Source organism: Lysobacter niastensis (assembly GCF_031457115.1).
GTDB classification, from domain to species: domain Bacteria; phylum Pseudomonadota; class Gammaproteobacteria; order Xanthomonadales; family Xanthomonadaceae; genus Lysobacter_J; species Lysobacter_J niastensis_A.
In genome coordinates, this window is record NZ_JAVDVY010000001.1 from 112,653 (window position 1) to 315,000 (window position 202,348).

General features: G+C 67.5%; 194 protein-coding genes, 1 tRNA gene and 4 pseudogenes (2 of these 199 only partly in view). 94 read left to right on the top strand and 105 right to left on the bottom strand.

Annotated features, from left to right (window positions below; all coding sequences use genetic code 11):
* The 5 genes from J2X06_RS00535 to J2X06_RS00555 all read left to right on the top strand — a co-directional run.
* Positions 1 to 151, top strand: the final stretch of a protein-coding gene (locus J2X06_RS00535; protein ID WP_310056882.1) for an energy transducer TonB. The gene continues 521 nt to the left of window position 1, outside the view; only the last 151 of its 672 coding nucleotides appear in the window; the start codon falls outside the window, past its left edge; the stop codon is at positions 149 to 151.
* A gap of 76 nt (positions 152 to 227) precedes the next feature.
* Positions 228 to 980, top strand: a complete 753-nt coding sequence (locus J2X06_RS00540; RefSeq protein WP_310056884.1) for a MotA/TolQ/ExbB proton channel family protein — start codon at positions 228 to 230, stop codon at positions 978 to 980.
* Between the two features lie 43 nt (positions 981 to 1,023).
* A complete protein-coding gene (locus J2X06_RS00545; protein WP_310056887.1) occupies positions 1,024 to 1,440 on the top strand; it encodes an ExbD/TolR family protein in 417 nt (138 codons plus the stop codon).
* Positions 1,441 to 1,456: 16 nt separating this feature from the next.
* The gene (locus J2X06_RS00550; protein ID WP_310056890.1) at positions 1,457 to 1,870 is read left to right on the top strand and encodes an ExbD/TolR family protein; all 414 of its coding nucleotides are present in this window, start codon (positions 1,457 to 1,459) and stop codon (positions 1,868 to 1,870) included.
* A gap of 151 nt (positions 1,871 to 2,021) precedes the next feature.
* Entirely contained in the window at positions 2,022 to 2,429 is a 408-nt protein-coding gene (locus J2X06_RS00555; RefSeq protein ID WP_310056892.1) for an ExbD/TolR family protein, read from the top strand.
* Positions 2,430 to 2,481: 52 nt separating this feature from the next.
* Here the strand turns inward: J2X06_RS00555 and J2X06_RS00560 are convergent, their stop codons facing one another.
* The 4 genes from J2X06_RS00560 to cls (J2X06_RS00575) form a co-directional block, all read right to left on the bottom strand.
* Positions 2,482 to 3,237: a pyridoxine 5'-phosphate synthase gene (locus J2X06_RS00560; protein ID WP_310056895.1), complete on the bottom strand. Its 756-nt coding sequence runs from the start codon at positions 3,235 to 3,237 to the stop codon at positions 2,482 to 2,484.
* A 40-nt stretch (positions 3,238 to 3,277) separates the two neighbouring features.
* The gene (locus tag J2X06_RS00565) at positions 3,278 to 3,754 is read right to left on the bottom strand and encodes a hypothetical protein (RefSeq protein ID WP_310056898.1); all 477 of its coding nucleotides are present in this window, start codon (positions 3,752 to 3,754) and stop codon (positions 3,278 to 3,280) included.
* A gap of 116 nt (positions 3,755 to 3,870) precedes the next feature.
* Positions 3,871 to 4,134: a hypothetical protein gene (locus J2X06_RS00570; RefSeq protein WP_310056900.1), complete on the bottom strand. Its 264-nt coding sequence runs from the start codon at positions 4,132 to 4,134 to the stop codon at positions 3,871 to 3,873.
* Between the two features lie 108 nt (positions 4,135 to 4,242).
* Positions 4,243 to 5,679 (bottom strand): cardiolipin synthase, encoded by a 1,437-nt coding sequence (cls, locus tag J2X06_RS00575; RefSeq protein ID WP_310056903.1) that lies wholly within the window; start codon positions 5,677 to 5,679, stop codon positions 4,243 to 4,245.
* Between the two features lie 102 nt (positions 5,680 to 5,781).
* Here cls (J2X06_RS00575) and J2X06_RS00580 point away from each other — a divergent pair, with 102 nt between their 5' ends.
* From J2X06_RS00580 to J2X06_RS00590, 3 genes are all read left to right on the top strand, one after another.
* The gene (locus tag J2X06_RS00580) at positions 5,782 to 6,870 is read left to right on the top strand and encodes a PA0069 family radical SAM protein (RefSeq protein WP_310056905.1); all 1,089 of its coding nucleotides are present in this window, start codon (positions 5,782 to 5,784) and stop codon (positions 6,868 to 6,870) included.
* A 187-nt stretch (positions 6,871 to 7,057) separates the two neighbouring features.
* On the top strand, positions 7,058 to 8,188 hold the full coding sequence (locus tag J2X06_RS00585; protein WP_310061109.1) for a sensor histidine kinase: 1,131 nt from the start codon (positions 7,058 to 7,060) through the stop codon (positions 8,186 to 8,188).
* Entirely contained in the window at positions 8,188 to 8,631 is a 444-nt protein-coding gene (locus J2X06_RS00590) for a response regulator (RefSeq protein WP_310056908.1), read from the top strand. Before J2X06_RS00585 ends, J2X06_RS00590 begins: the two co-directional genes overlap by 1 nt.
* Positions 8,632 to 8,646: 15 nt before the next feature.
* Here J2X06_RS00590 and J2X06_RS00595 read toward each other — a convergent pair whose 3' ends face one another.
* The 3 genes from J2X06_RS00595 to J2X06_RS00605 all read right to left on the bottom strand — a co-directional run bounded on the left by J2X06_RS00595 (position 8,647) and on the right by J2X06_RS00605 (position 12,076).
* Positions 8,647 to 9,390: a 2OG-Fe(II) oxygenase gene (locus J2X06_RS00595; RefSeq protein ID WP_310061112.1), complete on the bottom strand. Its 744-nt coding sequence runs from the start codon at positions 9,388 to 9,390 to the stop codon at positions 8,647 to 8,649.
* 115 nt (positions 9,391 to 9,505) lie between these two features.
* Positions 9,506 to 10,906 (bottom strand): sigma-54 dependent transcriptional regulator, encoded by a 1,401-nt coding sequence (locus J2X06_RS00600; protein WP_310056912.1) that lies wholly within the window; start codon positions 10,904 to 10,906, stop codon positions 9,506 to 9,508.
* Positions 10,907 to 11,038: 132 nt separating this feature from the next.
* Positions 11,039 to 12,076, bottom strand: a complete 1,038-nt coding sequence (locus tag J2X06_RS00605) for a class 1 fructose-bisphosphatase (protein WP_310056915.1) — start codon at positions 12,074 to 12,076, stop codon at positions 11,039 to 11,041.
* A 124-nt stretch (positions 12,077 to 12,200) separates the two neighbouring features.
* Between J2X06_RS00605 and J2X06_RS00610 the strand changes: the two genes are divergently transcribed.
* Together J2X06_RS00610 and J2X06_RS00615 are read left to right on the top strand one after the other, a co-directional pair.
* Positions 12,201 to 13,577, top strand: a complete 1,377-nt coding sequence (locus tag J2X06_RS00610) for an NIPSNAP family protein (protein ID WP_310056918.1) — start codon at positions 12,201 to 12,203, stop codon at positions 13,575 to 13,577.
* Between the two features lie 64 nt (positions 13,578 to 13,641).
* On the top strand, positions 13,642 to 14,337 hold the full coding sequence (locus J2X06_RS00615; RefSeq protein WP_310056922.1) for a helix-turn-helix transcriptional regulator: 696 nt from the start codon (positions 13,642 to 13,644) through the stop codon (positions 14,335 to 14,337).
* A gap of 72 nt (positions 14,338 to 14,409) precedes the next feature.
* Here J2X06_RS00615 and J2X06_RS00620 read toward each other — a convergent pair whose 3' ends face one another.
* Positions 14,410 to 15,921, bottom strand: coding sequence for an acetyl-CoA hydrolase/transferase family protein (locus J2X06_RS00620; protein WP_310056926.1), 1,512 nt, complete (start codon positions 15,919 to 15,921; stop codon positions 14,410 to 14,412).
* Positions 15,922 to 16,074: 153 nt separating this feature from the next.
* A complete protein-coding gene (gene phhA, locus J2X06_RS00625) occupies positions 16,075 to 16,968 on the bottom strand; it encodes a phenylalanine 4-monooxygenase (protein WP_310056928.1) in 894 nt (297 codons plus the stop codon).
* 131 nt (positions 16,969 to 17,099) lie between these two features.
* Between phhA and J2X06_RS00630 the strand changes: the two genes are divergently transcribed.
* Entirely contained in the window at positions 17,100 to 17,573 is a 474-nt protein-coding gene (locus J2X06_RS00630) for an Lrp/AsnC family transcriptional regulator (RefSeq protein WP_310056931.1), read from the top strand.
* An 87-nt stretch (positions 17,574 to 17,660) separates the two neighbouring features.
* Here the strand turns inward: J2X06_RS00630 and J2X06_RS00635 are convergent, their stop codons facing one another.
* From J2X06_RS00635 to J2X06_RS00655, 5 genes are all read right to left on the bottom strand, one after another.
* Positions 17,661 to 18,092: an EF-hand domain-containing protein gene (locus J2X06_RS00635; protein ID WP_310056934.1), complete on the bottom strand. Its 432-nt coding sequence runs from the start codon at positions 18,090 to 18,092 to the stop codon at positions 17,661 to 17,663.
* A gap of 189 nt (positions 18,093 to 18,281) precedes the next feature.
* Complete coding sequence (locus J2X06_RS00640) at positions 18,282 to 19,337, bottom strand: patatin-like phospholipase family protein (RefSeq protein ID WP_310056937.1); 1,056 nt, start codon at positions 19,335 to 19,337, stop codon at positions 18,282 to 18,284.
* 181 nt (positions 19,338 to 19,518) lie between these two features.
* Positions 19,519 to 20,088: an outer membrane beta-barrel protein gene (locus tag J2X06_RS00645; RefSeq protein ID WP_310056940.1), complete on the bottom strand. Its 570-nt coding sequence runs from the start codon at positions 20,086 to 20,088 to the stop codon at positions 19,519 to 19,521.
* 151 nt (positions 20,089 to 20,239) lie between these two features.
* Positions 20,240 to 21,259, bottom strand: a complete 1,020-nt coding sequence (locus J2X06_RS00650; protein WP_310056943.1) for a TIGR00266 family protein — start codon at positions 21,257 to 21,259, stop codon at positions 20,240 to 20,242.
* Positions 21,260 to 21,338: 79 nt separating this feature from the next.
* Positions 21,339 to 22,994, bottom strand: coding sequence for a M28 family metallopeptidase (locus J2X06_RS00655; RefSeq protein ID WP_310056947.1), 1,656 nt, complete (start codon positions 22,992 to 22,994; stop codon positions 21,339 to 21,341).
* Between the two features lie 249 nt (positions 22,995 to 23,243).
* On the opposite strand from J2X06_RS00655, the gene J2X06_RS00660 reads away from it, so the two are divergent.
* The gene (locus J2X06_RS00660) at positions 23,244 to 23,876 is read left to right on the top strand and encodes a DUF2238 domain-containing protein (RefSeq protein ID WP_310056950.1); all 633 of its coding nucleotides are present in this window, start codon (positions 23,244 to 23,246) and stop codon (positions 23,874 to 23,876) included.
* On the opposite strand, the gene J2X06_RS00665 is transcribed toward J2X06_RS00660, so the two are convergent.
* Both J2X06_RS00665 and J2X06_RS00670 read right to left on the bottom strand, forming a co-directional pair.
* Positions 23,870 to 24,127, bottom strand: coding sequence for a hypothetical protein (locus tag J2X06_RS00665; RefSeq protein WP_310056952.1), 258 nt, complete (start codon positions 24,125 to 24,127; stop codon positions 23,870 to 23,872). The genes J2X06_RS00660 and J2X06_RS00665 overlap by 7 nt on opposite strands.
* Before the next feature lie 156 nt (positions 24,128 to 24,283).
* Complete coding sequence (locus tag J2X06_RS00670; RefSeq protein ID WP_310056955.1) at positions 24,284 to 24,988, bottom strand: UPF0149 family protein; 705 nt, start codon at positions 24,986 to 24,988, stop codon at positions 24,284 to 24,286.
* A gap of 100 nt (positions 24,989 to 25,088) precedes the next feature.
* On the opposite strand from J2X06_RS00670, the gene J2X06_RS00675 reads away from it, so the two are divergent.
* Positions 25,089 to 25,472, top strand: a complete 384-nt coding sequence (locus J2X06_RS00675; RefSeq protein WP_310056958.1) for a YchJ family protein — start codon at positions 25,089 to 25,091, stop codon at positions 25,470 to 25,472.
* Between the two features lie 92 nt (positions 25,473 to 25,564).
* Here the strand turns inward: J2X06_RS00675 and J2X06_RS00680 are convergent, their stop codons facing one another.
* The 3 genes from J2X06_RS00680 to queF all read right to left on the bottom strand — a co-directional run bounded on the left by J2X06_RS00680 (position 25,565) and on the right by queF (position 27,384).
* A complete protein-coding gene (locus J2X06_RS00680) occupies positions 25,565 to 26,056 on the bottom strand; it encodes a hypothetical protein (protein WP_310056961.1) in 492 nt (163 codons plus the stop codon).
* A 63-nt stretch (positions 26,057 to 26,119) separates the two neighbouring features.
* Positions 26,120 to 26,428, bottom strand: a complete 309-nt coding sequence (locus J2X06_RS00685; RefSeq protein WP_310056963.1) for a LysM peptidoglycan-binding domain-containing protein — start codon at positions 26,426 to 26,428, stop codon at positions 26,120 to 26,122.
* Between the two features lie 131 nt (positions 26,429 to 26,559).
* Positions 26,560 to 27,384: an NADPH-dependent 7-cyano-7-deazaguanine reductase QueF gene (gene queF, locus J2X06_RS00690; RefSeq protein ID WP_310056967.1), complete on the bottom strand. Its 825-nt coding sequence runs from the start codon at positions 27,382 to 27,384 to the stop codon at positions 26,560 to 26,562.
* A 107-nt stretch (positions 27,385 to 27,491) separates the two neighbouring features.
* Here queF and J2X06_RS00695 point away from each other — a divergent pair, with 107 nt between their 5' ends.
* Positions 27,492 to 28,133, top strand: coding sequence for a glutathione S-transferase family protein (locus J2X06_RS00695; RefSeq protein ID WP_310056970.1), 642 nt, complete (start codon positions 27,492 to 27,494; stop codon positions 28,131 to 28,133).
* A gap of 106 nt (positions 28,134 to 28,239) precedes the next feature.
* Here the strand turns inward: J2X06_RS00695 and J2X06_RS00700 are convergent, their stop codons facing one another.
* Both J2X06_RS00700 and J2X06_RS00705 read right to left on the bottom strand, forming a co-directional pair.
* Complete coding sequence (locus J2X06_RS00700) at positions 28,240 to 29,565, bottom strand: M20 family metallopeptidase (protein WP_310056973.1); 1,326 nt, start codon at positions 29,563 to 29,565, stop codon at positions 28,240 to 28,242.
* Positions 29,566 to 29,656: 91 nt separating this feature from the next.
* On the bottom strand, positions 29,657 to 30,016 hold the full coding sequence (locus tag J2X06_RS00705; RefSeq protein WP_310056975.1) for an MmcQ/YjbR family DNA-binding protein: 360 nt from the start codon (positions 30,014 to 30,016) through the stop codon (positions 29,657 to 29,659).
* Between the two features lie 242 nt (positions 30,017 to 30,258).
* Between J2X06_RS00705 and J2X06_RS00710 the strand changes: the two genes are divergently transcribed.
* Entirely contained in the window at positions 30,259 to 31,602 is a 1,344-nt protein-coding gene (locus J2X06_RS00710; RefSeq protein WP_310056978.1) for an APC family permease, read from the top strand.
* On the opposite strand, the gene J2X06_RS00715 is transcribed toward J2X06_RS00710, so the two are convergent.
* The 7 genes from J2X06_RS00715 to J2X06_RS00745 form a co-directional block, all read right to left on the bottom strand.
* Positions 31,599 to 32,246 (bottom strand): DUF2569 domain-containing protein, encoded by a 648-nt coding sequence (locus J2X06_RS00715; RefSeq protein ID WP_310056981.1) that lies wholly within the window; start codon positions 32,244 to 32,246, stop codon positions 31,599 to 31,601. The genes J2X06_RS00710 and J2X06_RS00715 overlap by 4 nt on opposite strands.
* 116 nt (positions 32,247 to 32,362) lie before the next feature.
* Positions 32,363 to 32,884: a hypothetical protein gene (locus J2X06_RS00720; RefSeq protein ID WP_310056983.1), complete on the bottom strand. Its 522-nt coding sequence runs from the start codon at positions 32,882 to 32,884 to the stop codon at positions 32,363 to 32,365.
* Positions 32,881 to 34,008: a cell division protein ZapE gene (gene zapE / locus J2X06_RS00725; RefSeq protein ID WP_310056985.1), complete on the bottom strand. Its 1,128-nt coding sequence runs from the start codon at positions 34,006 to 34,008 to the stop codon at positions 32,881 to 32,883. The genes J2X06_RS00720 and zapE overlap by 4 nt, the downstream gene beginning before the upstream one ends.
* The gene (locus tag J2X06_RS00730; protein ID WP_310056988.1) at positions 34,005 to 34,703 is read right to left on the bottom strand and encodes an alpha/beta hydrolase; all 699 of its coding nucleotides are present in this window, start codon (positions 34,701 to 34,703) and stop codon (positions 34,005 to 34,007) included. The genes zapE and J2X06_RS00730 overlap by 4 nt, the downstream gene beginning before the upstream one ends.
* A gap of 48 nt (positions 34,704 to 34,751) precedes the next feature.
* Entirely contained in the window at positions 34,752 to 36,485 is a 1,734-nt protein-coding gene (locus tag J2X06_RS00735) for an ExeM/NucH family extracellular endonuclease (protein ID WP_310056993.1), read from the bottom strand.
* 147 nt (positions 36,486 to 36,632) lie between these two features.
* Positions 36,633 to 37,148 carry a c-type cytochrome gene (locus J2X06_RS00740; RefSeq protein ID WP_310056996.1) on the bottom strand — a complete coding sequence of 172 codons (516 nt, stop codon included), beginning with the start codon at positions 37,146 to 37,148 and terminating at the stop codon, positions 36,633 to 36,635.
* A 133-nt stretch (positions 37,149 to 37,281) separates the two neighbouring features.
* Positions 37,282 to 37,358 (bottom strand) — tRNA-Arg (locus J2X06_RS00745).
* A 131-nt stretch (positions 37,359 to 37,489) separates the two neighbouring features.
* On the opposite strand from J2X06_RS00745, the gene ubiA reads away from it, so the two are divergent.
* Positions 37,490 to 38,395 carry a 4-hydroxybenzoate octaprenyltransferase gene (gene ubiA / locus J2X06_RS00750; RefSeq protein ID WP_310056998.1) on the top strand — a complete coding sequence of 302 codons (906 nt, stop codon included), beginning with the start codon at positions 37,490 to 37,492 and terminating at the stop codon, positions 38,393 to 38,395.
* Positions 38,396 to 38,413: 18 nt separating this feature from the next.
* Here the strand turns inward: ubiA and J2X06_RS00755 are convergent, their stop codons facing one another.
* Positions 38,414 to 38,965, bottom strand: coding sequence for an HdeD family acid-resistance protein (locus J2X06_RS00755; protein ID WP_310057001.1), 552 nt, complete (start codon positions 38,963 to 38,965; stop codon positions 38,414 to 38,416).
* A gap of 179 nt (positions 38,966 to 39,144) precedes the next feature.
* On the opposite strand from J2X06_RS00755, the gene J2X06_RS00760 reads away from it, so the two are divergent.
* Entirely contained in the window at positions 39,145 to 39,654 is a 510-nt protein-coding gene (locus tag J2X06_RS00760; RefSeq protein WP_310057004.1) for a Rid family hydrolase, read from the top strand.
* Positions 39,655 to 39,681: 27 nt separating this feature from the next.
* Here the strand turns inward: J2X06_RS00760 and J2X06_RS00765 are convergent, their stop codons facing one another.
* A complete protein-coding gene (locus J2X06_RS00765; RefSeq protein ID WP_310057007.1) occupies positions 39,682 to 40,434 on the bottom strand; it encodes a ComF family protein in 753 nt (250 codons plus the stop codon).
* A gap of 49 nt (positions 40,435 to 40,483) precedes the next feature.
* On the opposite strand from J2X06_RS00765, the gene bioB reads away from it, so the two are divergent.
* The 7 genes from bioB to J2X06_RS00800 all read left to right on the top strand — a co-directional run bounded on the left by bioB (position 40,484) and on the right by J2X06_RS00800 (position 46,622).
* On the top strand, positions 40,484 to 41,557 hold the full coding sequence (bioB, locus tag J2X06_RS00770; RefSeq protein WP_430539470.1) for a biotin synthase BioB: 1,074 nt from the start codon (positions 40,484 to 40,486) through the stop codon (positions 41,555 to 41,557).
* Positions 41,558 to 41,560: 3 nt separating this feature from the next.
* Positions 41,561 to 42,832, top strand: a complete 1,272-nt coding sequence (gene bioF / locus J2X06_RS00775) for an 8-amino-7-oxononanoate synthase (RefSeq protein ID WP_310057010.1) — start codon at positions 41,561 to 41,563, stop codon at positions 42,830 to 42,832.
* Positions 42,829 to 43,233, top strand: coding sequence for an ACT domain-containing protein (locus tag J2X06_RS00780; RefSeq protein WP_310057013.1), 405 nt, complete (start codon positions 42,829 to 42,831; stop codon positions 43,231 to 43,233). The genes bioF and J2X06_RS00780 overlap by 4 nt, the downstream gene beginning before the upstream one ends.
* Positions 43,234 to 43,254: 21 nt before the next feature.
* Complete coding sequence (bioH, locus tag J2X06_RS00785; RefSeq protein WP_310057016.1) at positions 43,255 to 44,055, top strand: pimeloyl-ACP methyl ester esterase BioH; 801 nt, start codon at positions 43,255 to 43,257, stop codon at positions 44,053 to 44,055.
* Positions 44,052 to 44,957, top strand: coding sequence for a malonyl-ACP O-methyltransferase BioC (gene bioC, locus J2X06_RS00790; RefSeq protein WP_310057017.1), 906 nt, complete (start codon positions 44,052 to 44,054; stop codon positions 44,955 to 44,957). The genes bioH and bioC overlap by 4 nt, the downstream gene beginning before the upstream one ends.
* Positions 44,954 to 45,946 (top strand): multidrug resistance efflux transporter family protein, encoded by a 993-nt coding sequence (locus J2X06_RS00795; protein ID WP_310057021.1) that lies wholly within the window; start codon positions 44,954 to 44,956, stop codon positions 45,944 to 45,946. The genes bioC and J2X06_RS00795 overlap by 4 nt, the downstream gene beginning before the upstream one ends.
* A 67-nt stretch (positions 45,947 to 46,013) precedes the next feature.
* On the top strand, positions 46,014 to 46,622 hold the full coding sequence (locus J2X06_RS00800; protein ID WP_310057024.1) for a hypothetical protein: 609 nt from the start codon (positions 46,014 to 46,016) through the stop codon (positions 46,620 to 46,622).
* 4 nt (positions 46,623 to 46,626) lie between these two features.
* Here the strand turns inward: J2X06_RS00800 and J2X06_RS00805 are convergent, their stop codons facing one another.
* The 4 genes from J2X06_RS00805 to J2X06_RS00820 form a co-directional block, all read right to left on the bottom strand.
* Entirely contained in the window at positions 46,627 to 48,138 is a 1,512-nt protein-coding gene (locus J2X06_RS00805; protein WP_310057026.1) for an ArnT family glycosyltransferase, read from the bottom strand.
* A 96-nt stretch (positions 48,139 to 48,234) separates the two neighbouring features.
* Positions 48,235 to 48,660 carry a ketosteroid isomerase-related protein gene (locus J2X06_RS00810; RefSeq protein ID WP_310057028.1) on the bottom strand — a complete coding sequence of 142 codons (426 nt, stop codon included), beginning with the start codon at positions 48,658 to 48,660 and terminating at the stop codon, positions 48,235 to 48,237.
* Between the two features lie 81 nt (positions 48,661 to 48,741).
* Positions 48,742 to 49,713 (bottom strand): pyridoxal-phosphate dependent enzyme, encoded by a 972-nt coding sequence (locus J2X06_RS00815; RefSeq protein WP_310061115.1) that lies wholly within the window; start codon positions 49,711 to 49,713, stop codon positions 48,742 to 48,744.
* A 16-nt stretch (positions 49,714 to 49,729) separates the two neighbouring features.
* Positions 49,730 to 50,659 carry a DMT family transporter gene (locus J2X06_RS00820; protein ID WP_310057030.1) on the bottom strand — a complete coding sequence of 310 codons (930 nt, stop codon included), beginning with the start codon at positions 50,657 to 50,659 and terminating at the stop codon, positions 49,730 to 49,732.
* 199 nt (positions 50,660 to 50,858) lie between these two features.
* Between J2X06_RS00820 and J2X06_RS00825 the strand changes: the two genes are divergently transcribed.
* The 4 genes from J2X06_RS00825 to J2X06_RS00840 all read left to right on the top strand — a co-directional run bounded on the left by J2X06_RS00825 (position 50,859) and on the right by J2X06_RS00840 (position 55,868).
* The gene (locus J2X06_RS00825; RefSeq protein WP_310057033.1) at positions 50,859 to 51,458 is read left to right on the top strand and encodes a hypothetical protein; all 600 of its coding nucleotides are present in this window, start codon (positions 50,859 to 50,861) and stop codon (positions 51,456 to 51,458) included.
* Positions 51,459 to 52,095: 637 nt separating this feature from the next.
* Positions 52,096 to 53,985, top strand: a complete 1,890-nt coding sequence (gene mnmG / locus J2X06_RS00830) for a tRNA uridine-5-carboxymethylaminomethyl(34) synthesis enzyme MnmG (protein WP_310057035.1) — start codon at positions 52,096 to 52,098, stop codon at positions 53,983 to 53,985.
* Between the two features lie 180 nt (positions 53,986 to 54,165).
* A complete protein-coding gene (locus J2X06_RS00835) occupies positions 54,166 to 55,440 on the top strand; it encodes a sialidase family protein (protein ID WP_310057037.1) in 1,275 nt (424 codons plus the stop codon).
* Positions 55,437 to 55,868, top strand: a complete 432-nt coding sequence (locus J2X06_RS00840; protein WP_310057039.1) for an aldehyde-activating protein — start codon at positions 55,437 to 55,439, stop codon at positions 55,866 to 55,868. Before J2X06_RS00835 ends, J2X06_RS00840 begins: the two co-directional genes overlap by 4 nt.
* A gap of 6 nt (positions 55,869 to 55,874) precedes the next feature.
* Here J2X06_RS00840 and J2X06_RS00845 read toward each other — a convergent pair whose 3' ends face one another.
* From J2X06_RS00845 to glyQ, 6 genes are all read right to left on the bottom strand, one after another.
* Positions 55,875 to 56,411 (bottom strand): GNAT family N-acetyltransferase, encoded by a 537-nt coding sequence (locus J2X06_RS00845; protein WP_310057042.1) that lies wholly within the window; start codon positions 56,409 to 56,411, stop codon positions 55,875 to 55,877.
* Positions 56,412 to 56,424: 13 nt separating this feature from the next.
* Positions 56,425 to 57,219 (bottom strand): hypothetical protein, encoded by a 795-nt coding sequence (locus J2X06_RS00850; RefSeq protein ID WP_310057045.1) that lies wholly within the window; start codon positions 57,217 to 57,219, stop codon positions 56,425 to 56,427.
* Between the two features lie 129 nt (positions 57,220 to 57,348).
* The gene (locus J2X06_RS00855) at positions 57,349 to 61,197 is read right to left on the bottom strand and encodes a translocation/assembly module TamB domain-containing protein (protein WP_310057048.1); all 3,849 of its coding nucleotides are present in this window, start codon (positions 61,195 to 61,197) and stop codon (positions 57,349 to 57,351) included.
* A 6-nt stretch (positions 61,198 to 61,203) separates the two neighbouring features.
* The gene (locus J2X06_RS00860; RefSeq protein WP_310057051.1) at positions 61,204 to 62,988 is read right to left on the bottom strand and encodes an autotransporter assembly complex protein TamA; all 1,785 of its coding nucleotides are present in this window, start codon (positions 62,986 to 62,988) and stop codon (positions 61,204 to 61,206) included.
* 85 nt (positions 62,989 to 63,073) lie between these two features.
* Positions 63,074 to 65,179, bottom strand: coding sequence for a glycine--tRNA ligase subunit beta (gene glyS, locus J2X06_RS00865; protein WP_310057054.1), 2,106 nt, complete (start codon positions 65,177 to 65,179; stop codon positions 63,074 to 63,076).
* 119 nt (positions 65,180 to 65,298) lie between these two features.
* Positions 65,299 to 66,216, bottom strand: a complete 918-nt coding sequence (gene glyQ / locus J2X06_RS00870; RefSeq protein ID WP_310057057.1) for a glycine--tRNA ligase subunit alpha — start codon at positions 66,214 to 66,216, stop codon at positions 65,299 to 65,301.
* Positions 66,217 to 66,325: 109 nt separating this feature from the next.
* Here glyQ and J2X06_RS00875 point away from each other — a divergent pair, with 109 nt between their 5' ends.
* The gene (locus J2X06_RS00875) at positions 66,326 to 67,069 is read left to right on the top strand and encodes a glutamine amidotransferase (RefSeq protein WP_310057060.1); all 744 of its coding nucleotides are present in this window, start codon (positions 66,326 to 66,328) and stop codon (positions 67,067 to 67,069) included.
* Positions 67,070 to 67,116: 47 nt separating this feature from the next.
* Positions 67,117 to 67,959, top strand: a complete 843-nt coding sequence (locus J2X06_RS00880) for a BPSS1780 family membrane protein (RefSeq protein WP_310057062.1) — start codon at positions 67,117 to 67,119, stop codon at positions 67,957 to 67,959.
* 400 nt (positions 67,960 to 68,359) lie between these two features.
* Here the strand turns inward: J2X06_RS00880 and polA are convergent, their stop codons facing one another.
* Positions 68,360 to 71,158 carry a DNA polymerase I gene (gene polA, locus J2X06_RS00885; RefSeq protein ID WP_310057065.1) on the bottom strand — a complete coding sequence of 933 codons (2,799 nt, stop codon included), beginning with the start codon at positions 71,156 to 71,158 and terminating at the stop codon, positions 68,360 to 68,362.
* A 119-nt stretch (positions 71,159 to 71,277) separates the two neighbouring features.
* Here polA and J2X06_RS00890 point away from each other — a divergent pair, with 119 nt between their 5' ends.
* Both J2X06_RS00890 and J2X06_RS00895 read left to right on the top strand, forming a co-directional pair.
* Positions 71,278 to 71,583, top strand: coding sequence for a DUF2782 domain-containing protein (locus J2X06_RS00890; protein ID WP_310057067.1), 306 nt, complete (start codon positions 71,278 to 71,280; stop codon positions 71,581 to 71,583).
* A gap of 9 nt (positions 71,584 to 71,592) precedes the next feature.
* A complete protein-coding gene (locus tag J2X06_RS00895; RefSeq protein ID WP_310057069.1) occupies positions 71,593 to 72,039 on the top strand; it encodes a GNAT family N-acetyltransferase in 447 nt (148 codons plus the stop codon).
* Positions 72,040 to 72,096: 57 nt separating this feature from the next.
* Here the strand turns inward: J2X06_RS00895 and J2X06_RS00900 are convergent, their stop codons facing one another.
* From J2X06_RS00900 to uvrD, 21 genes are all read right to left on the bottom strand, one after another.
* Entirely contained in the window at positions 72,097 to 72,540 is a 444-nt protein-coding gene (locus J2X06_RS00900) for an excinuclease ATPase subunit (protein WP_310057071.1), read from the bottom strand.
* A gap of 60 nt (positions 72,541 to 72,600) precedes the next feature.
* A complete protein-coding gene (locus J2X06_RS00905) occupies positions 72,601 to 73,158 on the bottom strand; it encodes a hypothetical protein (protein ID WP_310057074.1) in 558 nt (185 codons plus the stop codon).
* 31 nt (positions 73,159 to 73,189) lie between these two features.
* Positions 73,190 to 74,431, bottom strand: coding sequence for a beta-ketoacyl-ACP synthase (locus J2X06_RS00910; RefSeq protein ID WP_310057077.1), 1,242 nt, complete (start codon positions 74,429 to 74,431; stop codon positions 73,190 to 73,192).
* Positions 74,428 to 75,177 (bottom strand): 3-oxoacyl-ACP reductase FabG, encoded by a 750-nt coding sequence (fabG, locus tag J2X06_RS00915; protein WP_345784499.1) that lies wholly within the window; start codon positions 75,175 to 75,177, stop codon positions 74,428 to 74,430. Before fabG ends, J2X06_RS00910 begins: the two co-directional genes overlap by 4 nt.
* Positions 75,177 to 75,629, bottom strand: a complete 453-nt coding sequence (locus tag J2X06_RS00920) for a hotdog family protein (RefSeq protein ID WP_310057079.1) — start codon at positions 75,627 to 75,629, stop codon at positions 75,177 to 75,179. Before J2X06_RS00920 ends, fabG begins: the two co-directional genes overlap by 1 nt.
* Position 75,630: 1 nt before the next feature.
* Positions 75,631 to 76,815: a beta-ketoacyl-ACP synthase gene (locus J2X06_RS00925; RefSeq protein WP_310057082.1), complete on the bottom strand. Its 1,185-nt coding sequence runs from the start codon at positions 76,813 to 76,815 to the stop codon at positions 75,631 to 75,633.
* Positions 76,812 to 77,357 carry a DUF3261 domain-containing protein gene (locus tag J2X06_RS00930; RefSeq protein ID WP_430539471.1) on the bottom strand — a complete coding sequence of 182 codons (546 nt, stop codon included), beginning with the start codon at positions 77,355 to 77,357 and terminating at the stop codon, positions 76,812 to 76,814. The genes J2X06_RS00925 and J2X06_RS00930 overlap by 4 nt, the downstream gene beginning before the upstream one ends.
* Positions 77,345 to 78,580, bottom strand: coding sequence for an NAD(P)/FAD-dependent oxidoreductase (locus J2X06_RS00935; protein ID WP_310057085.1), 1,236 nt, complete (start codon positions 78,578 to 78,580; stop codon positions 77,345 to 77,347). The genes J2X06_RS00930 and J2X06_RS00935 overlap by 13 nt, the downstream gene beginning before the upstream one ends.
* A 72-nt stretch (positions 78,581 to 78,652) precedes the next feature.
* Complete coding sequence (locus J2X06_RS00940; RefSeq protein ID WP_430539530.1) at positions 78,653 to 81,004, bottom strand: MMPL family transporter; 2,352 nt, start codon at positions 81,002 to 81,004, stop codon at positions 78,653 to 78,655.
* 1 nt (position 81,005) lies between these two features.
* Positions 81,006 to 81,647, bottom strand: a complete 642-nt coding sequence (locus tag J2X06_RS00945) for an outer membrane lipoprotein carrier protein LolA (RefSeq protein WP_310057090.1) — start codon at positions 81,645 to 81,647, stop codon at positions 81,006 to 81,008.
* Positions 81,644 to 82,063 (bottom strand): acyl-CoA thioesterase, encoded by a 420-nt coding sequence (locus tag J2X06_RS00950; RefSeq protein WP_310057093.1) that lies wholly within the window; start codon positions 82,061 to 82,063, stop codon positions 81,644 to 81,646. Before J2X06_RS00950 ends, J2X06_RS00945 begins: the two co-directional genes overlap by 4 nt.
* Positions 82,053 to 83,606: an HAL/PAL/TAL family ammonia-lyase gene (locus J2X06_RS00955; protein WP_310057094.1), complete on the bottom strand. Its 1,554-nt coding sequence runs from the start codon at positions 83,604 to 83,606 to the stop codon at positions 82,053 to 82,055. The genes J2X06_RS00950 and J2X06_RS00955 overlap by 11 nt, the downstream gene beginning before the upstream one ends.
* Positions 83,587 to 84,534 (bottom strand): acyltransferase, encoded by a 948-nt coding sequence (locus J2X06_RS00960; protein WP_310057096.1) that lies wholly within the window; start codon positions 84,532 to 84,534, stop codon positions 83,587 to 83,589. Before J2X06_RS00960 ends, J2X06_RS00955 begins: the two co-directional genes overlap by 20 nt.
* Positions 84,531 to 85,280 carry a glycosyltransferase family 2 protein gene (locus J2X06_RS00965; protein WP_310057099.1) on the bottom strand — a complete coding sequence of 250 codons (750 nt, stop codon included), beginning with the start codon at positions 85,278 to 85,280 and terminating at the stop codon, positions 84,531 to 84,533. Before J2X06_RS00965 ends, J2X06_RS00960 begins: the two co-directional genes overlap by 4 nt.
* The gene (locus tag J2X06_RS00970) at positions 85,277 to 86,968 is read right to left on the bottom strand and encodes an AMP-binding protein (RefSeq protein WP_310057101.1); all 1,692 of its coding nucleotides are present in this window, start codon (positions 86,966 to 86,968) and stop codon (positions 85,277 to 85,279) included. Before J2X06_RS00970 ends, J2X06_RS00965 begins: the two co-directional genes overlap by 4 nt.
* Complete coding sequence (locus J2X06_RS00975) at positions 86,961 to 87,443, bottom strand: hypothetical protein (protein ID WP_310057103.1); 483 nt, start codon at positions 87,441 to 87,443, stop codon at positions 86,961 to 86,963. The genes J2X06_RS00970 and J2X06_RS00975 overlap by 8 nt, the downstream gene beginning before the upstream one ends.
* 93 nt (positions 87,444 to 87,536) lie before the next feature.
* Complete coding sequence (locus tag J2X06_RS00980; protein WP_310057106.1) at positions 87,537 to 87,788, bottom strand: acyl carrier protein; 252 nt, start codon at positions 87,786 to 87,788, stop codon at positions 87,537 to 87,539.
* Between the two features lie 17 nt (positions 87,789 to 87,805).
* Positions 87,806 to 88,063 (bottom strand): phosphopantetheine-binding protein, encoded by a 258-nt coding sequence (locus J2X06_RS00985; RefSeq protein WP_310057107.1) that lies wholly within the window; start codon positions 88,061 to 88,063, stop codon positions 87,806 to 87,808.
* Positions 88,050 to 88,826, bottom strand: a complete 777-nt coding sequence (locus tag J2X06_RS00990) for a lysophospholipid acyltransferase family protein (RefSeq protein ID WP_310057109.1) — start codon at positions 88,824 to 88,826, stop codon at positions 88,050 to 88,052. Before J2X06_RS00990 ends, J2X06_RS00985 begins: the two co-directional genes overlap by 14 nt.
* Positions 88,819 to 89,556, bottom strand: a complete 738-nt coding sequence (locus tag J2X06_RS00995) for a beta-ketoacyl synthase chain length factor (RefSeq protein WP_310057112.1) — start codon at positions 89,554 to 89,556, stop codon at positions 88,819 to 88,821. The genes J2X06_RS00990 and J2X06_RS00995 overlap by 8 nt, the downstream gene beginning before the upstream one ends.
* Positions 89,557 to 89,700: 144 nt before the next feature.
* Positions 89,701 to 91,881 carry a DNA helicase II gene (gene uvrD, locus J2X06_RS01000; RefSeq protein ID WP_310057115.1) on the bottom strand — a complete coding sequence of 727 codons (2,181 nt, stop codon included), beginning with the start codon at positions 91,879 to 91,881 and terminating at the stop codon, positions 89,701 to 89,703.
* Positions 91,882 to 91,943: 62 nt separating this feature from the next.
* Here uvrD and J2X06_RS01005 point away from each other — a divergent pair, with 62 nt between their 5' ends.
* Positions 91,944 to 92,912 carry a hypothetical protein gene (locus tag J2X06_RS01005; RefSeq protein WP_310057117.1) on the top strand — a complete coding sequence of 323 codons (969 nt, stop codon included), beginning with the start codon at positions 91,944 to 91,946 and terminating at the stop codon, positions 92,910 to 92,912.
* A 15-nt stretch (positions 92,913 to 92,927) separates the two neighbouring features.
* On the opposite strand, the gene J2X06_RS01010 is transcribed toward J2X06_RS01005, so the two are convergent.
* A complete protein-coding gene (locus tag J2X06_RS01010; protein ID WP_310057119.1) occupies positions 92,928 to 93,503 on the bottom strand; it encodes a TIGR00645 family protein in 576 nt (191 codons plus the stop codon).
* A 129-nt stretch (positions 93,504 to 93,632) separates the two neighbouring features.
* Here J2X06_RS01010 and J2X06_RS01015 point away from each other — a divergent pair, with 129 nt between their 5' ends.
* From J2X06_RS01015 to J2X06_RS01030, 4 genes are all read left to right on the top strand, one after another.
* Complete coding sequence (locus J2X06_RS01015) at positions 93,633 to 94,325, top strand: glutathione S-transferase N-terminal domain-containing protein (protein ID WP_310057121.1); 693 nt, start codon at positions 93,633 to 93,635, stop codon at positions 94,323 to 94,325.
* A 44-nt stretch (positions 94,326 to 94,369) separates the two neighbouring features.
* The gene (locus J2X06_RS01020; RefSeq protein ID WP_310061124.1) at positions 94,370 to 96,598 is read left to right on the top strand and encodes a S9 family peptidase; all 2,229 of its coding nucleotides are present in this window, start codon (positions 94,370 to 94,372) and stop codon (positions 96,596 to 96,598) included.
* 128 nt (positions 96,599 to 96,726) lie between these two features.
* A complete protein-coding gene (locus J2X06_RS01025; RefSeq protein WP_310057124.1) occupies positions 96,727 to 98,544 on the top strand; it encodes a DUF885 domain-containing protein in 1,818 nt (605 codons plus the stop codon).
* Between the two features lie 126 nt (positions 98,545 to 98,670).
* Positions 98,671 to 99,936: a cation:proton antiporter gene (locus J2X06_RS01030; protein WP_310057127.1), complete on the top strand. Its 1,266-nt coding sequence runs from the start codon at positions 98,671 to 98,673 to the stop codon at positions 99,934 to 99,936.
* Between the two features lie 9 nt (positions 99,937 to 99,945).
* On the opposite strand, the gene J2X06_RS01035 is transcribed toward J2X06_RS01030, so the two are convergent.
* Complete coding sequence (locus J2X06_RS01035; RefSeq protein ID WP_310057129.1) at positions 99,946 to 100,443, bottom strand: hypothetical protein; 498 nt, start codon at positions 100,441 to 100,443, stop codon at positions 99,946 to 99,948.
* 248 nt (positions 100,444 to 100,691) lie between these two features.
* On the opposite strand from J2X06_RS01035, the gene J2X06_RS01040 reads away from it, so the two are divergent.
* From J2X06_RS01040 to J2X06_RS01080, 9 genes are all read left to right on the top strand, one after another.
* Complete coding sequence (locus tag J2X06_RS01040; protein WP_310057132.1) at positions 100,692 to 101,723, top strand: pteridine-dependent deoxygenase; 1,032 nt, start codon at positions 100,692 to 100,694, stop codon at positions 101,721 to 101,723.
* 72 nt (positions 101,724 to 101,795) lie between these two features.
* Complete coding sequence (locus tag J2X06_RS01045) at positions 101,796 to 102,044, top strand: hypothetical protein (protein ID WP_310057134.1); 249 nt, start codon at positions 101,796 to 101,798, stop codon at positions 102,042 to 102,044.
* Positions 102,045 to 102,202: 158 nt separating this feature from the next.
* Positions 102,203 to 103,627: an OprO/OprP family phosphate-selective porin gene (locus tag J2X06_RS01050; protein WP_310057135.1), complete on the top strand. Its 1,425-nt coding sequence runs from the start codon at positions 102,203 to 102,205 to the stop codon at positions 103,625 to 103,627.
* A 27-nt stretch (positions 103,628 to 103,654) separates the two neighbouring features.
* Positions 103,655 to 104,662, top strand: a complete 1,008-nt coding sequence (locus J2X06_RS01055) for a sulfate ABC transporter substrate-binding protein (RefSeq protein WP_310057138.1) — start codon at positions 103,655 to 103,657, stop codon at positions 104,660 to 104,662.
* Positions 104,663 to 104,834: 172 nt separating this feature from the next.
* The gene (gene cysT / locus J2X06_RS01060) at positions 104,835 to 105,704 is read left to right on the top strand and encodes a sulfate ABC transporter permease subunit CysT (protein WP_310057141.1); all 870 of its coding nucleotides are present in this window, start codon (positions 104,835 to 104,837) and stop codon (positions 105,702 to 105,704) included.
* Between the two features lie 198 nt (positions 105,705 to 105,902).
* Positions 105,903 to 106,757, top strand: a complete 855-nt coding sequence (gene cysW, locus J2X06_RS01065; RefSeq protein ID WP_310057144.1) for a sulfate ABC transporter permease subunit CysW — start codon at positions 105,903 to 105,905, stop codon at positions 106,755 to 106,757.
* 121 nt (positions 106,758 to 106,878) lie between these two features.
* Positions 106,879 to 107,919, top strand: coding sequence for a sulfate/molybdate ABC transporter ATP-binding protein (locus tag J2X06_RS01070; protein ID WP_310057147.1), 1,041 nt, complete (start codon positions 106,879 to 106,881; stop codon positions 107,917 to 107,919).
* 153 nt (positions 107,920 to 108,072) lie between these two features.
* A complete protein-coding gene (gene hemB, locus J2X06_RS01075) occupies positions 108,073 to 109,068 on the top strand; it encodes a porphobilinogen synthase (RefSeq protein WP_310057149.1) in 996 nt (331 codons plus the stop codon).
* Positions 109,069 to 109,091: 23 nt separating this feature from the next.
* A complete protein-coding gene (locus J2X06_RS01080; RefSeq protein WP_310057151.1) occupies positions 109,092 to 109,529 on the top strand; it encodes a GNAT family N-acetyltransferase in 438 nt (145 codons plus the stop codon).
* 13 nt (positions 109,530 to 109,542) lie between these two features.
* Here J2X06_RS01080 and J2X06_RS01085 read toward each other — a convergent pair whose 3' ends face one another.
* Entirely contained in the window at positions 109,543 to 110,457 is a 915-nt protein-coding gene (locus tag J2X06_RS01085) for a TolB family protein (protein WP_310057152.1), read from the bottom strand.
* Positions 110,458 to 110,505: 48 nt separating this feature from the next.
* On the opposite strand from J2X06_RS01085, the gene aroE reads away from it, so the two are divergent.
* The gene (gene aroE, locus J2X06_RS01090) at positions 110,506 to 111,381 is read left to right on the top strand and encodes a shikimate dehydrogenase (RefSeq protein WP_310057154.1); all 876 of its coding nucleotides are present in this window, start codon (positions 110,506 to 110,508) and stop codon (positions 111,379 to 111,381) included.
* 14 nt (positions 111,382 to 111,395) lie between these two features.
* Complete coding sequence (locus J2X06_RS01095) at positions 111,396 to 111,653, top strand: YkgJ family cysteine cluster protein (RefSeq protein ID WP_310057157.1); 258 nt, start codon at positions 111,396 to 111,398, stop codon at positions 111,651 to 111,653.
* Between the two features lie 23 nt (positions 111,654 to 111,676).
* On the opposite strand, the gene J2X06_RS01100 is transcribed toward J2X06_RS01095, so the two are convergent.
* The 9 genes and pseudogenes from J2X06_RS01100 to J2X06_RS01140 form a co-directional block, all read right to left on the bottom strand.
* Positions 111,677 to 112,186 carry a glutaredoxin domain-containing protein gene (locus tag J2X06_RS01100; protein ID WP_310061126.1) on the bottom strand — a complete coding sequence of 170 codons (510 nt, stop codon included), beginning with the start codon at positions 112,184 to 112,186 and terminating at the stop codon, positions 111,677 to 111,679.
* A pseudogene (gene cysK, locus J2X06_RS01105) lies at positions 112,178 to 113,176 on the bottom strand (cysteine synthase A); the annotation flags it as partial. The gene J2X06_RS01100 and the pseudogene cysK, both read right to left, overlap by 9 nt.
* A 194-nt stretch (positions 113,177 to 113,370) precedes the next feature.
* Positions 113,371 to 114,729 carry a DUF58 domain-containing protein gene (locus J2X06_RS01110; RefSeq protein ID WP_310057159.1) on the bottom strand — a complete coding sequence of 453 codons (1,359 nt, stop codon included), beginning with the start codon at positions 114,727 to 114,729 and terminating at the stop codon, positions 113,371 to 113,373.
* Positions 114,730 to 114,883: 154 nt separating this feature from the next.
* Positions 114,884 to 115,879: an AAA family ATPase gene (locus J2X06_RS01115; RefSeq protein ID WP_310057165.1), complete on the bottom strand. Its 996-nt coding sequence runs from the start codon at positions 115,877 to 115,879 to the stop codon at positions 114,884 to 114,886.
* Entirely contained in the window at positions 115,876 to 117,051 is a 1,176-nt protein-coding gene (locus J2X06_RS01120) for a DUF4350 domain-containing protein (protein WP_310057167.1), read from the bottom strand. Before J2X06_RS01120 ends, J2X06_RS01115 begins: the two co-directional genes overlap by 4 nt.
* The gene (locus J2X06_RS01125; RefSeq protein ID WP_310057170.1) at positions 117,048 to 118,619 is read right to left on the bottom strand and encodes a DUF4129 domain-containing protein; all 1,572 of its coding nucleotides are present in this window, start codon (positions 118,617 to 118,619) and stop codon (positions 117,048 to 117,050) included. The genes J2X06_RS01120 and J2X06_RS01125 overlap by 4 nt, the downstream gene beginning before the upstream one ends.
* The gene (locus J2X06_RS01130; RefSeq protein ID WP_310057173.1) at positions 118,609 to 119,625 is read right to left on the bottom strand and encodes a stage II sporulation protein M; all 1,017 of its coding nucleotides are present in this window, start codon (positions 119,623 to 119,625) and stop codon (positions 118,609 to 118,611) included. Before J2X06_RS01130 ends, J2X06_RS01125 begins: the two co-directional genes overlap by 11 nt.
* 31 nt (positions 119,626 to 119,656) lie before the next feature.
* Positions 119,657 to 120,334, bottom strand: coding sequence for an RDD family protein (locus J2X06_RS01135; RefSeq protein WP_430539472.1), 678 nt, complete (start codon positions 120,332 to 120,334; stop codon positions 119,657 to 119,659).
* Positions 120,335 to 120,531: 197 nt separating this feature from the next.
* Entirely contained in the window at positions 120,532 to 121,089 is a 558-nt protein-coding gene (locus J2X06_RS01140; RefSeq protein ID WP_310057178.1) for a gamma carbonic anhydrase family protein, read from the bottom strand.
* Between the two features lie 92 nt (positions 121,090 to 121,181).
* On the opposite strand from J2X06_RS01140, the gene J2X06_RS01145 reads away from it, so the two are divergent.
* Complete coding sequence (locus J2X06_RS01145) at positions 121,182 to 122,618, top strand: coniferyl aldehyde dehydrogenase (RefSeq protein WP_310057181.1); 1,437 nt, start codon at positions 121,182 to 121,184, stop codon at positions 122,616 to 122,618.
* Between the two features lies 1 nt (position 122,619).
* Here J2X06_RS01145 and J2X06_RS01150 read toward each other — a convergent pair whose 3' ends face one another.
* Positions 122,620 to 123,156 carry a cytochrome b gene (locus J2X06_RS01150; RefSeq protein ID WP_310057183.1) on the bottom strand — a complete coding sequence of 179 codons (537 nt, stop codon included), beginning with the start codon at positions 123,154 to 123,156 and terminating at the stop codon, positions 122,620 to 122,622.
* Positions 123,157 to 123,535: 379 nt separating this feature from the next.
* Between J2X06_RS01150 and J2X06_RS01155 the strand changes: the two genes are divergently transcribed.
* Positions 123,536 to 126,373: a TonB-dependent receptor domain-containing protein gene (locus J2X06_RS01155; protein WP_310057185.1), complete on the top strand. Its 2,838-nt coding sequence runs from the start codon at positions 123,536 to 123,538 to the stop codon at positions 126,371 to 126,373.
* A gap of 120 nt (positions 126,374 to 126,493) precedes the next feature.
* Here the strand turns inward: J2X06_RS01155 and ltaE are convergent, their stop codons facing one another.
* Positions 126,494 to 127,507, bottom strand: a complete 1,014-nt coding sequence (ltaE, locus tag J2X06_RS01160) for a low-specificity L-threonine aldolase (RefSeq protein WP_310057188.1) — start codon at positions 127,505 to 127,507, stop codon at positions 126,494 to 126,496.
* A gap of 106 nt (positions 127,508 to 127,613) precedes the next feature.
* On the opposite strand from ltaE, the gene xth reads away from it, so the two are divergent.
* Positions 127,614 to 128,381, top strand: a complete 768-nt coding sequence (gene xth, locus J2X06_RS01165; RefSeq protein WP_310057190.1) for an exodeoxyribonuclease III — start codon at positions 127,614 to 127,616, stop codon at positions 128,379 to 128,381.
* Between the two features lie 80 nt (positions 128,382 to 128,461).
* Here xth and J2X06_RS01170 read toward each other — a convergent pair whose 3' ends face one another.
* On the bottom strand, positions 128,462 to 128,734 hold the full coding sequence (locus tag J2X06_RS01170; protein WP_310061129.1) for a GlsB/YeaQ/YmgE family stress response membrane protein: 273 nt from the start codon (positions 128,732 to 128,734) through the stop codon (positions 128,462 to 128,464).
* Positions 128,735 to 129,043: 309 nt separating this feature from the next.
* Between J2X06_RS01170 and J2X06_RS01175 the strand changes: the two genes are divergently transcribed.
* The 16 genes and pseudogenes from J2X06_RS01175 to J2X06_RS01250 all read left to right on the top strand — a co-directional run bounded on the left by J2X06_RS01175 (position 129,044) and on the right by J2X06_RS01250 (position 141,981).
* Positions 129,044 to 129,664 (top strand): 4'-phosphopantetheinyl transferase family protein, encoded by a 621-nt coding sequence (locus J2X06_RS01175; protein WP_310057193.1) that lies wholly within the window; start codon positions 129,044 to 129,046, stop codon positions 129,662 to 129,664.
* Positions 129,665 to 129,739: 75 nt separating this feature from the next.
* Complete coding sequence (gene rsmG / locus J2X06_RS01180) at positions 129,740 to 130,405, top strand: 16S rRNA (guanine(527)-N(7))-methyltransferase RsmG (protein ID WP_310057196.1); 666 nt, start codon at positions 129,740 to 129,742, stop codon at positions 130,403 to 130,405.
* Positions 130,406 to 130,502: 97 nt separating this feature from the next.
* On the top strand, positions 130,503 to 131,330 hold the full coding sequence (locus tag J2X06_RS01185; protein WP_310057199.1) for a ParA family protein: 828 nt from the start codon (positions 130,503 to 130,505) through the stop codon (positions 131,328 to 131,330).
* Entirely contained in the window at positions 131,327 to 132,235 is a 909-nt protein-coding gene (locus tag J2X06_RS01190; RefSeq protein WP_310057202.1) for a ParB/RepB/Spo0J family partition protein, read from the top strand. Before J2X06_RS01185 ends, J2X06_RS01190 begins: the two co-directional genes overlap by 4 nt.
* 120 nt (positions 132,236 to 132,355) lie before the next feature.
* Entirely contained in the window at positions 132,356 to 133,333 is a 978-nt protein-coding gene (locus J2X06_RS01195; protein ID WP_310057204.1) for an NAD-dependent epimerase/dehydratase family protein, read from the top strand.
* A gap of 12 nt (positions 133,334 to 133,345) precedes the next feature.
* Entirely contained in the window at positions 133,346 to 134,068 is a 723-nt protein-coding gene (locus J2X06_RS01200) for a glycosyltransferase family 2 protein (protein ID WP_310057207.1), read from the top strand.
* A gap of 119 nt (positions 134,069 to 134,187) precedes the next feature.
* Entirely contained in the window at positions 134,188 to 134,529 is a 342-nt protein-coding gene (locus J2X06_RS01205) for a lipid-A-disaccharide synthase N-terminal domain-containing protein (protein WP_310057209.1), read from the top strand.
* Between the two features lie 109 nt (positions 134,530 to 134,638).
* Positions 134,639 to 136,393 carry a DUF885 domain-containing protein gene (locus J2X06_RS01210; RefSeq protein ID WP_310057212.1) on the top strand — a complete coding sequence of 585 codons (1,755 nt, stop codon included), beginning with the start codon at positions 134,639 to 134,641 and terminating at the stop codon, positions 136,391 to 136,393.
* Positions 136,394 to 136,699: 306 nt separating this feature from the next.
* Entirely contained in the window at positions 136,700 to 136,936 is a 237-nt protein-coding gene (gene rpmB, locus J2X06_RS01215; RefSeq protein ID WP_310057215.1) for a 50S ribosomal protein L28, read from the top strand.
* Between the two features lie 7 nt (positions 136,937 to 136,943).
* Positions 136,944 to 137,111, top strand: a complete 168-nt coding sequence (gene rpmG / locus J2X06_RS01220; RefSeq protein ID WP_430539531.1) for a 50S ribosomal protein L33 — start codon at positions 136,944 to 136,946, stop codon at positions 137,109 to 137,111.
* Between the two features lie 617 nt (positions 137,112 to 137,728).
* Positions 137,729 to 139,144 carry a cardiolipin synthase gene (cls, locus tag J2X06_RS01225; RefSeq protein ID WP_310057221.1) on the top strand — a complete coding sequence of 472 codons (1,416 nt, stop codon included), beginning with the start codon at positions 137,729 to 137,731 and terminating at the stop codon, positions 139,142 to 139,144.
* Positions 139,145 to 139,243: 99 nt separating this feature from the next.
* The gene (locus J2X06_RS01230; protein WP_310057224.1) at positions 139,244 to 140,353 is read left to right on the top strand and encodes an NAD(P)-dependent alcohol dehydrogenase; all 1,110 of its coding nucleotides are present in this window, start codon (positions 139,244 to 139,246) and stop codon (positions 140,351 to 140,353) included.
* 190 nt (positions 140,354 to 140,543) lie between these two features.
* A pseudogene (locus J2X06_RS01235) lies at positions 140,544 to 140,678 on the top strand (glycine zipper 2TM domain-containing protein); the annotation flags it as partial.
* Positions 140,664 to 140,927, top strand: coding sequence for an RT0821/Lpp0805 family surface protein (locus J2X06_RS01240; protein ID WP_310061131.1), 264 nt, complete (start codon positions 140,664 to 140,666; stop codon positions 140,925 to 140,927). The pseudogene J2X06_RS01235 and the gene J2X06_RS01240, both read left to right, overlap by 15 nt.
* 17 nt (positions 140,928 to 140,944) lie before the next feature.
* A complete protein-coding gene (locus J2X06_RS01245; RefSeq protein WP_310057226.1) occupies positions 140,945 to 141,319 on the top strand; it encodes a hypothetical protein in 375 nt (124 codons plus the stop codon).
* A 233-nt stretch (positions 141,320 to 141,552) separates the two neighbouring features.
* Entirely contained in the window at positions 141,553 to 141,981 is a 429-nt protein-coding gene (locus J2X06_RS01250) for a hypothetical protein (protein ID WP_310057228.1), read from the top strand.
* A gap of 24 nt (positions 141,982 to 142,005) precedes the next feature.
* Here J2X06_RS01250 and J2X06_RS01255 read toward each other — a convergent pair whose 3' ends face one another.
* From J2X06_RS01255 to acs, 6 genes are all read right to left on the bottom strand, one after another.
* The gene (locus tag J2X06_RS01255) at positions 142,006 to 142,950 is read right to left on the bottom strand and encodes a formylglycine-generating enzyme family protein (protein ID WP_310057232.1); all 945 of its coding nucleotides are present in this window, start codon (positions 142,948 to 142,950) and stop codon (positions 142,006 to 142,008) included.
* 83 nt (positions 142,951 to 143,033) lie between these two features.
* Positions 143,034 to 143,963, bottom strand: coding sequence for an HAD family hydrolase (locus tag J2X06_RS01260; protein WP_310057234.1), 930 nt, complete (start codon positions 143,961 to 143,963; stop codon positions 143,034 to 143,036).
* Between the two features lie 111 nt (positions 143,964 to 144,074).
* A complete protein-coding gene (locus tag J2X06_RS01265; protein ID WP_310057237.1) occupies positions 144,075 to 145,655 on the bottom strand; it encodes an arylsulfatase in 1,581 nt (526 codons plus the stop codon).
* Between the two features lie 119 nt (positions 145,656 to 145,774).
* The gene (locus J2X06_RS01270; RefSeq protein WP_310057239.1) at positions 145,775 to 146,470 is read right to left on the bottom strand and encodes a YidH family protein; all 696 of its coding nucleotides are present in this window, start codon (positions 146,468 to 146,470) and stop codon (positions 145,775 to 145,777) included.
* Positions 146,471 to 147,000: 530 nt separating this feature from the next.
* Complete coding sequence (locus J2X06_RS01275; RefSeq protein ID WP_310057241.1) at positions 147,001 to 148,011, bottom strand: alpha/beta fold hydrolase; 1,011 nt, start codon at positions 148,009 to 148,011, stop codon at positions 147,001 to 147,003.
* 117 nt (positions 148,012 to 148,128) lie between these two features.
* Complete coding sequence (gene acs, locus J2X06_RS01280; protein ID WP_310057244.1) at positions 148,129 to 150,081, bottom strand: acetate--CoA ligase; 1,953 nt, start codon at positions 150,079 to 150,081, stop codon at positions 148,129 to 148,131.
* A gap of 361 nt (positions 150,082 to 150,442) precedes the next feature.
* Here acs and J2X06_RS01285 point away from each other — a divergent pair, with 361 nt between their 5' ends.
* Together J2X06_RS01285 and J2X06_RS01290 are read left to right on the top strand one after the other, a co-directional pair.
* Positions 150,443 to 150,574: a hypothetical protein gene (locus tag J2X06_RS01285; RefSeq protein WP_310057247.1), complete on the top strand. Its 132-nt coding sequence runs from the start codon at positions 150,443 to 150,445 to the stop codon at positions 150,572 to 150,574.
* 14 nt (positions 150,575 to 150,588) lie between these two features.
* The gene (locus J2X06_RS01290; RefSeq protein ID WP_310057250.1) at positions 150,589 to 152,247 is read left to right on the top strand and encodes an MFS transporter; all 1,659 of its coding nucleotides are present in this window, start codon (positions 150,589 to 150,591) and stop codon (positions 152,245 to 152,247) included.
* Between the two features lie 109 nt (positions 152,248 to 152,356).
* Here the strand turns inward: J2X06_RS01290 and J2X06_RS01295 are convergent, their stop codons facing one another.
* The 3 genes from J2X06_RS01295 to J2X06_RS01305 all read right to left on the bottom strand — a co-directional run bounded on the left by J2X06_RS01295 (position 152,357) and on the right by J2X06_RS01305 (position 154,999).
* Positions 152,357 to 152,680, bottom strand: coding sequence for a hypothetical protein (locus J2X06_RS01295; protein WP_310061133.1), 324 nt, complete (start codon positions 152,678 to 152,680; stop codon positions 152,357 to 152,359).
* A 101-nt stretch (positions 152,681 to 152,781) separates the two neighbouring features.
* A complete protein-coding gene (locus J2X06_RS01300) occupies positions 152,782 to 153,966 on the bottom strand; it encodes a DesA family fatty acid desaturase (RefSeq protein WP_310057254.1) in 1,185 nt (394 codons plus the stop codon).
* A 184-nt stretch (positions 153,967 to 154,150) separates the two neighbouring features.
* Entirely contained in the window at positions 154,151 to 154,999 is an 849-nt protein-coding gene (locus J2X06_RS01305) for a CHAD domain-containing protein (protein ID WP_310057257.1), read from the bottom strand.
* A gap of 42 nt (positions 155,000 to 155,041) precedes the next feature.
* Here J2X06_RS01305 and mutM point away from each other — a divergent pair, with 42 nt between their 5' ends.
* The 3 genes from mutM (at position 155,042) to J2X06_RS01320 (ending at position 159,453) form a co-directional block, all read left to right on the top strand.
* Positions 155,042 to 155,854, top strand: coding sequence for a bifunctional DNA-formamidopyrimidine glycosylase/DNA-(apurinic or apyrimidinic site) lyase (mutM, locus tag J2X06_RS01310; RefSeq protein WP_310057259.1), 813 nt, complete (start codon positions 155,042 to 155,044; stop codon positions 155,852 to 155,854).
* Positions 155,855 to 155,957: 103 nt separating this feature from the next.
* Positions 155,958 to 156,521, top strand: coding sequence for an ECF-type sigma factor (locus J2X06_RS01315; RefSeq protein ID WP_310057262.1), 564 nt, complete (start codon positions 155,958 to 155,960; stop codon positions 156,519 to 156,521).
* A gap of 109 nt (positions 156,522 to 156,630) precedes the next feature.
* Positions 156,631 to 159,453 carry a serine/threonine-protein kinase gene (locus tag J2X06_RS01320; RefSeq protein ID WP_310057264.1) on the top strand — a complete coding sequence of 941 codons (2,823 nt, stop codon included), beginning with the start codon at positions 156,631 to 156,633 and terminating at the stop codon, positions 159,451 to 159,453.
* A gap of 17 nt (positions 159,454 to 159,470) precedes the next feature.
* On the opposite strand, the gene J2X06_RS01325 is transcribed toward J2X06_RS01320, so the two are convergent.
* From J2X06_RS01325 to J2X06_RS01345, 5 genes are all read right to left on the bottom strand, one after another.
* The gene (locus J2X06_RS01325; protein WP_310057267.1) at positions 159,471 to 160,091 is read right to left on the bottom strand and encodes a thymidine kinase; all 621 of its coding nucleotides are present in this window, start codon (positions 160,089 to 160,091) and stop codon (positions 159,471 to 159,473) included.
* Positions 160,092 to 160,185: 94 nt separating this feature from the next.
* Complete coding sequence (locus J2X06_RS01330) at positions 160,186 to 160,995, bottom strand: hypothetical protein (RefSeq protein ID WP_310057270.1); 810 nt, start codon at positions 160,993 to 160,995, stop codon at positions 160,186 to 160,188.
* 94 nt (positions 160,996 to 161,089) lie between these two features.
* Positions 161,090 to 161,863, bottom strand: coding sequence for a hypothetical protein (locus J2X06_RS01335; RefSeq protein ID WP_310057272.1), 774 nt, complete (start codon positions 161,861 to 161,863; stop codon positions 161,090 to 161,092).
* 142 nt (positions 161,864 to 162,005) lie between these two features.
* A complete protein-coding gene (locus J2X06_RS01340; protein ID WP_310057275.1) occupies positions 162,006 to 162,884 on the bottom strand; it encodes a methylglyoxal synthase in 879 nt (292 codons plus the stop codon).
* A gap of 132 nt (positions 162,885 to 163,016) precedes the next feature.
* Complete coding sequence (locus J2X06_RS01345; protein ID WP_310057278.1) at positions 163,017 to 163,799, bottom strand: hypothetical protein; 783 nt, start codon at positions 163,797 to 163,799, stop codon at positions 163,017 to 163,019.
* A gap of 301 nt (positions 163,800 to 164,100) precedes the next feature.
* Here J2X06_RS01345 and J2X06_RS01350 point away from each other — a divergent pair, with 301 nt between their 5' ends.
* The 6 genes from J2X06_RS01350 to plsB all read left to right on the top strand — a co-directional run bounded on the left by J2X06_RS01350 (position 164,101) and on the right by plsB (position 172,208).
* The gene (locus J2X06_RS01350; RefSeq protein WP_310057280.1) at positions 164,101 to 166,083 is read left to right on the top strand and encodes a UvrD-helicase domain-containing protein; all 1,983 of its coding nucleotides are present in this window, start codon (positions 164,101 to 164,103) and stop codon (positions 166,081 to 166,083) included.
* A gap of 6 nt (positions 166,084 to 166,089) precedes the next feature.
* A complete protein-coding gene (gloA2, locus tag J2X06_RS01355; protein WP_310057283.1) occupies positions 166,090 to 166,479 on the top strand; it encodes an SMU1112c/YaeR family gloxylase I-like metalloprotein in 390 nt (129 codons plus the stop codon).
* 99 nt (positions 166,480 to 166,578) lie between these two features.
* Positions 166,579 to 167,070, top strand: a complete 492-nt coding sequence (locus tag J2X06_RS01360; RefSeq protein WP_310057285.1) for a GNAT family N-acetyltransferase — start codon at positions 166,579 to 166,581, stop codon at positions 167,068 to 167,070.
* A 73-nt stretch (positions 167,071 to 167,143) separates the two neighbouring features.
* Positions 167,144 to 168,058, top strand: coding sequence for a 5'-nucleotidase, lipoprotein e(P4) family (locus J2X06_RS01365; protein WP_310057288.1), 915 nt, complete (start codon positions 167,144 to 167,146; stop codon positions 168,056 to 168,058).
* A 296-nt stretch (positions 168,059 to 168,354) separates the two neighbouring features.
* Complete coding sequence (locus J2X06_RS01370) at positions 168,355 to 169,263, top strand: hypothetical protein (protein WP_310057290.1); 909 nt, start codon at positions 168,355 to 168,357, stop codon at positions 169,261 to 169,263.
* 65 nt (positions 169,264 to 169,328) lie between these two features.
* Positions 169,329 to 172,208 carry a glycerol-3-phosphate 1-O-acyltransferase PlsB gene (gene plsB / locus J2X06_RS01375; protein ID WP_430539473.1) on the top strand — a complete coding sequence of 960 codons (2,880 nt, stop codon included), beginning with the start codon at positions 169,329 to 169,331 and terminating at the stop codon, positions 172,206 to 172,208.
* A gap of 262 nt (positions 172,209 to 172,470) precedes the next feature.
* Here plsB and J2X06_RS01380 read toward each other — a convergent pair whose 3' ends face one another.
* Positions 172,471 to 172,680, bottom strand: coding sequence for a YdcH family protein (locus tag J2X06_RS01380; RefSeq protein ID WP_310057292.1), 210 nt, complete (start codon positions 172,678 to 172,680; stop codon positions 172,471 to 172,473).
* A gap of 66 nt (positions 172,681 to 172,746) precedes the next feature.
* Here J2X06_RS01380 and ttcA point away from each other — a divergent pair, with 66 nt between their 5' ends.
* The 3 genes from ttcA to J2X06_RS01395 all read left to right on the top strand — a co-directional run bounded on the left by ttcA (position 172,747) and on the right by J2X06_RS01395 (position 175,625).
* Positions 172,747 to 173,652, top strand: coding sequence for a tRNA 2-thiocytidine(32) synthetase TtcA (ttcA, locus tag J2X06_RS01385; RefSeq protein ID WP_310057294.1), 906 nt, complete (start codon positions 172,747 to 172,749; stop codon positions 173,650 to 173,652).
* Between the two features lie 125 nt (positions 173,653 to 173,777).
* Complete coding sequence (locus tag J2X06_RS01390; RefSeq protein ID WP_310057297.1) at positions 173,778 to 174,683, top strand: recombination-associated protein RdgC; 906 nt, start codon at positions 173,778 to 173,780, stop codon at positions 174,681 to 174,683.
* 150 nt (positions 174,684 to 174,833) lie between these two features.
* Complete coding sequence (locus tag J2X06_RS01395) at positions 174,834 to 175,625, top strand: M48 family metallopeptidase (RefSeq protein ID WP_310057300.1); 792 nt, start codon at positions 174,834 to 174,836, stop codon at positions 175,623 to 175,625.
* A gap of 101 nt (positions 175,626 to 175,726) precedes the next feature.
* On the opposite strand, the gene J2X06_RS01400 is transcribed toward J2X06_RS01395, so the two are convergent.
* Together J2X06_RS01400 and hemH are read right to left on the bottom strand one after the other, a co-directional pair.
* On the bottom strand, positions 175,727 to 176,611 hold the full coding sequence (locus J2X06_RS01400) for an alpha/beta fold hydrolase (protein ID WP_310057303.1): 885 nt from the start codon (positions 176,609 to 176,611) through the stop codon (positions 175,727 to 175,729).
* Positions 176,611 to 177,600, bottom strand: coding sequence for a ferrochelatase (gene hemH / locus J2X06_RS01405; RefSeq protein ID WP_310061139.1), 990 nt, complete (start codon positions 177,598 to 177,600; stop codon positions 176,611 to 176,613). Before hemH ends, J2X06_RS01400 begins: the two co-directional genes overlap by 1 nt.
* A 195-nt stretch (positions 177,601 to 177,795) precedes the next feature.
* Between hemH and J2X06_RS01410 the strand changes: the two genes are divergently transcribed.
* The 4 genes from J2X06_RS01410 to tatC all read left to right on the top strand — a co-directional run bounded on the left by J2X06_RS01410 (position 177,796) and on the right by tatC (position 180,216).
* Entirely contained in the window at positions 177,796 to 178,662 is an 867-nt protein-coding gene (locus J2X06_RS01410) for a lipid-binding SYLF domain-containing protein (RefSeq protein WP_310057306.1), read from the top strand.
* 71 nt (positions 178,663 to 178,733) lie between these two features.
* Entirely contained in the window at positions 178,734 to 178,967 is a 234-nt protein-coding gene (gene tatA / locus J2X06_RS01415) for a Sec-independent protein translocase subunit TatA (RefSeq protein ID WP_310057309.1), read from the top strand.
* Positions 178,968 to 179,000: 33 nt separating this feature from the next.
* Entirely contained in the window at positions 179,001 to 179,474 is a 474-nt protein-coding gene (gene tatB, locus J2X06_RS17990) for a Sec-independent protein translocase protein TatB (protein ID WP_430539474.1), read from the top strand.
* Positions 179,461 to 180,216 carry a twin-arginine translocase subunit TatC gene (gene tatC, locus J2X06_RS01425; protein WP_310061141.1) on the top strand — a complete coding sequence of 252 codons (756 nt, stop codon included), beginning with the start codon at positions 179,461 to 179,463 and terminating at the stop codon, positions 180,214 to 180,216. The genes tatB and tatC overlap by 14 nt, the downstream gene beginning before the upstream one ends.
* 94 nt (positions 180,217 to 180,310) lie before the next feature.
* Here tatC and J2X06_RS01430 read toward each other — a convergent pair whose 3' ends face one another.
* Entirely contained in the window at positions 180,311 to 180,871 is a 561-nt protein-coding gene (locus tag J2X06_RS01430) for a hypothetical protein (protein ID WP_310057312.1), read from the bottom strand.
* 114 nt (positions 180,872 to 180,985) lie between these two features.
* Positions 180,986 to 181,840: a polyamine aminopropyltransferase gene (speE, locus tag J2X06_RS01435; protein WP_310057315.1), complete on the bottom strand. Its 855-nt coding sequence runs from the start codon at positions 181,838 to 181,840 to the stop codon at positions 180,986 to 180,988.
* Positions 181,841 to 182,065: 225 nt separating this feature from the next.
* Between speE and speA the strand changes: the two genes are divergently transcribed.
* Entirely contained in the window at positions 182,066 to 183,955 is a 1,890-nt protein-coding gene (gene speA, locus J2X06_RS01440; protein WP_310061143.1) for an arginine decarboxylase, read from the top strand.
* A 104-nt stretch (positions 183,956 to 184,059) separates the two neighbouring features.
* Entirely contained in the window at positions 184,060 to 184,911 is an 852-nt protein-coding gene (locus J2X06_RS01445) for an NAD(P)-dependent oxidoreductase (RefSeq protein WP_310057319.1), read from the top strand.
* Positions 184,912 to 184,978: 67 nt separating this feature from the next.
* On the opposite strand, the gene J2X06_RS01450 is transcribed toward J2X06_RS01445, so the two are convergent.
* From J2X06_RS01450 to radC, 4 genes are all read right to left on the bottom strand, one after another.
* Positions 184,979 to 185,938, bottom strand: coding sequence for a S41 family peptidase (locus J2X06_RS01450; RefSeq protein WP_310057321.1), 960 nt, complete (start codon positions 185,936 to 185,938; stop codon positions 184,979 to 184,981).
* A 112-nt stretch (positions 185,939 to 186,050) separates the two neighbouring features.
* Positions 186,051 to 186,887 carry an SPOR domain-containing protein gene (locus tag J2X06_RS01455; protein WP_310057324.1) on the bottom strand — a complete coding sequence of 279 codons (837 nt, stop codon included), beginning with the start codon at positions 186,885 to 186,887 and terminating at the stop codon, positions 186,051 to 186,053.
* Positions 186,888 to 188,576 carry an arginine--tRNA ligase gene (argS, locus tag J2X06_RS01460; RefSeq protein ID WP_310057326.1) on the bottom strand — a complete coding sequence of 563 codons (1,689 nt, stop codon included), beginning with the start codon at positions 188,574 to 188,576 and terminating at the stop codon, positions 186,888 to 186,890. It abuts the gene before it with no gap.
* Positions 188,577 to 188,667: 91 nt separating this feature from the next.
* On the bottom strand, positions 188,668 to 189,342 hold the full coding sequence (gene radC / locus J2X06_RS01465) for a RadC family protein (protein ID WP_310057328.1): 675 nt from the start codon (positions 189,340 to 189,342) through the stop codon (positions 188,668 to 188,670).
* 165 nt (positions 189,343 to 189,507) lie between these two features.
* Between radC and coaBC the strand changes: the two are divergent.
* The 3 genes and pseudogenes from coaBC to J2X06_RS01480 all read left to right on the top strand — a co-directional run bounded on the left by coaBC (position 189,508) and on the right by J2X06_RS01480 (position 193,514).
* A pseudogene (gene coaBC, locus J2X06_RS01470) lies at positions 189,508 to 190,733 on the top strand (bifunctional phosphopantothenoylcysteine decarboxylase/phosphopantothenate--cysteine ligase CoaBC).
* Positions 190,730 to 191,188, top strand: a complete 459-nt coding sequence (gene dut / locus J2X06_RS01475) for a dUTP diphosphatase (RefSeq protein ID WP_310057330.1) — start codon at positions 190,730 to 190,732, stop codon at positions 191,186 to 191,188. Before coaBC ends, dut begins: the two are co-directional and overlap by 4 nt.
* 13 nt (positions 191,189 to 191,201) lie before the next feature.
* Positions 191,202 to 193,514, top strand: coding sequence for a phosphomannomutase/phosphoglucomutase (locus J2X06_RS01480; RefSeq protein WP_310057333.1), 2,313 nt, complete (start codon positions 191,202 to 191,204; stop codon positions 193,512 to 193,514).
* 57 nt (positions 193,515 to 193,571) lie between these two features.
* Here the strand turns inward: J2X06_RS01480 and J2X06_RS01485 are convergent, their stop codons facing one another.
* The 3 genes from J2X06_RS01485 to J2X06_RS01495 all read right to left on the bottom strand — a co-directional run bounded on the left by J2X06_RS01485 (position 193,572) and on the right by J2X06_RS01495 (position 195,528).
* Positions 193,572 to 194,234, bottom strand: a complete 663-nt coding sequence (locus tag J2X06_RS01485; protein ID WP_310057335.1) for a hypothetical protein — start codon at positions 194,232 to 194,234, stop codon at positions 193,572 to 193,574.
* Positions 194,235 to 194,399: 165 nt separating this feature from the next.
* Complete coding sequence (pyrE, locus tag J2X06_RS01490; RefSeq protein ID WP_310057337.1) at positions 194,400 to 195,056, bottom strand: orotate phosphoribosyltransferase; 657 nt, start codon at positions 195,054 to 195,056, stop codon at positions 194,400 to 194,402.
* A 10-nt stretch (positions 195,057 to 195,066) separates the two neighbouring features.
* Positions 195,067 to 195,528, bottom strand: coding sequence for a GNAT family N-acetyltransferase (locus J2X06_RS01495; protein ID WP_310057340.1), 462 nt, complete (start codon positions 195,526 to 195,528; stop codon positions 195,067 to 195,069).
* A 121-nt stretch (positions 195,529 to 195,649) separates the two neighbouring features.
* Here J2X06_RS01495 and J2X06_RS01500 point away from each other — a divergent pair, with 121 nt between their 5' ends.
* The 3 genes and pseudogenes from J2X06_RS01500 to J2X06_RS01510 all read left to right on the top strand — a co-directional run.
* Positions 195,650 to 196,423 carry an exodeoxyribonuclease III gene (locus J2X06_RS01500; protein ID WP_310057343.1) on the top strand — a complete coding sequence of 258 codons (774 nt, stop codon included), beginning with the start codon at positions 195,650 to 195,652 and terminating at the stop codon, positions 196,421 to 196,423.
* A 64-nt stretch (positions 196,424 to 196,487) separates the two neighbouring features.
* The gene (locus J2X06_RS01505; protein WP_310061145.1) at positions 196,488 to 198,050 is read left to right on the top strand and encodes an AmpG family muropeptide MFS transporter; all 1,563 of its coding nucleotides are present in this window, start codon (positions 196,488 to 196,490) and stop codon (positions 198,048 to 198,050) included.
* A 34-nt stretch (positions 198,051 to 198,084) separates the two neighbouring features.
* Positions 198,085 to 198,297 (top strand): annotated as a pseudogene (locus J2X06_RS01510) (hypothetical protein); the annotation flags it as partial.
* A 110-nt stretch (positions 198,298 to 198,407) separates the two neighbouring features.
* Here J2X06_RS01510 and J2X06_RS01515 read toward each other — a convergent pair.
* Together J2X06_RS01515 and J2X06_RS01520 are read right to left on the bottom strand one after the other, a co-directional pair.
* Positions 198,408 to 199,514: an anhydro-N-acetylmuramic acid kinase gene (locus J2X06_RS01515; protein WP_310061147.1), complete on the bottom strand. Its 1,107-nt coding sequence runs from the start codon at positions 199,512 to 199,514 to the stop codon at positions 198,408 to 198,410.
* A 52-nt stretch (positions 199,515 to 199,566) separates the two neighbouring features.
* Positions 199,567 to 201,027, bottom strand: coding sequence for a M23 family metallopeptidase (locus tag J2X06_RS01520; RefSeq protein WP_310057346.1), 1,461 nt, complete (start codon positions 201,025 to 201,027; stop codon positions 199,567 to 199,569).
* Positions 201,028 to 201,213: 186 nt separating this feature from the next.
* Between J2X06_RS01520 and tyrS the strand changes: the two genes are divergently transcribed.
* Positions 201,214 to 202,348 carry the 5' portion of a tyrosine--tRNA ligase gene (gene tyrS / locus J2X06_RS01525; protein ID WP_310057349.1) on the top strand. 92 nt of this gene lie beyond the right edge of the window, so the window shows 1,135 of its 1,227 coding nt (coding positions 1-1,135); it begins with the start codon at positions 201,214 to 201,216; its stop codon lies off the right edge, out of view.

Sequence of the window (202,348 nt, forward strand, 5' to 3'; positions counted from 1 at the left end):
CGTCGAGGTCGAGAAATCCAGCCGCAACCGCAACCTGGACCGCGCCGCAATGGAAGCCGCTCGGAAATGGAAGTTCAACCCCGAGATGCGCAACGGTGCTGGTGTACAGAGCCGTGTCCGCGTCCCGGTCGATTTCGTCCCGCCGACCTGATCGGGGTCACGGGTACGAGTTCTAAGCAACAAGCACTAACTTTTATTCCTTTCCACGATATCCAAAGGTAAGCGTCATGCTGCAGGAAACCACCACCGCCGCTGCTACCGGGGGCTCCAACGCTGAAGCCCTTCAGCAGATGAGCTTCTCGCATCTGTTGCAAAACTTTGACTTCGTCGGCTGGGTCGTGTTCATCACGCTCGCCATCATGTCGGTTCTGTCGGTCTACTGGATCGTCGTGAACTTCATCAAGAACATGCGTCTGCGTGCCAACTCCGACCGCGTGGTCAGCACGTTCTGGGAAACCCCGAACGCGCAGGACGCGATCCGCTTCATGGAAGAGCAGGGCCGCAGCGAACCGTTCTCGAAGATCGCGCTCGACGCCGCCCAGGCTGCCGCTCACCACCAGCGCCACGAAGGTTCGCGCCTGGTCGAGTCGCTGAACCGCTCGGAGTTCGTTGACCGCGCACTGCGTCAGGCCGTCACCCGCGAGTCGATGAAGCTCGAGAGTGGCCTGACCGTGCTCGCCACCGTCGGTTCGACCGCTCCGTTCGTCGGTCTGCTCGGCACCGTGTGGGGCATCTACCACGCCCTGCTGCGCCTCGGCGCCAGCGGCGAGTCGTCGATCCAGGCCGTTGCCGGTCCGGTGGGTGAAGCGCTGATCATGACCGCCATCGGTCTGTTCGTCGCCATCCCGGCGGTGTTGTCGTACAACTTCTTCGTGCGCCTGAACCGCGTCACGAACAACAAGTTCGACACCTTCGCGCACGACCTGCACGACTTCTTCGCCACCGGTTCGCGCGTCGGCGAAGCGACTGGCAAGCGCTAATCCGCATTAACGTCTTCGTCTTCGAGTAGTTGGAGTTCGGACAATGGCCTTCAGTTCAGGCAACGATAGCGGCGGCCCAATGGCCGAAATCAACGTCACTCCCCTGGTGGACGTGATGTTGGTGCTGTTGATCATCTTCATGATCACGGCACCGCTGATGACGCATAAGATCCAGGTCAAGCTGCCTGAGGCCAATCTGGACGAGAAGACCAAGGAAGCGAAGATCCCGCCGATCACGGTGGCGATCCAGGAGAACGGCTCGTTGTATTGGAACGACGAGCCGATCACCCGCGACCTGCTTGAAAGCCGTCTGTCGATCGAAGCCCAGAAGACGCCGCAACCGCAGGTCAACGTTCGCGGTGACCAGACGACCAAGTACCGGGTCGTCAGCGAAGTGGTGAAGACCGCGCAGGCCCAGGGCATGCGTAAGGTCGGCTTCGTGGCCAAGAAAGAACACTGACCGGAGATTTTGAACCATGGCTTTCGCATCAGGCTCCAGCAGTGGCGCAATGTCGGACATCAACGTCACGCCCCTCGTGGACGTGCTGTTGGTGCTGCTGATCATCTTCATGGTGACGGCTCCGACGCTGACCTACCCGATCGACGTCAACCTGCCTCAAAAATCGCTTAACCCGCCGCCCCAGGTGAAGGAGCCGCCGCCGCCGATCAGGCTGCGCATCGACGCCACGGGCCAGGTGTATTGGAATGACGCACCGCAGCCGATGTCGGTGATCCAGAATCTGATGGAAGTCGAGGTCAACCGCGACCCGACCAACCAGCCGATGCTCGAGATCGACACCAACGCGGACGCGAACTACGGCGTGCTGGCCAAGGTGCTGGCCCATGCCAAAAACGCAAAAATGGAAAAGATCGGCTTCGTCCAGAACTGATCCACGGACAACGCCGATCGACAAAACATTGTCGTGATGCTTACCTGTCGTGAAAACGCCGCCTCCGGGCGGCGTTTTTTTTGCCCGCTTGCAGTCCGGCGAGGAGAAGGCGTAGCGTGAAACCGGGCATGGGGCCCAGGGAGGTTGCGCTATGGCCGTCTCCGCTTTCCCGTCCGACACCCGTCATCACCGCCGCGATGTCGCGGAAATCAACATCACGCCCCTGGTCGATGTGCTGCTGGTATTGCTGGTGATCTTCATGGTCACCGCGCCGGTGGCGAGCGGGCGATTGGACTTGCGCTTGCCGCAGGTGAGTCCGACGCGACCCGCAGAGCCGCCACCTCGCGTGGAATTGCGCGTGCAGGCAGATGGGGTCTACCTGCTGGACGGCCACATGCTGATGGGCGACGAACTGCCTGCCGCATTGCGGGCGATCGCGCGCAATGCGCCGACCAGTGTCCTGCAGATCTCGGCCGCCGAAGAGGCCGACTACCAAGCCTTCGCCCGCGCACTCGCGCACGCTCAGCGCAGCGGGCTGGACAACATCGCGATGCAATGAAGCCGTCTTGTCGAGAGCGTCTGTTGAAAGCGCCCGCCCAGCGCGCGATGCGTCAGGACGAGGCCGAAAGAATGCGCAGGTAATGCTTCACGGTCGCGTCGAGGCCCTCATACAGGGCCTCGACGATCAATGCGTGCCCGATGGAGACTTCCAGTACCGAAGGCACTTCGCGAAGAAATGTACCCAGGTTCTCTTGGCTGAGGTCGTGTCCGGCGTTGATGCCCAGCCCGGCCGCCGACGCGCGCCGGGCGGCATCGGCGTACCTCGAAGTGGCTTCACCTTGCGTGTTGCCGCCGTAAGCCTCGGCATAGGGACCGGTATAGAACTCGACCCGGTCTGCACCGACGGCGGCCGCGATATCGAAGCTGTCGGATTCGGCGTCGGCGAACAGGCTCACCCGACAACCCAGTGACTTCAGCTCGGCTATCAACGGCCGCAACGATTCGCCATCGCGGCGGAAATCGAAGCCATGGTCGGAAGTGATCTGGCCGTCGCTGTCGGGCACCAGTGTCGCCTGCGCGGGACGTACGCGGCGGCAGAGCTCGATGAAGCCCGGGTAGCCTCCGCGCGGAGGCGCGAAAGGATTGCCCTCGAGGTTGAACTCGACGCCGCGTGCCCGCGTCATTTCCCCCAACGCGATGATGTCGTCGCTGCGGATATGGCGCGCGTCGGGGCGGGGATGCACGGTGATGCCATGCGCGCCGGCATCCAGGCATGCAGTGGCAGCGCGCACGACACTGGGCTCCAGCCCGCCTCGCGAATTGCGCAGCACCGCGATCTTGTTGACGTTGACGCTGAGCAGGGTCATCGCAGGAAACGTCCTGAGGAAGAACGATGCCAGGGCAATGTCATTTGCACGGCTCCGGGTTGTGCTGATAGATCACCGGATCCCAATAACTCTTGTCCTGGATGGAACCGCGCTCGTTGAACTTAGCGCCGAGCATGTAGGTGGTGTCCGGCGCAACGTCGACCTCCAGCGTCTTGGAAAGGTCGCGGCCCTGTCCACGCAGACGAAGCTGCACGTCGTCGAACTCGTAATCGTCGATCAGCTCGGCCACTTTCAGAGTGTGGTGACCGGCCGATGCCCGGAAACTGCGGGCGCCGGTCGGACCGGCCAGCTCACCATCGATCTCCAGTAACCGGGCGCGGTATATGTCCTGATTGCGCGGGGCCACGTCGAACACGCTGATTCGCCCGCAGCCCGTCGCGGGGGATGCGGTTGGCGGTGCTTGTTCGGCTTGCGGCGAGGATGCGAGCGACACGGTGGATCCGGACGCCAGCGACAGGGCGGCCAGGGTGAGGCAAAACGCGGTACTGGTTTTCATGGCGAACTCCGACGGCAAGGTCGCGCCGGTGGCGCGGGTGCAGCGGCCGGGATGCTAGCGCAGCCGATGTGACGGGGCGCGAATTTACACGCGCGATCCCGCCGCTGCGAGCTGGCTCAGGCCGCAGGCGGGGACGGAGGCGACTGGCCGGAGTTCCGACGCGCCTCGGCCTGCTCGCGCAGGCGGCGCAATTCGGTCGCGTCGATCATCATCGACGTATCGCGACTGCGGCTGCCAATGCGCTGGGCGAGCAGCGCCAGCACCCAGGCCAACAGCAGGCCGAGCGCAATCAGCAGACTGATCACCAGAACGGCGACGGAGGTCGTCTTGAATGCGACCGCAAAGGCAGCGAGGGCGAGCAGCAGATAGAGCCAGGGCATCGCGGCGGTGCTCCAACAAAAACGGACGGCAGGCGTCCCCAGTGTAGCGTGCGCCGCCCCCGGCAAGCAGCCCTCCGTTGGCCCCGGAAAGCCCGCCCGGGCGCTGCGTCACAGCAACGGCGAAACCAGCCGGGCCAGCCCCTCGGGCAGGCGTACCCGCCACAGCGGCTGTGGTCGATCCGGGTGCACGCGCGGCGCCAGGCTGCACTCGCTCTGGATCAGTTGCGCCAGTTCGGCCACCAACGCCCGGTCGCGGAACATCACGGAGATCTCGAAGTTCAGGCGGAAGCTGCGGTGGTCGAAGTTGGCACTGCCGATGATGGCGAGGTCGTCGTCGCACAGCAGCGCCTTGCTGTGGAGCAGGCGGGGCCCGTATTCGTGAACCTTCACGCCGGCCTGGAGCAGTTCATCGAAGTAGGATCGCGCGGCCAGCGTGACCAACCTGCTGTCGCAGTGCCGGGGAACCAGCAGGCGCACGTCCAGGCCGCCGAGGGCGGCCGAGGTCAAAGCCATGCGCGCGGCTTCGCCCGGCACGAAATAGGGCGTCACCAGCCAGACCCGGCGTTGAGCCGAATATATGGCCCCCACGTGCATGCGGTGAATGGCCTCCCAGTCGGAGTCCGGCCCGGACACCAGCACCTGGGTGGCGATGGTGCCGTGCCGGGGGATGGGGTGGTGCAGCTTCGGCGGCGGCTTGCCCGTCGCGTAAGCCCAGTCCTCGATGAACACCAACTGCAACTCGCGGACGACGTCGCCTTCCAGGCGCAGGTGCAGGTCGCGGTACGCGTCGCTGCGAAGTCGCTCGTCTTCCTCGTCGGTGATGTTGATGCCGCCGGTAAAGCCGACCTTGCCGTCGATGACCACGATCTTGCGGTGGGTGCGCATGTTGAGCCAGGGGCGCTTCCAGAACCACGCCAACCTCATCGGATGGAACCATGCCACTTCGCCGCCGGCGTCGATCAACGGCTGCAGGAAACGTTGTTTGGTCTTGCCCGAACCGACCGCGTCCAGCAGCAGGCGGACATGCACTCCGTTGCGGGCGCGCTCGACCAGGGCATCGCGCAAGGCGGTGCCGGTCCGGTCGGGCAGGAAGATGTAGTACTCCAGATGGACATGCTCCCGCGCCTTCGCGACGGCTTCCAGCAACGCGTCGTAGGTGGCTCCGCCATCGATGAGCAACTGCGCGCGCGTGGCCGTCGTCGGCGGCAGACCCGTGGTGGCTTGGGCGATCTTGGCCAACTCGATCGCGTCCGGCCCGGGTTGCAGGCCGGGAGGCGGCGCCGGCAGTGCGGCGCGCGCCCGGACGCGGCGCATGCGCTGGCGCTGTATCCGCTGAGGACCCAGAAAGTAATAGACCACGAAGCCGACGAAGGGCAGCGCCGCCAAGCTGATCAGCCAGCTCAGCGTCGCCACCGGTTCGCGTTTCTGCAGGACGATCCACAGGCCGAGCCAGATCAGATAACCCAGCCAGCCGAGCGTCAGGTACAACCCCAGGTGTGGAATCGAGTCGATCGCATGCCACGTGTCCTGAAGGGCTGGTGGCATGCGAGCTCGCTCCTTGGGCCAACGGGTTCGTTGTTTAACGGCAGTCGCCTAACGGCATCGCTGTCTCAGGGATTGCGACGGCGACGACGTAGGCTAAGCCGCATGGACGACGCCCGCAAAGCCCAGGCACCGATCAAAGGTCGCGGCGCCGCGTCCCGGGTCGACGGCCGTTACGCGGTGACCGTGGCCCGGGGCGAGGACGACGGCTGGGGATCGGTCTACGACGAAATGGCGCAAGCGCCGCATCCGGACACCCGCGTCACCGAGGAGCGGGCACGCAGCGTCATCAGTCGCAACGAATCGCCGGACATCGGGTTCGGCCAATCGATCAATCCCTATCGAGGCTGCGAGCACGGCTGCGTCTATTGCTTTGCCAGGCCATCGCACGCTTATCTCGACCTGTCGCCGGGGCTCGATTTCGAGACACGCCTGTTCGCCAAGACCAACGCCGCCGAACGGTTGCTGGCCGAGCTCGCCAGGTCCGGATACCGGTGCGCACCGATCGCGCTGGGCATCAACACCGATGCCTACCAACCGATCGAACGCCGCTACCGCATCACCCGATCGCTGATCGAAGTCTTCGATGCGTGCTCACATCCTTTCAGCCTGATCACCAAGAATTCGGCTGTGCTGCGCGACATCGACCTGATTTCGTCGATGGCCAGCCGAGGCCTGGTCACCGTGTACTTCTCGGTGACAACGCTCGACAACAAGCTGTCGGCGCGGATGGAGCCGCGTGCAGCGGCACCGCATTCGCGATTGAAGGCAATGCGGACGTTGTCGGAAGCCGGCGTGCCGGTGGGCGTGATGGTGGCGCCGGTCATCCCGATGATCAACGACGCCGAAATCGAACAGATCCTGGCGGCAGCGCACGAGCATGGAGCGCGTGCCGCCGGCTACGTCCTGCTGCGCCTGCCGCACGAGCTCAAGCAGGTATGGCGCGAGTGGCTGCAGCTGCACTATCCCGATCGCGCGGAGCACGTGATGAGCCTGGTCCAGCAGATGCGCGGCGGCAAGGACTACGACAGTGCGTTCGGCACGCGCATGCGCGGCACCGGGCCGTTCGCGCAACTGATCGAGCAGCGCTTCGCCAAGGCGCACAGACGCCTGGGTTTCGGGCGCTTGCCTGCGTTGGACACGAGCCGGTTCGTTGCACCCCGCAAGGCGTCGCCGCAGGGCGAGTTGTTTTGAAGTCAGATGCCTGAACGAGCCGCCAGAAAGGCTAAGCTCAGCGACACAACGCCACCGCAAAGCGGCCGGGGTCGATCAAGAAGACGCATAGCAAAATCGGCTCCGGCTCATTCATCCCCCCTGCACCGACCCGTCACACCGCATTTGGCTACACTTTCCTGCAGTCATCGAGGTGACCTGCGTGTCCATGGCTCTTGTCCACGAACCCGAGAACGATCGCTTTCGGCTCGCCATGGCCGCATCGGGCATCGGCATGGCCATCGTCGACCTGCATGGACGCTGGGTCGAGGTGAACCCCGCGTTCGAGCGCATGTTCGGTTACAGCGCGGCCGAAGTTGTCGGCCGTCCCACCTCTGCGGTCACCCATCCGGACGATATCGAGACCTCGCGTCTGTACCTGCAAGGGTTGATCGACGGCAGCATCCCGATGCTCGATGCGCGCAAGCGTTATCTGCACCGCAACGGTCGCACGGTGTGGGCTCAGGCCAACGTCGCGGTGATGCGCGATGACGGTGGCGCGCCGATGTACCTGCTGGTGCAGTTGCGTGACATCGGGGCGGAGCTGGCCGCCGAGGAGACGCTCAAGCATCGTGTCGACGAGCGTGCCGCCGCGTTGCACGCCTCGAACCGGCAGCTGCAGTTGTTCGCCGACGCGGTCGCGCACGACCTGCGTGCGCCGCTGCGCTCCATCGAGAGTTTCTCCGGCCTGCTGGCCGACCATGCCCATGACCGGCTGGACGAAACCGATCGCGACTATCTGGCTCGGATCCGCGCCGCCGCCGAGCGCATGACCGGCCTGCTGGATGCCCTCAACGAGCTGTCGCGCGCCACCGGTGCGGAGATGAAGGCAGGCCCCGTGGACATGGGCCTGCTGGCCGACTGGGTCTCGGCCGAGTTGCAGGACCAGGAACCCCATCGCCAGGCGCAGATCGAAGTCCAGCCCCGGCTCCTGTGCGAGGGGGACGAGCGCCTGCTCAAGCTGATGCTGGCCCAGCTGATGCACAACGCGTGGAAATTCGCCCGTCCCGGCGAGCCGGTCCGCATCGAGGTCAGCGGTGAGCGCGAGGACAACCTGTTGCGCATGGTCATTCGCGACCATGGGGTCGGTTTCGACATGCGCTATGCGCACAAACTGTTCGAGCCTTTCCAGCGCCTGCACGGACCCGAACAGGGGGGCGGCCATGGCCTGGGCCTGGCGATTGCCCAGCGGATCGCCGAACGCCACCACGGCCGCATCCTTGCCGATTCGCAGCTCGACGCGGGCAGTACTTTTGTTATTGAATTGCCTGCCGTCGCGGCTGACGAGGAATTGCATTGATGCACAAGGAAATCCTGCTGGTCGAGGACAACCCCGACGATGTCGAGTTGACCCGCCTGGCGTTCGACGAAGCCAAGATCGCCAACCGGCTGGTAGTGGTCGGAGACGGCGCCGAAGCCCTGGATTACCTGTTCGCGCGCGGTCGCCATGCCGACCGGGAGGGCGCCGACCTGCCATCGATCGTGCTGCTCGATCTCAACCTGCCCAAGGTCGACGGCCGCGAAGTGCTGCAGGCCATACGTGCCAACGAAGCCACGCGCACCCTGCCCGTGGTCGTGCTGACCACCAGCGCCGAGCCCTTCGACGTCGAGGCCAGCTACGCGCTGGGCGTCAACAGCTACATCCAGAAGCCGGTCGACTTCGAGCAGTTCGTCTGGGCGGTCAAGCAGGTCGGGCTGTACTGGCTGGTGCTCAACCACCCGCGGCACGTGCCGGCAACGTAACTCCGCCCGCCTGCCCTACCCGTTGCCGAACAGCTGTTCGGCACGCTGGAACAGCACCCAGCTGGTCGCGATGTATTTGTCGCCGCCCTTGGGCCGGTTGCCACGATGGGTGTGGGTGAACGCGGCGGGCGCGATCAACAGTGCGCCGGTGCGGGGCGCGATCTTGCGTTGCTGGTACAGAAACTCGGTCTCGCCCTCGCTGAAGTCGTCGTTGAGATAGATGGTCCACAGCAGGTGGCGGTGCAGCGTTTCCGCGCGCGGATCGCGTGGATACAGCTCGCAATGCCAGTAGGGGTATCCACCGCGGCCTGCGGTGTAATGCTGCAGGTTGATCGCACCGGGGCGCAGCACGGCCTGCACGATGGGCGCGAGTTCGGCGTCGTCCATCGCTGCCAGGCGCTCGGGGGTCAGGCGATGGCGCTTGCCGTCGCTGTCGGGCGTTTCCAGCATCAGCGGTGCGATCAGCGTGTGCGGGTAGCGACGCAGGTAGCGCAGCACGCCGCCGAACACGGCCGTGTTGAGCTGGGCTTCGGCATCGCGCCACTCGTCGCGGCCGGCGAGAGTCAGGTCGCGGCTGTCCTTGAGGTCCGGCATCACGCCGCCGCCGACCCGGCCGGGCTGGCTGTCGCGGCTGGCGCGAAACCGCTCGATCAGCGCGACGCACGCGGTGACATCGAGCGCACCGGGATAGACCTCGATGAAATCGGGTTGTCCCGGGCCGTTGTCGCGCTCGGCCGCGGAGGCTATGGGATTTGCCAGTTCAGTCACGTCATCCTCGCCGGCGCGGGTCCGAAGGACGCCCCCGCGCAGTGATGGGGACGTCATCCTCGCATGCAGCGGCGACTGGCCGCATGTTCCCCGGCGGCCATGGCGCTCAGGCGACGCTGGCGGTGTGGCTGCCGCCTTCGCTATCCGGCGCACGCAGGTTGAGTCGGCTCATCAGGCGGTAAAGCGTCACCCGCGACACACCGAGTTCGCGGGCGGCATCGATCAGCCGGTGCCGGTTGCGCTGCAGTGCGCGTTCGATCGCCTCGCGGGTCGCCGCGTCGCGGACTTCGTCCAGCGTGGGCGGGGGAAGCGTCGAGGCGCCATCGATGTGCAGGTCGGCCGCCGTGATCAGCCGGCCCTCGGCCATCACCACGGCCTGGCGCACGCGGTTGATCAGCTCGCGCACGTTGCCCGGCCACGGATGGCTGTGCAGTGCGTGCCGGGCGCAGGGTGCGAACCCCTTGAGCGCACGCCGCCCCTCCTGCGAGTAGCGTTGCAGGGCGTAATCGGCGAGGCGGTCGATGTCGCTGCCGCGCTCGCGCAGCGGAGGCTGCTGCAGGCGCAGCACGCACAGCCGGTGGTACAGGTCGCAGCGGAAGCTGCCGTCGGCGATCGCGACATCGAGGTCGTGATGCGTGGCCGAGACGATGCGCACGTCCACAGGGATCTGTTCGTGGCCGCCCAGCCGCTCGATGCTGCCCTGCTGCAGGAAGCGCAGCAGCGATGCCTGGCTTTCCAGTGGCAGGTCGCCGATCTCGTCGAGGAACAAAGTGCCACCGTTGGCCATCTCGATGCGGCCGAGCTTGCGCTGTTGAGCGCCGGTAAACGCACCGCGCTCGTAGCCGAACAGCTCCGACTGCACCAGGTTGTGCGGGATCGCGCCGCAGTTGATCGCCACGAACGGATGGGCGTGGCGGCGAGAATGCCGGTGCAGCGCCATCGCCGCCAGCTCCTTGCCGGTGCCGGTTTCGCCGGCGATGAAGACGGGCGCCTCGGTCAGGGCGGCCTTGCGCAGCGTGCGGATCAGGGTCTGCATGGCGGGGCTTTCGCCGATCATGCCGTCGAAATCGGTGTCGTGCGGCGCATCCTCGTCGCAGGTAAGCGCCGCCATGCCATGGGCGTGGCCGATCACGGTGTGCAGCACGCCTTCCGGGCAAGGCAGCGTGACGTAGTCGTAGCAATAGTCGCGGATCAGGCGGCGCACCGGTTCCGCACCCAGGTGCGCGGCATCGACGCCCGCCACCCAGCCGACATTGTGTGCGGACAACGCCGTTCCGAATTCAGCCAGGTCGTACTCGGTGAAGCCCTCGCGCAGATCGAGCAGGGCGGCATGCGGCCGGTGCGGCTCACGCTGGAGTATCCGCACCACGCTGCGCGAATCCGGGGCGCGCCTCACGCTCCACCCCACCCGTTGCAGGCCCGCCAGCGCCAGCACCCGGCCGGCGCCTCCGCGGGTGACGTAAATCAGCTCGCGGCTGCCATTCACACGCGATCCGTCGTTCGACATGCCTGCTCCCATGCTGGCGCGTCTTGAACCACGCGCATGCCCAAGCAAAACAATCAACGTCGATCGCGGTCGTGAGCGGTCAGCGCGATGACTTCATCGCGCGATGATCCTCTTCCTACCGTGTGCGCTGTTTCACGTACTTGAATGGGCCGTGTCGTGCTCGAGGTGATAGCGCACGGCCGTCTCCACTTCGTTCTTCGAACCGATGAACACCGGCACGCGCTGGTGCAGGCCATTGGGCTGCACTTCCAGCATGCGCTGACGGCCGGTGTTCGCCGCGCCGCCGGCCTGTTCCACCAGGAAGCTCATCGGGTTGGCCTCGTACATCAGCCGCAGCTTGCCGCCCTTCGCCGCGCACTTGCTGTCCAGCGGATAGCTGAAGATGCCGCCGCGCGTCAGGATGCGGTGCACGTCGGCCACCATCGAGGCGACCCAGCGCATGTTGAAGTCCTTGCCGCGCGAGCCTTCCTTGCCGGCCAGCAGGTCGCTGACGTAGTGCTGCATCGGCGGCTCCCAGAAGCGTTGATTGGACATGTTGACGGCGAATTCCTTGGTGTCTTCCGGAATCGTCATGCCGCGCGTGGTCAGCATGAAGCTGCCGACCTCGCGGTCGAGCGTGAAGGCGTGCGTGCCGTTGCCGACTGTCAGCACCAGCATCGTGCTGGGGCCGTAGGTCGTATAGCCGGCGCAGACCTGGCTGGTGCCGGGCTGCAGGAAGTGCTCGTCGGCGGGATGGCTGACGCCGTCTGGGCAACGCAGCACCGAGAAGATCGTGCCCACCGAGATGTTCACGTCGATGTTGGACGAGCCGTCGAGGGGATCGAACAGCAGCAGGTAGTTGCCGCGCGGGTAGACATCGGGAATGGGGTGGGAGTTGTCCATCTCCTCCGACGCCAGGCCGGCGAGGTGGCCGCCCCAGGCGTTGGCTTCGAGCAGGATCTCGTTGGACAGCACGTCGAGCTTCTTCTGCGCCTCGCCCTGGATGTTGCCCGTACCGGCATCGCCGAGCACCCCACCCAGCGCACCCTTGCCGACCGCGATGGAGATCGTTTTGCAGGCGCGGGCGACCACTTCGATCAGCAGGCGCAGGTCGGCGTTGATGCGGCCGGCGCGCTGCTCCTCGATGAGGTAGCGGGTCAGGGAGATGGACTGGCTGGTCGAGCTGGACATGGGCGGTGACGCGTACGGGTCGAGGGGGCGCCATTGTCGCCGAAGGGCCGCCGGTTCTGCAGCCGTGCCAAGCGCGACGGCTGCTGACAGCAGGCTGGCAGCAGCGGCGGCGCAGGCTGTGCGCATGCAAACACGCATCCCGGAGATACCGATGGAACGACTCAGGCAACTGCTCCAGACCCACGCCGGACGGAATCATGCCGGGCTGAATGCGGCCGCGCTGGCCATGGCCGCCGGTGCCCACGACGCCGTCCCGGCGCGCCTCGCGACGCCATCGCGCGAGCTGGCGGACGACGGTCGCCACGATTTCGATTTCCTGCACGGCCGCTGGCAGATCCGCAACGAACGCCTGCGCCGCCGCCTGGTCGGCAGCCAGGACTGGGAGGTGTTCCACGCGAACCAGGTGTGCCAGCCGCTGCTCGGGGGCCTGGGCAATGTCGACGACTTCGTCAGCGACTGGACCCGTCCCGGCCTGGACGGCCGCTTCCTCGGGATGACGCTGCGACTGTTCCGCGTGGACACCGGGCAATGGCACCTCTATTGGGCGGGCAATCACGACGGTGTTCTGGAGGCGCCCATGGTGGGGTCGTTCGCCGACGGCGTCGGCACCTTCCACGGCACGCTCGAACACGAGGGCCGGCCGGTCCGGGTGCGCTTCACCTGGGACCAGGTCAGCGCCAACGCCGCGCATTGGCAGCAGGCGTTCTCGGACGACGACGGCCGCACCTGGGAAACCAACTGGCACATGTGGTTCCGCCGCCTCGACGAGGCCGGGCGGCTCGTGCACGACGATGCCGTGATCGAGCTGCGCCAGTACACGACGCAGCCCGGACGCCGTGACGAACTGATCGACCTGTTCGAGCGCGAGTTCGTCGAGACGCAGGAAGCCGTCGGCATGCACGTGATCGGCCAGTTCCGCGACCTGGATGCCTGCGATCGCTATGTCTGGTTGCGCGGGTTCCCTGGCATGCCGGAACGAAAGGCGGCGTTGACTTCGTTCTATTCCGGGCCGGTGTGGCAACGCCATCGCGATGCCGCCAACGCGACTCTGCTGGACAACGACGATGTGCTGCTGCTTCGGCCGGCCCGGAGTGGTGCCGGCTTCCCCGCATCGGCGCCGCGTGGCGAGGGCGAGACGGCCACCGGCGTGATCGAGGCCGGCATCTGCATGCTCGATGCCGCGGCGGAACACGGCTTCCTCGATCGCTTCGAGCGCGAGCTGGCGCCGCGTCTGCGCGAAGCGGGAGCCGAGTTGATCTCGGTCTACGTCACCGATCCAAGCGAGAACACGTTTCCGCGGCTGCCGGTCCGTGAGGACGGACCGTTCCTGGTGTGGTTCGCGCGATTTTCCGATGTCCAGGCGCATCATCGCTATGAAGCCGCGCTGGTCGCCGATGCCGCCTGGCGCGAAGCGGTGGCGCGCGCCATCCGCGATGGCCTGAAGCAGCTCCCGCAACGGCTGCGCCTGGCGCCGACGCCACGCTCGGAGCTGCGCACATGAGACCGGCGGCCAGGAATGCGACGGCATGCGTTGAGTGGCGCCACGCGCCGCGCGATCATGTCGCATGCGCCGCGCCGACCGACTCTTCCTGCTGATCCATGCATTGCGTGGCCGCCGTTCCGCCATCACCGCGCAACGTCTGGCCGAGACGCTCGAGGTCTCGCTGCGCACCGTGTATCGCGACGTCGCCGACCTGCAACGCTCCGGCGTGCCGATCGAGGGCGAGGCGGGCGTGGGCTACATGCTGCGCAAGGGATCGGACATCCCTCCGCTGATGTTCACGCCCGACGAACTCGAAGCATTGGTGGTCGGCACGCGGTTCGTGCGCGCCTTCGGCGGCGTGCGGCTCGGCCGGGAGGCAGCGGCGGCGCTGCTGAAGATCGAGGCAGTGTTGCCACCGGAGTTGCGCGAGCGCAGCCAACGCACGCGCATCTTCGCGCCGCAGGTCGATAGGCTCGAGAACAGCGGGCTCATCGACGACCTGCACGCGGCGGTAACGGGCGCGCAGGTGCTGCGACTGGATTACAGCGACAACGACGGGCGCACCACGCAACGCGATATCGAGCCGCTGTGCCTGGCGTTCTGGGGTGGCTCGTGGACGCTCGGCGCGTGGTGCCGGTTGCGCTGCGACTTCCGCAACTTCCGGCCCGATCGCATCGTCGGCTATGCGCCGACGGGCGAGATCTTCGTCGAGGTTCGCGAGCGGGGGCTGGAAGCGTATCTGCGTGCGGTCAGTGCGCCGCGGGATGCGCAAGGCTGAGCATCCCGCTCGCCGACGACTTGTTTGCGCCGTGCCTGTTGGTGCTGGCGAAAGCGCTGCCAGCAACCGCCCTCATCGCCGCATCGTTCCCGTCTCGATGAAGCGCTGATGCCAGGACAGCGCTTCGCCCAGCAGGTGCGGCGTGTGCTTGCCATAACTGTCGCGTCGGGCGCGGTCGAAATAGTCCTGCAGCATCGGTCGGTAGTCCGGGTGCGCGCAGGCATCGATGATGCGCCGCGCTCGCTGCTTGGGTGCCAGGCCACGCAGGTCGGCCAGGCCCTGCTCGGTCACCACCACCATCACGTCGTGCTCGGTGTGGTCGACATGGCTGACCATCGGCACGATGGTCGAGATCGCCCCGTCCTTGGCGGTGCTCGGTGCCATGAAGATCGACAGGTACGCGTTGCGGGCGAAATCGCCGCTGCCGCCGATGCCGTTCATGATGCGGCTGCCAGCGATGTGCGTGGAGTTGACGTTGCCGTAGAGGTCGGCCTCGATCATGCCGTTCATGGCGATGCAGCCCAAGCGGCGGATCAGCTCGGGATGGTTGGAGATCTCCTGCGGGCGCAGCACGATGCGGCGGCGGTAGTCGTCCACGTTGGCGAGGAATTCCTCGATGCCCGGCGGACTCAGCGAGAACGAGGTCGCTGAGGCCATGCGCAGCACGCCCTGCTTGAGCAGGCCCAGCATCGCGTCCTGGATGACTTCTGTGTAGGCGTCGAGGTCGCGGTAGCCGGCAGTGGCAAGGCCCGCCAGCACGGCATTGGCGATGTTTCCCACGCCCGACTGCAGCGGCAACAGCTGCGGCGTCAGGCGGCCCCGCTTGATCTCGTGCGCAAGGAAATCGAGCAGGTGGCCGGCGATCTGCTGCGATTCGGCGTCGGGAGACGCGAACGGCGAGTTGCGATCAGGGGCGTCGGTCTCGACCACCGCGATGACCTTGTCCGGATCGCAGCGCAGGTGCGGCTCGCCGATGCGGTCGCTGGGGTGCACCAACGGTATGGGTTTGCGATGGGGCGGCAGCGCGGTGCCGTAATAGATATCGTGCATGCCCTCCAGCGCTTCGGGCTGCCAGCGATTGACCTCGAGAATCACTTGATCGGCCTGCTCGAGCCAGGTCTTGTTGTTGCCAACCGACGAGGACGGGATCAGATGCCCGGCTTCGTCGATCGCGGTGACTTCGATCACCGCGACATCGATCTTTCCGAAGAAGCCGAACCAGGTGTGCTGCGCGACGTGGCTGAGGTGAATATCGATGTAGTTGAGATCGCCGGCATTGATCCGCTCGCGCAGCGCGGGATCGGACTGATACGGCAGGCGCAGTTCCATGCCGCGCACGCGGGCCAGCACGCCGTCGAGTTCGGGCGCGGTCGAGGCGCCGGTGAGCACGCGGATGCGGAACTCCTCGCCGAAATCGTGCGCTTGCAGGATATGCGCGGCCAGTGCCTGCGGGATCGCTTTGGGATAACCGGCGCCGGTGAAACCGCTCATGGCCACCGTCATGCCCGGCCGAATCAGCGCGGCGGCTACATCGGCCGGCATGCGCTTGCCGCGCAGCCCGGCGTGGCGGATACGGTCGCTCATGATGGCAACCCGGGGTGGGGGAAACCCAGTCTAGTCGGCGCGTGTTGAGCGGATGTGTTGGTATCCGGCGTCACGAGTTGCCGGGCATGGCCAACGTGCGCTCCTACGTCACCCGCGGGCGCGACGACTCAAACGCGAATGCTGACCGTCGACTCAGACATCGCCATCGGTGAGCCAGCCCTCGCCCGTGCCGCGGTTGAACACCACGTCGGTGTCCAGCACGGTGCCAGCCGGGATCGACTCCTGCTGCGCCAGGCTGGCGTAGAGCGGCGTGAAGTCCGGCGTGGTGGCTTCCATCAACTGCTCGTAGCTGTCGATGACGAAGTAGGTCTTCTGGTAGGTGTCGATGCGATAGCGCGTGCGCATGATCCGCTCGAGATCGAAACCGATGCGGTTGGGCGCGTTCGACTCCAGGCAGTGGATGCTCTCGCCCTTCGACGAGACGATGCCGCTGCCGTAGATGCGCAGGCCGTCGTCCTGCTTGATCAAGCCGAATTCGACCGTGTACCAGTACAGGCGCGTCAGGTTGACCAGCGCCTCCGGGCCGATGCCGTGCGCCTTCACGCCGCCCTTGCCGTAGGCCTGCATGTAGTCGGCGAACACCGGGTTCATCAGCAGCGGCACGTGGCCGAACAGGTCGTGGAACAGGTCCGGCTCGGCCAGGTAATCCAGCTGCTCGGGCTTGCGGATCCACCAGGTCACCGGGAAACGGCGGTTGGCCAGGTGATCGAAGAACGTCAGCTCCGGCAGCAGGCCTTCGACGCCGACCAGCTCCCAGCCGGTCGCCTGGCGCAGCATGCGATTGAGGTCGTCGAACTTGGGGATGCGATCGGGCGTCATGCCCATCGCTGCCTGGGTGCGCAGGAACTCGTCCGAGGCACGGCCGACCAGCACCTCGCGCTGGCGCTTGAACAGCGTCGCCCAGACCTCGTGGTCGGTCGCGGAATAAGTCGCCCAAGGCTGCTCGATCACGGCGGTCGTGTACACCGGCACGTAGCCCTTGTCGGTGAGCTGGTGTTCGACGCGGTTGGGGGTATTGAGGTTCATGGGCGCCTGGGGGTTGGCTTTGTGACCATCGTCAATGTATACGGCGATTCACGCAACAGGCTTGCGTTGTTGCCGTGTTTAGGTCTGTTGGCGCATGATTATTGCGTCAATTGTTGAGCTGGTGCACTAATATGCCGGACATCGAACTCGACCGCACCGATCTGCAGCTGCTTGCCGAGCTTCAGCGCAGCGGCCGCCAGACCAACGCCGAACTGGCCGAGCGCGTGCATCTGTCGGCCTCCGCTTGCCTGCGCCGAGTGCAGCGGCTGGAGCGCGAGGGCGTGATCGCCGGCTATCGCGCCGAGGTCGATCCAGAACGCGTGGGCCTGGGCCTGCAGGCGTTCGTGCGAGTGCAGCTGAGCCGACATGATGCCGAAGCGATCGCCGCCTTCGGCGACTTCGTCAATGCCTGGGACGAGGTCGTCACCTGCCATGCCCTGACTGGCGACATGGACTATCTGCTGCAGATCGTGGTGAAGGACCTGGACCACTTCTCGCACTTCCTCCTGGACCGGTTGCTCAACCAGGCCGGCGTCGCCGACGTCAATTCCAGCTTCGTGCTGCGCACCGTGAAGGCATTCCGGGGCATGCCGCTGCCGTGGTGAGGTACCGCTGGCCGCGCCGATGCTGCGCCCCGGTATAGAGCGCGACGCGGTAGATCGCGAACAACAGGTGCTGCCCTCAGGTCGGGCCTATGGCTGCTGCGCAGGGATACCGAAGCCGGACTTCATCTCGGCCAGGCTCAGTTCGCCATTGTGATCGGTATCCAGCCACTGGAAGCGCATTTCGGCCGCACGCCGCAGTTCTTCGTCGTTGAGCTCGCCGTCCTCGTTGCGGTCGGCAGTGCGGATGCGGTCGGCGGCGGACGGCGTGCCGTCTTCCTGCGGGCCCAGGATCGACTCCAGCTCCGCGGCGGAAATGCGGTAATCGTCGTTGCTGTCGATGTTCGAGAAGGTGACGTCGCTGTCGTACTCGTGCTTGCTCACGACACCGTCGCGGTTGGTGTCGAGGGCTTCGAAGCTGGCGGTCGCACTGGTCGGAAGTTCCTGCGCGGCGCTGGCCGCCAACGGCATCAATCCGAGGACGAACAGCACGAAGCAGGCGCGGTGGATGGGGGTGGTCATGACAGGCTCCCGGGCGCGAAAGGCCCTGTTCCACGCAACGACGGTGGCCGGGCAAAGCGGACACCTTCACGGCATTGAAACGCGTCTTGACGGTTGACGACGTGATCGCACCCGCGCGGGATCTTCACATCGCCGGAAACAAAAACGCCCGCCTGATCCAGGCGGGCGTCTTGGCCTTCCGATACGGCGTCAGTTCGTCACGCCAGCGCAGGCCGGATCATCGCGTTTGAGCATGCTCGTCCAACCCTTGTCGGCCTGCGCGCACTGCGCCTTGATGCGGGCGGCCTCTTCCGCGCGCGCCTTGGCCGTCGCCGCAGCAGTGGCGGCATCGAGCCGCGACTTCTGCAACTGTGCGATCTTCGCGCGGATCTGCGGCATCGCCGCCAGCGCCGCTTTCTCGCCCTGCAGGATCGCGTTGTGGCGCTGCTCGAAATCGGCCGCGCCGATCTCCAGCACCTGCGGGCGGATCACCACGTCGGCGCGGGCGAGCTCCTGCTGGCCGAGCTTCTGTCCCATGATCGTGATCGACTGGTTGATGTTGCCCAGCACGCTGCCCGGGTTCTTGCCACTGGCCTTGCCGGAGATGTCGACCGCGATGACGAAGTCGGCGCCGAGCTGGCGCGCGGCATCGACCGGCACCGGGCTGACCACGCCGCCGTCGACATAGTGCGACTTGCCGATCGCGACCGGTTCGAACACGCCGGGGATGCTGCTGGACGCGCGCACCGCCTGGCCGGTGTTGCCGCGCACGAAGAAGATGCGCTTGCCGGTTTCCAGTTCGGTCGCCACCGCCGCGAACGGCTTGCGCAGCCCCTCGATCTTGCGCTGGCCGACCAGCTGGTTGACGTAATCCTGCAGCTTCTGGCCCTTCACCACGCCACCGGAGAACAGGCTGACGTCGCGGATGCTGTCCTCATCCAGCGAGAACGCCGTCTGCTGCATCTGGAAAGCGTCCATGCCGCTGGCGTACAGCGCGCCGACCACGCTGCCGGCACTCGTCCCGGACACGACTTCGGGCTGAAAGCCGTTGGCCTCCAGCATCTTGATCACGCCGATGTGGGCGAAGCCCTTGGCCGCGCCACCGCCCAGCGCGATGCCTATATGGACCTTCGGAGGTGGCACCGGCGCGACGGTCTGGGCCGGCGGTGGGGGCGTCGGTTTGACGGTTTCGCCGCTGCCGCAGGCGAGCAGCATCAGGGCGGTGGCGGACAACAGCGGCAGGCGCAGCCGGCGGAACGGATTCATGGAGCGGGCGGGTGGACGGCGAATAAGGCGCGCAGCATAGCCGGTCCGGAAGCCCGCGTTGGCGCCGGAAAGCAGGCCCGGGCGGCGGCGATTCATGCCCCGGGAAGTCCGTCCCATTAATCACGCGCCGAAACGGACGACCGCCGCCCGGGGCGGCCGTCGTCCGGTCACGAAACACAGATCAGAAGCGGTATTCGCCGCTCACCGACAGGACGTCCGCATCGATCTCGACGAATTCGAAGTCAGCCTGGTAACGGGTGTAGTTCAGGCCCAGGCCGAAGTGGCGGTTGAAGTCGTAACCCAGGTTCACGCCGTAGTACGGCTTGGTCGAGGTCTCGTCGTCCTCGACGTCGAAGAAGTCGTCGCGGACCTGTTCGACGACGTACGCGATGCCGGCGCGGCCGCCGATGAAGAAGCCGTTGCCATCGGCGCCGAAGTTCTGCTTGGCCACCACGCCCGCCGCGAGGCTGAAAATGTCCAGCGCGTAGTCGCCCCTGAGCTCGCGGTTGTACAGCAGGTGGTAATTGCCTTCGACGCCGAAGTTGGCGTTGAACCAGTAGCCGCCGCCGAATCCGGCGGTGGTGTCGTCCTCGCTGATGGTGGGCCCGCCGCCCGATATGGTCGTATCAACGTCGGTGTTGCCGATCTCGGCGCGGACGAAACCCTGATGCCCCTGGGCTTCAGCGGCGAGCGCAGGCGCGGACAGTGCTCCCAGCGCCAGGGCGCAGGCGAGCGAAACAGCATGCTTCATTGGATCCCCCAATCGGATGTGTCCGTCAATGGACGGGCGGCACCATGCAGGCCGCGCCCCCGTGTGTCAACGAGACGATGTGGATTGCAGGCGGGAATTCACAACTTCGAACGCCCGCTGCAACCGCGCAATCAAGGGAGCAACAGGAAACTCAGAAGCTGTTGTCGCCGTCGAGAATGCGGCCGAGTCCACCGAGCACCGAACCTTCGCCGCGGTTCTGCCCGCCACCCTGCGGCGCCGCCGCCAGCATGCGACCGGCCATGCGCGAGAACGGCAGCGATTGCAGCCAGACCTTGCCCGGTCCGGCCAGCGTTGCGAGGAAAACGCCTTCGCCACCGAACAGCATGCTCTTGATGCCGCCGACCGCCTTGACGTCCATCGACACGGTGTCGTGGAACGCCATCACGCAGCCGGTGTCGACATCCAGGCGTTCGCCGGCGCGCAACTCGCGCTCGACCACGGTGCCGCCGGCGTGCACGAACACCCAGCCGTCGCCTTCGAGCTTCTGCATGATGAAGCCCTCGCCGCCGAACAGGCCGGTGAGGATCTTGCGCTGGAAGAACACGCCGACCGACACGCCGCGCGCGCCGGCCAAAAAGCTGTCCTTCTGGCAGATCAGGCGACCGCCGTGCTCGTCGAGCTTCATCGCCAGCACGGTGCCCGGGTACGGCGCGGCGAAGGCGACTTTGGCCTTGCCGCTGCCGGTATGGGTGAACATCGTGGTGAACAGACTTTCTCCGGTCAGCACGCGCTTGCCGGCCGACATGAGTTTGTCCATGAAGCCGCCGCCCTGGCCGGTGTGGCGACCGTCGCCGAACACCGTGTCCATCTGCACGCTGGCGTCCTTGAACATCAGCGCACCGGCTTCGGCGATCGCGCTCTCGCCGGGATCGAGTTCGACCTCGACGAACTGCATGTCGTTGCCGACGATGCGGTAGTCGATGTCGTCGCTGCGGCGGCTCGCCGGCGACGGCAGCGGCGGCAGCACCGGCGGCGTGGTGTCGACGGCATCGGCGAATTCCGGCATCGACTTGACCACCTGCCACCCGGACAGACCCTCTCGCCAGCACAGGTCGTTGGAATGCGAGCGCGCATGCGCCTGCGCGGCGTCCGGATCGAGCGGGCCGATGCGCTGGGTGCTGCCGGGGGATACGAAATACCACTGGGTCATGGCGGTGTCCTTTGGGGGAGTCGGCAAGGAAAGTCGCGAGTGTAGCGATGCCCCATGACGGGGCATCGGCCGGAGGTCATCACTGCGTGCTGGCGGCCTGGCCGAACTTCTCGCCGAAGAAGTCACCGGCATTCCAGCTCGGGCGCTCGGGCGCATCGGCGATCTGTCGGCCGATGCGGGCGTTGAGCAGCGCCAGGCGGGCGGCATCGCCGTACTGGATCGGTTGCGAGACGTCGTCGCCGGGCTGGTGATAGCGCTGGTGCAGGAACGCCTTGTTGATTTCCTTGACGTCCTCGCCGTCGCGGCCTCGATAACCACCGGTGAGATAGACCGCGGGCACGCCGGCGCGAATGAAAGCGTACTGGTCGCTGCGCACGAACACCGTCTCCTCCGGTTGCGGATCCGGCGACAGTTCCACGCCGGCCTCCTTCGCTGCCTGCTGCACCAGAGGCTGCAACGTCGAGTGCTCCAGGCCGATCGGCACCACGTCACGGGTGGGCGCCAGCAGCACCGGCATGTCCATGTTGACGTTGGCGATCATCGATTCGCGCGGCACCGTCGGATGCTGCGCGTACCACGTCGCGCCGAGCAGGCCCTTCTCCTCGGCGGTCACCGCGACGAACAGCAGCGAGCGCTGCGCAGGCGCCTCGTGGGCGAGGCGATTGGCCGCCTCCAGCATCACGGCGATGCCCAGGGCGTTGTCGAGTGCGCCGTTGTAGATGGCATCGCCCGCGACCGGAGCGCCGACGCCGACGTGGTCGAGGTGGGCGCTGAACACGACATGCTCGTCCTTCCTCCCGCTCCCCTCGAGACGGGCCACGACGTTGCGCGACTCGACTGGCGTGATCGTGGTGCGCGCCGAGAGGCGGACCGTGCCGGGAAGGTCGAACGCCCGAAGCTTGCCGTCGCGCATGTCCTGGAAAAGTTTGGCGGCGTCGTGGCCGGCGACCGACAACAGGGCGGCCGCGCTCGCAGCGCTGACGTTGGCGGTCACGCGCAGCTGTGGAAAAGTATCCAGGCCCTTGCCGTCGGGAGCGCGCAGCCGCATCGACGGCCTGCTCCAGTTGCTGGCGGCGCGAGTCCAGGGCGATTGCTTTTCCTCGTCGTCGGTCTGCACCTGGATCACGCCGATGGCGCCGCGGCGGACGAGCTCCTCGTTCTTGGTGCGGGTGGACGAGTAGAACGCGCGCCGGTCGTTGTCGAAGCGCGCGGGCGCACCGCCGAACAGCACGGCGATCCTGCCTTTGACATCGACCCCGGCGAAATCGTCCTGCTTGAGCTCCGGCGCGTACACGCCCTGCCCCACGAACACGACCGGTGCCTCGATGCGCGCATCGCTTTCGTTGAAATTCACGGCCGGCAGGAACTGCTCGCGAAAAGCCAACGACTGCTGCGAGCCATCGCGAAGGATCAGCAACTCGCCGCCGTTATCCACGCGCACGCCGCGCAGCATCGGCACGCGCTGGTAATAGCTGCCGTCGTCGCCGGCCGGCGCCAGGCCGATCGCGCGGTAGCGCTGCGCGACATACAGCGCGGCCAGGTCGTAGCCACGCGTGCCGGCTTCGCGGCCTTCGAGCAGGTCGTCGGCGAGGAAGCGGACATCGGCCTCGATGCGCCGCGCGTCCGCGCCTGCGTTGGCGTCGTAGGTTTCGCGTGGCGTGGGCGGTGCCGGCGCGGTGGTGCGTTGGCAGGCGGCGAGCAGGATGAGAAACACGGGAAGCGCGACAGTGCGCATGGGCAGGAATCCAGTCGGGTGGAATGCGGCGACGCTAGCACCGCCGTCCGGGCAGGCCAAATGGCGATCAGGCTTCGCACTGCCGCGGGCCATGGGATCTGACGGGTCGTCATCCCGCGTAGGCGGGACTCCACCTTTACCGCCCCATGGAAGTCAGCATCGCCGAACCATGGATCCCCACCTGCGCGAGCAAGCGGGAGAGCCGCTGGAAGGTCGCTATGCTGGGATGACGTCATCCAAGGGATTGCCATGACCACGACCGCATCGATCGCCCGCCCTCCATCGCGAATCGAAACGTGGCTGCTGGTCGCCATCGTGGCCGGTGCACTATTGATCTCCGGCGTCGCCCCGAAAGACCGCCTGACGTGGTTCATGGAAGTGGTGTGGGTGATCGTCGGTTTGCCGTTGGTGATGCTGACGTGGTCGCGCTTCCCGCTGACGCGCCTGTTGTGCTGGCTGCTCGCCGCGCACGCGCTGGTGCTGATCTACGGCGGCGCCTACACCTATGCCGAAACGCCACTGGGGTTCTGGATGCGCGACACGTTCGGGCTGGTGCGCAATCCGTGGGACCGCGTCGGCCACTTCATGCAGGGCTTCGTGCCGGCGATCCTGGCCCGTGAGCTGCTGTTGCGCTGTACGGCGCTTCGACGTGGCGGCTGGCTGGTCTATCTCGTGCTCGCGTCGGCGTTGAGCTTCAGCGCCCTGTTCGAGTTGATCGAGTGGTGGGCGGCGCTGGTGTATGGCGCGCAGGCCGATGCGTTCCTCGCCACGCAGGGCGATGTCTGGGACACGCAGTGGGACATGTTCCTGTGCCTGTGCGGCGCAGCGCTATCGCTGTTGCTCTGGTCGCGGCTGCACGACCGCCAGATCGGACTTCAGTAGCTCCAGGCCAGGTCGCGGCCCAGGTCCAGCAGTTCACCGAAGCGGGCGGCCGGGTGCCATTGGCCATCGTCCTCGTCGATCAGCACTTCGCAGGCGACGCGCTGCTCCGTCCACAGATCCTGCGCGGTGAGCCTGGCGGTGTGCAGCGCGGCGAAGCGGCTGGCGTGACGGGTGGTCGGGTGGCCGCGCAGGGTGCAGGCGACTTCCCATTGGTCGCCGACGGGGGCGACGAAGAACTTGGTGCGTAGCATGGATTCTTAAGGTGGCGGACGGCTTGAGCCGGCGGCGGGCACAGGGCCCGGCAGCGGTGGCGCGCAAGATCGCACGGATCCGGCCGCAAGGCCAGATTTGTGACCGTAATCCCAAATGTTCGACGTGAAGCGTTCAGCCCGGCGGGCGGTGAACGATCACGCCCCGCAGCACTTCTTGTACTTCTTGCCGCTGCCGCAGGGGCAAGGCGCGTTGCGGTCCGGCGTCGCCTCGCGGCGGATCGGCTCGCGCGGCGTCAGGGCCTGGATGCGGTGTTGGTGGAGGTCGGCCAGCATGTCCGGCAGCGAGGCGATGATCTCCAGCCGCTCGCGGTAGCTGATCGGCGTCCCGGGCTGTTCAGGGTCTTCACCGAGCACCTCGCCGCTGGCCAACCGGTCGAACCGCAGGAAGATCTCGTCGATCCACTCCTCCTCGTCCAGCCACTTGTCCCAGGCGATCTCGCCCAGCTCGACGCCGCGGAAGAAACCGAACGCCCAGTCGCGGCCTACGTCCAGCTCGTCTTCCTGCTCCTGTTCCGGCTCCTCGGGCAGCCACAACAACGGAGCCAGGTGGTCGGGCAAGTCGTCGTCGCCGTGACGCACGCGCTGGCTGACCATGTTCCAGTGGCCCTGCAGCAGCGCCTCGACCTCGACGCGCTCGTCTTCGTCCTTCCAGCGTGGCGGCGTGCCCCAAACCGGGCCCTGCCACTGCTCGAACGGCACCTCCTCTGGAGCGACCGCCAGCGCGGACAGGTAGCCGTCCAGCGCTTCCAGATTGAAGCCCTTGAACGGCACCGCGCGCTGCTCCAGCAACTCGGCCAGGCGTTCGATCTGCTGATCGTCGAGGTAGGCAGGGGCTTTCATGAGCGGCTCGGCATTGCGGGGGGCGTCATGGTAGTCGCATGGGCGTGCTCTCGCCGAGAATTCGACTTGCCGCGTTCACATACGGACCACGACCCATCCCATGACCGCCTGCCCATGCCAATCCGATCGTCCCTACGCCGACTGTTGCGGACGTCTGCACGCGGGCGGGGTCGCGGATACCGCCGAGGCCCTGGTGCGCTCGCGCTACAGCGCCTATGCGCTGGGCAACGTGGATTACCTGATGGCGACCTGGCACCCGGACACGCGGCCCGCCGGGCTGGACCTGGGCGATGCGACCGCCACCCGCTGGCTTGGACTGGAAGTGAAGCGGCATGCCGTCACCGGGCCAGACAGCGCCATCGTCGAGTTCGTTGCCCGCTACAGGACCGGCGGGGCGCCTGCCGTGCGCCTGCACGAGATCAGCCGTTTCGTCCGCGAGGAAGGCCGCTGGTATTACGTGGATGGGACGTTTCCGATGCGGTAAGCCGGCGCAGCGAGCCATGCGCGGACACGCAAAAAAGGGCGCGGCATTGAGCCGCGCCCTTGCCTGCCCGCCTTCGGCGGTAAGAACCGGGATTACTTGACCTCGAACTCGGTCGCCTGTGCGGCCGTGCCGTTCAACGAGACCTCGGCCCTGTACTTGCCGGCCGGCCACGGCTTGGCGTTGGCGAATTCGATGTTGGTCGTTTCCATGCCGGTGGTATTGAGCATCTGCTTCTGCTCGCCAGCGGTCTGGCCGTCCTGATAGACGAGTTTGGCGGCGACCTCGGCGTTGCTCGCAGTGCCATCGGTGGCGACCGAAACGATGATCTTGTCGGACGGCTTGAACGTCGTCATCGGCGTTGCGATCTTCTTGTCGGCCCCTGCGGCCGTGCCCAGCGTGACAGAGCTGACCGTGACGGCAGCCGGCATCGGCGCCGGCTCAGCCGGCGGCATCGGGGCGGGTTCGACTGGCGCGGGCGCCGGCGTGACGGCGACGGGCTCTTCCTTCTTCTTGCAGCCCACCACGGCCAGTGAAGCGAACAGCGCCGCGGCCAGGACGTATTGGGTTCGGTTGCGGATCAACATGGAATCACTCCTTGAAATGCTTGCAGTAAACGAGCGCAATGCGGCCCGTTGCAGGCCGCGATGTCAGTCTTCGATCGAGGGAATCTTCAGCACCTGGCCCGGCTGGATCTTGTCCGGGTCGTCGAGTTGGTCGCGATTGGCTTCGAAGATCGCGTTCCACTTGTTCGCCTTGCCATAGAACTGCTTGGCGATGTGCGAAAGCGTGTCGCCCTTCACTACGGTGTAGGTCTGCTCGGCAGGCGCCACTTTTTCGGCGGTGGTGTCGACGCTGGCGGTCACGCCCGAGAAATCGGCCTTCTCGACTTTCTCGGCGGTGGTGTCGACTTTGCTGGTGACGCCGGAGAAATCGGCTTTCTTGTCTGGTGTCGTCATGGGTTGGGTGCTCCTTGCCCTGATGGCGGGGGCACCATGACACGCCTCCTGTTAAGGAAGCATTGTGAATCTGTGATTGCCGCAAACCCCGTTTTGCCGGCGTTTTCCTGCGGCGTGCGGGTGTCTGTCGATCACTGACGCTCGTCGCGTCCGGCCACCGGATGGGGCGTGCCCGGAGTGGCGCGCCATGGATTGATGTCCAGTCCACCGCGACGCGTGTAGCGCGCTTCCACCGACAACTGCTGCGGACGTGTGTGCGTGATCAGGTCGCCGAAGATGCGTTCCACGCATTGCTCATGGAACTCGGCGTGGTCGCGGAACGAGACCAGATAGCGCAGCAGTCCCGCACGGTCGAGCTGGGGTCCGCGGTAGGCGATCACCACGCGCGCCCAGTCGGGCTGGCCGGTGACCGGGCAGTTGGATTTCAGCAGCGCGCTGGTGAGGGTTTCGCTGACGATGCGCTCGCCGTCGATGGCCAGATGGTCGGCATTGGGCGGGCCGTAGTCGTCGATGTCGACATCGAGGCTGTCGATGCATTCCAGCACCGCGTTGCCGGCGGCGCTCTCGTCGATCGGCGGCAGGCCGAAGGCGACGTCGACCGGTGCGCCCGCGGCACGCGAAAGATCGTCGGCGATGCGCGTGCGCACCGCCTCGTCGTTCTCGAACCGCGTAGCGTTGAATGAATTGAGATAGAGCTTGAGCGACTTGGACTCGACCAGGTTCGGCGAACTGGCCGGCACGGTGAGGGTGGCGGTCGCGGTGCGCGGCTTGCCGCGACCGTCGAGCCAGCTCAGCTCGTAGGCATGCCAGCGATCCACGCCGGTGAACGGCAAGGAATCGTCGTCGATGCCGATGTGCCCGCGACCGAGCGCGCGGGGAATCGGGTACAGCAGGGCGGCGTCGTACTCGCGGGGGTAGTCGACGTGGCGGCCGAGGGGGAGGTCCTGGTGGGTCATCCGGCGATTTTACCCGCGCGGCGGGTCAGGGCCGGTGCAAGGAACGGATATTCCCGTAACGGCCTTCGCGGGAGACTGCCCGCAATCCGCACCCCAGGACTCGCACCATGCTCACCCTGTACGACTACCTCCCCTCGCAGAACGCCTGGAAAGTGCGCCAGCTGCTGCAACACCTGGAGCGGCCCTACCGCACGCAACTGGTCAGCATCTTCGAAGGCGAGGGCCGCACGCCGCAGTACCGCGCGATCAGCCCCACCGGCACGGTGCCGGCGATCGTGCTGGACGATGGCCGCGCGCTGGCCGAGTCCAATGCGATCCTGATGTACCTGGCCGACGGCACGCGCTATCTGCCGAACGATGCCTACGGTCGCGGCAGGGTCTGGCAATGGCTGTCGTTCGAGCAGGAGCGCATCGAGAGCCAGATCGGCGCGCTGCGCCACTGGACGCTGACCGGCAAGCTGCCGCGCCGCGCGCCGGTGCTGGTCGAGGCCAAGCGCGGTGCGGGGCTGAATTCGCTGGCCATCCTCGAAGGCGAGCTGTCCACGCGCGATTTCATCGCCGGCGATGCCTACACCATCGCCGACATCGCCGTGTTCGCCTACGGCAGCGTGGCCGCCGAAGCGGGGTTCGATCTCACTGCGTACCCGCGTTTTCTGGCCTGGATCGAACGCGTGCGATCGCAACCGGGGCATCTGGCGCAGATGCATCCGTATTCGATCGATCCGCATTCGGTGAACGAACTGGGATGAGCAGGTCGTCCGGGCCCGGGAACGGTCACGGCAGGATCCCCGCCTGCGCGGGGATGACGGCCTATTTACTCGTCAAGCGCGAACCCACCGGACGCGCAAACCGCCATCAACGCTGCGACACCGTAGCCGTCGGCGCATGCAGGTAATCCAGCGTCACCTGCAGCAGCGCTCGCAGGCCGATGTCGAGCGAGGACTCGTCGAGCGCGAACTTCGGCGAATGGTTGCCAGGCGCGGTGGCCGGATCGATGCCCGGCGCGGTCGCTCCGACGAAGAAGAACATCGACGGCACTTCCTTGGCGTAGAACGAGAAGTCCTCCGCGCCCATCTGCAGCGGCGGCTCGATGACGTTGGCATCGCCGACCACGGCCTTCAGGCTCGGCAGCATGCGCGCGGTGAGCGCCGGGTCGTTGTAGGTGACCGGGTTGCCGTCGCGATCGGGCACGCTGGCTTCGGCGGTGGCGCCGTTGGCTAGGCTGACGTGCTCGGCGACGTTCTTCAGGTCGGTGAAGATCTTCTGCCGCATGCCTTCGTCGAACGTGCGGATGGTGCCGACCAGCTCGACGTCGTCGGGAATGATGTTGTAGCGGATGCCGCCCTTGATCGAGCCGAAGCTGACCACCGCCGGCAGCCTGGCAATGTCGGTGCGGCGGCTGACGATGCTCTGCGCGCTTTCGATCACGTCGGCCGCGGTGACGATCGGGTCGACGCCGCCCCACGGGCGCGAGCCGTGCGTCTGCCGGCCCTTCACCTTGATGGTGAACTTGTCGGAGGCCGCCATCAGCGGACCCTGGCGCACGCCGATCTGGCCTGCCGGCAAGGTCGAGAACACGTGCAGGCCGAACACCGCGTCGGGCTTGAAGTCCTTGAACAGGCCTTCCTTCAGCATCAGCGAGGCGCCACCTTCCTCGCCGTCGGGCGCGCCTTCCTCGGAGGGCTGGAACACCAGCATCACCGAGCCCGGGAGGTCGGCCTTCATCTTCACCAGCGACTTGGCGATGCCGAGCAGGATGCCGGTGTGGGCGTCGTGGCCGCAGGCGTGCATGACGCCGACCGTCTCGCCGCGGAAGGTAGTGGTGACCTTCGATGCGAACGGCAGGTCGACCTGCTCGGTGACCGGCAGCGCATCCATGTCGGCGCGCAGCGCGACCTTCGGACCGGGCTTGCCGCCTTCGATGATCGCCACCACGCCGTGATGGGCGATGCCGATGACCGGCTTCAGGCCGAGCGCGCGCAGTTGCCTGGCGACTTCGGCCGCGGTGCGCGATTCGCGGTTGGAAAGTTCCGGATGCTGGTGGAAATCGCGACGCCAGGTCACGACGTTCTGCTTGACCGCGGCGGCGGCGGTGGCAACTTCTGGACGCTCGCCCGACTGGGCGTGGGCGGCAGGCGCCAGCAAGGTGGCGATCAAGGCAGGCAGGATCAAACGGCGCATCGGCAACTCCCCGGGTGAAGGTCCGATGCTAAGGGCAAATGTCGAACTGCGGACGCCAGAGTCGGCAAAGGCGGAGCGATCCTGTCGGGCCCTACTCCACGCCCAACTGAAGCCGACGCGCCCGGCTCAGCTTGCCGATGGCGTCGCGGTACGACCACCTGACCAGTTCGCGCAGGTAGTCCTCGGGCACGCGCCGCACATCCACCACCTTCACCCATCGCCAGCGGCCCATCCAGCGCGCCGGCTTGATGCCGGGCACGTCGGTCAGCTCAATGAAGCGCTCCGGCGTGACACGGAAGCTGAAACGCCACCGCTCCGGTTCGCTGGTCTTGAAGTAGGCGAAGGTCTTGCCGCCGACCTCGTACATCAGCACGTTCTGCGGCTCGCCGAGCCGCCTCGCCTGCGCGGCGGGAAAGCGTGAGCAGAAAGCCTTGAGCCGGGTGGTATCCATGGGCGCTGTGAGGGCGAATCGCAAAGTCATCGGAAGGAGCGGCGGCAGCGTAGCGGCCTGGTGCCCTCCCGGACCGCTCCCACCTTGCCCGACCCGTGCTGACAGCCTGCTGTCAGCAGCCCCGATCCGAAACGGCATGGTGTGCCGTCAACCACAAATTGGAACCGGGCGATTACCGCCTGTCCTTAGACAGCGTCGAGCTGGCATGCGACCCTGCGGCGAACTCTACGCCCAAGCACCGAATGAACGACGCCGCGCAGCCCTCGCCCATCACGCCATTGCAGGGAGACGCCGCGCTGGTGCGCGCGCTGGGGCCGTTCCAGCTCGGCGCCTCGATCATCAACATCATCGTCGGCGCCGGCATCTTCATGCTGCCGGCGCTGTTGGCCTCGCGCATGGGCGCGGCGGCGCCGCTGGCGTTCGTGGCCGGCGCGATCGCCATCGTGCCGATCGCGCTGTGCTTCGCCGCGGTTGGCAGCCGCGCCGCCGCGACCGGTGGCCCCTACACGTACGCCGCCGCCGCGTTTGGCCCGTTTGCCGGCTTCATCACCGGTGCGTTGATGTGGATCTGCAATGTCGCCTCCAGCGGCGGGGTCGCCGCGGCGCTGTCCAGCCAGGTCGCCAACGCCCTCCCGGTATTCGCGCAACCGGGGCCGCGCGCTGTGCTGATCCTGGCCACCTATGCGGTGCTGTTCGCGCTCAACGCTTTCGGCGTGAAGCTGGGTGCGCGCATGATCGTGCTGCTGGCGACGCTGAAGCTGACGCCGTTGTTCCTGGTGGCCGCGATCGGCCTGCTGTTCGTCGATTGGCAGCACGTCACGTTCGCGCTCGACGCGGTGCCGTCGTGGAGCGCGCTGGGTTCGTCGCTGGTGCTGGTGGTGTTTGCCTACTCCGGCATGGAGACCGCACTGATTCCGTCGGGCGAGGTGCGCGATCCGGCCAAGCACGTGCCGCGCGCGACGATGAGCGCGATCGTGATCGTCGTGTTGCTCTACATCGGCATCCAGGTCGTCTGCCAGGGCACGCTCGGCACGACGCTCGCCGGCAGCACCGCGCCCATCGCCGATGCGGCCGGCTCGCTATGGACGCCGGGTCGCGTGCTGCTGCTGGCCACGGCTTGCGTATCGATGCTGGGCTTTTTAATGGGCAACCTGTTCTCGTCCTCGCGTCTGCTGTTCGCGCTGGGGCGCGATGGCTTCCTGCCGCGCGCGTTCGGCCGGGTCGATGTGAAGCATCGCGTGCCGCGCCTGGGCCTGCTGGCGCACGCCGGCATCGCCGCGGCGCTGGCGGTGGCCGGCAGCTTTGAAACGCTGGCGCTGATCTCTGGCGGCGCAATCTGCCTGGTGTTCGCGGCGGTGTCCGTGGCGGCCTGGCGCGCGCAACACCTCGACCTGCGCGGTCATGGTCAACCGCTGGTGCTGCCGGTCGGCCCGCTGGTGCCGGCGCTGGCGACGCTGACGATGGTCGCGATCCTGACGACGCTGACCTCGAAGGAATGGCTGGCCATCGCCGTGTCGCTGACCGCGTTGATCGTGGTCTACGCGGTGCTGGCGGCGATGCGCGGGCGCGCGCTGCGCATCGGCTAGGTCGTTTCGGCTGATCGTTCCGCATCGTCCCAGCGAGGTTCGATCCGCGGTGCCGGCCGCACGGGGCCAACGAAGGTGTTGCGCACGCGCTTGGACGTCAGCATGTACGGAATCCAGATCATCGCGGCCACGGACGCGCGGACGATGTACTTGACGCCCTCGTCGGGGCTCTGTGCGACTTGGGGTATCTGCATGCCCAGCACCATGTCACCGACGGCAAACAGAACGTTCGCTACCTGTAGCGCGATCATCCAGCGCGGGAACCGGCGCGACTTCCTGAAGAACAGCACCAACGCCGCCAGTCCGGACAGCACGAAAGCACCGTTGCCGATGGTCTCGAAGGCGATCAGCGGGCCGTACATCGGGTGGTAATGCTCGTTACCGGGCCTGGTCAGCTGCTCCCAGGCATCGCCGGAGAAGAGCGGCAGGTGCAGCGTCAGCAACACCATCGCGTTCTTGATCGGCGTCAGCACCAGGCCGATGCCGACCACGATCAGCCAACCGCCCAGGCCGCGCGGACCGGCATTGCGTTGCTGCGGCGTCTGCGTGAATACCAGCGGCTCGTCGCCGAGTTGCAGGCCGCCGCGCGGTGGAAGCTGCGGCGGCTGGTACGGGTTGTGTGGATGCGGGTCGTGATGATCCATGGCCTTCCCCAAGGCATTGGCGTCGGCGCACTGTAACTTGCACCCGAGCCGGCCAGGCAAGGTGGGCGGTCAACGGATGCCACGCACCGTTGCTTCAGCGCAAAGCTGACGACGGCTCATTTGCCCGTATACGCCTCGTGCACGGCAATGCGCACCGGCAGTTGCCGCAACGCCGGAGCCGCGGCGGTGACGCGGACGTCGAAGGTGTAGATGCCCGGCGACAGCGGCAGGCGTATCAGCTCGCTGTGCAACGCGTTGCCGCTCCACGAAGTCAGCGCGGGCTTCACTACATCCCGGTGGCGCAGCAATCTCGATCGTCCATCGCGGATTTCGCCGACCTGCACACGTAGGGTCAGCTCGGGGCCCGGCGCCTTCGGGCCACTGCCTCCGGCCAGGTTCCAGGCGTGCCCGCGTTGCGCCGGATTGTCGAACGGATACACCAGTTCCACCGCATAGAGCCCTTGCTGGCGCACGGCGAAGCGGCCGTGGACGCGCTGATCGGGGACAAGCGCGAACGGCTGCTCCAGCGGCGGCGATGGCGTGCCGACAGAACACGCGGCCAATGCCCCCAGGCAGCCGGCCACCACGGTCCGGATGATCGCGCTGCAAGCCCACGGCATGCGGCGCGCCGGCATCATCCGCGGTGCTCCAGGGCCAGGTATTCGGCCGACTGCATCTCGATCAGTCGCGATGCCGTGCGCTCGAAGGCGTGCGCGAGCTTCTTGCCTGCATACAACGCCGGGGGCGGCGCGGTGGCCGTGCAGACCAGGTTGACGTGGCGGTCGTAGAGCTCGTCGATCAGGTGCACGAAACGCCGCGCCGGATCGTCGTTGAGGCCATCGAACAACGGAATGCCCCCGACCAGCACGGTGTGGCACTCGGTGGCGATCTCGATGTAGTCGCTGGCCGCCCGCGGGCCTTCGCACAAGGCGGCGAAATCGAACCAGGCATGGCCTTCGGCCAGTCCGCGCACAGGGATTTCACGGCCCTCGATCACCCACGGGCCCTGCTCGTGCGGGCAGGTTGCCGTGAGGTCGTGCCAGCGCTGCGACAGCCAGGCGTCGGATTGCGCGTCCAGCGGCGTGCGGTAGACCGGCGAACGCGTCAGCGCGCGCAGCCGGTAGTCGTGCACGCTGTCCAGGTAAAGCACGCGACAGTGCTTTTCGATCTGCGCGATGGCGGGCAGGAAGCGATCGCGCTGCAGCCCATCCTTGTAGAGATGCCTGGGTTCTGTGTTGGACGTGGTGACCAGCACCACGCCCTCGGCGAACAGGTGTTCGAGCAGGCGGCCGAGCAGCATCGCATCGCCGATGTCGTTGACGAAGAACTCGTCCAGCACCAGTACGCGAAGCTGCCGGCCCCAGTCGCGGGCGATGGTGACCAGTGGATCGCGTTCGCCGGCGTGTGCGCGCAGCTGCGCATGCACCTCGCGCATGAAGCGGTGGAAATGCGTGCGGCGCTTTTGCTGGAACGGCAGTGAGTCGTAGAACAGATCGATCAGGAACGTCTTGCCGCGCCCTACCCCGCCCCACAGGTACAGGCCGATCGGCGCCTGCGGCTTCTTGCCGAGCAGCCCGTCGAGCAGTCCACGTTTCGGGGGATCGATCAGCGCCGCGTGGATGCGGTCGAGTTCGCGCAGCGCAGGATGCTGCGCGCGATCGTCGCTCCATTCGCCGCGCGCGACGCCGGCGGCGTAGGCGACGGACGGACTTTCAGCCTGGCTCGAGCCAGGCTCGCTTGCTGCCGCTTTCAGTGCGTTCATGCGTTTTGCGAGGCTTGCGGCAATTCCGGCGGCAGGTAGGGGCGCACGCCGTGCTTGATCGCGCCGCGCAGGTCGATCAGGCGGCGATGGAAGAAATGACTGGTGTCGGGCATGCGCACCAGTTCGGGCGGCTGGCGCAATTGCGTGAGGCTGTCGATCCAGTCGAAGACGGCCTGCGGATCGACGATCTCGTCGGCTTCGCCCTGGACTACCAGCCACGGGCATTCCGGCAGCGTGATCGTGCTGAAGTCCCAGCCACGACCGGACACGGGCGGCGCGATCGAGATCAGCATGCCGGGCTTGAGTTCGGCCGCGCACTTGATCGTGACGTACGAGCCGAAGCTGAAACCCGCGAGCCACAGCTGCGCATCCGGACGCCGCTCGCGTACCCACGCTGCGACGGCGCGCAGATCGTCGGCCTCGCCTTCGCCATGGTCGAAGCGGCCGCTTGACGCGCCGGTGCCGCGAAAATTGAAGCGCACCGTCGTGATGCCGCTTTCGCGCAGCGCGCGCGCGGTCATGGTCACGACTTTGTTGTGCATCGTGCCGCCGTCGGTGGGCAGCGGATGGCAGACGATCGCGACCACCGACCTCGGCGGCGCTTCCGCCGCTTCGACGATCGTCTCCAACGCGCCGGCCGGGCCGTCGAGCATGAGCGTCGCCGTGGCGTCGGTCGGGAAGGCTGGGTGGTTCATCGCGATCATCATACGAGGTGACGCATTCAGGTCCCGTAATCCTGTGGTTCAGCGGCGCAGGTCGAAACCCAGCAGCAAGGGGTCATGGTCGGAGCTGCGCCACGGGCCGTCGCCGCCATCGCGGTACCCGGATGTCTCCGGCTCGTCGGCATTGCTATGCCACTCCGCCGCCCCGCGCAGGCGGGCCGCCAGGGCCGGGCTCAGCAGGGCGTGGTCGAGCCGGCCGAGCTGACCGTCGTAGACGTAGCTGTAGGGATCGCGGATGCCGGCGACCTCAAAGGCGTCTCGCCAGCCGCTTTGGACCAGCGCTCGAACGGGTGTTTCCTGGGCATAGGCATTCAAATCGCCGACGATCAGCGTTAGATCGCTGCCGGTATGGGTCGGGTCGGCGGCGAGCCAGGCTTCCAGCTGGCGCGCCGAGCGGGTGCGCGTGTCGTTCCAGCACGCAGCGCCGTCGCCCTGGTCGCGGTCCGCGCCTTCCGCGCCGCTGCAGCCCTTGGACTTGAAGTGATTGGCGACCACGACCAGGGCCGCACCGCCGTGGCGACCGCGAGTCACCGGCACGAACGCCTGTGCCAGCGGCACCCGGCTGTGCGCGCCAAACGGGCCACCTTGCATCGTCGCCGGCGTCCCTTGCGGACGCACGCGGCTGGCGCGGTAGATCAGGCCGACGCGAATGGGGTTGTCGCCCGGACCCTGGCCGGCATCGACGGCGCGCCAGTCGCTGCCGTCCGCGTTGAGAGCGGCCAGCAACGCCGCCAGGCTGGAGTCCGGCCCGTATCCGTCGTTCTCCAGTTCCATCAGCGCGACGATGTCGGCGTCCAGTCCGCGCAGCGTTGCCACGTGCTTGGCCAGTTGCGCGGCCAGTTCGGCCGGCGTGCGCGCGCCGCGCGGCGTCGGGAAGCCGCCGCCGCGGCCATCGCCGTTGAACAGGTTTTCCAGGTTGAGCGCGGCCACGCGCAGATCGCCGGCGACTTGCGGCGGCTGCGGTCGCGCGGCCGCGTGCAGATCGGGGGTCGTGGTGAGGTGCAGGCCGTAGCCGGAGCCGGTCTGGTCCAGTACACCGATGGCCCCGCTGATCAGGCTGCCGGCGCGAGCCGCGCCAATCGAGGTCGGCCAGAAGTTCGAAGGCGCGGCGCTGCCGCCATCGAGCCAAAGGCGTCGGCGCGTATTGTCCTGTTCGAGGGCGCGCCACTCGTTGCTGCCGGGTTCGGCGCGCTCGGTGGCCTGCCATGGGCGTTCGCCCAGGCTGGCCAGCACGCGGCCCTGGCGGGAGAGGTCCTGGCTGTCGGTGAGCAACAGCGGCATGTCGATTAGCAACAACATGCCCTCGTAGCGCTCCCAGTCGACGGGTGTGGCGACGATCGCGCTGGCCGTCGAGGTGCCTGTCCCCAGCGCCTGGATCCGCGGCTGTAGCAGTGCGGTGCGGGTCTGGCCGCCGGCGGGTTGCTCCGCCACTTGTCCGGTGACGCGCACGCGGTCGCCGGGCTTCACGCTGGTGAGGCCTTCGGGATCGTGGACCCACAGCGCGTCGGAGGTGGACTCGTCGCCGTCGCCGGCATCCTGCAGATACCAGCCTGCCCCCGATTCGGAATCGCTCCGCAGGGCCGTCACCACGCCTTCGACAGTCACCTGCTGGCCGAGCCGCGGGCTGCGCGCATCGCGGCCCTGCACGGCGCCGATCGCAGTGACCGGATCGTGCCGCGAGGCCGATGTGGTGCAGCCCAGCAGCAGGCAGGAAGCAAGCGCGACAGGCAGCACGCGGATCTGGAAGCCAGGCATGGGCGGATCGCTGAAGGATAGGCGCGCATTATCGCCACTGCCCGTTGCGCGTGCTGCGTCATGTGTCTGCCACTGGTGGCGGGAAAGCGCGACACCAGAAACGACAACGCCGCCCGGAGGCGGCGTCGAAGCGGTAAGCCTTTGGGCTTACTTGAGGTTGCTGATCATCCAGTCGACGGTGGCCATGACCTGCTCGTCGGTGAGCGCCGGGTTGCCGCCCTTGGCCGGCATCACGCCGGCGGAACCGGTGAAGCCCTCGATGGCGTGCTTGTGCAGCGTGTCCTTGCCCTGGGCGATGCGCGCGGCCCAGTGGGCCTTGTCCATGGTCGGGGCGCCGCCGGCACCGGAGGTGTGGCAGCCGGTGCACAGGTTGTTGAAGATCACCGAGCCGTCGGTGGTGCCGCCGTAGGCGACCTGCGAGGCGGCGGCGGCCGCGGCGGCGGCCGAAGCGGCCTGCTGCGCGGCGGCGCCGGTGGTGCCGGCATAGACCGCGCCGACCGGGGCGATGCGCTGCAACTGGCGCTTGGCGACGTCCGGGTTGATCTCGCCCGGCAGCTGCTTGTGGATCAGAAACGCGCCCACCATGAGACCGACGGTCACCAGGACCAGAAAGCCGATCACCATCGAGAATTTCTTGAGGAATTCGAGGTCGTAATTGCGCACAAACCCACCTAGCTGACCAGATTGCGCATGCTCGACGTGGGCACGCGACGCCAAAACAAGAGACCGCACTGGGTGCGGCCGCGCGCCAGTATAAAGCCGCTCCCCTGCCCGGCACAGCCGGTTGGCACAGGAGTGGCGCGCCCGGAGGGATTCGAACCCCCGACCAATGGCTTCGGAAGCCACTACTCTATCCGGCTGAGCTACGGGCGCCTGGCTGTGAACCCCGGCAGTGCGGCCTCGTCGGCAATACCACGCGGGGCTGGCATTCTAGCGACAAATGCGCGTTCGCGTGCTGCTGCCGGCCCTGTGGAAGCGTCCGCATACCCCAATTCGAACCCCAGATGAGCTACGAACGCTTCGAAGTCCCCATCGTCCCCGCCTGGAAGTCGCGCCTGTCGCTGTATTGGCAACTGGTGCGCGGCGACCGCCCGATCGGCTGGCTGCTGCTGCTGTGGCCTACCTGGTGGGGCCTGTGGCTGGCCGCCGACGGCATGCCGCCGTTGTGGCCGCTGGTGGTGTTCACCCTCGGCGTCTGGCTGACCCGATCGGCCGGTTGCGTGATCAACGACTACGCCGACCGCTGGCTGGACCCGAACGTCGAGCGCACCAAGGACCGACCGCTGGCGACCGGCGCGGTGCGTGGCCGCGAGGCGCTGGCGCTGTTCGCGGTGCTGATGCTGGTGGCCTTCGCACTGGTGCTCACGCTCAATCGCCTCACCGTCTATCTCAGTTTCGTCGGCGTGCTGCTGGCCGCCAGCTACCCGTACCTGAAGCGCTACACCTACCTGCCGCAGGTCTACCTCGGGGTGGCGTTCGGCTGGGGCATTCCGATGGCGTTCGCCGCCGTTCGCGGCGAAGTGCCTCCGCTGGCCTGGCTGCTCTACGTGGCCAACATCCTGTGGTCGACCGCGTACGACACTTGGTACGCGATGGTCGACCGCGACGACGACCTGCGCATGGGCAGCAAGTCGACGGCGATCCTGTTCGGCGATCTCGACCTGGTCGCGCTGGGCGTGCTGTACACGATGTTCTTCGTGGCCCTGGCCCTGGTCGGGCAGCGCGCCGGGCTGGGCCCGTACTACTGGGCCGGCGTCGGCGTGGGGGTGCTGCTGGTTGCGTACGAGTTCGTCATAGCGCGTGGCCGCCAGCGCGAGGCCTGCTTCCGCGCGTTCCTGCACAACCATTGGGTCGGGCTGGCGGTGTTCGCCGGTATCGCGGCCGACCTGGCGCTGGGCCCGGCGACCTGAGATCGCCGCGAGCGGCCATCAGAACCGCTGCGTGACTTTGCGCATGCGCCAGCCGGTAAGGATCTGCAGCACGCCATAGATCATTGCGGCGACGCCGATCCACAGCGCCATCGTGACCAGGCCGGCGCCGGGGTAGGCGATCAACATCACGCCGAGCACGATCGCCAGCGCGCCGCTCAACCCCAGCAACCATTCGTTTGCAACCTGCTTGCGCACGCGGATGGCGAAGATGATGCGGAAGATCCCCGCGACGATCAGCCACGCCGCCAGGAACATCAGCATGACACCGGCGACGGCGAGCGGATTGAGCACCGCCAGGCAGCCGAACGCGATCGAGGCTACCGCGTACAGCGCGACCCAACCCTTGGAGATGGGCACGTCCTTGCGGAACAGCGCGATCAGGCTGGTCACGCCTTCGGCCAGCGCCATCACGCCAAACGCCCACGCCAGCGCCACCGCGGTCCGCCCAGGCCAGGCGATCGCGACCAGGCCGAACAGCACGGCGATGATCCCGAACACGATCAGCACCCACGCGCCGCGACTCAGAGCCGACACCACATTGGTATTCATAAGGGGAGTCCCTTGCTGGAGCTCCATCGGCCACTGCCGGTGGTGAAGGGAGCGTGGGGCGAGCCCCGTTAAGCCTGAGCGAACGCGGGGCGCAACCCGGCAGCCGATGACTTTTGGCGCAGGTGCGCCGGGTCCGTCCGGGTTCCAATCCGCGTTCGCCCCGATGCCCAGAGTCCGCCATGCGCCCTTCCGTGCTGCTCGCCGTCTGCGTTGCCCTGGGTTCCCTATCCGCCAACGCGCAGCAGGCGCCCGCCCGCGAACACCTGGCGCCGGCTGGCTGGGAGGGCTCCTACCACGACCTGCACTACACGCCGGTGTTGCGCATAGGCGATCGCGTCATCGTGTCCGGCATCCCGGCACTCGAGGGCGATACCGACGAAGCCAAGATCCGCTGGGCGTTCCAGCAGATGGAGGCGCACCTGAAGGCCGCCGGTGCGACGATGGCCGACGTGGTGGAGTTGCAGAGCTTCCATGTCGCCACCGACCACGACGATTTCCGCCGCCGCGTCGAGCCGGTGCTGAAGGTCCATCGCGAGTTCTTCAAGGACCATTACCCGGCCTGGACCGCGGTCGGCACCACCGCGCTGTTCTCGAAGGGGGCGCCGATGGAGATCCGCGCCGAAGCGATCATCGGCTCGGGTGCGCGCGCCAAGGCCGACATCGCTGAGCCGCCGAAGCCCAAGCCCTGACAACAGCGGGCGCCAAACGCCCTGAAGTCAGGGCACCCGCGCACAGACCCACACGTCCACGCGCGCCACGCCGGCACGCAGCAGGGCCGACACGGCGGCGTGGGCAGTGGCGCCCGTCGTCATGACGTCGTCGACCAGGACAACGTGCGCGGGCAGTTCGTGATGTCCGGGCACCGTGAAAGCGCCGCGCAGGTTTCGCCGGCGTTGGCCGGCATCCAGCCTCGACTGGGCGGCGGTGGCGCGAGTCCGTCGCAACAGGTCATCGCGCAAGGGCAGGCCGAGCCGATGGGCGAGGGGGCGCACCAGCTCCAGGGCCTGGTCGTAGCCGCGCTCGCGCAGCCGGCCGATGTGCAGCGGGACGGGCACCAGCGCCTGCGGACGTTCGGCGTCGGCCAAAGCGCCAGCCATCAACGCCGCAAGCAGCCGCGTACTAGCCAGATCGCCATGGAACTTGGCGCGCGGCAACAGTCGGTCGAGCGGGAACCCGTAGACGAAGGCGGCGCGTGCCTGGGCCTGCGGGGGAGGGCGGCGCAGGCACCGGCCGCAGACCGGTTCAAAGGGTTGTCCGTTCAAATCGTCCACTGCGGCCATCGGCATCGCGCAACGCAGGCAGGCACGACGGTTGTAAGGCAGCGCGGCGAGGCAGATGTCGCACAGGTCTAGGCCATGCGAGCCCGCGGATTCACAAAGCAGGCAGCGGGGTGGCCAGAGTGCCCGCCCCAGCCGGTTCAGCAGGTTGTAAACCGAAGCGACCCCGGTTTGGTTGACAGTCGCGGACATGCTTTCCAGACTGCCGGACCTGCCTTGCCGCTTCCGTCGGAAATCCCCCATGACAGCCGTCAGCCAAACCGCCTCCCTGCCGTCGAGCATTCCGCGCCACGATTGGTCGCGCAGCGAAGTGCGCGCCCTGTTCGACCTGCCGTTCCCGGAACTGCTGCACCGCGCGGGCACCGTGCATCGCGCCACGTTCGACCCGGCCGAGGTCCAGGTCAGCACGCTGCTGTCGGTGAAGACCGGCGGTTGCCCCGAGGACTGCGGCTACTGCCCGCAGGCCGCGCGTTATCACACGGGCGTGGAAGCGACCAAGCTGATGAGCACGCAGGCCGTGGTCGAAAAGGCCCGCCAGGCCAAGGCCGCCGGCGCCTCGCGCTTTTGCATGGGCGCGGCGTGGCGCTCGCCGAAGGACCGCGACATCCCGAAGGTGGCCGCGATGATCTCGGAGGTGAAGGCGCTGGGCCTGGAGACCTGCGCGACGCTGGGCATGCTGTCGGGCGATCAGGCCAAGGCGCTGCGGGAAGCCGGCCTGGACTACTACAACCACAACCTCGACACCGCGCCGGAGTTCTACAACCAGGTCATCCACACGCGCGAGATGCAGGACCGCCTGGACACGCTGTCGCACGTGCGCGACGTCGGCATGAAGACTTGCTGCGGCGGCATCGTCGGCATGGGCGAGTCGCGTGACCAGCGGGCCGGCCTGCTGCAGACGCTGGCCAACCTGCCGGCGCATCCGGACTCGGTGCCGATCAACCGCCTGGTGCAGGTCGAGGGCACGCCGCTCGCCGGCACCGAACAGCTCGATCCGTTCGAATTTGTGCGCTCCATCGCAGTTGCCCGCATCCTGATGCCGCGCTCCATGGTGCGATTGTCCGCTGGTCGCGAAACGATGAGCGACGAATTGCAGGCTCTGTGCTTCCTCGCCGGCGCCAATTCCATCTTCTACGGCGAGAAATTGCTGACGACCGGCAACCCTGACACCGAGCGGGACATGGCATTGTTTGCACGACTTGGCCTCAAGCCCATGGCACTGGTCGAACAGGGGAGCACCGTGCACGCCGATATCGTCGAAACGCCTGTGGACGCCGCAGGCGCCGGTTCCTGTCACCCGGCCTGCGCGGCCTGAGCCATGGCGCGCGCGAGCTGGCGTGAGCGGATCGAAGCGGCACGCGCCCAGCGCGTCGCCGCGCAGCGCACGCGCGTGCGCCGCACGGTCACGCATCGCGACGGCGCGCGCGTCCTGGTCGACAGCAAGAACCTGCTGAACTTCTGCGGCAACGATTACCTCGGCCTGTCGCAACACTTCGCCGTGATCGACGCGCTGCAGGACACGGCCTCCCGCGAGGGTGCCGGCGGTGTCGCCTCACACCTGGTGTGCGGCCACCACGCCATGCATGAAGCACTGGAGCGCGAACTGGCGGAGTGGATCGGCGCGCCGCGCGCGCTGTTGTTCGGCAGCGGTTACCTGGCCAACCTCGCGGTGGTGCAGGCGCTGCTCGACGACGAATCGGTATGCGTGCAGGACCGACTCAACCACGCCAGCCTGATCGACGCCGCGCGCCTGGCCGGCTGCCGCCTGCGCCGCTATCCGCACGGCGATCCGGAAGGCGCGATACGGCAGTTGCGCAGCGTGCCCGACGGCATGGCGATGCTGGTCACCGACGCCGTCTTCAGCATGGACGGCGACGTCGCGCCGCTGCGCGAGCTGGCGCTGGTCGCGCGCCTGCAGAAAGCATTGCTGTATGTCGACGACGCGCACGGCGTCGGTGTGCTGGGCCCGGACGGCCGCGGCAGCGTCGCCGCCGCGCGCCTGGGCGTCGCCGAAGTGCCGTTGCAGCTGGCCACGCTCGGCAAGGCGCTGGGCGGCTATGGCGCGGCGGTGCTGGGCGATGAGGACGTCATCGGACACCTCGCCGAAACCGCGCGACCCTACATCTACACGACGGCGCTGCCGCCGGCGCAGGCTGCCGCCACGCTGGCCGCGGTGCGCCTGGCGCGCACCGAGCACTGGCGTCGCGACAAGCTGCGCGACCTCACCGCGCGCTTCCGCGAGCGTGCCCAGAAGCACGGCCTGGAGCTGATGGAGTCGGCCACGCCGATCCAGCCGGTGCTGTGTGGCGACGATGCGCGCGCGCTGGCAATGGCGCAGGCATTGGAACAGGCCGGCTACTGGGTCGCCGCGATCCGCCCGCCGACCGTACCGGAGGGCAAGGCACGGCTGCGCGTGACGTTGTCGGCGCTGCACGGCATCGGCGATGTCGATGGCCTGGTCGAGGTGTTGGCCAAGGCGCGCGATCGCACCGAACTGGGCCTGCCGGCGGCGATGGACACGGCCATGACCGATGCGCTGGTGAACAACATCGCCGCCGCCGATAGCCGCAAATCCGCGCGAGCACGATGAACGCAGAGCGCGATCTGGCGCGGCTGCTGGCCGCGCTGCGCGTGTCAGCACGCGACGGTGAGTTCGTATTCGTCGGCTCGGCGACGGGCGATGCCGCATTGGCCGCCATCGCCGAAGCCAGCATCCGCGAGGCCGAGGGCGTCACGTACGTGCTGCCGCGCGCGCAGGCCGACGCCCGCGCACTTGGCTATGACTTCATTGCCGCCTGGCTGACGCTGGACGTGCACTCGGCACTGGACGCGGTCGGATTGACCGCGGCCGTGTCGGGCGTGTTGGCCGAACGCGGAATTCCCTGCAACGTGCTGGCCGGCCTGCATCACGATCATCTGCTGGTCGCGGCCGACCGCCGCGACGACGCCATGGCGGCACTGGAACGCCTGGCGGCTGTATCCCCCACGTAAAGTTTCAAGGCTGTATCCTCCATGCACATCGAAACACGCGGGCAAGGTCCCGCGATCGCGCTGATCCACGGCTGGGCCATGCACGGCGGCCTGTTCGCGCCGCTGGTCGATCGCCTCGCCGATCGCTACACGCTGCATCTGGTCGACCTGCCCGGTCACGGGCATGCGCGCGAGGATGCGCGCCCGCTCGATCCGAAGGCGCTCGCGCCGGAACTGGTACAACGCGTGCCAGACGCAGTGTGGCTGGGCTGGTCGCTGGGCGGGCAGTTCGCGCTGCGTGCCGTGCTGGATTACCCGGACCGCGTGCGCGGGCTGATCATGATCGCCTCGTCGCCGCGCTTCGTCGCCGGCGAGGGCACCGATGGCGACAGCTGGCCGCATGGCGTCTCGCCACAGCTGTTCCGCGATTTCGGCGATGCGCTGGCGCGCGATTTCCGCGGGACCCTGGACGGATTCCTCGCGCTGGAAGCATTGGGTTCGACCTCGGCGCAGGAAGACCTGCGCTGCCTGAAAAGCCATTGCTTCGAACGGGGCGAACCGGCGCAGCGCGCGCTGCAGGAAGGCCTGGTGCTGCTCGACAGGCTCGACGTGCGCGCCGAGTTGCCGCACCTGCGCGTGCCGAGCCTGTGGATTTCCGGTCGCCGCGACCGTCTGGTGCCGGCCGGCGCGATGCCGGCGGCGGCGGCCCTGGCGCCCGATGCGCGCAGCGTCGTGATCGGCAGTGCAGGACACGCGCCGTTCCTCGGCGCGACGGCGCAGGTTGCCGACGAGATCGATGGGTTCATGCAGTCGTTGCACACGGCATCGCAGGTATCGGCATGACCGACCTGTTCGACCACCGCCAGGTCCGCCGCGCGTTCTCGCGCGCCGCGCACGGCTACGACAACGCCGCCGCGCTGCAGCGCGAAGTCGCCGCGCGGTTGATGGAGCAACTCGACTACCTCGACGATCCCGCCCTCAACCGTGCCCCGCCGCAGGTCGTGCTCGATGTGGGCTGCGGTCCAGCGCACGCGACGGTGGCGATGCAGAAACGCTGGCCCAAGGCGCAGGTGATCGCGCTCGACCTGGCGCTGCCGATGCTGTACGAGGCACGCCACAACTTCGGCGGCTGGCGACCCTTCACTCGCCGCCCCGATCCGGTCTGCGCCGACGCACGTGCTTTGCCGCTGCGCGATGCGAGCGTCGACGTGCTGTTCTCGAACCTGTGCCTGCAATGGGTCGAGGACCTGCCGTCGGTGTTCGCCGGTTTTCGGCGCGTGCTCAAGCCTGACGGCCTGTTGCTGGTGTCCACGTTCGGTCCCGATACGCTGCACGAGCTGCGCGGCGCGTTCGCGCAGGCCGACAACGTGCCGCACGTGAGTGCGTTCGCTTCGATCGCGCAGTTCGGCGACGCGCTGATCGCGGCGGGCTTCAAGAATCCGGTGCTCGACCGCGACGAGTTCGTGTTCGGTCATGCCGACCTGGGCGAGCTGATGCGCGAACTGCGCACGCTTGGCGCGACCAATGCGATGATAGACCGTCGCCGCAGCCTGACCGGTCGCGCGCGCTTCGCGCGGGCGGGGCAGGCCTATGAATCGTGGCGTCGCGACGGACGCCTGCCGGCAACCTGGGAAGTGATCTACGCCCACGCCTGGGGGCCGCAGCCGGGTACGCCGATCCGCGTCGGCGGCGTCGACGAGGTGCAGGTGCCGGTGAGCAGGATTCCGATCAGGAAGCGTCCATGAATCCCCGCCGCCTGGCGCTGACCGCGGTCGCCATCGCACTGGCGTCGGCGTTCTTCTTCACCTGCACCTACGTGCTCAACCGCGCCGCCTCGATCGAGGGCGGTTACTGGGCATGGACCGCGACGCTGCGCTACCTGATCACGCTGCCGCTGATGTTGCCGGTGATGCCGTGGCAGGGCGGCGCGGCGCCGGTGTGGCGCGCGATCCGCGCGCATCCGGGGCCGTGGCTGCTGTGGAGCGGCATCGGCTTCGTGCTGTTCTACCTGTGCCTGAGCTATGCCGCGTCGAGTGGGCCGTCGTGGCTGGTTGCCGGCACGTTCCAGCTCACGGTCATCGCCGGCATGCTGTGCGCGCCGTTCCTCTATCGCGACCATCGCGCGCGCATCCCCTTGCCGGCCGTGTTGAGCGCCTTGGTGGTGATCGCCGGCGTCCTGCTGCTGCAGTTCGGACACCGCGGCGGCAAGCTCGACGACGATGCATGGATCGCGCTCGCATTGGTCACCGTGTCGGCCTTCGCCTATCCGCTCGGCAATCGGGGTTTGTTGTTGCACCTGGAGCGCGCGGGCATCGAGCTCAACGCGACCCAGCGCGTGTTCGGCATGACGTTGGCGAGCCAGCCGCTGTGGTGGGCCGTCGCCGTCTATGCCTTCACGCAGACGGGCGGGCCGCCACTGGGGCAGGTGACGTTCGCGGTCGGCGTCGCGCTCGGCGCGGGCGTGATCGCCACCATTCTGTTCTTCCAGGCCACCGGCATGGTCCGCAACGACCCGACTGCGCTGGCCGCGGCCGAAGCCATGCAGGCGGCCGAGATCCTGTTCGCGACCGTGATCGGCGTACTGTGGCTGGGCGAGGAGTGGCCGCAGGGCAGGGCGCTGGGCGGTGCGCTGCTGGTGGTCGTGGGGATCGTCATCTTCAGCCTGGTGGCGGCGCGCTCGGCCGCCGGCGATCGTCGCGCGACGCAGCAGCTGCGCAGCGATCGCGGCGCATAGCCGTGGTCGCGAATATTCAGGCGGCGGCGTTTAGAGTCGGTCGCATCATCGGCACAAGCGATCTCCCATGAGGAAATCCCCAGGTTTCATGCGTCCCGCGCTGCTTGCGACGGCTCTGCTCGCAAGCGCACCCGCCTTCGCCCAGGACTCGGTGCTCGAGCAATGGGGTTTCGACCCGGCCGTACTGGTTTCCTCCGGCCAGGACCTGCTGTCGCGCGCGCCCGACGCGACCGTCGACGGCTTGTTCCAGGCACTGCATGCCACGGCCAAACGACCCGAAGAATCGCAGGCGTTGTGCGCGCTGTTCGATCCCCAGGCCGACCGTGGCCTCGACGGATTGAACGCGCTGACCTCGCAGCTGGGCGAGGAAAGCCGCGTGCGTTTGGCCGATGCGGTGACGCAGTTCGTTGTCGCCGCCGCGCAGAATCCGCCGCAGCCCTACGATGCCGCCGCCGCGCGCCAGGCCCTCAAGGCTGCCGGCGTGCGCGCCGCACTGCTGGACGATGGTTTCGTCGCGGGCCTCAATGGCAACGATCATCCGGCGCGTTGCCGCTCGATCGGACTGCTGCTGGATGCGTTGCAGGCACAGCCAGTGGGCGAGCGTGCCGCGGTGACCCGGCTGATGCTGGCCGAGGGACTCGATCGCCTGGTGCTCGCGTCCGGGGCGCCGCGCTGACACGTCAGCGCACTGGTTGGTCGACGCCAGGTTGATCGATGTGGTCCACCCGGAACATCACGCGCTTCTGGTAGGGCGCGCCGAGCTGCGTCGCGCGATAGCCGCTGGCGTCGATGCGGGCGTGCAAGAGGGGCCAGAAATCCTGCTTGCAGATCCAGACCACGCCGGGCTCGTGCTCGCCCAGTTCGACGGCAAGCGGCTCGTCGAATTCCGGGTTGAAGGGCGCCGGCGGCCTCGGCTCCAGCGAGATCTTCTCGATCTGCGTCCCGGTGCCAAGATGCAGGTGCAGGCCGTAGCGGGCCATGTCCTCGACGAACACCACTTCCTTGACCGGCCCAGGTGAGCGCGCGCGAATCGCTTCGGCCCAGTCGGCGGCGTTCTTATGGGTCGGCCACCATGCCGCCGCGGCCTTCAGCGCCAGCAGCAGCACGACCCAGGCCAGCAGCGTGCGCCAGCCGGGCAATCCACGGCCTTCGCGCTGGCGCTGCAGCGCCCCGATCACGGCGATGGACGCGAACAGCGGCAGCAGGTACAGCGGCATGCGCGAACGCGCCAGGCAGAACAGCAGCAGCGGCAACACCAGCCACAAAACCAGCAGAAGCCAGGCGGCGTCCTGTCCGCGGCGCTGCGGACTGCCCCACCATGGCTTCACCATCGCCGGCAGCCCGCGGGCCCAGCGCCACAGCGTAGGCGTCCAGGGCAGTGTCCCTATCAGCAGGGTCGGGACATAGATCTCCAACCAGCCGTACCACTCGCCGTGGCGGCCGAATTCGTTGGTGGTGATGCGACCGATCACTTCATCGCCGACGAAGTAGCGGAACAGGCCGGGGTTACCGCGGGTGACCGCCACGTACCAAGGCAGCGCCAGCACCGTGAACAGTGCCAGGCCCGACCATTGCAGCACCCGGCGCGTGTGACGATCGGGCATCAGGAAATCGAAGGCCAACACCACCAGCAGGGGCAGCAACCCGGCGGGACCCTTGGTGACGAACGCCAGGGCCATGCCTGCCCACATCAATGCGATCCACCGCCCGGGATGCCGGCCGGGGCCAAACCTGGCTTCGACGAAAGCCCACATCGCCAGCGTCACCGCCGCCGCCAGCAGGTAGTCGGTGGTGATCATCTGGGACGCGCCGGCGGTGAGCAGCATCGTCGCGTAGATCACCGCGGCGGTCTGTTCGCTGCCAGGGGAAAGACGCCGGGCAATGCGCCAGGTCAGCCAGATGCAAAGCAGGTACGACAACGCCATGGGCAGGCGCGCAGCCCAGGGATTGGCGCCGAACACGGCCACGCTCGAAGCGATGGCCCAATAGGTCAGCGGCGGCTTGGTCCAGTGTCCGACCTCCTCGTTGCGACGAGGATTGAGCCAGTCGCCACTGTCGAGCATGTTGAGCGCGACGTTGGTATAGCGACCCTCGTCGGGATCCCAGATGCTGCGGGTGCCCAGGAAGCCAAACGCCAGCACCAGGGCCGCGACGGTCAACCAGAATGTGGGAGAACGCAGGACGCGCGGCATAAGGTCTCGCAGCCGAGGGGACGCGGGATGCAGCAGTAAATCGTCGTTCTTCCAATTACGAGACGCCGGCAGGGATCGCGATCGGCCGGCCGCCGATCAACCGACCTGCGAGATCCACTCTTCCAGGTTGTAGTAATTGGTCACGCGCTGGATGCGGCCGTTGCGGATCGTGAAAAACGCACCGCCTGGCAGCACGTACTTCTGGCCTCGGGCCGGCGGCAGTCCCGCGTCGCTGGCGAGGTATTCGCCCTGCACCACGTACTCGGCGGCGGCGCGATGCCCGTCGGGCGAAGCCATCACGACGATGTCGCGCAACTGTTCGCGATAACTGGCCGCCATGCGACCCAGGAACGCGGCGAAGGCTTCGCGACCGACCTCGCGCGGCCCCTGGTTGAGGTCATGCACCACCTGCTCGTCGAGCAGGGCAAGCATGCCTGCCCAGTCGCCGCGGTTGAAGGCGGCGTAATAGGCCAGCACCACTTCGGTGGCGCGGTCGTTGCTGCGGGTACCGTCGATCTTCATCGTGGAGTGCGGACCAGCCGGAGGCGCGGAACGCAGATGATACCTGCCCGGCCAGTCCGGGCTGTCGACGACGATCGCGCCTCAACCCCTGGCGCGGGCAAACAACTCCGGCAACGCATCCAGATCGACATTGCCGCCGGACAACACGATGCCGACACGCAGGCCGGCGAAACGCTCGCGATGGCCCAGCACCGCCGCCAGCGCGACCGCGGAGGACGGCTCGACCAGTTGCTTGGTCCGCTGCCACAGCAGGCGCATGGCGGCGATGGTGGCGCCATCGTCGACCACCAGCGCCTCGGTGCGATGCTGCCGGAGCAGGGCGAAATTCGGCGCGCCCAGTGTGCCGCGCAGGCCGTCGCAAACGGTGTCCGGGACGAACTCGGTGACACGCTCGCCGCGTTGCAGGGACGCGGCGGTCTCCGCCGCGCCGCTCGGCTCGGCCAGGTACACCCGCGTGGATGGCGAAACCGCCGAGGACGTGATCGCCGTACCGGCGGCCAGCCCGCCGCCGCCCACCGGCACCACCAGCGCATCGAACGGCGCCACCGAGAGCAACTCGAGCGCGGCCGTGCCCTGGCCGGCAATCACTCGTGCATCGGTGTAGGGATGGACGAGTTCCGCGCCGGTCTCCTGCTGCACGTGGGCGCAGGCGGCCTCGCGTGCGGCGATGGTCGGCGCGCAGTGATGCAGGGTGGCGCCATAGGCCTCGATGGCCGCCAGTTTGGCGGCGACCGCGCCTTCCGGCACGACCACGTGGCAGGCGATGCCGCGGGTGCGAGCCGCCAGCGCCAGGGCCGCGCCATGGTTGCCGGAGGAGTGGGTGACCACGCCGCGCGCTGCGTCCTCGTCCGACAGCGACCACACCGCGTTGCACGCGCCGCGGAACTTGAACGCGCCGGCACGCTGCAATTGCTCGGCCTTGAAGTGGAGTTCGCAGCCGGCCAATGCGTCGAGCGTGTGCGAGCGCAGCACCGGCGTGACATGGGCATGGGGCGCGATGCGCGCGGCCGCGGCGAGCACGGCGTCGAAATCGGGGAGGACGGAGCTCATCAGGTTCATGGCCCCGATGCTAACGCGCGGCCCGCCGGTTGAGCAGGCTCACCGCCGCGGACCCGGCCACCACCAGGGCGGCGCCCAGCCAGCCCAGCGGCGTGATCCGTTCCGGCGCCAGCCATTGCGGCCACAGGGCGTGCACGGCGCTGGCAGCGGCAATGCACAGCAATGGCGTGGTGGCGAGCACCGCCGATACCCGCGAAGCCTCCCAGTGCGCCAGCGCCTCGGCGAAGGCACCGTAGGCACCGACCGTATTCAGCGCGCAATAGCCCAGCAATGCCCAATGCATGGCATCCAGCCGCAGCAGCGTGGATGGCTGCGCGAACGGCAGCAACACGACGCTGGCCACGACATAGATGGCCAGCAGCACCTGCATCGAACCCAGGCGCATCAGCAATTGCTTCTGCAGCAGCGCATACACCGCCCAGACGATCGCGCCAATGACGACCAGGGCCGAGCCGAGGACATAGCCCGGCGCCTGCGCGGCGGCGGCCAGCTGGTCGGCGAAGAACAGCCCCATTCCGGCCGCCAGCATGGCCAGACCCAGCCATTGCGCGGCCCGGAAGTGCTCACCGAACACCCAGATGCCGCCCAGCGCCATCAGCAGCGGCGCGAGCTGGATCAGCAGTTGCGCGTTGGCCGGCGTGGTGTGCTGCACCCCCAGCAGGTAGAAGACGTAGTTGCCCACCAGCATCAGTGCCGCGACCGCCAGCATCGTCCCGCCGCGCCGGCCCAGCCCGCGATAGCCACCGAGTGCGCCCCGGTAACCGAGCCATGCGCCGGTGATGACGGCGGCCACGACGAAGCGGAACCAGGTCAGCGTCATCGGGTCGAGCACTTCCAGCACGATCTTCAGCGCGATCGGCAGCGTCGCCCAGCAGGCCGCGGTCAACAGCGTCAGCGTCAGGCCCAGGCGCCATTGGCCGGACGCGCGGTGCAGGGTCATGGGAGGTTCCGCGTGCAGGGGCGGTCATGCTGACATCGCGCCCCGGCTTGCTCAATGACGGGATGAGTGGCATGACGAACGGGCGGCGGACGACGAGATGAATCTGTCAGGCTTCGCGCTTGCGAAAGGGCCCGGGCGGATTAAGCACTAGTTCAATCCGTCGGCCTGAAGCTGGGCATTGCCCTGGGGGGTCCGTCCAATGAAACGTGCATTGCTGCTACCTGTCCTCGCCGCGAGCCTGCTGGGAGGCTGCGTCTATGGCGACTATGCCTACCGCGGTGGGCATGGCGCCGGCGACTATTACTACGGCCGGCCTTATGTCGACTACAGCTACTACGGCGGCTACGGCGGCTACGGCGGCTATGGGGGTTACGGCTACGGCGGCTATTACGGCGGCTACTACCCGAATGGCTATTACCGCTACGGCTACCCGTATGCCTATCCCCGCTACGGCTATGGTTATCCGTACGGCTATTACCCCTACCGGCCGTACTACCCGTATCGACACCATCACTCGCGCCCCGATGACGGCGGGATGCACCCCGATCCCAATCCGGGCTCGTCCTACCGGTCGGGCAGGGCGCCCTGGCGCGATCTGGGTCGGATCCCGGGCCAGACGACCGCCCCGTCGCTGGAGACGCAACGCGGCACGATCCAGTCGCCCACGGTGATGCCGCCGCGGTCGGCATCCGAACCGCGCCGGGATGGATCGCCGACAGGTCAGATGATGCGTCGCGCCAGCTCCCCTTCGGCCGCCCCACGGCGGCGCAGCGAGTCGGCCGAGCGGCAGGAGCCGTGACGCAGGTCGCTTGCGTTGCACACGAAGTGACAGCAAGCTACGACTACTGACCTAATGCGTCGCATTGCGACACATACGGCAAACGCCTCCATGTCGGCGCCCGACGAGGTAACACGGATCCCCCCTGTTCCGTCCTCGTCGGGCGTCGGCGCCCATTCCGGCGACTGACGCGCACAGCGTCGCAAGCCTGGGCTGCCCCGGGCGCATCTCGGCCAAAACCAGAAATCGGGCAATAAAAAAGGGCCGAATGTCCCCCGACATTCGGCCCTTGGCTTCCCCTGCGGGCGCTTGGCCAGCCCCTGTTCCAATACCGGCCGGCGCTTGGCGCCTGCCCCGCTGGGTGCTGATGACTATGACGCAGGAACCATGCCAATTGCGGCCGTAATCGCCGCGCGCCCTGACGAACGGCGAAAAATCAGTAATCGGCGGTAAGCGGTATAGCCGGGTTCATTCCCGGCGCAGCCCCGTCAGTCAGGCGCGGTCCAGTCTGCGGACCATCCCCAACAAGCCATTGCCGTAGAATTCCGCCGCAATTCGTCCCATCAGTAAGCGCCACGCACGCAGGAGCGCGCGGCGGCGCAGGCAAGCCCGCGATTGCAGGCCCGACTTCCCAGACCAGCCGCTACCGGTGCGCCCAATGACCGAGAACTTCTATCAATACGACGTCATCGTGGTCGGTGGTGGCCACGCCGGCACCGAGGCCGCCCTGGCTTCGGCACGGGCCGGCGCGCGCACGCTTCTACTGACGCACTCGGTGGAGACGGTCGGCGCGATGAGCTGCAACCCGGCCATCGGAGGCATCGGCAAGGGTCATCTGGTCAAGGAGATCGATGCCCTCGGCGGCGTCATGGCACGGGCGGCCGATGCCGCCGGTATCCAGTGGCGCCGGCTCAACGCCAGCAAGGGCCCGGCCGTGCGCGCCACGCGCTGCCAGGCCGACCGCGCGCTGTATCGCGCCTTCATCCGCCGCGCCGTCGAAAACCAGCCGGGCCTGACCCTGTTCCAGGCGGCGGTCGACGACATCGTCTTCGACAGTGGCCGCGTCACCGGCGTGGTCACCCAGACTGGCCTGCACTTCAGCGCGCCTGCCGTCGTCCTGACCGCCGGCACCTTCCTGGCCGGCAAGGTCCACGTCGGACAGACCACCTACGCCGCCGGCCGCGCGGGCGACCCCCCCGCGGTGGCGCTGGCCGCGCGCCTGCGCGAAGGCCCGTTCGTAGTAGACCGTCTCAAGACCGGCACGCCGCCGCGCATCGACGGACGCACGCTGGACTATTCGGTGATGGAAGAGCAGCCAGGCGACGACCCGCGCCCGGTGATGTCGTTCATGGGCAGCCACGCCGATCATCCGCGCCAGGTTTCGTGCTGGATCACCCACACCAGCGAGCGCACTCACGAGATCATCCGTGGCGCGCTTGACCGCTCGCCGCTGTACACCGGCCAGATCGAGGGCATCGGCCCGCGCTATTGCCCGTCCATCGAGGACAAGGTGGTGCGCTTCGCCGAGAAGGCCAGCCATCAGATCTTCGTCGAGCCCGAGGGACTGGGCGTCGCCGAGATCTACCCCAACGGCATCTCCACCTCGCTGCCGTTCGACGTGCAGCTGGAGCTGGTGCGCAGCATCCGCGGCTTCGAGCAGGCGCACATCACGCGCCCGGGCTACGCGATCGAGTACGACTTCTTCGACCCGCGCGGGCTGAAGACCACGCTGGAGACCAAGGCGGTCGAAGGCCTGTTCTTCGCCGGCCAGATCAACGGCACCACGGGCTACGAGGAAGCCGCCGCACAGGGCCTGCTCGCCGGCGTCAACGCCGCCCGCACGGTACGTGGAGTCGAAGGCTGGAGCCCGCGCCGCGACGAGGCCTACCTGGGCGTGCTGGTCGACGACCTGATTACCCACGGCACGACCGAGCCGTACCGCATGTTCACCAGCCGCGCCGAGTACCGGCTGCAGTTGCGCGAGGACAACGCCGACCTGCGCCTGACTCCGGTCGGCCGCGAGCTGGGGCTGGTCGACGACGCCCGCTTCGCCCGCTTCGAGGCCAAGCGCGAGGCGATCGCCCGTGAAAGCTCGCGCCTGGGCGCTATCTGGGCGGCGCCGGGCAATGCGCTGGGCCGCGAGGCGATGGCCTCGCTCGGCATCGAGATCAGCCGTGAGACCAGCGCGCTGGACCTGCTCAAGCGTCCTGAACTGGACTACGCAAAACTGATGCAGGTGGCTTCGATCGGTCCGGCCGTCGACGACGCGCTGGTGGCCGAGCAGATCGAGATCGGCGTGAAGTACGCCGGTTACCTGGATCGCCAGCGCGAGGAGATCGCGCGCCAGCAGCGCCACGAGAACACCGCGATCGCGGACGATTTCGACTACGCCGCCGTGCGTGGCCTGTCGGCCGAGGTGCAGCAGAAGCTCGAGCGCGTGCGCCCGCAGACCGTGGGCCAGGCGCAGCGGATTCCGGGCATGACCCCGGCGGCGATCTCGCTGCTGCTGGTGCATCTGACCCGCGCACGTCGAAGCCGGGTGGCCTAGTTCCTCGCGCGCTGCGGCGCGCTCTATCCCTATCGTCGGTTCATTCGGCGGCGCGGCATGACCTGGCCGCGATCCCGCTGCCTCTGGTGTACCTGACGCGCGCGCGTCGAAGCCGCGCCGCCTGGGCACGGCAAACTTTCGCCGGATGCGGCGGTCGCAAGCAGGCGTTACGCTCGTCGCATGCGCCTGATCCCGACCCTGACCCCCATCCTCCTGCTTTCTACGCTGGCCATCGCCGCGTGTGATCGCACCCCGCCAGCGGCCGCCACGACCACCTCTACGGTCCCGGCACGTCCCGTCCAACTCACCGAATGGATACTCCCGGTCACGACCGCGGCGGCGCAGCCCGATCTGGTGCGGGCGTCCGACGGGTCGCTGCTGTTGTCATGGATCGAGGCGCAAGGCGATGGACACGCGTTGAAGTTCGCGCGCTACGCCGACGGCGCCTGGGGCGAGGTGCAGCCGATCGCGCGCGGCGACGACTGGTTCGTCAATTGGGCGGACACGCCGCACCTGGCGGTGACCGCCGACGGCGCGCTGTGGGCGCATTGGCTGAAGAAGTCGGCGAAGGCGAAATACGCCTACGACGTGGCGATGGTGAGATCGGGTGACGGAGGCGTCACCTGGTCGACGCCGGTATTGGTCAACGATGACGGTACGCCGACCGAACACGGATTCGTGTCGATGTGGCCGGCCGCGCGCGACCGCATCGGCATCGCCTGGCTCGATGGACGCCGCACCGGCGGCGGCGAAGGTGGTCATGAGGGCCACGAAGACCATGGCGCCATGACCCTGCGCGCAGCGACGTTCGACGCCGGCCTGGGGCGTGCCGACGAACGCGAACTCGACACCATGACCTGCGACTGCTGCCAGACCGACGCCGCGCTCACCACGCGCGGTCCGCTGCTGGTCTACCGCGATCGCACGCCCGATGAAATCCGCGACATCGCCGTGACCCGCTTCGACGGCGCGGCGTGGACGTCCCCGCACGTTGTGCACGCCGACCAGTGGAAGATGCCGGCCTGCCCGGTCAACGGTCCGGCCGTGGCCGCGGTGGCCGGCAACACCGTGGTGGGGTGGTACACCGTCGCTGGAGATCAGCCCACGCTGCGGCTGGCGCGCAGCGCCGATGCGGGCGACACGTTCGCGGAGCCGTTGATGCTCGACCAGGGCGCGCACGTGCAGGGCCGCGTTGACGTCGCCCTCGATTCCGACGAGGCCTGGGTGTTGTGGACGCGGGAAGACGCTGGCGTGCAGTCGCTGCAGTTCGCGCGCTTCGCTTCCGACCTGTCACGCGAATGGCAACGCGGCGAAGTCGCGAAGCTGCAAGGTCGCGGACGCGCCACCGGCGTCGCCCAGCTCGCGCTCGGTAACGACGGTGCCTACGTGGTCTGGACGGACGTGGTGGATGGCAAGCCGCGTCTGGCCGGAGCGCGCTTCGGGGCCGCGCCATGAGCGCCGTCGTGCTGCGCGGTGGCTGCCGATGCGCGGCGCTTGCGATCGAAGCGACGCTTGACCGGCCCGCGTCCGCCTATACGCCCCGGGCCTGCGATTGCAGCTTCTGCCGCGAGCGCGACGCGGCCTGGTTGTCCGATTCGAACGGCGTGCTGCGTCTGGTGCAGCGCGATGATGCCGATGCGCTGCACTGCCGACAGGGATCCGGCCAGGCCGATTTCATCGCCTGCGCGCATTGCGGCACGCTGATGATGGTCGCCTGCGAGATGGACGGGCGCCTGTATGCCGCGGTCAATGCCCACGTCTTCCCCGGCGCACAGTTCGCGCCGGAGCAGCCGGCATCGCCGCAACATCTGTCGCCAGAAGCCAAACGCGAGCGCTGGCGGCAACTGTGGTTCGCCGAGGTGTGCGTCGAAACCACCGGCTGAGCAGGGTCAGGCTTCCAGCGCGTACAGCTGCAGTTCCTCGGCGCTCGAAGGCATCGTCACCATCTTCACGTAACTCATGCCGATACGCTCCAGCACTTTCACCGAGGCGTCGTTGCCGGGCGAGACGATCGCCAGCAATTGCGGCAACGCCAGCGTGCGCAGTGCGTGGTCGCGCACGGCCGTGCAGGATTCGACGGCGTAGCCGCGCGACCAGTGGCGCGGCACGAAGGCGTAGCCGATGTCCGGCGCCGGCAGCGTGTCGCGATGCATCAGGCCGCTGACACCGAGCGGCTCACCGGTTTCCTTCAGCTCGACCAGCCACAACCCGTAGCCGTGGCGCGCGTAGCTGTCGGCCGGGCCCTTGCGGATGTAGCCGACGGCATCGTCGAGCGTGCGCACGCCGCGATCGCCGATGTTGGCGATGAAGGACGGTTCGTTGAGCAGTTCGAGGATGAACGGCGCGTCGTCTTCGACCAGCTCGCGCAGGCGTAGCCGCGGTGTCTGCAGGATCAGGCGTGTGGGCGCATCGGTGGTCGAGGTCATCGCTGCGTGCTTCCTAGAAGCTCTGCTCGGGCTGGGTGAGCAGGCGAGGCCCCGAGCCAAGTACCGCCATCTGGCCATCGGCCAAGGCATTGCCACCGAATAAGCCGCTGTCGTCGAGCAGCCACGGGGCCTTTGTGCGCGGGCCGGGGATATAGGCCTCCCACTGCCCGTAATCCTTGAGCGATTGACCCGGCGCCACGAATTGCACCGGAACGCGGACGGAATGGAACGACTGCCCCGGCTTCAGCGGCCAGTCTTGTGTTGCGAAATGCCATCCCATGCTGCGGCGCTTGGCGGCCAGGCCGAAGGTATAGCGCCAGGTCCGCATCTGGCCCTCTTCGCCGACGGTGGTGAGGTTGACCTGGTCCACGGACGATTGGGCTACCGAGCCATCAGGCGACACGTGCAGGGTCAGGTACACGATGCCACCCACGCCTCGTCTGGCCAACGTGTTGGGATATTCAGGAGGTGCCAACTCGTTGCCACGGTCGGGGCGCATGGGCTCGAACGAAGCGCCCTCGATGCCGACTTGGTAGTGGTCCTTGTCGATGGGGTGGGCGACGATGCGCAGCGTCATCGGTACCGTGACAGGTTTTCCGCCGTCTACGGCGAACTTCCAGTCGCGGATCTTGCCGCCCACCAGTTCCGTGACCGCGGGTGGCAGCTTCCCGGGTTGATCGAGTTGATGGGCGGTAACGTTGCCTCCTGCGTCGATGCTCACGGTGCCGGTGGCGAGCAGGCTCAACTCGGTGCGTGCCGACGCGGGAGGCTCGGCAGCCGGAAGGCTCCCGGCGAGGATCATCGACAAGACAAACAGACGCATTCTCCGATGCACGACTTTCCCCATCGTTGTTCTACCCAGAAAGCAGGTTGCAGGCCGGCCGGGCCGACCTTCCAGTGTCGAATGTAGCAAAGGTGCAGTCCGCATCGCGGCGCACTACTTCTCTTTGCGCCAGTTGAGCGAAGCGCGGTTCTCGACCGTGCTCGATTCGATCTGGACGTCGAATCCCTTGCGCAACATGTACTTCAGCATCAACACCTGGCCGGTGCCGAGCAGCGACACGCCATAGCCGACATACAACCGCGGCGAGAGGTGCTTGCCGATGCCCAGCACGCTTTCGCCCAGCGCGCGGCTGTCGCTGACACCGGCTTCGTCGAGGCCGAGCTTGGCGCCGATCTGCGAGGCGATCACGCCGCCGCCGGCCGACAACGCGGCGCTGGCGGCGTTGACCTGCTTGCTCTCGTCCATGCTCGCGCTCGCCAGTGGACGTCCCAGCGTGAGGTAGGCCAGCGCCTCGGATTGCGACCTCGCCGGGTCCGACCAGACTTCCGCCTTGGGTGCGCTGGCGCGGCCACGGATGTCGACGCCGGCCGTGACGTCGCCGACCTTCCGCTCGGCGCGAATGTTGAGGATTGGATCCGACACCGGGCCGTTGGACCACGACAGTTCGCCGCGGGTGATCTCCAGCTTGCGGCCGTAGGCCTTGTACAGGCCCCTGACGTTGAGGCGTCCGACGCCGGTCATCTCGCGTCCGGGCCGCGCGCGCACGCGCAGCTGGCCGGTGATGCCGCCGTCCAGGCCGAAGCCGTTGAGTTTGACGTCGTCGCCGAGCACCAGCGCCAGGTCCAGGTCCAGCGGCGAGGCGCGGACTTCCTCCGGATCTTCGGGATCGAGAATGACCACGTCCGGCGATGTCGCCACGCCCTGGTCGAGCCGTTCCAGGTCGAGACTTGCCGACGGCACGGTCACCGTGCCGGTGACCTGCAGCGGCTGGCCGGCGGCATAGCGGACCTGCACATCGGGGCTGGCGACCGCGCGCAGGTCTCGGGTGTCGGACACCAGCACGTCCTGCCCTCGCAACGACAGCAGCAACGGCGACTCGGTGTTGCGCCAGTTGAGCGACCCGTCGACGTTGAGCGTGCCCTTGCCCGATCGCACCTGGCCGACGATGCGCGCGCCGCCGTCGGGCTGCGCATTGAGCTGCACGTTGCCATCCTCGAGCACGATCGCCAGCGACGGCAGTTCGGTGGTGAACTGCGATAGTCGCGCCTGCCCGCCAAGCTGCGGCTGCGCACGCGTGCCGGCCAGCGTGATGCGGCCGTCCAGCCGGCCCTTGGGCTCGACGATGTCCGGTGAGAACAGCTCCATCCACACCAGTTCTTCGGTATTGAACGAGACTTCGCCGGCGATCGGCGCGTAATCGTCCCAGCCGGTAGCGATGCGCGCATCGATGTGGCCGCCGCTGTTGAAGGCGGTGGCGAGCGTGGCGTTGATCCGGCGCGGGTCGAAAGTCGCGACCAGCTCGAGGTTGTCGTAGCTCATTACTTCGCGGCGGGCGCGCTCGCTGTTCTTCATGCCGCCACCGGACGAACGCAACGCGAACTGTCCTTGCCAGGCATTGCCGGCCGGCCGCACGTGGCCTTCCAGCGCGATCTCGCCGCGCAGCAGCCACGGCCGCTTGTCCTCGCGATCGGGCAGATAGGGCACCAGCAGCGACAACGGCAGCGACTGGCCGCGCACATCCAGACCGCGACGCGGCCAGTCGGCGCTCGCGCACAGTGATCCGCCGCCGCTGGAGGCCAGGCAGGTGCTGCTCAACGTGCCGTTGCGCCCATCCCAATGGAACCGCGCCGCCTCCTGCAGGCGCCAGGAGGCTCCCTTGGCCGGAACCAGCTGCAGCGACGCGAGCGCGCCCTGCCATGCATTGCCATGCTTTGCGGCATTGCCCGACAGCGTCAGCACGCCGATGTCGCCGCGTGCTTCGCCCTGCAGTTGCAGCGACTCGACCGCGCCGCGCGCGTCCAGCGTCAGCGACGACAGTGGCAGGCCGACCTGCAATCCATTGGCGTGCACGGCGATGGCGCCGCTGCCGCGCTGCCACGGCAGCCGGCCCTTCGCGGTCAGCGACGTCGCCTGGTAATCGCCGTATCTCAGGCCGCTGCCGACCAGATCGGCGGTGACGTCGGGCGCGGTCCGCGGACCGCTCAGGCGAAGCGTGCCGCGCAGGGAACCGGCACCACCGGGCAACAGGTCGCTGAGCACCAGCGGAGCGAACTTCGCATCGACATCGAGCGTGCGAGCGACCTTGCCCTTGGCATCGATGTGGCTGCCGCCGAGCGCCAGCGCCACGTCGCCTTCATACGCCGTGTCGCCGCCGGTGCGGCCGGCGCCGTGCATCGCAAAGCGGCCGCGACCCTTGAGCGGGCGGTTGCGCAGCCGCCCGCCCAGCTCGCGGGCGTCGACGCTGAGCTCCAGGCCGCCGTCGCTGCGCGTGCTGCCCTGGGTGGCCAGCTTGCCGTCCACCGCGCCCCGCCAGTCCGTCGCGAAATAGCCGGGATCGAAGCCGGCCAGCGTCGCGTCGATGCTCCATCCGAGTTCCGGCTTCCACGTCACCAAGCCGCGTCCGTCGAGCGAGCCGCTGGGCATCTTCGCCTTGAGTGTGCGCAGCGTCATGCGCGCATCGTTGCCACGACCGTCGAACTCGACCTTGGCGTGCTCGCCGTCGCGCACCAGATCGGCGCGTCCGATCGCGGCCCAGGCTCGGAGCGTGCCGGCGAAACCCAGGTCGGCGTCGGCGCCAATGGAGACAGCGTCCGGCTCGGCGTCGGTCGGGCCGCCCCAGGCCAGTCCGCGTGCGTTCGCGGCCAGCCGGAAGCGTGCGTTCTCCGGATCGTTGAAATCGGCATGCCCGTTCAACGTTACCCGGCCGCCGAAGACATCCAGTACGAGCGGCTCAAGGTCCAACACCTGTTGCTCGGCTTTCACCTTCGACGGCAACACCTTGGCGTTGAAATCGCCTTGCGTCAGCTGGCCGCTCAATTGGGCGCTGCCGCCGACGCCGTCGGCGTCGAACTGCAGCGCAAGCGGTTCGTCGTCGTCGCTCGCCTGCGCGCCGGTCACCAGGCCCAGGTCGATTGCATCGGCCACGGCGCGCAACCGCCACTTCGGTATGTCGCGACCACGTAGGACGAGGCTGGCGTGCAGCGGCCCTGGTACATGCCCGGACAGCGCCACGTCCATGCGCGTCAGGTCGCCGCGCGCGACCAGTCCGATGCGCGCCGGTGTGCGTCCATCCGCCGCGGCGAGCACCGCGCTGGCGGTGATGTCGGTGCGGTAGTCCTCGCGCGGTGCATAGTCGCCGCGCAGGTTCAGCCGGCCACGGTCGCTGTCGACGGAGAGTCGTTCCACGTGCAGCTTGCCCTGCCGGGCGTCAAGCCCGGCGCGCAGCGCGCGGATGTCGATCAACTTCTCGCCCTGTCGTGTCAGCAGGAAGCCGTCGACGCGCACGTCGTCGGCCTGCAGTTCCAGCGGCGGCGTGATCTCGGGCAGCACGTCCGGCCATTGCGGCAGTTGGAACGGTTCCTTGCTTTCCGGAATCTCCAGCGTCGCGTTGCCGATCTGCAATGCATCCAGGCGCAGGCGCCGGCCCAGCAACGGCCGGATCGCCGGGTCCAGGTAAACGCGTTGCGCGGTGAAGACAATGCGCTCGTAAGTGAAGCGAACGTCGTGCAGGGTCAAGGGCCCCGACAAAGGGCCTTCGACCGCGCGCCACGACAGCGACGCGTTCGCCGGCAGGCGCGCCACGATCTGCGCCATCAGCAGGTCGCGCCCGCCGACGCTGGTCAGCAGCCAGTACGCGAAACCCGCCAGCAGCAGCGTCAGCACGCCCGCCACCAGGCTGCCGCGCACCGCCAGCCAGCGCAGCCGGGCACGACGGCGCTGGCGCAGCTGCGCGATGCGCTGCTCGTGCGGATCGGATTGCGAGGTGGCGGTGGGGTCGCTCATGCCGGCCTACCAGTCTGCGCCGATGTTGAGATAGATCTCGTAATCCGAATCCGGGTCATTCAGGCCGTGGGCGATGTCCACGCGTACCGGCCCCACCGGCGAGCGCCAGCGCAAGCCCACGCCGACGCCGGTGTGGATGTCGGGCGTGTTGTCGAACGCGTCGCCGGCATCGACGAAGCCCGCGCCGCCCCAGGTGTCGTTGACGTAGTGCTCGAACTCGACCGAACCGGTCAGCACGTTCTTGGCGCCCAGCGCGTACTTCTTGCCATCCGAACCGATCGTGGTCGGGCCGACTTCGCGGAACGCGTAGCCGCGGATGCTGCGGTCGCCGCCGGCGAAGAAGCGCAGGCTCGGCGGCATGTTGACCAGTGCGTTGGTGAAGGTGCCGCCGGCTTCGGCGCGCAGGATCAGGCGGTTGTACGCGCCCAGGCCGCGATACCAGCGGCCCTGGCCCCAGGCCTGGGCGAAGTTGGCATCGGAGCCGACGCCCTCCAGCCCGCCGCGGACCTCGGCCGTGATGCCCAGGCCCTTGCGCGGAAAGATGCGGTCGTCGGCATCGATGTATTCCCCCCGGAACGACGGGAACAGGAACGTCGCATACGAGTACGCCACCGGCGCGACTTCGCCATTGCTCTCGGACACGTACGACCAGCGCTCGCGCAGCGCGTGCACCGCGGCGACGAGATTGAGCCGGCGGTTGTACTGGCCGCTGCGGCTGCCGACCAGCTCGACCTTGCGGATGTCGATGTAGTCGCTCTGCTCGTCGTAGTACTGCAGGCTGGCGGTGTACCAGCCGTCCCGCCAGCCGAAGGCCGGCACGCGGTACTGCACGGTCGCGGTCTTGCGCTCCTCCGCCCAGTCGATCTGGCCCAGCGCCTTGTGGCCGCGATCGTTGACGTAGCGGCGCTCCATGCCCATGCGCACGCCGGCGCCGCTGTCGGTGCCGTAGCTGACACCGGCGGTGTATATCGTGCGCTTGGCGGGCGTCAGCGTCACCGACACAGGCACCTCGTTGTCGACGGCCTCCTCCGGCTTGGGTTCGATCTCGATGCTGGAGAAGTAGTCCAGCCGCGTCAGCGATTCGCGGAAGCGGTCGAGCTTGCCCTGGTGGTAATAACTGCCCTGTTCCCAGTACACCAGCTTGTCGAGCAGGTCATCGCGGATGATGTGCTGCGGCGTCTGCACGAACGTGGTCGGACCCATGTCGTAGCGGCCGCCGCTGTTCCACACCAGGTCGATGTCGGCGGCATGCTCGGCGCGCGTGACCTCGACCCGGCGCGAGGTGAAGTCGGCATCGAAATAACCGCGCTCGGCCAGGCGGCGGGTGATGCGGACCTTGCTGGCCTCGTAGGCGGTGTGGTCGAACACGTCACCCGCATGCGGCCGGAATGCAGCCAGGTCCTCCTTGAGATAGCGGTCCTCGCTGCCTTCGCCCAGGATGGCGACGTCCGCGCGCCGCACGCGTACCGGCTCGTCGAGCGCGACCGAGATTTCCACCGTCAGCGCATCGCTTTCGCCGATGCGCTTCACCTCGATCCGTGGCGAGTAGTAGCCGAACGGCTCCAGCGCCTCGCGGGTCTCGTCTTCCGCCTCGCGCAGCAGGTAGGCCAGGCGGCGGCCGGACAGCTGCTTGCCGATCGCATCGACCAGCGACAGGGCGCCGTGCACGTTGAGGGTCTTGGTCTCGTCCAGCCCCTTGATCTGTACTGCCTCGACCTTGGCCGCCTGGGCCGCGCCGGCTGCGGACCAGAGCAGCGCAGCGATGGCCATGGCGCGAAAGGCGTGGGGCATGGGCGCAGAATAACCGGGCATCTTCCTGAACCTGGTTAACACCGGGTGACCACGGCCCGCGGGAACGGCGGCCGTGGCAAGGGCATTACATCGACAGGTGTTCGATCGCGGCGACGCTGCCGAGACGGTCGGACAGGCGTTTGAGCAGCGCCAGGCGGTTGTTGCGCACCCGGGCGTCGTCGACGTTCACCATCACGCCATCGAAGAACGCATCGACCTGCGGACGCAGACGCGCCAGGCGGCCGAGCACGGCGACGTAGTCGCGGCCCTCCAGCAACGGATCGGTGTCGGCGATGGCGGCTTCGACGGCGTCGGCGAGCTCGCGCTCGGCGTTCTCTGCGAACAGCGCCGGGTCGATCGTGCCGGGCACGTCGCCTTCGGCTTTCTTCAGGATGTTGCGGATGCGCTTGTTGGCTGCTGCCAGCGCTTCGGCTTCCGGCAGCTTGGCGAACTCGCCGATGGCCTGCAGGCGACGGTCGAAGTCCGGCAGCGAGACGTCGTTGGCGAAGCCGCGGATGCGGCTGGCGGTGGCCTCGAACTGCAGCGCCGACACGCCGCGCTCGTCGTAATAGGCGCGCAGGCGGTCCAGCACGAACTCGAAGATATCCTCGCGCGCGTGTTCGGACTTCAGCGCCGCGCTCGGATGCACGGGCTGCAAGGCGACCGCCTCGTTGATCAGCAGGCGCAGGTCCAGGTCCAGGCCGCCCTCGATCAGCGTGCGCGCCAAGCCCAGCGCGGCGCGGCGCAGCGCGAACGGGTCCTTGTTGCCGCTGGGCTTCAGGCCCTGGTTGAAGCAGCCGGCCAGCGTGTCCAGGCGTTCGGCGATCGCCACGACTTGGCCCAGCTTCGACGGCGCGATCGCATCACCCGCGAAACGCGGCATGTAGGCCTGGTCGATGGCCTCGGCGATCTCCAGCGCCTCGTTCTCGACCGCGGCGTAGTAGCGACCGGCGATGCCCTGCAGTTCCGGGAACTCGCCCACCAGGCGCGACTGCAGGTCGGCCTTGGACAGCTCCGCGGCGCGGCGTGCGCGTTCCGGATCGATGCGCAGCTGCGCGGCGATCGTCTCGGCGAGCGCCGCCACGCGCGCCACCTTGTCGGCGACGGTGCCCAGCTTGTCCTGGTACTTCACCGTCGCCAGGCCGTCGTTCATCGACGCCAGGCCCTGCTTCATGTCCTCGACGAAAAAGAACTTGGCATCGGAGAAGCGCGGACGGATCACGCGCTCGTAGCCCTTGCGGACCTCGGAGGCATCCTTCGACTCGATGTTGGCGATGCCGATGAAGTGCTCACTGAGCCTGCCGTTGCCGTCGAGCACCGGGAAGAACTTCTGGTTGGTTTCCATGGTCGCGATCAGCGCTTCCTGCGGCACGGCCAGGAACTCGGCCTCGAAGCTGCACGCCACCGCCCGCGGCCATTCGGTCAGGCCGTTGACCTCTTCGAGGATGCCGTCGTCGATGCGCGCGCTGCCGCCGGCGGCCTGAGCCGCGGCGTTGACCTCCTGGACGATGCGCTCGCGACGCTCGTCGGGGTCGACCAGCACCCTGGCGCCCCGCAGCGACTCGACGTAATCCTCCGGCGTGCTGAACCACACCGGCTTGTCGTGCATGAAACGGTGGCCGCGGCTCATGCGATCGCCGCGCACGCCGAAGACGTCGGCCGGCACCACGTCCTTGCCCAGCAGCAGCACCAGCCAGTGCACAGGACGGGCGAAGCCGTAGTCGTGGTCGCTCCAGCGCATCGGCTTGGGAATCGGCATCGCCGCGATCGCCTCGCGCACGATCTCCGGCAGCAGCGAGGCGGTGCTCGCGCCCGGCTTCACCGCGCGATGGACAAAACGCTCGCCCTTGGCGTCGCTGGTCTTCTCCAGTTCGGTCCAGTCGATGCCGGCCTTGGCGGCGAAACCCTGCAGCGCCTTGGTCGGCTGGCCGTCACCGTCGAGGGCGATGTTGAGGTACGGGCCGAGCACTTCCGAACGCTGTTCGGGCTGCTCCGCCGCCACGCCGGGCAGGCGCACGGCCAGTCGGCGCGGCGTGTACAGCGGCTTGGCACCTTCGCGGTCGAATGCGATGCCGCGCTTGGCCAGTCCGTCGATGACGCCGTCGAAGAAGGCCTGGGCCAGGCCGGGCAGGGCCTTGACCGGAAGTTCTTCGGTGCCGAGTTCGATCAGGAGTGGTTGCATGTCAGTCATCGCGAAGACCATTTGTTTTTTTGACCCTTCTCCCGCTTGCGGGAGAAGGTGGCGCGAAGCGCCGGATGAGGGCAGGGCGCGCCCTCACCCCAACCCCTCGCCCACGTGCGGGAGGGAGGCTATGCAGCGTTGCGCTTGTTCAGCACCGGGAAGCCCATCTTCTCCCGCTGCGCGAAATACGCCTCCGCGACGCCCTGGGCGATGCGGCGCACGCGCAGGATGTAGCGCTGGCGCTCGGTCACGCTGATCGCACGGCGCGCGTCGAGCAGATTGAAACTGTGGCTGGCCTTGCAGACCTGGTCGTAGGCCGGCAATGGCAGGCCCAGCTCGATCAGCTTCAACGCCTCGGCCTCACACGCATCGAAGCGGTGGAACAGCTCGGCGACGTCGGCATGCTCGAAGTTGTAGGCCGACTGCTCGACCTCGTTCTGGTGGTAGACGTCGCCGTAGGTGACCGGCGTGCCGTCCGGACCGTGCGTCCAGATCAGGTCGAAGACGTTGTCGACGTTCTGCAGGTACATGCACAGGCGTTCGAGACCGTAGGTGATCTCGCCCAGCACCGGTTTGCACTCCATGCCGCCGGCCTGCTGGAAGTAGGTGAACTGCGTGACTTCCATGCCGTTGAGCCAGACCTCCCAGCCCAGGCCCCAGGCGCCGAGGGTCGGCGACTCCCAGTTGTCCTCGACCAGGCGCAGGTCGTGCACCAGCGGATCGACGCCGAGCGCCTTGAGCGAGTCGAAGTACAGCTCGACGATGTTGTCGGGGCTGGGCTTCATCGCCACCTGGAACTGGTAATAGCGCTGCAGGCGGTTGGGGTTCTCGCCGTAGCGGCCGTCGGTGGGGCGGCGGCACGGCTGGACGTAGGCGGCGTTCCACGGCTCCGGGCCGAGCGCGCGCAGGAACGTGGCCGGGTGGAAGGTGCCGGCGCCGACCTCCAGGTCGAGCGGCTGGATCAGCACGCAGCCCTGTTGCGCCCAGTAGGCGTTGAGGCGCTGGATGAGTTCCTGGAACGTGGGGGCGGCGGATGCGCTGGCCATGGTCTCAATTGGCGTGCGTGCAAAGCGCGCTAGTATAGCGACGGGCCCTGTGATTCTCGGCCCGCATCGACATCAGCACGATCCCCCCGCAACGCCTGCCGACGCCGCCGTGAAACACCCGTTCCTGATCCTTGAAACCGGCCAGCCGGTCGCCTCCATGCGCCGTCATCGCGGTTTTCCGCACTGGATACGGGTCGCGGCCGGGCTGGAGGCCGACGAAGCGGTGGTGGTGAACGTGGAGGCGGGCGAGGCCCTGCCGACGCGGGAAGGCTTCGCCGGCACGATCATCACCGGCTCGGCGGCCATGGTCACCGAGCGTCGCGACTGGAGCGAACGCAGCGCGCACTGGCTGCGCGAAGCCGCCCAGGACGGCATGCCGCTGTTCGGCATCTGCTACGGCCACCAGTTGCTGGCGCATGCGCTGGGCGGCGAGGTTGGCGACAACCCGGCCGGCCGCGAGATGGGCACGATCCACGTCGAGCTCCACCCGCATGCAGGCGAGGACCCGCTGTTCGCCGGATTGCCGGCGCAGTTCCCGGCGCAGGCCACGCACCTGCAGACGGTGCTGCGCGTGCCCGAGGGCGCGACCGTGCTGGCGCGTTCCAATCAGGACGACGTCCATGCCTTCCGTTGGGGCGATCGGACCTGGGGCGTGCAGTTCCACCCCGAATTCAGCGCCACGCACATGCGCGGCTACGTGCAGGCCAGGCGCGAGGCGCTGGCGCGCGAGGGGCGTTGCCCGCACGGCGTGGCCCGTGACGTCAGTGCAACGCCTCAGGCGCGGCGCGTGCTGCGGCGCTTCGTGCGCCATGCGCGTGGATTGACGCATCACGGTGCCCGCTCGCACGACTGAGCGCGCGACGAATATTGATCTGACCATTTCTCCAGGAAGGTTTCAGGATGACGCAGGTTCGCAAGGTGCCGCTCAACGCCGGCGCGGAATGGTTGCTTGGCGGTTTCGGATTGTTCCGCAAGGCACCCGTGGCACTCGGGCTGCTCGGCCTGATCTGGGGCGGGGTATCGGGCCTGGCCTCGGTGACGGGGCAGCTATGGCTGAGCCTGGTGCTCGCGCTGCTGGGGCCGATCCTGTTCGCCGGCGTGGTCTATGCCGCGCGTGAAGTGGACCACGGACGCCCGGTGTCGCCGTCGCACCTGTTTCAGGGCCTGCGCGACGGCAAGGGCGCACGCCTGCTGGCGATGCTGCTGCCGCAGCTCATCGCGATCGTGGTGATGGCGCTGCTGCTGGTGGTGATGATCGGCGGCGAGCAGATGCAGCAGATCGTCAAGGTCATGGAGCAGATGCAGACCAACCCCGACCCGAAGCTGGCAGAGGCGCTGCCGGCCGGGCGCATGTTCGCCTGGCTGATGCTGGTGGTGGTGGTCGGCGTGGTCGCCGGTTTCTTCACCTTCATCGCGATCCCGGACGTGATGTTCACGCAACGCGGCGCGTTCGAGGCAATGGCCCTGAGCTTCCGTTCGTGCCTGCGCAACCTCGGCGCGCTGATCGTGATGTTCGTGTTGCTGCTGATCGCCATGGTCGCGATCACGTTTGCCGTCAACCTGATCGTGGTCGTGCTGGCGTGGGCGATCGGACAGCCCGCCGCGGTGTTCGTGGGTCAGTTGTTGCTTATGGCGGTGATCGTGCCGGTGATGGGCGGCCTGGTGTACTACGCGTGGCGCCAGATGCTGGGCGAAACGCCGGCCACGACGGCGCAGCCGTTTGCGGGCGGCATCGAGGTCTGACTTCGCCTGCGGTCGAGCAGCGCAACGCAAGCGGTTGCGCGGGAAAGTGTCGCGGCAGCGAGGAGTCGTCTTCGCGCCGGCTTCACTTTCCTTTGGGCAATAAAAAGCCCCGCGGGCAGGGGGGGCCAGCGGGGCTGCGGAACGGGACCTGGGGAGGGGTCACCGCTCCTGGATCACTCCAGGGGAGGGAGAGATCGGCGACAGGCGTTGCACCTGTCGCGTTCTATATGACCATCCGACACATGGATGGTTCGTGAAGATACCCGTTAAGAAAACGTTGGATTCAGTAGTGATTCATTGACTGAAAACGTTTTATGTGCAGCATTTCCCATTCATCTTCGCTAATCGCCATTCAGGCTCACCCGAACGGGTGAAAAGGTTCTGATCCGCCCGAGTCCACTCAGTGGGCCTCGTCCCAATTGGCGCCGACACCGCTGTCGACCACGAGCGGCACCCGCAGCCGGGCCGCGGCCGCCATCCGGCCGGTCGCCTCGGCCAGCAGGGTGTCGACGAATCCTTCCTCGACCTCGAACACCAGTTCATCGTGGACCTGCATCACCATGAAGGCCCGTTGGTTCTGGTCGCGCAGCCAACCGTCGATGTCGATCATCGCGCGCTTGATGATGTCGGCGGCGGTGCCCTGCATCGGCGCGTTGATCGCGGCGCGTTCGGCGCCGGCGCGCAGACCCTGGTTGCGGGCCTGGATGTTCTCCAGATACAGGCGACGACCGAACACGGTCTCGACATAACCCTGCTCGCGCGCCTGCTGGCGCGTGCGCTCCATGAAATCGCGCACGCCCGGATAACGGCTGAAATACAACGCGATGTAATCCTGAGCCTCGCCGCGCGCGATGCCGAGTTGCCGGGCCAGGCCGAACGCGCCCATCCCGTACATCAAGCCGAAGTTGATCGCCTTGGCAGCGCGACGCTCGTTGCCGCTGACTTCCTCCATCGCCTTGCCGAACACCTCGGCGGCTGTGGCGCGGTGGATGTCGGCGCCCGACTCGAACGCGCGCAGCAGGCCCGCGTCTCCCGACAGGTGGGCCATGATGCGCAGTTCGATCTGCGAGTAGTCGCAGGCCACGATTCTGTGGCCCGGCGGCGCGACGAACGCCTGACGGATGCGGCGGCCGTCGTCGGTGCGGATCGGGATGTTCTGCAGGTTCGGGTCGCTCGACGCCAGGCGGCCGGTGGCGGCGCCGGCCTGGTGGTAGCTGGTGTGCACGCGACCGGTATACGGATTGACCATCTCCGGCAGCTTGTCGGTGTAGGTGCTGCGCAACTTGGCCAGGCCGCGGTACTCGAGGATCACGCGCGGCAGTTCGTGCTGCTCGGCGATGGCTTCCAGCGCCTCTTCGTTCGTCGACGGCGCGCCGGACGGCGTCTTCACCAGCGCCGGTAGTTTCAGTTCGTCGAACAGCAGCGCACCCAGCTGCTTGGGCGAATCCAGGTTGAAGCTGCGTCCGGCCATCTCGGTGGCCTTCTGCTGCGCGGCGAGCATGCGCTTGCCGAGGTCGGCCGACTGACGCCGCAGTTCGCCGGCATCGATCATCACGCCGTTGGCCTCGATGCGCTCGAGCACTTGCACCAGCGGCATCTCGATCTCGCGATAGACCATCTCCAGCCCCGGTTCCGCGGCTAGTTGGGGCGCCAGCGCTCGATGCAGGCGGTAGGTGACGTCGGAATCCTCGGCGGCGTAACGGGTGGCATCGTCCAGCGCGACCTGCGAGAACGGAATCTGCCTGGCGCCCTTGCCGGCGACCTGTTCGTACTTGACGGTCTCGTAGCCCAGGTAACGCTTGGCCAGCGAGTCCATGTCGTGGCGGGTAGCGGTGGCGTTCAGGACGAAACTTTCCAGCATCGTGTCGTCGGCATAGCCGGCCACTTCGATGCCATGCCGGCGCAGCACGTGCAGGTCGTACTTGCCGTGCTGGCCGAGCTTCTTCTTCGCCGGATCCACGAACAGCGGACGCAACGCCGCCAGGGCCTGCTCGCGGTCGAGCTGGGTAGGCGTGCCCGGATAGTCGTGCGCCAGCGGCAGGTAGGCCGCCTTGCCCGGCTCGACGGAGAAACTCAGCCCGATGATGCGTGCCTGCATCGGATCGAGCGAATCGGTCTCGGTATCGAAAGCGAATTCGTCGGCGGCCTGCAGTCGCGCCAGCCAGGCGTCGAACTGCTCCTGCGTCAGCACGGTTTCGTATTCGCCGGGCGCGGACAGTGCCGCATCCACCGGTGCGGCAGGCGCGGCGCCTGCGCGCGCATATCCGGCAGCGGTGCTGCGCATGCCGCCGCCCTGGCGGTCGTCGTTGGCTCCCGCAGCGCCAGCGCCGCCTTCGAGCTCGCGCAGTGCCTGCTTGAAGCCGTAGCGCGCATACAGCGTTCGCAGGTCCTCGACATGCCGCGCGCGCAACACCAGGTCGGTGGGCGCGCGGTCCAGGGCGAGGTCGGTCTTGATGGTGACCAGCGTGCGGTTGAGCGGCAGGCGCGGCAGCGCGGCGCGCAGGTTCTCGCCGATCTTGCCGGTGACTTCACCTGCACGCGCCATCACCTCGTCGAGCGTGCCGTACTGGCCGAGCCACTTCGCCGCCGTCTTGGGTCCGCATTTGTCCACGCCGGGCACGTTGTCGATGCTGTCGCCCATCAGTGAGAGGAAATCGACGATCTGCTCCGGCCGCACGCCGAACTTGTCGATCACCGACGCCTGCGAATCCATCCGGCTGCCGCTCATCGTGTTCACCAGCGTGATGCCGGGACGCACGAGCTGGGCGAAGTCCTTGTCGCCGGTGGAGATGGTCACGTCGATGCCGTTGCCGGCCGCGTCCACGGCGAGCGTGCCGATCACGTCGTCGGCTTCAACGCCCGCCTCGCGCAGGATGGTGATGCCGAGGGCTTCGACGATCTCGCACATCGGCAGCACCTGTGCGCGCAGGTCGTCCGGCATCGCCGCGCGGTTAGCCTTGTAATCGGGATAGAGGTCGTCGCGGAAAGTCTTGCCCGGCGCGTCGACGACGAACGCGACGTAGTCGGGCTGTTCCTTCAGTGTCGCCCGCAGCATGTTGACCACGCCGAACAGCGCGCCGGTGGGTTCGCCGGCATCGTTGGTCAGGGGGGGCAGGGCGTGGAAGGCGCGATAGAGATAGCTGGAGCCGTCGATCAGGACGAGGCGCTTCTTGAGGAGGCTTTCGCTGGCATTGGTCATGCGGGCGATTCTACGCCGCGTGCCCTATGCCGCGTCCTGGTGACGCCGGGGTCACGCCGTGGCGTTATCCTTGCCCCAAGCGAGCATGCCCGCTTCGCCATCGGACCCGGAGATACGCCATGCGCACCGCCATCCCTGCTCTGTTCGCGCTGTTGCTGCCGCTGACCTTCGCCGGCTGCGCGACGACGGGCGACATGGGCGACCCGACCGCCGGGCTTACCGATCCGGAGGTGCGTTCGCGCACGCTCGAAGGCGGCGACAAGCTCGAGGAATACCGCGTCGCCGGCCAGCTGCGCGTGGTCAAGATCACGCCGGTGCGCGGCCCGGTTTACTACCTGGTCGACAGCAACGGCGACGGCACCCTGGACGCCAGCGAGGGCGAGGGCACAATCTCGCCGGTGCAGTACAAGCTGTTCAGCTGGTGACGCCGCGCAATGACGGCTGACGCGAAGTCCATCGACATCCGCATCCTTACGGTCGAAGCCGACCTGCGTGCCGTCTGGCCGCTGGTGTCGCAGCTTCGCCCTGAGTTCGACGAAGACCGCTTCGTCGAGCAGATGCAGCGCCAGATCGCGCAAGGCTGCCGCGCGACGGCGTTGTATGACGAGGACGGCGCGCCGCGCGCGTTCGCCTGCTGGCGGGTGATGGAGATGCTGGCCGTCGGCAAGCATGTCTACGTCGACGACCTGGTCACCGATTCGGCCGTGCGCAGCCGTGGCTTTGGCAAGCGGATGCTCGACTGGCTCAAGATCGAGGCCAGGCGCCTGGGCTGTGACCGGCTGCAACTGGACTCCGGCACGCACCGGCAGGATGCGCACGCGTTCTACCTGCGCGAGGCGCTGCGTATCGAGGCGTTCCATTTCGGTATCGCGCTGAAATAGCAATGCAAAAAAGGCCCGCCGAAGCGGGCCTTTTCTGAGTCGAGAGCGGTACCGCGCTTACTTGCCCGCTACCTTGGCGTAGGTGCCTTTCAGCGCCACGCCGGCCAGGATCGATCCGGCATGACACTCGTAGTTGCTGGCGCTCTTGAACTCGTTCTTCTTGTAGTAGCTGACGATGTCGACCACGGCGTTGGCACCGCGCGCCTTGGCCCCATCCTGCAGCGCCTTCAGCGCCGACAGCGCGACCCAGCGGCAAGCCTGCTCGTCGGACTTGTTGGCGGCATTGGTCTTCCTGTTGGTGACGTCCTCGCCCATCTTTGATGCGACCTTGGGCGTCTTCTGTCCGGCCAGGTAGAAGCGCACGCTGCCGTCGATGCCGGCCGCCTTGGCTTCCGCCGAAGCGACCAGTTCCTGCAGCGGCAACTCCACGCGGGTCTCGCGGGCGTGAGCAACCGGCGCGGCCAGCAGGACGGCGAGGGCGATGATCAGGGTCTTGTTCATGACGGTTCCTAGTTGTCTGGGTGGAGTCCTTGTGCCGCGGCGATGGACCGCGGCAGGGGATTACTTGGCGCTGGCGTTTTGCTCCACAGCGCTTGCCTGCGGTGCCGCTTCGCCATCCGGGGCCTTGCCGGCGTTCGCGTCGATGCCCGGATTCTTCAGCCAGCTCACCACGTCATCGGCGAGCGCGTCGGCCACGAGGGACAGCGTACTGCATGCCTTGAATGTGAACGGCCGCATCGTGACGCGCTGAATATCGAAGTTGCCGACCAGCTGGCCGTTCTCTTTGAGTTCGCCGCTGATTCGACCCCATTTGGGTCCGGACACCGATCCGCCGCCGGCCGCGTGGACGTAGGTGATGACGATGTCCAGCGTCTTGCCCGTCAGCGAAGCGAGGTCCTGGTCGGTGGTCACCACCTTTCCCTTCGAAGCCTTGACGATGTTCTGGCTGAGCTCGCGGTTCCAGGTGCACTGTTCGCGGATCGGTGCGGTACCGACGGAATCGCTGCGGTAAGGAATCACTTCGCGAATGCGGATGCTGTCATCCGCAGCGTGCGCCGACTGGGCCGCAGCGCTGCCGAGGATCATGGCGCCGGCAAGAGAAAGAACGACATTGCGCATTTACTACCCCCTGTAGTGAATGGTGCCGGCGCTAGTCGCGCCAGCGTTTGAAGATCAACGACGTGTTGATCCCGCCGAAAGCGAAGTTGTTGCTCATCACGTACTGGGTCTGCAGCTCGCGACCGGTGCCCACGATGTAGTCCAGTTCGGCACAGCGCGGGTCCGGATTGTCGAGGTTGAGCGTCGGTGCGAACCAGCCTTCGCGCATCATCTCGATGGTGATCCAAGCCTCCAGCGCGCCGCAGGCGCCGAGCGTGTGCCCCATGTAGCTCTTGAGCGAACTGAACGGCATGCGCGAGCCGAACACCTGCGCGGTCGCCTTCGACTCGGCGATGTCGCCGTGATCGGTGGCGGTGCCGTGCGCGTTGACGTAGCCGATCGCTTCCGGCGGCAGGCCGGCGTCTTCCAGCGCCAGCTGCATCGCGATCGCCATCGTCTCCGCGCTGGGCTGGGTGACGTGCTGGCCATCGCTGTTGGTGCCGTAGCCGACGATCTCGGCGAGGATGCGTGCCCCGCGTGCCTGCGCGTGTTCGAGGTCCTCCAGGATCAGCGTGCACGCGCCTTCGCCCAGCACCAGGCCATCGCGCGCAGCGTCGAACGGGCGAGGCGTCAGCGACGGCTCGTCGTTGCGCACGCTGGTGGCGAACAGCGTGTCGAACACCGCCGAGGCGGTCGCGTCCATCTGTTCGGAACCGCCGGCGAGCATCGCCAATTGCTTGCCGGCGCGCACCACTTCGTACGCTGCACCTATCCCCATGCTGCCCGACGTGCAGGCGCTGGAGGTGGTGATGACACGGCCCGTAAGGCCGAAGAACACGCCGATGTTCACCGGCGCGGTGTGGCTCATCATCTTGATGTAGGTGGTGGCGTTGATACCGGCCGTGGTGTGCTCGTTGAGCATGCGGCCGAAGTCTCCGATCGCCGCGTGCGTGCCGGCGGAAGATCCATTGGATACGCCGACGCGGCCGCTCGAAAGCACCGGATCGCCGAGCAGGCCGGCATCTTCCAGCGCCAGTTCGCTGGCGCGCACCGCCATCAAGGCGACACGGCCCATGCTGCGGGTGGTCTTGCGGTTGTAGTGCGAGGGCAGCTCGAACGGTGCGGCGGGCGCGGCGAGCTTGGTATTGAGGCCGTCGTAGACGTCCCACTCGTCGATGCGCTGGACCGCGTTGCGATAGCTGCGCAGGTGGGCGCGGATCGACGACCAGTCGTTGCCGAGCGGGCTGATGCCATTGACGCCGGTGACGACGACGCGGCGGCTGGAGGTGCTCATCCGACCATGCCTCCGTTGATCGAGATCACCTGGCGGGTGATGTAGCCGGCCTGGTCCGACAGCAGGAACGCGACGGCCGCGGCGACTTCCTCAGGCTTGCCGAGGCGATTGGCGGGGATCAGCTTCAACGCGTTCTCGACCACCTCGGCGGTGAGCATCTCGGTATCGATCAGGCCCGGGGCTACGCAGTTGACGGTGATGCCGCGGCTGGCCAGTTCGAGCGCCAGCGCCTTGGTGGCGCCGATGATGCCGGCCTTGGCGGCGCTGTAGTTGGTCTGGCCACGGTTGCCGACCAGGCCCGACACCGACGACAGCGTGACGATGCGTCCGGGCTTGCGCCGGCGCACCATCGGCATCACCAGCGGATTGAGCACGTTGTAGAACGCATCGAGGTTGGTGTGGACGACGCTGTCCCACTCCTCGCCGGTCATCGCCGGGAACGCGGTGTCGCGGGCGATGCCGGCGTTGCAGACCACGCCGTAATAGGCGCCATGCGCTTCCACGTCGGCGGTCAGCGTTGCGGCCGCGGCCTCGCGATCTGCGATATCGAACGCCAGCACGCGCGCCTGGCGTCCCTGCGCCCGGACCTGCTCGGCTACGGCTTCGGCTTCATTGAGCCGGTTGCGACAGTGCACCACCACATCGAAGCCATCCTGCGCGGCTCGCAACGCGATGGCCTTGCCGATCCCCCGGCTGGCGCCGGTGACCAGGACGGTAGCGTCCAGGCCGGTCGAATCCCCGTTCATCAACTTTCGTTCTCCATGTAGGCCAGCGCATCGGGTGGTTCGAATACCGAGACGTTGGCCGTCGCAATCTCCTCATCGCCCGCGAGAATGCGGCAGGCGAATACCCCGAGTCCATTCTCACCCAACAACTCGCGTCGTGCCTCCACCCGCAGCATCGAGCCGCTGGCGAAGACCGGCACGGCGCAGTCGTAGCGCCGCGTGCCGAGCAGGAACCCGATCGGCGGCGGCTGGTCTCGTTCCCTGGCCTGGCAACCGGCCCAGCAGGCCACCGCCTGCGCCATGTATTCCACGCCGACCCAGGCGGGCACGCCGCCGTCGACGTGGAACGGACTCTCGGCCGGTACGCGCAGTTCGACGGCCACGGTGTCGCCGCTCCAGTCGAGCAGGCGGTCGATGAGCAGCATCGTGCCGCGATGCGGAATGACCTGCTCGATGTCGAAGACCGCGGCCATCTCAGCTCCTCCCGAGCAGCAGTGCGGCATTGCTGCCGCCGAAGGCGAACGAGTTGCTGAGCACGTGGCGCAGCGGACCGGCAGCGCGTCGCCCGGGCGCGACCAGGTCGAGCTGCGGCAGCGCGGGGTCGGCATGGCCGTCCCACCAATGCGGCGGCAGCCGGTGTTCCGGATTGCGCGCCATCGCCAGCCAGCACAGGCCGGCTTCCAGTGCGCCGGCGGCGCCGAGGGTATGTCCGGTCAGGGCCTTGGTCGAACTGGCCGCAACCGCGCTGCCCAGCGTCGCCATCACCGCGCGGCTTTCCATCGCGTCGTTCTGCGGCGTGGCGGTGCCGTGCAGGTTGACGTAGTCGACGTCGCCCGCCGCGACGCCGGCACGCGCCAGCGCCTGCTCGATCGCGGCGATCGCGCCGGCGCCTTGCGGCTCCGGCGCCGACATGTGGTGGGCGTCGGAAGTCTCACCCCAGCCGGCCAAATGCACCGGTCCGGGTTCGCGCGTCATCAGGAACAGCGCGGCGCCTTCGCCGATGTGGATGCCCGAACGGTTACCCGAGAAGGGGTTGCTGCGCTGCTCCGACACGGCCTCCAGCGCGCTGAATCCGGAAATGGTGAACGAGCACAGCGAATCGGCGCCGCCGGCGATCACGGCGTCTGCGATGCCGGCGCGCAGCAGTCGTGCTGCCGAGGCCAGCGCCTTGGCACTGGAGGAACACGCCGTCGACACGGTCCAGGCCGGCCCGCGGGCACCGCTTTCGGCGGCCACGAATCCGGACGGCGCACCGATCTCCTGTTGCGCGTAGTGGAAGTCGGATGGCCACTCGCCGGTGGCGTGACGCTGCGGCAGGGAACGCTCGGCCTCGCCGATGCCTGAAGTGCTGGTGCCGACGATCACCGCGACGCGATGCGCACCGTAACGTTCGATGGCCGCCACCACGGCATCGCGGATCTGCGCGTGTGCCATGCGCAGCAGCGCGTTGTTGCGCGTGCGCATCGACAGCGGGCAATCCGAGAGGTCCGGCAACGCCTCCCCGACCAGGCCCACCGCAAGCGGGCGTCCTGGCGTGTAGGCATCGGTCACCGTCACGCCACGCGGCGCGTCGCTGGCGAACAGCGAATGCGCCACGGCGTCGGCGCCGTGTCCCAATGAGCAGACGATGCCCAGTTCGTTTAGATAGGCGTAGGTCATGGGGCCTGGACCTCCTGGCCCACCGACTCTATCTGCAGGCGATAACCATCGGCGCGGTTGTCGAGCAGGTAGCGACCCTCGCCTTGGCGCTCCACCTGCAGCCAGACGGCGCCGTCGCGCATCAGGCGGCGGACGCTGCCGTCCTCCTGCAGCGTCCATGGTGCGGGCAGCGCGGCACGGATCGCCTCGGCGGGCCACAGCGTGAATTGCAGGTCGGCGAGCACGCGCTCGCCACGCACCGACGCAGGAAGCCACGGTGCGCGTTGTTGCTGCAGGTGCTCGCCGTCCCAGCTCAGCCGCACGCCGGATTGACCCAGCGCCTGCACGGCCAGGCGAACCTCCTGCGCATCCACTTCGAGCAGGGCATCGAGATCGCGCTGCTGCTGGCCGAAGCTGAAATGCAGCTGTTGCTGCAGCGACAGCTCGTGTCCGAGCGCCGACGGCGCCAGTCGAAGCTCCGGTACCGACGCGGCCACGCGCGGCGGCGTTGCAGTGCACGCCGCCAGTGCTGCCGACAGCAGCAGGGCGATCAGGCGTCGCACAGCTCTTCCAGTACCGCCAGGCGGCGACCGCTGTCGGCCACGTAGGGATTCTTCGTGTCCCACGCATAGCCGGCCAGGATCGAGCAGATCATGCGGCGTACGTCGGGCTGCTGCTCCGGGTGGAAGATGATCTTCTGGAAGCCGCCCGCGTACCAGGACTCGACGAAGCGGCGGAACGTTTTCACACCGGCGCGCAGTGGGATGGAAAAGTCGCGCTCCCAATCGACCTGTTCGCCCGCGTACTTGCGCGCCAGGCAGTCCGAGGCGAGCTGCGCCGACTTGAAGGCGATGGTCACGCCCGAAGAGAACACCGGGTCGAGGAACTCGCCGGCGTTGCCCAGCAGCGCGTAGCCCGGGCCCCACAGCGACGACACGTTGCTCGAGTAACCCATGATCTGGCGCACCGGCATCACGTCCCACTTCGCGTTGGCGAGCAAGCGCGTCAGGTTCGGGTCCTCGCCGACGATGGCTTGCAGGCGCTCGACATCGCTGCCCTGGTAGCGGTCGAGGAAGGCCTTCTCGGCGACCACGCCCAGCGAGCAGCAGCCGTTGGAGAACGGGATCGTCCAGTACCACACGTCCACGTGCTCGGGATGGGTGGTGATCAGGATCTTGTTGCGGTCGAACGTGCCGACCGGGATGTTGTCCTGGACGTGGGTGAAGATCGCGCCGCGCGCCGGGAAGTTGGACGGCGCCTCCAGCTTCAGCAGGCGCGGCAGCAGGCGGGCGAAGCCGCTGGCGTCGAGGATGAAGTCGGCCTCGATCACGTACTCGCGGCCGTCGGGCGCGCGCGCGGTGACGAGCGGCGTCTCGCCCGGCTCAACCGCCAGCACTTCGTGGCCGAAGCGAAGGTCCGCGCCCATGCGCTGCGCGCCCTTGGCGAGCAGGTGGTCGAAGTCGGCGCGCTGCACCTGATAAGTGGTGCCCCAGCCCGGCGAGAAGCGATCGCGGAAATCGAACTCGGTCTGGCGCTCGCCGCGCACGAACGTCGCGCCGTTCTTGTGCTGGAATCCGGCTTCGACCACGTCGCGCAGCAGGCCGGCGGCTTCGATGTATTCCATGCTCTGCGGCAGCAGGCTCTCGCCGATCGAGAAGCGCGGAAACTGCTCGCGCTCAAGCATCACCACCTCGCGTCCCTGCTTGCGCAGCATCGCCGCCACCACCGAGCCGGCCGGGCCGGCACCGACGATCAGCACCTGGGTTCGTTCCATCGCGAGGGTCATGCGTGTATTCCTGGAGAAAGTGGAGTGGCGTGCGGCCACGAAGAATGGGAAGGCAGGCCAGGCATCGCGCGCTCAGTCATGGGCGGCCTGCGCATGCGGCGGAACATGTGGACGAAACAGGGGCGACAGCAGCCACACCAGGCCGATGCCGAACAGCAGGGTGAGGCCGAACGCGTGCAGCGCCGGCGTCGCGGAGAGCGCCAGCAGGCCGAACGACAGCCAGGTGCTGGCCGCGCCGACGCTGACCGCCAGCCAGGCCGATGCATCGCCGCGGTGTTCGAGCAGGAAGATGCCGTAGTCGATGCCCATGCCCAGCAGCAACAGCAGCGCCAGCACGTTGAACAGCTGAAGCGGCTCGCCGAGCCAGCCGAGCAGTGCGACCGACAGTAGTCCCGCCAGTACCGTCGGCAGCATCGCCCGCCAGGCGTCGCGGCGATAGCGGACCCACAGCGACACGAACACCAGCACGGCGCCGGCCAGCAGCAGCGCCAGCATCATCCGTCGGTAGTGGCCCAGCAGGCTGGAAAATTCGGCGGTGCGATTGACCCAGCGCACGCCGTGAAGTCCCTGGGCCTGCGTGGCCAGCAGGTCGAGCAGGTCGTCTCCGCCGGGTGCATCCACCATGACCACGCTGGCGACACCATCGCCGCTACGGCCCAGCCACAGCGCACGCAACGGCTTCGAGGCCGGCGAGGCCATCCAGGCCTCCAGCGACAATGCCGCAGATGCGAACGTCGGTCGAGCGAACTGCTCGCCGGTCGCGGCGCCCACCTGTACCAGCACGGCGTTCTCGGCGCGCGCCGTCATCGCGGCATCGGCGGCCTGCTGTTGCTGCGAGGGTAGCCAGTCGCTGATCGCGCGGTAGCCGTGGATGCGGCCTTCGCGCGCCAGCGACGACAGACGCGCTGTGAGCTTGTGCTCGCGTTGCAGCAGCGTTTCGGTGTCGTTCGCGCGTACCAGGTAGAACTGCGCCGGACTGGGCAGCGCCAGCAACCGGCTGATCTCGATCTGCTGGTCGATCAGCGCCTTCGGCGAGGACTGCAGGTTGCGCAAGTCGTCGTTGCTGCGCAGTTGCCACAGGCCACCGATGACGACGACGGCCGCAACCGCGGCCGCGATCCACCAGCCCTTGGTCAGGCGCACGCGCGGCCAGCGCGACATCCACGCTTGCATGGCCCGAGACAGCGCCGAAGGACGCACTTGCCCGCGGTCCAGCCACGGAAACCAGCACAGCACGGTGAGAAACGCCGCGCCCAGGCCGACGGCGGAGAACACCGCCATCTGCTGCAACCCGGGGAACGGGGCCAATCCCAGAGCCAGGTAGGCCAGCGCGCTGGTCAGCCACGCCAACCCCATACCGGGCAGCAGCGAGCGCAGCAGCGTCCAGCGCTCGATGCGCGGATGGCCCTGGCGCGAGGCGAACCAATGGATGCCGTAATCCTCGGCGACACCGACCAGGCTGGCGCCGAACACCAGCGTCAGCAGGTGCACCTGGCCAAATATCATCGCGGTGACCGACAGCGCCGCCGCGACGCCGATCAGCAACGACAGCGCCACGAGCACGATGGGCGTCATCGAGCGGAAGGCCAGCCACACCAGCAACAGCACCGCCGCCAGCGAGCCGAAGCCGATGATGTTGACCTCGCGGCTGGCCTGCACGGCCGCGGCCTCGGCATGCAGTGGCACGCCGGCGCGCAGTTCGCGCAGGTCGGGCACGGCCTTGCTGGCGGCGGCATAGGCGTCGTCGAGAGCGGCATCGATCACGGGTTCGCCATCGAGACGGAACGCCGAGCCACGGGTCTCGAACTGCAGCACCGCCCAGGTACGCGCATGTCCTGTGCTGTCGTCGGCCTGCAGCAGGCCGTCGGCATCGAAACGCATGCCCGAGGCAGTGGCTTGGGCCTGCCACCATTGCGGCCACAGGTTGAGCGGGTCCTCGCGCCACTGCGTCATGCGTGGCGAGCCCATCGGGCCATACAACGCGGCCAGCGCTTCCTCCGCCAGCGCGTCGGGCGCGGTGTCGCGAAGGCGCACGCGTTGCGCGTCGGTCAGCAGGCGATCACGCCACGGCCGGTAGAACTCGCGCGTGGCATCGAACCAGCCTTCGACCGACGTCGATTCGACGAACGGCAACGACCTGGCCGCCTGCGCCGTGTTCAGCGACGCCCGATAGGCTTGCGCGGCCGCGCGCGCCTGCGCCGCATCGGCGGCGCCGAGCAGGACGACCATATTGCGGGCGCTGGCATCGGCGATGCGCCGGGTGGCGTCGGCCAGCGCCGGGTCATGGGCGTCGCGTGGCAGCAGGGCCAGTACGTCGCTTTCCAGACGCGACTCGTGCCAGAACCGCCATTGATGCACGCCCACCGCCAACACGGCGACGAGCCACAACCAGGCCAGGGCGCGCCAGCCGCGCCAGCGGGGCACGTCAGTCAAACCGGTGGACCTCGTCCGCGGTGAGCCTGGCCGGCGTTTCCGTCATGCCGGAGAACTGCAGCTGCGTCGTGTCGCCATTGCGCTCATCGATGCCGACGCGGCGCACGTAGCGGTCGCCTTCCAGCGTGATCGAGTTGAACGCCTGCGCGACCGCACCGGGTTTGGGCTTGAGCACCAGCTTCCAGCCGTTGTTCGGCAGCAGCTGCGGCTGCGCTTCGAAACGACCGGTCAACGCCTTCACGTCGCCGCTCATCAACGCGAACATCATCTCGTTGACCGCACGCAGCGCGGGCTGCTGGCGCGCGTCCAGCTCGACGCGGGTGCTGCCGTCGCGCTGGCGGCTGAGGATGCGATCGCGGGTCAGCACGACCTCGGACGGGAACGGCTTCAGGGTGGTCCAGACCACGCCCTTGTCGCGCGCCAGCAGGAAGCGTCCCTGCGAGCGCAGCGGGTTCTTGAAGCCCTCGATACGCTTTTCCTGGGTGAACTCGCCACGCAGAACCGATACCTGCGCCACGCGCTGCTGCACCGCAGACAAGCCGTCGCCGGAACGCGCCTGAGCGGACGCCGCGCCGGGAAGCAGCAGCGCCGCCAATGCGATCGTGCGCAGCCCACCGCAAGCCGCGCGGATCATGGCGCCGGTACTCCCAGGCGTTCCCACAGCACCGGCGGGCAGACGTAGAGCATTTCGCCCGATTCCGCGCCGATCGCGACCTGGATGGTGTGGGCGCGGGTCAGCACCTCGCCGCTGGCGGCGTCGCGAATGACGTATTCCAGCTTCAGGCGGTTCTCCCACTCGGTGATGGTCGCCTGCACCTTCAGCGGCTGGGCGAAGCGCAGCGGACGGACGTACTTCACGCGCGCGTCGACCACCGGGAACAGATAGCCCGAGGCCTGCATCTGCGGGTAGTCGTAGTCATGGCGCTGCAGCAGGGCGCAGCGCGCGAGTTCGAAATACTTGAAGTAGTGGCCGTGCCAGACCACGTTCATCGGGTCGCAGTCGTGGAACGCCGGCGCCAGATCGATCTCGATGGACAGCTCACTGCGCATACAGGCTCCAGCGGCGCACGCGCACATCGTCCAGCAGCGAGCGCAGATCGTGGTCCAGCGCGCGGTCCTCCTCGACCAGCGCGATGCGCTCGTCCAGGTCGGCGAGCATCGCCGCCGGTTCACCTTCGACCTTCGTCTCCGGCGCGATCCGGCCGCGCAGCGCCACGCCCTGGCGCGCCGCGATCAGCATCGCCGCGACAACCTGCTCGGTCAGCTCGATCACGCGCAGGCAGTCGCGCGCGGCGATCGTGCCCATGCTGACCTTGTCCTGGTTGTGGCACTCGGTCGAACGCGAGAACACCGAGGCCGGCATGGTCAGCTTCAGCGCTTCGGCGGTCCACGCCGACACGCTGATCTGCAGTGCCTTCAAGCCATGGTTGATTGCCGCGCGCGGACCGCTGGCGCCAGACAGGTTGGACGGCAGGCCGTGGTTGAAGCGCGTGTCCACCAGCAGCGCCAGCTGGCGGTCGAGCAGGTCGGCCAGGTTGGCGACCGCATTTTTCAGGCTGTCCATCGCGAAGGCGATGTGGCCGCCGTAGAAGTGGCCGCCGTGCAGGATCTGCTCGCGGTCGGGATCGACCAGTGGATTGTCGTTGGCGCTGTTGAGTTCGTTCTCGATGAACTGGCGCAGGAACGGCAGAGCATCTTCCAGCACGCCGATCACGTGTGGCGCGCAGCGCAGCGAGTAACGGTCCTGCAGCCGCTGCTCGTTGCGCGACGGACGGTCGCTGTGCAGGTCGGCGCGCAGGCGCGCGGCCACGCGCATCTGGCCCGGATGCGGCTTGGCGGCGAACAGCACTTCATCGAAATGATGGGCGTTGCCGGCGCTCGCGACGACGTTGAGCGCGGTCAGGCGCGTGGCCAGCCGGCCCAGGTACTCGGCGCGTTCGTAGGCCAGGCACGCCAGCGCGGTCATCACCGCGGTGCCGTTCATGATCGCCAGGCCTTCCTTGGGGCGCAGCCGCAACGGCGTGATGCCGGCTTCGGCCAGCGCCTCGGCGGCGGGGCGGCGGCGGCCGTGGTACATGACCTCGCGCTCGCCACACAGCACGGCGGCGACGTACGACAGCGGCGTCAGGTCGCCGCTGGCGCCGACCGAGCCTTCGGCCGGGATCAGCGGCAGGATGTCGTGCTGCAACAGCGCGACCAGGCCCTCGAGCAGCGGCAGGCTGACGCCGGACATGCCGCGCGACAGCGAAGCCAGGCGCGTGGCCAGCACCGCGCGAGTCTCGGTTTCGTCGAGGAAGCGGCCGAGGCCGCAGCCGTGGTAGGCAAACAGGTGGTGCGGCAACTCCGACAACAGCTCCGGCGGAATGACCACCGTGCACGAATCGCCGTAACCGGTGGTCACGCCATAGACCACGCCGTCCTCGCGCAGCAGCCGGTCGAGGAACTCGGTGCCGCGCGCGATGCGGGCGCGGAACGCGGGGTCGGCGGACAGCATCGCGCCGCGTTCGCGACGCGCCAGCGCGGTCACGTCCTCGATGTTCAGGGGGCCGTCGCCGAACGACAACGGCGCGGTTTCAACGAGGGGAAGCGTCATGTGAATCCTGGTCCCAGAACGGGAAAAAATTGAACCAGTCGAAAGGAGCGTGGCGAACCTGCTCCTCCAACCATTGGGCGAACCGGGCGGCCTGTTCCGACAGCGCGGCATCGCGAGCATTGCGGGGCAGCACCACACGCTCGCTGAACTGCTCGAAGCCGATGCGGTAGCCGTCGCCTTCATGGGTGCAGGCCATCGCGAACATCGGACAGCCGATCGCCGAAGCCAGCACGTACGGGCCGATCGGGAACGCGGCGGGCCGTCCGAGGAATTCGGCGCGGACGCTGCGCGCGCTGCTCACCGGCACGCGGTCGCCGGCAATGGCGACGAACTCGCCGGCCGCGACGCGGCGTCCCAGCTCCATCGCCATGGCCGCATCGAGCTGGGTGACCTGCAGCAGCTCGACCCGGCAATCCGGATTGAGGCGCCGGAGCAGGCGGTTGAAATCCTCCGCGTGGGCGGTGTGCACCAGCGCGGTCAGGCGGAATCCGGGGACGTCGTCGGCCAGCGCCTGGCACAGCTCCAGGCAGCCGATGTGCGCGGTGACGATCACGCCGCCCTGACCGCTGGCGATCTGCTGCAGCATGACCTCGCGTTGCATGCGCACCTTGCCCGACGGATAGCGCCCGCCGGTGGCCAGCAGCTTGTCGAGCAGCGTTTCGGCGAAGCTCGCGAAATGGCGCAGGCTCTGGCGCAATCCGGGCGGCGCGTCGAACACGCGATGCCGGGCCTGCAGACGAGACAGGTATTCGAGCGAGGCGCGGCGCGCGGTGCGGTTGAGCAGCCAGTGCACCAGCACGACCGGGTACAGGCACAGGCGGAACGGCGCGCGGCCCAGCCAGCGGTCGATCGCGCACAGGAAGGCGATGCCGCCGACCGAAGTCGACTCGCCGATCTGCGCCCAGTGCTGGCCGCTCGCCTGCGTCATCTCAGCGCCCGCCAGGCAAGGCGCGGCAATCGCCGCAACATGCCGAAGAACAGTCGCGTGTGCATGCGACTGATGCGCACGTTGTCACGCCATACGTCGAAGTGCGAGACGCCGTCGCTGGGGTAGCGCACAGGCGTGGCCAGATTCTCGATGCCGACGCCGCGCCAGTGCAGGCGCACGACGATCTCCGGATCGAAGTCCATGCGCTGGCCGACGAATTCCTCGTCGATCAGCTTGAGCACCGGCTCGAGCGGGTAAACGCGGAAGCCGCACATCGAATCGCGGATCGCGAACGACAGCGTGTTGATCCACACCCACACGTGCGTGAGGTAGCGGCCGTACAGACGGCCCTTGGGCACGCTGGCGTCGTAGACCGGCGCGCCGTTGATGACCGAATCGGGAGCCGCCTGCGCGGCTTGAAGGAAGCGCGGGATGTCGGTCGCGTCGTGCTGGCCGTCGGCATCGATCTGCAGCACGTGGCTGGCGCCCAGGCGCGCGGCCTCGCGGAAACCGGCCAGCATCGCACCGCCCTTGCCGCGATTTTTTTCCAGGCGCAGCAGGCGCACGCCCTCGCGCGCGGCCTGCCGACGCAGTTCGGCCGCGCACGACTCGCGCGAGCCGTCGTCGACCAACAGGCAGGACTGGCCCACGGCCAACACGCCGTCGACCATCGCGCCGATCGCATGCTCGTGGTCGTAGACCGGAATCACCACCAGCGGGCGGAACGCGGGCGCGACGGCGTTCATGCCGCTTCCTCGCCGAAGATCACGCGGCCGCTGGCGTGCGCGCCGTGCTCGGATTGGTAGCGAAAGACCAGGGCGGACTTGGCCTGCTGCCATTCCAGGTGCAGGCGCACGCGCGTACCAGGGCGCAGCACCCGCTGGAACTTCAGGTTCTCCATCCGCAGGAAGCGCGGCGGCATGGCGAAGGCCTCGCGACCCCAACGCACCGCCCAGTCCAGCTGCGCAACGCCCGGCAGGATCGCAATCTGCGGGAAGTGGCCGTCGAACACCGCCAGTTCGGGATCGAGCACGATCTCCAGATCGGCCTTGGCCTCCTCGTGCGACAGCCAGTGGGGCTGCGGCCGCTCGGGACGGAACAGCGCGCGAAGGTCGGCTTCGCGAACCTTGCCCTGCGCGTTCATCGGCAGCGCATCGACGAAGCGCCAGCGGCGCGGACGTGCGACGGCATCCTGCGCCGAGGCGAGTGCGTCGTGCAGCACACGAGCAAAGGCGCGCCGGCCGTCGGCGGCGAGTTGCGCCGCGCCGGCGGGGCTGGGGACGATGACGGCCGCCAGTTGCGTGCGCGTCTCCGGCAGCACCAGCACGCGCGCTTCCGCGACTTCCGGCAACGCCAGGAGTTGACGCTCCAGCGCGCCGAGCGACACGCGCCGCTCCTCGATCTTGACGATGCGGTCGGCGCGGCCATTGAGACGGAACCCGTTGCGGCCGTCGGATTCGGCGCGGTCTTCGCTGCGCCACCATTGCCGGGTCGGCAGGTGCGGCGAGGAGATCTCGAGGTGGTCGTCGACGATCCGCCAGTCCACGCCCGGCATCGCGCGCCAGACCGGCGCGTCGTCATGCCACTGCCGCCACGCGATGCCGCCGGTTTCGCTGCTGCCGTAGATTTCGGTCGGTGCCGCGCCGAGCAGCCGGCTGGCCGCCGTCGCCGCGTCCTGCGGCAGCGCACCGCCGGAACTGAACACCGCACGCAGTTGCATGCGCGCATTCGACCAGTCCAGCGAATCGGGCATGCGCTTGAGGTGGGCAGGACTGCTGACCAGCAACGCGGGGCGATCGAGCGCGGCGACGATCTCTTCGTGGAAGAACACACGTGGCGCGATCGCGCGTCCCGATGCCAGCGGCCACAGCACACGGAACAACAGGCCGTAGATGTGCTGGTGCGACACCGTGCCGTGCACGACCGCATCGCCCAGCGCGGCGCCGAAAGTCGACTGCAAAGCCTCGACCTCGCGCGCCAGTTGCGACAGGCGCTTGTCGAGGGCGGTGGCTTCGCCGGTGGAACCGGAGGTGAAAACGACCAGGCGCGTGGTGTCCTCGTCCAGCGGCGTCCACGTTTCGCGCCTGCACGGCATGTCCGACGCGGTGGTGACCACGTCGTCGCCGCTGAAGCCGTCGCCGGCAAAGCCGTCGACTTCGCCGCGCAGCCGGGACACCGTCTCCGGCAGGTTGTCGCCGCACAGGTACACCGTCTTGCCGGCGTGCCAGGCGCCGTAGAGCGCCGCCGCGAAGGCGACCGTATCGTCGAAATACAGCGCCCAGCGCTGGCCGACGCGGGCGGCGAAGGCATGGCGCCACGCTTCGACGCGGTCGCGGAAGGCGGCGTGATCCAGAACGTGCCCGTCGGTGAGCGCGACGGCGCGACCGGGCAGGGGACGCGTGGCGATACGGTCCAGCGCGATCCAATCAGCCATGACGGCGCGCCTTCACCCGCTCCCTGACCAGCCACTCGCCGGCGAACAACGTGCCCATCAGCACGTAGGCGATCAAGCCGTTGTACAGCGCCCACACGCGCTCGCTGCTCCACAGGGCGGTGATGACGGCGATGCCGCCATTGAGGATGAAGAAGCCGCACCACATCTGCGTGACGCGCCGCGTGTAGGCCACCGCTTCAGGCGGCAGGTCGGGCTCCTGCAGGCGCGCGAGGCGCTCCACGGCGGACGGCGGAAAGCGCAGGCTCAGGCCGAACAGCAGCAGCATCGCCGCGTTGACCAGCGCGGGATACAGCTTGAGCGGCAGCGACGCATTGAATGCGGTGGCCCACAGCGCCAGCAACGCCGTGCCGGCGGCGGCGAACAGCCAGATGCGCTCGCGCGTGGCGAAGGCACGCAGCAGCGCCATTGCGCACAGCAGCACCGCCAGCCAGCGCGGCTCGAATCGGCCGAGCATGAGGTAGACCGCCAGCGGGTAGGCCAGCGATAGCGAGAGCAGGACGAGGGCGCGTGCGCGGCTCAGGGCAGTGCCGGAACTTCGGGCGAAGCCTCAGGCGGCTTCGCGGATCAAGCCGTGCAGCACGTCCACCACGTCCTGGACGGTGCGCACAGACTTGAAAGCGTCCGGTTGCAACCGTGCGCCCATCAGCGGCTTGAGCTGCACGATCAGGTCCACCGCGTCGATGCTGTCGATGTCCAGGTCGCCATGCAGCTGCGCTTCCGGAATGATGCGCTTGCGATCGATCTCGAAAGTGTCGTGAAGGATCGAGCTGATGCGTTCGAAGAGTTCGTTCTTGGTCATGGTGCTTCCTGCGCCGCTCAGGACCGCTGTGCGGCGACGAAATTCGCCAGCGCGTTGACGCTGGCAAAGTGCTGCCGGGTTTCCTGCGAATCCGCAGACAAGGTCACGCCATAGCGCTTCTGCAGCGCCAGGCCCAACTCCAGGGCATCGATCGAATCCAGGCCCAGGCCTTCGCCGAACAACGGCGCGGCCGCATCGATGTCGTTCGGGCCGATGTCCTCGAGGGACAGTGCCGAGATGATCAATTCCTTGATCTCAAGCTCAAGTGGTTGCACGCAGGCCCCCCCCGCGGAAATAAACGGTCAAATAATCAGTCAGCTGGCGCGCGGCGAGGGCTTCGCCCTGCGCTCCGTTGAGGAACGGCGCAATCTCGATGTCTTCCTGAACGTCGACGACCACATGAAACCGGCGCGCCGGGACACGATACCACTTCTCGCCTTTTCCCAGCGTCATGGGCTCGCAGCTCAGGCGTACCGGGGTGATGTCGAGGCCGCCGCGCACGGCGATGTTGGCGGCGCCGCGCTGCAGGGGGGTGGGCTCGTCGCGCCGGGTTCGGGTGCCCTCGGGGAAGATCACCAGGTTGCCTTTGTTATGTACGGCACGGATGCAATCGTCGACCAGGCCGGCGCCGTCGTCGTTGAACACGTAGCCGGCCGCGCGCACCGGGCCGCGGGTGCACGGATTGCGGGCCAGCGCCGACTTGACCACGCAGTCGGCGCTCGGGAGAAGGGACACCAGGAACACCACGTCGATCAGGGTCGGGTGGTTGGCCAGGATCAACAGGCCCTCGCGCTGCAGGCGCTCGCGTCCCCGGACCTCGTAGGTCAGCACGCCGAGCACACGCATCAGCTCGATGTGGGAGGCGAAGCTGACCTGCACCAGCCGGCGTGCCCAGCGCCGGCGCCGGACCGGGTCGCGCACCAGCAGGTTGATCGCCGGGAACACCAGCATGCCCAGCAATAGCCCGCCCACGCCGAAGGCGAGGAAGCTGATGCCGGTCCCGAAGACCCGCCAGGCGTGGTCGAGCCGCTCAGGCACGGCGCCGCCAGGTCCAGGCGATGCCGTCGGCGTGGTGGTTCAGCTCGCTGTCGCCGGACAGCAGGAAGCGAAGCACATCCAGGCCGTGCGGCAGCCCGGTGGCACCCGGACCGGCCTCGGCCGGCGCGCTGGTCAGGCTGATGCGCGCGCCCTCGCCGCCGGAGCGCAGGCGCCAGCTCCAGGCGTAGAACGGGTCCGGCTCGTCGAGGAAGCCGGCGTAGACCTGCGGCGGCTGCGCGTCGTAGACCACCACCAGCACTTCCGGCGCTCCGTCGGCGAGCAGTGCGGCGGCCTCGACTATCGCCGCCTCTGCGGTAGACCGGCCGGCGGCCAGCGCGATGTAGTTGCCACGCTCGCCACGCACGATCGAATAGAGCGCGGCGATCGCGTTGTGCACGGACAGGCCGAACTGCGTGGGCGACATCGGCTCGTTGCGCGCCAGGTTGTCCAGCAGCTCGAACGAGCGCTGCACGTCGCCGTGGCGCGAGGCGAATACCAGCGGGATCGATCCGTTGGAAGCTTCCGTGGCTGGCGCGCACCAGCAAGCGACCTGAACCGCCATGCGGCCGAGACGCTCCATGCGACGGCGTTGCATGGCCGGCACTTCGGTCAGCGCGGGGGTGTCTTCGCCATGCGGCAGCGTGGGCTCCAGTGCCCAGGCCTGCCAGTGATCGCGTTGAGAAAGTCCGGGCGCCCAAGCCGCCCATTCAGCCACGGTGAAATCGATCATCCCTGCCTGCCAATTGATGAGTGCGCGGGGCCATCCTGGCCCCAGCCGGCCGCCAAGGGCGTCCGGGCGCTGGATTCTAGCGTGGCTGGTCGCGCATTCGCTGACTGCGCAGACAGGTGTGATTTTGTTTCCCTATGCGGGGTGCTAGGCGGGCTGCAGGTTGGCGTAGGCGAGCACCAGCCACTTGCTGCCGGCATCGTCGAAGTTGATCTGCACTCGCGCGTGCGCGCCGCTGCCTTCGTAATCGGTGACCGTGCCGAGCCCGAACGATGGGTGGCGAACCTGCGAACCCAGCTTCACCGCCGGTACCTCGATGGCGGCATGACCGTAGTCGCGGCGCGATTGTGTGGAATACATCGGCCGCGACACCTGTACCTTCGGCCGCACCTCGTGCAGCAGTGACGGCGGGATCTCGCGCAGGAAGCGCGACGGCACGCCGTACATGTCCATGCCGTGGATGCGACGCGTCTCGGCATAGCTCAGCACCAGTTTCTGCCGGGCGCGGGTGATGCCGACGTAGGCCAGGCGGCGTTCCTCTTCGAGCCGGCCTGCTTCCTCGGTCGACTTGCCGCTGGGGAACACGCCTTCCTCCATGCCCGCCAGAAAAACAAGCGGAAACTCCAGGCCTTTGGCGCTGTGCAGCGTCATCAGCTGCACGCCTTCCTCGCCCGCCTGGGCCTGGCCTTCGCCGGCTTCCAGTGCGGCATAGCTGAGGAACGCCACCAGCTCCGGCATCGCGGCGGCGTCTTCCTCGTCGCTGCGGGTGAAGCGCGACGCCACCGAGACCAGTTCGTCGAGGTTGTCGACGCGCGAATCGAGCTGGCCCCGCGATTCGTTGAAGTAATGCTCGCGCAGGCCCGAGCGGATCAGCACGTGGTCGATCTTCTCAGGCAACGTCATCGACTGCACTTCGTTGTCGACGTCGTCGATCAACGCGAGGAAGCCGGCCACGGCATTGCGCGAGCGCGCCGCCAGGCCACCTTCGGCGACGATGCGGCGCGAGGCTTCCCACAACGCGACACCATCGGCGCGCGCGCGACGACGCACCTCGTCGAGCGTGCGCTCCCCGATGCCGCGCGCCGGCGTGTTGACCGCGCGTTCGAACGCGGCGTCGTCCAGGCGCGAGGCGATCAGGCGCAGGTAGGCGAGGGTGTCCTTGATTTCGGCGCGCTCGAAGAAGCGCTGGCCGCCATAGACGCGATACGGCACCTGCTCGGCCAGCAGCGCCTCTTCGAAGGCGCGCGACTGCGCGTTGCTGCGGTAGAGGATGGACACTTCGCCGTGGCTGCCGCCGTCGCGCACCCACTGGCGCAGGCGTTCGACGACGAAGCGCGCCTCGTCCATCTCGTTGTAGGCCGCGTACAGGTCGATCGGCTCTCCGACGCCGGTGTCGGTCCACAGCTTCTTGCCCAGCCTGTCCGGGTTGTGGGCGATGACGGCGTTGGCGGCGTCGAGGATGTTGGCGCTGGAGCGGTAGTTCTGTTCCAGGCGGATCGTGCTGGCGCCCGGAAAATCGCGCAGGAAGCGCTGCATGTTCTCGACCTTGGCGCCGCGCCAGCCGTAGATCGACTGGTCGTCGTCGCCGACCACGAACACGTGGCCGCTGTCACCGGCCAGCACACGCACGAACGCGTACTGGATGGCGTTGGTGTCCTGGAACTCGTCGACCAGGATCTCGCGGAAACGGTGGCGGTAATGCGCCAGCAACGCCGGGTTGTCGCGCAGCAGCTCGTGCGCGCGCAGCAGCAGCTCGGCGAAATCGACCAGGCCGGCGCGTTCGCAGCGTTCCTGGTAGGCCTCGTACGCCTTGTGCATGACCTCCGACCACTGGTCGCCGCTGGAGGGCTGGATGTGCTGCGGGCGCCGTCCTTCGTCCTTCTGGGCGTTGATCCACCAGGCGATCTGGCGCGGCGGGAAGCGCGTGTCGTCCAGCTCCAGCCCCTGCACCACGCGCTTGACCAGGCGCAGCTGGTCGTCGGAATCGAGCACCTGGAAGCCTTCCGGCAGCTTGGCCTCCTGCCAGTGCAGGCGCAGCAGGCGATGGGCGAGGCCGTGGAAGGTGCCGATCCACATGCCGCGCGCGCCGTGGCGCAACTGCCCGTCCACGCGCGAGCGCATCTCGCCGGCGGCCTTGTTGGTGAAGGTCACCGCGAGGATGCCGTGGGTCGGCACGCCATGGACCTCGTTGAGCCAGGCGATGCGGTGGGTGAGCACGCGGGTTTTGCCGGAGCCGGCGCCAGCGAGAACCAGATAATGACCGGGCGGGGCGCTGACGGCCTCGCGCTGAGCAGGATTCAGCGCGTCGAGCAGGTGGGAAACATCCATGCTGGCTATTGTAGCGGTGGCCTTCACGGAACCTCCCGCGAATGCAGGCGTTCAATATCGACATGTCCGTTCGCTGGCTGATCGCGTTGTGCCTGACCGCCTGCGGCGTCGCGGCGGCGGCCGAACCTGCGGGATCGATTCCGGCGGCCGGGCCAACGTCGCGCGTGCTGCGGGCCGGGGACAGCATCCTGAACATCGAGGTGGTCGATCCGCCCACTGCGGCCAGAAGCAGGGAGCTGCAGGACTGGGCGGCGGAAGCCGCAGGTGCCGCCTTGGCGGCGTTCGGACGCTTCCCGCTGCCCACTGCCACGGTCCGCATCGAGCAGCGCGACAGCCGCGATTCCAGTCCGGTGCCGTGGGGCCAGACGCTGCGTCGCGACGGCGTGTCAGTGCTGCTGTTCCCCCGACCCAACGCCGGTTTGCAGGAACTGCGAGGGGATTGGACCGCGGTGCACGAGATCTCGCACCTGTTCCATCCCTACCTGGGCAGCGACGGCCGCTGGCTGGCCGAGGGCCTGGCGAGCTACTACCAGAACGTGCTGCGCGCGCGCGTCGGGCTGATGACGCAGGCCGATGCCTGGAAGGCGCTCGATGCCGGGTTTGGACGCGGCCGCCGCGAGGACAGCGGCCTTCCGCTGGACGAGTTGAGCCGCCGCCACCGCGGCACGATGCGGGTGTATTGGGCCGGCGCCGCCTTCTGGCTGGAAGCCGACCTGGCGCTGCGTCGCGGGGGCAGCAGCCTCGACGCCGTGCTTTCGCGCTACTCGCAATGCTGCCTGCGCGGCACCGGCGAGTCGGATCCCCGCGACTTCATCGCCGAGCTGGATCGGGTCGGTGGCGACGGGGTATTCGGTCGCCTGTACGAGCGCTACGCCGACTCGCGCGAGTTCCCCTCGCTCGACGGTGCGTATCGGACGCTCGGCATCGAAGCCGGCCCGGAAGGGCTGACGTTCTCCCCGCAGGCCGGCGAGGCCAGGCTGCGCCGCGCCATCATGGGGACCCGCCCCGCACGCGAGACGGGCACGCCTTGACCGGTGTCGTGTGTATCAGTGCCCGTTCTTGGCCTTGAGTTGCTGCGTCATCACGCGGTCGGTGTAGGCGATGCCGATCGCCGACAGGATGAACACGCAGTGGATGATCGTCTGCCACATCACGCCGGCCTCGGTGTAGGCAGCACCCGGGGTGCTGTCGGCCGGCAGGCCTGCGCCGAGAGCGCCGACGGCGATGAAGGTCTTGAGCAGGTGGATCGAGGAGATGCCGATGATCGCCATCGCCAGCTTGACCTTGAGCACGCTGGCGTTGACGTGGCCCAGCCATTCCGGCTGGTCCGGGTGGCCTTCCAGGTTCAGGCGCGAGACGAAGGTCTCGTAGCCGCCGACGATCACCATCACCAGCAGGTTGGAGATCATCACCACGTCGATCAGGCCGAGCACGGCCAGCATGATCTGCTGTTCGCCGAACGTGGTCGCGTGCGAGAACAGGTGCCACAGCTCCTTCAGGAACAGCACCACGTAGACGCCCTGGGCGACGATCAGCCCGAGGTACAGAGGCAGCTGCAGCCAGCGCGAGCTGAAGATCAGGGACGGCAGGGGATTGAGGGAGCGTTCGGACGTTAGTGACATACGGCGGCGTTGGGACGTGATCCGGGCGGGCTAGGGTAGCGGCCCGCCGGCGACAGCGCATTACCGGCACGGTTCAAAACGCATCCCCCCGCTTACACTGGGCTTTCCACCCCCGCCGGGCGCGTTTTGATGATCGACCTGTATTACTGGCCGACCCCCAACGGCCACAAGATCACCCTGTTCCTCGAAGAGGCCGGCCTGGCCTACACCATCCATCCCGTCGATATCGGTGCCGGCGACCAGTTCCGCCCCGAGTACCTCGAGATCTCGCCCAACAACAAGATGCCGGCGATCGTCGACCAGGCGCCCGCCGACGGTGGACTGCCGCTGAGCGTGTTCGAGTCAGGCGCGATCCTGCTCTACCTGGCCAACAAGACCGGCAAGTTCTTCGCCGACGACCTGCGCGGCCGAGTCGAGGTCAACCAGTGGCTGCACTGGCAGATGAGCGGGCTGGGCCCGATGACCGGCCAGTACGGCCACTTCCACGTCTACGCACCCGAGCCGATCCCGTACGCGCAGGACCGCTACAAGCGCGAAGTGCTGCGGCTGCTTGGCGTGCTCGACAAGCGCCTGCAGGACCGCGAGTTCATCGCCGGCCACTACAGCATCGCCGACATGGCCGTGCACCCATGGATCAATCCCTATTCCAAGGCGCCGCTGGACCTCACGCCTTTTGCGAACGTGCGCCGCTGGCATGCCGCCATCGCCGAGCGACCGGCCGTGCAGCGTGCCTATGCGCTGGCGCAGCAGTACGGCGCCAACCGTGAAATGACCCCTGAAATGCGCAAGATCCTCTTCGGAACCCCGTCGTCCACTGCATGAAAACCCTGACCCTTCGCCGCACCGTCGCGGCCTGCCTGCTCGCCATGTCGATTGCTTCCGTCCCCGCCATCGCCCAGAACACCACCACCGCGCCTCAGAAGCTCACGCTCGAAGCGCTGGCCGGCGATGCGCCACTGTCCGGCCCCAGCCTGACCAAGGCCAAGATCGCACCCGACGGCAGTCGCGTGACCTTTCTGCGCGGCAAGGAAAGCAACAAGAACCGCCTGGACCTGTGGGCCTACGACATCGCCAGCGGCCAGACCGTGCTGCTGGTCGACGCCGACGACATCCTGCCGGGCGAGGAAGTGCTCAGCGATGCCGAGAAGGCGCGCCGCGAGCGCCAGCGCATCGCCGCGCTGAGTGGCATCGTCGACTACCAGTGGGCGCCGGACAGCCGGTCGCTGCTGTTTCCACTCGGCGGCGAGCTGTACCTGTATGACCTCACGAAGACCGGCAAGGCCGCGGTGCGCAAGCTCACCAACGGCGAGGGTTTCGCCACCGATCCGAAGTTGTCGCCGAAGGGCGGCTTCGTCAGCTTCGTGCGCGACCGCAACCTGTGGGTGATCGACCTGGCCAGCGGCAAGAGCGTGCAGCTCACCCGCGACGGCAGCGCGACGATCGGCAACGGCGTCGCCGAATTCGTCGCCGACGAGGAAATGGATCGCCATACCGGTTACTGGTGGGCGCCTGACGATTCGGCCATCGCCTTCGCCCGCATCGACGAAACGCCGGTGCCGGTGCAGAAGCGCTACGAGGTCTATCCCGATCGCACCGAAGTCGTCGAGCAACGCTATCCCGCGGCCGGCGACCACAACGTGCTGGTGCAGCTGGGCGTTGTCACCTTGAAAGGTGCAGCGCCCAAGGCCGACGCCAAGCCGACGTGGGTCGACCTCGGAAAGAACCCCGACATCTACCTGGCTCGCGTCGACTGGCGCGACCCGAAGCACCTGACCTTCCAGCGACAGTCACGCGACCAGCACAAGCTGGAACTGGTCGAGGCCGAGTTGGCGTCCGGCAAGCAGCGCACGCTGGTCACCGAGACCAGCAAGACCTGGGTGCCGCTGCACAATGACCTGCGCTTCCTCAAGGATGGCCGCATCCTGTGGAACAGCGAACGCAGCGGCTACGAACACCTGTACCTGCTGGCGCCGGACGGCGGCAACCCGAAGGCGCTGACCTCGGGCGACTGGCCGGTCGACGGCGTGCTCGCGGTCGACGAGGACAAGGGGGTTGTCTACTTCGCTGCCGGCAAGGATTCGCCGCTGGATGCGCAGGTCTACCGCGTGTCCCTGACTGGCGGTGCCATCGAGCGCCTGTCCAAGGCCGATGGCGTGCATGCGGCCAGCTTCGCCAACAATGCCAGCGTCTTCGTCGACAACTGGTCCAATCCGACCATGCCGCCACAGCTGCAGCTGTTCCGCAGCGATGGCAGTCTGATCGCCTCGCTGGTCAACAACGACCTGAAGGATCCCCAGCATCCCTACGCGAAGTTCGCTGCCGCGCAGCAGCCGATCGAGTTCGGCACGGTCATGGCCGCCGACGGCAAGACCACGCTGCACTACAGCCTGATCAAGCCCGCCGGCTTCGATGCCCGCAAGCGCTATCCGGTGGTCGTCAATGTCTACGGCGGTCCTGCCTCGCAGACGGTCAAACGCACCTGGGCGCCGGACCTCAACCAGTACCTGGCGCAGCACGGCTACGTCGTGTTCTCCATCGACAACCGCGGCACGCCGCGTCGCGGCGCGGCGTTTGGTGGTGCGCTGTACGGCAAGCAGGGCACGGTCGAAGTGGCCGACCAGCTCAAGGGCGTGGAGTGGCTCAAGTCGCAGCCGTGGGTCGATGGCTCGCGCATCGGCGTGTACGGCTGGTCCAACGGCGGCTACATGACGCTGATGCTGCTGGCCAAGGCCTCCGACCAGTACGCCTGCGGCGTCGCCGGCGCGCCGGTCACCGACTGGGGCCTGTACGACACGCACTACACCGAGCGCTACATGGGCCTGCCCGCCGGCAACGTCGAGGGCTATCGAGATGCCCGCGTGCTGCAGCACATCGACGGCCTGGACTCGAAGCTGCTGCTGATCCACGGCATGGCCGACGACAACGTGCTGTTCACCAACTCCACCGCGCTGATGAGCGCGCTGCAGAAGCGCGGCCAGCCGTTCGAACTGATGACCTACCCGGGCGCGAAGCACGGCCTCAAGGGCGCGGACAACCTGCATCGCCTGCGCTTGACCGAGGATTTCCTCGCGCGCTGTCTGAAGCCGGCGCAGTAATCGAAACCCCTCTCCCGCCTGCGGGAGAGGGGTTTGGTTGAGGGCCGCCCGCCCCGTGACCTTCGGCGGATAGCCCCCGCGCCACGCAGCGGCCATGCTCACGGCGGACCCACACCGCCCGGACCCACATGAAGCCGCTTGCCCTCGCCGTTGCCCTGACCCTCGCCGCGGGTGCGCCCGCAGTCCTCCAGGCGGCCACGCCTGCCGCCAAGACGGCGACTGCAGCGCCGGCCAGCCCGGCCTGGGTCACCAAGAGCAACGACTACGCGCAGATCCTGCTCAAGTCGCAGGCCGAATTCGCGCCGGAGCAGATGTCGTTCTTCGGCGTCCCCGGCTACGACGACCGCGTCGCCGACCTCAAGCCCGACAACGCCAAGCGCTTTCGCGAGTCCACCGCCAAGGCCAAGGCCGACCTGCAGGCCAAGCTCGCCACCGAGCGGGATCCGAACGTGCGCCAGGACCTGGAAATCATGATCCGGGCCGCCGACGACAACATCGAGACCAGCGCGCTCAACGAGCGCCTGACGTTGCCGTGGACCGATGTCGGCCAGCTGGAGTTCACCGGCCTGCAGGGCCTGCTGTCCGACCAGACCCCGGCCGCGCGCCGTGCCAAGGCACTGGACCGCCTGAAGGCCTACGTCGGGCAGGCGCCTGGTACCACGCCGATGACCGAACTGGCGAAGGCCCGCTACAGCGAGCGCGCCGGCGACAAGGCCCTGCTGCGTCCGACCAAGCTGGAAGTGGAGCAGGCGCTGGGCAACATCGACACCTACATCGCCGGCATCAAGCAGTTGTTCGGCAAGTACAAGGTCGAAGGTGCCGACGCCGCGCTCGCGGCGATGGAAACGCAGCTGCGCGACTACGGCCAGTGGGCCCGCGGCACCGTGTTGCCCGAGGCGCGACTGGACACCCGACTGCCGCCCGAGCTGTACGCCAATTCGCTCAAGCAGTACGGCATTGACATCGATCCGCAGCTGCTGATCCGACGCGCCCAGGTCGAATTCATGGAAACGCGTGCGGCGATGCGCCAGCTCGCGCCGCAGGTGGTGAAGGCCAAGGGCCTGAAGGCCGCCGATCCGAACGACTACGTCGCCGTGATCCGCGCGCTGAAGGGCGAGAGCATGCCCAACGACCAGCTCGAGGCGCGCTATCGCACTGTGATCGACGCGATCGACCCGATCATCCGCAAGGAAGGCATCGTCGACGTGCCGAACCGGCCGATGGTGATGCGCCTGGGCAGCGAGGCCGAGTCGGCGGCGCAGCCGGCGCCGCACTTCCTGCCGGCGCCGCTGATCGGCAACACCGGCCAGCAGGGCCAGTTCGTGCTGCCGGTGTCGGTACCCACGCCGGACGGCAAGGCGCTGTCGTACGACGACTTCAACTTCGACGCCGTGCGCTGGACGCTGTCGGCGCATGAGGGCCGCCCGGGCCACGAGCTGCAGTTCACCGCGATGGTCGAGCGCGGCGTGTCGCTGGCACGCAGCATGTTCGCGTTCAACTCGGTCAACGTCGAAGGCTGGGCGCTGTACGCCGAGGCCGAGATGGTGCCGTACGAGCCGCTCGACGGTCAGCTGATCGCGCTGCAGTTCCGCCTGATGCGTGCCGCCCGCGCGATGCTCGACCCGATGCTCAACCTGGGCATGATCGACCGCGAGCGCGCCGGCCGCATCCTGACCGACAAGGTCGGCTTGTCGGAGGCGATGGCCAAGCAGGAGCTCGATCGCTACACCTTCAACGCCCCGGGCCAGGCCGGCAGCTACTTCTACGGCTACAGCCGCATCCTCGAGCTGCGCATGGAGACGGAGATCGCGCTGGGCGACAAGTTCAACCGCCTGGCCTTCAACAACTACCTGCTCGACCAGGGCATGTTGCCCCCGGACCTGCTGGCCAAGGCCGTGCGCGAGGACTTCGTGCCGGCGCAGAAGAAGAACGTCGCGGCCAAGTAACGTCGCTTTGCACGCCGCGCCGGCAGTCACCGGCGCGGCGTGCCCGTCATGTCGCATCGCGGACCGGCAGTCATGCACTGCCCTGCGCTGCGCAGGTAAGATGCCGGCGGAATCCAGGGGGCTTGGATGCATTCGCCATTGTTGTTGCAGCTTGTCGTCATCCTTGTCGCGGCGCGCCTGTGCGGCGTGCTGCTGCGTCGCTTCGGACAACCGCCGGTGATCGGCGAGATGGCAGCGGGCATCGTGCTCGGGCCGATCGTGTTCGGTGCGGCCTTTCCGGAGGCGCACGCCGCGCTGTTTCCGGAATCTTCGCTCGGCGCCCTGACGTCGCTGTCGACGCTGGGCCTGGTGCTTTTCATGTTCGTCGTCGGCGCCGAACTGCGCACGCCCGATGGCGTGCGCGCGCAGCTGCGCGCGGCCGGCTGGGTCAGTACCCTCAGCGTGCTGCTGCCGTTCGGCGCGAGCCTGGCTCTGGCGCCGTGGCTCTATCCGGGGCTGGCGCCAGCCGGCGTCGGCTTCTGGCCGTTCGCGCTGTTCCTGGCCACCGCGATGTCGATCACCGCCTTCCCGGTAATGGCGCGCATCCTCAAGGACCGCGACATGACGCGCTCGCGCGTCGGCCAGCTGGCGCTGGGCTCGGCGGCGATCGCCGACGTGGCGACCTGGATCCTGCTCGCGCTGGTGGTGGCCCTGGTCGGCACCGGAGACGGCACGGCGGGGTACCAGCCGGCCGCGTTCCTCAAGGCCACGCTGGGCTTGCTGGCCCTGGCAGCGCTGGTATTCGGCCTGCTCAAGCCCGTCTACGCCTGGTTGCTGCGCACTCACGCGCAGGACGGTGAGCCTTCGGCGATGGTGCTGGCGGCGCTGCTGGTCGGCATGCTCGCCTGCGCCGCGCTGACCGAATGGCTGGAGCTGCATGCGGTATTCGGCGCGTTCCTGTTTGGTGCGTGCCTGCCGCGCGACGACCGCCTGCTGCACGCGCTGACCGCGCGCCTGGAGCACATCGCGGTGGTGCTGCTGATGCCGATCTTCTTTGCCCTGGCCGGTCTGAAGACCACGGGCGATGCGTTTTCCGGCGCGGGGCTGGCGGCGCTGGCGCTGATCCTGGTGACGGCCGTGGCCGGCAAGATCGTCGGCGGCGCCGCCGGCGCGCGCCTGGCCGGGAACGGCTGGCGCGACAGCCTCGCCACCGGCGCGCTGATGAACGCCCGCGGATTGATGGAGTTGATCGTGCTGAAGGTCGGGCTCGACGCCGGTCTGATCGGCCCGCAGTTGTTCACGATGCTGCTGGCGATGGCGATCCTGACGACGGTGATGACCGGCCCGTTGCTGGGCTTGTTCGTCGGACGCAGCCAGGCCGGCGAGGCCGGCCTGGCGCGCAGCCGCGCCTGAGGGGCGCGATTACTTTGTCGGCTGCGGTTGAGGCGTCGGCTGCATGGCCGGGGCAGGAGCTTCCGGGGGCGGGTTGGGAACGTAGATCGCTACGCCGCGCGCGAACTTCTTGGTCGGGCTGATGCTCACGCCGATGCCGCCGGAGCTGAAGCCGCTGCCGCCGTAGTTGCCGCCGCCGGCACCGACGCCGACGCTGCTGTTGCCGTAGCTGTTCTCGGCGCCGACGAACAGCACGCCGTTGGCGCCCAGCTTGGCCGCCTCCTCGCGCAGCTTGGCAATCACCGAGTTCATCTTGTTCTGTTCGCCGTAGGTAAAGGAGCCGCTGGCCGTCTCCAGCTGCGCGATCTCCTCGAAGCCGCCCGGCGGCGGAGTGAAGTAGACGCGGACCTGGGACGGGTCGATCGGCGCTCGCGCGGTCCCGGTGATCAGCTGCGAATTGCTGGAGCAGGCAGCCAGGAACAGGGCCAGCACGATCGAGGTCAGCAGCATCAAGGCGGGGCGGATCATGAGCGGGCTCCCGGGCAAGCTGAGGGTGCCTAGATGCTAACCGCTGGAAGCCCGCCATGCGGCCTGTGTCCATCGGCATGCGGAATGCCGTACATGGACGGTTGCGTTAGGTCATCACGGTATCATTTAAGGATGAATTCCCCCGCCACCGCGACCGGCGCCCGCAGCATCGGCAGGCCGTGTCGCGTCGCCCCCGTCGTCGCGCCAAGCCGGCAGGCCTGTCCTGAGCCCTGTCGAAGGGCCAGGCCATGAGTGCCCTGCAGGCCGAGGTCCCCACGCCGCCGCGGTGGACCGTCGAGTACGTCGAGGACGCGCCCGCCAGCGTGCTGGCGCAGCCCGATGTCCTGGCCGTGTTCGGCTTCGGCCGGTCCGCGCCCCGGCTGCAGGACCCGCGCTACCTGCGCATCGCGCTGGAGCCGGAAGGACCGGCCGCGCTGGAAGTCTGGCGTGGTCGCGGCCCGGTGACCCACGGTCGCGACGGCGACATCGCCTGGGCGCAGGACGGTGCGCTGCAATTCGGCGCGATCGAAATCGACGAGGCCTTCGGCCGCGGCGGCGCAGACGGCATCGAACACGCCACCGAAACGGCCTACCGGCGCATCACCGCTTTCCTCGCCACGCACGGCTACCCGCACATGCTGCGGATGTGGAACTACTTCGACGACATCACCGGCGGAGAAGGAGACGACGAGCGCTATCGCCGTTTCTGCGTCGGCCGCGCGCGCGCGATCGGCGCGATCGATCCGGCGGCGTTGCCGGCCGCCACGGCGATTGGCCGGGCCACCGGGGACAAGGAGCAGGGCGAGGCGCGACGCCTGCAGGTCTACTGGCTGGCCGCGCACGCGCCGGGCACGCCGGTGGAGAACCCGCGCCAGGTCAGCGCCTACCGTTACCCGCGCCAGTACGGCCCGCAGTCGCCGGGATTCGCGCGGGCGATGCTGCCACCGGCCGGCGGTGCGATGCCGCTGATGCTGTCGGGCACGGCCGCCATCGTTGGTCACGAATCGCAGCACCGCGACGACGTCGAGGCGCAGCTGGACGAGGTGCTCGCCAATCTCGACAGCCTGATCGGCCAGGCGCGCGCGCAGGGCGGCCGGCAGCCGGAGCACTTCGGCGCGGGCTCACGCCTGAAGGTCTACGTGCGCGACCGCGACGACATCCCGCGCGTGCAGGCCGCACTGGCGCGACGGTTGCCGGCGCAGGTGCCGCGCATCGTGCTGCATGCGGCGGTATGCCGGCGCGAGCTGCGCGTGGAGATCGACGGCGTGCACGACGCCTGACCTGGTGCGGACGACCAACTGCGGCATGATGTCGGCATCGGCGCCGCGCGCCACCGGTATGGAGACACGTACATGGGTCTGATCAGTCTGCTGTGGGGCATCGTCGCGATGGTCTGGATGATCGTGGCGCTGATCCCGTTGCTGGGATGGGGCAACTGGTTCCTGATCCCGTTCGCCGCGGTCGGCGCGATCATTGCCGCAATTGGCATCCTCTTCACGGGCAGCGGGCACCGCGGTCGCGCCAAGGCCGGCCTGGTACTCAATGGCATCGTCATCATCGTCGGCATCGTCCGCCTGGGAATCGGCGGCGGGGTGATCTGACCCGGCGACGGGCCGCGTGCTCCCGTGAGGGGGCCACATATCGGTTTGGCATGGGCACATGAAGCCGCGGGACTTCCCTCGCGGGCGACGTGCCGTCACATTCAGCATCCCGACCGACCTCGACCGACGCCATGACGCCGCGACCCGAAGGCCATGCCATGACCTCGCTTCCCCGTACCCGGCGCCTTGTGCTGTGCCTGGCGCTGGCCATCTCTGCGCCGGCGATGGCGGGCGAGGTCACCGTCGAGGAACTCGCGCGCCGCCTGCAGGCCATCGAGCAGCGCCTCGGCACCGCACCGGCACAGGAAGCGACCGACACCGGGCTGGCCGACCTGGACCAGCGTCTGCGGGTGATCGAGCGCAAGCTGGAACTGCAGGCCGAAGAAGCCGCAGCGAAGGCGGCCAGCACGCCGACCGTGAGCCTCAGCCCCAGCAAGGGCCTGGCGGTGAAGTCGCCGCCACCGGGCGATGTCGAGGTCCGGTTCCGTGGACTGGTGCAGGTCGACAGCCGCTTCTACTTCGACGACAACGAGCGACCGCAGAACGACACCTTCCTGTTCCGCCGCGTCGAGCCGACGATCGAAGGCACCTGGGGCGATCTGATTGCGTTCCGGCTCAATGCGCAGCTTGCCGGCGACAGCGCCACGGTCAACGATGCCTATCTTGACCTTCGGTTCGACCCGCGCGCGACCGTGCGCCTGGGCCGCTACAAGGTGCCCGTCGGCCTCGAGCGGCTGCAATCCAGCAGCGCCTTGTCTATGGTCGAAGGCGGCTTCGCCGGCGAGTTGGCGCCGGTGCGCGATATCGGCGTGCAACTGCAGGGCGACTTCCTCGGCAGCGCGCTGAGTTACCAGCTCGGCGTGTTCAATGGCGCGCCCGATGGCCGCGACGGCTCCACCACCAATCCCGACAACGATTTCGAACTGGTCGCGCGCCTGTTCGCCGAGCCGTGGAAGAACGCCGGCAATGCGCTGTCGGGGCTGGGGTTCGGCATCGCCAGCAGCAGCGGCGACAAGCAGGGCAGCGGCAACAGCTTCCTGCCGCGCTACCGCACGCCGGGGCAGGTGCAGTTCTTCAACTACCTCAGCAACGTCGTCGCCGATGGCGAGCACACGCGCTGGACGCCGCAGGCCTACTACTACCGCAATGCGTTCGGTGCCCTGGGCGAGTACATCAGCTCGCGCCAGGAAGTGGCGCTGCCGACCGGCCAGCGCGAAGCCATGGACAATCGCGCCTGGAGCCTCACGGCCAGCTACGTGCTGACCGGTGAAGACGCCAGCTACAAGGCCGTAGCCAAGCCTAACCATCCTTTTACGGCCGGCGGTGCAGGCTGGGGTGCCTGGGAACTGGTGGCGCGCTATGGCGAACTGGACATCGACGAGGACGCCTTCCCGCTGTTCGCCGATCCGGCGAGCGTGGCCAGCCAGGCCACGTCATGGGGGCTGGGTGTGAACTGGTACCTCAACAGCTATTTCAAGCTGGTCGCGAACTACACGCAGACACGGTTCGACGATGGCGCGCCAGACGGCGCCGATCGAGAAGACGAAAAAGCCTTCTTCACCCGCGCACAGTTCGCGTTCTGAACCCTCTCCTCCCCCAAGGAAAGCGTCATGACATCGATGTTCCGCAATGCCGTACTGGGCCTTGCGCTGCTGGTCGCCAGCGCTGCAGCCAGCGCCAGGGACGTGGAGTTGCTCAACGTTTCCTACGACCCGACGCGCGAGTTCTACGCCGAGGTCAACCAGGCTTTCGCCGCGCAGTGGAAACAGCAGACGGGTGAGACCTTGAAGATCCGCGCCTCGCACGGCGGCTCGGGCAAGCAGGCGCGCTCGGTGATCGACGGCCTGGAAGCCGACGTGGTCACGCTGGCGCTGGCGGCGGACATCGACGCGATAGCGAACAATGCCAAGCTGCTGCCGGCCAACTGGCAGGGTCGCCTCCCGCACAACAGCGCGCCGTACACCTCGACGATCGTGTTCCTGGTGCGCAAGGGCAACCCGAAGCAGGTGCGCGACTGGAGCGACCTGGTCAAGCCGGGCGTGGCCGTGATCACGCCGAACCCCAAGACCTCCGGCGGCGCGCGCTGGAACTACCTGGCGGCGTGGGCCTGGGCCTCGCAGCAATACCGCGATGGCGACAAGGTCGTCGATTTCCTGACGAAACTCTTCAAGAACGTGCCGGTGCTCGACACCGGCGCACGCGGCGCCACCACCACGTTCGTGGAACGCGGCATTGGCGACGTGCTGATCGCGTGGGAGAACGAAGCGCTGTTGACTCTGAGCGACGCTGACACGCGCAACAAGTTCGAAATCGTCGTGCCGAGCCTGAGCATCAAGGCCGAACCGCCGGTGGCGTGGGTCGACAAGAACATCGATCGGCACGGCACGCGCAAGGCGGCCGAAGCCTACTTGCGGTTTCTCTACACACCCGACGGACAGCGCCTGGCCGCCAGGCACGGGTATCGCCCGGCCGAACCGGACAAGGTGCCGGCGGCGGAACTGGCGCGTTTTCCTCAGGTGAAGCAGGTGACCATCGACTCGGCCTTCGGCGGCTGGAAGAAGGCGCAGGCCGAGCATTTCGCCGACGGCGGATTCTTCGACAAGATCTATAGGCCGTGACGGATCTGCCGTGATGAAGTCGTTCGCTCCGTTTCACGGCGCTGTTTGCCGAGGTGCCGCAGTCGTCATTCCGGCGAAAGCCGGAATGCATGTTGCTGTTGCGGTTCGATCCCATCAGCAAAGTCAAAGCCCAAGTCAAAACGGATCCCGGCTTTCGCCGGGATGACGGCCCATGACCGCACGTTCCCTTCCACTGCCTAGCCTGCCGATACCGCGCGGTCGCCAGCCGCTGCCGGGCTTCGGCCTGAGCCTGGGTCTGGGACTGGCCTGGCTCAGCCTGGTGGTGCTGCTGCCGCTGCTGGCGCTGGCCGTGCGCGCGGCCGGGCTCGGGCTCGATGGCTGGCTGCGCGCGATCCAGGACCCGCGCGTGCAGGCCTCGCTGAAGCTCAGCTTCGGCGCTTCGCTGGTGGCTTCGCTGGTGGCGCTGTTCGCCGGTGCGCTTGTGGCGTGGGTGGTGGTGCGCTATCGCTTTCCGGGCCGGCGGGTGCTCGATGCGCTGGTCGATCTTCCGTTCGCCTTGCCGACGGCGGTCGCCGGCATCTCGCTGACCGCGATCTATTCCGCCAACGGATGGGTTGGCCGCTGGCTGGAACCGCTCGGCATCAAGATCGCCTACACGCCCATCGGCATCATCATCGCGCTGGCCTTCATTGGCCTGCCGTTCGCGGTGCGCACGGTGCAGCCGGTGCTGGAAGCGCTCGGCCACGAGCAGGAAGAAGCGGCAGCGTCGCTCGGTGCCTCGCGCCTGACCACGCTTCGCCGCGTCGTGTTGCCGGAGCTGCTGCCCGCGCTGCTCACCGGTTTCTCGCTGGCGTTCGCGCGCGCGCTGGGCGAGTACGGTTCGGTGATCTTCATTGCCGGCAACCTGCCGTTCAAGACCGAGATCGCGCCGTTGCTGATCACCATTCGCCTGGAGGAATACGACTATCCCGGCGCGGTGGCCATTGCAGCGCTGTTGCTGGCGGCTTCGTTCGTCTGCCTGTTGGCGATCAATGCGATTCCGTCGTTGTTCGCGCACGAGAAGCGGGGGGCGGCGTCGTGAGTGACTTCCTTCGTTCGCACGCGGCGGCGAAGTCCACGACCGCCATGTTCCCCACCGTTCGTCCTGAGCGTAGCGCCGCAGGCGCGAAGTCGAAGGATGAACGGCCCGGCCTCCCGATATCCCTGTCCTTCGACTTCGGCGCTGAGCGCCTACGCTCAGGACGAACAGACACCGACGGACGAGCAGAAGGACAGCGCCATGGCCGGTAGGACCCATGACGGCCTGCACGAACCCGCCTGGCTGCGCTGGACGCTGATCGCGCTGGCGGTGCTGGCGATGGCGGCGCTGGTGGTGTTGCCGCTGCTGATGGTGCTGGGCGCGGCGTTTTCCAAAGGCGTGGGCGTGTGGTTTGCGGCCCTGGTCGAACCCGACGCGCGTGCGGCGTTGAAGCTGACGTTGTTCACCGTCGCAATCGTCGTGCCCGTCAATGCCGTGTTCGGTCTGTTGATGGCCTGGGCGGTCACGCGCTTCGAGTTCCGCGGCAAGCAGTTGCTGTTGTCGCTGATCGACCTGCCGTTCGCGGTGTCGCCGGTGGTGGCGGGCCTGTGCCTGGTGCTGCTGTTCGGCTCGCAGGGCTGGTTCGCCGAGCTTCTGCAGCGCTATGACATGAAGATCCTGTTCGCCCGGCCCGGCATCGTGCTGGCGACGTTGTTCATCACGTTTCCGTTCGTCGTGCGCGAGCTGATCCCGCTGATGCAGCAACAGGGCGCCGACGAAGAGCTGGCGGCGCGCTCGCTCGGCGCTGGCACATGGACGATGTTCAGCCGCGTGACCCTGCCCAACATCAAGTGGGGCCTGCTGTACGGCGTGCTGCTGTGCGCGGCGCGGGCAATGGGCGAATTCGGCGCGGTGTCGGTCGTCTCCGGGCACATCCGCGGCCTGACCAACACGCTGCCGCTGCACATCGAGATCCTCTACAACGAGTTCGACAGCACCGCCGCATTCGCCGCGGCCTCGCTGCTGGCCGGCCTCGCCCTGATCACCCTGATCCTGAAGTTCTGGCTGGAGGCCCGCCATGGCGACGCGCTGGCCCAATCGCACAGGCGCCACTGACATGAATGCTGCAAGGCTGGCCGTCGACGACAGACCCGGCGAGGGCGCCGTCCCGCCATCACCGCCCCATACGGCGGCGACGGTCCATCATGGCGCCATCCTTCCCCAGGCGCGGCGCGGAATGGAACTGCACATCCGTCAGCTCAGCAAGCGCTACGACCGCGTCGCGGCGCTCGACCACGTCGACCTGGACGTGGCCTCTGGCGAACTGGTCGCGCTGCTGGGGCCTTCGGGTTCGGGCAAGACCACGCTGCTGCGCGTGATCGCCGGTCTCCTGCATCCGGATGACGGACGCGTGCTGTTCGGCCAGGACGATGCCACCCGCCTGAGCCTGCGCGAGCGCAACGTCGGTTTCGTGTTCCAGCACTACGCGCTGTTCAAACACATGACCGTCGCCGAGAACATCGCCTTCGGCCTGCGCAGCCGGCCGCGCGGGCGGCGTCCGGACAAGGTGACGATCGCGCGCCGCGTGCAGGAACTGCTGACGCTGATCCAGTTGCCCGATTTCGGAAATCGCTATCCGGAGCAGTTGTCCGGCGGCCAGAAACAGCGCGTCGCATTGGCGCGCGCGCTGGCCATCGATCCCAAGGTGCTGTTGCTGGATGAGCCGTTCGGCGCGCTCGACGCCAAGGTCCGTGTCGAACTGCGGCGCTGGTTGCGCGACCTGCACGAACAGACCGGGCAGACCACGCTGTTCGTCACCCACGACCAGGAAGAAGCGCTGGAACTGGCCGACCGCGTGGTCGTGCTGCGCGACGGCCGCATCGAGCAGGTCGGCACGCCGGACGAGATCTACAGCGCGCCGGCATCGGCGTACGTGTTCGACTTCATCGGACGCGCCAACGTGCTGGAGGGACGCGTCGAAAGCGGGCAGTTCCGAATCGACGGGCATGCCATGCCGCTGCCGGCCGATGTGGCGGAGGGCGACGCCCGCTTGTATGCACGACCGCACGACATGGCCCTCAGCGGAACCGAGGATGGCCTGCCGGCGCGGGTGATCACGGCTTACCGGCTGGCAGACCGCATCACGCTGGAGCTGAACGTCCCCGGCCAGACGCGGCCACTGGAGATGGATTTCGTCGCCACGCCCGACGTCAGCACGCCGGCGCCGGGTAGCACGGTCGGGCTGCGGCCTTTGCGTTATCGGGTGTATCCGGCCTGATGCCAGCCCATCTCCCGGGCCGCCTGCGGCGGCCTGTCCCTCTCTCGCGAGGGGAGAGGGAAGCGATGACGGGCTTTGTCCTCCCTCTCCACTTTCCGGGAGAGGGTCGGACGCAAAGCGCCAGGGAGAGGGCTACGCGTACAATGCCGCGCCATGAGCAGCTACCCCTACGCACGCCCGCGGCGGATGCGCCGCGACGAGTTCTCGCGCCGGCTGATGCGCGAGTCAGTCCTCACCAGCAACGACCTGATCTATCCGGTCTTCGTGCATGAACGCGAAGGGCGCGAGGCGGTCGCCTCGATGCCGGGCGTGGAGCGGCTTTCGATCGATGAGCTGCTGCGCGAGGCCGAGAAGGCCGCCGAGCTGCGCGTCCCCGCGCTGACCCTGTTCGGCGTGCCGGACAGCGACCGCAAGACCGCCGACGGCGTGGTCGCGTGGAGCGAGGACGGCATCGTCCAGCGCGCCGTACGCGCACTGAAGCAGCGCTTTCCCGAAATCGGCGTGATCACCGACGTCGCGCTCGACCCGTACACGACCCACGGCCAGGATGGCCTGATCGACGAGACCGGCTACATCCTCAATGACCAGACCGTCGAAGCGTTGGTGAAGCAGGCGCTGTCGCATGCGCAGGCGGGCGCCGACGTGGTCGCGCCCAGCGACATGATGGACGGCCGCATCGGCGTGGTGCGAAGCGCGCTCGAACGCGAAGGCCTGATCAACACCCGCATCCTGGCCTACAGCGCCAAGTACGCCAGCGCGTTCTACGGCCCGTTCCGCAGCGCGGTCGGCTCGGCCGGCGCGCTGGGCAAGGGCAACAAGTACACCTATCAGATGGACCCGGCCAACTCCGACGAGGCGCTGCACGAAGTCGCGCTCGATCTTGAAGAGGGTGCCGACATGGTGATGGTCAAGCCCGGCATGCCGTACCTGGACATCGTGCGTCGCGTGAAGGACGAGTTCCGCGTGCCGACTTATGTCTATCAGGTCAGTGGCGAGTACGCGATGCTCAAGGCGGCCGCACAGAACGGCTGGCTGGACGAGCGGATGACGGCGCTGGAATCGTTGCTGGCATTCAAGCGCGCAGGCGCCGATGGCGTGTTGACCTATTACGCGCTCGACGCCGCGCGCTGGCTGCGCGAGATGCAGTAACGCCGATGATGGCGGGGAAGGCGATGGAGACCATCACCGTCCGTGCCGCGCGGGTCGCCGACGCCGCGCAGATCGCGCGGCTGTCGGCACAGCTGGGCTATCCGGAAAGCGACGAGGTGTTCGCCGCACGGTTGCGGCAGTTGCTGCCCTTGCCGCAGCACGCGGTGTTCGTCGCAGCGGACGCCGGAGCCGCGCTGCTGGGCTTCATTGCCGTGGAACACCGCTTGACGCTGGAAACGGGCGAGCGCGTGGAGATCGTTGGGCTCGTCGTCGATGCCGACGCGCGCCGGCGCGGCGTGGGCCGGGTGTTGCTGGCGGCGGCGGAAGCATGGGCGCGCGGCACCGGCACGCCCGAGCTGGTGGTGCGCTCGAACGTGGTCCGCGCCGAATCGCATCCGTTCTACGAAGGCGCGGGCTACCGGCGTGCCAAGACGCAGCACGTGTACCGCAAGACCCTGTAACCGCACCCGGCGATCAGATGCACCCGTTCCTGCCACTCGCCGCGGGCGCCTTCATCCGGTAGATGTCGAGCTTGCCGGCGCGCGGCGCCTTGGCCGTGCCCGTGACCAGCATCTCGGTCGGCTTGTTCCAGTCCAGCGCCGGGCCGAACGTGAAGGCGTCGTCGGTATTGAACGACAGCGCCAGCGGTGCGATCGCGGCGTATTCGCGACCGTCGCACTGCGCGATGTACAAGCGCACCGGCTGCGTCTCGACGTCCTTCGAGCGCGTGAACACGACCGCCTTGCCGTCGCCCAGCCACGCCGCGTCGAACTCGTCGTCCCTGGTGTTGACCCCAGGCAGCGGTTTGGGGTCGACGAACGCGCGCCCATCCCAGCGGGCGACAAAAAGGTCGTGGCGACCAGCGCCGCCGAAACCGTCGCTGGCAAACAGCAGCTGCGCGCCGTCGCGGCTGGGCGTCGGTGCCCATTCGTCGCCGCGGCTGTTCACGCCGGGGCCGAGATTCTCGGCCTTGCCGAAACCACCGCCGGGCAGGACCTGCGCGCGGTACAGGTCGTCGCCGCCGACACCGCCGGGGCGATTGGAAAAGAAATACAGCCAGCGCCCGTCCGCGCTGAACAGCGGATCGAAGTCGTTGGCCCTGGTGTTGATCGGCAACGCTTGCGCGTCCTGCCAGCGGCCATCCTTGAGCGTGGCCTGCCACAGGTCCCAGCCGCCCGCGCCGCCTTCACGGTCCGTGCTCCCCCAGACGATGCGCTGCCCGTCCGGGCTGACGCTGCCGCGGATTTCGCTGGCGCGCGTCGACACCACGCCCATGCCTTCGATTCCGAACTCGGAGATGAAGGCGGCTGCCGGTCCTGAAACGGCGTAAGCGCCGAGTGCCAGCGCCGGGAGTAGACTCAAACCGAACAAGGCCGTTACGCGCGGCATCATGCGTCTCCTGTCTTTGTGATCCCCAAGTCTATGCGAGGGCCCCCCGTGTCCAACTTCGCCGCTGTCGCAAATCCGGCTGTCGTCAAGCGATTCGCCGTGATCGGCCATCCGGTCGCGCATTCGCTGTCGCCGCGCATCCACGCAGCGTTCGGCAAGCAGACCGGGATAGCGCTCGAATACACGACGATCGACGCCGAACCGGAGCAGTTCGACGTGCGACTGGCGGAATTCGCGGCCGAAGGCGGCGTCGGCGCCAACGTCACGCTGCCGCACAAGGGGCGCGCGGCGGCGTTCTGCACGTCGCTCACCGAACGGGCGCGACGGGCGGGCGCCGTGAACACGCTGATCCGCACCGGCACCGGCTGGGAAGGCGACAACACCGACGGCGTCGGCCTGGTGCGCGACCTGACCGAACGCCACGGCCTGGACCTGCGCGAGCGCCGGACCCTGCTGCTGGGGGCCGGTGGCGCCGCGCGCGGCGTGGCACCGGCCCTGCTCGATGCCGGCATCGGCGACCTCTTCATCATCAATCGCACGCCCGAGCGCGCCGATGCGCTGGCCGATGCGCTGGCCCAACCCGGCCGCGTGCATCCACGCTATTTCAGCGACATTGCCTCGATTGGCACCTTCGACCTGATCGTCAATGCGACTTCGGCCACGCGCGACGCCAAACTGCCGACCTTGCCGGTGGCGTTGGCCGGGCCGCGCACCGCTGCGGTGGACCTGAGTTATGGCGAGGTGGCGATCCCGTTCCTGGCCTGGGCACGCGCCGCCGGTGCGCACGACTGCATCGACGGCCTTGGCATGCTGGTCGAACAAGCCGCCGAGAGTTTCCAGCGCTGGCACAACGTGCGTCCGGAAACCGACGCCGTCTACGCCGCCATACTCGCCGGCCACGACGCGCTGGTAACGGCCGACTGAGCTGACGCAACATCATGGAATGCCGCGCCCGATGCGGCGCGTGCTGCATCGCGCCGTCCATCAACTCCCCGATTCCCGGCATGCCGCATGGCAAGCCGGCCGGCATGCCCTGCGTCCAGCTCGACGACGAGTACCGTTGCCGGCTGTTCGGCAAGCCTGAACGGCCGACATTCTGTGCCTCGCTGCGGCCGACCATGGAGATGTGCGGCTCCAGCCGCGAGGACGCGATGCACGGTCTGTCGTCGCTGGAGGCGATGACGCGTCCGGAGTGACGTATCGATGCAGGCGCGCCGGGCTAGCGCGGCTGCAACCACCCGGGCAGCAGCGTGTAGGGATCGACGTCGACGCTTTCGTCGAAGCGCACGCCGTTTTCCTTCAGCAACTGCTGCAGGCGTCCATCGCGGAAGGCATCGAAGGTCTCGCTGCATCCACCGATGAACTCGCCGCCGACGAACACCTGCGGAATGGTCCTGGAGCCGGTGCGCCCGCGAAGCAGCGCGCGGATCTGGCCGCCGCGGTCGCCTTGCTGGTACTGCGCCGAGTCCAGGTCGATCGAGCGGTACGGGATGCCGCAGCGCGCGAACAGCTTGCGCACCGACCAGCAGAACTCGCACCACTCCAGCGCGAACAGCACCAGCGGCTGGTTGGAATCGGCGAGCACCTGTTCGACGAAGGCAGCGACTTCCGGTGCGACCTCCGGCTCGGTGCTCGGGGCCGCGGCCGGTGCAGGAGTCGGCGCCGGTGTCGGGATATCGAAGCGTGCGCCGGGCGTGGAGCGCGAGATCGCCCATTCCTCCTCGCCCATGTCGCTGGAAATGTCCTCGAACAGCGGCGTGCTCAGATAGCGCTCGCCGGTGTCGGGCAGCATGCACAGCAGCACGCTGCCCGGCGCAGCCTCGGCCGCCACCTGCAGCGCGCCGGCGAACGTGGCGCCGCCGCTGATCCCGGTGAAGATGCCTTCGCGGCGCGCCAGCTCGCGCGACAAGCGCAGCGCATCGTTGCCGTTGATCGGCAGCACGCGGTCGATGCCGTGCGCGTCGATCGCGTCCTGCGTGAGCTTGGGGATGAAGTCCGGCGACCAGCCCTGCATCAGGTGCGGCCGGAACGCGGGATGGCTCTCTGCCGGCGCGCCGTCGGCGCGACGCGGCTGCGGCACGCCACTGCCCAGGATCGGCGAATTGTCCGGCTCGCACACCACAATGCGCGTGTCAGGCCGCTGCGCCTTGAGCACGCGCGACACGCCCTTGAGCGTGCCGCCGGTGCCGTAGCCGGTCACCCAGTAGTCGAGCCGGTCGCCGGCGAAGTCGGCCAGGATTTCCTGTGCGGTGGTGCGCGAATGGATCTCGGCGTTGGCCTCGTTCTCGAACTGACGACACAGGAACCAGCCGTGCGCCTGCGCCAGTTCCACGGCCTTGGCGAGCATGCCGCTGCCTTTCAGCGCCGCGGGCGTCAGCACCACCTTGGCGCCGAGGAAACGCATCATGCGCCGGCGCTCGACGCTGAAGTTCTCGGCCATGGTCACCACCAGCGGATAGCCCTTGACCGCGCAGACCATCGCCAGCCCGATGCCGGTGTTGCCGCTGGTGGCCTCGATCACGGTCTGGCCGGGCCGCAGCGTGCCGCGACGCTCGGCGTCCTCGATGATGCCCAATGCCAGGCGGTCCTTGACCGAGCCCATCGGATTGCGCGCTTCGAGCTTGGCGTAGACCGCCACTTCGGGCGGTGCCAGATGGCGGATGCGCACCACGGGAGTGCGCCCGATCGTGGCCAGGATGTCGTCGTAACGGCCGCTCATGACAGGCCTCGCTTGCGCCCGCGGACAATTCCGGCAGGACTGAGGGGAATGGCGCAGCCAGCGTGCCCAATGCCGGGTTAAAGGAAGGTGTCTTCGAAGGTGTCGTCGATCGCCGGAGATCGGCCGCGGGTCGGGAGTGGCGGGCTGCGTGGCGGCCGGCCGGCGCGGCGCGATCGTGACCCGCCGTGTTTCGCTCAGAGCAGCCCGTCGCGCTTCACCGCCAGGTATTTGTCCACCAGCGACGCGGCCAGTTCCTCGCAGGCCACGTCCAGCACCATCACGCCGTGGCTGCGCAGCGCTTCGTGGGCGGCGCGGCGCTGCTCCAGGTATTGCGCGGTCGCGCCGGCGCGAATCGCGCCGGGCAGGTCGGTGACATCGTCGGCGAGCGCGGCGTCCAAAGATCCCTCGCGCAGGCTGGCCACGCAGACCAGATGGCGCTTGCGCAGCATCCGCACGGCGCCCAGCAGGTCGTCCATGTCCTCGTCGCGCAGGTTGGTCACCAGCATCATCAGCGCGCGCCGGCGCTGGCGCGCCGACAGTTCGGTGGCGGCGGCGAGGAAGTCGGTCGCCACCGGCTGCGGTTGCAGTGCGTAACTGGCGCGCATCAGCTCGTCGATCGTGCCGACGCCGCGTCGCGGCGGCACCCAGGCGCTGGTGCCGCCGGTGGCATGCAGGCCGACCGCATCGCCCTGGCGCAGGGCCAGGTAGGCCACGACCAGCGCCGCATCCAGCACGTGGTCGAAATGCGCCATCGCGCCGTCGCGCGCCATCAGCCGGCGACCGGTATCGAGCATCAGCACCAGTTGCTGGTTCTTTTCGTCCTGGTACTCGCGCGAGATCAGGCGCCGCGCGCGCGCGGTGGCCTTCCAGTCGATCTGGCGCAGGCTGTCGCCGACGCGGTAGTCGCGCATCTGGTGGAAGTCGGTGCCTTCGCCGCGGCGGCGCTTGACGTGGGCGCCGACCAGGCGCGAGGCCTGTTCCGCGCTGAACATCGCAAAGCGCGCCAGTGGAGCGAAGTTGGGATACACCCGCACCTGCTGGGCCGCGCCCGCGACGCGCGATTGCCGCCACAACCGCCACGGCGAATGCATGCGCAGCTGCACGCCGTCGAAGCGGAAATCGCCGCGCTCGTCGGCGCGCAGGTGGTAGTCCAGCGACGCGCTCTCGTCGCGGCGCAGCTCGAGCCGGCGCGGCAGCCCACGCATGGCCCAACCGCCGGGGTGCAGGTCGAACACGTCAAGCGGCTGGCGACGCAGTGGTGTTTCCAGGGTCAGCGTGACCGGCCGCTCCACGCCGATCGGCCAGGTGTCGGCCAGGCGCCGCGATACATGCGGAGTGGGATGACGCATCACGCGGATGGCATCGAATGCGGCCATCGCCATCAATGCAACGCCGGCAGTCCGCCATGTCGACGCGGACACCATGCCAAAACTCGCCGCCACGCCCAAGACGGCCCAACCGATGAGCAGCGCCAGAAGTACCGGCGCAGCGCGGGGCAAGCTATGGCGGCGCGTCTGCGAGTCGATGGCGGTATCTGCGCGTACGGCACTCATGCATGATCACTGCAAGCATTCCCTTCTCCCCTCATGGGAGAAGGGGGCGCGAAGCGCCGGATGAGGGGGGCGGCGAAGCCCGACGCGCTGCGCACGTCGACCTCTCCCACAAGGGGAGAGGTGGGATGTCCCCACCCTGCGAGGGTGTGGGCTCTCACTGTCGCGGCGCCTCCACCTTGGCCAGCAGCGCGTGCAGCACGTCATCGGGCGTCTGCCCTTCGATCTGCAGTTCCGGCGCCAGTGCGATGCGGTGGCGCAGCGCGGGCTTGGCGATCTCGCGGACGTCGTCGGGCGTGACGAAATCGCGGCCCGACAACACCGCCTGCGCGCGCGCCGCGCGCACCAGCGCCAGGCTGCCGCGCGGTCCGGCGCCGAGCGCGATGCCCGCCCAGTTGCGCGTGGCGCCGACGATCCGCACCGCGTAGTCGATCACCGCCTCGTCCACCGTGACCTGGGCGGTACCGGCCTGCATCGCCGCGATGTCCTGCGGACCCATCACGCGGCGCACCTGCGACAGGTCGAAATCGGATGCGCTGCGGCCCTGGCTGACCGCGGCCACCATGCGTTTTTCATCGGCGCGCGACGGATAGTCGATCAGCACCTTCAGCAGGAAGCGGTCGAGCTGCGCTTCCGGCAGCGGATACGTGCCCTCCTGCTCGACCGGGTTCTGCGTCGCCAGCGTCAGGAACGGCGGCGGCAGCGGGAAGCTGTGGCCTTCGATCGTGACCTGCATTTCCTGCATCGCCTCCAGCAACGCCGACTGCGTCTTGGCCGGCGCGCGGTTGATCTCGTCGGCGAGCAGCAGGTTCGTGAACACCGGGCCGCGGCGGATGTTGAAGGTCTCGGTCTTCGGGTTCCACACCGCGTGGCCGCTGACATCGCTGGGCATCAGGTCCGGCGTGAACTGCACGCGAGCGAAGCTGCAATCCAGCGCCTGCGACAACGCCCGCACCAGCAGCGTCTTGCCCAGGCCCGGCACGCCTTCGATCAGCACATGGCCGCCGGCGAGCAGTGCGATCAGGATCTGATCGAGCACTGCCTCCTGGCCGATGAAGGCCTTGCAGACCTCCTCGCGCACCGCGTTCGCGCGTTCGGCGAGGGCGGCTCCGGTGATCGGCTGGGGCATGGATATGGCGGCGTCGGCATTCATGGGCGCGGCTCTCGTAAGGTGTTGTGCAGTCGGATCAAGGTGGCGATGCGCGTGCGGAAGGCGGCGTGGTCGCTGGCGACCGGGGCCGACAGGGCCGCACGTACTTCGTGCGAAGGCAGGGCGAAACGTTCGGCGATGGCCGCGAACTGCGGCTCGCCCTCCAGCGCGGCGGCCTGCGGATCGACACGGCGCAGGCGACGCAGGAACGCGGCGCGCACCGCGTCGTGCAGCCGGTGCGCGTATCCGTAGCGGTAGAGATGCTCGCCACTGGCAACGATGTGCTCCAGCAGCGAACGCCGCTCCGCCGCCGGTGTAGGTAACAGCGGGCCGAAGCGCTGCATGCGTGACCACAGCCAGGCCAGCAGCGCCAGCAGCAGCGGCAGCCAGGCCATCCAGCTGTGCTGCAGCAGCGTGCGCCACAGCGACGGCACCTGCGCGGCGTAGACCAGATGGACGGTGCCGGCGCGGTAGTTCGGTGCCAGCAATTGGCGCGTCAGCGCGACGTGCGGCACATCCTTGAGCTTGTCGTTGGTGAGGAAGTCGACGTCGGCGATGACGTCGACAAACCCCGACCCGCGCGCGAAGCGGGCGAAGACATAGCCGTCGTCGCTGCGCCACACGGCCCGCGGGCTCTCCGGCATGGCCACGCCTTGCGCGCCGACAGTGAAACGGCGGCCGTCGCAGAACTCCACGTGTGGTTCCTGCCCGGCCACCTGCATCGGGACGCAATCGGTCTGTCCGGTCGCATCGGCCATCGGCACCACCTGCAGCTCCGACAGCAGCGGCACCTGCGTGGATTCGCCCGCCAGCCCGGGTGGCGGAGTGCGCACGATCAGGTGACCGCCGCTGCGCACCCAGTTCATCAGCGCCCGGGCGTCGCTGGACGGCATCGAGCGCGGATCGTTGTACAGCAGCACGGTGTCGCGCGCAGCGAGTGCCACCTGGTCGCGTTGAAGTCGCCGGCGCGCCTGCACCGGCACGCCGTCCTTCTGCAGGGCCAGCTTCAATACGTAAAGCGGATTGGTGGCCGCCTCGCCCGTGCGTGGAAGGTCGATCCACTGCTCCACGCGCTCGTGGGTGCGCCACCACCACGTGCCCAGTCCGCCCAGCACGGCCAGCACCAGCAGCGTCAGCAGCACGGCGCGCGGGTTGAAAGCCGCCGACAGCTTCACGAAGCGCCTCCCGCCGGTGCGGGGACCGCAGCGCGGCTCGACCACGCAAAGCGCTGCGCCAGCGTGTCCAGCAGCGACTCGAAATCCGTCGTCGACGGCAGGCCATGCGCATAGGCCGCGTACTGCCACGTGCGCACGGTCCGGGCGAAGGCCTCGCGGTCGTCGGCGAGCGGCAGCTTGCGCGACGCGCGCAGGCATTCGGCTTCGGTCGCCCCCGGCACCAGCACCAGCTGCGCACGCGCGGCCATGGCCTCGACGCTGCCGCGGTACATCAGCGCCAGTGCATCGCGCTCGCGGCCGGCGTGCCACAGGAGGCGTATCGCCGAGGGCAGGTCATCGGGCAGGACATCGGGCTCCGCCACGGGTGAAGTGCGTATCTCGTCGGGTTGCTGGTCCTCGCGCTTGGCGCCTTCGCGCAACCAGCGCACCCATCGCGGCGAGGTCAGCAGCAGCGCCAGTGCCAGCGCACCGAACAGCAGCCACAGTCCGTACTCGCCGATCGCGGCGATCGCCGCCGCCAGCCATTGCAGGACGGAGGAACCGGGTCGCTTGGCAGGCTTGGCTTTGTCGCGCGGCTGCCAGCGCACCACCTTGCGCTTGGGGCTGACCGTCGGGTCCGCATAAGCGCGTTTGACCGCCCCGCGCAGGCTGCCGTCATCGGCCAGCGGCGCGCCGAACACTTCCGGCAGCGTGGGCGGACGCAACGGTTTGCGGGCCGTCTGTTCCTTCTTCACGACCGGGGCGGCGTCCTGCGCCCGGCCTGGGCCTGCGACACCCAGCAGCGCAACCGCGAGCAACAACGGCGTCGCCACCTTGCCGATGCGCGTGCGCAGCCGGCGCAGCACGATCTCGATGTCCCAGCCTTCGATCTCGGTGCGGCGGTTGAGATACAGCCCGAAGCCGGCGCCGACGAAGAACGGTTCGATCAGCGTCGTCGCCAGCCAGGCCACGGCGTTGAACGCCAGTTGCAGCCAGACCGGTTCCTGCGTCAATGCGCTCCACGCCCAGCGCGCCGATTCGGCCAGGTACTCACCCGGAATGAACAGCATCGCCAGTGCCAGGATGCCGAACTCCAGCACGATCTCGAAGTGCACGCACACCGTGGTCAACAGCACGCCGATCCCATAGACCGGCACGCCCAACGCGCGTCGCCGGTGACGCGCGTCCTCGCCTTGTCCGCCTTCGAGCAGGTCCACCGGCAGGTACAGCGAGCGCACCGGTCCGAGCCGGCGCCAGGTCAGGTAGGCCGGCATCCAGCGCAGGCCCCAATGGCGCTGGGCGAGCAGCGTGCGCCGCGTCCCGGGCACGTCGCCGAACACCGCATGCGCCAGCACGTACAGCGCAATGCGGTCGAACAGCGGCTTCAGCCACCACATCACCAGCGCCGCCAGCCAGATCGCATCGATCGACCAGGCCAGCAGGTTGACCAGCACCAGCACCGGCAGCGTCAGGATCAGCCAGGGCAGCCAGATCGCCGAGGCATGACGGCGCACCAGCGCCATGCCCAGTTCGACCGCCTCCCAGGCGGTGCGCGGACGCAAGGCGACGGTCAGCGCCTCAATCCGCATCGATGGCCTCGCCCGGCAGCACGCCGCGCCCGCCCCGCCACAACCAGACGAACGTGGCCGTCCACAGCACGCCACCGACGGCGTACTTGATGCCGGCCGGGATCGATCCGATCGACGACCAGAACGCCTCGACGAACGCGGCGAACACCAGCATCGCCAGCACGCCCAGGCACAGCAGCGCGCCGCGGCGGCCGCCGTCGATCAGCGCGTCGATGCGGCGGCGCTGGCCCGGGGCGATCAGGTTCAGGCCCAGCCGCATGCCGGCGCCACCGGAGATGACGACGGCGGTGAGCTCCGGCGCCGAGTGTCCGGCGACGAAGCGCCAGAACGGATCGCCGTGGCCGACCGCCTGCAAGTGCCCGGCAACGCCTCCGATCATCACGCCGTTGACGAACAGCACGACGATCGAGCCGATGCCGGCGAGCAGACCGCTGGCGAAGGTGCGAAAGCCGATGCTGATGTTGTTCCAGATGTAGAAGCCGAACATCCCCAGGTCGGTGCCGCTGTCGCGGCCGAGCCTGCGCGACGGATCGGCGGGGTCGTACATCGCCTCGAACTGTGCCAGCTGGGCCGGATCAAACAGCGCACCCGCCAGCTCCGGGCGCAGCTGGATCGCGACGTAGATCGCCAGCAGCGGCAGCCAGAACAGCAGCGCGGCGGCGATCATGCAGCCGCGTTCCTCGCGCACCAGCCGCGGGAACGTGGCCAGCAGGAATTCGAACGCGCGCCGCCAGCGCGGCGCGGGCGTGCGGTAGAGCAGGTCATGGCCGCGCCGCATCAGCGCCTGCAGGCGCTCGGTCACCACCGGGCTGTAGCCGCGGCGACGGGCGAGGGCGAGTTGCTGGCACAGCCGGCGGTAACGTGCCGGCACTTCGTGGTCGGGCAGGCCGGTCCAGCCGCGTCGCTCGGCGCGCGCCCGGCGCGCGCTGTCGCCGCGGGCGTCGAGCCAGGTTTCCAGCTCGTTCCACTCATCCTGGTGGCGGCGAACGAACGCGTCCTGCTTCACGGGCGGGGACTCACGCGGGGCGGCATCATGCTCATCGCCGTCCCAGCAACCAGTTGGCGATACCGTACAGGCGCTCTACCGCCAGCGGGCCGCGTGCCTCGACCAGCGGCTGGGCCAGTTCGGCCAGTTCGATCTGCCGCGCCTCGGTCAGGCGCGGTGCGCGCTCGGCGAAAGCGATCAGTGCGGCCTGTTCGTAGGGCAGCAGCATCACCGATGGCGCCGTGGCCAGGTTGACCGGTGCCGCGCGCGGTTCGTGGTCGCGCGGCTCGTGCACGACCAGCGTGCCGGCGACCATGTCGCCCAGCCGCCGTCCCCACGGATCGGCCAGGCTGGCGACCAGGCCGCAGGCGTAGCCGAACGGCAGCATGTCGACCACGCGCAGCAGGTTGCGCACGAACGACGCCAGCCAGCCGATCGGCGCGCCGTTGGCGGCCACCACGCGCAGACGCAGCACGCGCTTGCCCAGCGTCTGACCCCAGGCCGCTTCGCACACGACCGGGTAGAACCACACCACCACGAACAACAGCACCGCGAACAATCCCATGCCGCCACGACCGAGCAGGCCCAGCACCGCCGATGCCGACAGCATCAGCGCGCCGCGGATGGCCAGGTCGATCACCCAGGCCAGCGCCCGCGGCACCGGCCCCGCGGCGGGCAGGCGCAGCGCGACGCCTTCCGGCGTCACGACCTCGCGGTAGGTGTCCAGCATCGCCAAGCGCTAGTGCGCGAAGTAGCGAAGCGCGAACAGGCACTGCGCGCTGCGCGATCGCGTGATCGCTGCATGGGCGCGGCGGCCGAAGCGGCACCGCCCGGTGGCGTCCTGCGGATGGCGAATCTCGAACGACGGCACGCAACCCTTCCCTGTCTTCCCTTGCCGGGACTCTAACCGGGCCGGGCCGCGGCTGACTAGCGCAGCAGGACTCCGCTCGCGGCCATGCCCAGATAGCGGTCCTTCAGCCGGACATAGTGCTGCGCGCTGTAATGCAGCTGCTCGATCTCGCGGTCGCTGAGCTTGCGCACGAAGCGCGCCGGATTGCCGACCCACAGCTCGGCCTCGCCGACCTCCTTGCCGGGCGCGATCACCGCACCGGCGCCGACGAACCCGTAGCGGTGCACGCGCGCGCCATCGAGCACCTTCGCGCCCATGCCGACCAGGCAGAACTCGTCGAGCGTGCAGGCGTGGATAATGGCGCCGTGGCCGATGGTCACGTCGTTGGCGATCACCGTCGGCAGGCCGCCCGGGCGGGTGAACGGCCCCTCGTGCGTGACGTGGACGATGGTGCCGTCCTGCACGTTGGTGCGGGCACCGATTCGGATCGAGTTGACGTCGCCGCGGATCACGCAGCCGGGCCATACCGAGACATCGTCGCCGAGGTTCACGTCGCCGATGACGGTGGCGGCGGGGTCGATATAGACGCGTTCGCCGTGGGTGGGAAAGGTGTCGAGATAGGGACGCATGGTCATGCAGGGATTTTAACCGCCGGGGGTTACCCGGCGTGTGAGTCCCACCTCCGTTCCTCGCTCCTGCCTGCTCCTGCAAGGTCTACACTCGGCGTATGGACATCACTGCCGACACCCCGCTGGACGAACTGGCCACGACCCACGCCGCACTGCGCCGCGCGTGGCAGGCACGACGCCCGGATCATGCCCAGCGCCGCGCCGACCTGCTGCGCTTGCGCGAGGCGTTCCGCGCCGGCATTCCTGCGATGGATGCGGCGATCCGCGGCGATTTCGGCCACCGCAGTGAGCACGAGAACCTGCTGTCGGAAGCGATGATCGTGCTGGCCGAACTGGACCATGCGTTGGGTCGGTTGCGGCGCTGGATGCGGCCGCGCCGTGCCGCGGTCGGCTGGCGTTTCTGGCCGGCGCGCGCGCAGGTGCGCCCGGAGCCGGTGGGCGTGGTCGGCATCCTGTCTCCCTGGAACTACCCGGTGAACCTGGCGCTGGTGCCGGTGGTCTCGGCGATCGCGGCTGGCAACCACGTCTTCCTCAAGCCATCCGAACACACGCCACGCACCAGCTTGTGGCTGCGCGAATTGCTGTCGCAGGTTTTCCCGGCCGATCGCGTTGCCGTCGCCATCGGCGGACCCGAGGTCGGCGCCGCATTCGCCGCGTTGCCGTTCGACCACCTGCTGTTCACCGGCTCCACCGCGGTCGGTCGCAAGGTGATGGCGGCGGCCGCGCCCAACCTCACCCCGGTCACGCTGGAACTGGGCGGCAAGGCGCCGGCCATCGTCTGCCCCGACTTCCCGCTGCAGCGGGCGGCGGCGCGGATCGCCACCGGCAAGTGGTTCAACGCCGGACAGACCTGCATCGGCGTGGACTACGTGCTGGTCGACGAGGTCCGCCGCGATGCCTTCGTCGAGGCGCTTACGGCCGAGTTGAAGGCGCGCTACGGCGACTTCAGTGCGCCGCACGACTACACCCGCATCATCAACGACCTGCAGTACGCGCGCCTGCGCGGCTATGTCGACGATGCGCATGCGCGCGGCCTGCGCGTGATCGAGCCGCTCACCGGTGGCGCCGACACCGATGCGCGGACGCGACTGGCGCAGGACCGGCTGTTCCCGCCGACGTTGGTGATTGAACCTTCGGCCGACTCGGAAGTGATGCGTCACGAAATTTTCGGCCCGATCCTGCCGGTGCTGTCGTACCGCAGCCTCGACGACGCCATCGCGCGGATCAACTCGCAGGACCGGCCGTTGGCGCTGTATCCCTTCAGCGACGACAGCGCCAGCATCGAGAAGATCCTCGGCAACACGATGTCGGGCGGCGTCACCGTCAACGACACGCTGCTGCATTTCGGCGCGCATGACCTGCCGTTCGGCGGCATCGGGCCCAGCGGCATCGGGGCGATCCACGGACGCACCGGCTTCGACACCTTCAGCAAGTTGTTGCCGGTGTTCCGCCAGCGCCGCTTCGCGGGCAGCGACCTGCTGAAACCGCCGTATAGCGGCAAGATCGACGCGATGGTGCGCTGGCTGGCGAAGTAAGTCACACCATGCGCCGCAGTGTGTCGTCGCGGCGCACGAAATGGTGATACGCCGCGGCCAGCATGTGCAGGCCGATCACCCAGTAGAAGAACTCGCCGACGCTGCCGTGCAGGTCTTCCAGTCGCTCGGCCAGGGCGGGATCGGGCGCCATCAGCGCGGGCAGGGCGACGTCCGAGAACGGCAGGTACAACGCCTTGCCATCGGTCCACGCCGTGAGCAGGCCCAGCACCGGCATGACGATCAGGAACGCATACAGCAGCAGGTGCAGCAGCCCGGCCGGCGCCGCCTGCCACACCGGTAGTGCGGGATGAATCGCGGGCGCGCCATGGCGTAGGCGCAGCGCGAGGCGCCACACGACGAACACCAGCACCGACAGCCCCAGCCAGAAGTGCGCCTGCATCATCGCGGCCCGCTCGGGCGTGCCGCGCTGGAACAGGCCGCGCTGTTCGATAGCGATGTAGACCAGGAGGGTCAGCACGGCCATCAGCCAGTGCAGCCGGCGCAGGCCGGGCGAGTAACGACGGACGTTAGGGAGCATGCGATCGACTCCTTGGGCACGATCCCTTGGTTATCGCGCGTGCGCGGGTCCGCGAACTTGATCTGGGTCAAATCGACGCGCGCCTCAGGCGTCGGTCGCAAAACCCGCAGCGCATCGACGGCGGAATCGAGTGACGGATGTCAGTCTCGCAGAAATCAGACGAATCCCATTGAACGGTCGCGTGCAAGCGATCTAATCCAAAGCGCCGGCTCCTCTGCTGGTGAAGGGGCGTTCCACTCGAACGCGATATCGACGGATTGCCATCCCGGATGGCGATGACGCCGGAGCCTTGCTCAATCAAACACTGGGGATATCGATGCGCAACAGAAGGAAACTCACGATCGCCGTTTGTGCTGTGCTGGTTTCGGCGGCCTCGCCCATGGCTGCGTACGCCACGGACGCCAGCACCTCCGGCGATGATGTCAAGGAAATCGACACCATTACGGTGACCGGGTCGCGGCTTTCCAATCCCAACGTGGTATCCCCCACGCCCATCAGCGTGTTGACCGCCGAGGACATCAAGGCCACGGGCGCGATCAACATCGGCGATCTGCTCACCACGATGCCGCAACTGGCCACCAGCTTCACGATGGGCAACTCCGGGCGCTTCATCGGCACGGCCGGCGTTGCCATGCAGGACCTGCGCAACCTCGGGACCGCGCGCACCCTGGTGCTGGTCAACGGCCGCCGTTTCGTGGGTTCGTCTGCTGGCTCCTCGGCGGTGGATACCAATCTGATTCCGGCTGACTGGGTCGAGCGCGTGGAGATCATCACCGGTGGTGCGTCGGCCGTGTACGGCGCCGATGCGGTCAGTGGCGTGGTGAACTTCATCCTGAAGAAAGATTATGAAGGCGCGAACCTCCACGCCCAGCTGGGTACGAGCGAGGCCGGCTTCGACAAGCAGCTGATCTCGATCACGGCGGGGACCGAGTTCGCCGACGGGCGCGGCCACATCGCCGGCTCCCTGGAACACAGCCGCCAGGAAGCTCTGGAGTTCCGCGATCGCTTCGGCCATCAGGCGTATCGCGAAATGCGAACGCCCGGCAACACCACCGACAAGGTGCTGATGCCCGACGGCGGCAGTTATCTCGTCACCAACGGCGGGACCTTCTCGCTGGGGAGTAGCACGGACATCTCGCGCCGCTACGTGTTCGATCCGGATGGCAGCGTGCGACGCCAGCGATTCGATGGCCTTCGCGACAGCGCGGGCGGGTGCACCAACTGCGACCGCTCCGACTCAAACCAGACGCTGCAGTTGCAGCCCGACTACCGCCGGACCACGCTCAGTGGCGTCGCAGGTTTCGACCTCAACCAGGACCATCGCCTGTACTTCGAGGGCACCTACAGCCAGGTCGATTCCAAGACCCAGTCCTCGCCCGCATTCGGCAGCGCCACCACCAACAGCGCCTACATCGTCATGCCGGACAACGCCTACATCCAGCCGGACCTTGCGGCGTTGATGAAGGGGAAGAGCATCAAGGTATCGCGCAGCGATCGGGATGCCGGCCGCCGCGGCGAGGACACCCAGCGCAAGACCGGGCGCGTGGTGTTCGGCGCCGAGGGCATGCTGTCCGGAGATTGGCAGTACGACACTTCACTGGTGTATGGCCGTACCGATGAGACACGACACAACCTCAACAACCGAATCAACGAGCGCTTCTATGCCGGTCTGGACGCGGTGCGCGACCCGGCCACCGGCAACATCGTCTGCCGCTCGCAGATCGCGCCGAAATCGGTGAACCAGAATTTCTTCAATTACACCGACAGCCCGGACGGCATCATCTCGCCAGCAGTCGCGCAAAGCTGCGTGCCGTTCAGCATCTTCGGCGCGGGGGCGATCAACCCGGCCGCGGCCGATTGGTTCAACACCACCACCGTCACCAAGTCCAGGCTCACCCAGTTCGTCGCGGGCGGAACGCTGACCAACAACAATCTGTTCGAATTGCCGGGCGGTTCGGCCAGTTTCGCGACGGGCGTGGAATACCGCCGCGAGACCAGTCGTCAGGACACCGACCCCCTCGATGTGTCCGGTCAGACTTTCCTCAACGCCATTCCGAGCTCGCATGGATCCTATGACGTGGGCGAGCTCTATGCCGAGATCGCCCTGCCGCTGATATCCAACGAGGCCTTTGGCGCGTTGTCGTTCGATGCCGCGGCGCGCTACTCCGGCTACAGCACCGTGGGCCATACCAACGCCTGGCGCTACGGTCTGGACTGGGCGGTCAACGAAACCCTGCGCCTGCGTGGCACGGTGTCCAGCGCGGTGCGTGCGCCGAACATCGACGAGTTGTACGGCGGTCAGTCGCAGAATTTCTTCTCCGTGACCGACCCATGCTCGGCGGTGGAAATCAAGAATGGCAAGAATCCCGCCCAGAGAGCGGCCAACTGTGCGGCGCTGGGTGTCCCGGCCAACTTCACCGCGCAGAACACCGGCACCATCGAAGGGCTGTCCGGCAGCAACCCGGACCTGGATCCGGAGACCGGCCGGAGCTGGACCGCGGGCTTTGTGTTCACGCCGCAGTTCCTGCCTGGTTTCGGCATGAACGTGGATTACTGGAACATCAAGCTCAGCGATGCCATCACGTCGGTCAGTGGCAGCGATACGGCCAAGCGCTGTGTGGACTCGCCTTCGGGCATCGACAACGTCTATTGCGCCAGTGCCACGCGCGATGCGGGCACGCATGAGTTGAATTTCATCCGCACGCTGCAGCAGAACATCGCCGCGACCAATACCGATGGCGTCGACATCGGCGTTTACTACAGCCATGACCTTGCCGGCGGAAAACTGCGCGCCGACCTGAACGCCACCCGTGTGCTGCATTACACCGACTACCCGTTCCAGGAGGATCCGGGCGAGTCCATCGAGCAGAACGGCACGCTGGGCTTCCCGAAGTGGAAGGCGTCGCTGCAGCTGGGCTATTCGATCAACCAGTGGGCCTTCAACTGGAACACCCGCTACTTCTCCGAAGGACTGCGCGTGAGCAACGACAGCTTCCGGTCGAACCCAACCTCCACCACGCCGATCCGGGCCGGGTCCGGCGTATTCCACGATCTGCGCGGCAGCTATGCGTTCGACAGTGGCTGGCAGGTCTATGCGGGCATCACCAATGTGTTCGATGCGGACCCGCCGGTGAACCTGTTCGGCACGGGCTTCGGTTCCGGGCTGTATGACGCCATGGGGAGGTCCTACTACGCCGGGTTCAACTACAGGTTTTGACCCGATAGCGAGAAGGAAGGCCTGACAGCAAACCCAAGCATCCCCTCCCTTTCGCCAGAGGCGAAGGGGAGGGTTGGGGATGGCGTTCAGCTCCGGACGGGGAGACGCCGAAACACCGGACTAGGCCGCAAACGCCCTCAGCGCGTCGATAGCGCGCTGCAGGCCGGCATCGTCGACATCCATGTGGGTGACCAGCCGGATCGCCGGCGTGTAACCGAAGGAGAGCCGGATGCGCGCGGCTTCCATCTGCGCGCGCAGCTCGTCATGGCGTGCCACGGGAACTTCGACGAACACCATGTTGGTCTGCTGCGTGACCACGTCGAGTCCGGGCAGTCCGCGCAAGGCCTCGGACAAGCGCTCGGCCCGCGCATGATCGTCGGCCAGTCGCGCGACGTGATGGTCCAGGGCGTGCAATCCCGCCGCCGCCAGTATTCCGGCCTGGCGCATGCCGCCGCCCACGACCTTGCGCCAGCGGCGCGCGCTGTCGATCAGCGCCTGCGTGCCCAGCAACACCGAGCCGACCGGCGCGCCCAGGCCCTTCGACAGGCATACCGAAACGCTGTCGAAGTGCCGGGCGATCTCGCGCGCCGGCACGCCCAGCGCCACCGCGGCATTGAACAGGCGCGCGCCGTCCAGGTGCAGCGCCAGTCCGCGCCGGTCACACAGTTCGCGAGCCTGCGCGAGGTATTCCATGGGCAACACGCAGCCGTGCCAGGTGTTCTCCAGGCACAGCAGGCGGGTGCGGGCGAAGTGCGGGTCGATGGGCTTGATCGCGCGTTCGACCGCATCCAGCGGCAACGTCCCATCGGCGGCCTGCACGATCGGCTGCGGCTGGATCGAGCCGAGCACCGCGGCGCCTCCGCCCTCGTACTTGAAGGTGTGCGCCTCCATGCCGACCAGATATTCATCGCCGCGCTGGCAGTGCGCCATCAGGCCGACCAGGTTCGACTGCGTGCCGCTGGGGACGAACAGCCCCGCCTCGAACCCCAGGTCGTCGGCCAGGCGCTGCTGCAGCGCATTGACCGTCGGGTCCTCCCCATAAACGTCGTCGCCGACGGCGGCGCCGAGCATCGCCTCGCGCATCGCCGCGGTGGGTTGGGTGACGGTGTCGCTGCGCAGGTCGATCCAGTCCATGAGCTTGCACGTTCAATGAGGACAGGCCCCGGAGTATGGCAGCGTCGCCCGGCCCGGCGGGTGGAGGTGGGGCGCTTGGACGGCCCCCGGCCGTTAAACTGACGCCATGAAGATCGCCAGCTGGAACGTCAATTCGCTCAACGTCCGCATGCCGCACCTGGAACAGTGGCTGGGACAGTCCGCGCCGGACATCGTCGCGTTGCAGGAAACCAAGCTCGACGACGCCCGCTTTCCCGACGACGCACTGGTCGCGGCAGGCTACCGCAGCGTCTTCGCCGGCCAGAAGACCTACAACGGCGTGGCGATCCTGTCGCGCGAGAGCGCCCGCGACGTCCAGATCGGCGTCCCCGGTTTCGAGGACGAACAGAAGCGGGTGATCGCCGCCACCGTCGGCGAGCTGCGCATCGTCAATCTGTACGTGGTCAACGGCCAGGACGTGGGCACCGACAAGTACGGTTACAAGCTGCGCTGGCTGGAGGCAGTCCACGACTGGCTTGCCGAAGAGCTGCACAAGCACCCCCGCATGATCGTGCTGGGCGACTTCAATATCGCCCCGGACGAGCGCGATGTGCACGACCCGGTGCTGTGGAACGAGGCCCACATCCTCACCTCCACCGCCGAGCGCGCCGCGCTGAACCGTCTGTACGACCTGGGCCTGCACGATGTGTATCGCGCGCTCAACCCGGAGGCGCGCGATTTCAGCTGGTGGGATTACCGGCAGGGCGCGTTCCGGCGCAACCTGGGGCTACGCATCGACCTGACGCTGGTGTCGGAGGCGTTGCGTCCGCACTGCACGGTCTCGGGCATCGATCGTGAGCCGCGCACGTGGGACAGGCCCAGCGACCATGCGCCGGCCTGGGTGGAACTGGACTGAGGCGTGCCGGGTCGATAAGACGGGCCGATAAGAACAGGCCCGGCTTGGCCGGGCCTGTTCTTATTGTGAGGGCGTAGTCGTCAGCGCACGCGGCCGCGCCGGAACAGGTTGACGATCGCCAGCAACACGATCGCGCCGATCAGCGAGAGCAGCAGCCCGCTGAGGCTGAAGTTGCCGCTGTTGATGTCGCCGCCGCCGATGCCGAGCAGGCCACCGAGCCAGCCGCCGAGGAAGGCGCCGATGATGCCGACGATGATGTTGAGGAAGATGCCCTGCTGCGCATCGGTCTTCATGATCAGGCTGGCCAACCAGCCGATGACGCCGCCGACGATCAGCCATATGAGAATGCCCATCATGATGGTGTCTCCTTGTCCGGTCCGTATGAAATAGCGAGCCCAACTGGGGGCGCTGCGAGTCTGTGCGCACAGACGTGATGGCAATGTCAGGGGTGGGAACGCTCGAATCAGCCTTTAAAACAAGGGGTTCTCGCCGTTTGCCGATTGTTCCGCGCAGATGATCGCGAAGTGAAATCGCCGTGCGCACGGTCGCATTCAAGGTGACGCATTGCGTCAGTTCCGCCATGACGAAGCGACCGGCCGCGTGCGTGCAAGCACGCCAGTTGCGAAGCATTGGCTTACGCTGACTACCCGCGCGATGGCGAAATGACAACCTCGATGTCCTGGTCCGAGCCCAACGCATCCACCGACAGCGCCGCAGCCCGCGTGCGCTGGGGATGGCTGCCGCATCGTCCGCGCGAACCGGGCGAACCGTTGGCGCGAGGCTGGCTGGGGCAGGCACTGGGCATCGAGGCGGATGCGCTGCCACTGGTCCGCGACGACCGCGGCCGTCCGCGGCTGGACGGCGGATTGGCGGGCTGGGACTGCAACTGGAGCCATAGCGGTGATGGCCTGGTCGTGGCGCTCGGCGAAGGCGTTCAGATAGGCATCGACCTGGAGCGCCTGCGCCCACGCGCTCGCGCTCTGGAGCTGGCGGCGCGCTTCTTCACCACGCCCGAGCTGGACTGGTTGCACGCCGCGCCGTCGACGGCGGTGCGCGACCACGCCTTCCTGCGCCTGTGGTGCGCCAAGGAAGCGGTGCTGAAGGCGCATGGCCATGGTGTTTCGTTCGGACTGCATCGGCTGCGCTTCGGCGAAGATCACCGCGGCACCTTGCATCTGGTGGAGTGCGATCCGGAACTCGGGACGCCCGCGCAATGGCAACTGGACGAGCTGCAACCGGCGCCCGGTTACCTGGGTGCGCTGGCGTGGCGACCGCGGTCCTGAGCTGTTTTCCGCGCGCTCGCAAAAGCTCCCCTCATCCGCCCTTACCACCGAGCATCGGCGATACTGCGCGCCTGTATGAGTACTGCTCCCGCGCCCTTCGACCCGTCACTGCGCCGCAACCTCGAGAGCGGCCTGGCCGCGCTCGCGCTCGATCCGGCCCTGGCCACGCCATTGCTGGACTACCTCGCCCTGCTGGCGCGCTGGAACAGGACCTACAACCTCACCGCCGTGCGCGACCCGCAGGAAATGGTCGGCAAGCATCTGCTCGACTCGCTGGCCATGCACCCCTACGTCGACGGCATCGTCGAGCGCCAGGGCGCGCTGGCAGACCTGGGCACCGGCCCCGGCCTGCCGGGCATCCCGCTGGCCATCGTCAAGCCCGGCCTACGGGTGACGCTGGTCGAGAGCAACGGCAAGAAAGCGCGCTTCCTGCGCGAGGCCGTGCGCCAGCTGAGCCTGGCGGACGTGCGCGTGGTCGAGTCGCGCATCGAGGAGGTCGACGAGCCCGGCGCCTATGACGCGATCACCGCCCGCGCGCTGGCCACGTTGCCGCTGATCCTCGAGCTGGGCGGGCACCTGCTCAAGCCGGACGGCCGCCTGCTGGCGATGAAGGGTGTCTACCCGGCCGACGAGATTGCCGCACTGCCGGCCGGCTGGGCCCTGCAAAGTGCCTACCCGCTCACGGTTCCGGGGCTGGAGGCCGAGCGCCACCTGATCGTGGTCGGCCGCGCGGTCGCCTAGTCAGGATGACGGGGACGCGCAGGGCGTCCCGTCCGGGCATAATCATCTGTCCGGCCCCACGCCGGAACCTCCCGTACACAGCCCAGGACCGAGCCGCATGGCCCGCATCATCGCCGTCGCCAACCAGAAAGGCGGGGTCGGCAAGACCACCACCGCCGTCAACCTGGCCGCCGCCTTGGCGAAGACGCCCAAGCGTGTGCTGCTGGTCGACCTCGATCCGCAGGGCAATGCCACCATGGGCAGCGGCATCGACAAGCGCGAGATCGAAACCACCATCTGCGACGTGCTGCTGGGCGAGGCCGATGCGGCCTCGATCCTCAAGCGCACCGCCGAGGACTTCGACCTGCTGCCGGCCAACATCGAGTTGACCGCGGCCGAGATCAGCCTGATGGGCGAATCGGGCCGCGAGCAACGCCTCAAGATCGCGCTGGCCCCGCTGCGTGCGAACTACGACTACATCCTGATCGACTGCCCGCCGGCGCTGTCGCTGCTGACGCTCAACGCGTTGACCGCCGCCGATTCGATCGTCGTGCCGATGCAGTGCGAGTACTACGCGCTGGAAGGCATCAGCGCGCTGCTCGACACGATCGATGCGCTCAAGGCCAAGCTCAACCCGGCGCTCGAGATCGAGGGCGTGCTGCGCACCATGTTCGACGTGCGCAACAACCTGGCCAACGCGGTCTCGGCCGAACTCACCAAGCACTTCGGCGACCGCGTGTTCCGCACCATCGTGCCGCGCAACGTGCGCCTGGCCGAAGCGCCGAGCCACGGCCAGAGCATCGTCGGCTACGACCGCGCCAGCCGCGGCGGTATCGCCTACCTGGGCCTGGCCGGCGAAGTGCTGCGCCGCCAGCGCGAGCGTGAGCAGGCCGCCAAACAGCAGGCAGCCGAGCGCGCGGCCGAGCTGAAGGAGACGGCGGCATGAGCGTTGCCAAGAAGCGCGGCCTCGGCCGCGGTCTGGAAGCGTTGCTCGGCCCGAAGGCGGCCGCCGAAGCGCCGGCGCTGGAAGCGGTCGAAGGCGACATCCTGCGACACCTCCCGGTCGATGCGCTGGCGCCCGGCAAGTACCAGCCGCGCAAGTTCTGGGACCAGGACAAGCTGGCCGAGCTGGCCGAGTCGATCAAGGCGCAGGGCGTGATCCAGCCGATCGTCGTGCGCGACATCGGCGGCAAGCGTTACGAGATCATCGCCGGCGAGCGTCGCTGGCGCGCTACGCAGCTGGCCGGGCTGAGCGAGATCCCGGTGGTGATCCGCGAAGTCGACGACCGCACCGTGGTCGCGATGGCGCTGATCGAGAACATCCAGCGCGAGGACCTCAACCCGCTGGAAGAAGCCAATGCCCTGCAGCGGCTGATCGACGAATTCGACCTGACCCACGCCCAGGCGGCCGAAGCCGTGGGCCGTTCGCGCGCGGCGGTGTCCAACCTGCTGCGCCTGCTGGAACTGCCGAATGAAATCCGCGTGCTGGTGGAAACCCGCGCGCTGGAGATGGGCCACGCCCGCGCGCTGCTGGCGCTGACGCCGCAGGCGGCGATCGCGCTGGCGCGGCAGGCCGCCGACCACGAGTGGTCGGTGCGCGAGGTCGAGCATCGCGTGCAACAGCTTTCGGCCGGCATGATCCCGGGCAGCAGCGCCGCCAGGGCCAAGGCGGCCAAGGCCAAGCCCACAGCTGACATCGTCTCGCTGGAGCGCCAGCTGTCGGAGTCGCTCAACGCCAAGGTCAACGTGCTGCACGGCCGCGGCGGCAAGGGCCGGCTGGTGATCCACTACTCCGATCTCGATTCGCTCGAGGGCGTGCTGGAAAAGCTGCGCGGCAAGGTCGACGAGTAAAGGCGTGGCCGTGGCGCCGTAACGCGCGACGGCCGGTTTCCTGATCGGGGTCGCGATCCGGCAACGCTACGGCGGGGCTTCATGGTCGATCGCGGCCTTCCCCCACTAGAATTGCGCCCCATGACCATCCTCGTCACCGGCGCCGCCGGTTTCATCGGCGCCTATACCTGCCGGGCCCTGCGCGAGCGCGGCGCCGCCGTGGTCGGCCTGGACAACTTCAACGACTACTACGATCCGCAGATCAAGCGCGATCGCGTCGCGTCGCTGTGCCCCGGGATCGACATCCGCGCGCTCGATCTCGGCGACCGCGACGGCCTGGCTGCGTTGTTCGACGAGGTCCAGCCCGATCGCGTGATCCATCTGGCCGCACAGGCCGGCGTGCGCTATTCGCTGACCCATCCGCACGCCTACGTCGACAGCAACCTCGCCGGCTTCGTCAACCTGCTGGAGCTGTGCCGCCATCGCGGCATCGCGCACCTGGTCTATGCCAGTTCGTCGTCGGTCTACGGCGATTCGGCCACGCCGCCGTTCTCCGAGGATCAGCGCGTAGACCAGCCGCGTTCGCTATACGCCGCGACCAAAGCCGCCAACGAGCTGATGGCGCACACCTACGCCCACCTGTACGGGCTGCGCTCGACGGGGCTGCGGTTCTTCACGGTGTACGGCCCGTGGGGGCGTCCGGACATGGCGCCGCTGCTGTTCTCGCGCGCGGTGCTGGCCGGCCGCCCGATCGACGTGTTCAACCACGGCAGGATGCGGCGCGACTTCACCTTCATCGACGACATCGTGGCCGGCGTGCTCGGCGCGCTCGACCATCCGCCCCCCGGAACCGACGCGGGCGAGCCGCCGCACCGCGTTTTCAACCTCGGCAACCACACGCCCGTGGAACTCGAGCGCTTCATCGCGGTCATCGAACAGGCCGCCGGCGTGGCGGCGCAGAAGGTCTACAAGCCGATGCAGCCAGGCGACATGATCGAGACCATGGCCGATACTTCGCGCGCCAAGGCCGCCTTCGGGTTCGAGCCGGCCACTTCGATCGAGGTTGGCCTGCCGCAGGTGGTCGAGTGGTGCCGCACCTATTTCGGCGACAGGGCCTGACCCGGAGATCCCATGAGCAAGCCACAACTCTCCGTCGTCGTCCCGGTATTCAACGAGCGCGACAATGTCGCGCCGCTGGTGCACGAGATCACCGCCGCGCTGCGTGGCGTGGCAGATTTCGAGATCGTCTACGTCGACGACCATTCGCGTGACGACACGCTCGCCGTGCTGAGCTCGCTCAAGGACGAAGTGCCGGAACTGCGCGTGATCCACCATGTCAGCCAGAGCGGGCAGAGCACCGCGGTGCGCAACGGCGTCAGGGCCGCGCGCGGACAGTGGATCGCCACGCTCGACGGCGACGGCCAGAACGATCCGGCTGATATCCCCAAGCTGTTGGTCGAACGTGCCGGCGCGGCGCCGGAGATCAAGCTGTTCGCCGGCTGGCGCGTCAACCGCCAGGACAGCGGCAGCAAGCGTTGGGCGTCGAAGTGGGCCAACGCGATCCGCGCGCGCATGCTGCGCGACGACACGCCCGACACCGGCTGCGGCATCAAGCTGTTCGAGCGCGCCGCGTTCCTCGAACTGCCGTACTTCGACCACATGCATCGCTACCTGCCCGCGCTGATGCAGCGCGCCGGCTGGAAGACGGTCAGCGTGCCTGTCAACCATCGCCCGCGCTCGGCGGGTGTGTCCAAGTACAACAACCTCAATCGCGCGCTGGTCGGCATCGCCGACCTGCGCGGCGTCGCCTGGTTGATCAGGCGCGCCAAGATCACGCGCACCGAAGAGATCTGATCCGCCTCTCTCCTTTGCTCGCGAGCGGGCAGGGGAGGCCTGGAGGGCTGAAAGCACCCTCCGCAGCTTTGCCCTTCGCCGTGGCGAAAGGGCAACCCGGGAGCCAAAACGAGGGCGCCATGGAATTCGACTTCATGAACCACCCCATCGTCTGGCTCGAATGGACCGGACTGCACATGTCGCCGTGGAAGATCATCGGCCTGACCGGCGCGCTGATGTTCGGCGGGCGCTGGCTGGTGCAGTTCCTGGCTTCGCGCAAGCACGGCAAGCCGGTGATCCCACGCCTGTTCTGGTACATGAGCCTGGTCGGCAGCGCGATGACCCTGAGTTACTTCCTGTTCTCGCAGAAGCAGGACTCGGTGGGGGTCATCCAGAACCTGTTCCCGTCCTTCACCGCCGCGTACAGCCTGTACCTCGACATCCGGCACCGCGGCTGGCACCGCGACAAGGCCGGCCACTGAGCCACCGGCCCTGCGCCGGCGTGACGCAGCCCGCCAAACGGCGGCTTCGGCCAACCAGGCACGCGTGCGGGATGCGAAGATCGACGCTCTCGCCCAACCCGCCCAGTCCATGAAACGTCTGCTGCTCGCCGCCGCGCTGTCGGCGCAACTCGCCCTGGTCTCCACTGCCGCGTTCGCCGGCGCCGACGACACCCGCTTCGAGGCCATCTACGGCAAGGAATGGAAGTGGCGGCAGGAGCAGACGGGTCAAGCCGACGAAGACAACGACACCTCCGCCAACCAGCACCGTCTGCCGTCGGTGGACGCGGCCAGCCAGGCGACGAGGCTGAAGGTGTGGGACGACGTGCTGCGCCAGCTCGACGGCGTGGACGTGAAGCAGCTCAGCGCGCAGAACCAGGTCAACTTCGCCGTCTACCGCGCCCAGGTCGAGAACCTCGCCGCCGAGGTGCGCCTGCGCGGCTACGAGATGCCGTTCAACTCGGATTCCTCGTTCTGGTCGAACCTGGGCTTCATGACCCGGCGCCCGCTGCGCACGGTCGAGGACTACCGCGCCTACATCGACCGCCTGCGCGACGTGCCGCGCTACTTCGACCAGAACATTGACAACATGCGCGCCGGACTGACGCGCGGCTTCAGCGTGCCGCGCGCGGTGCTCGACGGCCGCGACGTCTCCATCGCCGCCGTGGCTCAGGTGAAGGATCCGGTCCAGTCCAATTTCTACGAACCCTTCAAGCGCATGCCGGCGAGCATCCCGGCCGACGAGCAGGCGCGCCTGCGCGAGGCCGGCCTGGCCGCGATCCGCGAACGCCTGGTACCCGCCTACGGCAAGCTGCTGACGTTCTTCCGCGAGGAGTACGTGCCCAAGGCGCGCACCACCCTGGGCGCGGAGCAGATGCCGGACGGCCAGGCGTACTACCGCCAGCAGATCCGCGAGTACACGACCCTGGAGCTGGATCCGGAGCAGATCCACCAGATCGGCCTGCAGGAAGTGGCGCGCATCCAGGGCGAGATGGACGCGATCATCAAACAGGTCGGGTTCAAGGGAGACTTCCCGGCGTTCCTGAAATTCCTGCGCACCGACAAGCAGTTCTACGCGACCACGCCGCAGGAACTGCTCGACCGGGCGGCATGGATCTCCAAGCGCGTCGACGGCGAGATCGGCAAGATCATCGGCACGCTGCCGCGCGGTCGCTTCACCATCGTCCCGGTGCCGCCGGACATCGCGCCGTTCTGGACCAGCGGCCGTGGCGGCGCCGGCACCTACTGGGTCAATACCTATGACCTGCCGTCGCGCCCGCTCTACAACCTGCCGGCGCTGACCCTGCACGAGTCCGCCCCGGGCCACGCCCTGCAGGGCTCGCTGGCCCGGGAGCAGGGCGAGTTGCCCGCGTTCCGTCGCGAGAGCTACATCTCCGCCTACGGTGAAGGCTGGGGCCTGTACAGCGAGAAGCTCGGCCAGGAGATGGGCATCTACCAGACGCCCTACGAGGAATTCGGCCGCCTGACCTATGAGATGTGGCGAGCCTGCCGCCTGGTCATCGACACCGGCGTTCACCACAAGGGCTGGACCCGCGAGCAGGCCCTGGCCTACCTGCGCGATCGCACCGCACTGAGCGAACACGAGGTCACCACCGAGGTCGACCGCTATATCTCCTGGCCGGGCCAGGCCCTGAGCTACAAGCTGGGCGAGATCACCATCGTGAAGCTGCGCGCCGAGGCCGAGAATGCGCTGGGCCCGAAGTTCGACGTGAAGGCTTTCCACGACGCCCTGTTGAGCCAGGGTTCGGTGCCGCTGCCGGTGCTGGAGGAGCAGGTCCGCGCCTTCATCGCCCGGTCCCGGGACGCGACCGCCAAGTCGGGGTAAGGCGGCCCGAGGCCCGCTGCCCACTGGATTGGCCGCCCGGGGTGCGCCGCGTTCAGTTTGCCCGCGCTGCGCGGGGTGGCGAAGGTTGCCGCAGCGCGGCATAATGCGCGGCTCGCTGCGTCCGGTCGGCTTTACCCCATCAGGGGCCAAGCCTTGGACCGGGCAGGTCCGGAAGCACGATTCCGACCCGCCGCCGGCAGCCAGGAAATCCACCCGTTTCGTGCACCGCATCGCCTGATTGCAGGCCTGGCGGTGGGGCCGCCGCCTCCCTGGCTAAGGGAAGCACCATTACCTTTCGAGGTGCGTATGTCCCGCGTATGCCAAGTAACTGGTAAGCGAACGACGACTGGCAACAACGTCTCGCATGCCATGAACAAGACCCGCCGCCGTTTCCTCCCGAATCTCCATGAGCGCCGCTTCTGGGTCGCTTCCGAGAACCGCTGGATCAAGCTGCGCGTTTCCACCGCCGCCCTGCGCACCATCGACAAGAACGGTATCGATTCCGTTCTGGCCGACCTGCGCGCCCGTGGCGAAAAGATCTGAGGACTGAATCATGGCTTCCAAGCGCGACAAGATCCGTCTGATCTCTTCGGCCGGCACCGGTCATTTCTACACGACCGACAAGAACAAGAAGAACACCCCGAACAAGATGGAGGTCAAGAAGTACGACCCCGTCGTTCGCAAGCACGTGCCGTACAAGGAAGGCAAGATCAAGTGATGCAATGACGCGTTCGCTCAAGCGCGAGCGCTTGTCATTGCGTCATCCCCGCGAAGGCGGGGATCCGGCGCCTCCAGAGAAACCCGCCGCAAGGCGGGTTTCTTTTTGCGTGACACATTCGCGCAGCGGGAACACCTTTGTCCCTCGCGAAAGCGGCCCAGAGAACCCGCCGAAAGGCGGGTTTCTTTTCGGCTGTCGTGTGCGCGAACAGCGCGCACGTCGACTGCGGCATCGCGCTACAGGCTTTGCGCGAACGCCCGCAGGCGGCGGATGTCCATGGCCAGCAAACGGTAGCTCTCGGTCAGTTCGGACTTCATCTGCCGGCGCCAGCTGAGCCCATTGCGAGAAGCCGTGGATGAAGAGGATGGGGCGCCCGCTGGCGTTGCCGGTCTCGACGACGTTGAGCCCGATACCTCCCCCGCCTTCAATTCGGTGACCTTTCATGATGAGCCTCCCGATGCGCCGGGCCGCCGTCTTGCCGGTACTCGGCGACAGGAGACTAGCAACGACGAAAGAGCGCGCATGTCCAGGGGAAGCTATGCCGGCGTGAAATCCGCCAGCGGGCCAAGGCCGATGCCTTCACCCGCCCGCAATGCCCCGACCGGCCCAATGCGCCGATGTTCGACCTGAATCCGGGCTACTGGCTGTTCCTGCTCGACTGGCTGATCCGCCTGGCGGCGCTGGTCTGGATCCCCGTGCGCAGCCCACCGGCCGCCGCGCGCAGCTGGCTGCTGCTGGTCGGCTTCGTGCCGTTGCTGGGTCTGCCGCTGTATCTCGTGCTGGGACATCCCTGGCTGGCGCACGAGCGACGGATGCGGCAGGCACGCGCGTCGCAGGTGATCCTCAAGCACCAGTCCGGGCGCGCGCTGCTGCGTTGGTCGCCGGGCGAAAGCGACGAGACCGCGGGCGACATCGCGCAACTGACCGAACGCGTCGGCGACTTCATGCCGCTGGGCGGCAACGCCATCGAATTGCTCGACCGCTATGAGGCCTCGATCGAGTCGCTGCTGCGCGACATCGAATCGGCCAGGCAGGAGCTGCACCTGCTGTATTACCTGATGCACGACGACGAGGTCGGCCGTGCCGTGGCCGAAGCGCTGCGCCGCGCCGCCACGCGTGGCGTGCGTTGTCGCGTGCTGCTGGACGCGGTGGGCGCCAAGCCCGGGCTGCGAGCGTGGGCCCACCCGTTGCGCGCCGCGGGCGTCGACGTGCGGGCGATGCTGGCTGGCGGGCTGGCCTGGCGCAAGCTCTCGCGCATGGATCTGCGCAATCACCGCAAGCTGGCGGTGATCGACGGGCGGGTCGGTTACATCGGCTCGCAGAACCTCGCCGGTCCTGCGTTCGTGCCCGGGCATCCGAACCACGAGCTGGTCGCGCGCGTGCAGGGGCCGGTGGTGCGGCAGCTGGCGGCCCTGTTCGCCAGCGACTGGCTGATCGAGACCGGCGAATTGCTCGACGTGGCCGACGGCGAAACCGTGGTCGGCACGTCTCCGGCACAGGTGCTGCCAAGCGGACCGGCGTATCCGTTCCAGAACGCGCGCGACGTCGTGATCGCGCTGGTGCAGCGAGCGCGGCATCGCGTGGTGCTGGTCACGCCGTACTTCGTTCCCGACGACGCCACGCTCAGCACGTTGCGGATTGCCGCCCTGGCTGGCGTCGACGTGCTGCTGGTGCTCTCGGCCAGCAGCAACAGGCCGCTCACGCATTGGGCGCAACAGGCCTACTACGAGGAGCTGCTGCGCAGCGGTGTGCGTGTCGCGCTGTATCGGCCGCGTTTCCTGCACGCCAAGCACCTCAGCGTCGATGACGACATCGCGCTGGTGGGCTCGATCAACCTCGACATCCGCTCCTTCGCCCTCAATGCCGAAGCCGGCCTGCTGTGTTACGACGCGGCGGTGGTGGCGCGCTTGCGCGAGATCGAGGCCAGCTACCTCGCCCACGCCGATTTGCTTGATATCGGCCAGTGGCGACGCCGCCCGCGCTGGCATCGCAGCCGCGAGGGCATTGCCCGGTTGGCGGACTCGCTGATGTAGCCACTTTCCCGGCGCTTTGCCGGTCACAGGCGCTTAACTTTTCCGGTGCCATCGTCCGCGCACATCCATTCAGGCCGATGCGGCCGCGGGCGCCGAACGATGAGGCTCAAACGAGTCGTTGGCTGGGGTCTGCTCGCACTATCCCTGGCACTGGTGGCCGCGGGGCTCATCGCGTACTGGACTTCCAGCAACCCCTGCTACGACGGCAGCGCCGTTGCGCCCCGTCATCCGATGAAAGCGTTCGTCTATTGCGACTACGGCCAGGCCGATGTCCTCAAGCTCGAGGACGTCGAGAAGCCGGCGCCGGCAGCCGATGAAGTCCTGGTGAAAGTCCGCGCGGCGGCGGTCAATCCGCTCGACTGGCATTACATGCGCGGCACACCGTATTTCATGCGCATGCAGACCGGCCTGCGCAGACCCAAGGTCATTCGACTGGGTGTCGATTTCGCCGGAACGGTGGAGGCGACGGGAAGCGACGTAACTCAGTTCAAGCCGGGCGACGCGGTATTCGGCGGCAAGACCGGGGCATTCGCCCAGTACGTCGTCGTCCGCCAGGACCGAGTGGTATCCAAGCCTGACAACCTGTCGTTCGAGCAGGCGGCGTCGGTTCCGATCGCGGCGATCACGGCATTGCAGTCGCTGCGCGACAGGGGCAAGGTCCAGCCCGGGCAGAAGGTGCTGATCAACGGCGCTTCCGGCGGCGTGGGGACGTTTGCGGTGCAGATCGCCAAGTCACTTGGCGCGCAGGTCACCGGCGTGTGCAGCACCCGGAACGTGGACCTGGTCCGCTCGCTCGGCGCGGACCAGGTGATCGACTACAAGAAGCAGGATTACACCGTCGCAGACCAGCGCTACGACGTGATCGTGGACAACGTCGGCAACCGATCGCTGTCGGAGAATCGCCGCGTACTGGCCGAGAACGGCAAGTACATCCTGGTCGGAGGCGGAGGGCCGGACGACCATCGCTGGATCGGGCCCATGGGCCGCGTGGCACATGCATACGCGGCGTCGACGTTTGGCAGCCAGGAACTGGGCATGTTCCTGGCGCAGATGAAGAAAGAAGACCTGGTGGTCCTGCGCGACCTGCTCGCCGCGGGAAAGGTGAAGCCGGTGATCGACAGGCGCTACGACTTCAGCGATCTGCCCGTGGCCATCCGCTACCTGGAGGAAGGGCATGCGCGCGGCAAAGTGGTGATTGCGGTGGAGTAAGGCGTCCCGGCAGCAGGATTTTCGAAGGGTCACGCCGATTTAACGGCCAGACCGGAAGATGACTGGGACAACCCGAGCCCTTGCGAAGGGAGTAGCAGCGATGAAAAAGATCATCGTCGTGGTGGCCACCACGGTCGCCCTGGCGGGATGCGCCAGCGATCCGGGAACCCGCGAAACCCAGAAGCAGTCCGGCTCCGTGGTCGCCGGCGCAGTAGTGGGCGGCCTGGTCGGCAACATGTTCGGCGGGGGCACGGGCCGCGTATTGATGACGGCGGCCGGCGCCGTGGCCGGCGGTTTCATCGGCGACCACATCTACAAGAAGCACGCCAAATCCGAATACGAAAAGGACGCCGCGCAACGCGCCCTCAACAATGGCGCGTCGGGCCAGAAGGTGACCTGGTCGGATCCGCGCACGCACGAGTCCGGTTACTTCGTCGCGCTCAACACCAAGAAGATGAGCGACGGGCGCGTCTGCCGCGACTTCCGGCGGGGCTTGAGCGTCGGCGGCCAATCAGTCGATGAGACGACCGGCACCGCCTGCAAGAAATCCAATGGGCAGTGGGACGCGGGCTGACAGCGAGGAGTGCCACCATGATCAAGCTTCCACTGAGCATCGTTCTCGCGCTGGCCATCGCCTCCCCTGCGGCGGCGCAAGTCGCGGCCGATCCGGCGCCGGATCGCTTCAACGCCGCCGACACCAATGACGACGGCAAGGTCGATCGCCAGGAGTACGACGGCTTCGTGCAGGAGTTGGCGCTGCTGCACGACACCGATCGCGACGGCAAACTCTCGCGCAGCGAAGTCGCATCGGCTCCCGATCCGAGCAAGTTCGACACGATCGACGCCAACGGCGATGGTTTCTTGATGGTCGAAGAGCTCGACGCCTACACGGCGAACGATTTCGACGCAATGGATGCCAACGACGACGGCGCCATTGATCGCGCCGAGGCCGCGCAACGAGAGTGATCCGCCGGCGGCCGCGGATGCGGCCGATGGCGCTTCCACCCACTCATACGCCGACCCGGCTGCCGTGAGCGTGCCGGGCCGCAGGCGTGAGCGCTGAATGCTCGATCCGTCGCGATGGAGCGCTGGATCGGGCCGTCCCCCTTCGGACACTGCCCGCGAACTGCGCATTTGTCCGTTGTCTGGCCCCGCCGGCGTTGCCTGAAGCACGTGCTACACGTCTCCGGGGAACTGCCATGATCCGCACCACCGCCCGCTTTACCGCCTTGCTGCTCAGTCTGAGCGTCGCTGCTCCGGCCCTGTGCGCCGACAGCAATCTTCCGGACACCGCGTCCACCCGTTTCGATTTCCTCGACGTGAACCGCGACGGTGTGCTGAGCAAATACGAATATGACAGCGACGTCGCGTTCGAGACGATGGACGTCGACGACGATGCGCGCCTGTCGGCTGCGGAACTGCAGGAGATCCTGGGCGCGATCGGGCAGGGCTCGCCGACCGCGGCGGACCGCATCGTGGTCGCCGATCTGGACGGCGATGGCGCACTGGATGATGCCGAACTGCGCCGCGCTTTGGAGATGAAGTTCTCCTGGCTCGATCGCAACAGCGACGGCAACCTGGACCTGGAAGAAATGAAGGCAGGCTTCGGCGTCCGCACACGCCCGTAGCCGCGTAGCACGCGGCCCGCAACGTCAGCCAGACGTCGCGGTGTCGCGGACGATGCAGCGGAAACCCAGGTGACAGGTCGACGTATCGATCGGCTGCGCCATGCGCGCGGCCGGCCGGTAGCGCCGGCAGTAATTGGGCGCGCACAGATGCGAGCCGCCCTTCATTACCCGGCGGGGAATCTTCACTTGTGGGTTGCGCGGATCGTGGCTTTGCTCGGCGATACCGCCGCGCGGATTTTGCAGGGTGCAGCAGGCGTGCTGCTGGATGCGCGAGTGCTCCTGGTAGAAGTCGGTGGTCCACTCCCAGACATTGCCGGCCATGTCGTACAGGCCGAAGCCGTTGGGTTCGAAAGAGCCGACCGGCGCGACCTGGAGATATCCGTCTTCCTCCAGGTTCTGCCACGGGAATTCGCCCTGCCAGGTGTTGGCCATGTATCGGCCGCCCGGCGTGAACTCATCGCCCCAGCAGAACTCCGCGCCGTCCAGACCGCCACGCGCGGCGAACTCCCACTCGGCCTCGGTCGGCAGCGACTTGCCGGCCCACTGCGAGTAAGCCAGCGCATCCTCGAAGGCGACGTGCACGACCGGGTAGTCGTCCTTGCCTTCAATCGAGGACTGCGGCCCGTAGGGGTGACGCCAGTCGGCGCCCGGCACGTACGACCACCAGTTGAAGTGGTTGCGCAGGTCCACGGGGCCGGGTGGCTGCAGGAACACCACCGACGACGGCGCCAGCAGGGCCGGATCCGCGCCGGGATAGTCGGCAGGATCGGCCGGCCGCTCCGCCAACGTCACATAACCCGTGGCGGCGACGAAGCGTGCGAACTGCGAGTTGGTGACGCTATGCGTATCGATCCAGAACCCGTCCACCGCCACTTTGTGAGCGGGCGCCTCCTCGGGGTAGTGATGGTCCGAGCCCATCAGGAAGCTGCCGCCGGGAATCCTCACCATGTTCTCGAACGAAACGCTCAAAGGCCGCTCCCAAGTTGGTTCCGTGCAAGTGGTTCGATGCAGGCAGATCGACGCGGTTGGTTCGAAGACCGCAGGCGCGGCGATCAGTCCGCAAACACCTGCTTCCAGTCGTTCTTCATGCTCACGATGCCGATGCCATATTCGGCGGCATTGTCCAGGCCCTCGATCAGCGCGCTGAGCTTGAAATCGCGATCGTAGGCGAATTCGCGATCCGCATCATCATGATGCAGATACCAGGCCATGCGCGGGCCGGCGCCAGCCAGCGTGTAGCGCAACATCGCCAGGTCACCGTCGGAATTGCCAAAAGCGAAGATCGGCCGGCGCCCGATGTGGAGCGCGATGTTGACAACCTTTTCCTCGCGGTCGTCGAAGCTGCCCAGCTCCGGCAGCTTGCGCAGCACCGGATGGCCGTCGACGGTTTCGACCTTCATGCGGGTGCTCGAGCCGATCACCTGCTCGGGCGGTATGTCGTATAGCTCCTGCGCGACCGCGCGCACAAACTCGACGCCACCGCCGGTCACGATGTAGGTCTTGAAGCCGTGCACCCGCAGGTAGGTCAGCAACTCGCACTGCGGCAGGTACGCGCCCTGCACGAACAGGTAGTCCAGCGACGGATGCCGGGCCTCGTCCAGCCACTGCGCGGCGGTCTGGCGGAACTCGTCCACGGTCATGCCGGCATGCGTGGCGAATGCCGGCTCGAAAACCTCCTTCTTGGGCAGCGACGCCAGTGTCTTCAGGTCGCCGTCCAGCATGGCCTTGAACGCCGGCTTTTCGAGCAGCGCAGGGTCCTGCTCGGCCAGGCGCCTGACCTGCGCCAGCGCGAAGAACACCTGCACCTGCATCGGATACTCGCACCACAGCGTGCCGTCGTTGTCGAAGACGGCGATACGCTCGTCCGGTGCGACATAGTCGGCGCTGCCCTCGCGCGTCACGCGCTCGACGAAGTCGACGATCGCGGACTTCGCCGGGCCGTCGTTCCAGCATTCCAGGCATTCGGATGTCTTGTCGGTCACTGCGCTGCCTCAGGCGTGTGGCTGGGTGCTTCGCTTCCGTACGAAGCAATAACTCGTCCCGCGCGTCCCGTGCGGGCGGCGCATCCGCGCCGCCCGGGCCACGGTCGGGTGTCAGCTTGCGCCGGCCGGCACTTCCGCCATCTTCTTCAGCGCGTCGTCGATGGTGAAACTGCCGGGTCTCTGGACCGGCGGGAACTCCTCGAAGGTTTCAGCGAACTTTGCCGCTGCCACCTGCGCGGCGTACAGGAAATACATGTTGTACATGAGCCACTCATAGTAGGTATTCGATGTGGCGTCGGCGCGCTCCCAGGGGTCCGTGCGCAGGTTGAAGATCTTCGGCAGGCGCAATCGCGTGAACGGTTCCGCCCACACCTGCAGGGTGCCCTTGCATCGCTGTTCTATGAACACCAGCTTCCAGTTGTCGTAGCGGATGGCCAGTACGTCGCCGTCGTCGCTGAAGTAGAAGAAGAGCTTGCGCGGCCCCTCCTTGGTTTCGCCGGTCAGGTAGGGCAGGAAGTTGAACCCGTCGATGTGGTTCTTGAACTTCTTTCCGTTGACGGTCGTGCCCTTCTTCAGTCGCTCCGGTGCGTCTGCGTCGCCGGTCATGGCCAGGAACGTCGGCAGCCAGTCGTGGTGCTGCACGATCTCGTTGGAAATCGATCCCGCGTCGATGTGCCCCGGCCAGCGCACCAGCATCGGCACGCGGAACGCGCCCTCCCAGTTGGTGTTCTTCTCGCTGCGGAACGGGGTCATCGCACCGTCCGGCCAGGTGTTCATGTGCGGCCCGTTGTCGGACGAGTACATCACGAAGGTGTCCTCGGTGATGCCCAGTTCGTCCAGCAGGTCCAGCATCTGTCCCACGTTCTTGTCGTGGTCGATCATGGTGTCGTGGTACGGCGACTGCCAGCGGCCCGCCTGCCCCAGGCTTTCCTTCTTGGTGTGCGTGAAGCAGTGCATGTGGGTCGTGTTGAGCCACACGAAGAAGGGCTTGTCCGCCTTGTGCTGGCGCTTGATGAAATCCGTGGCGGCGGCGACGAACTCGTCATCGCAGGTTTCCATGCGTTTCTTGGTCAGCGGGCCGGTGTCCTCGATCTTCTGCTTGCCGACGCGTCCCCAGCGCTCTTCCTTGGTCGGATCATCCTTGTCGGTGGCCCAGCAGTGCAGCACGCCGCGCGGCCCGAACATCTCGCGGAACTTCGGGTCCTTGGGGTAGTTGGCCATCTCCGGCTCTTCCTCGGCGTTGAGGTGGTACAGGTTGCCGAAGAACTCGTCGAAGCCGTGGACCGTGGGCAGGAACTTGTTGAGATCGCCCAGGTGGTTCTTGCCGAACTGGCCCGTGGCGTAGCCGCGATCCTTGAGCAGGTCGGCGGTGGTCACTGTTTCCGGCTGCAGGCCTTGCGGCGCAGCCGGTATCCCGACCTTGGACAGGCCAGTGCGGTAGACACTCTGTCCGGTGATGAACGACGAGCGTCCCGCCGTGCACGATTGCTCGCCGTAAGAGTCGGTGAACATCATGCCTTCCCTGGCCAGGCGGTCGATGTTGGGCGTCTTGTAGCCCATTACTCCGTGCGAATAGCAGCTCAGGTTGGAGATGCCGATGTCGTCGCCCCAGATCACCAGGATGTTGGGCGGCTTCTTGCCTGCCTTGGCTTTTCCCGATGGTGCGTCCTTCGCCTTCTTTGCTGTTGCCATGTGCATCTCCTTACGTTGCTCGGTGGGGGCTTGCGCGGGTGCAACACGTTGATGAACTGAACTGAACTGAACTGGCCGGGCAGAGGGAAGATGTCCGGGTTGGGCATCCGGATGCGGGGCTATCCCAGGGTGTTGAGGTTGAAGACCATGCTGGCCACGGCCGCCAGACCCAGCAGCCACAGCAGGCTCGCGGTGATCAAAGTCAGCGAGATCGGATAGGGACTTTTGCCGTGGATCAGTCCGTCGCGGGTCATGGCCCCGCGCTCGGCACGCAGGCTTCTCATGAACACGACGTGATAGGCGATGCCCAACGTCAACATGACGATGCCCAGCGCAACCAGCGCAATGCCGAAGTTGCGCGGTGCATGGCTGGTTTCGGTCATCAACTTGGACGACTGCAGGTGAAGGAAGAACTGGAAGATGGTGAAGCCGAAGCCGATCAGAGACAGCGCCGTGCGCATGATCGACATCAGGGTGCGGTCGGCGCTCATGCGCGTGCGCTGGAACGACATGCCGGTCCGGCGCATCGACATTTCGGTGCGGTCTGTCGACAGGTCGGTGCGGAACTCGGACAGGTCGGTGCGGTATTCCGACAGTTGCGTGCGGTGTTCCGACAGGCCGGTACGGTGATTGGACAGGCCGGTCCGGTAAGCCGAGTACTCGACCGAGGCCACGTCTGCATTCGACTTGTCGACCTGCGGGATCGGCGGGACGGAAGCCTCCTCCACGTGCGAGGGCCGGGGCATCGGCGCTGTCGACGAGTCCCGCAGGCGTTCCGGTCGGGTCGGTGTGGTTCTGCGTTTGATGTCGGTCATGGATCGAATCCCGCTTTTCAATGACAGCCCGCCCACGGTCGCGTAGCCGCGCCGCACCAGATCAAGCAGGGGTTGAAGGCCGGCGCAGAGACTGCGAACACAGGCGCACGCTCACGGTCATCGCCTCGTGCGAGGATCGGCACGCCATCGGTCCGTCGGGCCGTCGGTTGCAGAGGTGACGCAGTACATCCGGCACACAATCCATCAGGCGTCCCCCGTCACGACTCGCTTGGCGCAGGCAATGCTGGCGCCGCAGAAAACACGTGATCTCATCCGGCCCGAGATGGACGCAGCTGGATTGACATGGAGCACAAGCACCGCTTGGGGCGGAACCGAATGCTGCAGTCACAAACGTATATTTGACGTGACGGAATCGGGCGGTCGGCGTCGCCCATGGCGAAAGTAACGTGGGCGCGATACGCCACGTCACGACTTCCGCGTGCGATCAAAAAAACGCCAGAGTGGGCGCCTTGCGCCGCCTCGTATTCATCCTGGCGAGCGACCGCGTCGACGGCCGCTCACTGGTGCGATCAATGTGTGGAGATCACGTCCGTTATCGCATCGACCACGGTAGCGGGCTTGTCGATCTGGATGTCGTGCGAGGCGCCCCTGACGAGGACGCGCTTGCCTTGACCGGAGGTTTTCACCAGGGCCTTATGCGTGGCTTCCTGCGCCGGTTGCAAGGCGTCGCGGATCTGCGGCGGCGCCTCGGCATAGGCATCGACGGCCGTCAGCACGACCACGGGTTTGCCGTGCTTCTCGCCGGGATCGACCGCGTCGTCGAATAAGGTGGCCTTGGCCTCCGATCCCGTGATCACCGTCTGCCAGAATTCCGGCCGTGACTTGGATGCGCGCACCGCGGCATTGAGCTTGTCGCTGAAGAGCGGGTTGGGACCGCGCAGGCACTGTTTCAGCTCGGGCGGCGGATCGACGAGGCGACCGTCCCGCGCGCCCTGTTCGCATTGCCGATAGGCGGCCAGCACCTGCGGCAGCATCTCGGTTTCCTGCTTCTGGTATTGCGCCGAGAACTTGCCCACCTGCTGCGGCGGCGGATCGATGAGCACCAGGCCGGCCACGTCGTCCGGATAGCGCTGGTCATAGCGCCGGGCGATGTTGCTGCCCAGCGAATGGCCGACGATCACCATCGGCAACGACAGTTGCGCCGCGTGCACCAGCGCATGCAGGTCGGCGGTCTCGGCCTCGACGCTGCGGGGCAGCGGACCGCCATCGCTGAAACCGTATCCGGCGCGGTCGTACGAACAGACCCGCAGCTGCGCGGCCAGCAGCGGCTGCACACGCGCCCAGGCCATCGAATCGCCGCCGAAGCCGGCTTCCAGCAACACGGTGCGCGTGGGCGACTGCGGGCCGCTGCAACGCAGGTTGAGTCGGCGACCGCCGCCGATCTCGACCAGGCGCGCGGGCTCCGCATAGATATCGAGGGTCAGGTCCGGCTTAGGCGGTGCAGATGAGTCCGCGGCGATCACGGAAGCCGGTATCGCCACACACAGCGCCAGCACGCAGGTTCGCAATGGTCGTTTCATCACCGGACAATCCCTGTGCAGTAAGGAAGCGCGATGGTGCGCGACCCGCGGCCAAAAGTCATCGGCTGTCGCGTGAAGAATTCGTTGCGTGAAGAGTCAGTCGATATCTTCCAGCCGTCACTTGCCAAGACGATCGTTGACCAGGCTTTCCACCACCGACGGATCGGCCAGCGTCGAGGTATCGCCGAGCTGGTCCGGTGCGTTCTCGGCGATCTTGCGCAGGATGCGGCGCATGATCTTGCCCGAGCGCGTCTTCGGAAGGCCCGGCGCCCACTGCAGGTGGTCGGGCGTCGCGATCGGGCCGATCTCGTTGCGCACATGCGCGACCAGTTCCTTCAGCAGCGCGTCGCTGGGAGCCTCACCGGCGATCAGCGTGACGTAGGCGTAGATGCCCTGGCCCTTGATGTCGTGCGGGAAGCCGACCACCGCCGCCTCGGCGACCTTGGGATGCGAGACCAGCGCACTCTCCACTTCCGCCGTGCCGATGCGATGGCCGCTGACGTTGATGACGTCGTCGACGCGGCCGGTGATCCAGTAATAGCCATCGGCATCGCGGCGGCAGCCGTCCCCGGTGAAGTACATGCCCGGATAGGTCCTGAAGTAGGTGTCGATGAAACGCGGGTGGTCGCCGTAGACGGTGCGCATCTGACCGGGCCAGGAGTCGAGCAGCACCAGGTTGCCCTCGGCTTCGCCGTCGAGCAGCGTGCCGTTGGCATCGACCAGCGCCGGCTGCACGCCGAAGAACGGCTTGGTGGCCGAGCCGGGCTTGAGATCGATCGCGCCGGCCAGCGGGGTGATCAGGATGCCGCCGGTCTCGGTTTGCCACCACGTGTCGACGATCGGGCAGCGGCTGTCGCCGACCACCTCGTAATACCAGCGCCAGGCTTCCGGATTGATCGGCTCGCCGACGGTGCCGAGCAGGCGCAGCGACTTGCGCGAAGTGCGCTGCACCGGCTCGTCGCCGTCGCGCATCAGCGCACGGATCGCGGTCGGCGCGGTGTAGAAAACGGTCACCTGGTGGCGGTCGATCACGTCCCAGAACCGCGACACGTTCGGGTAGTTGGGCACGCCCTCGAACACCACCGCGGTGCTGCCATTGGCGAGCGGGCCGTAGACGATGTAGCTGTGCCCGGTGACCCAGCCCACGTCGGCGGTGCACCAGTAGATGTCGTCCTCGCGGATGTCGAACACCACCTCGTGGGTATAGCTGGCGTAGGTCAGGTAGCCGCCGGTGGTGTGCAGCACGCCCTTGGGCTTGCCGGTGCTGCCGGAGGTGTAGAGGATGAAGAGCGGGTCCTCGGCATTCATGCGCTCGGGCTCGCATTGCGTCGGCTGGCTGTCGACCACCGCGTCGTACCAGCGGTCGCGCGGCATCTGCATGTCGACCGCGGCGCCGGTATGGCGAACCACCAGCACGGTTTCGACCGTGTTCGTTCCGGGCATCCTCAGCGCGGCATCGACGTTGGCCTTGAGCCCGATCCTTTTGCCGCCACGCAGGCCTTCGTCGGAGGTGATGATCAGCTTGCTGGTGCAGTCGGCCACGCGGTCGGCGATCGACTGTGGGGCGAACCCGCCGAACACCACCGAATGGATGGCGCCGACGCGGGCGCAGGCCAGCATCGCCACCACTGCCTCGGGAATCATCGGCAGGTAGATGGTGACGCGGTCGCCCTTGCGCACGCCGAGCGAGCGCAGGGCGTTGGCCAGCTTGCACACGCGCGCGTGCAGCTCGCGGTAGGTGATGTGCTCGGCGGGCTTGGACGGGTCGTCATGCTCGAAGATCAGCGCGGTCTTGTCGCCGCGCTGGTCCAGGTGGCGATCCAGGCAGTTGACGCTGGCGTTGAGCTCGCCGTCCTCGTACCAGCGGATGTGGAAGTCCTCCAGCTGGTAGCTCACGTCCTTGATCTTCGTCGGCTTTTTGAACCAGTCCAGGCGTTGCCCGATACGGCCCCAGAACGCATCCGGCTGCGCCACCGACTCGGCGTACAACCGCTCGTACGCCTCGCGCGTGACCCGCGCCTGGGCGGCGAAGTCCGCATCGATCGGATAGACGGTGGCGGGGTGGGTCATGGCGTGCTCCGGGCTGCGCTGGTTCGTGGGCGGCCGCGTGATGGCCGGCCAGCAAATTGTGCCGCATCCACCCTCGCCATCGCCGCTGGCGGCTATAGACGATAGCCGCAAAAGCGGTGCGTGAGCATGAAGGGCCGGAGCACGCCATTACCCGCAAAGGCGGGAGTCCAGCGCCTTTGATTTCAACGGCACGCTGCCGCTCCCCACCTGCGCGGGAATAACCTCAGCACCGGCTCCGGGCCCGAGCGCCTGAGCGCCTCGAGCGAGTTCAACCTGGGCAAGAACGACGACATCCGCTATATGCTCACCGGGGGGCGGTGGCATTTGGCCGCTATATCGGTCGGCGCTCAACAACGACGCCGTGCTGGACACCAACGGGGATCTGGAGAACATCGATTTGATCAGCGGATTCGTCGGCTGGCGCCACGTGTTCAAGCCAAGGCTGCGCGGCAACCTCGATCGCCTGCAGACGCGCATCAAATACAGTTCCTGAGGACTACGACGATCATGTCCACCATCACCGCCAATGCTCGCAACGCGGCGCTCACCCAGGGCCACAAGAAGGTCATCCTCGCGTCCAGCCTGGGCACCGTGTTCGAGTGGTACGACTTCTACCTGTACGGCTCGCTCGCGGCGATCATCGCCAAGCAGTTCTTCAGCGGCGTCAACGAGACAACCGGTTTCATCTTCGCACTGCTGGCCTTCGCCGCCGGCTTCTTCGTGCGTCCTTTCGGCGCGGCGTTCTTCGGCAGCCTCGGCGACAGGATCGGGCGCAAGTACACCTTCCTCGTCACCATTGTGATCATGGGGCTGTCGACGTTCCTGGTCGGCGTGCTGCCCAACTACGCCAGCATCGGGATGGCAGCGCCCGTCATCCTGATCGCATTGCGGCTGCTGCAGGGCCTGGCCTTGGGCGGTGAGTACGGCGGGGCGGCGACGTACGTGGCCGAGCATGCGCCGCAGGGCAAGCGCGGCCTGTACACCAGCTTCATACAGATCACCGCGACGGCGGGCCTGTTCCTGTCGCTGCTGGTGATCCTCGGCTGCCGCCTGTACCTGGGCACCGACCGCTTCGAGGCCTGGGGTTGGCGCATCCCGTTCCTGGTGTCGATCGTCCTGCTGGGCGTATCGGTGTGGATCCGCATGCAGCTCAACGAGTCGCCGCTGTTCCAGCAGATGAAGGACGAAGGCAAGACAGCCAAGGCTCCGTTCCGCGAAAGCCTGTTCTCAAGCAACGGCAAGCTGATGCTGCTGGCGCTGTTGGGCGCGACCGCCGGCCAGGCGGTGGTGTGGTACGGAGGCCAGTTCTACTCGCTGTTCTTCCTCACCCAGACGCTGAAGCTCGACGGCACCACCGCGAACCTGCTGGTGGCCGGCGCATTGCTGCTGGCAACACCGTTCTTCGTGGTGTTCGGCGCGTTGTCGGACAAGATCGGCCGCAAGAAGATCGTCATGGCCGGTTGCCTGCTGGCCGCATTGACCTACTTTCCGATCTTCAAGGGACTGACCCACTACGCCAACCCTGCCGTGGAGGAAGCGCGGGCCAACGCACCGGCCGTGGTGCATGCCGATCCGGCCACCTGTTCGTTCCAGTTCGACCCGATCGGCAAGAAGGTCTTCACCAACTCCTGCGACATCGCCGCGGCGGCGCTCGCCAAGGCCGGTATTCCTTATGAAGTGCAGGCCAGTCCCGCCGGTTCGATGGCCAAGGTATCCATCGGTGGCACCGAAGTATCGGTCTATGAGGGCGCCGGGCTGAGCAAGGTCGAAAGCAAGGCGCACGCCGATGCATTCGGCAATGAGCTCAAGGGCGCGCTTACCGCCGCCGGGTATCCGGAGAAGGCGGACCCGGCGCGCATCAACAAGCCGATGGTGCTGGCGCTGCTGTGGCTGCTGGTGATGTACGTGACGATGGTCTACGGCCCGATCGCGGCGTGGCTGGTGGAACTGTTCCCGACGCGCATCCGCTACACCTCGATGTCGCTGCCCTACCACATCGGCAACGGCTGGTTCGGCGGCTTCCTGCCGACGATCTCCTTTGCCCTCGTCGCCGCCACCGGCAACATGTACTACGGGCTGTGGTACCCGATCGCCATCGCGCTGATGACCTTCGTGATCGGCTCGCTGTTCCTGCGCGAGACCAAGGACGTGGACATCCGCGACTGATCCATCTCACGGTTGCGATTGCAACGGCAACGCCGGCCTTGCGTCGGCGTTGTGGTTTTTGCGCAATCAAGCGTAGGGCGGACGACGACGAAGTGACGCGATAAAGTCGTTACTGCGGCGGAGCCGCCAACTCCCCCGCGTCGAGGAACCCATCGCGGTTGCGGTCCTGGCGGCCAAACGTGGACGCCAGCTTCTCGCGATGCTCGACCAGGCTGACAGGATTGCCCCGCCCGCCCGGCAGTTCGGCGGTGGTGAGCACGCCATCGCCATCCAGGTCCATGCGCATGAACGCGTAGCTCATCCAATCCTGGTATTCGACCAGCGCGACGCGGCCGTCGTGGTCGCTGTCCATGCGCGAGAGGTAATCGCCGGTGGCGCTCACCTGTGCAGTCGCGACCGCGGAGTGAGCAAACACAAGCGCGACGAGCAGCATTGGCGAACGCACGCCCAAAGGAAAAAATCCTGACAAGAAAAAGCCCGCGCGTGACGGCGCGGGCTTTTTCGGCGGATGCGTGTGCATCAACGGCTGCAAGATCAGGCTCGCGCCGGTGCCAGCGCGTAGCCCTTCAAGCGGGCCGAGAACGCCTGCAGCGCCTGGTTGCCGCTGGCCTCGGCCTCGGCGCACCACGCCTGCAGTTTCGCGAGCGTGGCCTGGGCGTCATGCGAACGGTCGTCGAGCACCTGCGCCAGGCGCTGGCGGTAGTCGGCCAGCGTGGCGATGCTCGGACGCTCGGCCACCCAGGCCTGCAGCTTGGCGCGCTTGTCGTCGTCGAGCCAGCGGCCGCCGTCGGCCAAGCCGTGGCGCAGCTTGCGCGGCAGTTTGAACTTGGCCTCGCGCAGGGCGGGCAAGGTGACGTTGCGGTAGTAGTCGGTCATCGCCTGGAAGCGGATCGCCAGCAGCGCCTTCAGCGTCTCGCCGTCGGGCATGGCGATGTTCGGACGCACGTCGAGTGTCGGCGCAACGCGCAGCACCTTGGCCAGGTGCAGCTTCTCGAGCACCTTGATCGCGCTCCAGCCGATGTCGAACTCCCACTTGCGCAGCGCGAACTTGGCCGAGCTCGGGAAGGCGTGGTGGTTGTTGTGCAGCTCTTCGCCGCCGATCCAGAAGCCCCACGGAGTCAGGTTGGTCGCGGTATCGGTGGTCTCGAAGTTGCGGTAGCCCCACCAGTGGCCCAGGCCGTTGACGACGCCGGCGGCCCAGAAGGGAATCCACAGCATCTGGATCGCCCACACCGCCACGCCGGCGAAGCCGAACAGCGCGAAGCTGATGAACAACATCAGCGTCGGTCCGAACGTCGCGTACCGGGTGTAGAGGTGGCGCTCGATCCAGTCGTCCGGGCAGCCCTTGCCGTACTTCTCGATGTCCTCGCGCTGGCCACGCGCGTCGCGGTACAGCTCGACGCCGCGCCACATCACCGTGTCGATGCCCTTGAACATCGGGCTGTGCGGATCTTCCTCGGTCTCGCACTTGGCGTGGTGCTTGCGGTGGATCGCCGCCCACTCCTTGGTGATCATCGAGGTGGTCAGCCAGGTCCAGAAACGGAAGAAGTGCGCCAGCACCGGATGGAAGTCGACGGCGCGATGCGCCTGGGAGCGGTGCAGGTACAGCGTGACCGAGAAGATGGTCAGTTGCGTGACCACCAGCAAGTAGATCAGCAACTGGCCCCAGCTGGCCTGGACCAGGCCGCCGGCGAGGAAATCGAGCAGGGAAGCAGACATTGAAAACTCCGGAGAACCACGGACGGACCGGCGCAGGCACAGTCCAGCGCGAATGATGCCAGCAGGGCCGCACCCTTCGCGCGGGTATGGCCTTGAACTGTGATGGGGACGTTCAGGCCCCCTGGCAAGCCCGTTATCTGTGCATTATCGAGCCCGTTCGCAGGCCCGCCGTCAGGACTGGCCGCTATTCAGCTGAGGCCTTGGCAATGCGCTTGCGCAGACGCGCCAGAGCCGGCTTGGCGTAGCTTCGCAGGGCCTCGCGCTCGGTCGGACTGAACGGGGAGCCGGACCCGCAGTGATCCAGCAGCAGCGTCAGGTCCTGCGCCTGGCCCAGTCGCTCGGTGGTGCGCTTGTCGAACAGGTCCGGGGCGCCGGCCGCCGGACCGAGGCCAATGGCGTCCAGGGCGCGCCGCTGCTGCGAAGCCCGTCGGGCGCGCCGGCGCCAGCGATGCCAGTCGGCGTCCTCCATGGTGTGGACCGCGCGCGATTTCGCGTCCTGCATCCGCGCGTCGCTATCGGCCAGCGCGACGCGCAGCGCGGAAGGCGTCAGCCGTTGCCACGCCAGGGCCGGCAGCGCCGCACGCAACACGGCGATCAGTTCGCGCCGCTGGACCAGGTCCGGGTCCAGGAGCAACTCGGTCTCGGCGCGGGTGGCACGCGCGGCTACCGCGGCGTCGTGGCCCTGTTTCAGCCACTGTCGCGTCTCGTCGCCAAGCTTGCCTTCCAGCAGGCGTTCCAGCGTTTCGACCAGGGCATGCACGTCGCGCAGGTCCGACAGGCCGGTGTTGGTGCGGCGCAGCCCGCGGTCGATCAGTGCGGCTCCGGGGCCGAGGATGCCGTTACCCAGATTGAGCACTGCGCGGGTCCGGCGCAGTGCCTTGCGGGCTCGATGGACGCCCTCGTGCACGGCCTCGCCCGGTTCGCCCAGGGCGGTGTGGGCCTGTTCCAGTTCGCCCAATGCGTAGACAAGCAGCGCCTCTCCCGGCGGTGGCATCGTCGGGGAAGGGTTGGCATTGGCCTGGGTTGGGGGCACTGGCGAACCGTTCTGTCTTGACGTGAATAGTACGCTGGTGGCATGCCCGAGCTACCTGAAGTCGAAACCACCCGTCGTGGCCTGGCGCCGCATGTCGAGGGCCGCATCGTCACCGCCGCGACCCTGCGCCGGCCCGACCTGCGCTGGCCAATATCGCCGGAGATCTCCGAGGTGCTGCCCGGCCAGCGCATTGACGCCGTGCGCCGCCGCGCCAAGTACCTGCTGTTGGATACCGTCGCAGGCAGCGCGCTGCTGCACCTGGGCATGTCGGGCAACCTGCGCGTGGTCCCGGCCGATACGCCGGTGCGCGCGCACGACCACGTCGATCTCGCGCTCGATTCGGGCCGGCTGCTGCGCTTCAACGATCCCCGACGGTTCGGCTGCCTGCTGTGGCAGGCGCCCGGGGAGGTGCACGAATTGCTGGCAGGGCTGGGTCCGGAGCCGCTTTCGGAAGACTTCGATGGCGACTACCTGTTCGCGACGAGCCGCGGGCGCAGCGCGCCGGTGAAGACCTTCCTGATGGACCAGCGGGTCGTGGTCGGTGTCGGCAACATCTACGTGGCCGAGGCGTTGTTCGCGGCTGGCGTGTCGCCACTGCGCGCGGCCGGCAAGGTCTCGAGGGATCGCTATGCGCAGCTGGCAGACGCCATCCGCCGCATCCTCGGCCACGCCATCACCCGCGGCGGCACGACGTTGCGCGACTTCATCAGCCCCGACGGTGCGCCGGGCTACTTCGAGCAGGAACTGTCGGCTTACGGCCGCGGCGGTGAGCCCTGCCCGCGCTGTGGACGCCCCCTTAAACAGGCGCCCATCGGCCAGCGCGCCACGGTGTGGTGCACCCACTGCCAGCGTTGAGCACGCCACCGACTAGCCTGTTCACGCAATTTCGGTGCCAGTTCTTCACACGCCACTCCGATGGGGGACGCGTTATAGTCGACCCCTAACCAGTGGGGGAGTCATGGCCGATACCGCCGACATCACGCTACTGCTGGACGCAGCACGTGAAGGTGACCGCGGCGCGTTGGATCGCGTCCTGTCCACGCTCTACCAGGAGCTTCACACGATGGCCCGGCGGCAACTCGCCGGCCAGCACGGCCAGACACTCGATGCGACCGCGCTCGTGCACGAGGCTTATCTCAAGCTCGTCGGACGCCGCGAGGCGCAGTTCGACGATCGCGCACATTTCTTCGCCTACGCCGCTTCGGCAATGCGCAGCGTCGTCGTCGATTACGCACGCCAACGACTGGCGCAAAAGCGCGGCGGCGACCTGCACCGCGTCACCGAATTACCGGACGACGTCGAAGGCGGCCTGCGCCTGGACGAGGAGACACTCGGCCTGGACACGGCCCTGACCAAGCTGGCCGGCGTCGACCCGCGCCTGGCGCACGTGGTGGAGCTGCGCTACTTCGCCGGATTGTCCGAACTCGAAATCGCCGCGCTGCTGCAACGCTCCGAACGCAGCATCCGCCGCGACTGGCAAAAGGCCCGCCTGTACCTGCTGGCCTCGCTGAAAGAAACCTGAGGCCCGCATGTCTTCCCGCGCTCCACGTTCGGGCTCGGGCTTGGCTCCGCGACGGGCCCGACGCGTTACGTCCGCGACTGCTTCCGGCGCAGTGATGACCTGAGCCTCCATGGACACCGAGCGCTGGCAACGGTTGTCTCCCCTGCTCGACACGCTCTTCGAGCTGGACGCCAACGAACGCGTGGAGCGACTGCGCGTGCTGCGCGACGTGGACCCGGCGCTGGCCGACGAAGTCGAGTCGCTGATGGCGCTGGAGCAGGACAGCGAGGACTTCATGGCCGAGCCGCTGGTTGCGCCGCTGTTGGGGGCGCGCGCCGGCGGCGAGATCGGTCCGTATCGGCTGGAAAGCATGCTCGGCGAAGGCGGCATGGGCCAGGTCTGGCTGGCGGCGCGCGCCGATGGGCTGTACCAGCGCCGCGTCGCACTGAAGCTGCTGCGTCCCGGCCTGACCGACACCAACCTGCGGCTGCGCTTCACGCGCGAGCGGCAGATCCTGGCACGGCTGGCGCATCCGCACATCGCGCGCCTGCTCGATGCCGGCGTCAGCAGCGACGGATTGCCGTACCTCGCGCTGGAGTACGTCGAAGGCGAGCCGATCACTGACTACTGCCGCAACCACCGCACGCCGCTGGAAGCGCGGCTGCGCATGTTCCAGCAGATCTGCGACGCGGTCAGCCACGCGCACGCCAACCTGATCGTCCACCGCGACCTCAAGCCGTCCAACATCCTGGTGACGCCGGGCGGCGACATCCGCCTGCTCGATTTCGGCATCGCCAAGCTGCTCGACAGCGATGCGCCGATGGTCGAGCAGACGCGCACCGGCGTGCGCACTTTCACGCTGCACTACGCCGCGCCCGAGCAGATCCGCGGCGAGCCGGTCACGACGATGACCGACGTGTACTCGCTGGGCGTGGTGCTGTACGAGCTGCTCACCGACACCAAGCCCTACAAGCTCAAGCGCCAGACCGATGCGGAGTGGGAGGAGGCGATCCTCGCCGCCGATCCGCAACGACCCTCGCAGACGGTGCAGCGCCATGCCGAGGACGCCGAGGCCGACACGCCGTTGCTGCGACGCCGCGCGCGCCAGCTCGCCGGCGACCTCGACAACATCGTGCTCAAGACGCTGTCCAAGCGACCCGAGCAGCGCTATCCCTCCGTCGAGGCGCTGGCGTTGGACCTGCAGCGCTACGACTCCGGGCGGCCGGTGCAGGCACGTCCGCAAAGCCTGGGCTACCGCTTCAACAAGTACGTGCATCGCCATCGTTGGGCGCTGGCGACCGGGTCGGTGGTTGCGCTGGTGTTGAGCATGGCGCTGCTGATCGTGGCCTGGCAGGCGCGCCAGGCGGTGGCCGAGGCCAGCCGCGCGCAGGCGATGCAGGACTTCATGGTCGGCCTGTTCGCCAGCGCGGGGGGGTCGGCAGAAGGGCAGTCGCTCGACCTTCGCGGCCTGCTCGACGCCGCCGTCGAGCGTGGCAATCGCGAGCTGGCACGCCAGCCACGCGCACGTGCGGAACTGTTCGGGGTGATCGCACGCGGCCGCATCGGCCTGGGCGACTATCGAGAGGCCAAAGCGCTGCTCGACCGGCAGGCCGCGATCATCGCCAACACCGGCTCGATCCCGTTGAGCTTGTTGTTGGAATCGCTGACCTTGCGCGGCCAGGTGCTGGGGCAGCTTGGCGACGCCCGTGAGTGCATCGATCTGATGCTGCCGCAGCTGGCGACGGTGCGGCGCGAGCAGGCGCAGCTGCCGTCGCAGTCGAGCGCGTTCTATTCGCAGCTGGGCCGCTGTCGCCGCGCCAACGGCGAAAGACAGGGTGCACGGCAGCTGTTCGAGCGATCACTGGCACTGCGCCGTGAAATCGGCGATACCGTCGGCGAAGTCGAGAACCGGATGGACCTGGCCGGATTGCAGGTCGATGTGGGCGCGAACGCGCTTGCATTGAATCGGTATCGCGATGCGCTGAACCAGTTGCGTAACGCCGCGGGTGACCGTCATCCGCTGCTGATCCCCCTGCATCGCAACCTGGCCATGCTGCAGCGGAAGATTGGCCAGCCGGAGGGCGCCGAACGCGACCTGATTGGCGCGCTGGCGATCGCACTCGACCTCAACGGCGCCCAGCATGCGGTGACCTTGCAGGTACGCCGCGAGTTGGCCGAAGCGCGGGTCGACCAAGGCCACTTTGCCGATGCCGCGCGTGAGTTGCGCGAGGTACACCGGCGGCTGGTCGAGCGGCACGGCCCCGGGCATGAGAGTCTGGCGGAGAGCTATCACGAACTCGCTCTGGTGCAATGGGAGCTGGGCCAGGTCGACGAAGCCCTGGCGTCGCTGTCGCGGGCGGCGGTGATGTACCGACGCGCAGGTCGCGACGAACTGCTGGCCAAGGTGCGTTTCGACCAGGCCCAGGTGCTGCACGCCCTCGGACGCGACGCCGACGCGCGGCCGTTGCTGCAGGAGTCGCGCAAGCTGCGCGAACTGCGCTTTGGCGCGGAGTACCCCGTGGTGGGCGATACCGACAGGCTCATGGGCGAAATCCTGGTGGCGATGAACGAGCACGCGGCGGGCATGGGGCATCTGGCCAACGCGGTGCGCTTGACCCGCAACGGCTACGGCCCCACACATGCCGGCACGCGCCGCGCCGAGTTGGCCCTGGCCCGTCAACAGGCGCTCGACGGCGATGAGGCCGCGCTGGTGAAACTGGACAGCCTCGCTGCTATTGCGGCGAACGATCCCGCATTGCGGCAGGTGGCCTGGCTGGCTGGCGGTTATGCGGCGCAACTGCGTTGCAGTGGTCCACAACAGGATCGCGCGGCGCGCACACTGAGCAACCTGCGCGGCAGGCTGCAGCAGATGCAACCCGATGGCAGCGCGGTGGCCCGGGAAATCGCCGAGCTCAGCAGCGAGTGCCAGGCCGAGCGCGTCGCCCGGCGCTGACTTCGGACGCAGGCCGGTTACAACGGCAGCGACGGCTGCAGCGGCTCGATTTCGCCTTCGCCGCGCATCACCTTCTTGTACTCGGCACGCGAAACCGACACGTAACGGTCGTTGCCTCCGATCTCGACCTGCGGCCCCTCGCGCACCGCGCGGCCTTGTGCATCCACGCGCACGACCATGGTGGCCTTCTTGCCGCTGTGGCAGATGGTCTTGATCTCGGTCATCTCGTCGGCCCATGCCAGCAGGTACTGGCTGCCCTCGAAAAGCTCGCCGCGAAAATCCGTGCGCAGCCCGTAGCACAGCACCGGGATGCGCAGCAGGTCGACGACCTCGGTCAACTGCCACACCTGGGCCTTGCTGAGGAATTGCGCTTCGTCGACCAGCACGCAATGCAGCGCGCCGTGCGCGACGATGTCGCGCCGGATGATCGTTTCCAGGTCGTCGTCGCGATCGAAGGCGATGCCGTCGGCGCGCAGGCCGATGCGCGAGGCCACGGTGCCCGCGCCGGCACGGTCGTCCAGCCGTGGCGTCAGGATCGCCACGCGCATGCCGCGCTCGCGGTAGTTGTGCGCCGACTGCAGCAGCGTGGTGGTCTTTCCGGCGTTCATCGCCGAGTAGTAGAAGTAGAGCTTGGCCATGGGCACAGTGTAGTGAGTCGGCTCATGCGGCCGCACGCCTTGACATGCGACGCGGGAGTCGTCGCACGCGGCGGCGCTCCCGTCGTCCAGTGCCTTACTTGTCGGCGTCCTGCCCTGGGTCGGCCTTGTCGGCGGCGGGCACTTTGCGCACGTCGCCCACGTTGACCTGGCCTGCGCCGATCTGCCTGAGCAGCGCCTTCAGGCTGAGATCCTCGCCCTGCCAGTAGGCGGCAGGACGTGTACGGTTAGCGGCGTAATACTCGGCGCCGATCGTCTTTTCCGGGCCCAAGCTGGAGCGGGCGCCGCTGGCCCACAATTCGGGGCGCCCCATCGATATGTCCAGCTTCGATGTCAGCAGGCCGACGCGGGAACCGGTCTGGGTGCGCATGAACCGACGCAGTTCCGCATCGGCGCGTTTGCGCGTCGCGTCGTCCCCGTACCTGGCGAAGTATTGCGGGCCGATCTCGAGCGCGCGGCGCTGCTGGTTCGGATCGAGCCCGTTCCAGATACGTTCCCGGATCTGCAGCAGGTCCGCGTTGTTGCCGCGCTCGGCGGCCAGGTCGGCCCAGACGTAGGCCAGGGCCGGGTCGCGATCGACGCCGTCGCCGTTCCAGTACATCAGCGTCAGGAAGTGCTGCGACAGTTTGTCGCCGTAGGACGCCGCCCGCTCGAAATGCCTGCGTGCCTCGTCGACGCGGCCGTTGTCGTAGGTCCAGATGCCGTGCCAGCGGCTGAGTTCGTTGGGGTGTCCCGAGGCCTGCAGCACGGCGGTGTTGTAGGTGTCGAAGTTGATGGCCCGCGGTTCGGTGACGGGATTTTCCTGCGTGGGTCCCTCCATGGCCTGCGCCGGCATCAGCACCAGCGCGAGGGCGATCGACAACAACGTTGCAGCATGCGAAACCATGACGTGCTCCTTGTCGGGTGATCGGTAGATGTTCGGTCCGGCACGAAATTTTGGCGGACGTTACGCCATCCTTCCCTGCGACTCCAGCGCACGCTTAATGGCCGTCGCGGTCGTCGTCCCTGTCGGAGGCCTTGCGCACCTCGCCTATCTCGACCCGTGCCTCGAACAGGGCGCGCAGATGCTTGTCCTCGGCCTTCCAGTACGCGGCGGGCTCGGTGCGACGGGCGGCGTAGTATTCCGTGCCGGTCGTCCTGATCTGGCCGAAACCCGACATGCCCCTTCCCGACCACGGGTCGGGAGGACCCAGCCATATGTCCAGCTTCGATGTCTGCGCGCCGACGCGGCTGCCGGTCTGGTTCCGCATGAAGCGGCGCAACTCGGCGTTCATGCGCTTTTGCGCCACCGCGTCGCCATAACGCGCGTGATAGCCCGGTCCGATCTCGCGCACCTGTTGACGCTGCTGGGGGGTCAACTCGTCCCAGATCCGCTCGCGCAGGTGCAGCAGGTCCTGGCTGGTGCCGCGCTCGGCCGCGAGGTCGGCCCATACGTAAGCCACGACGGGATCGCGGGCGGCGCCTTCATCGCCGTTCCAGTACATCAGCGTCAGCGCGTGCTGCGAGAGTTTGTCTCCGTACATCGCGGCCCGCTCGAAAAACTCGCGGGCCTCGTCGATGCGGCCGTTCTGATACGCCCACAGACCGTGCCAGCGGTTGAGCTCGTTGGGGTGCCCGGAAGCCTCCAGTAAGGCGGTCTCGTAAGTGTCCAGGGTGAGCGTGTGCTGCTCGCCGGCGCGCGCGGCGGGCAGCGCCAATGCCATCGCCAGGGCGATCGTGAAATACCTGGAAAAACGCGTGGTCCGACGGGCCATGTCGTGCTCCTTGTCCGGAGTTCCACTGCATGGGCGGTCTCGATGCGACCGCTTCCGCAAGGACGATACGCCCGGTTCGATGCCGCCAGCAAATCCGCCGGGAAGGCGTCATGGCGCATTGCGCCGTCGCGATGACGCCACGTCAATTTTTACGGCGTACACGGGCCATTGCGGCCATCGCCCAGTGTTGCGCCACCGCCGGCGAAGTGACGCAGACGGCGTCGTCGGTGACGGTCGTGACGGCGCGCTCGAGCAGTTGGATGTCGGCCTCGTGCTGGCGCGCCACGTGCGGGTCCTCGAAGAAGATCGCGCGCTGGCAGCGTCGTTCCAGCACCAGGTCGGCGATCTGCGCGTCGCCGCCCATCGGACCACTTTCGTAGCGATGAGCCCAGGTTTGCTCCTGCGGCCAGCCGCGGCTCCACGCCATCTCGTTGAGGCGCTGCCCGGTGGTTCCGGTGGCGACGCGACGCGCGAAGCGCGACAGCAGGTCGAAGTGCTCGGCGGCATAGGCCAGCATCTGCGGCTTCATCGCGTCGTGCGCGATCAGTGCGATCGTCTGCAATTCGAATGCATGAAGGCTGTCCGCACCGGGATCAGGCGCATATCCGGCCTGGATGCGCGCGACCTCGATCCAGTCTCGCGCGCCAGCGACGGTGGTGATGAACGGCTTGCCGTGGATCACGCACTGGCGCTTGAGCGCGACCGCTTCGGGAAACGTCGAGGAAGGATCGACCGGATCGATCAGGTAGATCGCGCCGTCGAGCGTGCGCTGCGGTTCACCGAGGCCGACGACTTCCGCCACCAGGTTCATCAGGCCGCCTTCGCGGCCGTAGGGATAGCGTCGCAATCCGCCGTAGCCCGGCAGCATGCCCGCCGCGACGATCGCGTCGCAGGTGCGTCCCACGGCGTGAAGATGCAGGTCGAGTTCGCGGATGCCCGCTTCGCAGGCACGCAGCCAGCGGAACAGGGCAGCCTCTTCGCCGAGGTGGTGGAGACGGTTCGCGGCCAGGCCCAGGCGCATGGCAGTCCTTGTGCGGGCGGGGCCACCAGTCTAAGGGGGGATCCGCGTCCACTTGGGCCTGCATGCGCCGCCTGCTACGCCTGCGGATGGCGCACTCGCCATCCGCAGGAAGAAGCGCCTTGAGGGTCGGCGTTACGGTTTGGTGTTCCGTGCCGGTGCCACCGGTCCGATGCCGACGCTGCCCCGGTTGCCGAGCTCGGCGTCCTGTGCGGCCCAGTACGTGTCCATCTGGGTCCGCTCGGCGGAGTAGAACTCATCGCCCTCGACGGTGCCGGCCGAGTTGGCCGAAGCGGTCATCATGCCGGACGTCGAATTACCGAACGTTCCCTGGATCGGGCCGCCCTGGGTGATGTCGATCTGCTGGTTGCGATAGCCCAACCGGCTTCCGGTCATGCTGCGCGCGAAGCGGCGGATCTCGGTTTCGGCGCGCGGCTGGGCGGTCTCGTCACCGTACCTGGCGTAGTAATCCGGTCCCAGCGACGTTACCTGCTGCTGTTCCTGCGGTGTCAGGCCGGCCCACATCTTTTCGCGGATCGCAAGCAGCGGTACCGAGCCACGCTCGGCCGCGAGGTCGGCCCAGATATAGGCGCGAGCCTTGTCGACAGGTACGCCCTCGCCATACCAATAGATCAGGCTCAGGTAGTGCTGCGAGTACTTGTCGGCATAAAAGGCCGCGCGTTCGAACCGGGTCACGGCCTCGTCGTAGTGGCCGCTCAGGTAGGACTTCAGTCCGTGCAGGCGCCACTCCTCGTTCGGGTGACCGATGGCTCCCTTCAGTTCTCCATCCACTCCCATGAAATCGGGGGTGACAAGCTTGAGTGGTTCCTGGGTGGACGACTGCTCGGCTGACGCGCCGAAGGCGGCCAGGCCCAGCATGACGGCCAGCCATGCTCCCTTTCTGCAATACGTATTCATGTTCAACCTCCTGCTCGGAGAGAATCGGGCTCGATGCCATCACAGCGCGAAACATGGCTCTGGGAAAGCACCACTCATCGCGGATCGGATGAGGCCAAATCCGCTGCTGTCGAGGTGCTGGCCGCGAACTCCAGCGGCCCGACGGCGACCTCGTCGGATGGGGACATCGCGGCCGTCCAGCGGGTGTGAAGCTCGTTCAGGTCCATTGCTCGCCTGAATAGCCCAGCCCCGTGGCCGCGACAGGTCGCAGGTCGGTACTGGCACAATACGCCGCCGCGTCCGCGGCAGTAAACACGACTAAATGCACGGTCTGAACCCCCCTCAACGCGCCGCCGTCCTGAACACCGACGGCCCCCTGCTCGTGCTCGCCGGCGCCGGCAGCGGCAAGACGCGCGTGATCGTCGAGAAGATCGCGCACCTGATCTCGTCCGGCCGCATGCCGGCCAGGCGCATCGCCGCCATCACCTTCACCAACAAGTCGGCGAAGGAAATGAAGGAGCGCGTCGCCAAGCGCATCAAGGGCGACGCAGCCGAGGGGCTGACTGTCTGCACCTTCCACGCGCTCGGGTTGAAGTTCCTGCAGATCGACCACGCCAAGGCCGGCCTGCGTCGCGGCTTCTCGGTGTTCGACAGCGACGACAGCGCCGCGCAGATCAAGGACCTGCTGCCGCCGGGCAGCAAGCCCGACGCGATCGACGACATGCGCAACCTGATCTCGCGCGCCAAGAACGCCGGCCTGTCGCCGGAAGAGGCGTTGGCGGTGTCCAAGAGCCCGCGCGAGATGGAAGCGGCGCTGCTGTACCAGCGCTACCAGGCGCGGCTGAACACCTTCAACGCAGTCGACTTCGACGATCTGATCCGCCTGCCGGTGCAGATCCTGGAATCCGACGAGTCCGTGCGACTGGCGTGGCGCGAACGCATCGGCTACCTCCTGGTCGACGAGTGCCAGGACACCAATGATGCGCAGTACCGCCTGCTCAAGGCCCTGGCCGGCGACAAGGGGCTGTTCACCTGCGTGGGCGACGACGACCAGTCGATCTACGCCTGGCGTGGCGCCAACCCCGACAACCTGCTGCAGCTGGGCAAGGATTACCCGGCGCTGCAGATCGTCAAGCTGGAGCAGAACTACCGCTGCTCCAACCGCGTGCTGCGCACGGCCAACGCCCTGATCGCACACAACCCGCACGAATACCCCAAGACGCTCTGGAGCGACCAGGCCGACGGCGAGCGCATCCGTGTGTGGGAATGCCGCGATGGCGCGCACGAGGCGGAGAAAGTCGCCGGCGAGATCCACTTCCTCGCCGCCGCCAAGCAGGCGCCGTGGAGCGATTTTTGCATCCTGTTCCGCGGCAATCACCAGAGCCGCGCGCTGGAGAAGGCATTGCAGCTGCTGCGCGTGCCGTACCATCTTTCCGGCGGCACCGCATTCCTGGAACGCGGCGAAGTAAAGGACGCGCTGGCCTGGCTGCGCCTGATCGCCAATCCGGACGACGACGCGGCCTTCCTGCGCGCGGTGCAGTCGCCCAAGCGCGAAGTCGGCGCGACCACGCTGGCCAAGCTGGCGGAACTTTCTCAGCACGCGGGCATGCCGATGTCGCGTGCCTGCGAGCAGATCGGCCTGCTCAAGCAACTGGCGCCGCGCGCATCCAACGCGCTCGACGGCTTTGCCAACATCATCCGCCACCTGCGTGGCGAGGCGCAGCGGATCGCGCCCGGCGAACTGGTGCGCGTGCTGGCCGAAAAGAGCGGCCTGCTCGCCGCGATTCGCGCGCAATGCAAGGACGAGGCCAGCTACCAGCGGCGCAAGGAGAACCTGGAAGAACTGTCGGAGTGGTTCGAGGGCGGCAAGGGTGCAGGGCCCGGTGAGTTGGCCGCGCAGCTGGCGCTGCTGTCGCATGCCGACAAGGGCGACGCCGGCAATCAGGTGCGTCTGATGTCGCTGCACGCGGCCAAGGGCCTGGAGTTCCGCTACGTCTTCATCGTCGGTATGGAGGACGGCACGCTGCCGCACGAGATGGCGTTGGAAGAAGGCTCGCTGGAAGAGGAGCGCCGCCTGCTCTACGTGGGCATCACCCGCGCCAAGGAGCAGTTGTGGCTCTCGCATTCGCGCGAGACCCAGCGCTGGGGCGACAAGATCCGACTGCGGCCGAGCCGCTTCTTCGACGAGCTTCCGGCCGCCGAGATCCAGCGCGACGGTGCCGATCCCGTCGCCGATGCCGCCCGCAAGCAGGAGCGTGCCGTCGCGGGCTTCGCCGCGATTCGCGCGCTGCTGGACGAGGGCTGAGACAAGATGCAGCTGCGCCGCGTCCACCACGTCGCGATCATCTGTTCCGACTACGCGCGATCAAAGCATTTCTATACGCAGGTGCTGGGCCTGCGCGTGCTGGCCGAGGCGTACCGCGAGGCGCGCGACTCGTACAAGCTCGACCTGGCGTTGCCGGACGGCACGCAGCTGGAGCTGTTTTCGTTTCCGTCGCCGCCCCCGCGCCCGTCGTATCCCGAGGCCTGCGGACTGCGTCATCTCGCCTTCGAAGTCGACGATGTCGCGGCGGCCGCCGAACGGCTGAAAGGGCAGGGCATCGAGGTGGAGCCGCTGCGTGTCGACGAGTTCACCGAACGCCGCTTCACCTTCTTCGCCGACCCGGACGGATTGCCGATCGAGTTGTACGAGGTCGGCTGAATTCCGAGCCGTCATCTCGGCTTTCGCTGGGATGACGAGCTGTGCGCCCTCGCGCAGGACAGTTATCGCTGTGGCTCCCTCCAACTTCCGAGTGTTTCGATGGACCCCGACATCCGCCCGGCACGTACCACCGACTACCGCGACATCCTCGCCCTCAATCTCGAATCCGAGGCGATGCTCAGTCCACTGGATGAGGCACGGCTGGCGCAGCTGGACTCGCAGGCGGCGTATCACCGTGTCCTGTGTGACCAAGGGCGCGTGGCCGCCTTCCTGCTCGCGTTCCGCGAAGGCGCGGATTACGACAGCCCCAACTACCTCTGGTTCGCACAGCGCTACGAGCGATTCCTTTACATCGACCGCGTCGTGGTCGCCGCCTCGCACCAGGGGCGCGGGCTCGGGGCACAGCTGTACCGTGACCTGTTCGCCTTCGCGCGCGAGCACGCCATCGACGCGGTGACCTGCGAGTTCTATGTGCAGCCGCCGAACGAGGCGTCGCGACGCTTCCATGCCGGTTTCGGCTTCCATGAAGTCGGCACGCAGTGGGTGGCCGGCGGGACCAAGCAGGTGTCGCTGCAGATCGCCACGCCGTAGGAAGCGGGGCCGACACGTACGCACAGCGGGGCTCGGCTACACTCGCGCCCCAGTCCGTCACCGCCGATACGCAATGCAACATCGAGTCCTGAGCCTCTCCCTTCTCGCCTGCGCGCTCGCCCTGGGCGCGTGCCAGCGCACCGACACCGCGCCGGCCAAGCCACTGAAGCCGGCCGCGGCGACCGTGCCGGCCAGCGCGCCGAAGAGCGCCACGAGGCCCGACGACAACCTCAACGCCGTGCTGTGGATGCAGGCCTCGGTCGAGTACCGGGCCAGCGCGATCACGATCTACCGCGCGGCCGCCGACCGGCTCGATCGTGCCCTGAAGGAAAAGCACTGGGACGCCCTGGTGCCGGATGAGCGCGGCAACGCGGCCACTGGCCTGGCGCCGGCGGTGATCATGGACGTCGATGAGACCGTGCTGGACAACTCGCCCTACCAGGCGCGGCTGATCCGCGACGGCAAAGAGTTCGACGAGGTCACCTGGGATGCCTGGGTCGCCGAGAAGAAGGCCAAGCCACTTCCCGGCGTGGTCGATTTCGCCAAGGCCGCGGCCGCCAGGGGCGTGACCATCCTGTACCTGTCCAATCGTGCCGAGCACCTGCAGGAAGCGACGCTGGCCAACCTGCGCGCGGCCGGCATGCCGGTGAAGGACGACAGCGTGTTCCTGGGCCTGGGCACGGTTGTCGACGACTGCGAGCAGAACGGGAGCGAGAAGAACTGCCGCCGCCGCCTCGCCGGCCAGAAGTACCGCGTGCTGATGCAGTTCGGCGACCAGATCGGCGACTTCGTCCAGGTCGTCGCCAACACTCCGGCCGGCCGATCGCAGTTGCTGGACGATTACCGCGACTGGTTCGGCGAGCGCTGGTGGATGCTGCCCAACCCCAGCTACGGCGGCTGGGAGCCGGCGTTGTTCAACAACGACTTCGCCCAGCCGCGCGAGGCGCGCCGCGAAGCCAAGCGCCAGGCGCTGGACGTGGCGCCCTGAGCGGGATTGGTGCAGCGCATGAAATATAAAAACATTTGAATTCAATAATTTGAGTGCTATTTATTGACGTGTTGCATTAGGTTGCAGGGGCGGTTAGTCTGCCCCTCGACCGGCGCGAGCCGGAGCCATGCCACCACTCGAAGTCCTCCGGCTGCGGCCGGTTTTGCTCAAGGAGGCCTCGCGCCTCCTTTTCTTTTTCGCCGTCCCATCGCGATCTCCAATACGGGATCGGGTTTGCTTGTCCCCCGTGACGGGGACCGCCAAGATGGCTGAGCGACTGGGGAGCCGCCTGCCCAATGTTCAACCTCCAACGTGCCGGCCTGGGCCCAAGGGCCCTGAGCCATGCCGGCCTGGCGATGCTGCTGGCCGCTACCGTCGTCCTTGGCGCCTGCCGTCGCGAGGCCCCGGCTCCACCCGAGGTCGTGCCGGGCGGTCCGGCCGAAGCGGTCACGCAGCTGGTCGGCGACCTGCGTCGCAACGACCTCGTTTCCTACGCCCGCCATGCCATCCCGCCGACGTTGCATGTCCGGATGGAAACGGCCTGGGGCGAGGGCCGCACGGTCTGGCCGTTGACCGAGTTGCCGTTGGACGACCGTTTGCAGGGCTTCATCGCTGCCTTGGCCGCGCCGGATGCGGAAAAGCGCCTGGCGAGCGTCTACGACCGCCAGTTTGCGGGCCAGTCTCGCGAGCTCCATTCCGCCGCCGCCACGCTGGGTCTGTTCGGCGTGCAGTACGTGCGCCGGGAGGGCGACTACAGCGACGACGAGCGCGCGCATTACGCGCAACTGCTGACGGCGCTCAGCCAATGGGGCCAGCAGGCGCCATTGGGTGATGCCGCGCGGGCCCGCAAGTCGATCCCACAACTGGTCAACGCCGCCCGTCTGACCGGACTGGCGGGTGCAGACGCCTTCCGCCGAGCCGGCATGGAACGCTCTTTGCGGCGGCTCGGGCCGTTCTTCGCCCGCTTCAAGCAGGTCATGGAGGGCTACGGACTGGACCTGGACGAGGCGCTCGACGGCGTCCAGGTCGTGGTCGAGGAACAGACCAGCGACCGCGCCCGGGTCCGCCTGAACTACACGATGGCAGGCCAGGCGATCGAGGCCCGCGTCGACGTCGAGCGCCGCGAAGGGCGCTGGTACCTGAGCGACATCCTGCGCCATGCGCAGGCCGAGGCAGCGGCATCCACGGACACCGCATCGCGCTGATCGCCGGGTGCCGCGGTCACCGCGGCGGGTCATGCCGACCTGACCTTTCGATCTGAACCGGCATAATGCCCGGGATGCCGAAACAGACGCCCCTGCCATTTCCGGATGCCGAGCCTGCCCGCCCGGACCCGACCGAGCCGTCGAGCGCGACGCCTGCCGGCCCTGCCCAGCCTGCCGACACCGGTGCCGAAGCCGCCGACCTGGCCGTAGCCGCGGAGCCGGCGCCTGAAGCTGTCGCGCCCACGACCTCGCCCCTTGCGATCGAGGAGTCCGTGACCGAGGACTCCGCGATGGCGGACGCCGTGGCTCCGCCCGTTGCTGACGCGGCGGCGGATGCCGAGCCCGCCCGCCCGCAGCAGGATCCTGCCCAGACCGAATTGCCGATAGGCGCGGTCGCGCCGAGGCCCGGGCTGGATGTTCGCCAGTACCAGTCGCGCCGTCCGTGGTGGGCGCGCCTGCTGGGCTCGATCATGGCCCCGTGGGTGCAGCTGACCATCGAGCCGGAGGCCCCTGCCAAGCATGCCCCCGAGGTCGGCGGTCGCCCGGTCTGCTACGTACTGGAGGACTACGGCCTCAGCAACGCGCTGATCCTGGAGCGCGCCTGCCGCGAGGCAGGCCTGCCCTCGCCACTGCAGCCGCTGCCCGGCGACCCGCTGGGTCGAAAGCGCGCCTATGTCGCCCTGTCGCGTCGCAACGCCAGCGCACTGACGCCGCTGCAGCAACTGAACGCCGCACCGCCGCCGTCCAAGACCCACTCCGGCTCGCTGGCGCGCCTGCTCGATGCGCACCGCGACCAGCCGACGCTGGACGTGCAACTGGTGCCGGTGTCGATCTTCGTCGGCCGCGCGCCGGACAAGAGCAGCGGCTGGTTCTCGGTGCTGTTCTCGGAAAACTGGACGCTGGTCGGACGCTTCCGCCGCCTGCTCGCGCTCGCCCTCAATGGCCGCGACACGCTGGTGCGCTTCTCGCCGCCGGTCAGCCTGCGCAGCATCGTCGACGAAGGCCTGCCGCCCGAACGTACGGTGCGCAAGCTCTCGCGCGTGCTGCGTACGCACTTCCGCCGCATCCGCGCGGCAGTGATCGGTCCGGACCTCTCGACGCGCCGCCTGCTGGTCGACCAGGTGCTGGCCTCGCCGTCGGTGAAGGACGCCATCACCGACCAGGCGCGCCGCGACAACTCCAAGTTCCCCGATGCCTGGAAGAAGGCCCACGCCTTCGCCTACGAGATCGCCGCCGACTATTCGCACCCGGTGGTGCGTTCGGCCAGCTTCCTGCTGGCGCCGGTGTGGAACCGCATCTACCGCGGCGTGCTGGTGCATCACCTCGACAAGCTCAAGCAGGACGCACCGGGGCATGAAGTCGTCTACGTGCCCTGCCACCGCAGCCACATGGACTACCTGCTGCTGAGCTACCTGCTGTACACGCGCGGCATCGTGCCGCCGCACATCGTGGCCGGCATCAACCTCAACCTGCCGGTGGTCGGCACGCTGCTGCGCAAGGGCGGCGCGTTCTTCATCCGCCGCAGCATCCGCGGCAGTGCGCTGTACTCGGCGGTACTGGGCGAATACGTCGCGCAGCTCGTCGCCGGCGGCTATTCGATCGAGTACTTCGTCGAGGGCGGTCGCTCGCGCACCGGACGCCTGTTGCCGCCCAAGGGAGGCATGGTGGCGATGACGCTGCGCGCGTTCCTGCGCCAGCCCACGCGCCCAGTGCTGTTCCAGCCCGTCTACATCGGCTACGAGAAGCTGATGGAGGGCAACAGCTACCTCGACGAGCTGTCGGGCAAGCCGAAGGAAAAGGAATCGATCTGGCAGCTGATCTCCGGCATCCCCAAGGTGCTGCGCAGCAACTACGGCCAGGTGGTGGTGAACTTCGGCGAGCCGATCCGCCTCAACGACGTGCTCGAGCAGCAGGCACCCGACTGGGATGGCCGGCCGCTGGGCGAGGAAGAGAAGCCGTCGTGGCTGCCCGGCACGGTGGACGCGCTGGCCGAACGCATCCAGGTCAACGTCAACCGCGCCGCCGACGTCAATCCGATCAATCTGTTGGCGCTGGCGCTGCTGTCCACGCCCAAGCATGCGATGGGCGAGGCCGACCTGCTGGCGCAGATCGCGCTGAGCAAGACCTTGCTGGCCGAGCTTCCGTACTCCGATCGCGTCACCGTTACGCCGCATTCGCCGCAGGAGATCGTCGCCCACGGCGAGGAGATCGGCACGCTCACGCGCATCGCCCATCCGCTGGGCGATGTGCTGGGCGTCAGCGGCGATACCGCGGTGCTGCTCAGCTATTTCCGCAACAACGTGCAGCACCTGTTCACCGCGGCTTCGTGGATCGCCTGCTGCTTCCAGAACAACCGGCGCATGAGCCAGGCCGGCGTGCTGCGCCTGGGTCGCAACGTCTATCCGTTCCTGCAGGCCGAGTTGTTCCTGCCGTGGACCGAGGATCAGTTCGCCCAGCGCTTGCTCGACACCGTCGAAGTGTTCATCCGCGAAGGCTTGCTCGAGCGCATCAACGAGGAAGAAGGCGGCATCCTCGCCCGTAACGCCGGCCAGACCGACGAAGTGTTCCGCCTGCGTGCGATCGGCCACTCGCTGCAGCAGGCGTTCGAGCGCTACTACATCGCCATCTCGGTGCTGGTGAAGAACGGCCCTGGCAAGCTCGGCGCGGGTGAACTCGAAGGCATGTGTCAGCTCGCCGCGCAGCGCCTGAGCCTGCTCTATGCGCCGGCCGCGCCGGAGTTTTTCGACAGGACCCTGTTCCGCGGCTTCATCCAGAAGCTGCGCGAGCTCAGGCTGGTCTGGCTCGACGAGAACAGCAAGCTCGCCTTCGACGAGCGGTTGGACGCGTGGGCCCGCGACGCCAAGTTCATCCTCGGCCGCGAGCTGCGCCACACGATCGAGAAGATCAGTCCGGAGACGAGCAAGCCGGCGCCGACGGCCGGATAGGGACCGGCTGGACCTGTTGAAGACGGTCTACCGCGACGCCGGCATCTGGCAGAACCTGGCCGGATGGTGGCGGAACATGCTCAATGCTGCAGGCAATGGCACCGCGGCCCTCGCTGGAGGCATCCTGCCCCTGGCTCGATTGTAGGAGCGGCCGGCGGGACCGACGCCCTCCGTGAGATGGGGCGTCGTCGGACCTGGCATTGAGCTGCTGCAAGTGGGGCTGGAATCGCAAACGCCAGACCGGGGCGCGCCGCCCGCGCGGTCAGGCAGGCTCGTCAGGAATCAGCGCGCTTTCCAGCCGGGCAATGCAGTCCTTCAGCCACAGCCTGCGCTTCTTCAGGCGCTTGACCATCAACTCGTCGCTGTCGCCCGCCAGGGCCAGCCGGTCGATCGCCGCGTCAAGGTCGCGGTGTTCGAGCCTGAGCTCGGCGAGCTGGCGTGCAGTGACGGCGGGATCATCGCTTTCGATCATAGGGTGAGCTTAACGCGCGCCGCCCTTCAGCGTCATGGCGGCGGCGGCCGTTAGAATGGCGGTCCGATGAGTACCGTACTTCCCCTCCCGCTGGCCGAACCCCGGCCCCACGTGCGCGCCGGCCAGCGTCGCGAGCACGAGTCGAACAAGCTCGCCAAGCGCCTGCGCCACCAGGTCGGTCGCGCGATCGCCGATTTCGGCATGATCGAGGACGGCGACAAGGTCATGGTGTGCCTGTCCGGCGGCAAGGACAGCTACACGATGCTCGACATCCTGGTTCAGCTGCAGAAGAAGGCGCCGGTGAAGTTCGAGCTGGTCGCGGTCAACCTCGACCAGAAGCAGCCGGATTTCCCCGAGCACGTGCTGCCGACGTACCTCGAGTCGATCGGCGTGGCGTACAAGATCCTCGAGCAGGACACGTATTCGGTTGTCACGCGCGTGGTGCCGGAAGGCAAGACCATGTGCTCGCTGTGCTCGCGCCTGCGCCGCGGCGCGTTGTACGCGTACGCGGCCGAACAGGGGTTCACCAAGATCGCGCTGGGCCATCATCGCGACGACTTGGTGGCGACGTTCTTCCTGAACCTGTTCTTCCACGCCAAGCTCGCGGGGATGCCGCCCAAGCTGCTGTCCGACGACGGCCGGCATGTGGTAATCCGACCGCTCGCCTACGTGCGCGAGGACGACATCAGCGCCTACGCCGAAGCCAAGCAGTTCCCGATCATCCCCTGCAACCTGTGCGGCTCGCAGGAGAACCTGCAGCGCAAGCAGGTCAAGAAGATGATGGATGCGTGGGAGCGTGATTCGCCCGGCCGCATCGAAACGATCGCGCGTGCGCTGGGCGACATCCGCCCGTCGCAGCTGAGCGACCCGCAACTGTTCGACTTCCTTGCGCTCGGCCGCCACGGCGACGGCGCGCTACCGGATGCGCACGCGTGGCTGGCCGGAGAGCCGCACGCGAGCGACGAGACATAGCCTCCGAACCACCCAGCCGTCATCCCCGCGAAGGCGGGGATCCAGCGACGTTGCACTCCGAACATCAGAGGGCGCAGGCACTGGATCTTCCGATGACGGACCAGAAACTTATTTCAGGATCCTAGATGTTCTTCCGCAACCTGACTCTGTTCCGCTTCCCCACCACCACCAAGCTAGATGACCTCGATACCGGCCTGGACGAGTGCCAGCTCAAGCCGGTCGGCCCGCTGGAACTGTCCAGCCGCGGCTTCATCTCGCCATTTGGCCGCGATGCCGACGGGATGTCGCACAACCGCGGCGACGCCACGTGGCTGGCCGTCGGAGGCGAGGACAAGATCCTGCCCGGTTCGGTGGTCAACGACATGCTGGCCAAGAAGCTGGCCGTCATCGAGCAAAAGGAAGGCCGCAAGCCCGGCGGGCGCACGCGCAAGCGCATCAAGGATGAGCTGATCACCGACTTGCTGCCGCGCGCCTTCGTCAAACCCAGCCGCACCGATGCGCTGATCGACCTGGGTCACGGCGTGGTGGTGGTGGACACTTCCAGCCGCAAGACCGGCGAGAACGTGGTCAGCGAGATCCGCCGCGCGCTGGGCAGCTTCCCGGCGCTGCCGCTGAATGCGGAGGTTGCGCCGCGTTCGATCCTGACCGGATGGGTCGCCGGCGAACCGTTGCCGGAAGGCCTGTCGCTCGGCGATGAATGCGAGCTACGCGATCCGATCGACCAGGGCGCGGTGGTCAAAGTGCAGCGCATGGAGCTGCAGAGCGACGAGATCACCAAGCACCTGGAATCGGGCAAGCAGGTCACGCGCCTTGCCTTGAACCTGGACGATCACGTGTCCTTCGTGCTCGGCGAGGACCTGGTCGTGCGCAAGTTCAAACTGCTCGATGGCGCGGTCGACGAACTCGAATCGACCGAGCGCGACGACCTGCGCGCCGAGCTCGATGCGCGCTTCGTGCTGATGGCAGGCGAGTTCAAGCGCCTGTTCACGGTGCTCGAAGGCGCACTGAAGTTGTCCAAGGCCGAAGCCTGACGCCGGACTGCCGCATCGCCCGCATGCGGCGATGCGTGGCAGTGCAACAACCGTGCGACTATCTGCACGTATCATCGTCCCTGCTCCCATGGATGGTGTCCCCATGGATGGGTTCGTGCCGCGTTCGTTCCCCCATCGAGCCGACCGTCCATGCCTTCCTTGTTCCGCTTGCTGGCGCCCAAGCCACGCACGATCGAGCGCGAGTCGCTCGAACTCGAATTGCCCGACGGGCGCACCATCAATTTGCAACGCGTGCGCGATCCGCGCGCACGACGGCTCAGGCTGTCGGTGGACGAGCGCGGCGCGCGGCTGACCATGCCGTTGCGTGCCAGCCTGGCGAACGGTGAACGCTTCGTCGCCGAGCACGGCGACTGGCTGACCAAGCAACTGGCGCGATTCCAACTCGATGGCGTGCCTGCGCTGGAGCGCGAGGTCAGTGCCCAAATGCCGTTGCGCGGGGCGATGCTGCCGTTGCAATGGCAGCAAGGTCGCTTCGCCCGGCTGCAGTACGAAAGCGATGTCGAGGCCCTGGTGTTCACGCTGCCTGCGAAGGCGGGTGATGGCACGATCCGCCGGGTCGTGCGCGATTTCTACGAAGCACAGGCGCGCGTCGATGTCGGCCGCTGGTTGCCGCGCTTGCTGGCCGACCTGCCGCGCGCGCCGCGGCGGATCACCTTCAAGATGATGTCCTCGCAATGGGGGTCGCTGGCGCCGGATGGTTCGATGGCGCTGGATCTTTCGCTGGTGCTGGCCAGGCCGAGCGCGTTCGAATACGTGCTGGTGCACGAGCTGTGCCATCTGATCCGCGCCGATCATTCGCGCGCGTTCTGGCGCGAGGTGGAAGCGCGCTGCCCGCACTGGCGCGGGGAGCGGGATTACTTCCATGCCGAGGGGCGCCGGTTGAAGGCGACGTTGCGGGCGTTGTGCGGGAAGGCGGGGTAACGCGGTATCGGCTTTTTTTGGTGTCGGATTCAGCGCACTGGGGGGGCACAGGCGTCATTCCCGCGAAGGCGGGAATCCCTGCCATGGAACGCGGCGGCGCCTCAGCTCGTTTGCGACGCCACCAGGAAATCCCCGATCGCCGCCGCCACCGCAGCCGGCTCTTCCATGTGCAGGTGGTGGCCACCCTGCATCACGATCAGTTCCCCGCATGGCAGCAGGGCGGCCCGTTCGCGTCGAAGGGCGTCGGGCAGATAAGGCTGCGCCGGGTCGGCGAAGATCACCCGCGTCTGACACTCGATGCCGGCCACCAGAGCGCGGACCTGCGGCTCGGTCATACGCTGCATCGAGGGCAAGGTCAGTCGCGGGTCGCTGGACCAGACGAAGCCGCCTTCGACCGGCGCGACACCGCGTTCGACCAGCAGCCGCGCGACCGGTTCGCTCAGGCGGCTGCCGATCTGCGTGCCGGCCGCCATGCGGGCGCGCACCGCGACGGCGATGTCGGGAAACACGCGCAGCGACTTGCCCGGCAGTGCGCGTGTCGCCGCGATCGCCTCGCGCAGGCGAGCGACCGTGCGCTCGGGCACATCCGCCAGCGCGCCAAGCGCCTCGATGGCCACCAGTCGCTCGATGCGTTGCGGACACGCCGCCGCCACCAGGCTGGAGATGCCCGCGCCCATCGAATGGCCGAGCAGGGAGAACCGGTCCCAGCCCATCGCATCGGCGATGTCGAGCACGGAATTGACCGCAGCGGCGAACGAGTAATCCGCGCCCGGCGGCAGGTGTGGACTGGCGCCATGACCCGGCAGGTCGGGCGCGACCAGCTCGATGCCGTGAAGGTGCTGCGCCAGCGGAATGAAACTGGCGGCGTTGTCGAGCCAGCCGTGCAGTGCCAGTACGCGCGGTGCCCCGGTGTCGCCGGCACGCAGGCCGGTGATGCGCCCGAGGCGGGTATCGACGACGAATTCCTGCAGGCCGCGGGCGGGCATCAGCGCCAGTCCCCCAGCGCGCGCTGCGCGATCGCCGCCAGCGCTTGCGCATGGGCGGGCGTGTCGTTGAGGCAGGGGATGTAGCGCAGCGTGCCGCCGTGTCCGGCGAAGTCCTCGGCCAGCATCATCGCCACTTCCTCCAACGTCTCGATGCAATCCACGGCAAAGCCCGGCGCGACCACGTCGACCTGGCGCAGGCCGCGTTCCGCCAGCGACTGCAGCGTGGCGGCGGTGGACGGCTCCAGCCACTTCTCGCGACCGAAGCGGGACTGATAACTCATCGTCCATGCACCATCGTCCAGGCCGAGCTGCCGCGCTATCGCGCGCGCGCTGGCCTCGCAATGATGCGCATACGGATCGCCCGCATCGACGAAACGCTGGGGCAGGCCATGGAACGAGAACAGCAGGTGCTCGCCAGCGCCATGCGTGGCCCGGTGGTCATGGATCGATCCGGCGACCGCGTCGACCCAACCGGCGTCGAGGTGATAGTCCTCGACCATCCGCGCCTGCACGCCGGTGGCTTTCTCCAGCACGTCGCCGACCGAGGCCGTGGTCGAGGTCGAATACTGCGGATACAGCGGCAGCGCAAGCACGCGGCGCACACCTTGGGCATGCAGGCGATCGATCACGCTGGCCAGCTTGGGCTCGCCATAGCGCATGGCGTCGACCACGCGCAGCTGCGGCATCTCGCGCTGCACGGCCTGGGCCAGGCGACGGGTGTGCACGGCCAGCGGCGAGCCGCCGTCGGTGCCGGGCAGCCAGATGCTCGCGTATTTCTTGGCCACGGCCGGCGAACGCACCGGCAGGATCGCGAAGTGCAGCAGCGGGCACCACAGCCAGCGGGTCAGGTCGACGACGCGATGGTCGTGCAGGAACTCGCTCAGGTATCGGCGCACCTCGCGCGGCGTTGGAGCCTGCGGCGTACCGAGGTTCACCAGGACGAGGGCGGTGTCGGGAGCGGGGGAGGGAATGCTGGCGGGGGCTGGCATCGACATAGGATGACAGTGACCCTGCCGATACGCACGGCCGATGCCGCAGCCTGTGATGGCGTTACTTGACGCTGCGCGTGGTTAGGTGAGGATTCATTCCTCAATAACTAGCCTGATTGTGATTGTCGGAACCCGACCGCCATGCCGCGGTCGAATCCAGCAGCCACCTTCGCGACCTTTCGCCTGGAGTTCCTCATGCCCCGCCTTTCGCGCCTTGCTGTCCTGATGATCAGCCTGAGCTTCGCCGCCACCGCCGTTGCCGGCCCGACCGAGGACGAGCGCGCGCGCAATGCCGTACGCGTGCTGGCCGACATCCAGCACATTCCGGAATCGGCGATCCCCGACAAGCTGCTGGATGAGGCGCGCGGGATAGTGGTGGTGCCCGATACCCTCAAGATGGGCCTGGTGCTCGGCGGGCGTCGCGGCCACGGCTTGCTGTCGGTGAAGAACCCGGACGGCACCTGGTCCAACCCGAGTTACGTCAAGCTCACCGGCGGCAGCATCGGCTTCCAGGCCGGCGTGCAGTCGGCCGACGTGGTGCTGGTGTTCCGCAGCGACCGCGGCCTGGACTCGATCGTCAACGGCAAGGTCACCCTGGGCGCCGATGCCGGCGTCGCCGCCGGTCCGGTCGGGCGAAACGCCGCCACGGCCACCGACGGCCAGCTCAAGGCCGAGATCTGGTCGTGGTCGCGCGCGCGCGGCCTGTTCGCCGGCATCGCCCTGGACGGCGCGGTGCTGTCGATCGACGACGCCGCCAACGAGGCGGTCTACGGTCGCGACACGACGCCGCGCATGATTTTCGAAGGCCGCGCCCATGGCCAGCCGTCGAACGCGGTCGTGGATTTCCGCGATCGCCTGGAGGAAGCCACCGCCGCCGCGCGCGAACAGCGCGGCACCGGTCGCTCCGCCGCCCGCGGGCAAATGAGTGCAACCACGGCTCCGGCCACGACCGCCGCGGTGACGCAGCCGATGCAGCCGACTTCGGCTGTGGCGCCGGCCGCACAGGCGCCGGGCAAGTTCGAAACCGTGGAAAGCCCCGTTCAGTCCGAGCCCATCCCCTGAGCCGACAAGCCGCGACCAGCGGACGTCACACCGCTGGAGTATCCTGATAGCCCCTTTCGACGAGCATTCCCATGGGTGGTTTGAGTCTTTGGCACTGGCTGATCGTGCTGGTGATCGTGGTGCTGGTGTTCGGCACCAAGCGTCTGAAGAACGTTGGCCAGGATTTGGGTGAAGCGGTGAAGGGCTTCAAGAAGGGCATGAACGACGAAGATCGTCCGACGGCGCAGTTGCCGGACGAGTCGCGCAACGGCCAGCAGCAGACCAAGGCCGACAGCACGCAGCGCAACGACGAACAACCGCGCTAATCGCTTCCGCAGCGAATAGCGACGTCCGCTGTCATGTTCGATATCAGCTTCTTCGAGCTGCTCATGATCGCGATCGTGGCCCTGCTGGTGCTGGGCCCCGAACGCTTGCCCAAGGCCGCGCGCTTCGCCGGCCTGTGGGTGCGCCGCGCGCGGGCGCAGTGGTATTCGGTGAAATCCGAGCTGGAGAACGAGCTCGCCGCCGACGAGCTCAAGCGCAGCCTGCAGCAGACCCAAGCGTCGTTGCGCGAAGTGCAGGACGACCTGCAGCGCAGCGGAGAATCGGTGCGGCGCGAACTCGAATCGGTGGGTCGCGACGTGCAGTCGGCGGTGCCCACGCAGGCCGATGCCGGTCATGTTGACCCTGATCGTGCCCCTTCTGTCCAAGCCGCTTCTGTCCAGGCAGAACCTGTTTCGACGCCAGATGGCGGCCCCGACACCGACGCCGCGCAGCCGCCGGCCGTAGCCCACGAACCTTCGGCCACGCATGACGACCATGACCGACGCTGAGCACGGCGCCGATGCGGCGGCCGAGCCGCGCCTGATCGACCACCTGATCGAACTGCGCGCGCGCCTGTTGCGTGCGGTCGCCGGCCTGATGCTGGTGTTCGTGGCGCTGCTGCCGTTCGCCAACAAGATCTACGCCTGGCTGGCGCAGCCGCTGCTGGCCAAGTTGCCCGCGGGCGGCCAGCTGATCGCGGTGGAAGTCGCCTCGCCGTTCTTCGCCCCGGTCAAGCTCGCTTTCTTCACCGCGCTGATGGTCACCATGCCCTGGCTGCTGTACCAGGCGTGGGCTTTCGTCGCGCCCGGCCTGTACCAGCGCGAGAAGCGCCTGGCGCTGCCGCTGCTGGTGTCCGCGGTCGGGCTGTTCTATACCGGCTGCGCGTTCGCGTTCTTCCTGGTGCTGCCGACGGTGTTCGGGTTTCTCGCCAAGATCACGCCGGCAGGCGTGGCGATGATGACCGACATCAACGCCTACCTCGATTTCGTGCTGGTGATCTTCCTGGCGTTCGGCGCCAGCTTCGAGCTGCCGGTGGCGCTGGTGATCCTGGCGCTGCTGGGCTGGGTGACGCCTCAGCAGCTCAAGGAGTCGCGTGGTTACGCCGTCGTCGGCGTGTTCGTGATCGCCGCCGTCATCACGCCGCCGGACGTGGTCTCGCAGTTGATGCTGGCGATCCCGATGTGCGTGCTCTACGAGATCGGCATCATCGCGGCGGGCTGGGTGGCGCGGAAGCCCGATCCGACCACGTAAGGCGGGCCTTGGCCCGCCTTTGCGAATCGGCTGGCGGGCTTAAGCCCGCCCTACTCCAGACCCGCGGGTTGACCCGCGTCCCGGTACTGGCGAATCAAGGATCCACCGGCACCGCGTCGCCCTGCATGTAGCTCGCGACCTCCGCCTTGCCATTGTTCGTCCGGGTCACCACGGTGGCGGTCTTGCGTACGCGATCGAGCTGGATTTCCAGGCTGCTATCCGGCTTGCCGGGTGTGCTGAAGGAGCCATAGAGCGTCGGGAAGTCGTAGTGATCGCGTGTGGAGGTATAGCTGTAATTCGCGCTTTCATGCACCAGCGGCGGCAGCTTGACCGAGCCGACGCGCCCGAGCTCGATCTGATGGTCGCCGACGATCAGCGCTCCGCCGTCGTCGAGGCGCTTGCGGAAGCAGAAGACGTACTGCGTCGCGGCCGGCACCGTCTTCGGCTCGCCGACCCAACGGAAGTCGCCTTCGTAACTGTACGTATAGCCATGGGGGCCGCCGCTGGTGTTCTTCTCGCGGACCTCGCCGCTTAGCTGCTCCTGGAAGCGCGCCTTCCAGCACTCGTTGAAACCCGCCGTGCGCGGCTGCGCGGCGTGGGCGGCCGCTGCCTGCACCAGCACGCAGCCCAGCAGAACCCGATATGCGTTGCGCATCCCCTGTCCTCCCCGGTGTCCCCGGACGTCAAGGTAACGCATCCGCCGCACACAAAAAAAAGCCCCGCGGTTCCGCGGGGCCGTGTCGGTTCGGGGCGACGCGTTGATTTGGAACTATCGGCCGCCCAGCGCCGCCGCCACGAACGGCGGCAGCGAAGCCGCGCCCTGATGGATATCGGCGGTGTAGTACTTGGTGTCGAACGCCTTGGCGCGCGCGTCGGCCACGCGGAAGTCGAAGCCCTGGCCCTTGCGCGCCAGCGTGCACGACCACCAGCCGGTCGGGTAGCACGGCTGCGGGAACGGCAGCGTCTGGAACGTGGTGAAGCCGGCCTTGCCCATCTCGGCGCGCATTTCCTTGATCAGATCCAGCAGCATCAGCGGCGACTCGGACTGCTGCACCAGGATGCCGTCGTCCTTCAGCGCGCGGAAGCAGCTCTCGAAGAACGCCTTGTTGAACAGGCCCTCGGCCGGGCCGACCGGATCGGTGGAGTCGACGATCACAACGTCGAGCGAGTTCGGCGCGGCGTTCTTCATGTACGCGATGCCGTCGTCGAACAGCAGCTTGGCGCGCGGGTCGTTGTTGGCGTCGCACAGCTCCGGGAACCACTTCTCGGCCATGCGCGTGACCTGCTCGTCGATGTCGCACTGCACCGCGCTCTCCACGCCCGGGTGCTTGAGCACTTCGCGCAACGTGCCGCAGTCGCCGCCACCGATGATCACGACGTTCTTCGGGTTGGCGTGGGTGAACAGCGCCGCGTGGGACATCATCTCGTGATAGAAGAAGTTGTCCTTCGTCGTCAGCATCATCGCGCCGTCGATGAGCATCAGGTTGCCCCAGTCGGTGCTCTCGAAGATCTCGATCTTCTGGAACGGCGACTGCACCTCGTCCAGCTTGCGGGTGATGCGATAGCCGATGGCCGAGCCGGTCGGCTCGAAGTTCTCGTAATGCCAGGAGGTGTTGCTGCTCATGCCGGTTCGTCCCAGGGAGGTGGCCGCGCCGCAAGCGTAATGGCCGTCGATGACGGGCCGGATCGCCGGGCGGGCGGGAGAGGGGGCGGCATTGTAGCGGACCGGATGTAACCCTCCGTGGTGACGGGATGCAGCGGTTAGGCCGCCCGTTCAGGCGATGCGAAGGCGGGCCGGGCGGGGGGCTGTAGAATGCGCGTCCCCCATTCCCCGCCGGTAGCTACGCCGATGTCCGACTGGTCGCTCGATCAGGCCCGCAAGACCTACTCGATTCCGCATTGGTCCGAGGGCTATTTCGACGTCAACGCCGCCGGCCAGATCGCGGTGCATCCGCGTGGCGTGCAGGGCCCGGTCGTGGTCCTGCCCGAGGTCGTCGATGCCGCCCGCGCCAACGGCGCCAAGTTGCCGATGCTGGTGCGCTTCCCCGACATCCTCGGCGACCGCCTGGGCAAGCTGCAGGCCGCCTTCGGCGCGGCCCAGTCCGAGTGGGACTACGCCGGCGGCTACACCGCGGTGTACCCGATCAAGGTCAACCAGCATTTCGGTGTTGCCGGCACGCTGGCCTCGCACCACGGCGACGGCTTCGGCCTGGAGGCCGGCAGCAAGCCCGAGCTGATGGCCGTGCTGGCGCTGTCGCGCCCGGGCGGGCTGATCGTCTGCAACGGCTACAAGGATCGCGAGTACATCCGGCTGGCGCTGATCGGTCGCAAGCTGGGCATGGAGACCTTCATCGTCATCGAGAAGCCGTCCGAGCTGGCGCTGGTGATGGAGGAAGCCCGCGACCTGGGCGTGAAGCCGGGCCTGGGCGTGCGCATGCGCCTGGCCTCGCTGGGCGCCGGCAAGTGGCAGAACAGCGGCGGCGACAAGGCCAAATTCGGATTGTCGCCGCGCCAGGTGCTCGACCTGTGGAAGAACCTGCGCGACTCGGGCATGACCGACTGCCTGCAGCTGCTGCACTTCCACATGGGCTCCCAGATCTCCAACGTCCGCGACATCGCCAACGGCATGCGCGAGGCGACCCGCTACTTCGTCGAGCTGTCCAAGCTGGGCGCGAACATCCGCTACATGGACGTCGGCGGCGGCCTGGGCATCGACTACGAAGGCACGCGTTCGCGCGGCTACTGCTCAATCAACTACGGCGTGCACCAGTACGCCAGCAATATCGTCCAGCCGCTGGCCGAGGCCTGCGCCGAGCACGGCCTGCACGCGCCCCGCATCGTCACCGAGTGTGGTCGCGCGATGACCGCTCACCACGCCGTGCTGGTGGCCAACGTGTCGGAAGTCGAGGAAGCGCCCGAAGGCCGCATCCCCGACGTGCACGACGACGAGCCGGCGGTGATCCGCCACCTGCGCGACGTCCATGCCGAACTCGACCAGCGTCCGGCGGTGGAGCTGTTCCATGAGGCCCAACACCACCACAGCGAAGGCCTGTCGCTGTACGCGCTCGGCCAGATCGATCTGGTGCACCGCGCGCGCATCGACGACCTGTTCTACGCCATCGCCCACGCCGTGCGTAAGCGCCTGAGCTACGACGAGAAGAGCCATCGCGAGCTGCTCGACGAGCTCAACGACCGCCTGGTCGACAAGTACTTCGTCAATTTCAGCGTGTTCGAGTCGATTCCGGACGTGTGGGCGATCGACCAGGTGTTCCCGATCGTGCCGATCGAGCGCCTGGACGAGGCGCCGCAGCGCCGCGGCGTGCTCGCCGACATGACCTGCGATTCCGACGGCACGGTCAAGACCTACGTCGAAAACGAAGGCCTGGATACCTCGCTGCCGCTGCACGCGCCCAATCCGGGCGAAAGCTACCGGCTGGCGTTCTTCCTGGTCGGTGCTTACCAGGAGATCCTCGGCGACATCCACAACCTGTTCGGCGACACCGATGCGGTGGAAGTCCGCGTCGACGGCGACGGCTACCAGATCACCCAGCAGCGTCGCGGCGATACCACCGACGTGATGCTCGACTACGTCGGCTACAAGCTCGCCGACCTGCGCGCGGCATACCGTGCGAAAGTGGCAGCCGCGGGTTTGCCAGCCGAAGAGGGCGCTCGCCTGGAGGCGGCGCTGGAAACCGGCCTGACCGGCTACACCTACCTCGACGACACGCCGTTGGCGTAAATGGCGAGCAAACGGTAAATCACCATCATCAAACGGTGGACATCAGTCGCCGTCCACCCGTGGATCGTCCGATCCATTGAAGTTCAGACAAGCGGAATATCGAAATGAAAGTAGGTTTCATAGGCCTGGGCGCGATGGGCGCGCCGATGGCGCGTTACGTGCACAACAAGGGCCTGCTGACTGCAGTGGGCAACCGCACCCAGGCCAAGGCCGACGCGCTGGCGGCGGAACTGGGCGTGCGCGCCGCGCGCTCGGCGGCGAACTTCGCCGATTGCGACGTCGTCGTGCTGTGCGTGTCGCTGGACGCTGACGTGCTGGAGAACGTGACCGCGCTGGCCGACGTGCTCAAGCCGGGCGCGGTGGTGATCGATCACTCCACCGTGGCGGTGGACACCGCGCGCCGCGCAGCGGCGATGCTGGCGGCCCAGAACATCGGTTTCCTTGACGCGCCGGTGTCGGGCGGCGTGGAAGGCGCGCGCAACGGCAAGCTGTCCGTGATGGTCGGCGGCGAGATCGACACGCTCGATCGCGCGCAGCCGGTGATCGAAACCTATGCCGCGCGCGTCACCCACATGGGCGCCACGGGCGCGGGCCAGGCCACCAAGGCGGTGAACCAGGTGCTGGTCGCCGGCATCAACGAGGCCGTGTGCGAAGGCCTGGCCCTGGGCGAGAAGCTCGGCCTGGATCCGTCCAGGCTGTTGCCGACGCTCATGGCCGGCGCGGCGAGCAACTGGTTCCTCGACAAGCGCGGCGCGACGATGCTGCGCGACGAGTTCAACCCGGGCTTCAAGTCCGCGCACATGCTCAAGGACCTGCGCATCGTGCAGTCGATCGCGCAGGGCAGCGGCCTGCGCATGACGGTCATCGAGCAGGCGCTGGCCGACTATGCCGAGCTGCTCGAGCGCGGCCTGGGCGATTCCGATACTTCGGCGCTGATCACGCTCAAGCGCGGTTGAGCCGCGGCAAACCAAGACGAAAGGCAAGGGAAGGAACCCTTCCTGTCCGCCGGGTAGTCGGGTCGGATCACTCGCATCGTTCCGCCAACCAATCCTGTGCGGCATGCAACGGCTGCTCTGAGAGTTCGTCGGGGACGAGGGGGCCGTGTTGAACGGCACCCGCTCTGTCCCGGATGCGGGAGCTGGTGATGGCCAGCAGCCCTCCGTTGGGGAGGCGTATCGACGAGTTGGCCGTGGTGGCTCCGGCGGTCGCCCGGCCAAAGGATCGGGCGTTTGCCTGGTGCTTGAATCCCAAGGCGAGAATCTCGCCGGAGCTGGCGGTCTTTCTGCCAATAATGATCGCGACGAATTTCGGTTTTGCGTCGAGCTTCGGCAGCGCCTCCACCAGTGGGTAAACATGGTCGTTCTTCCGCAGCAAGCCATTGCGGACATTGACGATGATCGTGCCGTCGCGGCCTTCAAACGTCTCCAGCGTGCCTTCTTCGTAGAGCGGCGCCAGCCCTCCCATCATCGGCCACATGTTTCCACCCGAATTGGTCGCGACATCCACGATCAGACCGCAGGAGCCGATCGACATCGCCTTGCGAAGCTCGTTGCGTACGAGGGCGGTGGCTGCGGGAACTTGACTGCTATCTCCTGACCAACCGTTGATCACCAGTCGGCCGAATCGGCCCTCGGCAACATCGGCTCGCGCAATGGGCTCCGCAGGCGAATGGCGCATGGCGCCCGGATCAGACTTGTATGTGTCGGGCGGGCGATAGCTCGAATGACCGTCCTTGAGCGCACCCAGCACATGCCGGATCGCGGCGGTGCGCCCGTCCTCTCCGGGAGCAGCCAGCCACTTGGCCGTGGCCTCAGCCTCGACCGCTGGCCAATCAACGGAGGGGGCTTTGAACGCCTTCTCCTTGGCGAAGGCGATCGCTTTGCTCAGGACGGGATCGGCCGTCGCTTGTGTTTCCAAGGAAGGCTGCGAGCCGAGTAGGCCTGCTCCGAGCATCGATAGCCAAAGCGCTTTCGCAAAGACCATTCTCAATCCTTTGAATCGTTGGCACCCGGCAGATCGTAGCCACGACGTGGCGGCAAAAAAAACCGGCGGCTCGTTGGAGTCGCCGGTTGGTATTTTCACCGAACAACGAAGGCTACTTGACCTTGATCGCCATCGCCGCCAAGCCGCCACTTGAAAGCTTGCGCTTGGCATCGGCCAGATCGCTGGCGGTGCCATAGGGCCCCATGCGCACCCGGTAGACGGTCTTGCCGCCGATGCTGGCCGATTCCACGCGCGCGCCGAGGCCGAGCATGGCGATCTTCGCCTTCATTTCCTCGGCCTGGCCCGAGGCCTGGAACGCACCAGCCTGCAGCAGGTAGCGGGTGCTGTCGTCGGCGGGAGCCGCAGCCGTGGCGGTCGGGGCGTCGGGGCTTGCCTTGGCCGGGGTGGTCTCGGTGGTCGGCGCATTCGCTGTTGCAGACGAAGCCGAAGCGGGCTCCGTGCTCGCGCCAACCGCGGCGTCGACCGGCTTGGGCAGGGTTGCGGCCGTGTCCTTCTCGACCGCCGGCTTCTCCGGCGCTGGCTGCGGCTTGGCTGCCTGGGCCTGGCGCGCCTCGGCCCGCTCGCTGGCGGCGAGCTCGGCGTCGCTCATCGGCACTTCCTTGCCCGGCAGCAGCGTGTAGAAGTCGTAATCGGTGTCCTTCTTAGTGGCAGCGGTGTCGTTGCCCTTCCTGGCCGGCGCCTTGTCGTCGCCCGCCGACTCGTCGGACACCACGCCCTCATCGTCACCGCTGGCCACGGGCGCTGGCTGCGCGTCGGGGTTGGGCTGCGGACGGAAGAAACCGTCGCCGTCGGACTTGAGGTACTTCGGGGCGACCAGGATCACGACCACCGCGAGCAGGATGCCGAGCACCATCCAGGCCCAGCCGGGGAGGGCGCCGCTGTTGCCATTGTTGCGCTTTGCTTGCGACTTTCCGCGCTTTGCTGCCACTTACATCACCTCGGGGGCGCTGACGCCCAGTAATTCAAGTCCGTTCGCCAATACCTGTTTGGTCGCCATCGCCAGCACCAGGCGCGCGTGGCGGGTGGTGGCGTCGTCGACCAGGAACTGGTGATCGTTGTAGTACGTCTGGAAGGTCTGCGCCAGTTCGAGCAGGTAGACGGCGATCTGGTGCGGCTCCAGATCGCGCCCGGCCATCTCGACCACGTCGGGGTAGCGCAGCAGCGTCGTCACCAGTTCGCGTGCGGCGTCGTCGTCCAGGTCCAGCGGCTGCGCCAGGCCGTCGGCCTGGTCGTAGCTCAGGCCGCGTTCCTTGAGCTGGCGCAGCAGTCCGCACATGCGGGCGTGCGAGACCTGCACGTAGTAGACCGGGTTGTCGAGCGACTGGCTGCGGGCGAAGTCGATGTCGAAGGTCAGCTGCGAATCGGGCTTGCGCGCGATCAGGAACCAGCGCGTCGCGTCGCGACCGACTTCGTCCACCAGGTCGCGCAGCGTCACGTAGCTGCCGGCACGCTTGGAGAGCTTCACTTCCTCGCCGCCACGCATGACGGTGACCATCTGGTGCAGCACGTACTCGGGCCAGCCCTGCGGGATGCCGCAATCCAGCGCCTGCAAACCGGCGCGCACGCGGTTGAGGCTGCCATGGTGGTCGGCGCCGAGCTCGGTGATCGCGCGCTCGTAGCCGCGCTGCCACTTGGACAGGTGGTAGGCGACGTCGGGCAGGAAGTAGGTGTAGGTGCCGTCGGACTTGCGCATCACGCGGTCCTTGTCGTCACAGAAGTCGGTCGTGCGCAGCCACAGCGCACCGCCTTCCTCGTAGGTGTGGCCGTGCTTGACCAGTTCGCGCACGGTTTCCTCGACCTTGCCGTCGGTATACAGCGACGACTCGAGGAAATACACGTCGAAGCCGACGCCGTAGGCGGCCAGGTCCAGGTTCTGCTCGCGGCGCAGGTAGGCCACGGCGAACTGGCGGATCGCATCGAGATCGTTCGGGTCCCCCGCGCCCACCACGGTGTGGCCTTCGATCTCGACGCTGGCGCCATCCAGGTAGGCTTGGGCGACGTCCCTGATGTAGTCGCCGCGGTAGCCGTCCTCGGGCCAGCCGGCATCGTCCGGACCCTTGCCCTGCGCGCGCGCCTGCACCGAGATGGCGAGGTTGTTGATCTGCGCGCCGGCGTCGTTGTAGTAGAACTCGCGCGCCACGTCCCAGCCGTTGGCGACCAGCACGCGGGCGATGCAATCGCCGATCACGGCGGCACGGCCGTGGCCGACGTGCAGCGGTCCGGTTGGATTGGCCGATACGAACTCGACGCCGGCGCGATGGCCCTTGCCCGATTCATTGCGGCCGTAGCTCGCGCCCTGCGCGAACACCTCGCCGATCTGCCGGCGCCAGGCGCTTTCGTGGACGTGGAAGTTGATGAAGCCGGGGCCGGCGATCTCGACCTGGGCGATGTCGTCGTTGGCCGGCAGCGCGGCGACCAGTGCCTGCGCGATCGCGCGCGGGTTGGACTTGGCGGCCTTGGCCAGCAGCATCGCAGCGTTGGTGGAGAAATCGCCCTGGGCGCGGGTCTTGGGGCGCTCGATGACGAACTCGGGCGTGACCAGGTCGGCCGGCAGGGTGCCGGCGGCGCGCAATGCATCGATGGCCTGCGCGACGAGCGCGCGGAGATTGGCTTTCACGGGGATTCTGCGGGGTGTTGCGGGACCGCGCATTTTACGGGCTCGCCCCGGCTTCACCTAATGCGATGCGGGCCGTGGCCGCGCCTCCTGTTCACACCCAGCCCCGCGCCGCCATTGACGTTGGCAGGCCGTCCCCGATCACGAAATGGTCGAGCAGGCGCAGGTCGACCAGCGCCAGCGCCTGCTTCAGGCGAGCGGTCACGGCCCGATCGGCGGCACTGGGTTCCGGGTTTCCGCTGGGGTGGTTGTGGCCGACGATGACCGCAGCGGCATTGTGGGCGAGCGCGCGCCGCACCACCTCGCGCGGGTGCACTTCGGCGCCGTCGATCGTGCCCTGGAACAGTTCCTCGAACGCCAGCGCGCGATGGCGCACATCCAGGAACAGCGCCGCGAACACTTCCTGCTGACGACCACGCAAACGCTGGGCGAAGTAGCGCCCCGCGGCCTGCGGATCGCTCAGTGCCGCGCCGCGCTCGAGTTCGGCGCAGAGCAGGCGCTGGCCCAGCTCCAGCGCAGCAGCCAGTACGCAGGCGCGCGCCGGACCCAGGCCCGGCAGTTGCACCAGTTGCGCCGGTGTGCGTTCGAGCAGGTTGCGTAGCGGGCCATGCCCGGTCAGCAGTTCGCGCGCGGTGGCGACCGCATCGCGCCCCCGCAAACCCGAGCCGAGGAAGATTGCCAGCAGTTCGGCATCGGTCAGCGCCCCGGCGCCGCGAGCCAGCAGTTTTTCCCGGGGGCGCTCATCGGTGGGCCAGTCGCGGATGTGCATGGGGGCGGGTCATGGATTAGGAGGGACGGGCGCGTCGTGCCGCTTCGCGGTGCGGCAACGCGCCCAGGTCCATTGAACCCCCCGCGAAGCTCACGGGCTTCAGGAGGGTTAAGTGCCATCGGGTAAGCTAGGCGCCGATTCCGTGGTAAGGATTTCTCCAGGGCGATGGTCGAAGCCAGCAGTACATTGCGCGGGAAGCACCTGCTGCTCTGCGTATGCGGGGGCATCGCCGCGTACAAGGCGGCGGAGCTGGTGCGTCGCCTTCGCGACGCCGGCGCCGAGGTCACCGTGGCGATGACCGAAAACGCCCAGCGCTTCGTCGGCACACCGACGTTCCAGGCGTTGTCCGGGCGGCCGGTGCGCACGTCGCTGTGGGATGCCGCCGCCGAAGCGGCCATGGGGCATATCGAACTGGCGCGCTGGGCCGATCGCATCGTGATCGCGCCGGCCACGGCCAACACGCTCGCCCGCCTGGCGCACGGTTTCGCCGACGACCTGGTCACCACACTGTGCCTGGCCACCACGGCGCCGATCACCATTGCGCCGGCGATGAACCATCGCATGTGGCTGCATCCGGCCACGCAGGCCAACATCGCCACGCTGCGCTCGCGCGGCGTCGACGTGGTCGGACCCAACGACGGGCCGCTGGCCGAGGGCGAAACCGGCCCGGGCCGGATGAGCGAACCGCACGAGATCGTCAGCGCGCTGGCGAAGGCATTCGCATGAGCACGTCCGCATCGCTGTCCGGCCTGCGCCTGGTGGTCAGCGCCGGTCCCACTTACGAAGACATCGATCCGGTGCGTTTCATCGGCAACCGCAGCAGCGGCAAGATGGGCTTTGCCATTGCCGGCGCGGCGGCGCGGCGCGGCGCACAGGTCGTGCTGGTGGCCGGACCGGTGTCGCTGCCGACGCCGGCCGACGTGCAGCGCGTCGACGTGCGTTCGGCCGCGCAGATGCACGAGGCGGTGCTGGCGGCGCTGCCGGCCGATGCCTACATCGGGGCGGCCGCGGTGGCCGACTTCGCGCCGGCCCAGGCCGCATCGAGCAAGATCAAGAAACAGGCCGGCCAGGACTCGATGACGCTGACGCTGGTGCGCACGCGCGACATCCTGGCCGATGTGGCCGACCACCCGCACCGGCCACGCATCGTGGTCGGCTTCGCCGCCGAAACCGACCACGTCGAAGCCTATGCGCGCGGCAAGCTGGAAAAGAAACGGCTCGACCTGATCGCGGCCAACCGCGTCGGCATGGCCGGCACCGGTTTCGAAAGCGACGACAACGCACTGACCGTCTATGCCGCCGACGGCGCGGTGCACGCGCTCGGCCCGGCTGCGAAGACGCAACTGGCCGACGCCCTGCTGGACCTGATTGCCCAACGCCTGACCGAATGAACCATACCCTCGAACTCAAACTGCTGGATCCACGCTTCGGCGATGAATGGCCGTTGCCCACCTACGCCACCCAAGCCAGCGCCGGCCTCGACCTGCGCGCGGCGCTGGACGAAGCCCTGACGCTGCAACCGGGCGATACCGCCCTGGTTCCATCGGGCTTGGCAATCCACGTCGGCGACCCGACCATGTGCGCGGTGATCCTGCCTCGCTCGGGTTTGGGCCATAAGCACGGGATCGTGCTGGGCAACGGCACCGGGCTGATCGACGCCGATTACCAGGGGCCGCTGCTGATCAGCGTATGGAACCGCGGCCGCGAGGCTTTTACGATGCAACCCGGGGACCGCATCGCGCAGCTGGTCGTATTGCCGATCGTGCGTGCGACGTTGCAGGTGGTGGAAGAATTCGAAACAAGCGCACGCGGAGCCGGCGGTTTCGGCCATACCGGCGTGCGCTGACAGGGGAAATACGATGTCCGAAACGAATCCCGGGCGTGCCCAGCTGCACGCCTCGCTGAAGCAACTGTTGCCGGTGGTGGCCGTGGCCAGTGGACTGGTGGCGGCATGGCTGGCCTGGAGCGGCTGGCAGCAGCACAGCGACGAATCCCGGCGCAATGCCGTGCAACAGGCCCGCGATACCGCCGCGCAATCGGCGGCGGCGGCGCTGAAGACCGAATACAAGCGCATGCAGGAGCGCCTGGCGACGCCGGCCATGCAGGAGTCGCTCGTGGGCGGCGACCTGGTCACGGCCGGCAAGCTCCTGGCCGAGGGCTGGCCCTTGGCGAAGCAGGCGCAGGTCCTGGCTCCCGACCTCGCGGGCGAATACGGCCAGTTGCCGCAAGGCGGTTACGGCCGGCTCGCGGCAGCCGAAGCGGCGATCGCCGCCGGAAAGCCGGTGGCGTGGGTGGTGAAGGACAAGGGCGCGGCGCAACTGGCGGTGGCGGCACCGGCCAAGGTGGGCGAACAACTCGTCGGCGTCGCCTATGTCCTGTTGCCGCTGCAACGCATCAGTACCGGTCTCGAGCAGGCCCAGATTGCGGACGACAGCTATGTCGCCCTTCGCCAGGGTGGTGCGACCGTCCTGGAGCGCGGCGACGCCGGCCTGGCCGGCGGTGCCGAAGCACTGGCCGCCAAAATTCCCGATAGCGACCTGCGCGTGGCTGCCGCGGTTCCCGATGTAGCGGGCGGGCCGCTGGGCTTGGGTGCGCTGGCTTGCTTCCTTGCCTCGGGCCTGTTTGTGTTGGTGGCATTGGCGGCATGGCGCCTGCCCAAGCGCCTGCGCGCCAGCGCGAGCGAAGCGGACGACGCGGCACCGACCCTCGCCGAAGCCGTGACCGTGGCCGATATCCCGCCGCTGCCGAAGCTGGAGCCGGCCGCAGGCAAGGCGGCGGACGCATCCGGCGAGGTCACGATCGACCGCGGCATCTTCCGCGCGTACGACATCCGCGGCGTGGTCGGGCAGTCGCTCGACGTGGGCGTGGCGGTCCAGATCGGCCATGCGATCGGCTCGCTGATGCACGAGGTCGGCTTGACCGACATCATCGTCGGCCGCGACGGACGCCTGTCGGGCCCGAGCCTGACCGAGGGCCTGATCGCCGGCTTGCGCAAGGCCGGCCGCAACGTCATCGACATCGGCCTGGCGCCGACGCCACTGACCTATTACGGCGCCTATCTGTTGCGCGCGGGGTCGTGCGTGTCGGTCACCGGCAGCCACAATCCGCCCGACTACAACGGCTTCAAGATCGTCGTCGGGGGCGAAACGCTGTCGGGCGAGACCATCACCGATCTCTACGACCGCATCGCCGGCGGCCGCCTGCACACGGCCGACACGCTAGGCAGCCTGCAGATGCGCGACATTTCCGAGGACTACGTCCAGCGCATCGCCTCCGACGTGCAGATCGACCAACCGCTGCGCGTGGTCGTCGACGCCGGCAACGGCGTGGCCGGCGACCTCGGACCGCGCGTGCTCACCGCGATCGGAGCCGAGGTCACGCCGTTGTACTGCGAGATCGACGGCACGTTCCCAAACCACCATCCGGACCCGAGCGAACCGCACAACCTCGCCGACCTGATCAAGATGGTGCAGCGTCTGGATGCCGACCTGGGCATCGCCTTCGACGGCGACGGTGACCGCCTGGGCGTGGTCACCCGCGATGGCCAGAACATCTTCCCCGACCGCCTGCTGATGCTGTTCGCGGCGGACGTGCTCGACCGCAACCCGGGCGCGCAGATCATCTTCGACGTGAAGTGCACCGGACGCCTGCCGGGCCACATCCTGCGCCATGGCGGCAGCCCGCTGATGTGGAAGACCGGCCATTCGCTGATCAAGTCCAAGATGCGCGAAACCGACGCCGAACTGGCCGGCGAGATGAGCGGCCACTTCTTCTTCAAGGAGCGCTGGTACGGCTTCGACGACGGCATCTACGCCGCAGCGCGGCTGCTCGAGATCCTCGCCAGCCGGCCGCAGTCGGCCAGCGAGACGCTGGCGGCGCTGCCCGACGGCTTCTCGACGCCGGAGATCAAGGTCGCGGCGCCCGACGGCGACCCTCATACGTTTGTCGAGACCTTCCGCAACGCGGCCCGATTCGAGGGCGCGCGCCTGTCGACGATCGACGGCCTGCGCGTGGACTGGCCGGACGGCTGGGGCCTGGTGCGCGCGTCCAACACCACGCCGGTGCTGGTGCTGCGCTTCGATGCCGATTCGAAGCAGGCGCTGGAACGGATCAAGGCCGACTTCCGCACCCAGTTGCTGGCGCTGAAGCCAGACCTCGTACTGCCGTTCTGATCAAGAAAAAACGCCTCCGGATGGAGGCGTTTTTTTTGTCCGGGGTAAACGCGTGCGCTAGCTATTGCCGCCGGGCGCGACGACTGGCTTCTTGAGGGCCCGGTAGCGCTCAAGTGCCATATTGAACTCGCCCTCGATTTCGCTGCGATCCTTCTGCTGCTGCGCAAGCAGGCCCTGCTGCCGCATCAGTTCCGCATGCTGGAGGCGGATGTTGTCGGCCAGGGTCGGTTTCACCGGTTTGGCGGCCAGCTCCGCCTCGCCGGCCTGGCGCAGCAGGCTCATCAGGCTCTGGCGCAGGCCGCTGATGCCCAACTGCGAGGACTTCACTGTTTCATCGAGCAGCAGGATGCGCTCCTCGAACGCGCGTCGCAGGTCGCCCTCGGTGGCGTAGGACTCGACCATGGCGTAATCGCGGCGGGCGAGCACCTCGGCCGCGGCTGCCTTCTGCCGTTCGGCCTCGGCCTGGGCGGCGGCGGCGGCCCGTTCTTCCGGGGTGAGCGCGCGCTCCACCTGGCCGGTGGCGAGCCCGCTCTTGGCGCTGATCTCGGTGCGCGCGCGGTTGACCTCGGTGGCCGGCAACGAGTCGCCGCAGACCCGGCGCCCGTTCTCGTTCCAGCAATACAGCTTCTTGCCACCGGCCGGCGCGCCCTGCGCCGAGGCCAGCAGCGGTGCGAGTGCAAGCAGCACGGCGCCGGTCAGTCGAATCGGGTTCTGCTTCATCTCATTCCGCCAGGAGCAATTTCGCCAGGAGTAATCAAGGTCATCACGTCTATCGGGAATGCTCTAGCAAGAGTCGGGCCACACTATCGCAGTCGTTCCCTTATGACTTACCCGACCCGAGGTTACGAGCGGGTCGATGCGGCTCCCGACTCTTGGAAAGCGCGCTCAGGCCTGACTGCCGTAGGCGTCGCGATAGGCCAGCAGTTGCTCGCGTTGCGCCGTCAATTCGACCTGGTCGCCGGCAAACGCCAGCAGGTCGCCCAACGTGGCCACCGCGATCACCGGCAAACCGTGTTCGGCCGCGACGGTTTGTGCCGCAGAGCGTCGGGAAATGGCCGGGTCGACCGCTTCCTGCCGGTCCAGCGCAATTACGATGCCGGCGACCGCGCCACCGGCCGCGCCGATGATGGACAGCGCCTCGCGGATCGCCGTGCCGGCGGTGATGACGTCATCGACGATCAGCACGCGGCGTCCCTGCAGGGGCGCACCGATCAACGTGCCGCCCTCGCCGTGTGCCTTGGCTTCCTTGCGGTTGAACGCCAGCGGCAGGTCGCGACCGCGGCTGGCGTATTCGCAGGCAAGCGCAGTGGCCAACGGGATGCCCTTGTAGGCCGGACCGAACAGCAGGTCGAAGTCGACCCCGTGAGCATCGATCGCATCGGCGTAGCAACGCGCCAACTCGGCCAGGGTCGCACCGGAATCGAAGCGACCGGCATTGAAGAAATAAGGGCTCAGTCGGCCGGACTTGAGGGTGAACTGTCCGAAGCGCAGGGCATCGGCGCCCAGGGCCAGTTGCAGGAAGCGGGAGCGGTGATCGTTCATCGGGGTCTTTTCAGAGTGGGGGCCGCGGTTGCAGGCGATACAGCATGAAGTGTTGGGGGCCGGAACTCCCGCCCTGGTAGATCTCGCCGGTGTCGACGAAGCCGGCCTTCAGGTACAGGGCGATAGCGGCATGGTTGGCGCAGTTGACGGTCAACGCCAGCAACCGGCGCTGCGGGTGGCGTTGTCGCAGGTCGGCACAGGCGGCCGTGAGCGCGGCGGCGCCATAGCCGCGCCCCTGATGGGCGCAGTCGATGACGAAGGCGCGCAGCCCGACGCTGGGTTCCGGCAACTCGCGCGCGGCGACGGACCCGGGTGAGAAATCCAGGCGATAGAAGCCGACCACAGCCTCGTCGGCGAACACCGCCATCGCTTCGCTCATCGCATCGCGCAGGCTGTCGTCGACATTGAACGCGGTATCGCCGACGTAGCGATACTGGTCATCGGCCACTCGCAAGGCGTGCACGGCGTGCACGACCGCAGCGTCCTGGACGCACGCTACACGGATGGAAGGGACGGCGGCCGGCATGGCCGGAATGATAGGGCCTGGCCTGCGCGTCCGGGCTATGATCGGCGGCAGATTCCGTGGAGTGCGCATGCGCATCATCAGCTTCAACGCCAACGGCCTGCGCTCGGCCGCCAACAAGGGGTTCTTCGAGTGGTTCCGTGGACAGGGCGCTGACGTGCTGTGCCTGCAGGAGACCAAGGCCCAGGAACACCAACTCGGTGACGCTGCGTACAGACCGGAGGGATATCGCGCCTGGTTCAAGGACGCCAGCACCAAGAAGGGCTACAGCGGCGTGGCGATCTACAGCCGCCGCGAGCCCGATGAGGTGCGCACCGAGCTGGGTTGGGCGCCGTTCGACGACGAAGGCCGCTATATCGAGGCGCGTTTCGGCAACCTCAGCGTGGTGTCGTTCTACATCCCCTCCGGCTCCTCCGGCGAGCTGCGCCAGGGTTTCAAGTTCGAGGTGATGGACTGGCTCAAGCCGGTACTCGAGGGCTGGCTGGCTAGCGGCCGCGACTACGTGTTGTGCGGCGACTGGAACATCGTGCGTTCGCGCCTGGACATCAAGAACTGGACCAGCAACCAGAAGAACTCCGGCTGCCTCCCGCCCGAGCGCGAGTGGCTCAACGGCCTGTGCGTGGACGACACCGGCTGGATCGATGCCTATCGCGCGCTGCACACCGAAGGCCAGGACTACACCTGGTGGAGCAATCGTGGCGCCGCCCGCGCCAACAACGTCGGGTGGCGCATCGACTACCAGATCGTGACGCCGACCCTGCGTGAACGGCTGCAGGCATGCTCGATCCATCGCGAGCCGCGTTTTTCCGACCACGCACCGTTCACCGTCGACTATGACCTCTGAAGCCGCGGCCACCACGCAGCCCGAGGCGCCCGTGAAGCCCTCGCAATCCGGCTGGCGACTGGTGATGGCCAACCTGCGCCAGCCCAAGGTGCTGGTGATGCTGCTGCTCGGGTTCAGCTCGGGCATACCGATCTACCTCGTAGGCAACACGCTCGGCTACTGGATGCGCGAGAACGCGATCGAGCTGTCGACGATCGGCTTCCTTTCGTGGGTGGGTCTGGCCTATTCGCTGAAATTCCTGTGGGCGCCGCTGGTCGACAAGACCAATGCGCCGCTGTTCGGACGCTGGCTGGGCCGGCGTCGCGGCTGGATGCTGCTTTCGCAACTGGTGGCCGCTGCCGCGCTGGTCGGCATGGCGCTGGTGCAGCCGCGCGAAGGCCAGCTGGTGCTGGCCGGCGTCGTCCTCGACCAGTTGCTCGTGTTCGGCGCACTGGCGCTGGTGGTCGCCGTTGCCTCGGCCACGCAGGACATCGTCATCGACGCCTGGCGCATCGAAAGCGCCGACAACAGCGAGCAGCAGGGCCTGCTGACCTCGACCTCGGCGCTGGGATACCGCGCCGCGTTGCTGGTAACCGATTCGCTGATCCTGATCTTCGCCGCGCACATCGGCTGGTCGATGTCGTACGAGGTGATGGCAGCACTGCTCGGGGTCGGCGTGGTTGCTGCGTTGGCGGCGCGCGAGCCGAAGCCGCAGGCAGCGCCGGTCGCGGTCGTTGCCGACCACGGCCCACTGGGCGTGTCCGACGCGATGGTGGTGCGCTGGCTGCTGGCCGGCGTGATCGGCGTGGCGTGGCTGGTCTATGCGCTGATGGTTGGTATCCGCGACGACCTGTCCGTGAGCTGGACGAATGCCCCATGGCTAGCGCTGCCGCCGCTGTTGCTGTGGTGGCTGACGCGGTGGCCGACTGGGCCGGTGGCCGAGGCCACGTGGTCGCGGCCGCTGGCGCGGCCCGTGCTGCGCACCCGCGATGCGGTGATCGAGCCGTTCGCCGCGTTCTTCCGTCAGCACGGCCGTTGGGCGCTGATCATGCTGCTGGCGATCAGCCTGTATCGCCTGCCCGACTTCGTGCTCGGGCCGATGGCCAACCCGTTCTATGCCGACCTGGGCATCGACAAGGAGACCGTCGGCTACGTGCGTGGCACGTTCGGCCTGGTGGCGACGATCCTCGGCATCGCCGCCGCGGGCCTGAGCGCCATGCGCTTCGGCGCATTCGCCACTCTGCTGGCCGGTGCGGTGCTGGGCCCGGGCTCGAACCTGGCCTTCTCGTACCTGGCGCTGCATGGCGCGGATGCGGGTGTGTTCACGGCGGTGATGGCGATCGACAATTTCTGCAGCGGTTTCGCCGGCGTGGCCCTGATCGCCTACATGTCCAGCCTCATCAGTGCCGGCTATACCGCCACCCAGTACGCGCTGCTCAGTTCGTTCTACGCGCTGCCGGGCAAGGTGCTAAAGGGTTTCTCCGGCGCGACCATCGAGCACCTGGAGGCCGGGCGTGGCCTGCTCGAGGCGTACTCGCTGTTCTTTGTCGGCACTGCCCTGATCGGCCTGCCGGCGCTGCTGCTGTGCCTGGTACTGGCAATGCGGAAGCCGGACGGCGACCCTGTTGCCGGAGCGGTTAGAGGCTAATATCGCGGGCAGGGGCTTCACGAAGGGTGCCGAAATGACGGACATCGTGCTGCACGACATCGATCCGGTGCTGCTGGAGCGGATACGCCGCGTCGCCAACGCGCGTAGCTGGAGTCTGCAGGATTGCCTGATGCACCTGCTGGAACACGGGCTGTTCGCTTGCGAGAGCCGTATGGCGGCGCGCTTCGACGACAGCGACTCCCGCGCCTTGCAGGAAGCGATCGCGGCGCTGGAGGGCGTTCCAAGCGACCCGGGCTTCGCGATGATCGGCCGCGTTGAACCGTCAGGAAAGGCCGGCACAGAGGCTCGCAGCCAATTCGACCTGGACCTGCTCGCCTACATCGGCGACGACAAGGGTCAGCCGGCGGGATAGACCGCGCCGAGCACGCGCGGACCACGCGCGCCGGTCACGCTGGGCAGGTTGCCGGGCAGGCCGGCCAGGGTCTGCCGGGCCAGCCAGGCAAAACCCATGGCTTCGACGAAATCCGGATCCAAGCCATAGACCGCGCTCGTCTCGACCACGACATCGGGCAATTGCGCGGCAATGCGCGCGAGCAGGCGCTCGTTGCGCACGCCGCCGCCGCAGACGATCACGCGTCGCGTGCGCGGCTGGTGCGCACGCAGGGCATCGGCGACGGTCGCGGCACTCAGCTCCAGCAGCGTGGCCTGCACGTCCTCGGGCTTCTCGCCGCCGCGCAGTCGTGCCTGCACCCAGTCCAACTGGAACTGTTCGCGGCCGGTGCTCTTCGGCGGAGGCAGCATGAACCAGGGTTCTTCCAGCAGTCGTAGCAACAGCTCCGCATCGATCTGGCCGCTGGCGGCAAAGGCACCACCCGCATCGAACGGCGCGCCCCGGTGCCGCGCGCACCAGGCATCCATCAGCGCGTTCGCCGGGCCGGTATCGAACCCGCGCACGTCGCCGTGCGCCGGCAACAGCGTGAAATTGGCGATGCCGCCGAGGTTGAGTACCGCGCGGTCCTCGTCCGCCGAATGCAGCATGGCGGCGTGGAATGCCGGCATCAGCGGCGCACCATGGCCACCGGCGGCGACGTCGCGGCGGCGGAAGTCGGCCACCGTGACAATGCCGGAGTGCTCGGCGACGACATTTCCGTCCCCGATCTGCCAGGTGAAGGGATGTTGCCCGTCGTAGCGCGCGCCTTCGGGGCGGTGGCGCACGGTCTGGCCATGGGAGCCGATGGCGCGGACCTGGGCTGCATCGCAGCCGGCCTCGGCAATCACGGCGCGCGCTGCCTCGGCGAAGGCCATGGCGGCCTGCACATCGAGCGAGCCCAGTTCTTCAAGCGAACGCGCGTCGGCGCCCTGGCCCAGTTCGACCAGGCGCACCCGCACTTCGTCCGGCCACGGGTAGGTGCGGCCGAGCAGGAGTTCGCAGTGGGGATGGGTAACGGAATCGTCGAACCGCACCAGCGCGGCATCGATGCCATCGGCGCTGGTGCCGGACATCAACCCGACGAACAGGCCGGCCGCGGCCGGACCTGCGGCGTTGGCTGGCACGTCAGGCCTTCTGCCTGCGCGGCTTGCCGGATGCCTTCTTCGCCTCGAGCTTGGCCGGAATCGGGCCGGCGTCGGCGTAGATGATGTTTTCCACTTCCTGGATGCGCGCCAGCGCGACGCTGGTCTGCGCGCGGAACTGCGCCAGCGCGACGCCGCTGAGCGGCTCCGGCGGCGGCATCGTGATCGACAGCGGATTGCGATGCACGCCGTTGACTCGGAATTCGTAGTGCAGGTGCGGGCCGGTGGCCAGCCCGGTGCTGCCGACGTAGCCGATCACCGTGCCCTGCGGAATGCGCTGGCCCTGGCGGATCTTGCCGAACCGGGACATGTGGCCGTACAGCGTGGTGTAGCCGCGACCGTGGTCGAGCACCACCGCGCGACCGTAGCCGCCCTGCCAGCCGACCGAGGCCACGCGGGCGTCGCCGGCGGCCATGATCGGCGTGCCGGTCGAAGCGCCGTAGTCCACTCCCTTGTGCATGCGCACCCGGCCCAGGACCGGATGGCGGCGCGTGCCGAAGCTGGAAGTCAGGCGCGCATACGGGATCGGCATGCGGATGAAGCTCTTCTTCAGCGGACGGCCGTCGCCGGTGAAGTACTCGGCTTTGCCGTTGCGCTCGAAGCGGAAGCCGGTATGCAGCTTGCCGCCGGTGGTGAAGGTCGCCGCCAGCACCGGACCGGTCTTGATCAGCTCACCCTCGCGCCAGGTCTGCTCGACCACGACGCTGAAGCGATCGCGGGAGCCGACATCCTCGTTGAAATCGATGTCGTACTTGAAGATGTCGTCGGTCAGCGTGTTGATGTTGGAGCCGGTCAGCCCCAGTTTTCGCGCCGAACGGAACAGTGAGGAGCCGACTTCGCCGCTGATCACGACCGTGCGAGTGTCGGTCGGACGCACGATCACTTTCTCGGTGACCTGGTCGCCGTTGAGGCTCAACTCGATGCGGTGGCTGTCGTCGCGGTCGTAGCGGAACGTGCGCAACTGGCCGTCCACGGGAAGGTCGAATGCCAGTTCGGTACCGGGCTTGAGGCGGGTCAGCGAAGCCTTGGCGCCGGGATGGTCGAGGATCGCGTGCATCGTCGATGCGGGAATATCGAGTTGCTCGAACAACGAGCCCAGTGTCTGCCCGCGGCTGACGCGTACGAGCTGCCAGCTGTCGCCGCTGGCGCCTTTCAGACGCGCAATCGGCAGCGGCGGCAACGTCAGCGCCATCGAATGGCGCGTGGCATGCATCGCCGGCTTCTGTAGCAATGGCGTCTCGAAACCGGGCACGATGGCCAGGACCAGCATGCCGATCGTCGCGAACAGGCTGGCCTGGACCCATTGGCGGCGCGACCAGCGGCCGTTGAAGCCGTCGGACAAATGGCGTGCCAGCACCGGGCGGTGCAGGGCGGCTTCACGCAATGCGTTCAGGCGCTCACGGCGGGCTTGTGCGGGTCCGGAAACCTGCTCGGGTCGAGTCATTGCGTAAATCCCCCGCGCGAAGATGTGAAGCGCGCGTAGCGGCGCTAACATAGTCATCGCAGCAGTGCGCGTCAAACCCTTGAGATGAATAGGGTTTTTAGCTTTGGCGCCTCTTAACCGGGCTTTAACTTTATTCACGTTCGCGGTCGCAAATCCGCGGCCGTCCCCCTTCAGCGAGTCCCCACCTTGTCCCCTCAACGTGACCCGAACGCACAACAGGCCCTCGACTTGATCGGTCGCGGCGCCGACGAGATCCTCAAGCGCGACGAACTGGAGGCCCGCCTGAAGCTCGGCCGGCCCCTGCGCATCAAGGCCGGCTTCGATCCGACCGCCCCGGACCTGCACCTGGGCCACACCGTGCTGCTCAACAAAATGCGGCAGTTCCAGGACCTGGGGCACCAGGTGATCTTCCTGATCGGGGACTTCACCGGGATGATCGGCGACCCCACCGGCAAGAACGTCACCCGCAAGCCGCTGACCCGCGAGGACGTGCTGGCCAATGCCCAGACCTACGCCGACCAGGTGTTCAAGGTGCTGGACAAGGAGCGCACCGAAGTGCGCTTCAATTCCGAGTGGTTCGGGCAGATGGCGGCCGCCGACATGATCAAGCTGGCCGCGCAGCACACCGTGGCGCGCATGCTCGAGCGCGATGATTTCTCCAAGCGCTACGCCGCCCAGCAATCCATCGCGATCCACGAGTTCCTGTACCCCCTGGTGCAGGGCTATGACTCGGTGGCGCTGAAGGCCGACGTGGAGCTGGGCGGCACAGACCAGAAGTTCAACCTGCTGATGGGTCGTGGCCTGCAGGAGCACTACGGCCAGCCGCCGCAGATCGTGCTGACGATGCCGCTGCTGGAAGGCCTGGACGGCGTCAACAAGATGTCCAAGTCGCTGGGCAACTACATCGGCATCAATGAGCCCGCGATCGACATGGTCACCAAGACGATGAAGATCGACGACGTGTTGATGTGGCGCTGGATCGAGCTGTTGAGCTTCGAGATCACGCTGAGTGAGGTCGAGACGCTGCGCCGCGATATCGATGCGGGCCAGCTCAATCCGCGCGACCTGAAGTTGCGCCTGGCGCGTGAGTTGGCGGCGCGTTTCCACGGCGACGAAGCGGCGGACCAGGCCGTCGCAGGTTGGAATGCCGCTGTGCGCGGCGAGGGCGATATCGCGTCGTTGCCCCTGACCGATGTCGCAGTGCCTTCCGATGGCCTGCGCATTGCGGCGCTACTGACGGCAGCGGGCCTGACGCCAAGCAATTCCGAGGCCAACCGCAAGCTCAAGGAGCGCGCGGTGCGCGTCGATGGCGAGGTGGTCG

What these genes read in the sequence shown, in the direction of transcription:
- J2X06_RS01290 (WP_310057250.1), top strand. Translation starts at nt 150,589, where the DNA reads ATGTCCACCATCACCGCCAATGCTCGCAACGCGGCGCTCACCCAGGGC.
- J2X06_RS00610 (WP_310056918.1), top strand. Translation starts at nt 12,201, where the DNA reads ATGCAAACACGCATCCCGGAGATACCGATGGAACGACTCAGGCAACTG.
- J2X06_RS00810 (WP_310057028.1), bottom strand. Translation starts at nt 48,660, where the DNA reads ATGAAGATCGACGGTACCCGCAGCAACGACCGCGCCACCGAAGTGGTG.
- dut (WP_310057330.1), top strand. Translation starts at nt 190,730, where the DNA reads ATGAACCATACCCTCGAACTCAAACTGCTGGATCCACGCTTCGGCGAT.
- J2X06_RS01335 (WP_310057272.1), bottom strand. Translation starts at nt 161,863, where the DNA reads ATGGCCCGTCGGACCACGCGTTTTTCCAGGTATTTCACGATCGCCCTG.
- J2X06_RS01040 (WP_310057132.1), top strand. Translation starts at nt 100,692, where the DNA reads ATGAGTGCCCTGCAGGCCGAGGTCCCCACGCCGCCGCGGTGGACCGTC.
- J2X06_RS00680 (WP_310056961.1), bottom strand. Translation starts at nt 26,056, where the DNA reads ATGTTGATCCGCAACCGAACCCAATACGTCCTGGCCGCGGCGCTGTTC.
- fabG (WP_345784499.1), bottom strand. Translation starts at nt 75,177, where the DNA reads ATGAACGGGGATTCGACCGGCCTGGACGCTACCGTCCTGGTCACCGGC.
- glyS (WP_310057054.1), bottom strand. Translation starts at nt 65,179, where the DNA reads ATGACTGACATGCAACCACTCCTGATCGAACTCGGCACCGAAGAACTT.
- J2X06_RS00925 (WP_310057082.1), bottom strand. Translation starts at nt 76,815, where the DNA reads ATGACCTACGCCTATCTAAACGAACTGGGCATCGTCTGCTCATTGGGA.
- bioF (WP_310057010.1), top strand. Translation starts at nt 41,561, where the DNA reads ATGGCGCGCGCGAGCTGGCGTGAGCGGATCGAAGCGGCACGCGCCCAG.
- J2X06_RS00650 (WP_310056943.1), bottom strand. Translation starts at nt 21,259, where the DNA reads ATGACCCAGTGGTATTTCGTATCCCCCGGCAGCACCCAGCGCATCGGC.
- J2X06_RS01050 (WP_310057135.1), top strand. Translation starts at nt 102,203, where the DNA reads ATGACCTCGCTTCCCCGTACCCGGCGCCTTGTGCTGTGCCTGGCGCTG.
- J2X06_RS00555 (WP_310056892.1), top strand. Translation starts at nt 2,022, where the DNA reads ATGGCCGTCTCCGCTTTCCCGTCCGACACCCGTCATCACCGCCGCGAT.
- J2X06_RS00660 (WP_310056950.1), top strand. Translation starts at nt 23,244, where the DNA reads ATGACCACGACCGCATCGATCGCCCGCCCTCCATCGCGAATCGAAACG.
- J2X06_RS00700 (WP_310056973.1), bottom strand. Translation starts at nt 29,565, where the DNA reads ATGCGCCGTTTGATCCTGCCTGCCTTGATCGCCACCTTGCTGGCGCCT.
- speE (WP_310057315.1), bottom strand. Translation starts at nt 181,840, where the DNA reads ATGAGCAGCAACACCTCCTGGCATTACGAGAACTTCGAGCCGACCGGC.
- J2X06_RS01140 (WP_310057178.1), bottom strand. Translation starts at nt 121,089, where the DNA reads ATGACCATGCGTCCCTATCTCGACACCTTTCCCACCCACGGCGAACGC.
- rpmB (WP_310057215.1), top strand. Translation starts at nt 136,700, where the DNA reads ATGTCCCGCGTATGCCAAGTAACTGGTAAGCGAACGACGACTGGCAAC.
- J2X06_RS00565 (WP_310056898.1), bottom strand. Translation starts at nt 3,754, where the DNA reads ATGAAAACCAGTACCGCGTTTTGCCTCACCCTGGCCGCCCTGTCGCTG.
- J2X06_RS00765 (WP_310057007.1), bottom strand. Translation starts at nt 40,434, where the DNA reads ATGTCCGCGACTGTCAACCAAACCGGGGTCGCTTCGGTTTACAACCTG.
- J2X06_RS00655 (WP_310056947.1), bottom strand. Translation starts at nt 22,994, where the DNA reads ATGCGCACTGTCGCGCTTCCCGTGTTTCTCATCCTGCTCGCCGCCTGC.
- J2X06_RS00780 (WP_310057013.1), top strand. Translation starts at nt 42,829, where the DNA reads ATGAACGCAGAGCGCGATCTGGCGCGGCTGCTGGCCGCGCTGCGCGTG.
- J2X06_RS01125 (WP_310057170.1), bottom strand. Translation starts at nt 118,619, where the DNA reads ATGCGGATTGAGGCGCTGACCGTCGCCTTGCGTCCGCGCACCGCCTGG.
- J2X06_RS00590 (WP_310056908.1), top strand. Translation starts at nt 8,188, where the DNA reads ATGCACAAGGAAATCCTGCTGGTCGAGGACAACCCCGACGATGTCGAG.
- J2X06_RS00670 (WP_310056955.1), bottom strand. Translation starts at nt 24,988, where the DNA reads ATGAAAGCCCCTGCCTACCTCGACGATCAGCAGATCGAACGCCTGGCC.
- J2X06_RS01210 (WP_310057212.1), top strand. Translation starts at nt 134,639, where the DNA reads ATGAAACGTCTGCTGCTCGCCGCCGCGCTGTCGGCGCAACTCGCCCTG.
- bioC (WP_310057017.1), top strand. Translation starts at nt 44,052, where the DNA reads ATGACCGACCTGTTCGACCACCGCCAGGTCCGCCGCGCGTTCTCGCGC.
- J2X06_RS01325 (WP_310057267.1), bottom strand. Translation starts at nt 160,091, where the DNA reads ATGGCCAAGCTCTACTTCTACTACTCGGCGATGAACGCCGGAAAGACC.
- cls (WP_310056903.1), bottom strand. Translation starts at nt 5,679, where the DNA reads ATGCCACCAGCCCTTCAGGACACGTGGCATGCGATCGACTCGATTCCA.
- cysT (WP_310057141.1), top strand. Translation starts at nt 104,835, where the DNA reads ATGACCGCACGTTCCCTTCCACTGCCTAGCCTGCCGATACCGCGCGGT.
- J2X06_RS01070 (WP_310057147.1), top strand. Translation starts at nt 106,879, where the DNA reads ATGGAACTGCACATCCGTCAGCTCAGCAAGCGCTACGACCGCGTCGCG.
- J2X06_RS01410 (WP_310057306.1), top strand. Translation starts at nt 177,796, where the DNA reads ATGCCCCGCCTTTCGCGCCTTGCTGTCCTGATGATCAGCCTGAGCTTC.
- J2X06_RS01330 (WP_310057270.1), bottom strand. Translation starts at nt 160,995, where the DNA reads ATGGTTTCGCATGCTGCAACGTTGTTGTCGATCGCCCTCGCGCTGGTG.
- gloA2 (WP_310057283.1), top strand. Translation starts at nt 166,090, where the DNA reads ATGCAGCTGCGCCGCGTCCACCACGTCGCGATCATCTGTTCCGACTAC.
- J2X06_RS00960 (WP_310057096.1), bottom strand. Translation starts at nt 84,534, where the DNA reads ATGACGCAGGCGAGCGGCCAGCACTGGGCGCAGATCGGCGAGTCGACT.
- J2X06_RS00645 (WP_310056940.1), bottom strand. Translation starts at nt 20,088, where the DNA reads ATGAAGCATGCTGTTTCGCTCGCCTGCGCCCTGGCGCTGGGAGCACTG.
- J2X06_RS01115 (WP_310057165.1), bottom strand. Translation starts at nt 115,879, where the DNA reads ATGAATGCCGACGCCGCCATATCCATGCCCCAGCCGATCACCGGAGCC.
- J2X06_RS01100 (WP_310061126.1), bottom strand. Translation starts at nt 112,186, where the DNA reads ATGGGCGAGGAGGAATGGGCGATCTCGCGCTCCACGCCCGGCGCACGC.
- J2X06_RS00605 (WP_310056915.1), bottom strand. Translation starts at nt 12,076, where the DNA reads ATGTCCAGCTCGACCAGCCAGTCCATCTCCCTGACCCGCTACCTCATC.
- J2X06_RS00845 (WP_310057042.1), bottom strand. Translation starts at nt 56,411, where the DNA reads ATGACCTCGACCACCGATGCGCCCACACGCCTGATCCTGCAGACACCG.
- J2X06_RS01515 (WP_310061147.1), bottom strand. Translation starts at nt 199,514, where the DNA reads ATGTCCGGCACCAGCGCCGATGGCATCGATGCCGCGCTGGTGCGGTTC.
- J2X06_RS00975 (WP_310057103.1), bottom strand. Translation starts at nt 87,443, where the DNA reads ATGCTCGGCCGATTCGAGCCGCGCTGGCTGGCGGTGCTGCTGTGCGCA.
- polA (WP_310057065.1), bottom strand. Translation starts at nt 71,158, where the DNA reads ATGACCAATGCCAGCGAAAGCCTCCTCAAGAAGCGCCTCGTCCTGATC.
- J2X06_RS01360 (WP_310057285.1), top strand. Translation starts at nt 166,579, where the DNA reads ATGGACCCCGACATCCGCCCGGCACGTACCACCGACTACCGCGACATC.
- J2X06_RS00665 (WP_310056952.1), bottom strand. Translation starts at nt 24,127, where the DNA reads ATGCTACGCACCAAGTTCTTCGTCGCCCCCGTCGGCGACCAATGGGAA.
- J2X06_RS00630 (WP_310056931.1), top strand. Translation starts at nt 17,100, where the DNA reads ATGCCGGACATCGAACTCGACCGCACCGATCTGCAGCTGCTTGCCGAG.
- J2X06_RS01380 (WP_310057292.1), bottom strand. Translation starts at nt 172,680, where the DNA reads ATGATCGAAAGCGATGATCCCGCCGTCACTGCACGCCAGCTCGCCGAG.
- J2X06_RS00720 (WP_310056983.1), bottom strand. Translation starts at nt 32,884, where the DNA reads ATGATGCCGGCGCGCCGCATGCCGTGGGCTTGCAGCGCGATCATCCGG.
- acs (WP_310057244.1), bottom strand. Translation starts at nt 150,081, where the DNA reads ATGACCCACCCCGCCACCGTCTATCCGATCGATGCGGACTTCGCCGCC.
- J2X06_RS01485 (WP_310057335.1), bottom strand. Translation starts at nt 194,234, where the DNA reads ATGAAGCAGAACCCGATTCGACTGACCGGCGCCGTGCTGCTTGCACTC.
- bioB (WP_430539470.1), top strand. Translation starts at nt 40,484, where the DNA reads ATGACAGCCGTCAGCCAAACCGCCTCCCTGCCGTCGAGCATTCCGCGC.
- J2X06_RS01390 (WP_310057297.1), top strand. Translation starts at nt 173,778, where the DNA reads ATGTTCTTCCGCAACCTGACTCTGTTCCGCTTCCCCACCACCACCAAG.
- J2X06_RS01345 (WP_310057278.1), bottom strand. Translation starts at nt 163,799, where the DNA reads ATGAATACGTATTGCAGAAAGGGAGCATGGCTGGCCGTCATGCTGGGC.
- J2X06_RS01155 (WP_310057185.1), top strand. Translation starts at nt 123,536, where the DNA reads ATGGCTGCGTACGCCACGGACGCCAGCACCTCCGGCGATGATGTCAAG.
- J2X06_RS01095 (WP_310057157.1), top strand. Translation starts at nt 111,396, where the DNA reads ATGGAATGCCGCGCCCGATGCGGCGCGTGCTGCATCGCGCCGTCCATC.
- J2X06_RS00710 (WP_310056978.1), top strand. Translation starts at nt 30,259, where the DNA reads ATGAACGACGCCGCGCAGCCCTCGCCCATCACGCCATTGCAGGGAGAC.
- J2X06_RS01270 (WP_310057239.1), bottom strand. Translation starts at nt 146,470, where the DNA reads ATGACCGACATCAAACGCAGAACCACACCGACCCGACCGGAACGCCTG.
- uvrD (WP_310057115.1), bottom strand. Translation starts at nt 91,881, where the DNA reads ATGGATGTTTCCCACCTGCTCGACGCGCTGAATCCTGCTCAGCGCGAG.
- J2X06_RS01450 (WP_310057321.1), bottom strand. Translation starts at nt 185,938, where the DNA reads ATGGTCTTTGCGAAAGCGCTTTGGCTATCGATGCTCGGAGCAGGCCTA.
- J2X06_RS01300 (WP_310057254.1), bottom strand. Translation starts at nt 153,966, where the DNA reads ATGTCTGCTTCCCTGCTCGATTTCCTCGCCGGCGGCCTGGTCCAGGCC.
- hemB (WP_310057149.1), top strand. Translation starts at nt 108,073, where the DNA reads ATGAGCAGCTACCCCTACGCACGCCCGCGGCGGATGCGCCGCGACGAG.
- J2X06_RS01350 (WP_310057280.1), top strand. Translation starts at nt 164,101, where the DNA reads ATGCACGGTCTGAACCCCCCTCAACGCGCCGCCGTCCTGAACACCGAC.
- rsmG (WP_310057196.1), top strand. Translation starts at nt 129,740, where the DNA reads ATGAGTACTGCTCCCGCGCCCTTCGACCCGTCACTGCGCCGCAACCTC.
- J2X06_RS01005 (WP_310057117.1), top strand. Translation starts at nt 91,944, where the DNA reads ATGTCCGTTCGCTGGCTGATCGCGTTGTGCCTGACCGCCTGCGGCGTC.
- J2X06_RS01480 (WP_310057333.1), top strand. Translation starts at nt 191,202, where the DNA reads ATGTCCGAAACGAATCCCGGGCGTGCCCAGCTGCACGCCTCGCTGAAG.
- J2X06_RS00760 (WP_310057004.1), top strand. Translation starts at nt 39,145, where the DNA reads ATGCGCCCTTCCGTGCTGCTCGCCGTCTGCGTTGCCCTGGGTTCCCTA.
- ltaE (WP_310057188.1), bottom strand. Translation starts at nt 127,507, where the DNA reads ATGGACTGGATCGACCTGCGCAGCGACACCGTCACCCAACCCACCGCG.
- J2X06_RS01505 (WP_310061145.1), top strand. Translation starts at nt 196,488, where the DNA reads ATGGCCAACCTGCGCCAGCCCAAGGTGCTGGTGATGCTGCTGCTCGGG.
- plsB (WP_430539473.1), top strand. Translation starts at nt 169,329, where the DNA reads ATGCCCGGGATGCCGAAACAGACGCCCCTGCCATTTCCGGATGCCGAG.
- J2X06_RS00935 (WP_310057085.1), bottom strand. Translation starts at nt 78,580, where the DNA reads ATGACCCTCGCGATGGAACGAACCCAGGTGCTGATCGTCGGTGCCGGC.
- J2X06_RS00730 (WP_310056988.1), bottom strand. Translation starts at nt 34,703, where the DNA reads ATGAACCACCCAGCCTTCCCGACCGACGCCACGGCGACGCTCATGCTC.
- J2X06_RS01150 (WP_310057183.1), bottom strand. Translation starts at nt 123,156, where the DNA reads ATGCTCCCTAACGTCCGTCGTTACTCGCCCGGCCTGCGCCGGCTGCAC.
- J2X06_RS00860 (WP_310057051.1), bottom strand. Translation starts at nt 62,988, where the DNA reads ATGCCCCACGCCTTTCGCGCCATGGCCATCGCTGCGCTGCTCTGGTCC.
- J2X06_RS00910 (WP_310057077.1), bottom strand. Translation starts at nt 74,431, where the DNA reads ATGAGCACCTCCAGCCGCCGCGTCGTCGTCACCGGCGTCAATGGCATC.
- J2X06_RS01185 (WP_310057199.1), top strand. Translation starts at nt 130,503, where the DNA reads ATGGCCCGCATCATCGCCGTCGCCAACCAGAAAGGCGGGGTCGGCAAG.
- zapE (WP_310056985.1), bottom strand. Translation starts at nt 34,008, where the DNA reads ATGAACGCACTGAAAGCGGCAGCAAGCGAGCCTGGCTCGAGCCAGGCT.
- J2X06_RS01045 (WP_310057134.1), top strand. Translation starts at nt 101,796, where the DNA reads ATGGGTCTGATCAGTCTGCTGTGGGGCATCGTCGCGATGGTCTGGATG.
- J2X06_RS00965 (WP_310057099.1), bottom strand. Translation starts at nt 85,280, where the DNA reads ATGAACGCCGTCGCGCCCGCGTTCCGCCCGCTGGTGGTGATTCCGGTC.
- J2X06_RS00995 (WP_310057112.1), bottom strand. Translation starts at nt 89,556, where the DNA reads ATGATCGATTTCACCGTGGCTGAATGGGCGGCTTGGGCGCCCGGACTT.
- J2X06_RS01315 (WP_310057262.1), top strand. Translation starts at nt 155,958, where the DNA reads ATGGCCGATACCGCCGACATCACGCTACTGCTGGACGCAGCACGTGAA.
- bioH (WP_310057016.1), top strand. Translation starts at nt 43,255, where the DNA reads ATGCACATCGAAACACGCGGGCAAGGTCCCGCGATCGCGCTGATCCAC.
- mutM (WP_310057259.1), top strand. Translation starts at nt 155,042, where the DNA reads ATGCCCGAGCTACCTGAAGTCGAAACCACCCGTCGTGGCCTGGCGCCG.
- J2X06_RS00805 (WP_310057026.1), bottom strand. Translation starts at nt 48,138, where the DNA reads ATGCCGCGCGTCCTGCGTTCTCCCACATTCTGGTTGACCGTCGCGGCC.
- J2X06_RS01110 (WP_310057159.1), bottom strand. Translation starts at nt 114,729, where the DNA reads ATGAGTGCCGTACGCGCAGATACCGCCATCGACTCGCAGACGCGCCGC.
- J2X06_RS00550 (WP_310056890.1), top strand. Translation starts at nt 1,457, where the DNA reads ATGGCTTTCGCATCAGGCTCCAGCAGTGGCGCAATGTCGGACATCAAC.
- J2X06_RS00640 (WP_310056937.1), bottom strand. Translation starts at nt 19,337, where the DNA reads ATGAATCCGTTCCGCCGGCTGCGCCTGCCGCTGTTGTCCGCCACCGCC.
- J2X06_RS01520 (WP_310057346.1), bottom strand. Translation starts at nt 201,027, where the DNA reads ATGACTCGACCCGAGCAGGTTTCCGGACCCGCACAAGCCCGCCGTGAG.
- J2X06_RS00675 (WP_310056958.1), top strand. Translation starts at nt 25,089, where the DNA reads ATGACCGCCTGCCCATGCCAATCCGATCGTCCCTACGCCGACTGTTGC.
- J2X06_RS00825 (WP_310057033.1), top strand. Translation starts at nt 50,859, where the DNA reads ATGAAACGTGCATTGCTGCTACCTGTCCTCGCCGCGAGCCTGCTGGGA.
- J2X06_RS01030 (WP_310057127.1), top strand. Translation starts at nt 98,671, where the DNA reads ATGCATTCGCCATTGTTGTTGCAGCTTGTCGTCATCCTTGTCGCGGCG.
- J2X06_RS01135 (WP_430539472.1), bottom strand. Translation starts at nt 120,334, where the DNA reads ATGCTGGACACCTACCGCGAGGTCGTGACGCCGGAAGGCGTCGCGCTG.
- J2X06_RS01245 (WP_310057226.1), top strand. Translation starts at nt 140,945, where the DNA reads ATGATCAAGCTTCCACTGAGCATCGTTCTCGCGCTGGCCATCGCCTCC.
- J2X06_RS01320 (WP_310057264.1), top strand. Translation starts at nt 156,631, where the DNA reads ATGGACACCGAGCGCTGGCAACGGTTGTCTCCCCTGCTCGACACGCTC.
- tatA (WP_310057309.1), top strand. Translation starts at nt 178,734, where the DNA reads ATGGGTGGTTTGAGTCTTTGGCACTGGCTGATCGTGCTGGTGATCGTG.
- pyrE (WP_310057337.1), bottom strand. Translation starts at nt 195,056, where the DNA reads ATGAACGATCACCGCTCCCGCTTCCTGCAACTGGCCCTGGGCGCCGAT.
- J2X06_RS01170 (WP_310061129.1), bottom strand. Translation starts at nt 128,734, where the DNA reads ATGGGCATTCTCATATGGCTGATCGTCGGCGGCGTCATCGGCTGGTTG.
- J2X06_RS00560 (WP_310056895.1), bottom strand. Translation starts at nt 3,237, where the DNA reads ATGACCCTGCTCAGCGTCAACGTCAACAAGATCGCGGTGCTGCGCAAT.
- J2X06_RS01500 (WP_310057343.1), top strand. Translation starts at nt 195,650, where the DNA reads ATGCGCATCATCAGCTTCAACGCCAACGGCCTGCGCTCGGCCGCCAAC.
- J2X06_RS01265 (WP_310057237.1), bottom strand. Translation starts at nt 145,655, where the DNA reads ATGGCAACAGCAAAGAAGGCGAAGGACGCACCATCGGGAAAAGCCAAG.
- hemH (WP_310061139.1), bottom strand. Translation starts at nt 177,600, where the DNA reads ATGCCAGCCCCCGCCAGCATTCCCTCCCCCGCTCCCGACACCGCCCTC.
- J2X06_RS00695 (WP_310056970.1), top strand. Translation starts at nt 27,492, where the DNA reads ATGCTCACCCTGTACGACTACCTCCCCTCGCAGAACGCCTGGAAAGTG.
- J2X06_RS01175 (WP_310057193.1), top strand. Translation starts at nt 129,044, where the DNA reads ATGACAACCTCGATGTCCTGGTCCGAGCCCAACGCATCCACCGACAGC.
- J2X06_RS01085 (WP_310057152.1), bottom strand. Translation starts at nt 110,457, where the DNA reads ATGCCGCGCGTAACGGCCTTGTTCGGTTTGAGTCTACTCCCGGCGCTG.
- phhA (WP_310056928.1), bottom strand. Translation starts at nt 16,968, where the DNA reads ATGAACCTCAATACCCCCAACCGCGTCGAACACCAGCTCACCGACAAG.
- J2X06_RS00820 (WP_310057030.1), bottom strand. Translation starts at nt 50,659, where the DNA reads ATGACCCTGCACCGCGCGTCCGGCCAATGGCGCCTGGGCCTGACGCTG.
- J2X06_RS00840 (WP_310057039.1), top strand. Translation starts at nt 55,437, where the DNA reads ATGAGCGCCGTCGTGCTGCGCGGTGGCTGCCGATGCGCGGCGCTTGCG.
- J2X06_RS01445 (WP_310057319.1), top strand. Translation starts at nt 184,060, where the DNA reads ATGAAAGTAGGTTTCATAGGCCTGGGCGCGATGGGCGCGCCGATGGCG.
- cysW (WP_310057144.1), top strand. Translation starts at nt 105,903, where the DNA reads ATGGCCGGTAGGACCCATGACGGCCTGCACGAACCCGCCTGGCTGCGC.
- J2X06_RS00580 (WP_310056905.1), top strand. Translation starts at nt 5,782, where the DNA reads ATGGACGACGCCCGCAAAGCCCAGGCACCGATCAAAGGTCGCGGCGCC.
- J2X06_RS01010 (WP_310057119.1), bottom strand. Translation starts at nt 93,503, where the DNA reads ATGTCACTAACGTCCGAACGCTCCCTCAATCCCCTGCCGTCCCTGATC.
- J2X06_RS01025 (WP_310057124.1), top strand. Translation starts at nt 96,727, where the DNA reads ATGAAGCCGCTTGCCCTCGCCGTTGCCCTGACCCTCGCCGCGGGTGCG.
- J2X06_RS00755 (WP_310057001.1), bottom strand. Translation starts at nt 38,965, where the DNA reads ATGAATACCAATGTGGTGTCGGCTCTGAGTCGCGGCGCGTGGGTGCTG.
- radC (WP_310057328.1), bottom strand. Translation starts at nt 189,342, where the DNA reads ATGCACATCCGCGACTGGCCCACCGATGAGCGCCCCCGGGAAAAACTG.
- ubiA (WP_310056998.1), top strand. Translation starts at nt 37,490, where the DNA reads ATGAGCTACGAACGCTTCGAAGTCCCCATCGTCCCCGCCTGGAAGTCG.
- J2X06_RS00735 (WP_310056993.1), bottom strand. Translation starts at nt 36,485, where the DNA reads ATGCCTGGCTTCCAGATCCGCGTGCTGCCTGTCGCGCTTGCTTCCTGC.
- J2X06_RS01195 (WP_310057204.1), top strand. Translation starts at nt 132,356, where the DNA reads ATGACCATCCTCGTCACCGGCGCCGCCGGTTTCATCGGCGCCTATACC.
- J2X06_RS00970 (WP_310057101.1), bottom strand. Translation starts at nt 86,968, where the DNA reads ATGGCTGATTGGATCGCGCTGGACCGTATCGCCACGCGTCCCCTGCCC.
- J2X06_RS00905 (WP_310057074.1), bottom strand. Translation starts at nt 73,158, where the DNA reads ATGCGCAATGTCGTTCTTTCTCTTGCCGGCGCCATGATCCTCGGCAGC.
- J2X06_RS00620 (WP_310056926.1), bottom strand. Translation starts at nt 15,921, where the DNA reads ATGAGCGACCGTATCCGCCACGCCGGGCTGCGCGGCAAGCGCATGCCG.
- J2X06_RS01365 (WP_310057288.1), top strand. Translation starts at nt 167,144, where the DNA reads ATGCAACATCGAGTCCTGAGCCTCTCCCTTCTCGCCTGCGCGCTCGCC.
- J2X06_RS01430 (WP_310057312.1), bottom strand. Translation starts at nt 180,871, where the DNA reads ATGCGCAACGCATATCGGGTTCTGCTGGGCTGCGTGCTGGTGCAGGCA.
- J2X06_RS01395 (WP_310057300.1), top strand. Translation starts at nt 174,834, where the DNA reads ATGCCTTCCTTGTTCCGCTTGCTGGCGCCCAAGCCACGCACGATCGAG.
- J2X06_RS00600 (WP_310056912.1), bottom strand. Translation starts at nt 10,906, where the DNA reads ATGTCGAACGACGGATCGCGTGTGAATGGCAGCCGCGAGCTGATTTAC.
- J2X06_RS01020 (WP_310061124.1), top strand. Translation starts at nt 94,370, where the DNA reads ATGTCGATTGCTTCCGTCCCCGCCATCGCCCAGAACACCACCACCGCG.
- J2X06_RS01295 (WP_310061133.1), bottom strand. Translation starts at nt 152,680, where the DNA reads ATGCTGCTCGTCGCGCTTGTGTTTGCTCACTCCGCGGTCGCGACTGCA.
- glyQ (WP_310057057.1), bottom strand. Translation starts at nt 66,216, where the DNA reads ATGGCCAGCGCATCCGCCGCCCCCACGTTCCAGGAACTCATCCAGCGC.
- J2X06_RS01200 (WP_310057207.1), top strand. Translation starts at nt 133,346, where the DNA reads ATGAGCAAGCCACAACTCTCCGTCGTCGTCCCGGTATTCAACGAGCGC.
- J2X06_RS00585 (WP_310061109.1), top strand. Translation starts at nt 7,058, where the DNA reads ATGGCTCTTGTCCACGAACCCGAGAACGATCGCTTTCGGCTCGCCATG.
- J2X06_RS00615 (WP_310056922.1), top strand. Translation starts at nt 13,642, where the DNA reads ATGCGCCGCGCCGACCGACTCTTCCTGCTGATCCATGCATTGCGTGGC.
- J2X06_RS00570 (WP_310056900.1), bottom strand. Translation starts at nt 4,134, where the DNA reads ATGCCCTGGCTCTATCTGCTGCTCGCCCTCGCTGCCTTTGCGGTCGCA.
- xth (WP_310057190.1), top strand. Translation starts at nt 127,614, where the DNA reads ATGAAGATCGCCAGCTGGAACGTCAATTCGCTCAACGTCCGCATGCCG.
- J2X06_RS01145 (WP_310057181.1), top strand. Translation starts at nt 121,182, where the DNA reads ATGGACATCACTGCCGACACCCCGCTGGACGAACTGGCCACGACCCAC.
- mnmG (WP_310057035.1), top strand. Translation starts at nt 52,096, where the DNA reads ATGACCGAGAACTTCTATCAATACGACGTCATCGTGGTCGGTGGTGGC.
- J2X06_RS00950 (WP_310057093.1), bottom strand. Translation starts at nt 82,063, where the DNA reads ATGCGCAGTGAGCTGTCCATCGAGATCGATCTGGCGCCGGCGTTCCAC.
- J2X06_RS00795 (WP_310057021.1), top strand. Translation starts at nt 44,954, where the DNA reads ATGAATCCCCGCCGCCTGGCGCTGACCGCGGTCGCCATCGCACTGGCG.
- J2X06_RS00900 (WP_310057071.1), bottom strand. Translation starts at nt 72,540, where the DNA reads ATGAACAAGACCCTGATCATCGCCCTCGCCGTCCTGCTGGCCGCGCCG.
- J2X06_RS00545 (WP_310056887.1), top strand. Translation starts at nt 1,024, where the DNA reads ATGGCCTTCAGTTCAGGCAACGATAGCGGCGGCCCAATGGCCGAAATC.
- J2X06_RS00895 (WP_310057069.1), top strand. Translation starts at nt 71,593, where the DNA reads ATGACGGCTGACGCGAAGTCCATCGACATCCGCATCCTTACGGTCGAA.
- J2X06_RS00705 (WP_310056975.1), bottom strand. Translation starts at nt 30,016, where the DNA reads ATGGATACCACCCGGCTCAAGGCTTTCTGCTCACGCTTTCCCGCCGCG.
- J2X06_RS00920 (WP_310057079.1), bottom strand. Translation starts at nt 75,629, where the DNA reads ATGGCCGCGGTCTTCGACATCGAGCAGGTCATTCCGCATCGCGGCACG.
- J2X06_RS00955 (WP_310057094.1), bottom strand. Translation starts at nt 83,606, where the DNA reads ATGACGCTTCCCCTCGTTGAAACCGCGCCGTTGTCGTTCGGCGACGGC.
- J2X06_RS01370 (WP_310057290.1), top strand. Translation starts at nt 168,355, where the DNA reads ATGTTCAACCTCCAACGTGCCGGCCTGGGCCCAAGGGCCCTGAGCCAT.
- tatB (WP_430539474.1), top strand. Translation starts at nt 179,001, where the DNA reads ATGTTCGATATCAGCTTCTTCGAGCTGCTCATGATCGCGATCGTGGCC.
- J2X06_RS00880 (WP_310057062.1), top strand. Translation starts at nt 67,117, where the DNA reads ATGACGCAGGTTCGCAAGGTGCCGCTCAACGCCGGCGCGGAATGGTTG.
- J2X06_RS01340 (WP_310057275.1), bottom strand. Translation starts at nt 162,884, where the DNA reads ATGCGCCTGGGCCTGGCCGCGAACCGTCTCCACCACCTCGGCGAAGAG.
- J2X06_RS01015 (WP_310057121.1), top strand. Translation starts at nt 93,633, where the DNA reads ATGATCGACCTGTATTACTGGCCGACCCCCAACGGCCACAAGATCACC.
- J2X06_RS01275 (WP_310057241.1), bottom strand. Translation starts at nt 148,011, where the DNA reads ATGAAACGACCATTGCGAACCTGCGTGCTGGCGCTGTGTGTGGCGATA.
- J2X06_RS01055 (WP_310057138.1), top strand. Translation starts at nt 103,655, where the DNA reads ATGACATCGATGTTCCGCAATGCCGTACTGGGCCTTGCGCTGCTGGTC.
- J2X06_RS01205 (WP_310057209.1), top strand. Translation starts at nt 134,188, where the DNA reads ATGGAATTCGACTTCATGAACCACCCCATCGTCTGGCTCGAATGGACC.
- J2X06_RS00540 (WP_310056884.1), top strand. Translation starts at nt 228, where the DNA reads ATGCTGCAGGAAACCACCACCGCCGCTGCTACCGGGGGCTCCAACGCT.
- J2X06_RS00800 (WP_310057024.1), top strand. Translation starts at nt 46,014, where the DNA reads ATGAGGAAATCCCCAGGTTTCATGCGTCCCGCGCTGCTTGCGACGGCT.
- J2X06_RS00835 (WP_310057037.1), top strand. Translation starts at nt 54,166, where the DNA reads ATGCGCCTGATCCCGACCCTGACCCCCATCCTCCTGCTTTCTACGCTG.
- J2X06_RS00855 (WP_310057048.1), bottom strand. Translation starts at nt 61,197, where the DNA reads ATGAGCGACCCCACCGCCACCTCGCAATCCGATCCGCACGAGCAGCGC.
- J2X06_RS01080 (WP_310057151.1), top strand. Translation starts at nt 109,092, where the DNA reads ATGGAGACCATCACCGTCCGTGCCGCGCGGGTCGCCGACGCCGCGCAG.
- J2X06_RS01250 (WP_310057228.1), top strand. Translation starts at nt 141,553, where the DNA reads ATGATCCGCACCACCGCCCGCTTTACCGCCTTGCTGCTCAGTCTGAGC.
- J2X06_RS00715 (WP_310056981.1), bottom strand. Translation starts at nt 32,246, where the DNA reads ATGGATCATCACGACCCGCATCCACACAACCCGTACCAGCCGCCGCAG.
- J2X06_RS00945 (WP_310057090.1), bottom strand. Translation starts at nt 81,647, where the DNA reads ATGATCCGCGCGGCTTGCGGTGGGCTGCGCACGATCGCATTGGCGGCG.
- J2X06_RS01035 (WP_310057129.1), bottom strand. Translation starts at nt 100,443, where the DNA reads ATGATCCGCCCCGCCTTGATGCTGCTGACCTCGATCGTGCTGGCCCTG.
- tatC (WP_310061141.1), top strand. Translation starts at nt 179,461, where the DNA reads ATGACCGACGCTGAGCACGGCGCCGATGCGGCGGCCGAGCCGCGCCTG.
- J2X06_RS01230 (WP_310057224.1), top strand. Translation starts at nt 139,244, where the DNA reads ATGAGGCTCAAACGAGTCGTTGGCTGGGGTCTGCTCGCACTATCCCTG.
- ttcA (WP_310057294.1), top strand. Translation starts at nt 172,747, where the DNA reads ATGAGTACCGTACTTCCCCTCCCGCTGGCCGAACCCCGGCCCCACGTG.
- cls (WP_310057221.1), top strand. Translation starts at nt 137,729, where the DNA reads ATGTTCGACCTGAATCCGGGCTACTGGCTGTTCCTGCTCGACTGGCTG.
- speA (WP_310061143.1), top strand. Translation starts at nt 182,066, where the DNA reads ATGTCCGACTGGTCGCTCGATCAGGCCCGCAAGACCTACTCGATTCCG.
- J2X06_RS01190 (WP_310057202.1), top strand. Translation starts at nt 131,327, where the DNA reads ATGAGCGTTGCCAAGAAGCGCGGCCTCGGCCGCGGTCTGGAAGCGTTG.
- J2X06_RS00685 (WP_310056963.1), bottom strand. Translation starts at nt 26,428, where the DNA reads ATGACGACACCAGACAAGAAAGCCGATTTCTCCGGCGTCACCAGCAAA.
- J2X06_RS00980 (WP_310057106.1), bottom strand. Translation starts at nt 87,788, where the DNA reads ATGACCAAGAACGAACTCTTCGAACGCATCAGCTCGATCCTTCACGAC.
- J2X06_RS00635 (WP_310056934.1), bottom strand. Translation starts at nt 18,092, where the DNA reads ATGACCACCCCCATCCACCGCGCCTGCTTCGTGCTGTTCGTCCTCGGA.
- J2X06_RS01400 (WP_310057303.1), bottom strand. Translation starts at nt 176,611, where the DNA reads ATGCCCGCCCGCGGCCTGCAGGAATTCGTCGTCGATACCCGCCTCGGG.
- queF (WP_310056967.1), bottom strand. Translation starts at nt 27,384, where the DNA reads ATGACCCACCAGGACCTCCCCCTCGGCCGCCACGTCGACTACCCCCGC.
- J2X06_RS00890 (WP_310057067.1), top strand. Translation starts at nt 71,278, where the DNA reads ATGCGCACCGCCATCCCTGCTCTGTTCGCGCTGTTGCTGCCGCTGACC.